Origin of the sequence: Salibacterium lacus, assembly GCF_042684865.1 — a bacterium.
Lineage (GTDB): Bacteria > Bacillota > Bacilli > Bacillales > Marinococcaceae > Salibacterium > Salibacterium lacus.
Map to the genome: position 1 here is coordinate 1 of NZ_JBHUML010000003.1, position 230,686 is coordinate 230,686.

At 48.7% G+C, this 230,686-nt stretch carries 206 protein-coding genes, 13 tRNA genes and 3 riboswitches (1 of these 222 cut by a window edge); of the genes, 59 read left to right on the plus strand and 160 right to left on the minus strand.

What is annotated here, in order from left to right; all coding sequences use genetic code 11:
- Positions 1–160 precede the first annotated feature (160 nt).
- The 13 genes from ACFSUB_RS10575 to ACFSUB_RS10635 form a co-directional block, all read right to left on the minus strand.
- Positions 161–237 (minus strand) — tRNA-Ile (locus ACFSUB_RS10575).
- A 59-nt stretch (positions 238–296) separates the two neighbouring features.
- Positions 297–370, minus strand: a tRNA-Gly gene (locus ACFSUB_RS10580).
- Between the two features lie 6 nt (positions 371–376).
- Positions 377–453 (minus strand) — tRNA-Pro (locus ACFSUB_RS10585).
- Between the two features lie 86 nt (positions 454–539).
- A tRNA-Arg gene (locus ACFSUB_RS10590) sits at positions 540–616 on the minus strand.
- A 5-nt stretch (positions 617–621) separates the two neighbouring features.
- Positions 622–709: transfer RNA gene (locus ACFSUB_RS10595), tRNA-Leu, on the minus strand.
- A 19-nt stretch (positions 710–728) separates the two neighbouring features.
- Positions 729–812, minus strand: a tRNA-Leu gene (locus ACFSUB_RS10600).
- 5 nt (positions 813–817) lie between these two features.
- Positions 818–892, minus strand: a tRNA-Gln gene (locus tag ACFSUB_RS10605).
- 21 nt (positions 893–913) lie between these two features.
- A tRNA-Asp gene (locus tag ACFSUB_RS10610) sits at positions 914–989 on the minus strand.
- A gap of 169 nt (positions 990–1,158) precedes the next feature.
- Positions 1,159–1,234, minus strand: a tRNA-Val gene (locus ACFSUB_RS10615).
- A 1-nt stretch (position 1,235) separates the two neighbouring features.
- Positions 1,236–1,310: transfer RNA gene (locus ACFSUB_RS10620), tRNA-Glu, on the minus strand.
- Between the two features lie 8 nt (positions 1,311–1,318).
- Positions 1,319–1,409: transfer RNA gene (locus tag ACFSUB_RS10625), tRNA-Ser, on the minus strand.
- Position 1,410: 1 nt separating this feature from the next.
- Positions 1,411–1,485, minus strand: a tRNA-Asn gene (locus ACFSUB_RS10630).
- 171 nt (positions 1,486–1,656) lie between these two features.
- A complete protein-coding gene (locus ACFSUB_RS10635; protein WP_380713241.1) occupies positions 1,657–2,118 on the minus strand; it encodes a SprT family protein in 462 nt (153 codons plus the stop codon).
- A 101-nt stretch (positions 2,119–2,219) separates the two neighbouring features.
- On the opposite strand from ACFSUB_RS10635, the gene cmpA reads away from it, so the two are divergent.
- On the plus strand, positions 2,220–2,357 hold the full coding sequence (cmpA, locus tag ACFSUB_RS10640; protein ID WP_380713242.1) for a cortex morphogenetic protein CmpA: 138 nt from the start codon (positions 2,220–2,222) through the stop codon (positions 2,355–2,357).
- Between the two features lie 22 nt (positions 2,358–2,379).
- Here cmpA and ACFSUB_RS10645 read toward each other — a convergent pair whose 3' ends face one another.
- The 14 genes from ACFSUB_RS10645 to acpS form a co-directional block, all read right to left on the minus strand.
- On the minus strand, positions 2,380–4,569 hold the full coding sequence (locus ACFSUB_RS10645; RefSeq protein WP_380713243.1) for a Tex family protein: 2,190 nt from the start codon (positions 4,567–4,569) through the stop codon (positions 2,380–2,382).
- 103 nt (positions 4,570–4,672) lie between these two features.
- Entirely contained in the window at positions 4,673–5,275 is a 603-nt protein-coding gene (locus ACFSUB_RS10650; RefSeq protein ID WP_380713244.1) for a PP2C family serine/threonine-protein phosphatase, read from the minus strand.
- Positions 5,275–6,078, minus strand: coding sequence for an RNA polymerase sigma factor SigB (gene sigB / locus ACFSUB_RS10655; RefSeq protein WP_380713245.1), 804 nt, complete (start codon positions 6,076–6,078; stop codon positions 5,275–5,277). Before sigB ends, ACFSUB_RS10650 begins: the two co-directional genes overlap by 1 nt.
- On the minus strand, positions 6,035–6,526 hold the full coding sequence (gene rsbW, locus ACFSUB_RS10660; protein WP_380713637.1) for an anti-sigma B factor RsbW: 492 nt from the start codon (positions 6,524–6,526) through the stop codon (positions 6,035–6,037). The genes sigB and rsbW overlap by 44 nt, the downstream gene beginning before the upstream one ends.
- Positions 6,526–6,852, minus strand: a complete 327-nt coding sequence (locus ACFSUB_RS10665) for an STAS domain-containing protein (protein WP_380713246.1) — start codon at positions 6,850–6,852, stop codon at positions 6,526–6,528. The genes rsbW and ACFSUB_RS10665 overlap by 1 nt, the downstream gene beginning before the upstream one ends.
- Before the next feature lie 123 nt (positions 6,853–6,975).
- Positions 6,976–7,989 carry a PP2C family protein-serine/threonine phosphatase gene (locus ACFSUB_RS10670; RefSeq protein ID WP_380713247.1) on the minus strand — a complete coding sequence of 338 codons (1,014 nt, stop codon included), beginning with the start codon at positions 7,987–7,989 and terminating at the stop codon, positions 6,976–6,978.
- 18 nt (positions 7,990–8,007) lie between these two features.
- Positions 8,008–8,421 carry an anti-sigma regulatory factor gene (locus ACFSUB_RS10675; RefSeq protein ID WP_380713248.1) on the minus strand — a complete coding sequence of 138 codons (414 nt, stop codon included), beginning with the start codon at positions 8,419–8,421 and terminating at the stop codon, positions 8,008–8,010.
- Between the two features lie 2 nt (positions 8,422–8,423).
- On the minus strand, positions 8,424–8,780 hold the full coding sequence (locus tag ACFSUB_RS10680) for an STAS domain-containing protein (RefSeq protein ID WP_380713249.1): 357 nt from the start codon (positions 8,778–8,780) through the stop codon (positions 8,424–8,426).
- A 42-nt stretch (positions 8,781–8,822) separates the two neighbouring features.
- Entirely contained in the window at positions 8,823–9,644 is an 822-nt protein-coding gene (locus ACFSUB_RS10685; protein WP_380713250.1) for an STAS domain-containing protein, read from the minus strand.
- A gap of 269 nt (positions 9,645–9,913) precedes the next feature.
- Positions 9,914–10,195, minus strand: a complete 282-nt coding sequence (locus tag ACFSUB_RS10690; RefSeq protein ID WP_380713251.1) for an antitoxin — start codon at positions 10,193–10,195, stop codon at positions 9,914–9,916.
- Positions 10,196–10,304: 109 nt separating this feature from the next.
- A complete protein-coding gene (alr, locus tag ACFSUB_RS10695) occupies positions 10,305–11,459 on the minus strand; it encodes an alanine racemase (RefSeq protein ID WP_380713252.1) in 1,155 nt (384 codons plus the stop codon).
- 205 nt (positions 11,460–11,664) lie between these two features.
- Positions 11,665–12,705 (minus strand): LolA family protein, encoded by a 1,041-nt coding sequence (locus ACFSUB_RS10700; RefSeq protein WP_380713253.1) that lies wholly within the window; start codon positions 12,703–12,705, stop codon positions 11,665–11,667.
- Between the two features lie 51 nt (positions 12,706–12,756).
- Entirely contained in the window at positions 12,757–14,298 is a 1,542-nt protein-coding gene (locus ACFSUB_RS10705) for an NAD(P)H-hydrate dehydratase (protein WP_380713254.1), read from the minus strand.
- A 49-nt stretch (positions 14,299–14,347) separates the two neighbouring features.
- Positions 14,348–14,716: a holo-ACP synthase gene (gene acpS / locus ACFSUB_RS10710; protein ID WP_380713638.1), complete on the minus strand. Its 369-nt coding sequence runs from the start codon at positions 14,714–14,716 to the stop codon at positions 14,348–14,350.
- Between the two features lie 101 nt (positions 14,717–14,817).
- Here acpS and ACFSUB_RS10715 point away from each other — a divergent pair, with 101 nt between their 5' ends.
- Entirely contained in the window at positions 14,818–15,594 is a 777-nt protein-coding gene (locus ACFSUB_RS10715; protein ID WP_380713255.1) for a rhomboid family intramembrane serine protease, read from the plus strand.
- Positions 15,595–15,657: 63 nt separating this feature from the next.
- On the opposite strand, the gene ACFSUB_RS10720 is transcribed toward ACFSUB_RS10715, so the two are convergent.
- Positions 15,658–16,944 (minus strand): GerMN domain-containing protein, encoded by a 1,287-nt coding sequence (locus ACFSUB_RS10720; RefSeq protein ID WP_380713256.1) that lies wholly within the window; start codon positions 16,942–16,944, stop codon positions 15,658–15,660.
- Positions 16,941–17,480: an RNA polymerase sigma factor SigX gene (locus tag ACFSUB_RS10725; protein WP_380713257.1), complete on the minus strand. Its 540-nt coding sequence runs from the start codon at positions 17,478–17,480 to the stop codon at positions 16,941–16,943. Before ACFSUB_RS10725 ends, ACFSUB_RS10720 begins: the two co-directional genes overlap by 4 nt.
- 383 nt (positions 17,481–17,863) lie before the next feature.
- On the opposite strand from ACFSUB_RS10725, the gene ACFSUB_RS10730 reads away from it, so the two are divergent.
- Positions 17,864–18,577 (plus strand): GerMN domain-containing protein, encoded by a 714-nt coding sequence (locus ACFSUB_RS10730; RefSeq protein ID WP_380713258.1) that lies wholly within the window; start codon positions 17,864–17,866, stop codon positions 18,575–18,577.
- A 306-nt stretch (positions 18,578–18,883) separates the two neighbouring features.
- Positions 18,884–19,531, plus strand: coding sequence for a PAQR family membrane homeostasis protein TrhA (trhA, locus tag ACFSUB_RS10735; RefSeq protein WP_380713259.1), 648 nt, complete (start codon positions 18,884–18,886; stop codon positions 19,529–19,531).
- Between the two features lie 58 nt (positions 19,532–19,589).
- On the opposite strand, the gene ACFSUB_RS10740 is transcribed toward trhA, so the two are convergent.
- Complete coding sequence (locus ACFSUB_RS10740) at positions 19,590–20,345, minus strand: CAP domain-containing protein (protein ID WP_380713260.1); 756 nt, start codon at positions 20,343–20,345, stop codon at positions 19,590–19,592.
- Between the two features lie 364 nt (positions 20,346–20,709).
- Here ACFSUB_RS10740 and ACFSUB_RS10745 point away from each other — a divergent pair, with 364 nt between their 5' ends.
- The 3 genes from ACFSUB_RS10745 (at position 20,710) to ACFSUB_RS10755 (ending at position 23,365) form a co-directional block, all read left to right on the plus strand.
- A complete protein-coding gene (locus tag ACFSUB_RS10745) occupies positions 20,710–21,558 on the plus strand; it encodes an STAS domain-containing protein (RefSeq protein WP_380713261.1) in 849 nt (282 codons plus the stop codon).
- A gap of 69 nt (positions 21,559–21,627) precedes the next feature.
- Positions 21,628–21,759 (plus strand): hypothetical protein, encoded by a 132-nt coding sequence (locus tag ACFSUB_RS10750; RefSeq protein WP_380713262.1) that lies wholly within the window; start codon positions 21,628–21,630, stop codon positions 21,757–21,759.
- A 22-nt stretch (positions 21,760–21,781) separates the two neighbouring features.
- A complete protein-coding gene (locus ACFSUB_RS10755) occupies positions 21,782–23,365 on the plus strand; it encodes a peptide chain release factor 3 (protein ID WP_380713263.1) in 1,584 nt (527 codons plus the stop codon).
- A 469-nt stretch (positions 23,366–23,834) separates the two neighbouring features.
- Here the strand turns inward: ACFSUB_RS10755 and ACFSUB_RS10760 are convergent, their stop codons facing one another.
- Positions 23,835–25,097 (minus strand): NCS2 family permease, encoded by a 1,263-nt coding sequence (locus ACFSUB_RS10760; protein WP_380713264.1) that lies wholly within the window; start codon positions 25,095–25,097, stop codon positions 23,835–23,837.
- Positions 25,098–25,143: 46 nt separating this feature from the next.
- Positions 25,144–25,243: riboswitch (purine riboswitch) on the minus strand.
- 137 nt (positions 25,244–25,380) lie between these two features.
- Between ACFSUB_RS10760 and ACFSUB_RS10765 the strand changes: the two genes are divergently transcribed.
- From ACFSUB_RS10765 to ACFSUB_RS10775, 3 genes are all read left to right on the plus strand, one after another.
- Entirely contained in the window at positions 25,381–26,262 is an 882-nt protein-coding gene (locus ACFSUB_RS10765; RefSeq protein ID WP_380713265.1) for an HAD family hydrolase, read from the plus strand.
- Positions 26,263–26,403: 141 nt separating this feature from the next.
- Positions 26,404–27,978: a Na+/H+ antiporter NhaC family protein gene (locus ACFSUB_RS10770; protein WP_380713266.1), complete on the plus strand. Its 1,575-nt coding sequence runs from the start codon at positions 26,404–26,406 to the stop codon at positions 27,976–27,978.
- Positions 27,979–28,086: 108 nt separating this feature from the next.
- The gene (locus ACFSUB_RS10775; RefSeq protein ID WP_380713267.1) at positions 28,087–28,338 is read left to right on the plus strand and encodes a hypothetical protein; all 252 of its coding nucleotides are present in this window, start codon (positions 28,087–28,089) and stop codon (positions 28,336–28,338) included.
- Between the two features lie 788 nt (positions 28,339–29,126).
- On the opposite strand, the gene ACFSUB_RS10780 is transcribed toward ACFSUB_RS10775, so the two are convergent.
- Complete coding sequence (locus tag ACFSUB_RS10780) at positions 29,127–30,335, minus strand: iron-containing alcohol dehydrogenase (RefSeq protein WP_380713268.1); 1,209 nt, start codon at positions 30,333–30,335, stop codon at positions 29,127–29,129.
- A 52-nt stretch (positions 30,336–30,387) separates the two neighbouring features.
- Positions 30,388–31,860, minus strand: coding sequence for a betaine-aldehyde dehydrogenase (gene betB, locus ACFSUB_RS10785; protein ID WP_380713269.1), 1,473 nt, complete (start codon positions 31,858–31,860; stop codon positions 30,388–30,390).
- 214 nt (positions 31,861–32,074) lie between these two features.
- On the opposite strand from betB, the gene cudC reads away from it, so the two are divergent.
- Positions 32,075–32,647: a choline uptake/conversion transcriptional regulator CudC gene (gene cudC / locus ACFSUB_RS10790; RefSeq protein ID WP_380713270.1), complete on the plus strand. Its 573-nt coding sequence runs from the start codon at positions 32,075–32,077 to the stop codon at positions 32,645–32,647.
- Positions 32,648–32,684: 37 nt separating this feature from the next.
- Here the strand turns inward: cudC and ACFSUB_RS10795 are convergent, their stop codons facing one another.
- The 3 genes from ACFSUB_RS10795 to ACFSUB_RS10805 form a co-directional block, all read right to left on the minus strand.
- On the minus strand, positions 32,685–33,104 hold the full coding sequence (locus tag ACFSUB_RS10795; protein ID WP_380713271.1) for a universal stress protein: 420 nt from the start codon (positions 33,102–33,104) through the stop codon (positions 32,685–32,687).
- Positions 33,105–33,191: 87 nt separating this feature from the next.
- Positions 33,192–34,646 carry a SulP family inorganic anion transporter gene (locus tag ACFSUB_RS10800; protein ID WP_380713272.1) on the minus strand — a complete coding sequence of 485 codons (1,455 nt, stop codon included), beginning with the start codon at positions 34,644–34,646 and terminating at the stop codon, positions 33,192–33,194.
- 235 nt (positions 34,647–34,881) lie between these two features.
- Complete coding sequence (locus ACFSUB_RS10805; RefSeq protein WP_380713273.1) at positions 34,882–35,502, minus strand: HD domain-containing protein; 621 nt, start codon at positions 35,500–35,502, stop codon at positions 34,882–34,884.
- A gap of 150 nt (positions 35,503–35,652) precedes the next feature.
- Between ACFSUB_RS10805 and ACFSUB_RS10810 the strand changes: the two genes are divergently transcribed.
- A complete protein-coding gene (locus tag ACFSUB_RS10810; protein ID WP_380713274.1) occupies positions 35,653–38,901 on the plus strand; it encodes a DEAD/DEAH box helicase in 3,249 nt (1,082 codons plus the stop codon).
- A gap of 109 nt (positions 38,902–39,010) precedes the next feature.
- Positions 39,011–40,321 carry a hemolysin family protein gene (locus ACFSUB_RS10815; RefSeq protein ID WP_380713275.1) on the plus strand — a complete coding sequence of 437 codons (1,311 nt, stop codon included), beginning with the start codon at positions 39,011–39,013 and terminating at the stop codon, positions 40,319–40,321.
- A 204-nt stretch (positions 40,322–40,525) separates the two neighbouring features.
- Here the strand turns inward: ACFSUB_RS10815 and ACFSUB_RS10820 are convergent, their stop codons facing one another.
- A complete protein-coding gene (locus ACFSUB_RS10820) occupies positions 40,526–41,245 on the minus strand; it encodes a hypothetical protein (protein ID WP_380713276.1) in 720 nt (239 codons plus the stop codon).
- Positions 41,246–41,452: 207 nt separating this feature from the next.
- Between ACFSUB_RS10820 and cobA the strand changes: the two genes are divergently transcribed.
- From cobA to nirD, 3 genes are read left to right on the plus strand one after another with little or no spacing between them, the layout of a single operon-like run.
- Positions 41,453–42,619, plus strand: coding sequence for a uroporphyrinogen-III C-methyltransferase (gene cobA / locus ACFSUB_RS10825; protein ID WP_380713277.1), 1,167 nt, complete (start codon positions 41,453–41,455; stop codon positions 42,617–42,619).
- 30 nt (positions 42,620–42,649) lie between these two features.
- Entirely contained in the window at positions 42,650–45,082 is a 2,433-nt protein-coding gene (gene nirB, locus ACFSUB_RS10830) for a nitrite reductase large subunit NirB (RefSeq protein ID WP_380713278.1), read from the plus strand.
- Between the two features lie 14 nt (positions 45,083–45,096).
- The gene (gene nirD, locus ACFSUB_RS10835) at positions 45,097–45,417 is read left to right on the plus strand and encodes a nitrite reductase small subunit NirD (RefSeq protein ID WP_380713279.1); all 321 of its coding nucleotides are present in this window, start codon (positions 45,097–45,099) and stop codon (positions 45,415–45,417) included.
- A 573-nt stretch (positions 45,418–45,990) separates the two neighbouring features.
- On the opposite strand, the gene thiE is transcribed toward nirD, so the two are convergent.
- From thiE to coaW, 5 genes are all read right to left on the minus strand, one after another.
- Positions 45,991–46,623: a thiamine phosphate synthase gene (gene thiE / locus ACFSUB_RS10840; RefSeq protein ID WP_380713639.1), complete on the minus strand. Its 633-nt coding sequence runs from the start codon at positions 46,621–46,623 to the stop codon at positions 45,991–45,993.
- The gene (gene thiM, locus ACFSUB_RS10845) at positions 46,616–47,437 is read right to left on the minus strand and encodes a hydroxyethylthiazole kinase (protein ID WP_380713280.1); all 822 of its coding nucleotides are present in this window, start codon (positions 47,435–47,437) and stop codon (positions 46,616–46,618) included. The genes thiE and thiM overlap by 8 nt, the downstream gene beginning before the upstream one ends.
- Before the next feature lie 13 nt (positions 47,438–47,450).
- Positions 47,451–48,266, minus strand: a complete 816-nt coding sequence (gene thiD, locus ACFSUB_RS10850; RefSeq protein WP_380713281.1) for a bifunctional hydroxymethylpyrimidine kinase/phosphomethylpyrimidine kinase — start codon at positions 48,264–48,266, stop codon at positions 47,451–47,453.
- Positions 48,267–48,437: 171 nt separating this feature from the next.
- Positions 48,438–48,545: riboswitch (TPP riboswitch) on the minus strand.
- A gap of 78 nt (positions 48,546–48,623) precedes the next feature.
- On the minus strand, positions 48,624–49,082 hold the full coding sequence (locus ACFSUB_RS10855) for a MarR family winged helix-turn-helix transcriptional regulator (protein WP_380713282.1): 459 nt from the start codon (positions 49,080–49,082) through the stop codon (positions 48,624–48,626).
- Between the two features lie 24 nt (positions 49,083–49,106).
- Positions 49,107–49,949, minus strand: coding sequence for a type II pantothenate kinase (gene coaW / locus ACFSUB_RS10860; protein WP_380713283.1), 843 nt, complete (start codon positions 49,947–49,949; stop codon positions 49,107–49,109).
- Between the two features lie 185 nt (positions 49,950–50,134).
- Between coaW and cls the strand changes: the two genes are divergently transcribed.
- Positions 50,135–51,583, plus strand: coding sequence for a cardiolipin synthase (gene cls, locus ACFSUB_RS10865; protein ID WP_380713284.1), 1,449 nt, complete (start codon positions 50,135–50,137; stop codon positions 51,581–51,583).
- A 139-nt stretch (positions 51,584–51,722) separates the two neighbouring features.
- Here the strand turns inward: cls and ACFSUB_RS10870 are convergent, their stop codons facing one another.
- The 13 genes from ACFSUB_RS10870 to ACFSUB_RS10930 form a co-directional block, all read right to left on the minus strand.
- Positions 51,723–52,868, minus strand: coding sequence for a glycerate kinase (locus ACFSUB_RS10870; protein WP_380713285.1), 1,146 nt, complete (start codon positions 52,866–52,868; stop codon positions 51,723–51,725).
- Positions 52,869–52,898: 30 nt separating this feature from the next.
- Positions 52,899–53,369: a hypothetical protein gene (locus ACFSUB_RS10875; protein WP_380713286.1), complete on the minus strand. Its 471-nt coding sequence runs from the start codon at positions 53,367–53,369 to the stop codon at positions 52,899–52,901.
- A gap of 164 nt (positions 53,370–53,533) precedes the next feature.
- Positions 53,534–53,989: a GtrA family protein gene (locus ACFSUB_RS10880; protein WP_380713287.1), complete on the minus strand. Its 456-nt coding sequence runs from the start codon at positions 53,987–53,989 to the stop codon at positions 53,534–53,536.
- A gap of 41 nt (positions 53,990–54,030) precedes the next feature.
- The gene (locus ACFSUB_RS10885; RefSeq protein WP_380713288.1) at positions 54,031–55,173 is read right to left on the minus strand and encodes a glycosyltransferase family 4 protein; all 1,143 of its coding nucleotides are present in this window, start codon (positions 55,171–55,173) and stop codon (positions 54,031–54,033) included.
- A 20-nt stretch (positions 55,174–55,193) separates the two neighbouring features.
- Positions 55,194–56,342, minus strand: coding sequence for an NAD-dependent epimerase/dehydratase family protein (locus tag ACFSUB_RS10890; RefSeq protein ID WP_380713289.1), 1,149 nt, complete (start codon positions 56,340–56,342; stop codon positions 55,194–55,196).
- A 411-nt stretch (positions 56,343–56,753) separates the two neighbouring features.
- Positions 56,754–57,767: a ThiF family adenylyltransferase gene (locus tag ACFSUB_RS10895; RefSeq protein ID WP_380713640.1), complete on the minus strand. Its 1,014-nt coding sequence runs from the start codon at positions 57,765–57,767 to the stop codon at positions 56,754–56,756.
- Positions 57,767–58,534: a thiazole synthase gene (locus ACFSUB_RS10900; protein WP_380713290.1), complete on the minus strand. Its 768-nt coding sequence runs from the start codon at positions 58,532–58,534 to the stop codon at positions 57,767–57,769. Before ACFSUB_RS10900 ends, ACFSUB_RS10895 begins: the two co-directional genes overlap by 1 nt.
- A gap of 6 nt (positions 58,535–58,540) precedes the next feature.
- Positions 58,541–58,744, minus strand: a complete 204-nt coding sequence (gene thiS, locus ACFSUB_RS10905; protein WP_380713291.1) for a sulfur carrier protein ThiS — start codon at positions 58,742–58,744, stop codon at positions 58,541–58,543.
- Entirely contained in the window at positions 58,728–59,876 is a 1,149-nt protein-coding gene (gene thiO / locus ACFSUB_RS10910) for a glycine oxidase ThiO (protein WP_380713292.1), read from the minus strand. Before thiO ends, thiS begins: the two co-directional genes overlap by 17 nt.
- Positions 59,873–60,469: a thiamine phosphate synthase gene (locus ACFSUB_RS10915; protein ID WP_380713293.1), complete on the minus strand. Its 597-nt coding sequence runs from the start codon at positions 60,467–60,469 to the stop codon at positions 59,873–59,875. Before ACFSUB_RS10915 ends, thiO begins: the two co-directional genes overlap by 4 nt.
- A gap of 82 nt (positions 60,470–60,551) precedes the next feature.
- A riboswitch (TPP riboswitch) is annotated at positions 60,552–60,660 on the minus strand.
- Positions 60,661–60,750: 90 nt separating this feature from the next.
- The gene (locus ACFSUB_RS10920; RefSeq protein ID WP_380713294.1) at positions 60,751–61,503 is read right to left on the minus strand and encodes a FixH family protein; all 753 of its coding nucleotides are present in this window, start codon (positions 61,501–61,503) and stop codon (positions 60,751–60,753) included.
- A gap of 68 nt (positions 61,504–61,571) precedes the next feature.
- Positions 61,572–62,471, minus strand: a complete 900-nt coding sequence (locus ACFSUB_RS10925; RefSeq protein WP_380713295.1) for an AEC family transporter — start codon at positions 62,469–62,471, stop codon at positions 61,572–61,574.
- Positions 62,472–62,511: 40 nt separating this feature from the next.
- Entirely contained in the window at positions 62,512–63,978 is a 1,467-nt protein-coding gene (locus ACFSUB_RS10930; protein ID WP_380713296.1) for a potassium/proton antiporter, read from the minus strand.
- 87 nt (positions 63,979–64,065) lie between these two features.
- On the opposite strand from ACFSUB_RS10930, the gene moaC reads away from it, so the two are divergent.
- The gene (gene moaC / locus ACFSUB_RS10935; protein WP_380713297.1) at positions 64,066–64,554 is read left to right on the plus strand and encodes a cyclic pyranopterin monophosphate synthase MoaC; all 489 of its coding nucleotides are present in this window, start codon (positions 64,066–64,068) and stop codon (positions 64,552–64,554) included.
- Positions 64,555–64,619: 65 nt separating this feature from the next.
- On the opposite strand, the gene ACFSUB_RS10940 is transcribed toward moaC, so the two are convergent.
- The 4 genes from ACFSUB_RS10940 to ACFSUB_RS10955 form a co-directional block, all read right to left on the minus strand.
- The gene (locus tag ACFSUB_RS10940) at positions 64,620–64,949 is read right to left on the minus strand and encodes a DUF1516 family protein (RefSeq protein WP_380713298.1); all 330 of its coding nucleotides are present in this window, start codon (positions 64,947–64,949) and stop codon (positions 64,620–64,622) included.
- Positions 64,950–65,041: 92 nt separating this feature from the next.
- Positions 65,042–65,356 carry a DMT family transporter gene (locus ACFSUB_RS10945; RefSeq protein WP_380713299.1) on the minus strand — a complete coding sequence of 105 codons (315 nt, stop codon included), beginning with the start codon at positions 65,354–65,356 and terminating at the stop codon, positions 65,042–65,044.
- Positions 65,356–65,685, minus strand: coding sequence for a DMT family transporter (locus ACFSUB_RS10950; protein WP_380713641.1), 330 nt, complete (start codon positions 65,683–65,685; stop codon positions 65,356–65,358). The genes ACFSUB_RS10945 and ACFSUB_RS10950 overlap by 1 nt, the downstream gene beginning before the upstream one ends.
- A 130-nt stretch (positions 65,686–65,815) precedes the next feature.
- The gene (locus ACFSUB_RS10955) at positions 65,816–67,975 is read right to left on the minus strand and encodes a type IA DNA topoisomerase (protein WP_380713300.1); all 2,160 of its coding nucleotides are present in this window, start codon (positions 67,973–67,975) and stop codon (positions 65,816–65,818) included.
- A gap of 142 nt (positions 67,976–68,117) precedes the next feature.
- Here ACFSUB_RS10955 and ACFSUB_RS10960 point away from each other — a divergent pair, with 142 nt between their 5' ends.
- Entirely contained in the window at positions 68,118–68,924 is an 807-nt protein-coding gene (locus tag ACFSUB_RS10960; RefSeq protein WP_380713301.1) for a 2OG-Fe dioxygenase family protein, read from the plus strand.
- Between the two features lie 31 nt (positions 68,925–68,955).
- Here the strand turns inward: ACFSUB_RS10960 and ACFSUB_RS10965 are convergent, their stop codons facing one another.
- From ACFSUB_RS10965 to ACFSUB_RS10975, 3 genes are all read right to left on the minus strand, one after another.
- The gene (locus tag ACFSUB_RS10965; RefSeq protein ID WP_380713302.1) at positions 68,956–69,198 is read right to left on the minus strand and encodes a DUF2584 family protein; all 243 of its coding nucleotides are present in this window, start codon (positions 69,196–69,198) and stop codon (positions 68,956–68,958) included.
- A 176-nt stretch (positions 69,199–69,374) separates the two neighbouring features.
- Positions 69,375–70,013 carry an SDR family oxidoreductase gene (locus ACFSUB_RS10970; protein WP_380713303.1) on the minus strand — a complete coding sequence of 213 codons (639 nt, stop codon included), beginning with the start codon at positions 70,011–70,013 and terminating at the stop codon, positions 69,375–69,377.
- Between the two features lie 55 nt (positions 70,014–70,068).
- A complete protein-coding gene (locus ACFSUB_RS10975; protein ID WP_380713304.1) occupies positions 70,069–71,001 on the minus strand; it encodes a DMT family transporter in 933 nt (310 codons plus the stop codon).
- Between the two features lie 224 nt (positions 71,002–71,225).
- Between ACFSUB_RS10975 and ACFSUB_RS10980 the strand changes: the two genes are divergently transcribed.
- A complete protein-coding gene (locus ACFSUB_RS10980; RefSeq protein ID WP_380713305.1) occupies positions 71,226–72,608 on the plus strand; it encodes an MATE family efflux transporter in 1,383 nt (460 codons plus the stop codon).
- Here the strand turns inward: ACFSUB_RS10980 and ACFSUB_RS10985 are convergent.
- The 4 genes from ACFSUB_RS10985 to helD all read right to left on the minus strand — a co-directional run bounded on the left by ACFSUB_RS10985 (position 72,535) and on the right by helD (position 79,387).
- Positions 72,535–74,199 carry a YndJ family protein gene (locus ACFSUB_RS10985; RefSeq protein WP_380713306.1) on the minus strand — a complete coding sequence of 555 codons (1,665 nt, stop codon included), beginning with the start codon at positions 74,197–74,199 and terminating at the stop codon, positions 72,535–72,537. The genes ACFSUB_RS10980 and ACFSUB_RS10985 overlap by 74 nt on opposite strands.
- A complete protein-coding gene (locus ACFSUB_RS10990; protein ID WP_380713307.1) occupies positions 74,192–74,686 on the minus strand; it encodes a GNAT family N-acetyltransferase in 495 nt (164 codons plus the stop codon). Before ACFSUB_RS10990 ends, ACFSUB_RS10985 begins: the two co-directional genes overlap by 8 nt.
- A gap of 139 nt (positions 74,687–74,825) precedes the next feature.
- Positions 74,826–76,901, minus strand: a complete 2,076-nt coding sequence (locus tag ACFSUB_RS10995; RefSeq protein ID WP_380713308.1) for a methyl-accepting chemotaxis protein — start codon at positions 76,899–76,901, stop codon at positions 74,826–74,828.
- Positions 76,902–77,104: 203 nt separating this feature from the next.
- Complete coding sequence (gene helD / locus ACFSUB_RS11000; protein ID WP_380713309.1) at positions 77,105–79,387, minus strand: RNA polymerase recycling motor HelD; 2,283 nt, start codon at positions 79,385–79,387, stop codon at positions 77,105–77,107.
- 120 nt (positions 79,388–79,507) lie between these two features.
- Between helD and ACFSUB_RS11005 the strand changes: the two genes are divergently transcribed.
- Together ACFSUB_RS11005 and ACFSUB_RS11010 are read left to right on the plus strand one after the other, a co-directional pair.
- Positions 79,508–80,281 (plus strand): class I SAM-dependent methyltransferase, encoded by a 774-nt coding sequence (locus ACFSUB_RS11005; protein ID WP_380713310.1) that lies wholly within the window; start codon positions 79,508–79,510, stop codon positions 80,279–80,281.
- Positions 80,282–80,378: 97 nt separating this feature from the next.
- Positions 80,379–81,536 carry an acyl-CoA dehydrogenase family protein gene (locus ACFSUB_RS11010; RefSeq protein WP_380713311.1) on the plus strand — a complete coding sequence of 386 codons (1,158 nt, stop codon included), beginning with the start codon at positions 80,379–80,381 and terminating at the stop codon, positions 81,534–81,536.
- Positions 81,537–81,597: 61 nt separating this feature from the next.
- On the opposite strand, the gene ACFSUB_RS11015 is transcribed toward ACFSUB_RS11010, so the two are convergent.
- A complete protein-coding gene (locus ACFSUB_RS11015; RefSeq protein ID WP_380713312.1) occupies positions 81,598–81,765 on the minus strand; it encodes a hypothetical protein in 168 nt (55 codons plus the stop codon).
- A 153-nt stretch (positions 81,766–81,918) separates the two neighbouring features.
- Here ACFSUB_RS11015 and ACFSUB_RS11020 point away from each other — a divergent pair, with 153 nt between their 5' ends.
- On the plus strand, positions 81,919–82,788 hold the full coding sequence (locus ACFSUB_RS11020; protein WP_380713313.1) for an SDR family oxidoreductase: 870 nt from the start codon (positions 81,919–81,921) through the stop codon (positions 82,786–82,788).
- Here the strand turns inward: ACFSUB_RS11020 and ACFSUB_RS11025 are convergent.
- Positions 82,760–83,674 (minus strand): DMT family transporter, encoded by a 915-nt coding sequence (locus tag ACFSUB_RS11025; protein WP_380713314.1) that lies wholly within the window; start codon positions 83,672–83,674, stop codon positions 82,760–82,762. The two genes, ACFSUB_RS11020 and ACFSUB_RS11025, sit on opposite strands and share 29 nt — an antisense overlap.
- A gap of 144 nt (positions 83,675–83,818) precedes the next feature.
- Here ACFSUB_RS11025 and ACFSUB_RS11030 point away from each other — a divergent pair, with 144 nt between their 5' ends.
- From ACFSUB_RS11030 to ACFSUB_RS11045, 4 genes are all read left to right on the plus strand, one after another.
- A complete protein-coding gene (locus ACFSUB_RS11030; protein ID WP_380713315.1) occupies positions 83,819–85,129 on the plus strand; it encodes a protoglobin domain-containing protein in 1,311 nt (436 codons plus the stop codon).
- A 106-nt stretch (positions 85,130–85,235) separates the two neighbouring features.
- Positions 85,236–85,700 (plus strand): MarR family winged helix-turn-helix transcriptional regulator, encoded by a 465-nt coding sequence (locus ACFSUB_RS11035; RefSeq protein ID WP_380713642.1) that lies wholly within the window; start codon positions 85,236–85,238, stop codon positions 85,698–85,700.
- A 3-nt stretch (positions 85,701–85,703) separates the two neighbouring features.
- A complete protein-coding gene (locus ACFSUB_RS11040; RefSeq protein WP_380713316.1) occupies positions 85,704–86,681 on the plus strand; it encodes a ring-cleaving dioxygenase in 978 nt (325 codons plus the stop codon).
- A 13-nt stretch (positions 86,682–86,694) separates the two neighbouring features.
- Positions 86,695–87,300, plus strand: coding sequence for an alpha/beta hydrolase (locus tag ACFSUB_RS11045; RefSeq protein WP_380713317.1), 606 nt, complete (start codon positions 86,695–86,697; stop codon positions 87,298–87,300).
- A gap of 240 nt (positions 87,301–87,540) precedes the next feature.
- Here the strand turns inward: ACFSUB_RS11045 and ACFSUB_RS11050 are convergent, their stop codons facing one another.
- The 3 genes from ACFSUB_RS11050 to ACFSUB_RS11060 all read right to left on the minus strand — a co-directional run bounded on the left by ACFSUB_RS11050 (position 87,541) and on the right by ACFSUB_RS11060 (position 90,605).
- A complete protein-coding gene (locus ACFSUB_RS11050; protein WP_380713318.1) occupies positions 87,541–88,986 on the minus strand; it encodes a hypothetical protein in 1,446 nt (481 codons plus the stop codon).
- Positions 88,987–89,005: 19 nt separating this feature from the next.
- Complete coding sequence (locus ACFSUB_RS11055; RefSeq protein WP_380713319.1) at positions 89,006–89,515, minus strand: hypothetical protein; 510 nt, start codon at positions 89,513–89,515, stop codon at positions 89,006–89,008.
- Between the two features lie 811 nt (positions 89,516–90,326).
- Entirely contained in the window at positions 90,327–90,605 is a 279-nt protein-coding gene (locus tag ACFSUB_RS11060; protein WP_090925178.1) for a GNAT family N-acetyltransferase, read from the minus strand.
- A gap of 147 nt (positions 90,606–90,752) precedes the next feature.
- Between ACFSUB_RS11060 and ACFSUB_RS11065 the strand changes: the two genes are divergently transcribed.
- Both ACFSUB_RS11065 and ACFSUB_RS11070 read left to right on the plus strand, forming a co-directional pair.
- Positions 90,753–91,394 carry an ABC transporter ATP-binding protein gene (locus tag ACFSUB_RS11065; RefSeq protein WP_380713320.1) on the plus strand — a complete coding sequence of 214 codons (642 nt, stop codon included), beginning with the start codon at positions 90,753–90,755 and terminating at the stop codon, positions 91,392–91,394.
- Positions 91,387–92,169 (plus strand): ABC transporter permease, encoded by a 783-nt coding sequence (locus ACFSUB_RS11070; protein WP_090925177.1) that lies wholly within the window; start codon positions 91,387–91,389, stop codon positions 92,167–92,169. The genes ACFSUB_RS11065 and ACFSUB_RS11070 overlap by 8 nt, the downstream gene beginning before the upstream one ends.
- On the opposite strand, the gene ACFSUB_RS11075 is transcribed toward ACFSUB_RS11070, so the two are convergent.
- From ACFSUB_RS11075 to ACFSUB_RS11085, 3 genes are all read right to left on the minus strand, one after another.
- Positions 92,154–93,248: an AbrB family transcriptional regulator gene (locus ACFSUB_RS11075; protein ID WP_380713321.1), complete on the minus strand. Its 1,095-nt coding sequence runs from the start codon at positions 93,246–93,248 to the stop codon at positions 92,154–92,156. The genes ACFSUB_RS11070 and ACFSUB_RS11075 overlap by 16 nt on opposite strands.
- A 104-nt stretch (positions 93,249–93,352) precedes the next feature.
- Entirely contained in the window at positions 93,353–95,383 is a 2,031-nt protein-coding gene (locus tag ACFSUB_RS11080; protein ID WP_380713322.1) for an iron ABC transporter permease, read from the minus strand.
- A gap of 4 nt (positions 95,384–95,387) precedes the next feature.
- A complete protein-coding gene (locus tag ACFSUB_RS11085) occupies positions 95,388–96,386 on the minus strand; it encodes an ABC transporter substrate-binding protein (protein WP_380713323.1) in 999 nt (332 codons plus the stop codon).
- A gap of 266 nt (positions 96,387–96,652) precedes the next feature.
- On the opposite strand from ACFSUB_RS11085, the gene ACFSUB_RS11090 reads away from it, so the two are divergent.
- The 4 genes from ACFSUB_RS11090 (at position 96,653) to ACFSUB_RS11105 (ending at position 101,027) form a co-directional block, all read left to right on the plus strand.
- Positions 96,653–97,465 carry a 6-phosphofructokinase gene (locus ACFSUB_RS11090; RefSeq protein WP_380713324.1) on the plus strand — a complete coding sequence of 271 codons (813 nt, stop codon included), beginning with the start codon at positions 96,653–96,655 and terminating at the stop codon, positions 97,463–97,465.
- Between the two features lie 36 nt (positions 97,466–97,501).
- A complete protein-coding gene (tkt, locus tag ACFSUB_RS11095) occupies positions 97,502–99,508 on the plus strand; it encodes a transketolase (RefSeq protein ID WP_380713325.1) in 2,007 nt (668 codons plus the stop codon).
- 105 nt (positions 99,509–99,613) lie between these two features.
- Positions 99,614–100,543, plus strand: a complete 930-nt coding sequence (locus tag ACFSUB_RS11100) for a sugar-binding transcriptional regulator (RefSeq protein WP_380713326.1) — start codon at positions 99,614–99,616, stop codon at positions 100,541–100,543.
- 148 nt (positions 100,544–100,691) lie between these two features.
- Positions 100,692–101,027, plus strand: coding sequence for a hypothetical protein (locus tag ACFSUB_RS11105; protein ID WP_380713327.1), 336 nt, complete (start codon positions 100,692–100,694; stop codon positions 101,025–101,027).
- A 232-nt stretch (positions 101,028–101,259) separates the two neighbouring features.
- Here the strand turns inward: ACFSUB_RS11105 and qoxD are convergent, their stop codons facing one another.
- The 6 genes from qoxD to htpX form a co-directional block, all read right to left on the minus strand.
- Positions 101,260–101,613: a cytochrome aa3 quinol oxidase subunit IV gene (gene qoxD / locus ACFSUB_RS11110; RefSeq protein WP_380713328.1), complete on the minus strand. Its 354-nt coding sequence runs from the start codon at positions 101,611–101,613 to the stop codon at positions 101,260–101,262.
- Positions 101,614–102,222: a cytochrome aa3 quinol oxidase subunit III gene (gene qoxC / locus ACFSUB_RS11115; RefSeq protein ID WP_380713329.1), complete on the minus strand. Its 609-nt coding sequence runs from the start codon at positions 102,220–102,222 to the stop codon at positions 101,614–101,616. It lies immediately after the preceding gene.
- The gene (gene qoxB / locus ACFSUB_RS11120; RefSeq protein ID WP_380713330.1) at positions 102,219–104,165 is read right to left on the minus strand and encodes a cytochrome aa3 quinol oxidase subunit I; all 1,947 of its coding nucleotides are present in this window, start codon (positions 104,163–104,165) and stop codon (positions 102,219–102,221) included. Before qoxB ends, qoxC begins: the two co-directional genes overlap by 4 nt.
- A gap of 33 nt (positions 104,166–104,198) precedes the next feature.
- Positions 104,199–105,068 (minus strand): cytochrome aa3 quinol oxidase subunit II, encoded by an 870-nt coding sequence (gene qoxA, locus ACFSUB_RS11125; RefSeq protein WP_380713643.1) that lies wholly within the window; start codon positions 105,066–105,068, stop codon positions 104,199–104,201.
- A gap of 330 nt (positions 105,069–105,398) precedes the next feature.
- Entirely contained in the window at positions 105,399–106,325 is a 927-nt protein-coding gene (gene rarD, locus ACFSUB_RS11130; protein WP_380713331.1) for an EamA family transporter RarD, read from the minus strand.
- Positions 106,326–106,460: 135 nt separating this feature from the next.
- Positions 106,461–107,360 (minus strand): protease HtpX, encoded by a 900-nt coding sequence (htpX, locus tag ACFSUB_RS11135; RefSeq protein ID WP_380713332.1) that lies wholly within the window; start codon positions 107,358–107,360, stop codon positions 106,461–106,463.
- A gap of 189 nt (positions 107,361–107,549) precedes the next feature.
- On the opposite strand from htpX, the gene ACFSUB_RS11140 reads away from it, so the two are divergent.
- Together ACFSUB_RS11140 and ACFSUB_RS11145 are read left to right on the plus strand one after the other, a co-directional pair.
- Positions 107,550–109,493, plus strand: a complete 1,944-nt coding sequence (locus ACFSUB_RS11140) for an aconitate hydratase (RefSeq protein WP_380713333.1) — start codon at positions 107,550–107,552, stop codon at positions 109,491–109,493.
- Positions 109,494–109,531: 38 nt separating this feature from the next.
- On the plus strand, positions 109,532–109,708 hold the full coding sequence (locus tag ACFSUB_RS11145; protein ID WP_380713334.1) for a hypothetical protein: 177 nt from the start codon (positions 109,532–109,534) through the stop codon (positions 109,706–109,708).
- 38 nt (positions 109,709–109,746) lie between these two features.
- On the opposite strand, the gene ACFSUB_RS11150 is transcribed toward ACFSUB_RS11145, so the two are convergent.
- Positions 109,747–110,205, minus strand: coding sequence for a flavin reductase family protein (locus ACFSUB_RS11150; RefSeq protein WP_380713335.1), 459 nt, complete (start codon positions 110,203–110,205; stop codon positions 109,747–109,749).
- A gap of 220 nt (positions 110,206–110,425) precedes the next feature.
- Between ACFSUB_RS11150 and ACFSUB_RS11155 the strand changes: the two genes are divergently transcribed.
- Complete coding sequence (locus tag ACFSUB_RS11155; RefSeq protein ID WP_380713336.1) at positions 110,426–111,046, plus strand: uracil-DNA glycosylase; 621 nt, start codon at positions 110,426–110,428, stop codon at positions 111,044–111,046.
- 165 nt (positions 111,047–111,211) lie between these two features.
- Here the strand turns inward: ACFSUB_RS11155 and ACFSUB_RS11160 are convergent, their stop codons facing one another.
- Together ACFSUB_RS11160 and tlp are read right to left on the minus strand one after the other, a co-directional pair.
- On the minus strand, positions 111,212–112,690 hold the full coding sequence (locus ACFSUB_RS11160) for a flotillin family protein (RefSeq protein WP_380713644.1): 1,479 nt from the start codon (positions 112,688–112,690) through the stop codon (positions 111,212–111,214).
- Between the two features lie 470 nt (positions 112,691–113,160).
- Positions 113,161–113,382 carry a small acid-soluble spore protein Tlp gene (gene tlp, locus ACFSUB_RS11165; RefSeq protein WP_380713337.1) on the minus strand — a complete coding sequence of 74 codons (222 nt, stop codon included), beginning with the start codon at positions 113,380–113,382 and terminating at the stop codon, positions 113,161–113,163.
- Positions 113,383–113,524: 142 nt separating this feature from the next.
- Here tlp and ACFSUB_RS11170 point away from each other — a divergent pair, with 142 nt between their 5' ends.
- Together ACFSUB_RS11170 and ACFSUB_RS11175 are read left to right on the plus strand one after the other, a co-directional pair.
- Positions 113,525–114,985, plus strand: coding sequence for an alanine/glycine:cation symporter family protein (locus ACFSUB_RS11170; RefSeq protein ID WP_380713338.1), 1,461 nt, complete (start codon positions 113,525–113,527; stop codon positions 114,983–114,985).
- Between the two features lie 621 nt (positions 114,986–115,606).
- A complete protein-coding gene (locus tag ACFSUB_RS11175; RefSeq protein ID WP_380713339.1) occupies positions 115,607–117,289 on the plus strand; it encodes an N-acetylmuramoyl-L-alanine amidase in 1,683 nt (560 codons plus the stop codon).
- A gap of 25 nt (positions 117,290–117,314) precedes the next feature.
- On the opposite strand, the gene ACFSUB_RS11180 is transcribed toward ACFSUB_RS11175, so the two are convergent.
- Complete coding sequence (locus ACFSUB_RS11180) at positions 117,315–118,442, minus strand: FUSC family protein (RefSeq protein WP_380713340.1); 1,128 nt, start codon at positions 118,440–118,442, stop codon at positions 117,315–117,317.
- A 75-nt stretch (positions 118,443–118,517) separates the two neighbouring features.
- Between ACFSUB_RS11180 and ACFSUB_RS11185 the strand changes: the two genes are divergently transcribed.
- Positions 118,518–119,258, plus strand: a complete 741-nt coding sequence (locus ACFSUB_RS11185) for a YwaF family protein (RefSeq protein ID WP_380713341.1) — start codon at positions 118,518–118,520, stop codon at positions 119,256–119,258.
- Here the strand turns inward: ACFSUB_RS11185 and ACFSUB_RS11190 are convergent.
- The 4 genes from ACFSUB_RS11190 to ACFSUB_RS11205 all read right to left on the minus strand — a co-directional run bounded on the left by ACFSUB_RS11190 (position 119,242) and on the right by ACFSUB_RS11205 (position 124,232).
- Entirely contained in the window at positions 119,242–119,985 is a 744-nt protein-coding gene (locus ACFSUB_RS11190; RefSeq protein ID WP_380713342.1) for a sulfite exporter TauE/SafE family protein, read from the minus strand. The two genes, ACFSUB_RS11185 and ACFSUB_RS11190, sit on opposite strands and share 17 nt — an antisense overlap.
- A gap of 390 nt (positions 119,986–120,375) precedes the next feature.
- The gene (gene gnd, locus ACFSUB_RS11195) at positions 120,376–121,278 is read right to left on the minus strand and encodes a phosphogluconate dehydrogenase (NAD(+)-dependent, decarboxylating) (protein ID WP_090925155.1); all 903 of its coding nucleotides are present in this window, start codon (positions 121,276–121,278) and stop codon (positions 120,376–120,378) included.
- Positions 121,279–121,296: 18 nt separating this feature from the next.
- Entirely contained in the window at positions 121,297–122,646 is a 1,350-nt protein-coding gene (locus ACFSUB_RS11200) for a GntP family permease (RefSeq protein WP_380713343.1), read from the minus strand.
- A gap of 20 nt (positions 122,647–122,666) precedes the next feature.
- Complete coding sequence (locus ACFSUB_RS11205; RefSeq protein ID WP_380713344.1) at positions 122,667–124,232, minus strand: gluconokinase; 1,566 nt, start codon at positions 124,230–124,232, stop codon at positions 122,667–122,669.
- Between the two features lie 207 nt (positions 124,233–124,439).
- Here ACFSUB_RS11205 and ACFSUB_RS11210 point away from each other — a divergent pair, with 207 nt between their 5' ends.
- Positions 124,440–125,297 carry a MurR/RpiR family transcriptional regulator gene (locus ACFSUB_RS11210; protein WP_380713345.1) on the plus strand — a complete coding sequence of 286 codons (858 nt, stop codon included), beginning with the start codon at positions 124,440–124,442 and terminating at the stop codon, positions 125,295–125,297.
- A gap of 355 nt (positions 125,298–125,652) precedes the next feature.
- Here the strand turns inward: ACFSUB_RS11210 and dgoD are convergent, their stop codons facing one another.
- The 13 genes from dgoD to ACFSUB_RS11275 form a co-directional block, all read right to left on the minus strand.
- Positions 125,653–126,801, minus strand: coding sequence for a galactonate dehydratase (dgoD, locus tag ACFSUB_RS11215; RefSeq protein ID WP_380713346.1), 1,149 nt, complete (start codon positions 126,799–126,801; stop codon positions 125,653–125,655).
- A gap of 88 nt (positions 126,802–126,889) precedes the next feature.
- Positions 126,890–127,267, minus strand: coding sequence for a fluoride efflux transporter CrcB (gene crcB, locus ACFSUB_RS11220; protein WP_380713347.1), 378 nt, complete (start codon positions 127,265–127,267; stop codon positions 126,890–126,892).
- On the minus strand, positions 127,264–127,638 hold the full coding sequence (locus tag ACFSUB_RS11225; protein ID WP_380713348.1) for a fluoride efflux transporter FluC: 375 nt from the start codon (positions 127,636–127,638) through the stop codon (positions 127,264–127,266). The genes crcB and ACFSUB_RS11225 overlap by 4 nt, the downstream gene beginning before the upstream one ends.
- Before the next feature lie 371 nt (positions 127,639–128,009).
- Positions 128,010–129,494, minus strand: a complete 1,485-nt coding sequence (gene melA, locus ACFSUB_RS11230) for an alpha-glucosidase/alpha-galactosidase (RefSeq protein ID WP_380713349.1) — start codon at positions 129,492–129,494, stop codon at positions 128,010–128,012.
- A gap of 93 nt (positions 129,495–129,587) precedes the next feature.
- On the minus strand, positions 129,588–131,258 hold the full coding sequence (locus tag ACFSUB_RS11235; protein WP_380713350.1) for a ribulokinase: 1,671 nt from the start codon (positions 131,256–131,258) through the stop codon (positions 129,588–129,590).
- Between the two features lie 139 nt (positions 131,259–131,397).
- Positions 131,398–132,360 (minus strand): sugar phosphate isomerase/epimerase family protein, encoded by a 963-nt coding sequence (locus ACFSUB_RS11240; RefSeq protein WP_380713351.1) that lies wholly within the window; start codon positions 132,358–132,360, stop codon positions 131,398–131,400.
- 79 nt (positions 132,361–132,439) lie between these two features.
- Positions 132,440–133,528, minus strand: coding sequence for an autoinducer 2 ABC transporter substrate-binding protein (locus ACFSUB_RS11245; RefSeq protein ID WP_380713352.1), 1,089 nt, complete (start codon positions 133,526–133,528; stop codon positions 132,440–132,442).
- Between the two features lie 77 nt (positions 133,529–133,605).
- Positions 133,606–134,574, minus strand: coding sequence for an ABC transporter permease (locus tag ACFSUB_RS11250; RefSeq protein ID WP_380713353.1), 969 nt, complete (start codon positions 134,572–134,574; stop codon positions 133,606–133,608).
- Between the two features lies 1 nt (position 134,575).
- Positions 134,576–135,565 carry an ABC transporter permease gene (locus ACFSUB_RS11255; protein WP_380713354.1) on the minus strand — a complete coding sequence of 330 codons (990 nt, stop codon included), beginning with the start codon at positions 135,563–135,565 and terminating at the stop codon, positions 134,576–134,578.
- Between the two features lie 2 nt (positions 135,566–135,567).
- Positions 135,568–137,124 carry a sugar ABC transporter ATP-binding protein gene (locus ACFSUB_RS11260; protein WP_380713355.1) on the minus strand — a complete coding sequence of 519 codons (1,557 nt, stop codon included), beginning with the start codon at positions 137,122–137,124 and terminating at the stop codon, positions 135,568–135,570.
- Entirely contained in the window at positions 137,121–138,089 is a 969-nt protein-coding gene (rbsK, locus tag ACFSUB_RS11265; RefSeq protein WP_380713356.1) for a ribokinase, read from the minus strand. The genes ACFSUB_RS11260 and rbsK overlap by 4 nt, the downstream gene beginning before the upstream one ends.
- 22 nt (positions 138,090–138,111) lie before the next feature.
- The gene (rpe, locus tag ACFSUB_RS11270; protein WP_090925140.1) at positions 138,112–138,789 is read right to left on the minus strand and encodes a ribulose-phosphate 3-epimerase; all 678 of its coding nucleotides are present in this window, start codon (positions 138,787–138,789) and stop codon (positions 138,112–138,114) included.
- A gap of 208 nt (positions 138,790–138,997) precedes the next feature.
- Complete coding sequence (locus tag ACFSUB_RS11275) at positions 138,998–139,786, minus strand: DeoR/GlpR family DNA-binding transcription regulator (protein ID WP_380713357.1); 789 nt, start codon at positions 139,784–139,786, stop codon at positions 138,998–139,000.
- A 308-nt stretch (positions 139,787–140,094) separates the two neighbouring features.
- Here ACFSUB_RS11275 and ACFSUB_RS11280 point away from each other — a divergent pair, with 308 nt between their 5' ends.
- On the plus strand, positions 140,095–140,787 hold the full coding sequence (locus ACFSUB_RS11280) for an L-ribulose-5-phosphate 4-epimerase (protein ID WP_380713358.1): 693 nt from the start codon (positions 140,095–140,097) through the stop codon (positions 140,785–140,787).
- Between the two features lie 154 nt (positions 140,788–140,941).
- Positions 140,942–142,327 (plus strand): alkaline phosphatase, encoded by a 1,386-nt coding sequence (locus ACFSUB_RS11285; RefSeq protein ID WP_380713359.1) that lies wholly within the window; start codon positions 140,942–140,944, stop codon positions 142,325–142,327.
- 947 nt (positions 142,328–143,274) lie between these two features.
- Here ACFSUB_RS11285 and araA (ACFSUB_RS11290) read toward each other — a convergent pair.
- A complete protein-coding gene (gene araA / locus ACFSUB_RS11290) occupies positions 143,275–144,768 on the minus strand; it encodes an L-arabinose isomerase (protein WP_380713360.1) in 1,494 nt (497 codons plus the stop codon).
- A gap of 246 nt (positions 144,769–145,014) precedes the next feature.
- On the opposite strand from araA (ACFSUB_RS11290), the gene ACFSUB_RS11295 reads away from it, so the two are divergent.
- The gene (locus ACFSUB_RS11295) at positions 145,015–146,388 is read left to right on the plus strand and encodes a sugar porter family MFS transporter (protein ID WP_380713361.1); all 1,374 of its coding nucleotides are present in this window, start codon (positions 145,015–145,017) and stop codon (positions 146,386–146,388) included.
- A 380-nt stretch (positions 146,389–146,768) separates the two neighbouring features.
- On the opposite strand, the gene araA (ACFSUB_RS11300) is transcribed toward ACFSUB_RS11295, so the two are convergent.
- From araA (ACFSUB_RS11300) to ACFSUB_RS11330, 7 genes are all read right to left on the minus strand, one after another.
- On the minus strand, positions 146,769–148,268 hold the full coding sequence (gene araA / locus ACFSUB_RS11300; protein ID WP_380713362.1) for an L-arabinose isomerase: 1,500 nt from the start codon (positions 148,266–148,268) through the stop codon (positions 146,769–146,771).
- A 25-nt stretch (positions 148,269–148,293) separates the two neighbouring features.
- Positions 148,294–149,811, minus strand: coding sequence for an arabinosylfuranosidase ArfA (gene arfA / locus ACFSUB_RS11305; RefSeq protein WP_380713363.1), 1,518 nt, complete (start codon positions 149,809–149,811; stop codon positions 148,294–148,296).
- Between the two features lie 78 nt (positions 149,812–149,889).
- Positions 149,890–150,849 carry a glycoside hydrolase family 43 protein gene (locus ACFSUB_RS11310; protein ID WP_380713364.1) on the minus strand — a complete coding sequence of 320 codons (960 nt, stop codon included), beginning with the start codon at positions 150,847–150,849 and terminating at the stop codon, positions 149,890–149,892.
- Positions 150,850–150,871: 22 nt separating this feature from the next.
- Positions 150,872–151,516 carry a YesL family protein gene (locus ACFSUB_RS11315; RefSeq protein WP_380713365.1) on the minus strand — a complete coding sequence of 215 codons (645 nt, stop codon included), beginning with the start codon at positions 151,514–151,516 and terminating at the stop codon, positions 150,872–150,874.
- A gap of 25 nt (positions 151,517–151,541) precedes the next feature.
- On the minus strand, positions 151,542–152,384 hold the full coding sequence (locus ACFSUB_RS11320; protein ID WP_380713366.1) for a carbohydrate ABC transporter permease: 843 nt from the start codon (positions 152,382–152,384) through the stop codon (positions 151,542–151,544).
- A gap of 8 nt (positions 152,385–152,392) precedes the next feature.
- Positions 152,393–153,328, minus strand: coding sequence for a carbohydrate ABC transporter permease (locus ACFSUB_RS11325; RefSeq protein WP_380713367.1), 936 nt, complete (start codon positions 153,326–153,328; stop codon positions 152,393–152,395).
- A gap of 79 nt (positions 153,329–153,407) precedes the next feature.
- On the minus strand, positions 153,408–154,757 hold the full coding sequence (locus ACFSUB_RS11330) for an ABC transporter substrate-binding protein (RefSeq protein WP_380713368.1): 1,350 nt from the start codon (positions 154,755–154,757) through the stop codon (positions 153,408–153,410).
- 269 nt (positions 154,758–155,026) lie between these two features.
- Between ACFSUB_RS11330 and ACFSUB_RS11335 the strand changes: the two genes are divergently transcribed.
- Positions 155,027–156,136 (plus strand): GntR family transcriptional regulator, encoded by a 1,110-nt coding sequence (locus ACFSUB_RS11335; protein WP_380713369.1) that lies wholly within the window; start codon positions 155,027–155,029, stop codon positions 156,134–156,136.
- Between the two features lie 216 nt (positions 156,137–156,352).
- On the opposite strand, the gene ACFSUB_RS11340 is transcribed toward ACFSUB_RS11335, so the two are convergent.
- Genes ACFSUB_RS11340 through ACFSUB_RS11350 form a run of 3 tightly spaced genes read right to left on the minus strand, consistent with a single transcriptional unit; the run spans position 156,353 to position 158,584 of the window.
- Positions 156,353–157,567, minus strand: a complete 1,215-nt coding sequence (locus tag ACFSUB_RS11340) for a sn-glycerol-1-phosphate dehydrogenase (protein WP_380713370.1) — start codon at positions 157,565–157,567, stop codon at positions 156,353–156,355.
- Between the two features lie 28 nt (positions 157,568–157,595).
- Positions 157,596–158,126, minus strand: coding sequence for a macro domain-containing protein (locus tag ACFSUB_RS11345; RefSeq protein WP_380713371.1), 531 nt, complete (start codon positions 158,124–158,126; stop codon positions 157,596–157,598).
- A gap of 2 nt (positions 158,127–158,128) precedes the next feature.
- On the minus strand, positions 158,129–158,584 hold the full coding sequence (locus ACFSUB_RS11350) for a MarR family winged helix-turn-helix transcriptional regulator (protein ID WP_380713372.1): 456 nt from the start codon (positions 158,582–158,584) through the stop codon (positions 158,129–158,131).
- 112 nt (positions 158,585–158,696) lie between these two features.
- Between ACFSUB_RS11350 and ACFSUB_RS11355 the strand changes: the two genes are divergently transcribed.
- Together ACFSUB_RS11355 and ACFSUB_RS11360 are read left to right on the plus strand one after the other, a co-directional pair.
- Positions 158,697–159,629 (plus strand): ATP-binding cassette domain-containing protein, encoded by a 933-nt coding sequence (locus ACFSUB_RS11355; protein WP_380713373.1) that lies wholly within the window; start codon positions 158,697–158,699, stop codon positions 159,627–159,629.
- A gap of 14 nt (positions 159,630–159,643) precedes the next feature.
- Positions 159,644–160,468 carry an ABC transporter permease gene (locus tag ACFSUB_RS11360; protein ID WP_380713374.1) on the plus strand — a complete coding sequence of 275 codons (825 nt, stop codon included), beginning with the start codon at positions 159,644–159,646 and terminating at the stop codon, positions 160,466–160,468.
- Positions 160,469–160,483: 15 nt separating this feature from the next.
- Here the strand turns inward: ACFSUB_RS11360 and ACFSUB_RS11365 are convergent, their stop codons facing one another.
- From ACFSUB_RS11365 to ACFSUB_RS11395, 7 genes are all read right to left on the minus strand, one after another.
- Positions 160,484–161,923, minus strand: a complete 1,440-nt coding sequence (locus ACFSUB_RS11365; RefSeq protein WP_380713375.1) for a phospholipase D family protein — start codon at positions 161,921–161,923, stop codon at positions 160,484–160,486.
- 124 nt (positions 161,924–162,047) lie between these two features.
- Positions 162,048–162,122, minus strand: a tRNA-Arg gene (locus ACFSUB_RS11370).
- 195 nt (positions 162,123–162,317) lie between these two features.
- Positions 162,318–163,073, minus strand: a complete 756-nt coding sequence (locus tag ACFSUB_RS11375) for a DeoR/GlpR family DNA-binding transcription regulator (protein WP_380713645.1) — start codon at positions 163,071–163,073, stop codon at positions 162,318–162,320.
- Between the two features lie 19 nt (positions 163,074–163,092).
- On the minus strand, positions 163,093–164,583 hold the full coding sequence (locus tag ACFSUB_RS11380; protein ID WP_380713376.1) for a rhamnulokinase: 1,491 nt from the start codon (positions 164,581–164,583) through the stop codon (positions 163,093–163,095).
- Positions 164,580–165,803 carry an L-rhamnose isomerase gene (rhaI, locus tag ACFSUB_RS11385; RefSeq protein ID WP_380713377.1) on the minus strand — a complete coding sequence of 408 codons (1,224 nt, stop codon included), beginning with the start codon at positions 165,801–165,803 and terminating at the stop codon, positions 164,580–164,582. Before rhaI ends, ACFSUB_RS11380 begins: the two co-directional genes overlap by 4 nt.
- 19 nt (positions 165,804–165,822) lie before the next feature.
- Positions 165,823–166,200 carry a sensory rhodopsin transducer gene (locus ACFSUB_RS11390; protein WP_380713378.1) on the minus strand — a complete coding sequence of 126 codons (378 nt, stop codon included), beginning with the start codon at positions 166,198–166,200 and terminating at the stop codon, positions 165,823–165,825.
- Positions 166,201–166,212: 12 nt separating this feature from the next.
- A complete protein-coding gene (locus ACFSUB_RS11395) occupies positions 166,213–168,312 on the minus strand; it encodes a bifunctional aldolase/short-chain dehydrogenase (protein WP_380713646.1) in 2,100 nt (699 codons plus the stop codon).
- Positions 168,313–168,537: 225 nt separating this feature from the next.
- On the opposite strand from ACFSUB_RS11395, the gene ACFSUB_RS11400 reads away from it, so the two are divergent.
- Complete coding sequence (locus ACFSUB_RS11400; protein WP_380713379.1) at positions 168,538–169,287, plus strand: SDR family oxidoreductase; 750 nt, start codon at positions 168,538–168,540, stop codon at positions 169,285–169,287.
- Positions 169,288–169,310: 23 nt separating this feature from the next.
- On the opposite strand, the gene ACFSUB_RS11405 is transcribed toward ACFSUB_RS11400, so the two are convergent.
- The 7 genes from ACFSUB_RS11405 to ACFSUB_RS11435 form a co-directional block, all read right to left on the minus strand.
- Positions 169,311–170,930, minus strand: a complete 1,620-nt coding sequence (locus ACFSUB_RS11405; protein ID WP_380713380.1) for a response regulator — start codon at positions 170,928–170,930, stop codon at positions 169,311–169,313.
- On the minus strand, positions 170,915–172,714 hold the full coding sequence (locus ACFSUB_RS11410; protein WP_380713381.1) for a cache domain-containing sensor histidine kinase: 1,800 nt from the start codon (positions 172,712–172,714) through the stop codon (positions 170,915–170,917). Before ACFSUB_RS11410 ends, ACFSUB_RS11405 begins: the two co-directional genes overlap by 16 nt.
- A 30-nt stretch (positions 172,715–172,744) precedes the next feature.
- Entirely contained in the window at positions 172,745–173,377 is a 633-nt protein-coding gene (locus ACFSUB_RS11415; protein ID WP_380713382.1) for a YesL family protein, read from the minus strand.
- 18 nt (positions 173,378–173,395) lie between these two features.
- On the minus strand, positions 173,396–174,238 hold the full coding sequence (locus tag ACFSUB_RS11420; RefSeq protein WP_380713383.1) for a carbohydrate ABC transporter permease: 843 nt from the start codon (positions 174,236–174,238) through the stop codon (positions 173,396–173,398).
- A 20-nt stretch (positions 174,239–174,258) separates the two neighbouring features.
- Positions 174,259–175,164: a carbohydrate ABC transporter permease gene (locus tag ACFSUB_RS11425; RefSeq protein ID WP_380713647.1), complete on the minus strand. Its 906-nt coding sequence runs from the start codon at positions 175,162–175,164 to the stop codon at positions 174,259–174,261.
- A gap of 166 nt (positions 175,165–175,330) precedes the next feature.
- Positions 175,331–176,650, minus strand: a complete 1,320-nt coding sequence (locus ACFSUB_RS11430) for an ABC transporter substrate-binding protein (RefSeq protein WP_380713384.1) — start codon at positions 176,648–176,650, stop codon at positions 175,331–175,333.
- Between the two features lie 135 nt (positions 176,651–176,785).
- Positions 176,786–178,804 carry a beta-galactosidase gene (locus ACFSUB_RS11435; RefSeq protein WP_380713385.1) on the minus strand — a complete coding sequence of 673 codons (2,019 nt, stop codon included), beginning with the start codon at positions 178,802–178,804 and terminating at the stop codon, positions 176,786–176,788.
- A 192-nt stretch (positions 178,805–178,996) separates the two neighbouring features.
- Here ACFSUB_RS11435 and ACFSUB_RS11440 point away from each other — a divergent pair, with 192 nt between their 5' ends.
- Complete coding sequence (locus ACFSUB_RS11440) at positions 178,997–179,632, plus strand: SGNH/GDSL hydrolase family protein (protein WP_380713386.1); 636 nt, start codon at positions 178,997–178,999, stop codon at positions 179,630–179,632.
- A gap of 47 nt (positions 179,633–179,679) precedes the next feature.
- Here ACFSUB_RS11440 and ACFSUB_RS11445 read toward each other — a convergent pair whose 3' ends face one another.
- From ACFSUB_RS11445 to ACFSUB_RS11515, 15 genes are all read right to left on the minus strand, one after another.
- On the minus strand, positions 179,680–180,987 hold the full coding sequence (locus ACFSUB_RS11445) for a TRAP transporter large permease (RefSeq protein WP_380713387.1): 1,308 nt from the start codon (positions 180,985–180,987) through the stop codon (positions 179,680–179,682).
- A complete protein-coding gene (locus ACFSUB_RS11450) occupies positions 180,984–181,466 on the minus strand; it encodes a TRAP transporter small permease (protein WP_380713388.1) in 483 nt (160 codons plus the stop codon). Before ACFSUB_RS11450 ends, ACFSUB_RS11445 begins: the two co-directional genes overlap by 4 nt.
- 24 nt (positions 181,467–181,490) lie before the next feature.
- Entirely contained in the window at positions 181,491–182,540 is a 1,050-nt protein-coding gene (locus ACFSUB_RS11455) for a TRAP transporter substrate-binding protein (RefSeq protein ID WP_380713389.1), read from the minus strand.
- A 276-nt stretch (positions 182,541–182,816) separates the two neighbouring features.
- Positions 182,817–183,638 (minus strand): sugar phosphate isomerase/epimerase family protein, encoded by an 822-nt coding sequence (locus ACFSUB_RS11460; RefSeq protein WP_380713390.1) that lies wholly within the window; start codon positions 183,636–183,638, stop codon positions 182,817–182,819.
- A complete protein-coding gene (locus ACFSUB_RS11465) occupies positions 183,635–184,819 on the minus strand; it encodes a dihydrodipicolinate synthase family protein (protein ID WP_380713391.1) in 1,185 nt (394 codons plus the stop codon). The genes ACFSUB_RS11460 and ACFSUB_RS11465 overlap by 4 nt, the downstream gene beginning before the upstream one ends.
- Positions 184,820–184,834: 15 nt before the next feature.
- Positions 184,835–185,986: a Gfo/Idh/MocA family protein gene (locus ACFSUB_RS11470; RefSeq protein ID WP_380713392.1), complete on the minus strand. Its 1,152-nt coding sequence runs from the start codon at positions 185,984–185,986 to the stop codon at positions 184,835–184,837.
- Positions 185,987–186,106: 120 nt separating this feature from the next.
- Positions 186,107–186,937 (minus strand): AraC family transcriptional regulator, encoded by an 831-nt coding sequence (locus ACFSUB_RS11475; RefSeq protein WP_380713393.1) that lies wholly within the window; start codon positions 186,935–186,937, stop codon positions 186,107–186,109.
- Between the two features lie 124 nt (positions 186,938–187,061).
- Positions 187,062–188,192 carry a mannitol-1-phosphate 5-dehydrogenase gene (locus ACFSUB_RS11480; protein ID WP_380713394.1) on the minus strand — a complete coding sequence of 377 codons (1,131 nt, stop codon included), beginning with the start codon at positions 188,190–188,192 and terminating at the stop codon, positions 187,062–187,064.
- Positions 188,193–188,627 (minus strand): PTS sugar transporter subunit IIA, encoded by a 435-nt coding sequence (locus tag ACFSUB_RS11485; RefSeq protein WP_380713395.1) that lies wholly within the window; start codon positions 188,625–188,627, stop codon positions 188,193–188,195. It abuts the gene before it with no gap.
- Positions 188,628–188,647: 20 nt separating this feature from the next.
- Complete coding sequence (locus ACFSUB_RS11490) at positions 188,648–190,768, minus strand: BglG family transcription antiterminator (protein WP_380713396.1); 2,121 nt, start codon at positions 190,766–190,768, stop codon at positions 188,648–188,650.
- A gap of 30 nt (positions 190,769–190,798) precedes the next feature.
- Positions 190,799–192,181, minus strand: a complete 1,383-nt coding sequence (locus ACFSUB_RS11495; protein WP_380713648.1) for a PTS mannitol transporter subunit IICB — start codon at positions 192,179–192,181, stop codon at positions 190,799–190,801.
- A 250-nt stretch (positions 192,182–192,431) separates the two neighbouring features.
- Entirely contained in the window at positions 192,432–192,881 is a 450-nt protein-coding gene (locus tag ACFSUB_RS11500) for a PTS sugar transporter subunit IIA (protein WP_380713397.1), read from the minus strand.
- A 1-nt stretch (position 192,882) separates the two neighbouring features.
- Positions 192,883–194,304 (minus strand): PTS fructose transporter subunit IIC, encoded by a 1,422-nt coding sequence (locus ACFSUB_RS11505; protein ID WP_380713398.1) that lies wholly within the window; start codon positions 194,302–194,304, stop codon positions 192,883–192,885.
- The gene (locus tag ACFSUB_RS11510) at positions 194,304–196,217 is read right to left on the minus strand and encodes a BglG family transcription antiterminator (protein ID WP_380713399.1); all 1,914 of its coding nucleotides are present in this window, start codon (positions 196,215–196,217) and stop codon (positions 194,304–194,306) included. Before ACFSUB_RS11510 ends, ACFSUB_RS11505 begins: the two co-directional genes overlap by 1 nt.
- 130 nt (positions 196,218–196,347) lie before the next feature.
- The gene (locus tag ACFSUB_RS11515; RefSeq protein ID WP_380713400.1) at positions 196,348–196,851 is read right to left on the minus strand and encodes a GNAT family N-acetyltransferase; all 504 of its coding nucleotides are present in this window, start codon (positions 196,849–196,851) and stop codon (positions 196,348–196,350) included.
- Positions 196,852–196,975: 124 nt separating this feature from the next.
- Between ACFSUB_RS11515 and ACFSUB_RS11520 the strand changes: the two genes are divergently transcribed.
- Positions 196,976–198,259 carry a TolB family protein gene (locus tag ACFSUB_RS11520; protein ID WP_380713401.1) on the plus strand — a complete coding sequence of 428 codons (1,284 nt, stop codon included), beginning with the start codon at positions 196,976–196,978 and terminating at the stop codon, positions 198,257–198,259.
- Between the two features lie 397 nt (positions 198,260–198,656).
- On the opposite strand, the gene ACFSUB_RS11525 is transcribed toward ACFSUB_RS11520, so the two are convergent.
- The 8 genes from ACFSUB_RS11525 to ACFSUB_RS11560 all read right to left on the minus strand — a co-directional run bounded on the left by ACFSUB_RS11525 (position 198,657) and on the right by ACFSUB_RS11560 (position 209,496).
- On the minus strand, positions 198,657–199,382 hold the full coding sequence (locus ACFSUB_RS11525; RefSeq protein ID WP_380713402.1) for a FadR/GntR family transcriptional regulator: 726 nt from the start codon (positions 199,380–199,382) through the stop codon (positions 198,657–198,659).
- Positions 199,383–199,966: 584 nt separating this feature from the next.
- Complete coding sequence (locus ACFSUB_RS11530) at positions 199,967–201,088, minus strand: oxidoreductase (protein WP_380713403.1); 1,122 nt, start codon at positions 201,086–201,088, stop codon at positions 199,967–199,969.
- Positions 201,089–201,124: 36 nt separating this feature from the next.
- On the minus strand, positions 201,125–202,114 hold the full coding sequence (locus tag ACFSUB_RS11535) for a zinc-binding dehydrogenase (protein ID WP_380713404.1): 990 nt from the start codon (positions 202,112–202,114) through the stop codon (positions 201,125–201,127).
- 68 nt (positions 202,115–202,182) lie between these two features.
- On the minus strand, positions 202,183–203,841 hold the full coding sequence (locus ACFSUB_RS11540) for a glycerol-3-phosphate dehydrogenase/oxidase (protein WP_380713405.1): 1,659 nt from the start codon (positions 203,839–203,841) through the stop codon (positions 202,183–202,185).
- Positions 203,842–204,130: 289 nt separating this feature from the next.
- A complete protein-coding gene (gene glpK / locus ACFSUB_RS11545) occupies positions 204,131–205,621 on the minus strand; it encodes a glycerol kinase GlpK (RefSeq protein ID WP_380713406.1) in 1,491 nt (496 codons plus the stop codon).
- A gap of 73 nt (positions 205,622–205,694) precedes the next feature.
- Positions 205,695–206,525 carry an MIP/aquaporin family protein gene (locus ACFSUB_RS11550; protein WP_380713407.1) on the minus strand — a complete coding sequence of 277 codons (831 nt, stop codon included), beginning with the start codon at positions 206,523–206,525 and terminating at the stop codon, positions 205,695–205,697.
- A 270-nt stretch (positions 206,526–206,795) separates the two neighbouring features.
- The gene (locus tag ACFSUB_RS11555) at positions 206,796–208,097 is read right to left on the minus strand and encodes a (Fe-S)-binding protein (RefSeq protein WP_380713408.1); all 1,302 of its coding nucleotides are present in this window, start codon (positions 208,095–208,097) and stop codon (positions 206,796–206,798) included.
- Positions 208,090–209,496 carry an FAD-binding oxidoreductase gene (locus ACFSUB_RS11560; RefSeq protein ID WP_380713409.1) on the minus strand — a complete coding sequence of 469 codons (1,407 nt, stop codon included), beginning with the start codon at positions 209,494–209,496 and terminating at the stop codon, positions 208,090–208,092. The genes ACFSUB_RS11555 and ACFSUB_RS11560 overlap by 8 nt, the downstream gene beginning before the upstream one ends.
- Before the next feature lie 196 nt (positions 209,497–209,692).
- Between ACFSUB_RS11560 and trhO the strand changes: the two genes are divergently transcribed.
- The 3 genes from trhO to ACFSUB_RS11575 all read left to right on the plus strand — a co-directional run bounded on the left by trhO (position 209,693) and on the right by ACFSUB_RS11575 (position 212,065).
- A complete protein-coding gene (gene trhO, locus ACFSUB_RS11565; RefSeq protein WP_380713410.1) occupies positions 209,693–210,658 on the plus strand; it encodes an oxygen-dependent tRNA uridine(34) hydroxylase TrhO in 966 nt (321 codons plus the stop codon).
- A 291-nt stretch (positions 210,659–210,949) separates the two neighbouring features.
- Complete coding sequence (locus ACFSUB_RS11570; protein ID WP_380713649.1) at positions 210,950–211,360, plus strand: Rrf2 family transcriptional regulator; 411 nt, start codon at positions 210,950–210,952, stop codon at positions 211,358–211,360.
- Between the two features lie 69 nt (positions 211,361–211,429).
- The gene (locus ACFSUB_RS11575; protein WP_380713411.1) at positions 211,430–212,065 is read left to right on the plus strand and encodes an NAD(P)-dependent oxidoreductase; all 636 of its coding nucleotides are present in this window, start codon (positions 211,430–211,432) and stop codon (positions 212,063–212,065) included.
- Between the two features lie 70 nt (positions 212,066–212,135).
- On the opposite strand, the gene nhaC is transcribed toward ACFSUB_RS11575, so the two are convergent.
- Entirely contained in the window at positions 212,136–213,560 is a 1,425-nt protein-coding gene (gene nhaC, locus ACFSUB_RS11580) for a Na+/H+ antiporter NhaC (RefSeq protein ID WP_380713412.1), read from the minus strand.
- A gap of 188 nt (positions 213,561–213,748) precedes the next feature.
- Between nhaC and ACFSUB_RS11585 the strand changes: the two genes are divergently transcribed.
- Complete coding sequence (locus ACFSUB_RS11585; RefSeq protein ID WP_380713413.1) at positions 213,749–214,375, plus strand: LysE family translocator; 627 nt, start codon at positions 213,749–213,751, stop codon at positions 214,373–214,375.
- A gap of 96 nt (positions 214,376–214,471) precedes the next feature.
- On the opposite strand, the gene ACFSUB_RS11590 is transcribed toward ACFSUB_RS11585, so the two are convergent.
- The 4 genes from ACFSUB_RS11590 to ACFSUB_RS11605 form a co-directional block, all read right to left on the minus strand.
- A complete protein-coding gene (locus ACFSUB_RS11590; protein ID WP_380713414.1) occupies positions 214,472–215,221 on the minus strand; it encodes an SIMPL domain-containing protein in 750 nt (249 codons plus the stop codon).
- Positions 215,222–215,370: 149 nt separating this feature from the next.
- Complete coding sequence (gene uraH / locus ACFSUB_RS11595) at positions 215,371–215,724, minus strand: hydroxyisourate hydrolase (RefSeq protein ID WP_380713415.1); 354 nt, start codon at positions 215,722–215,724, stop codon at positions 215,371–215,373.
- Between the two features lie 17 nt (positions 215,725–215,741).
- Complete coding sequence (gene pucL / locus ACFSUB_RS11600) at positions 215,742–217,166, minus strand: factor-independent urate hydroxylase (RefSeq protein WP_380713416.1); 1,425 nt, start codon at positions 217,164–217,166, stop codon at positions 215,742–215,744.
- A gap of 131 nt (positions 217,167–217,297) precedes the next feature.
- Positions 217,298–218,923: a PucR family transcriptional regulator gene (locus ACFSUB_RS11605; protein WP_380713417.1), complete on the minus strand. Its 1,626-nt coding sequence runs from the start codon at positions 218,921–218,923 to the stop codon at positions 217,298–217,300.
- Between the two features lie 152 nt (positions 218,924–219,075).
- On the opposite strand from ACFSUB_RS11605, the gene ACFSUB_RS11610 reads away from it, so the two are divergent.
- Genes ACFSUB_RS11610 through ACFSUB_RS11635 form a run of 6 tightly spaced genes read left to right on the plus strand, consistent with a single transcriptional unit; the run spans position 219,076 to position 225,673 of the window.
- Positions 219,076–220,320: a Zn-dependent hydrolase gene (locus tag ACFSUB_RS11610; RefSeq protein WP_380713418.1), complete on the plus strand. Its 1,245-nt coding sequence runs from the start codon at positions 219,076–219,078 to the stop codon at positions 220,318–220,320.
- Positions 220,321–220,337: 17 nt separating this feature from the next.
- Positions 220,338–221,585 (plus strand): pyridoxal-phosphate-dependent aminotransferase family protein, encoded by a 1,248-nt coding sequence (locus ACFSUB_RS11615; protein ID WP_380713419.1) that lies wholly within the window; start codon positions 220,338–220,340, stop codon positions 221,583–221,585.
- Complete coding sequence (locus tag ACFSUB_RS11620) at positions 221,582–223,192, plus strand: gamma-glutamyltransferase family protein (protein ID WP_380713420.1); 1,611 nt, start codon at positions 221,582–221,584, stop codon at positions 223,190–223,192. The genes ACFSUB_RS11615 and ACFSUB_RS11620 overlap by 4 nt, the downstream gene beginning before the upstream one ends.
- A 22-nt stretch (positions 223,193–223,214) precedes the next feature.
- A complete protein-coding gene (gene allB / locus ACFSUB_RS11625; RefSeq protein WP_380713421.1) occupies positions 223,215–224,531 on the plus strand; it encodes an allantoinase AllB in 1,317 nt (438 codons plus the stop codon).
- 25 nt (positions 224,532–224,556) lie between these two features.
- Positions 224,557–225,117, plus strand: a complete 561-nt coding sequence (locus ACFSUB_RS11630) for a chromate transporter (protein ID WP_380713422.1) — start codon at positions 224,557–224,559, stop codon at positions 225,115–225,117.
- 25 nt (positions 225,118–225,142) lie between these two features.
- On the plus strand, positions 225,143–225,673 hold the full coding sequence (locus ACFSUB_RS11635; protein WP_380713423.1) for a chromate transporter: 531 nt from the start codon (positions 225,143–225,145) through the stop codon (positions 225,671–225,673).
- Positions 225,674–225,915: 242 nt separating this feature from the next.
- On the opposite strand, the gene ACFSUB_RS11640 is transcribed toward ACFSUB_RS11635, so the two are convergent.
- The 6 genes from ACFSUB_RS11640 to ACFSUB_RS11665 all read right to left on the minus strand — a co-directional run.
- Positions 225,916–226,356: a gamma-glutamylcyclotransferase family protein gene (locus tag ACFSUB_RS11640; RefSeq protein ID WP_380713424.1), complete on the minus strand. Its 441-nt coding sequence runs from the start codon at positions 226,354–226,356 to the stop codon at positions 225,916–225,918.
- A gap of 106 nt (positions 226,357–226,462) precedes the next feature.
- On the minus strand, positions 226,463–227,932 hold the full coding sequence (locus ACFSUB_RS11645) for a catalase (RefSeq protein WP_380713425.1): 1,470 nt from the start codon (positions 227,930–227,932) through the stop codon (positions 226,463–226,465).
- Between the two features lie 325 nt (positions 227,933–228,257).
- A complete protein-coding gene (locus ACFSUB_RS11650) occupies positions 228,258–228,533 on the minus strand; it encodes an HU family DNA-binding protein (protein ID WP_380713426.1) in 276 nt (91 codons plus the stop codon).
- Positions 228,534–228,617: 84 nt separating this feature from the next.
- Positions 228,618–229,442: an aldo/keto reductase gene (locus ACFSUB_RS11655; RefSeq protein WP_380713427.1), complete on the minus strand. Its 825-nt coding sequence runs from the start codon at positions 229,440–229,442 to the stop codon at positions 228,618–228,620.
- Between the two features lie 75 nt (positions 229,443–229,517).
- Positions 229,518–230,162: a YesL family protein gene (locus tag ACFSUB_RS11660; RefSeq protein WP_380713428.1), complete on the minus strand. Its 645-nt coding sequence runs from the start codon at positions 230,160–230,162 to the stop codon at positions 229,518–229,520.
- Between the two features lie 38 nt (positions 230,163–230,200).
- Positions 230,201–230,686, minus strand: partial view of an alpha/beta hydrolase family protein gene (locus tag ACFSUB_RS11665; protein ID WP_380713429.1) — the 3' portion only. It continues 510 nt past the right edge of the window; the window shows 486 of its 996 coding nt (coding positions 511–996); its start codon lies off the right edge, out of view — the gene reads right to left on this strand; it ends in the stop codon at positions 230,201–230,203.

Below are 230,686 nucleotides of genomic sequence, written 5' to 3' on the forward strand. Positions count from 1 at the left end.
ATCTGTAATGATCCAAAAGATCATTTGAATTGACAGACGCTTGACTTTCATTCAATTTTCAAAGGGCAGTTTGTCTGCCGCCTTTCAAAGCGACATACTCAATCGTACCAACTCATTCAAACAGAGTCAATACCTTATTTAAAATCTTTTTCTTTTTAAATGGTGGGCCTGAGTGGACTTGAACCACCGACCTCACGCTTATCAGGCGTGCGCTCTGACCGACTGAGCTACAGGCCCCGGTTTCTGTTTCCGGGCATAAAAAAAGACAACCCGTTTTATTCAGTTGAAGAATAACATGGAGCGGGTGATGGGAATCGAACCCACGACATCAGCTTGGAAGGCTGAGGTTTTACCACTAAACTACACCCGCAGAAGATGGTCGGGAAGACAGGATTCGAACCTGCGACCCCTTGGTCCCAAACCAAGTGCTCTACCAAGCTGAGCTACTTCCCGTTCTTTGAAAGAATAAACTGCGAATCTCTTCGTCAACTTTATTCTTATTGTCAATTTTTCATACAGTCTATGTATGCTGTATAAAATGGTGCGCCCGAGAGGACTTGAACCCCTAACCTTCTGATTCGTAGTCAGACGCTCTGTCCAGTTGAGCTACGGGCGCTTTCATGGTGCGGTCGAGAGGACTTGAACCTCCACGGGATAAACTCCCACTAGGCCCTCAACCTAGCGCGTCTGCCGATTCCGCCACGACCGCGGATTTTTTATGGATAAAATGGTGCGGGCGGAGGGACTTGAACCCTCACGTCATAGACACTAGATCCTAAATCTAGCGCGTCTGCCGATTCCGCCACACCCGCATAGATGGCTGGGCTAGCTGGATTCGAACCAGCGCATCACGGAATCAAAATCCGATGCCTTACCGCTTGGCTATAGCCCATTCTTGTATGGAAATTTAAAATGGCGGGCCTGACGGGAATCGAACCCGCGATCTCCTGCGTGACAGGCAGGCATGTTAACCGCTACACCACAGGCCCTTTTGAAAAGAATAAACTGCGAATCTCTGAGTCAGCTGCACTTGTGTCATCAGGTCACGTACTTAGGTACGTCCCTTCTTCTGCTTTCCTGCTTCCCTGAACTTTCTAAAAGCAGGGAGACAATTCAGTATATCAGCTGGATTGGCGTTTATCAATGTTTTGTTTTAAATGGTGGAGGGTGACGGGATCGAACCGCCGACCTCCTGCTTGTAAGGCAGATGCTCTCCCAGCTGAGCTAACCCTCCGTGGTGACCCGTACGGGATTCGAACCCGTGTTACTGCCGTGAAAGGGCAGTGTCTTAACCACTTGACCAACGGGCCGTTGTAGATGGCGGAGAAGGAGGGATTTGAACCCTCGCGCCGCTTTCGCGACCTGCACCCTTAGCAGGGGTGTCCCTTCAGCCACTTGGGTACTTCTCCATGGCTCCACAGGTAGGATTCGAACCTACGACCGATCGGTTAACAGCCGATAGCTCTACCACTGAGCTACTGTGGAATGTTTTGAAATACGCTGTCTTCAGCGACAAGATTCATTGTATCGAATTCATTATGTAATGTCAATGAGCTGTTTTAAATCGATTTTTCATCGAATTCCTTCAATATTCATTGACTGCTGTGCTCCTGTGTGAAGCGACTTTTATAATATAACACGGGGTTTTAAAATTGGTCAAGGGGATTGATTTATTTTTTTCAACACACCGCCGCAGCGGCCGCATACGAACTTTTCCGTATTCACTCTACGCTTTCGCTTAAAAGCAGCGCCGCAGGATGAACACTCATAATAGTGAATGACGCGAGACTGATTTTTCTGATCCGGCATCGAAGTGCAGTATCTTGCTCCGCCGACTTTCTCCAGCATTATTTTAAAATCTTTGTCCTTATGACGGTATCCTTTTCCTTCTATATGAAGATGATAATGACACAGCTCATGCTTAATGATGGCTTTTAGTTCCTCTTTTCCAAACCGCTCGTAGTGTTTGGGATTTAATTCGATGTGGTGGGTGCCGAGCATGTAGCGTCCACCGGTCGTCCGAAGTCTGTTGTTAAAGACGGCTTGATGCCTGAAAGGACGCTGAAAGAATGCAATCGACAGTTCTTCTGTCAGCTGCTGTAATTCCGATTGATTCATATTCTGCCTCTCTTTCCTGTCAATGTTGACAAACCCCCGCTCATATACATAAAAGACCAGTAATACTTTTCTTATTTTACGTGCCGAGGAGGGGATCCGCAATGCCTGCCTGGTTTATGAAACAGATGAAAAAAGCTTTTCTTGAAAAAAACAGGCGCGAAGTCCGCATCCTGAATCAGTGTTGGTTTGATTATCTATGGAAACAAAAAAATACAGCGGGAGACAGTAAAAATTACTAAGTGCTCCCACTGTGTTTTCCTTTTATGCTTCAGTCTGTTTGCCGGGTTCGATCATTGTGAGCGCAATCCGCCCTTTTTTCTGGTCTACCTCTTCCACCCATACTGTTACGACGTCTCCAACCGAGACTTCTTCCATCGGGTGTTTGATGAAACGGGAGGCCAGTTTTGAAATGTGGACAAGGCCGTCCTGTTTCACCCCTATATCCACAAACGCCCCAAAATCCACGACATTGCGCACCGTTCCCTGCAGCTCCATTCCTTTGGCAAGGTCGTCCATGCTCATCACGCTTTTTTTCAAAATCGGTGCCGCTAATTGATCACGGGGATCGCGGGTCGGGCGTTTCAGATCTTCAACAATATCCCGGAGAGTCGGCACCCCTGCATCCAGTTCTTCCGCCGCTTCACGCACATCCAGTTGATCCAGTTTTTCCTTTATATCAACTGATCCGGCATCTACGGCCTCTGCCTCTATCTGTTCAAGCAGCTTCCAGGCGGTACGGTAACTTTCCGGATGTATAGCCGTCCGGTCGAGAGGTTCCTCGCCGCCTTGGATCCGCAGGAAACCGGCAGCCTGTTCAAATGTTTTCGCCCCAAGCCGCGGTACTTTCTGCAGCTCTTTCCTATTCTTAAAAGAACCTTTCTCATCTCGTGCCTGAATAATATTATCGGCTACCGCTTTTGACAGTCCGGACACGTATTGCAGCAGGCTTGACGATGCGCTGTTCACCTCGACCCCGACTTGGTTGACGGCTGTTTCCACCACAAATTTCAGGGATTCCTGCAGTCTGCTCTGGGAAACATCATGCTGGTACTGGCCGACTCCGACAGACTGTGGATCAATCTTCACAAGTTCAGCCAGCGGATCCTGCACACGTCTTGCAATCGACACCGCGCTCCGCTCTTCCACTTCAAGTTCCGGAAACTCTTCGCGTGCGAGCGGCGATGCCGAGTAGACACTGGCTCCGGCTTCATTAACGATAAGGTAGGACGCATCCGTCTCAAGCTCTGGAATAACATCGGCGACAAACTGTTCTGTCTCCCGCGAAGCCGTGCCGTTGCCTACGACAATAATTTCCACTCCGTATCGTTTCACAAGTTCCTGTACTTTGGCTTTTGCTTTCTGCACTTCGTTTTTCGGTGGAACCGGATAAATGACACCTACTTCCATCATTTTGCCCGTTTCATTTACGACAGCCAGTTTACAGCCGGTGCGGTAAGCAGGGTCGACTCCAAGAATGACTTTTCCTTTTACTGGAGGCTGGAGAAGCAGGTTCTTCAGGTTCTCCGAAAAAATATGAATCGCCTGTTCCTCCGCTTTTTCCGTTAATTCCTTGCGAAGTTCACGTTCGATGGCAGGAGCAATTAAACGTTTATAAGCATCTTCGTATGATTCCTTCAAATATGGTACCGCCGGAGAACCAAAGCGCTGTATCACGTGTTTTTCAAGAAAAGAATAAACCGGATCTTCCGTCATCTGTATCGATACTTTCAGAACATCTTCTTTTTCCCCGCGGTTCATGGCAAGTACGCGGTGCGATGGAACCTTGCGGATAGGTTCTTCATACTCGTAATACATTTCATAGATACCCTGCTCGTCCTCGGCTTTAGACTTTTTCGCTGCTGTCATACGACCCTGGCGGGAAGTGATCTCACGTATCTGCTTTCGTACCTCAGCATGGTCGGATATCCATTCCGCCATAATATCGCGGGCTCCCTGCAGGGCTTCTTCCACAGAGTGAACGCCCTGCTCCGGTGAGACAAACGGCGCAGCTTCAGCAGTAATGTCTCCTTCCCGCGGCTGCGAAAATATGTATTCGGCAAGAGGTTCAAGTCCTTTTTCTTTTGCTTTGACCGCTCTTGTTCTCCGTTTTTGACGATACGGCCGGTAAAGATCTTCCACTTCCTGGAGTTTTGCCGATGCTTCAATGGCACCTCGCAGGTCTTCTGTTAATTTGCCCTGTTCATCAATCAGACGTAGCACTTCCTGTTTACGGTCACTCAGCTGTTTTCCGTACTGCCATGCTTCCTGGACGTCGCGGATCTGTATTTCATCAGCGCCGCCGCTCTGTTCTTTCCGGTAGCGGGCAATAAACGGTACCGTATTCCCTTCTTCAAGAAGCTCGATAATATTGTGCACCGCATCCCGGCGAAGTTTCACATCATTTGTGATATGTTCCAGTAAAACATTCTGAGTTTCTTCCGACATTGTCATGTGTCTGCTGCCCCTTTCTTTCCCTGCCATTCTTTTCTATCATAACATGAATGACTTACGTTAACGTTTCATAAAAAAAGAGCCGCTGCGGGGCGGGCTCTCCTCATATAATATGTCCTATGACAACAGTTATATCATCATTTTGCTGCTGTGCCTTTTCCGAAAAATACTGAATGGATGCCCCGGGAGAGGTGGAATGTTTCATCGTTTCCCGTTCGCACTTTGACATCATGATGCCGTCAGAATGCATGACAAAGTGACTCCCCTGCTCTATTGGGAATTTTTGTATCCGGTAACTGCATGTACGGCCGGAAAGATACCCTGGTGCCGGCATCGGACGTTTTAATTCACCATCAGCCGAAAACAGATACGTTTCCACGTTCCCGATGTTGCCATAAATCATTTCACCAGAGTGAAAATCGGCTTTCAAAACCGTCATGACCACACCGCGCTCTTGAAAAAGTTCCCGGTTGCACTGCTGAAGTATCGTTTCAATACGGTGGCCGTGATATGTACGCACCACGTCCATCGCGATTAACGCGGACCGGCGCGCCGGTTCTCCACTTCCAAGTCCATCAGCTAAAGCACAGAGAAAATACGATTCAGTCTCTATCGTCACATAGGCGTCCCCGCAGCATCCAGCTCCTTGTTTTTCCTGCTGGAACGCTGCAATTTCAACCTTTGCATGTGTTTGATTTTCAATCATCATAGACACTCCGATGGTTCCACTCTGATGGAATCTCTTAATTTCTGCAAAGCCCGGCGCTGCAGACGGGATACGTGCATCTGGGAAATGCCGAGCTGCTCTCCTGTCTCTTTTTGGCTGAGGTTGTCAAAATAGGTGCATTGAAGAATTTCTTTTTCCCGGTCCGTAAGCACGGTGAAAGCTTTCTCAAGAAGGAGGTGTTGATCCGTTTTTTCGTACCCTTCCTCGGTTGAACCGACAAGATCAAGCAACGTAACGGCACTGCCTTCCTGATCCGCTTCAATGGACCGGTCCACCGACAGAGCCTGGTAACTTTTGCCCATCTCCATCGTTTCCAGTACTTCTTCCTCACTTACCTCCAGATAGGTCGCAATTTCTTCCACCTGCGGAGAACGCTGCAGGTCACTGGTCAAGTCTTCCACGGCCTTCTTAATCCGCGGTCCGAGCTCCTTGATTCTCCTTGGGACATGGACACTCCACGTTTTGTCACGTATAAAGCGTTTAATCTCCCCGACAATGGTAGGGACAGCAAAGGATTCAAAACTGCGGTTATAGGAGGCATCAAAACGACGAAGAGCTGCCAGAAGGCCGATCATCCCAACCTGGTATAAATCATCGTCATGGTCCTGTCCACGCGAAAATTTACGCGCCAGAGACTGGACCAGCTGCTCAAAGTGCTTTACCAGCTTGGTCTGAACTTCTTCCGTTGGGTTTTCCTGAAACTGGCGTATCCATTCGTAAATTTCTTCATTATCCTGATCATTGCTGCTTTTGTGCGTTTGTTTCTGGGATTCCGTTGACATTGTGTTCCCTCCCATCTCCTTGCAGGAACTTCGTCATCACAATGGCGACTCCTTTTTCTCCGTTAATTTCGACTTCATCCATTAAGGAGTCTATCAGAAAGAGCCCCAAACCTCCTTCCTTCATATCTTCAATAGGTTTGGCTGCATCAACCGGACCAAGTCCTTTTTTCATATTCTCCATATCAAAACTCTGTCCCCGGTCTGCGATCACAATTTCGATTTTGTCCCGGTAAATGTCGCAGATTATCCGGATAAATCCATCTTCTTCATATGCGTGGTCGACAACGTTCGTACAAGCTTCGGCCACCGCTACTTTTAAATCTTCAATGTCATCATAGGAATATCCGGCACGACTTGCAATACCGGAAACCGTAAGCCTTGCCACACCTACATATTCAGCCCGCGCCGGGATTTTCATTTCGATGTGGTCCAATCTATTTTTATCCATCACTGGGCTTCCTCCTCTTCTTCGATGTCCATCACTTCATCTAAACCAGTAATAGAAAACAATCGTTTCACACGTTCATTCAGTCCCGTCAGCTGGAGTGAACTGCCGTTGCTGTTGGCTGATTTAAGCGCTCCGATAAAAATTCCGAGCCCGGTGCTGTCAATGTAATCAACCCCTTTTAAATCCACAACAATATCGGCGCCTTCTTTTTCCGTGAGTGGAAGAAGGGATTCACGGAGCTGCGCAGCCGTGTAAGCGTCTATTTCTCCACCGACAAACAACACGGTTTTCCCGTCCAGCTCTTCTGTTCGGATATCAAGGTTCATAAAGGTACCTCCTATAATCAAGCCAAAAGATGATATTCTTATATTTAAACGTTTGCTTATGACGTAAAAGTACAACCAGGTCTTTCGTACTCTAGCTGTTTTGTTTCCCCTGTGTTTTCTTATTTAAACCTCTCTTCTCAAAATGACCAGGGAAAAATCATCACGCAGGCGGAATCCCTGTAATCTTTCCAGCTGATAAAACACATTGTTGACAATCTCCTGTGCGGAAAGATGGCTGTAGTTCCGGATCATGCGGGTCAATTCTTCTCTTTCAATAAAACCTTCATCCGTCCGGCATTCGGTCACCCCGTCGGAAAGCAGGACGATAAAGTCACCTGCTTCTACTCTTTTATGGTATTCCCGGAATCTTGTATCCCTATCCAGGCCAAGTACCAGCCCTTTGGCATAAAGATCTTCAAACCGGTCCTCCGCATGATTGTAAAACAGCCCCGGTTCGTGGCCGGCACCTGAATAATAAAAATGATGTACACGCGGATCATAAGACCCATACATCATTGTAATAAACATATTGGAAGCAACATTACGCTCTACCACTCTGTTGAGATTTTCCAGTAAAGCCCCCGGCTGCAGTCTTTGTTCCGGAAGACTGTCCATACCGTACTTGATCATCGACATACAGAGAGCAGCCGGCACTCCTTTCCCGATAATATCGGCAATCGCCACCCCGATGCAGCCATTATCATCTTTGACAAAATGATAATAGTCCCCGCTCATTTTTGAAGCGGGGACACTGATTACACCGATATCAATATCATCCACTTCAGGTATCTCATCCGGCAGAAATGTCTGCTGCATGTTCGCCGCCACATTAATTTCGGATTCCAGTTCTTTCTGTTTATCTCTTAATATCTGGTGTTCCCGGTAAGCCATTCCGTATCCCATCATAATTTCAATTAAAAAATCAAAGGAATCACGCGCGCCCTGCGGGAGATTCGGATAAAACTGCTCCAGGGCTTCAATGTGAAGACTGACTACTTCTTCCGGGGAAATCTGGTTTTCCAGCACTTTTTTGCTGAATTGTTGTGCCTGGTATAGTCCTGTTTCATTTTTTTCCTGTAGATAGGTACGCAGTATATTTACATACTGTTCCTGCATCAAACGGTAAGCATCAGCCAAAATCCAATCCCCCCAACGTTAACGAAGCCATTTTATTGTTGTGATTTCTGTTCCTTCCCCGGCGACCGAGTCGATATCAAATTCATCCATCAGCCGCTTCACTCCCGGAAGTCCGGCACCCAGCCCCCCTGAGGTGGTATATCCGTCTTCCATAACTTCCCGGATGCTTTTAATCCCGGGGCCCTGGTCTTTTGCGACTATCTTCAGCCCTCGTTTGGCTCCTCCGGTTTCTTTTCCTTCGATCCCTTCGAGCACAATTTCACCTTTTTCCGCATACAGGTATATGTTTCGGGCGAGTTCTGAGATAGCGGTAGTGATCCTTGCCTGGTCCACTCCTGCAAATCCCAGTTCTTTTGCGAGGTTCCGTCCTGCCTGTCTCGCCGAAACAATGCCCCATTCACTGTGTACTTCAACGTTGGATTGAACACTCATCTTCATGCCTCCAATTCCTGTTGAAGTTTTTCCAGACCCTGCTCTAGATCAAGTGCTGTCGGCACTTCTTCAAGCATGATCCCCATATCAATCAATGTGATGGCAACCCCCGGCTGAATACCGGTGAGTACAACTTTGGCCCCCATTAAATTGGACATTTCCACGACATCACCGAGTACTTTGGCAATGAAAGAATCAATCATATCAACCGACGTCAAATCAATAACGACGCCCGCCGATCCCTCCTGGTGGATTTTATTCAGTAAATCTTCCTGGAATTGAAGAGCGGTCTGGTCGTCCAGGTCCACCTGGACGGAAATCAATAAGTATCGTTTAAGCTTTAAAATAGGTATGCGCACGACTTCAATCCCCCCGATCTGCATTTTAGTATTTTCTGTGTATTATAGATTTACAATCTGCCGGTTTGTCCGTTCGAGACCGGATTCAATCCCTTTGCGGAGGGTGCTTTTCGTCGGGAATTTCCCAAGGTCAATGCCGAGATTGACGATAGTCTGGGCGATTTCCGGGCGTATCCCAACAAGAATACACTCTGCCCCGACAAGACGGACGGCTTCTGCCGCCTGAATAATATGATGAGCCACCATCGTATCCACCACCGGAACTCCGGTAATATCTATTAACACCACCTGTGACCGGTGTTCAATGATGCCCTCCAGCAGATTTTCCATAATCAGTTTTGCCCGTTCCGTATCGATTGTTCCAATCAGCGGCATCACACTGATATGTTCAAAAACCGGTATTAACGGGGCGGACAATTCCTGCAGGGCCAGTTTCTGAATCTCAAGGGTATGCTCCCAGGAACCGGTATATTCATCCACCATCTGGTTTACAATGCTGTCAATCCAATTTTCTGTTTCCTGAAACGTTTCAAAAACTTTGCTGGAAGGTATAGTATTGTCAGTCGTCATGAACGAGAGCAGCACACGCCGGAACAGCTGAAGTCCCTTCGTGAAATAACTGAGCGGCCATCCGGAATGTATCAAACGTTCCGAAAAAGAGCGGAGGCGTTCCCGGGCTTCTTCTTCGTCCATTTCAAGCGTACCGATAATGACATCGGCAAACTCCTGATTTATATACGTGACAACTCTTTGAGGAGAACTTTCTGTGAATTCATTCTCCTGGAAGGTGATCATCTCGTTTTTCCACTGCTCTATCACTTCATAACGGTGAGTATAGATCATTTCAATGACAGATGACTGCATAAATAAACTCCTCCACTATCCTATTCCGCTGCTTTTACAACATGGGACTTCGCATTCCCTTATCGTCATATACTTGTGTTTCTATTATTTCATGACTTAGTGCCGGGCGCAAATAAATCCTTCTTTTTTTCGACGAAATATTTTATATTGGGAGGAAAACAAAAAAACTGCGCGCCTCTCCAAGGCACAACAGTTTTTATTCGTTTCTTTATCAATTTAGAAAAAAGAAATAATGCCGGGGCAGATGGATGTCCTGCCGGGCATCCTGTTCATACTCCGCTCACGAGCCTGTCGTCTACAGAATTTTCCGCTTCTTCTTCGGCAAGAAAGGATTCTGAGGCGATATGCAGATTGATGTTGGCCATTTCAAGGTAACCCTGCTGCATCGATTCCCGATTTCTGCGTTTCCGGCGCTCTCTGAGATAAAATTCCGCGGCCTGATAGATAAAATCATGACGGTCCGTGTTATCCTCCTCCACGATTCTATCCAGTTCGTTCAGCAGATACTCAGGGAGACTGACTTTGATTTGCTTGGTGCTACTTTGATGCACGCCACATACACCTCCAGCTTACGCCTTACTTCTCTTTTCAGCTAAATTTATAATAGCATTTCACCCTGCCGTTTGCAAAGGTCTTTTGGGCTTTGGGGGTTTTATCTTGTCAGGCATTTATCTGCTGTCTGACATAACAGCGTGGAACCCGGCTGCTGATCATACACGGAATTTCATAGGTAATGGTCCCAATTCTCCGGGCTGCCTCCAGCACGCTGATATGTTCGGAGTTCTGACTTCCTATCAACGTCACCTTCGTTCCAACCGGCACCCAGGCCGGAAGCCGGATCATCATCTGGTCCATACAGATCCGGCCGACAATAGGCACCCGCTCTCCATTAACGAGAACCTCGCCGCCTTCTGAAGAGTGATATCTGTACCAGCCGTCTGCATACCCTATCGGCACCGTGGCTATCCATTCTTCTGCGTTTGTGGTATACGAAGCCCCGTAGCTGATGCTCTCCCCTGGTTCAGTCTGTTTTATATGCACAATACGGCTGTGCAGGGAAAAAGCCTCTTTCAGCGGAAAAGGAAGTTCTTCTGTGATTTCTGCAGAAGGGGTCAGACCGTACATGGATATGCCGAACCGCACCATATTAAAACAATGCTCTGGAAAACGAAGAGCAGTGGCGCTGTTTCCGCAGTGCACATAAGGAAGCGGACCGATGGCGGCATTCAACAGTCCAAGCACCTGAAGAAAACGCCTGTACTGTGCATTCCAGTACGTTGTATCCAGTTCATCAGCCGTTGCGAAATGGGTGAATACTCCTTCTGCCTGAATGGAGGCCATACTGTCCAGAACACGAATAAAAGACAGAATCTCTTCTTCATCTTTCATGCCGATGCGTCCCATTCCCGTATCCACTTTAATATGGATCAAAAGAGGCGGATGATCTTTTGATAAATACGTTTCGGCCGTCTGCAGCCACTCGTTTTGAAACACAGTGACACGGATGCCGTACTGCTGGGCAGTCCCTGCATCTTCGGGATTGATACGGCCCAGCACCAGAATGGGGGTCTCGATTCCTGCTTCCCGCAGCTCCAGCGCTTCTTCCAGAAGAGCCGTCCCTAAAAACCGCGCCCCGGCCTCTATTGCTTCTTCCGCGCTTTCCACCGCACCGTGCCCGTACCCATCCGCTTTCACAACAGCCATGACATTCATCGGCTGCTTAAATAATTTCGTCACTTCGTTTACATTGTATTTTATATTTTCAAGATTTATTTCCGCCCACGTGTCGCGGTAGGAAGTTTTTTTAAAAGTCATGCTGGAATCGTCCCCTGTTATATGTTTTACCGGATACACCTACTATGATTATTATAGCGAATATTGAATCTGTCAATTCACGGTTAGACGTTATACCAAAGGGGCCGGAACAGAATCTTTAAATGAAGAAGGCCCCCACTACTGTGAGGGTTCTGCATAAAATGGGAGATTGTTTTAATCCAGGCTGCCATACTGCCTTCTCCGGTTATTTAACAGCCTGTGCGGGTGTTGTCATGGAACGGGCCACGGCCGCCATTTCTTCTCCGGTCAAATGGTTGGAAGCGAGCAGAAACTCCACTCCGCCGCTGTTCCAGACCAGTGAATCTTCCGTTCTTGCGCCGACAGCCGTATTCAGGTTCACCGGTTCTCCCTCACCCATATTAACATCTGCCGTTACCGCTTCGGCTGCCGCAGCTGTTTCCACAATGGTGAAGGGTTTGTCGCCTCCGTACGTCAAAACAATCCTTTTACCGCTGTCTGTCACGGTTTCTTCCTTGTCTTCCAACTCTGCTCCCTGTGGTTCAAATGTCGGATAAACGACTTCAAAGGATTCCCGCCGGCTCTGCTCCTCTTTTTCTTCGGCGGAAGCCGGCATTTCCATATTCGCAGCAGTCATATTCCGCTCCGTCTCGAAATCACTTTGTTCAAACTCAGCATTTTCTTCGAAATTTGAGAAGTCTACTGACACCAGCTCTTTGTAATCAGCATCATAGATTTTTACCGAGCGCGGGGCGAGTGTTTTCGTATCAAGCACAATCTCCTGATGGTGCAGGTTTTTATTCTGGTAGTTCGTTTTCGTTTCGAAAACATAGGTGTCTTCGTGGATGGAAAATGTACGCTCTGCATCCATTAAAATATCGGAAATCAGAGACTCGTACAAATACACCTGGCTGTTGTTGTTCGGCCAGTCACTTTGGAAACGGAAACTTTTGTTCAGCGACGGTGTCAGCACAAACACCCCGTCATCATTGCGGATGATCATTTGATTCTGCTCTTCGTTTTCATTCTGGAGATCCACTTTATAATATTTGTTCTGCTCATTCTGCATGTACGAAACGCCGACGTCATACATTCTCGGCTCATCACCGGTTTCAAGTGTCATGGAAGCCTCTGTCTTATAACCACTCATGTCCTGCAGCTTCCGGTCCAGGTCCTGCATCACTTCTTCCTGCGATTTTTCGCCGCAGGCTGCAAGCAGCATGGTCAGAAGAAGCAGGAAAAAGCCTGCATACGTTAATCTTCGCACAGTAGCATTTCTCCTTTGTCCGTAAAATAACGACAAAGGAGGGAACCTTCCTTACAAAGAGGAAATAATAGAACGAAATGCGGGCGGCAGGTAAGAAATGATATCACTTGATGCCATGGCATAGGAGTCAAATTCATGTTCTACAGCGAAATCCGCTGCCAGGCCGTGCAGATACACAGCATTGCTCACGGCCGGCTGTATCTCCTGTCTTTGGAGGAGCATTCCAAGAATCATGCCCGTCAGGATATCACCGGTGCCGCCTCTTGCAAGCGCCTCATTGCCCGTTGTATTAACAGTCTGAGTGCCATCGGGCATGGTAACAAGCGTATGAGGACCTTTCAGAACAACACAGCAGTTGTAACGGGCGGCAGTCTCTCTGGAGAGACTGAAACGTCTTTGAGTAACTTCCCGGACAGAAACACCGGCAAGTCGTGCCATTTCCCCCGGATGAGGGGTCAAGATGACCGGCTGGCGGCGCTGCTGCAACGCCTCGATGTGTTCCGGCAGAAAATAGAGCGCGTCTGCGTCAAACAGAAGCGGCCCTCCTGCTTGTTCCACCAATTGTTTTACAAGCGTTTCAGCCCCTTTTCCACGACCCATACCGGGTCCGGCCGCCACCGCATCATAAGCACCTGCAGAAAGGTCGTCCGCCCGGATCTCGGGAGAGAAATACCCATTCTCTTCCTGAAGCGGAAGCATCATTACCTCCGGCGGAGCGCCTGCCGGTACAGCAGCGGCCGAAGAAGGGAATGCAGCCGTCAGAAGTCCGGCACCGCTGTAAAGACAGGCCGTCGATGCCATCCGAACGGCTCCCGGCATTGCCGCTGATCCACCGATGAGCAGTCCCCTTCCGTGATCCCCTTTATGAGCATCCACCGACCGTTTGTTGAGCGTGCGGGCCGTATCCTGCCCCGTCCAAAGCTGCTTTTTCTCTTTTTCTTTTCTGAGAGCTGCGCCCGGCAGTCCGATATCAACTACTTCAATCTCCCCGTAAAAGGGCGAGGCAGGCTGTAGATAGGCGCTGATCTTCGGGTACTGCAGGGTGATGGTGAAATCAGCCTGTACGGCTGTCTCCGGCACAGGGTCTTCGCCGGAAGGAACACCGCTTGGAATATCCACCGCGGCGACTGTCCCCTCTGCTTCATTCAGTACATCGGCAGCTTCTTTGAACGGTTCCCGCAGACCACCCTTCACACCGGTTCCGAGCATCGCATCGACAATAAGGATATACTCCTTTTGGATCCGCTCTGATTCCTTTTCGGACCAATACCCCCATGTGAAACCACATCGTTCGTAAAGATCTTTGTGGTACAACGCCGCCCCCTGAAAAGCATCGGCGTTAGACAAGAGCAGGACATCCACATTCCATCCCTTTTCCTGCAGCACTCTTGCCAGCACAAATCCGTCTCCTCCGTTATTGCCTTTGCCGATCAGAACCACTGTCTTCGTGCCGGCAGCAGACGTATTTTTTCTTTCAAGAGCGTGCGCCGCTTCCCGCCCGGCGTTTTCCATCAACAGTTCTTCCTTCATTCCTACATCGTCCATGGCATAACGATCCATTTCTCTCATTTCTTCACCTGTAACCACCTGCATGTCAGGTCCCTCCCAACCGCACTTTATTTCTATGAGACAATCTCACGGGTTATGCAAACAAGCCGTCTCTTCCTTCGAGAACCACCTGGGCGGCGGCATACTCTCTACTGTGGGTAATCGAGAGGTGAACGTATTCATCGATTTCCGCAAAAAGGCAGGGTCTCCCGCGTCCATCAGGGAGAATCTCTATATCCTGAAAACCGAACCGGCCTGAAATTCCGGTTCCGACTGCTTTCACAAATGCTTCTTTTGCAGCAAAACGTCCGGCTGCGAATTCGACTTTGCGCCAGCCCTCGCAGCTGCTCATCCGCTCCTGTTCAGCGGGTGTGAGGATACGTGCTTCAAAACGTTCTGACTTCGCCATCAGCCGCTTGATCCGCGGAAGCTCAACCATATCTATACCGATTCCTTTTATCATGCTTCCTCCTCCATCATCACTCTCTTCCATTCGCCCCGCTCCTGTTTCCTATGCTAAAATAAAAAAACGCACCGCCATTTTAGCTGAAAAGGAGTGGCCGTATGTTCATCCGGAATGAAACCTTTTATTCCTTCCGCAAAAACTACCCCGTCATCACGTGGCTGACTGCTATACATCTCATTTTGTTTTTATGGATCAATCTTTCCAGGATAACCGGCGGACTGATTCCTCTCGGTGAGTGGATCCTTCAGAACGGCGCGGGTGTCACCGGTGCCATTCAATTCAACGGTGAGTACTGGCGGCTCATCACTCCTATTTTTCTTCACGAGGGCACACAGCACGTCCTGTTTAATTCCATTTCGCTGATTCTGTTCGGTCCGGCGCTGGAACGAATGCTCGGCAAAGGGAAGTTCATCGTTGTCTACCTTGGGGCCGGCATCATCGCCAACATCGCCACGACTCTTTTAACCGGCTTCTCGTACTCCCACATCGGAGCATCAGGGTCGATTTTCGGGCTGTTTGGTGTTTACCTCTACATGGTATTGTACCGCAAAGATTTAATTGACGCCATGAATGCCCGGATCATCAGCGTTATTGCCATACTGGGGATTGTCATGACGTTCTTGACCCCCAATGTTAACATCCTCGGCCATTTGTTCGGCCTCATTGCCGGCGCTGCCCTGGCCCCGGCGTTTTTAAAAAACGCCAGACCATTTACAGTGATGGAGGTGCATCGCAGGGTTCCTGATGATGAAATCGGCTTTAACCCCGACCGCTGGAAGAAACGGCGCATCCTGAACGGCCGGAAAGCATCACGCATTGTGGGCTGGATCTTTGTTGCTCTCGTCATTATCGGTATCATTTCAAGCCTTTTCTAAGTAGAATAGAAAAACGGGAGCTTCTCTTTTTTCAGGGAAGTTCCCGTTTTTTGTGTCCCGGGTTTATTCCATAAAGTTGGGAGCCTCCGGAATACTCACCGGTTCCTCTACAGGATAGCCGCCGCTGTTTTCCGGAGTAATGCCTTCAAACCGCACCTGCTCGTAACCAAAGTCCGCAGCTGTAAACAGAATCGATTCAATCATCCAGCGGAGGTTGGCTGATTCCCCGATACTGCTCTCTTCGGAGAACACGACTTCGGCTGTTCCGCTTTCTCCTCCGGCTGATTCAATAGAAGCCTCTTTCGGAATGGAAGGCCCGACCGGACTGTTTTCCGGCACGGTTTTCATCTGTTCGAGCGTTTCTTTCAGAGTGAACAACTCTCCGTTTTCATGGCTGTTCGTCATCCCGGTCCCCTGCTGACTGACGAGAAATTGATCATTTGTTTCACTCGTGTACATATAATAACCACGGTTATTTTCTTTCTGTCGGTAGTTTTCCACGATACCGTAATTCCCAAGATCCACGCCGGCCTGCCCATCATCGGTCAGAAGAACCTGGGTTTCGTCGGTATAGCGCAGGATTTCATCCAAACCTTTCACGATCATTTCACTTTGGGTGCTGCTGTCCGGTGTTTCAGCTTCTGTGAAATCAGCTTCCAGTAAACTGTTATCCCCGCCGTCAATCCAGTCTACACCTTCAAATGACGAGGCTGCCAAGCCAACCTGGGCCGGATTCCATGTTTCATTTTTCTCATCCATCAGCGTGGCTTTGTTATCGGCTGAGGCCGTGAAGGTTACCGGTACGACAAGCTTGGCTTCAGGATCCGGCACTGCTATGGTAGCAGCCGTTTGCGACTCATCCATCTGTTCTTCTGTCAGTGCTCCTGTATACTGATCATACGTCAGGTTTGTTTCTCCGGTATTCACTGACGGTTCTTTTTCTACTTCCGACTGCTGCGGCTGCTCGTTGGACTTCGTCATTTCCTCTTCTCTTCCAGATTCATTATCTGAGCTTGAATCCGCGGCACGCGGATCATCCTGACTCCCAGGCGGCTCTTCCTGGATGTTTGTTTCCTCCCTTTCTTCGGGGGAAGAACTATTATCTGTTGAAGATCCGGACTGGTTATTCAGCGTCAACATATTAGGTATCAGTACGAGCAGAAGAATCAAGGCTGCAGCTGCGGAAAAAGCAGGCATGACCCATTTTCCTGAGGTTTTTTGTTTCGAAGTCCGCGAACGCTGTACAATGTTTTGATAAATGTCTTCTTTCGGTCGTTTGTCTTTTACCTGCGGCAGCTGTTCAAGCGACTGCTTGATCCTTTCTTCTGAAGCGTGGTCATCTTTCTTCACTGTCCCGCCCTCCTTTCTGTCATCCGGTCTGTGCGGCCAAGCACTTCCTGAAGTTTTTTTACCGCCCTGTGCTGCGTCGTTTTCACTTTACTTTCCGACCAGCCGAGCACTTCCGCCGTTTCTTTGATAGAAAGCGAATCCATATAGCGCAGCACCAGCACCTGACGCTGATCGGGACTGATGTGATCCATACCGTCAAATACTTCCCGCGCGTCTTCCCGGGCCGATACCACCTCTTCAGGGAGAGGGGCGGGGTCCCGCACCTCCTCTTTGGTAAGGGGGCCAAGCACGCCGAGCCACTTGCGTTTTTTGCGGTTCTGCTTTCGTATCCAGTCAATTCCTACATGCCGGGCGATGGAATAGAGCCATGTTTTTTCCGTGCTTTTTCCTTCAAACGAATCAAAGGAATGAAACACTTTAATGTATACTTCCTGCACCAGTTCTTCCGCCGTTTCTTTGTCCCGTACCATATAGAATAAATATTGAAAGAGAGCGTGGTGATAGGTTTCATACAACCGTTCAAATTCCTCTTTCACGTGTAACACTCCCGCATCTTTAGTCGTTCGTTACGTCTTCAAAGTTACAAAAAAAGAAACGCAGCCGTCTTTTTTAAACAAAAACCCATATCCAGTAAATCGCTGCATATAACACAATAAAAGCAAGAAGCGCTCCTGCTACCTGTTTGTTCGTTTTTTTACGCATCGTACCACCTGCCATTTAAACTTAACAGGCCCTATTATATCACGTTTTTGTATAATGGTAGATTCCAAAAGAGTGAAAAAATATGGGAGACGGAACAGGAGAAAAGGCCTTTGACATTCCGTTTTACTTTTTCTACACTTTCTGTAACTGTTTCTTTGTACATAACGACTATGAAGTAGACAGACATACAAAGAAAAAAGAAAGGAATGGTATAGACATGAATCGAGGATTATTATTATTTGTTACTGCTGTACTGACATTGGGTCTTCTTGCCGCCTGCGGCCAAGGGGATCAAAACGGACAAGGCAGTACAGGAGATAACACACAAAGCGAAGAAAATACGCAGGAAGAGTCTGCTTCCGATGAAGGAACTGCCTCAGAAGATACCGAAAATCAAACGGATGGAGAAACCAGTGACGGTCAGACAGACGAGAGCGGAAATGAAGAAAATACAGAAGTAGAACAGGAAGATACGGTGGATACCGGGGAATCCGACGAAACAGTTACTGAAACAGTTACGTTGTATTTTTCCGATAATCAGCTGCTGGAAAAGTATACGGAAGAACAAGAGGTGGAAGCTTCTTCAGAAGAAGCACTGCCGGCTGCAGCACTTCAGGCCTGGATTGACGGCCCCAACTCCGACCAGCTCACTTCCCATTTCCCGGAAGACAGCAGTGTTGAGGTTCAATCTGTAGAAGGAGCGGACGGAACAGCAGAAGTATCATTCTCCCCTTCCTTCCTGGATATCAATGCCGGGTCAGGCGCAGAAATGGCTATTACTGAACAGATTGCCCTCATCATGCAGCAATTCGGGTACGACCAGACGAAAATTCTGGTTGACGGAGAAGAAGAATCATCCCTATTCGGACACATGGATGCCACGCAGCCATTTTCCCCTGAGAACGGAGATGAATACAGTCCGGTCGAATAAACACCTATATCCTTACAAGGGAGTCTGGGACAAAACCTCTATAAGATAGAAAAATGCCGAACGATTTTAAAAAATCGTTCGGCATTTTTCGTTGCTGAGATAAACCGCTGCGCCAAAATGCTTCGCTACCATCCGACTGTTGAACAACGCCGCAAGACATTCGTGTTGTCCTCCACCTATTTTACTTTTGTCCCAGACTCTTTTTGTATGAAGAACGGTGCACCACCCTTCATTCGAGTAAATACGCTGAGTGTGGTAAACTGAACAAACCAATTAAATAAAGAAGAAAGGGGAAGATACACCACAATGGCAGATGTCCATACCTTTTCGCGCAAAGAAGAAATTGCAAATGCGGCTACACATGCTGTTGGGATCGCCTTAAGTATTGCTGCCACTACACTCCTCATCGTCTTTGCCGCCATGCAGGCTACTACTTTTCACATTGTCAGCGTATCGATTTACGGAGGGACCATGCTTTTATTATACGTCTCCTCCACCCTTTTGCACAGCTTACGGCATGGAAAAACAAAAGACCTTTTCGAAATATTCGATCATGCTTCCATCTATCTGTTTATCGCAGGCACCTATACTCCATTTCTATTTCATGCGCTGGACGGCGCATTAAGCTGGACACTCTTTGGAGTAGTGTGGGGAATTGCTCTTTTCGGAGCCGGCTTTAAAGCCTTTTTCGTGAAAAAATTCGTCGTGCTCTCCACCCTGTTTTATGTATTGATGGGCTGGATTATTGTTGTGGCGTGGCAGCCGCTCACAGATTCCCTTGCTCCCGGAGGTACGGCTTTTCTTGTCGGCGGAGGTCTCTTGTATACGGTCGGAACCATCTTCTATGTGTGGAGGCACTTCCCTTATCACCACGCCGTCTGGCACGTGTTTGTCCTGGGAGGTACGGTGCTGCATTTTTTCGCCGTATTCCTATACGTTCTTCCCCTTGCTTAAAATAACAGCTTACATGTAAAAAAGGATGCCCCGTCATTTTTGGGACATCCTTTTATATTTATTTTGTTACAAACATCTGCGTCCAGTAATCACCGTAGCTGCCGCCTTGGGCATGGCCGACACCGATGTGGGTGAAGTCTTCGTTCATGATGTTTTCACGATGGCCTTCTGAATTCATCCAGCCTTCCACGACCTGCTCCGGTGAACGCTGGCCGGCTGCGATGTTTTCGCCGGCGCCGCGGTAATCAATATTGTAGGAATCCATCATGTCAAACGGGCTGCCGTAATTCGGGCTGTTATGGGAGAAATACCCTGCATCACGCATATCCTTTGACTTATCCCGGGCAACATCCGACAATTCACTGTATGACTTAAGGGGGGCAAGGCCGGCTTTTTCTCTCTCCTGGTTGGTCAGTTCAATCACCTGCTGCTCGAATTCACTTTCGTTTTCCACGTCCGCTGTGTTCTGCTGCTTTTCTGCTTGTTTTTTTGAAGCATTTTCTTCGGCAGCTTCCTGTTCAGGAGTTGACTCCGATGCCTTGTCTTCCGGAACGTTACTGCTTTCACCTGTTTTACTTTCCTGCTGTCCGGCCTCAGATTCCTGCTGCTGCTCTTGGCCACTGTCTTTTTCCTGCTGCGGCATTTCCACTTGGTACTGACCGCCGTTTTCCGCAAAGAACTTTTCCAGAGACACATTAAGATTGCTGCCTTCTTCTGAAAATGTATCTCCCTTTTCCACTGTTATGCAGTCCTGTGCCTGCGCAGCTGCCGGAAACATCAGTACGACAGCCGAAGCAATGATGATTTTTTTCATGCTGAACACCTCCAGCTGTTATTATGAACGTATCTCTTTATCTATGAAAGGGGGTTCGGAAATTGCTGGAAATCACTGCACGTCGTTTCCGACCACCTTTATGCCTTCTTTTTTTCTATAAATTAGTTTCATGGGTCACACTTTGTACCCTTTTCTTTCTAAACACATACGAAAGACTCTCCCTCTACCATTAACATTGTGCGTTTTCCTTCCTACAAATCCTAATAGAATCGTAAACAAACGTAATAAAAATGAAAAGGAAAAGTCGCGGAGTAAAAAAACGATGTTTTAAGGATAAAGAAAGAGGGTAAAAAGTTCGGTATCGTTTTGTATACATAACTTTTCAGAACAGGAGCCAGATAGTATGGAGAACCGAAACGAAACATTTAATAAAATCGGTTTAGATATCACAGAACATGCTGAGGAGCTTAAACAGCAGATACAGGCTGTCAAACAGCCGATTCATCGATTTGATTTCTCACGTAGTGATGAATATTTCCTGACATTGATTGATGAATTGTTTCAGACAATGGGAAAAGGCATAACAGAAGACCACCCCGAATCTTCCGTCCTGAAGGGAAATATCCGCTCCTGGGGAGAAAAGGCTGCCGACTACTGCCTGAAAAAAGAAATCACTCTTGGGACAGCGCTGACGATTATTCCGCAGATACGGGAGGTGCTGACACACACCATCGAACACGCATGTCTGGAGTTTGAATTGTCTCTGCATGACTCTTTTGTTATCTACAGCACATTTGAAGCGCTGCTTGATAACGCGGCCCATGCCTTCAGCCATACGTTTGTGAATCATCATATTACAGCACTTGAACGGGCCAAACAGGAAATGCAGGAAATCTCCGTTCCCGTCGTTCCTATCACACAGGGGACAGCCGTACTCCCTCTCATCGGAGATATGGATGATGAACGTTCCCAGTTCCTGCAGGAGCGGACTCTGGAGCATGCCACGGAACTGGAGCTGTCCTATCTGATTATTGATCTGTCCGGTATTAATACAATTAACACCTGGTTTGCCCAGCACCTGAATCAACTTATCGAAGCACTCCAGCTTCTTGGTATCGATACCGGTATTTCCGGAATGCGCCCGGAACTTTCCCAGACGATTGTACACCTTGGTATCAATTTCAAACATGTAGCCAAGTATTTAACCCTCGAGCAGGCCCTGCAGCAGCACACTGCCTACTTCAACCTGTAAACCCCCGAAAAACGCGCAGACAAACCGATACAAATCGGATAATGATCCAAACGCTGCCGGCGGTCCGTCATGGAGAATTGGATTTACCTGCCATTTGTTTTTTTAATGAACGGGGTCATTCTGTCTCCACTGCTTGCTTTTTCAATCTCCTCATCTATTGTTTCGAATCAGGAAATCCTTTATGATAAAGGGGTTGAATGATTTACGTAGAAAGGAACAATTCATGAGTACACTACAAGAGGAAATCACCTCCCGCAAAACGTTTGCGATTATTTCCCATCCCGACGCCGGAAAAACGACATTAACCGAAAAACTTCTGTATTTCGGCGGCGCGATCCGGGAAGCCGGTTCCGTAAAAGGGAAGAAAAATACGAAGCAGGCGACGAGTGACTGGATGGAAATCGAAAGACAGCGCGGCATTTCTGTCACCAGCTCTGTGTTAGAATTCGACTATAACGGCCATCACATCAATATCCTTGACACACCGGGCCACGAAGATTTCAGCGAAGACACGTACCGTACGCTGACCGCAGCTGACTCGGCGACGATGCTGATTGATGCCGCCAAAGGGGTGGAAGCCCAAACCGAAAAGCTTTTCAAGGTATGCAGCATGCGCGGCATTCCTATTTTCACATTTATCAACAAAATGGACCGTGAAGTCCGTGAACCGTTTGAAGTGATGGAAGAAATGGAAAACGTTCTCGGCATCCGCTCCTATCCGATGAACTGGCCGATCGGCATGGGCCAGAATTTCTTCGGCATCTATGACCGCCATGCCAGGAAAGTGGAGCTGTTTAACCCCGACAATCCATCGGATGTAGAAGTGAAACAGATATCCGGTCCGGAAGATCCATTGCTCGACGAACTCGTTGAACCTTCGTTCCTTTCCCAGTTCCGTGAAGAAATGGAACTGCTTGATGTGGCAGGAGATCCCTATGATGAAGATAAAATCTTCCGCGGTGAACTGACCCCCGTGTTTTTCGGCAGTGCGGTTTCCAACTTCGGCGTGCAGAATTTTCTCGAGCATTTCCTTTACTTCGCGCCTTCTCCGGTCGGCCGGGAAAGTGATCAAGGATTTGTAGAACCGGTGCAGGATCTGTTCTCAGGCTTTATCTTCAAAATCCAGGCGAACATGAACCCAAAACACCGGGACCGCATCGCTTTTATGAGGATTACTTCCGGAAAGTACACCCAGGGCATGACCGTCAATCACTCCCGGCTGAACAAAACAATGCGGCTCGCCCAGCCGACGCAGTTTCTGGCACAGGACCGGAGCATTGTCGAAGAGGCTTATGCCGGGGACATTATCGGATTGTTCGATCCAGGCACATTCCGGATCGGAGATACACTCGCAGGCAAAGGGAATTTCCAGTTTGCTGAAATGCCCCATTTTTCGCCGGAGCAGTTCGCTGCTGTCAGCGTGAAGGATGCCATGAAGCATAAGTCGTTTGAAAAGGGTATTCAGCAGTTGACCGAAGAGGGATTAATGCAGTTGTTCCAGACGTACAACCGCTATCCGGAACAGCAGATTATCGGAGTCGTCGGCGGGCTTCAGTTTGAAGTGCTGGAGCACCGGCTGAAAAACGAATACAACTCCGATATTCATCTGGAACATCTCCCCCTTACCATTGCACGCTGGGTAACCGGAGACGAAAAGGAACTCGACACGTTCCGGAAAAAACAGCGGAACCTCGCCGTAGACCGGGATAATAAGCTGGTCGCCCTGTTCGAAAACGAATTCCAGATGAACATGGCCAAAGACAAGTACCCGAATCTCGTCTTTCACGAAAACTCATTTACTGGATAAAAAACGAGTCTGAGACAAAACTTCTATAAGATAGAAAAATACCGAACGATTTTTTGAAATCGTTCGGTATTTTCGTTGCTGAGACAAGCCGCTATGCCAAAATGCTTTGCTTTTACTCCAGAGCACAAGGGCGGCATCGATTCGCTGGCGCTCATCGTGTCTTCTATGCCCCGGGCACGGCTCAAAAGGAGGAAGATCGGCTAAGATCGGCACCTCCTGGCGGGCGCCGACCTGACCCGCTTCCTGCGGGGTCCCCGTGACTCGTGCTGTTCTGAGCAGGAGTCAAAGCATTTTGGCTCCGCTGCTATACAGCTTTTGATTAGTGACCCGGAACATTCGTGTTATCTGGCGCATCATGTGCTTTTGTCCCAAACTCGTTTTTTTTAAGATTAATAAGAGCTGCTGCGCTTTTTAAAAAGATCTTATGAAAGAGGGATGTAACCTCTTTCCTTTTCTTCCTCCCCCAAGCTTACAGTCCGGCAAGCAGTACATAATTCAGCAAAAACAGTCCGGAAATGACGTACATGATCGGTGATACGGCTTTCGGGCGGCCTAGTGCAAGTTTAAGCAGCGGATAGGCGATAAAACCAAAAGCAATTCCATCGGCAATGGAGGACGTCAGGGGAATCAAGCCGATAACCAGATAAGCCGGAAACCATTCGGACATATCATCAAACGTGATGTGACGAATTTCCTGCACCATCAATCCACCGACAATAATGAGTACCGGAGCGATGGCCGCTTCGGGAATGCTTGTGAACAGCGGAGTGAAAAACAGCGACAACGCAAATAATACCCCTGTCACAATCGCTGTCACGCCGGTCCGTCCTCCTTCTGAAATACCAGACGCACTCTCCACCGTTGGAATGGTCGGAGACGTTCCAAGAAACCCCGAGGATAATGCAGAAACGGCAGATGCCTGATAAGACCTTGAAAATTTATTTTTGTCGGGAAGCATGCCCTGCAGAAGTCCCATGCTTTCAAACATTATAATAATCGTTAACGAAAAAACCGAAAGCAGAAAAGGAAGCTCCAGCACTGCGCTGAAATCAAGCGAACGCCACATCGATTCATAACCCGAAAACGAAAGAGCCGTCCCGGACTGCTCTCCTTTCAGACCAACAAGCCATCCTGTGCCACTCGTTACAGCCATACCGATCAAAAAGCTGCCTTTCACCCCGCGGACCAGCAGTCCCAGCGTCAACAGCAGCCCCAGGATCGTCAGCAGAGCTGCGGGGGAAGAAAGGGAGCCCAGCGTGACGAATCGATCCTCATCTGATGCAATCAATCCGCCTTTCTGCAGGCCGATAAATGATAAAAAGATGCCAATTCCCACCGTAATACCGAGTTTCAGAGACGATGGCACAGCCGTTGTCAATTTTCCTGCAAGCGGAGTCACCGCTGCAATCACGAACAGACACCCGGCCATGACCGCCGCGGCCAGCCCCTGCTGCCAGGTCAGGCCAAGCCCCTGTACAATCGTATAGGTGAAAAAGGCGTTAATCCCCATCCCCGGTGTCAATACAATCGGCGCATCCGCCCAGAACCCGATCAGCATGCATCCCAGCACCGTAACCAATACGGTGCCAAGCAGTGCATAGGAATAAGGCATGCCGGTGTCTGACAAAATAGCGGGGTTCACGACAAGAATATAGGCAATCGTAAAAAACGAAGTCAGCCCCGCCGTTATTTCTTTTTTCCATGTGGTATCCTGCGCGTTCAGCGAAAACATATCTATCTTCTCTCCTTTATAAAAGCAAAAAAAAGCTACAAGTCTCCTCCAGGCGGAAGAGACTCGTAGCCGGAAATTTATCGGTTTCCTGTAGAAACCCCGGACCCTGCCGCCCGGGATATACGAGTGAACGTTCTGTTTTCCAAAGAAGATTATAGCCCTTCTTTTTCTTTACGTCAACAACATAAAAAAGCCGAACACATAGAAAATACGGGCTGAACAGGGGAAGATATGATAAAATATAAGTCGACAATAATACGTAAAAAGAAACAGGTGACAAATCATGAAACTTACCGCAATCGATATGGATGGAACGCTTCTCCACAGCGACGGATACGTTTCCGAAAGAAACGCCGGCGCGCTGCGGAAGCTGCAGGAGGAAGGACAAAAAGTAGTTATCTCCACCGGACGGGACGTCTCCGATGTCAAACGCCTTCTACATGAAGTGAATATAATTCCGGATGGCATTGTGTCACTAAACGGCGGGGTCGTCACCTGGCAGGATGAACACGTCAAAACGTCCGTCATGGACCCGGACGACGTCATCGATCTGGCAGAGTGGCTGGATGAACATCAGTATTATTATCACATTAACACCGATGACGGCATCTACAGCCCTCCCCGTTCCCGCGAGTTTTTTCTGCATGACCTGGACGTATATGCAGAAGATAAAGAAAAAGGAGAAGAAATTAAAGAAGCAATCCGGCGGCGTGCTGATAAACACCACAATATGTATGACATAAAAGAACTGTCCTCTCCTGACATGTTGAAAAAACAGCAGCTCAACGTTTACAAGTTTCTTATCCTTTCCATGCTGGAACCTAAACTCCAGCGCTGCGCTGATCACTGGAGCGGCACTCCGGGTATTGCCGTCACCTCTTCAAGCCGTGATAACCTGGAAATGCTTCACCCGGAGACAGAGAAAGGGAAAGGGCTGATCGATCTTCTTTCTTATGCGGGACTGGACGGCATTGAAACATTTGCCATTGGAGACAATTTTAACGATCTCTCCATGTTCCGCGCCGCCTCCACCGCCATCGCAATGGAAAACGCGGAAGACGGCGTCAAGCAGGAAGCCGATTTTATAACAGTGCCACACGATGATGACGGGGTTGCACTGGCTGTTGAAACCCATATTCTTGATTCTTCTGTTTCACAGCATTGAGTCCCGTATTGCCTGCCAAACGTGACACTGGTATAATTTCTTTGCTTACTGTAATACCATCATAGACATGAAAACTGCCTGACTGGTGTTCTGCCGGCCAGGTTTTTCTATGTTCAACCACATGAGAAAGGAGTAAACATCATGGAAGGAGTAACTGCGTTATCATTGCTGCCGCCTGCGCTGGCGCTTGCCATGATCATCGCCACCCGCAGAGTGCTCCCGTCCCTCGGAGCAGGAATTATAATCGGGGCTCTGCTCTTGAATGACTGGGGCATTCTTGCCGCGCTTGCCGATATATGGGAATCATTCGCCGTCATTTTCGTTACAGACGGAGCGTTGAACAACTGGGAGTTATTTATTATTTTATTCCTGCTGCTGCTTGGCATCACAGCATCTCTGATCAGCTTTTCCGGAGGAAGCCGGGCGTTTGGAAACTGGGCACTCCACCGTATCAAAACGAGAACCGGTGCGCAGCTTGCCACATTTGTTTTCGGCATTCTTATCTTTATTGATGACTACTTTAACAGTTTAACCGTAGGACAGGTGAGCCGGCCGGTTACCGACCGGCACCGGATTTCAAGGGCTAAACTTGCTTATATTGTCGATTCGGCTGCTGCTCCGATCTGTGTACTGGCCCCTTTATCAAGCTGGGGTGCTTATATTATCACCCTGCTGGATGACATCACAGGGAACTACAGCGAAGTGTCCATGAGCGGATTTCAGACCTTTCTCGCTGTACTTCCAATGAATTTCTACGCCCTGTCGGCCATCACACTTTTGTTCCTTGTCATTGCATGGAATATCGATATCGGACCGATGCGAAAACATGAAGAACGGGCCCTCCTTCATCATGAACTGCTCGATCCAGCGCGTGCTTCGATTCCGGGAGAGCAGGTTTCCAACCTGGACGAGCACCAAGGGCGCGTGCGTGATCTCGTCCTTCCAATTGCTTCCCTTATTATCAGCACCGTGATATTCATGGTATACACCGGGGTCCGTGCCGCTGAAACCGTCACCCCGATTACCATCTTTGCAGAGACGGATGTTGCGCTGTCTCTCGTTCTTGGAGGATGTATCGGCCTTATTGTTTCCATGCTGTTCACATGTGGAAAGCGTCCGGCTCCCCGTACATTCATGCTGGCTGTCTGGAACGGGGCCAGGTCTATGATGCCGGCGATCTACATTTTAATCCTTGCCTGGATGATTGTATCTTTCATCGGCGAACTGAAGACAGGGGAATACCTCGCCGGACTGCTGGATGGGTCCATTCCCGCCTCGTTTCTGCCGGCTCTGCTTTTTTTAACAGCGGGATTGATTGCCTTTTCGACCGGAACGTCCTGGGGAACCTTTACGATTTTGCTTCCCATTGCGGCAGAGACAGCTTCTGTTATTGATATTACGATGCTGCTGCCATTTCTGGCTGCCGTCATTGCAGGCGCCATTCTGGGGGATCATATTTCTCCGATTTCGGATACGACCATATTATCCTCCACCGGAGCCGGAAGCCATCACATCGACCATGTGATCACACAGCTGCCTTATGCAATTATCGCAGCCGCTGTCTCCTTTATCGGATTTCTTGTACTCGGTTTTACCGGCAGTACTACAGCCGGGCTGGCTGTATCGCTTGTGCTGCTTCTGCTGACAGCCCTTTACCTGAAAAACACGATTGAAACACTTCATGACGGAAAAGAAGTCGTATCCAAACCGGAATAAACATGAAAAATCACCCTTCCCGCAGAGAAATCTTTGTTTAAAGAGGAACAGAAAAGGAAAAAAGAATAGTATAAGACGTTCGTCATGGAAAAAGGGAAGGGTGTTCATATGGAAGTATTAATTGTTATTATCGCCATTATCATCGCCGCCGTCTATTTCTCTCCGTTTTTTCTGGAAAACCTGCAGGCGTCATTCCCCTATTTTAACTCGTTGATGCGGATCCGCTATACGATTATTTTCGGAGGAATCGGGCTGCTTTACGGACTGGCTGAAGGACAGGTGAATATTCAAAGTCTGTTTCTTGGTATGATCGCAGGCAGCTTTGTCGATTTTCAGCTCCGCAGCACACAGAAATATTAGAATTGTGACATGAACATGGAACAGCTGAACAACGAAAAGAATCTGGGACAAAACCTCTATAAGATAGAAAAATGCCGAATGATTTTAAAACATCGTTCGGCATTTTTCGTTGCTGAGACAAACCGCTGCGCCAAAATGGTTCGCTTTTACTCCGGAGCACAAGGGCGACATCGATTCGCGGGGGCTCATCGTGTCTTCTTTGCACTCCGGAGTACAAGAGCGACATCGATTCGCGGGGCTCATCGTGTCTTCTTTGCCGTGGGCGCGGCTCGCGGCCGTATGGATGCAGAAAATGCATGCGTTCGTTTGCTGCGTTCAGATTGGGTGGACGGACGTTCACTTGGAATGGGTCCCAAGGCACTTCAGGGTATCATGCCGCCTCTCAAACGTCGTTGGGCATGTCGCCTAAGGCACTTTAGAGCACCAAATACACCCCTAAACGTCACTATGAATGATTCCTAAAGCACTTTAGAGGGTTCTGTGCCCCCGTAAACGTCATTATCCTATGGAAGTACGCCGCGTGCAGGCGCCGTCCTGAACGCACATCCTGCGGGGTACACTGCCGCCGAAAAATAAGAAGATAGAGTCCACGAACTACTCGTTTATGGACACTATCTGCCGGTGCAGGCAGGCACAGCGTCCCCAAACACTATCTCCGTGGACACTAAGTATGCAGCTGGGCATTCTAGTGTTCACAGAGCCGCTGTCGGTTTGATGCCGCTCTTGTGCTGTAGAGAAAAACGGCCCGCCTCCGATTAAGGAGACGGGCCGTTGTTTTTAATCGAGTTTTATACTGTCTTAGGAGTCCTGTCAAAGCAGCGCTTGTAAATCCATTCATAATCCGGGATGCTTAAATCGCGCGGGTTACCCTCGGTCTGCGGGTCTTCCATCGCTGCTTTGGCAAGCTGTTCTGTCATCTCCGGATCAACCCCCTGCTCTTCAAGAGATGGAATGTCGAGCTCTTCTGTCAGATCATACATCCAGTTCACAGATGCCCTGGCTGCTTCTTCTGTGGACATTGAGGCCGTATCGATGCCAAACGCCTGGGCCGCACGGGCAAAGCGTTCCGGCGCAGCTTTCCAGTTATATTCCATGACCGGTCCCATCATGGCCGCGACACACTGACCGTGTGCAACCGGAAGGATACCGCCGAGTGTCTGGCTCATCGCATGGGCAGCGCCTGCTGATTCACTGCCGTAGGCAAGACCTGCGAGCATAGCGGCCTGGGACATGCCGTAGCGGGCTTCAAGGTCCGTACCGTCGGCATACGCGCGGCGGATATATTTCGCAGCATATTCCATCGCCAGGAGGGCGACAGCATCTGTGACCGGCTGGGCGAACTTCATCGTATAGCACTCCACCGCATGGGAGATCACATCAATCCCCGTCATCGCTGTCACATGCGGGGGCATGGAAACGTGAAGTTCCGGATCAATAATCGTCAGGTGCGGCGCAATCAATGTACCGCCTGTATTAAATTTAATTCGTCGGTCTTCATCTGTAATCACCGCCCACTGCGTGACTTCCGAGCCGGTACCGGCTGTTGTAGGAACAGTGACAAGCGGCGGAATCCGGTGCTCAAGCGGTTTTTTTCCTTCCGCGTCTTCGTAATCCAGCACACTGCCTTCATGGGTCACCTCGACCCCGACAGCCTTCGCTGTGTCCATCGGACTGCCGCCTCCGACCGCGACCAGACCGTCACATTCTTCCTGTGTATATAGGTTGGCACCTTTTTCGATTAAACGGACCGGAGGGTTCGGCTCTATATCGCTGAATATTACAACGTCCACGCCTGCTTCCTCCAACTTCTCTTTAACCGGGCGGACCACACCTGTTTTATAGAGGGCGGGTCCTGTCACCAAAAGTATTTTTCCGGCGCCAAGGTTCTGCACTTCTTCCCCGATATGCCGGACAGCGCCGATTCCATGCTTAATTGTCGTCGGAATATCAAAAGAATGATACCCCAGCATATGCTCGACTTTCATATTCAGACTCATCATCATACCTCCCAATCATTCAACAACATGATAACATGTTTTTCGATTGGTACTATGATGTAAACCAGTGGAGAGGTTCAGGGTTTTTGTTGCGGAAAATGTGTTTTGTTTCCGTATACTCTTCCAGACCTGGTTTGCCGAGTTCACGGCCTATTCCGGATTGTTTAAAGCCGCCCCACGGTGCCTGTGCAAAGTACGGATGGAAATCGTTAATCCAGACAGTGCCAAGACGCAGTCCTGCTGCAACTTCCTCCGCCTTGCCGATATCGGTGGTGAATACAGCGCCGGCGAGACCGTAAATCGTGTCATTTGCTTGTGTCACAGCTTCTTCCCGGCTGCTGAACTTCTCTACGGTAAGAACAGGGCCGAACACTTCTTCCTGCACAATCGTCATATCCGAAGTGCAGTTACTGAAAACAGTCGGCAGGTAGAAAAAGCCATCCTGCAGTTCCGGATCGTTCGGGCGGCTGCCGCCGACTTCCAGCTTCGCGCCTTCTTTCTGCCCGATTTCCACATACTTTTCCACTTTGTCCCGGTGTTCGGCTGAAATAACCGGACCGGACTGCGTACTTTCGTTAAATCCGTTACCGAGCTTAATACGGCCGGCGCGTTTCACGAGTTCTTCCACAAAGTCATCATGGATGCTTTCTTCCACAAGCAGACGTGCTCCTGCCGAACATACCTGTCCGGCATGGAAGAAGGCCGCATTCAGTGCCTGATCGACAGCGAGTTCAAAATCTGCATCGGCAAACACAATGTTTGGGTTCTTGCCGCCAAGCTCAAGGGCAAGTTTTTTCACATTGACGCTGGCTGCCTGCATGATTTTCTTACCGGTATCGATACCTCCTGTGAAGGAAATCAAATCGACATCGGTGTTTTCGGATAGTTCCGATCCCGCATCGGCGCCTTTACCGAGGATCAGATTGGCAGCACCTTTTGGCGTGCCTGCTTCCTCCATCAGTTCAAAAACTTTTACTGTCGTGAGTGGAGTGATTTCACTTGGTTTTACGACAATCGTGTTTCCTGTTGCAAGGGCCGGTGCAATTTTCCATGCTGCCTGAAGAAGTGGATAGTTCCAAGGCGTAATCTGTCCACAGACACCCACCGGCTCATGAACAACCTTACTGTCGGAATCCGGAATCGGCGAAGCAATCACTTCCCCGCCGTCTTTATCTGCAAGACCGGCAAAATACTGAAATACACCGGCGATATCTTCCATATCCACACGGCTTTCTTCAAACGTTTTTCCGGTATCCAGTGTTTCTAGTTCAGCCAGTTCTTCTTTGTCCCGGCGGATAAAATCCGCGATTTTCTGTACGACATCTCCTCTTTCAGCTGCAGGAAGTGCTGCCCATTTCCCATGGTCAAATGCCCGGCGCGCTGCCTGGATGGCTGCTTTTGCGTCTTCACGGTTCCCTTCCGCGGCTTCAGCCACCTTTTCACGATTGTACGGGTTAATGATTGTTCTCGTTTCCCCGGACGCTGCCTCTACCCAGGCACCATCAATATACATTTTCTTCAGCATCCAATCGTCCCCTCCTCGTCTGCAAACAAAACATTTAATTTGTTAATAAAATTTTTAACGTTCGGAATGTGTTTAATTTATCACCTGGTATTTTTGTTGTCAAACAGGAGGAGACAACATTTTTCGGATTTTTTCTTTGATAATTACTCATTTTGCGTTATGATATGAAAGCAAAGAATATGTTTAACAAGTTTAATGTTAAAGGTGAAGGAGGATGGGATTGGGTTACTCTTCAGACGAAAAAGCCCGGGCATCCCTCGATCATGCCAAAGAAATCGTTGTAGATTCCATTGCCGAAACGATGGATTTATACGGTGTCACCCGGAGTGCGGGGACGCTGTACGGAACCATATATCTTGAAGGAGATATGACACTGGATGAGATGCGCGAAAAGCTTGGAATGAGCAAACCGAGCATGAGTACCGGGGTAAAAAAACTGCAGGAATTCAATGTCGTCAAAAAAACATTCCGCAAAGGAAAAAGAAAGCAGACGTACGTCGCAGAGAAAGATTTTTTCCAGTTTTTCTCTAATTTCTTCGCTCAGAAATGGGAAAGAGAGGCAAAAATTAACCTCCATTCCATTCAGGAAGCACAAGAGCTGCTGGCTGAAATTATAGACGATGACAACGTTTCCCCTGTCCTGCAAGAGGAAGCAGAGGAAGCATACCATATTATGGAGAATTCAAAAACGTATTACAGCTGGCTGAATAAATTGGTGGAAAAAATCGAAACAGGTGAGATTTTCGACTTAATCCCCATCGATGACGAACAAAACGGAGAAGCATAAGAAAGAGAGAGCGTACCGAAAGGAAGCTCTCTCTTTTTTACTTTATAATCAGCACAGGGCAATCGACCCGCTTTGCGACCTTATGGCTGACACTGCCGAGCACCATCGTCTGCAGCTGATTCAGCCCCCGGCTTCCGAGTACCACACAGTCGTAACTGCCCTCATTGGCAAATTTCACAATCGACGGACCAGGTTCCCCGTGTTTCAGGTGAATATCATAAGAGATGTTTTCCTGCGTTAAAATATCTTCCATAGGTGTCAGTTTCTCTTTTCGTTTTGTCTGAATGACATCTGTGTTTCCGTAATGAAGCACATCCGTCTTTGATGTATCCACGTCCACCACATAGATGACGTCAATGTGCGGTTCCTCTTCTCCTTTAACAAGACCGATGGCGTGCCGGACCGCCCTCAGGGAATGGTCGGAGCCATCGGCGGCAAGTAAAATGTTTTGATACATGATGTTTCTCCCCTTTCATTCTCTTCTTCCATCATACCTTGTTCTATGGCCCAAAAAAAGATGCGCTGTTTCAGCGCACCTTCGTTTTTAATGTCCCGAAGAAAGGCCGTCCAGACGTTGTAACAGCCTGGAACTTTCCTGGTTTATCCCTGACAGAACCACCTGCGTCCCTTTCTGTCGGTATTTGGCTTTTATTTTCTCAAGAGCTTCCACCGCGGAATCATCCCAAATATGCGCTTGTGACAAATCGATTTCCACCGTTTCCGCCTGAGCGTCATAATCAAAACTCTTCGTAAACTCGGTGACCGAAGCAAAGAACAACTGACCTTCCACGTGCAGGATTTTATGAGAGACTGAGCTTTCTGCTGCCTCTGTCACCTTCACCCGGGATATTTTCGCAGCAAAGAAGATGGCACTTAATACCACGCCGGCGGCGACTCCTTTGGACAAATCGTGAGTGACCACAACAGTAGCAACGGTTACAACCATGACAGTCGAATCACTCTTTGGCATCTTTGGAATCATTTTCAGTGAGTTCCAGTCGAATGTACTGATCGACACCATAATCATAACTCCTGCTAAAGCGGCAATCGGTATCTGCACAACAAGATCGCCGAGCACCAGGATCAAAAACATTAAAAATACTCCCGCAGTTAAAGAAGAAAGACGACCGCTTCCACCGGATTTCATATTAATCATGGACTGCCCGATCATCGCACAGCCGGCCATTCCTCCGAAAAACCCGGTTACAACGTTGGCATACCCCTGTCCGCGTGATTCTTTGTCTTTATCACTTTCGGTATCTGTCATGTCATCCACAATCGAAGCAGTAAGCAGCGATTCCAGCAGACCAACAGCTGAAAGCGCGAGTGCATAAGGGAAAATAATCTGCAGTGTTTCAAACGTGAGTGGAATTTCCGGAATCAAAAAGACCGGCAGCGTATCGGGCAGTGCCCCCATATCCCCCACTGTTTTTACATTCGCCCCAAAAGATACAGCCAGTACTGTGACAGCAATGATAGCGATCAACGGGGAAGGTACAGCCTTCGTTACTTTGGGAAATAAATAAATAATAAAAAGCGTGGCACCAGCAAGGGCGTACATGAGCCAGCCGGCTCCCTGAAAATGCTCCACCTGGGATAAGAAAATCAGAATAGCGAGTGCATTGACGAAACCAACCATCACCGACCTCGGCACAAATTTCATCAGACGTGACAACTTACTCCAGCCGAAAATAATCTGAAGTATACCTGTTAGTATGGTAGCTGCAAGCAGATACTCCAGTCCATGCTCGGCAACGAGGCTTACCATTAATAATGCCATCGCTCCCGTTGCTGCAGAAATCATACCCGGACGGCCGCCGACAATAGCAATAACAACTGCAATGCTGAACGAAGCATACAGTCCTACCATGGGATCAAGACCTGCCACAAGAGAGAATGCAATGGCTTCCGGAATCAAGGCCAGGGCGACGACCATACCGGAAAGCACGTCACCACGGACGTTTCCGAACCAAACCTCTTTCCATTTTGTTAAATTCAATAGTTTCTGTCTCCTTTATTAAATTTGGGCAGCGCCCATTGTTCTGCTTTTGTCCCGAACAAAAGCAACCGTTGTGAACAAAGGGATTGTACCACAAAAAGAAACAGAGACCAATGTCCATGTAAGCGTTCGTCATATGCTATTTTCTCCTACAGATATAGCATTTTCTCTTTTTTTCTTATATTTTCGTCCATCCGACCAAAAATAACGTTGGTAAACGGTGAAACGGTCGTTTTCAAGCCTTATGTTCCCATTCGCTGTAAAACTGTTCCAGGTAATTAATCATAAATTTCTGCCGCTTCGATGCAATATCTGCAGCGGTACGGGTGTTCATCAGCGATTTCAGCCGCAGCAGCTTGTTATAGAAATGTCCGATGGCTGTATTGTGTTTTTCCGCGCCCGGAAGGTCCGGACGATGCAGGGTTTCTCCAATTTCCCCGGCGTGGGCGAAGGTTCTCGCAATACCGATGGCTCCAACCGCATCCAGCCGGTCCGCATCCTGCACCACCTGCCCCTCCAGGGTGCGCATCACAGCCTGTTCCCCATTTCGAAAGGACATCGTTCCAATAATATCCATGACTTGATTCTCTGTTTCCTGATCATCCACATGTTTCGTGAGCCACTGCTGTACGTTCCTTCGCCCTTTTTCTTCCGATTCGTTTACTTTCTCATCTGCTATATCATGCAGCCAGGCTGAAAGTTCGCATACAAACGCGTCGGCGTTTTCCTCTTTGGCCAGGTAAACCGCCTGCGAAACAACCCGCTCTGTGTGCCAGTAATCATGGGAAGGCCCCGTCTTTTCAAAAAAAGATACAGCTTCTTTCTTTGCCTGTTCCAGTATCCACGATGTATTCACTTGCACCACCTCCGCCTGTTTTCTTCTATTTTTCACCAGATTGCATCAGCTTGTAAAGCCTTCTTTTTCCTCCTTCTTCCCTTTCCCTTTCCACGTGGTGATTATGTTATAATGATTGGTACGGTTTTTGTACGATAAGGAGGGAATAGGGTGCGTTTTTTGACGAAAACATACATCCGGGAACTTGGCGGATCCACGATATATAACAGAGGGCTTACCTATTGGAAGGAAAATCGGGTAACCCCTGTCAGTGAAAATACAGCAGGCTCTTTCACAAAAATCAAATCGCTCGTCTCCGGCACCGAGGATTACACCGTCGATATTGTGTTTCACGAAGACGGAGAGGTGCAGGAAGCCGATTGTAACTGTCCGGCTTTTGAAGGCGGTATGGAGATCTGTAAACACATAGCAGCGGTCCTGCTTTCCAAAGCCGCTCCCGAAAAGCCTGCCCCTGCAGCAAAGGATAGGAAAAAACACAGCATGAATTCCCGTCCGGAGGAAACGGAACAGGACGCAACAGCCTCATTAAAGAAACTGTTCATTGATTATTTTGCCGGACGCATGCAGTCTGTCGAGTCGGTCGGAGAAGCCCTTCATACCGAATTCATTCTTTCCTTCCAAAAAGATAGAATGCACCCGCAGGAACAGTATTTTTCCGTTCAGATGAAAATCGGTACAGACAAGCTCTACGTCGTGAAAGATATAGAATCCCTGTTGTCCGCTATGAGACAGCGTTCGCTGCTGCCGTTCACGAAAAAATTTACGTTTGATCCGACTTATCATTATTTTGAAGAAACGGATCTTCATGTCATCCAAAAGCTTGAAGAAATTATACGAAACCAGAAATGGAATGACCGGCAGACGAGTTTGGTGTTCACAGAAAGTACAGGACGTTCCGAGATCACCATTCCTCCCGTGGCTGCCGCTGATATGATTGAAGCGCTTCTGGCGTGCAGTAATGTGCTCGTCCGCCCCTCCATCGGACAGCCGGTTCCTCTGACAGTAAAACAACAGTGGCCGGGTACTTTCCAGCTGCACCAGGACGGGGGGAACTACTATTTATCCTACTCGTCTTTTGACCACCCGCCGCGGAAAGTAAGCCTGACCCCCTACTACGTCTGGAACGACCGGCTATACGAAATGAAAGGAGAAAACGACCGTCATACGGAGCTGCTTTTTCATATGCTGATGGATACTCCGGCCGGAAGGCTTCCACTGGATCACCATGACCTGGAGCAGGTATATGCTGCTGTTGCTTCCTCCCTGCAGGAGACAAACCGGTTAACGGTGGAACCGGAGGTGGAAGAAGCAGTGGAATCCCATCCGCTGCAGGCGAAAATCTATCTGGATAGTGACGGGAGTACCATACAGGCGGACCCGCTTTTCTGCTACGGTCCGCATTCCCTGCACGCCGTCACCGAGAAGCGGGACGCAGGAGCGGAATCGTCTCTTTTAATCCGGGATTCCCAAAAAGAAGAAGATGTTCTGCAGGATATTGAATCCGCGGGTTTTCATTGGAACGGACAGACGTTGTCACTCAGCGATGATACGTCCATTTATCACTTTTTGACGGAGCTTCTTCCGTCTCTCAAAGATAAAGCAGATATTTTCATGAGCCGCGAGGTAGAGAGCATGCTTATTTCTCCGGAACGTTTTTCGGTTGATTCAGCGCTCGACGAATCGTTTGGCTGGCTCGACATTTCCTTTCAGACCGACGACCTGAATGAAGAGGAACTGCGCGAACTCATGCAGAGCCTGAAAGAAAAACGTACGTACCATAAGACAGCTGACGGACGATTCGTTCCGCTGGATAATGAGCTGCTTCAGGGCGTGCAGGATTTTCTTGAAGAAACCGGCTCTTCGGCAGAAGACTGGCAGAGCGGCACGCTCCGGCTCCCTGCCTACCGGGCCTTTCAGGCGGAAAAACATTTCAGCACCGGCCTTCACTGGCAGAAAAGCAGCAGGGTGGAACAACTGCTTCATGACATACAGACCCCCGAGCAGTTTAAATATCCGTTTCCAAAAGACGTACCAGCTGACGTCCGCGAGTATCAGGTGAATGGCTTTCAGTGGCTGAAAGCCTTATCGACTTACGGGTTCGGCGGCATTCTTGCTGACGACATGGGGCTCGGTAAAACGCTGCAGACACTAAGTTACATGTTGTCTGAACGACGTGAACGCCCGGATGCGCCGCCATTTCTCGTTACCGCGCCGTCTTCTCTTGTGTATAACTGGAAGAATGAAGCGGAGACGTTTACCCCGGAATTGAACGTGCGCCTGATTGAAGGCAGCAAGGCCTCGCGGCGCAGCCGGCTGGAATCAGCGGAAGAGGCTGACATTCTCATTACCTCCTATCCACTGCTGCGCCGTGACATTGACCTGTATGAAGAGAAGACGTGGCATGGACTTATTCTTGATGAAGCACAAGCGTTGAAAAACAACGCATCCAAAACGTTTCGGGCCGTACGGCGGGTACGGACAGAAAAAACTTTTGCACTGAGCGGAACGCCGATTGAGAATAAAATTGACGAATTATGGTCTCTCTTCGCGATTCTGATGCCGGGACTTTTCCCGGATATCCAGTCATTTAAAAACATGGAGATGGAAAAAGTAAGACACCGCGTATCTCCATTCATACTGAGAAGAACAAAAAGCGATGTGCTCACAGAACTTCCGGACAAAATAGAAACAACGCTGCACTGTGAGCTTACCAAAACGCAGCGCGAAACGTATGTCGCCTACTTGAACCGGATCAAGGAAGAAACAGCCAATCAGCTGAAACAGGGAAGCTTCCAGCAGAACCGGATGAACATTCTCGCCAATCTGACGAGACTGCGCCAGCTCTGCTGCCACCCCGGCATGTTTCTTGAGGAGTACCACGGCGGGTCCGGCAAGCTTGAAGAATTGATGAGCGTTATGGAGAACGCGCGGGAAAACGGTAACCGTGTCCTCGTTTTTTCCCAGTTTACCTCGATGCTTACATTTATCAAAAACGCCTTTGATAAAAAGGGATACTCTTACTTTTATCTTGATGGAAAGACCCCCGGGCAGCAGCGGGTGCAGATGACGGAGGATTTCAACGAAGGAGAGAAAGAGGCGTTTCTTATTTCCCTCAAAGCCGGCGGAACCGGGCTAAACCTGACCGGTGCGGATACTGTTATTCTGTTTGACCTGTGGTGGAACCCGGCAGTGGAAACGCAGGCTGCCGACCGGGCGCACCGGATCGGACAGCAGAAGGCCGTTCAGGTTATTAAACTGATCTCACAGGGGACGATTGAAGAAAAAATACAACAACTGCAGGATCGAAAGAAAGCATTGTTTGATCAGGTCATTCAATCCGGAGAAACAAATTTATCTTCTTTGTCCGAAGAGGATGTAAGAGAGCTGCTTAACCTTTAAGCAGCTCTCTTTTTCTATGGGTAAAATCGAGAATTTGAGCCACACTATAAAAACGGAATTCCCGGCCGTGCCTGCCGCGGATGAAAACACGTACAACGGAGGGTGGCTCATGCTTTACGTAAATATCATACTGCTTGCGTTTCTTATTCTTTTGACCGCTTTTTTCGTTGCAACCGAATTTGCCATTGTCAAAGCACGCAGTTCAAAGATCGAACAATTGAAAGCCGGCGGAAACAAAAAAGCAGACGCGGCCATGAAAGTGATGGACGGCCTTGATGAATACCTCTCTGCCTGCCAGCTCGGGATTACCATTACCGCTTTGGGGCTTGGGTGGCTCGGGGAACCAACCGTGGAGCGGATCCTCCACCCAATTCTCGCCTTTTTTCCCCTTCCTGAAGCAGCTTCATCTATTATCAGCTTCATCCTGGCCTTTGTTCTTGTCACCTATTTACATGTTGTCATCGGTGAACTGGCGCCGAAAACATTTGCGATTCAAAAAGCAGAAGCACTGGCCTTGGCATTTGCCAAACCGATTATCTGGTTTTACAGAATCATGTACCCTTTTATCTGGCTCTTGAACGGATCAGCCCGCATGCTCACGCGGTTGTTCGGCATCCGGCCGGCCTCTGAACATCAGACCGCCCACTCAGAAGAAGAGCTTCGCATTATCTTGTCAAAAAGCCTGGAAAAAGGGGAAATCAATAGAGCCGAATACGACTTCGTCAACCGGATTTTCGCGTTTGATAACCGTTCCGCCGGAGACATTATGATTCCGCGTACGGAAATGGTGACCGTTTCTACAGAGGACACCATTGACGAGACCGTCCAATTGCTGTCGAAAAATCCGTATACGCGGTACCCTGTTATCGGCGAAGATAAAGACGACGTTGCCGGTATGATTCATGCGAAAGAAGTGCTTGCTGCACGTGCTTTGGCTCCCGCAGAACCGTTCTCTCTTTCTGTCTGCATGCGGCCGATGGTCCAGGTCATCAAGTCCACCCCGCTTACAGAACTCCTCGTCACGATGCGGGAAGAAGAAACCCACATGGCAGTACTCCTCGATGAGTACGGAGGAACAGCCGGAATTATTACGGTAGAGGATATACTGGAAGAAATCGTTGGAGAAATAAGAGATGAACTGGACATTCATGAGGAGGCGCTGATTCAACCGCTGAATGAACAGCAATCCCGCTTTTTACTGGACGGGAAGGTGCTGCTGGAGGAAGTAAATAAAAAACTGGAGCTCGATATAAAAGAAGAGCCGGTGGACACACTCGGGGGATGGCTGCTGTCGGTAAAACCGGATATTCAAAAAGACGAAAGCGTCACCCACCGCAGCTGGACCTTTATCCCAAGAAAGCTAACAGGCCGGCAGATTAAATCTGTAGAAGCGGCAAGAAAAGAAAGCCTTTCCTCATGACCAGGCTTTCTTTTTCTCTTCCCATTCGTTTTCCAGTATGCTCATCTCGCAGATGGACCAATACTCCCCACTTACCATACGAATATCCCTTTTCCGCCTTTCATGGGCAAAGCCCGCCCGTTCATAACAGCGTACGGCAGCTTCGTTAAAAAGCCCCCGCCTCTCCTTTAGGATAAACGGGGGCTTTACGGGCGGTCACCGAGATTACCAATCGAAAAACAACGTCATTGCTATCGTTAATACCGTGTAACCGAGAGCACCGCCGAGAAATGTGCGGAAATGAGCGTTTTCCTCGGAAGGCAGTTCTTTTTTCAAAACGTTCATGATCATCGCCCCTGAGATAAATGCGAAAACGACACCGAGCATATAAGACGGCATGGGGGCAAATACGCCAATGACCCATCCGAGCAGAATGCCGGCAGCCAGCAGATAACGGCCGAGTTTTTCATAACGCGCCGCATCCTCCCGCCACATGTCATGCGATACCGCCATGAAGTGCAGACCGACCGCAATGCCGTAAAATACGGCTTCTATTCCTTCAATGTCCGAAGCGAATATGTTATAAGCAATCAGCATGTTATAGACAACAAAAAACGCAATCTGTATCCAGAAAAAACTTCCTTCTCCTTTTTCATGTTTACGGGACGCACGTTCCGCCGCTTTATGAACGCCGTAAAAGATTAACAGCCCGCCAAGACCCAATATGTATAACTCCGACTCCATCGTCAGTTCTGATCCCTGCGATATGGAATCCTGTTCTTTATGAAGAGAAGGGAGAACATATACAAACACATAAGATACCGCCACACCACCTGAAAATGAGAGCCATTTGAAACGCCCGATCGAGTTGGAAGATATGATTTTATTCGCAAATAACTGAACAAACAAATACAAAGCCCCGAGTATTATCGTGTCAACCGCCATAAACATTCTCCTTTAATCTTTATATGCCAGCCCCTCCATTCCCCTCCCGCCCTCCGCATAAACCTGTTCCTATGGTACTTTCACCTTTTGCTCCCTTCGTTTTTGAAAAAGTGTGTCAGATTACCTATCGTTTCTGCACAACGGACATTTTATCTAATATACACTTAAAATACATATTAAAGTTGAAAAAAGGGGGATACCCGATCAATGGAACAATCGTACGGCACTATTCAGATTGTCGGCGCGGGACCCGGCTCCCCCGGACTCATCACTCTCCGGGGCGCGGAATGCCTGCAGAAGGCCGACGTGGTTCTGTATGACCGCCTTGCCCACCCTGCCCTTTTGCTGCATGCACCAAAGCATGCGAAACTGATTTACTGCGGCAAAAAGCCCTGTGATCATTCACTGAGGCAGGAAACCATCCAGCAGGAAATGATTATCCAGGCCCGCCACGGAAAAAAAGTGGTCCGTTTGAAAGGCGGGGACCCCGGCATTTTCGGACGGATGGCTGAAGAAATCGAGGAATTGAAAAAACGCGGTATTTCATATGAAATGGTGCCCGGTATTACAGCCGGCAGTGCGGCCGCTTCTTATGCCGGGGTTTCTTTGACCCACCGCCGGTACGCCCATGGTTTCCGGGTACTGACCGGCCACGGGCAGGGACCGTCCGAGGAAACAGAAGCAGATTGGGAAAACCTTGCGGCAACCAGCGATACACTCGTCTGGTACATGGGGGTGAAACGGCTTGAATGTATAACTTCCCGTCTGGTGGAACACGGCAAAGATCCCGACACGGACGTATTGATTGTCGAATGGGCATCCCATCGCCGGCAGCGGACAATCAGCGGTCCGCTTCATGCCATATCCGCTTTGGCGGAGGAGCAAGGTATACAAAATCCATCGGTAATCTTTATTGGAAACGCAGCAGGGCAGCATCAGGACCATCAATGGTTCCAGCCGTCTGCTGCAGGCGGCATCTTTGCTTTCCCGCAGAGTGATGCCGAAGAGGCGGCTTTTGAGCAATTAAAAACAGCAGGAATGGATATATATATCCATCCATTAGTATCAGAAGATTTACATGATTCAGAAAATACCTGGATCATTATGAATCGTCTACGGGAGGAAGGATTTATCCGGCACGCTGTTTTCCCTTCTACAAAAGAAGGACAGCTGTTATATGAAGGCTGGCTGAAAAACGGGCACGAAACCACAAACCCGCTTACCTGCTGGATGACAGCCGATCAAGGAAAAGCCGGATCTTTCACATCCATGCTTCCCCTTCTTTCCCTTGATGAACCAAAAGAATGGCCCGGCTGTTTTCTGGCAGATGAACACAAAACGTCCGGAACTTTGGAAAGAAAAGCAACCATGTAAAACCTTTATTTCTTGTAAGGAGGAATAGATATGGCAGAACACAAAGAACAGTTAGTTGTCATCGGGAACGGAATGGCCGGGGTAAGAACCGTGGAAGAAATATTAAAAAAAGACCCGGAACGCTATAAGATTATCATCTTTGGTAAAGAACCTCATCCTAACTATAACCGTATTTCATTATCCTCTGTGCTCCAGGGCGACACCGAGCTCGATGATATTATTTTAAATACGTACGAGTGGTACGAACAAAATAACATTACACTGTACACGGGAGACCCGGTCGTTGACATTGATACAAAGAAACAGACCATCACCAGTGAAAACAACGTCACTCTTGCCTATGACCGGCTGATTCTGGCTACCGGCTCTAATCCATTTATGCTTCCGCTTCCGGGAGCCGACAAGGAAGGCGTGATTGCCTTTCGTGACATTGAAGACTGTGAAACGATGATCAACGCTTCATCGCATTATCAACGTGCTGCCGTTATCGGCGGAGGCCTTCTCGGACTCGAAGCCGCCCGCGGGCTGTTGAATCTTAATATGGAAACAGAAGTCATTCATCTCGCCGATTCCCTCATGGAACGTCAGCTCGACAGCACCGCCGGAACTATGCTTAAAGAAGAACTTGAACAACAGGGCATGCGGTTCCATATGGAAAAACAGACAGAACAGATCGTCGGCGGAGACCGGGTCGAGGGACTGTACTTCAAGGACGGCACGAAATTATATGCCGATCTCATTGTCATGGCAGTCGGCATCAAACCAAATATCGCACTCGCCCAAAAAGCGGGAATTGAAACCAACCGCGCTGTCGTCGTCAACAATTATATGGAAGCAGACACTCCTAAGGTATACGCGGTAGGTGAATGTGCCGAACACAACGGAATTGCCTACGGCCTTGTCGCTCCGTTGTATGAACAGGCTAAGGTTTTGGCCGATCGTCTCTGTGACGACACGTCCACAGCTTCTTATAACGGGTCGCTCATGTATACACAGCTGAAGGTTTCCGGAGTGGATGTCTTTTCTGCCGGCGATTTCATGGACGGCGAAGGAAAAAAAGCCGTGCGCGTCCACGATGAATTCGAAGGCGTCTATAAAAAAGTCATGGTCCAGGACGAAAAAGTTGTCGGTTCCGTCCTATTCGGCGACACCTCCGATTCTCCGCGGCTTCTGGATATGATGAAAAAGCAGGAAGACATCGGGGGTATGAGCAAAGCGGTACTGCTGCCATCAGAAGACACAGGCCAAACGGAAAGCCCTGTCCTGTCAATGGCTCCGGAAGAAACCATCTGCGGATGTAACGGGGTATCAAAGGAAGCGATTGTTCAGTCCATTGAGCAGGAAGGCCTCAGCTCAGTGGAAGAGATTAAAAAGCATACCAATGCCTCCCGTTCCTGCGGCGGCTGTAAACCACTTGTTTCCGACCTGCTGCAGGCCGTACTCGGCGACGAAGTGACGGAAGGTCAGGTGGAACCGATGTGTGGATGCACAACGATGTCCGACGAACAGGTGCAGGAAGCCATCCGCAACCGGCAGCTCACCCATACACGCGAAGTGATGAATGTGCTCGGCTGGGAGCATGAAGAAGGCTGCACCAAATGCCGTCCGGCCATCAACTACTATCTTGGCGTTGTTCATCCCGAAACGTACGAAGACGACGACCGCTCCCGCTTCGTCAACGAAAGGATGCACGCCAATATCCAGAATGACGGCACCTATTCGGTCGTGCCAAGAATGTACGGTGGAGTAACCAATTCCGATCAGCTCCGCAAGATCGCAAATGTCGCTGATAAATACGAAGTGCCGATGCTGAAATTAACCGGTGGTCAGCGCATTGATATGCTCGGCGTCAACAAAGAGGATCTCCCCGATATCTGGTCGGACCTGGATATGCCGTCCGGACACGCTTACGGAAAAGCCATCCGTACCGTCAAAACATGCGTCGGTGAAGATTTCTGCCGCTTTGGCACCCAGGATTCCATCGGTATGGGGATTGCCATTGAGAAAAAATTCGAACGGCTCAATACGCCTCACAAAATAAAAATGGCCGTCTCCGCCTGCCCGCGGAACTGCGCTGAATCAGGCATTAAAGACATCGGTATCGTCGGTGTGGAAGGAGCATGGGAAATGTATGTCGGCGGAAACGGCGGTGTAGAACTGAGAGCCGGCGATAAACTTGTTAAAGTGGAGTCTGGCGACGAACTGCTTGAAATTATGAGTGCCTTTATGCAGTACTACCGCGAAGATGCCCGTTACCTGGAGCGTACGTCCCACTGGGTGGACCGCGTCGGACTGGATCACATCCGCAGCACCATCATTGAGGACAAAGAAACCCGGCAGTTTTATAAAGAACGCATGGACCATGCCCTTGAGCACAAGCCGGAAGATCCTTGGGCCAGCCTGACCCATAATGAAAACAAACGCAAAGAACTGTTTGAGCGCAAAGCCGTAGAACTTGTGTAAAAGGAGAGGAGAATATGGATACGCTGCAGGGAAAGAAATTATATATTCTGGACTATGAGGAACTGGAACCACATCTTGCCAAAGAAGTAATCATAGGAGAGCAATCCGTTGCCGTCTTTCTCACCGACGGAGAGGTTCACGCGGTGGAGAACAGCTGCCCCCACCGCGGCGGCCCCCTTTCCCAGGGTCTGGTCAGCGGCAGGTACGTCTTCTGCCCGCTGCACGACTGGAAGATTGATGTGACGGACGGTGTCGTACAGGGGGCAGATGAAGGCTGCGTCAAAACATTTCAAACCACTGTGGAAGACGGAGCCGTCTACCTTATATATGAATAAAATCATTACGCATGCAACAATGCACGGCGCCCTCCATAAAAACGAGGCTGGGACAAAACCTCTATAAGCTAGAAAAATGCCGAACGATTTTAAAAAATCGTTCGGCATTTTTCGTTGCTGAGACAAACCGCTGCGCTAAAATACTTTGCTTTTACGTGTTTGTGGCGTTCAGGTTGAGTGAGAATATGTCATAAGGCACTTTAGGAGATCATACACCCTCTTAAACGTCGTTAGACATGGCGCATGAGGCACTTTAGAGGGTTTCGCCCCCCAGTAAACGTCATCAGGAACGAATCTACGTTGCGTTCAGCGGGACAACGAACGGGCCAACGCAGCAAAGAGCCCGTGCCTCGTGCTGTTCGGAGCAGGAGCCAAAATGTTTTGGCTCCTGCTGCTATGCGGGTCTTGAACAACGCCGCAAGACATTCGTGTTTTCCTGCGCCTATTTTATTTTTGCCCCAGCCTCGTTTTCGTTATGAACCATGCTGTATTGTACCGTATCGGTGTTTTTCCGCCATTTTCCGTTCGACCGGGGATCATTTTGGTGCCTATACAGAAATAATGGACCATTCATCAGCGCAGCACTTCACGCAGCTTACCGGCTGCCTGCTGAATATCGTCTGCCCGGCTTACTGCCGAAATGACGGATACGCCGTCAGCCCCTGCTTCCATCACGGATTCAGCGTTGTCGGTATCAATGCCGCCGATGCCGACAATCGGAATGGAAAGGCCGGACTCACGGAGCATGCGGATTGCTCCCGGTCCCACCGGGGTTTCAGCATCTTCTTTCGTGGAGGTCGCAAACATCGGCCCCACACCAAGATAATCTGCGCCATCCTGCACGGCCTGCTCCGCTTCGTCCACCGTTTTAGCAGAAACCCCGACTGTCATGGATGATGGACACTGCTTTTTTATATCCACGAGCGGGGTATCTTCCTGCCCCGCATGGATACCATCGGCTTCAAGTTCCATTGCCAGATCCACGTCATCATTTACAATAAACGGGATCCCCGCTTTCCGGCAAATCTTCCGGAGCCGCCCGCCCAGTTCTTTTTTGGCTGTGCCTTCTGCGGCATCCTGCCCTTTTTCGCGGAACTGAAAGCAGGTAACCCCTCCCTTCACTGCCTCGTGCAGCGCATCTTCCGGATTTTTATCTGTATTGTTACTTCCCATAATAAAATAAAGCAGGTACTGCTCTTTATTCATCATTTTTTTCCACCCGCTTCATGTTGAGGCTCTGTCGGAGATCAAGGTCTCCGACATGATATAAAGCATTCAGAAGCTCGACCTGGAACGTCCCCGGACCCTGGTTGGCCGCGAAGCCTTCTGCCCGTTCTGCTGCAGTGCCGTAAAACCCAAGCGCTGCCGCCGCTCCATGAACCACATGATCCGAGACCGTTAAAAAGGAGGCGGCCACTGCACTGGCAAGACAGCCGGTACCGGTGATTTTTGCCATCATCGAGTGTCCGTTATGCACTTGATACGTTTCCTGTCCGTCAGACACCGCATCCACCGGACCGGTAACAGCAACCGGAGTCCCTAAAACATCCGCCGCGTGCTCCGCAATCACAGCTGTGTCTTTCTGGTCACCGGAGACGTCCACCCCTTTCATCTCACTTTCGAGTCCGGTAATGGCCGAAACTTCTCCTGCGTTTCCGCGAAGGAGGGTAACGTCCAGTTCTTTCAAAAGTTCACGGGCTGTATTGGTGCGGTACGGTGTTGCACCGGCTCCTACCGGATCCAGCACAATCGGGATTCCTTTTTGGGACGCTGCTCTGCCTGCTGCAAACATGCTCTCCACCTGTTCCGGATGAAGAGTACCAATATTCAATACGAGAGCATCCGCCGCCCATGCCATGTCCGCTGCTTCTTCCGGAGCGTCTGCCATCACTGGAGAAGCCCCAACTGCCAGCAGACCATTTGCGTTAAAATTCGCTACGACGGTGTTAGTGATATTATAGATTAAAGGATTCCGCGTTCGAACCTGTTCTAAATAAGATGCAGCTTCTTTTGCTTTCATTGCCATGCCCTCCTTATTTTTTGAGCAGTTCTTCTACGGTAAGACGCGACCCCCAGTGGTTGACCGGACCGTTTCCTTTTCCGAGTCCCAGCGGCTGCGAAATCGCATACGTAATAAAGTCTTTGCTTTTTTTAACGGCCTCTTTCACTTCTTCTCCCCGTGCAAGGTGAGCAGCTATAGCTGCAGAAAATGTGCATCCGGTACCATGGGTATGCTTTGTTTCTGTTCTGGGAGCACTTACAACGTCCACAGTACCATTGTAGTAGATAATGTCTTCTGCATCGCCTTTTGCGTGACCGCCCTTCACAACGGCTGCTGTTACTCCCATATCCTCCACAATCATTTGTGCCGCTTTTTCAGCATCTTCCCGGGTATGGATATTCATACCGGTCAGTAATTCTGTTTCTGCCATATTCGGCGTCACCACTTCAGCGAGAGGAAACAGCTTATTCTTCATCATTGAAGTTGCTTCATCCTCCATCAGCGAATCACCGCTTGTTGCTACCATAACAGGATCTATGACCAGTGGGATGTTTCTACCTTCCAGCAGTCGCGCCGTTTTCTCAATCATAGCCGGCGTCGCAATCATTCCTGTTTTTACAGCTTGAGGTTCGATATCTTCCAGAACAGCTGTTATCTGTTCTTCGAGTGCTTCAATGGGAAGATGCCATACGTTACGGACCCCTTCTGTATTCTGGGCTACAACCGATGTGACGACCGCCATGCCGTAAGCTCTGCATTCCTGAAACGTTTTCAGGTCCGCATGAACCCCCGCTCCCCCACTGGGATCAGTACCGGCAATGGATAAAACACTTGGAATATTATTCATTATCTTTTCCTCCTTCGTAAGAAAAGCACAAGCGCCCTGAATAACGGAATTCCAGGTTGAGACGCCTTGTCCTGAGGCATTCTGAAGACAAGCCGTCGCCGCCTGAAGTGGAGTCATTAAAAATGCCGCTCTTCATCAGGAAGAGCGGCTGCACGTCTATTACTATACTTCTGTGCGCCCGCTCCACTTTCCTCCGATGGTACTAGCCATATCAGGTTCTGAGGGACCGACGCCGGGCAGGCATCATCTCAGCTGTTTTCAGCGCCCCTAGTGGATAGCTGTGACAATTCATCTTTTAATCTATCGTACCGGACGGGATTCAGTCCTGTCAATCTGCGTGGATGCAAATCCCGGCCTCTACTGTCCGCTGTTCTTTTCGCCTTCTTTGATAATACGCTCAAATTGTTTAAATGTATCCAGCACCTGTTTCAAATCCTCCAGATCAATCTGTGTTAAATAATCCTGGACGATGAATGCCTCGAACGACTCAAATTCTTTTTTCAGCTGCCTACCTGTCTCTCCAAGACTCATCGTCACTTCCCGGCGGTTCTGCTCATTGATGGAGCGGATGAGCAGATCTTCGTTTTCGAGTTTATTGACCGATTGTGTCACCGCACTTTTTGAAATGCCGAGCCGCTGTGCCATGTCTTTAAGAGACATGCCCTCGTGACGGATAAATAAAATCATAATGGACTCCTGCCGGGAGGTCAGCTGCAATTTACTTAGAATCGGCAGTTTCGGCTGCAGGTACGTCGCTATATTCTCCAAAGCATCGAGTGATTGAAGATATACTTTCTTATATTCCTCCGTATTCATGATAACCCCTTTTCTCTCTCCCCTTTACAATAAAGCATCCGACCAGCCGTAGTGCAGCAATGCTCCTACAGCTCCACTGTATTCTCCCCGGGGCAGGAAGTAAGGTTTCTTTCCTCTTAATTCGGTATATCCTATAATAATTTCTTTCAGTGTATCATGCCCGGCAAAGGTTGAGCCAATGTAGACAACGGCATCTGTACCAAGCCGGTCCGCCGCCTGCACACTCATCGTGGTGATGGTTTCCCCTATCATTCTTACCACCGCTGAGATGTAGTCCTCGCTTGAAAACCCGGTTTCTCTCATATTCGCAGTGTTCCCGAAGTTACTCGCGGTTAACGCGCCGGAAATCGGCGGTGTCTCGTGGGAGTATATGTCCCCCACCGTAATATTCAGTGCTTGTCCGTTTCCGTTTCGTCCCATCTCCAGTATGGTTTCAAAATCGCTCCTGCCGGTCAGAAGATACGAGAGACCCAGAAGAGTGCCTCCTCCCATCCCGCTTCCTCCAATACGTTCATAAGCATCTTCGGAAACATAATGGATCGAAGTCCCGGTTCCAACATTGGTGACAAGAAATTGACTGCTGATTTCAGGAGACGGGGGGTCTTTTTCAAGAAGCCAGCTCACCCCTTCGCATGTCGCCTCGAATTCATTGACCCTCAGCACCTTGTCCGGGCATGCTTCTGCGAAAACACCGGCTTTCCCACCGGTTATATGTATTTCAGGATTTGTGAAATGATTGTTAATCCATTCTATAATCTCATCTATCCGGTCCGCTGCCATTTTTTCAAACCGCAGGTGTCCTTCATGATTGTAAACGATCTTGACCAGCGTCCCGCCGGCATCAATACCGATATACTGCTTGTCCATTGGCTGCGTTCACCCCTTTTCTTTGTGCGGCCAACTTAACATCACTGTACCTCCGTTTATTTTATACTAAAACATACACACAATGATAGAATATTTTTATAGGAGGAATGGACTCTCCCACAGACGCACCTCACTTTTTTTGTTATACTTTGATAATCACCGAACACAGTTAGGCAGGTAATCGTATGGGTATTTACTCCATTTTAATCAGTCTTGTTATTTTTCTAAACTTGATTTTTGCTGTTATCATTATCTTCCTTGAACGAAAAGATGCTACCTCGACGTGGGCATGGCTGATGGTTCTGCTCTTCGTTCCGTTTCTTGGGTTTATCCTGTATTTGATATTCGGCCAGAATCTGAGCCGGAAACGGCTGTTTGACTGGGAGGATATTAAAAAAATCGGAATTGAAGACTTAATTAAGGAGCAGATTCATTCCCTCCGGGAGCACCGCTTCCATTTTTCCGATCCGGACGCCAGGGAGTACAGGGATCTTATTTATATGCATCTTGTGAACAACGATGCCCTGCTGACTGAAAACAATCAGGTCAGCATTTATACCGACGGCAGGGAAAAATTTGATCAGCTTATTGAAGACATCAACCAGGCCGCGGACCACATTCATCTGCAGTATTATATTTTCCGTAACGATGAACTTGGAACCAGGCTGCTTGAGGCATTGACGAAAAAAGCCCGGGAAGGTGTCCGGGTACGGATTCTGTACGATGAAATGGGATCCAGAAAGCTGCCGAAACGCGCCTTTAATACATTGAAAAAGGCGGGCGGCGAAGTCGAAATCTTTTTCCCGCGCCGGATTCCACTTATTAATCTGCGCCTGAATTACCGGAACCACCGGAAAGTCGTCGTCATTGACGGCATAACCGGATATCTCGGCGGATTTAATGTTGGGGACGAGTACCTTGGGCTCGACCCGAAATTCGGGTACTGGAGGGATACCCATCTGCGCATGACCGGGCAGGTGGTCAAAGCCCTCCAGACCCGCTTTATACTGGACTGGAACCAGGCTACCCATCGTCATTACATTCGCTACGAAGAGCGGCTGTTCCCTGAACACGAAGCAACGGGGGATACCGCTGCCCAGATTATATCAAGCGGGCCGGATTCAGAATGGGAGCAGATTAAAAACGGATACATCAAAATGATTATGGCTGCGAAAGATTCGATTTACATTCAGACCCCGTATTTTATCCCCGACCAGAGTCTGATGGATACACTCCGCATCGCTGCACTGTCGGGCAAAGATGTGAGGATTATGATTCCCAATAAACCAGATCATCCATTTGTATACTGGGCGACCTATTCCCATATCGGTGAACTTTTAAAGACCGGCGCCAGAGTATACGTCTATGAAAATGGCTTTATTCATGCCAAAACCATTGTGGTCGACGGCAAAGTGTCTTCCATCGGCACTGCCAATATCGATGTAAGAAGCTTCCGGCTGAATTTCGAAGTCAATGCCTTCCTTTATCACCGGCCGACGGCAGAACGTATGGCCCTCACGTTCGAAACAGATATGAAGCACTGCCGCGAACTCTCGTTGAAAGACTACAGAGAGCGGTCGCTGTGGATTCGGTTTAAAGAATCGATATCCCATCTTCTGTCCCCCATCCTGTAAACAACAAAGTAAAAAAACACTTTCGATTACCGTCTATGGCAATCGAAAGTGTTTTTTTACTAATACGTAATGTAACCATGAGTGTACAGGCGCGGAGTTTTGCCCGCTGCCTGACATTGTTCATCCCGATTCCAACTGATTAATTCGTTGTCCCTGCTTCCCATAGAGCGGCTGTGTTTCGTGCCAGGGTTTCTATGTAAACTTCGCCATTTTTCATCGCGGATTCCACCGTTCCCGGTCCCGGCATAAGACTGAATGCCGCCGTAATACCGTGGGTGAACACGGCTTCGTATCCCTCTCCGAGCTGACCACAGAACGCGAGAACCGGCACTGTTTTCACCGCCTGTGCTGCTTTGGCTACACCGACCGGCGTCTTTCCGAAAACGGTCTGGTGATCCATTTTTCCTTCTCCGGTAATCACCAGATCAGCATGTTTCATTCTCTCGGCAAAACGGGTTTCTTCCAGTACGATGTCGATACCGGGTTCAAGTGCCGCATGCAAAAATGCTTTCAGACCAGCTCCCATTCCCCCGGCTGCTCCGGATCCGGGGAGGGTGTCCACATGAATGCCCAGCTGTTTTTCAATCACAGCACCGTATCGGCAAAGGGCCCGATCCAACAGATTCACCATTTCTGTGTCCGCCCCTTTCTGCGGACCATATACCGCGCTTGCTCCGTTTTCCCCTGTCAGTGGATTCGTCACATCGCAGGCGGTGCGGATGTCTGTGCTCGGGAGCCGTGGATCCAGTCCCGAGGTATCCACAGCAGCCAGTTCCGCCAGAGATCCGCCGCCGGAAGGAAGGTCGTTTCCGGATGCATCCAGCAGCCTGCCGCCCAGTGCCTGAAACATGCCGGCGCCCCCGTCGTTGGTAGCACTGCCTCCGATACCGAGGATGATTTTCACTGCTCCTTCATCAAGCGCTGCTTTTATCAATTCTCCGGTGCCGTAGGATGTGGCTGTTACAGGGTTTCTGCTTTCTTTGGAAACAAGCGCAATGCCGGAGGCTTCCGCCATTTCCATCACCGCCGTGCGGCCGTCCCCAAGCAGCGCGAACTCTGCCTGCACCGGGATACCGTCAGGGCCGGTGACTTCTTTTTTTATCATCGTTCCCTGCAGGGCATCAGCCATAGCCCGGGTCGTGCCTTCTCCCCCATCAGCCATCGGGATCCGTTCTGTTTCCAAAGTATCCCCGTACACCTGCCTGAATCCTCTTTCCACCGCTTCGGCTGCCTGCATTGCTGACATGCTTTCTTTAAACGAATCTGGTGCAATCACTATTTTCATACGTTTCGCTCCTGTTCCCGAATAATTATGTTATTCGTAAAGCTCTTCTTGATGCCGCTCGAGCACAGTCTCAAAAAGATATTTTTTCTCCGGCAGCGGGAGCATGCATAGTTCATCTTTCAGATCTTTCTGCCGCACGAGTCCGATAATGGATTGGCAGTAGCCGCACCTGCTGCTTTTATGAATCATCGGATTTTCATCCGGATACCAGTCCTCTCTGGAAGGGACATAGTAACCGTGCATCGCCAGCTCCGTGCCATCCGTCAGTTCAAGCCGGATGTGCAGCATACTTCCCTGTTTCCAGGAACCTTCTTCGGCAAAGTCCCGGACAATGGACTCTGTTTCCACCTGGATGCTGGAATCTTTCACCTGGAGAAAGCCGGGCAGTTCTTCTTCCCGAAGTTCCCGCCATCCCGGCGATTCCTGTCCCGTTTCCTGTAAATATGCAATATGTTCCTGATACCTTGAAAGATATAAATGAACCGGCTCTCGATCTGTCATGTCATCCCCCTTTTATACATTGCACCCTGAGTAAGTAAGGCCGTACTACATTCTTCGATAATATTTTCGTGATTCCTTTTTATTTTATTACAAAAACCAGGAATCGTTACACCCTGCCCCGTACAAAAAAGGGACTGCCTCTTTGGGCACCCCCTTCTTTTCTGCTATTTACGGAAAAATTTCCGGTCGGTGTCCTGGAATACAAAAAACTTGATCATAAAAAAACTGGCCGTAAAGGATAAGAACATCGCGCATCCCTTGGCCGCATTATAACGCAGCCATCTCGGCATACCTGCCCATTCCAGCAGCTGATTGGCTCCCAGAAACACAATGTTGTTCACCCCGAGACTGACGACACCCTGCAGAATGAACATCAGCCTCTGCCGCCGGCTTCCCTCGGCAGAGTTGCGGAACGTGATCATCACATTCCAGAAATAACTGTTCGCCACTGCAAGGGAATAGGCGATGGTATTAAAAAGAGCCAGCATCCCCCGTTCATCGGTCGGAAACAAGAGCAGAAGCAGGTTCAGCGTTCCAATATCAACTCCGGCATTGGTAAGGCCGATAACGCTGAACTGCATGAACTGAAATGGACCTTTTTTCTGTTCTTTCTTCGCCATGATACCCCTTCTATTCCAATGACTGGATCAGAGGGCGTGCGCTACGTTAATTCTTCTTTTTTCCGGGCAGCCTCATCCAATCCAACCGCTTCGTTATATAATTCCAGCAGCTGGCTCGCCGCTTCCGACCAGCCGAGTTCACCTATATCTTGACGGGCATTGGCTGCCAGTCGCCGACGCAGTGTTTCATCTTCAAAACGGCGCACCGTATCAACAAAATTCCCATCTTTTTCTGCATCATAAAGCAGGCCGGTCCGTTCATCCTCTATCTGTTCACATGTCGGACCGCTCCGCGCCGCCACGAGTGGCAGCCCGGAAGCCATCGCCTCCAGTATGACAAGGCCGAGTGTTTCCGTTGTGGATGGAAACACGAACACATCCGACGAAGCATACGCCTGCGCCAATTCCTCTCCATGCATGAAACCGGTAAATACCGTTTTTGTTCCTTCAAAATGCCTTTCAAGAGGCTGCCGGTGCGGTCCGTCGCCGACAATCGCCAGAGAAAAATCATCCGATGCCTCGAGCACAGACCGGACCTTCTCGATTTCTTTTTCCGGCGCCAGCCGCCCGACATACAAAAGAAGTTTATCACCTGTTCTGCCGTCGGTCAGCCTTTCTCTCATGTCGGCACTGTAATTACCGGGATGAAAATTTTCGGTATCGACGCCTCGTTTCCATACGTGCACATTCCGGAAATTCCGGGAAGCCAACTCTTCCTGAACGGTCTGCGACGTACAGATATTCAGATCAGCCTGGTTATGAAGCTTGCGGAAATACCACCATATCACTCCTTTAAAAGGGGAGAGATGGTAATAATCCAGATACTGCGCAACATTCGTATGATAGGAAGCCACGAGCGGGTACCCGAGCCGCCGCGCATATTTCACCCCTGAATACCCGAGAATCGCAGGGTTCACGACATGGACCACATCAGGATTATAGTCTTCCAGATACTCTTTTACGACCCGGTTCGGAAGCGCAAACTGCTTTGATCTGTAAAAAGGCAGCGTCCGCGCCGCAACGCCTTTGACAGGGGCACCGTCAAATTCATCCACCCCGAGATCCGGAGCAATGATCAGCACGTCGTGGCCCGCGCGGTGAAGCCATTTAATACAGGCAGTCAGTCTGGTGACAATCCCGTCTGTGGATGGTAAAAATGTTTCCGTTACAATCGCGATCTTCAAGGAGGACACTCCCAGCTTCCTTATTTCCAGGATACACCCGGCAGTACATTCTCTTCGATGACACGGTCTTTATGATGCATGACAGCTTTTAGAATACTGCGGATGACGTCGTCGGTCAGCAGATGCGGTTCCAGACCGAGGTCTTTCAGTTTTGTGTTCTCCGCATGGAAGTAGTGATCTTCAAGTTCCACTCTTGGGTTTTCAAGGTGGGCTATATTTGTGTCGAAGCCTTCTTCCTGCGCCACTTTCTGCACCTTGTCTGCAAGATCCAGTACAGAGAATTCTTCTGTGAACTGGTTAAAGACCCGGAACTCTCCACTATCCGCAGGATTCTCCGCCGCAATTTCAATGCAGCGTACGGTATCTTCCAGATTGAGAAATCCGCGGGTTTGTCCACCTTTACCGTATACCGTAAGATCGTGGCCGATGGTGGACTGAATGATGAACCGGTTCAGCGCTGTTCCGAATACACCGTCATAATCGAGACGGTTGGACAGGACCGGATCCATCTTCGTTTCGTCTGTTTCGTGGCCGTACACAACACCCTGGTTCAGGTCGGTCGCACGGATTCCCCATATTTTGCAGGTGAACATGATGTTGTGGCTGTCATGTACCTTGGAGAGGTGATAGAACGAACCTGGCTGCTTCGGATACGGCAGCACGTCTTTACGTCCTTTATGTTCCACCTCGAGGTATCCTTCTTCAATTGGAATATTCGGTGTCCCGTATTCACCCATGGTACCCAGTTTAATAAGGTGGCAGTCCGGTACAATCTCTTTAATGCCAAAAAGCACGTTCAAGTTGCCGACGACGTTGTTCACCTGGGTATACACCGCATGCTCGCGGTCAATCATCGAATAAGGAGCGGAACGCTGCTCGGCAAAATGCACAAATGCCTCCGGCTTTTCTGTCAACAGCACCTGTTTCAGAAAGTCATAATGATTCAGGTCGCCTTCGTATGTACGAATTTCCCTGCCGGTCAGTTCTTTCCATTTCTCCACACGTTCACTCAGATCGGCAATCGGCGTGATTGAATTGGAATGAAGCTCGTCGTCCCACTTTCTGCGGGCCATGTTATCGATAATGGAAACATCATGTCCCTGTTTGGATAAATAAAGGGCCGTCGGCCACCCGCAAAAACCGTCTCCTCCAGCTATGATAATATTCACGTCATAACCTCCACTCTCTTCTTAATATTCAATGGATATATGAAACGCCATATACAATGGCAGATTCTTATACCTGCTGATGATACCAAAGAAAAGGTATCATGTTCCAGTCCTTTTCGCAAATGTTATCGGCAAACACTACTGGGTTATCTTAAACTTTCTTTGACATTATAACATTTTCTATATCAATGTATGTGTCAAATTCAATTGAATATTTAATGAAAACCAACTTTAACAAAAACTATATATTTCTCTGTTTTTAAGGATACTCCTTGCGGGGGCAGCTCCGGCACGGCCATCCAGTCCCCGTGTTTCCTGGTAAAAGTACGGTGCGTCAGCTTCATCCGCCTTTGCCGCTTCCTAATAAAAGACTTCCCCGCGCAGGCGGGAAAGTCCTTCTTTCTTTCTGATTTATCCGCCGATATACTTTTGGTACAGGGTCCGGGCTTTTGCCTTATCATTCTCACCGTGAATGATGGTGCGGCCGTCCTCGAAGATAACGAAACGTTTATCTTCAAGCTGAAGCACCAATAGATACGGGTTCTCCTTTTGAACCTGGTTTTCATACCGGTTTTTCAGATCCGGAAGCGAGATATACTGCCTTGAGCCGGGCCGGACCTGAACAGCGTCCCTTCCACAGAGCACTTCGGACTTCGCGCGGTTTTCATACTGCAGAAAAGGGTGATGCGCGTGTTCTCCGCAGGACGGGCACTCTGCTTTTTTCAGGGTCTCCACCTGCACTTCAGAGGTTTCATTCGACCATAGATCAAAAGACAATAATGTTTTTCTGGATTTCTCCGGCTGCTCCGTCAGAAGCTTCATCGCTTCGGTCGTCTGATGGGAACTGACCATCTGCACCGCCGGGGCGATAATCCCCACCGTATCACAGGTTTCCCCATCAAGCGGGATATCTTCCATCAGACAGTGCAGACACGCCGACTCTCCCGGCAGAATGGTATACGTCAGCCCGTAACTTCCAACACATGCTCCGTATATCCATGGAATGCCGTGCTTCTGCGAAAAATCATTGAGAAGCATCCGGGTATCAAAATTATCAAGGGCATCGATTATAACATCGACTGTGCCGAGATTCTCCAGAAATGCCGGATCCGCTTCCCCGACGACCGCTTCAATCGTTATTTCCGAATTCACCGCTTCCAGTCTCTCTTTGGCGGCACGGGCTTTTGGCATCGGGAGGGCGGCATCGTTTTCGGTATAGAGCTGCTGACGGTTCAGATTGCTGTATTCCACGTAATCGCGATCAATGATTGTGATACGGCCGACCCCGGCGCGTGCCAACGTTTCAGCGGCTGCACTGCCGAGAGCGCCTGCACCAACGATAAGGACGTGTTTATCGAGAAGAAGCTTCTGACCATCTCTCCCTATTCCGGAAAACATCGTCTGACGCGAATAACGGTTTTTTATCACAGCCGGCTCAATCCTTCCGTTGGACTGCTAGCCTGCGCATAATACTTCTTCTCGATACGTCCGGCTTCATATCCAAGTTTTCCTGCTTCCAGTCCGTATTTCATGGCTTCTGCCATTTTCACCGGATCATCCGCACCGGATACGGCAGTATTCAGCAAAATACCATCCGCACCAAGTTCCATCGCCTGAACAGCGTCTTTCGGACTGCCGATGCCGGCATCTACGATAACCGGAACGTCTGCCTGTTCCACAATATGGGACAAGTTATAAGGATTAATGATACCAAGACCGGTGCCAATCGGCGCAGCACCCGGCATGACCGCATGTACACCAAGATCCTGCAGACGTCTGGCGAGAACAACATCATCCGAGGTGTAGGCAAGCACGGTATATCCTTCCTCCAGCAGCGTTTCAGATGCTTTGATTGTTTCCACTGGATCAGGCAGCAGTGTTTTGTCACAGCCGATCACTTCCACCTTAATCATGTCACACATATCAGCCGCCGCTGCAATACGGGCCACCCGAACCGCTTCTTCCGCCGTTTTTGCTCCGGCTGTATTGGGAAGCAGCCGGAATCCTGAAAGGTCCATGCTTTCAAATGGGTCAGGCTGGCTTTCATCAAATAAATTCATTCTCCGCACCGCAAATGTCAGTACTTCTGTTCCAGAAACCTGAACGGCCTCTTTCTGCGTCCGGGCGTCCTTGTATTTTCCGGTCCCGAGAAAAAGCCGGGACTCAAACGAATACTCACCTATTTTCAACATACTTTGTCATCCTCCTCCAACAAAATGGACAATTTCCAGCTTATCTCCTTCTTTCACCGGCTCCTCGTCATGTTTATCTTTCTTGATAATGGTTCCGTTTCGTTCGACGACGGCTTTTTTACCGCCAAGCTGCAGATGTTCCACGAGACTTCCTACGGTTTTTCTATCTTCAGGAATGTCACGGGCCGTTCCATTAATAATCAGCTCCAATGATTTCTTCCTCCTTTCGATTGATACGGCGCTGCGGCGAGAAGGCTTCCATCCAATCCTGCTCTTCTGCCTTTCCTTCCAGTAAATCAGCCATCCAGCTGCCGGTAAGCGCAGAAAGCAGAATGCCATTTCTGTAATGACCGGCTGCCATCCACAATCCATCAAAAGCGGTTTGGCCGAGATACGGTTTATGATCCGCAGACTGCGGCCGGACCCCGCTCCAGGCACCCTGCCACGATGCGCGGCGGAGACCCGGAACGAGCCGGCATGCTTTATGAAGCAGGTGCTGCACGGCTTCAGCGCTTACTTCTTTGCCCATTTCTCCTTCCCGTTCGGTCGCTCCAATGATAATAGAACCGCCGGGTTTGGGAACGATATAAAAATCGGAGGCATGCACGGTTTTCTCCAGAATCGGCACGGCCGAATGAAGCCCTACGCATTCTCCTTTAACAGGGATAAGCGGAGGAAGTTCTCCACCAAAAGGCGGAATAAAGCGTGACCAGGCTCCCCCCGCCAGTACAATCTGATCGGCATAAAACCGCCCCTGAGGTGTTTCCACTCCGGTGACCCGGCCGTTTTCATAAATAAATTCCAGGACGGGGGTGTATTCATATAAATCGGCTCCTTCATGGACAGCTGCTCCTGCGTACGCTTTTGTCAGTTCCGGAGCTTTCACCTGGCCGTCCCTTTGAATATACAGGGCCCCGTAGTGATCGCCGGTGATACTGCTGTCGACTGCTTTCACCATGTCCGGCTGCAGCCATTCCACGTGCTCTCCTGCCTGCTTCTGAAAATAATACATCCGTTCCAGGCGTTTTTGTTCCGCCGGTGTATCGGCTATTTTGACCATGCCGTTTTGAACGTACGAAACAGCGGTTCCAGATTTCTCTTCAAGCTCCGGCACTAATTCCGGAAACATATCCCGGCTGCGTCTGGCAAACTCAAAAAACGGGCTGTACTCTTCCAATTCCGACTGAGCACCTAGCATACCGGCTGCAGCACTTGACGCTTCCGCCCCGACCGTATTTTTCTCAAGTACTGCCGTCCGCCGGTTCCGGGCTGCTGTCTGGTATGCAATCGAGCAGCCGTTAATGCCTCCGCCGATAACGAGTACATCGTACATTTTTATCATGTTCTGCCTCCTTTTGGTAAAGCAGTCCGGTAAGCCCGCGCTGCCGCTTCCGGGTCATGAGCTTCATAAATCCCGGACATGACGGCCACCCCGGAAGCACCTTGTTCCAGACAGCTCCCGGCATTATCCGGCGTAATTCCTCCGATGGCAGTCACCGGGATCGAAACGGCCGCTGTCAGCTGTCGAAGTTCATGAAGTCCTCTTGCGGGCTGCCCAGCTTTACTGTCTGTTTCAAAGACATGACCGAAAAAAAGGTAATCAGCACCTTCCCGTTCTTTCCGGGCGGCTGCTTCTTGGCTGTGGACCGAACACCCTTTCATTGCTGAAAAGGAAGGCGTATGCGGAAACGGACTTGTTTCCGGAAGATGCACAGCCGCAAGATTCATACGGCTTACCAATTCCGGGTGATTGTTAATGATAATTTGGGACCGCGGCACCCTTTGTTCTTCAAGATGGCGCACAGCTTCCTGAATCTGTCCGGCACTCCATGTTTTTTCACGGATATGAATATAATCCGCTTCTTTATGAATCCGCACTGTAATATCGAGCCAATCCCCAAAAGACTGCCGGCCTGTTGAAATAACATGGAGCATGTCCCCTGCCAGCCCCTTTCTTTTATCGTAAAAACCTAAAAAAACCGCTTCCCGGCAGGAGGAAAGCGGTGTTGGGTCTTAATACCCCGACATCCCACTTTCCTCCGCTGGAATCATCCAGGTCAGGTTCCAAGAGTTTTAAAGGCTCACTTTAATCTCAGCCCCTCTGAAGGGCACCCCTAGTGGTTTTTATCTATATTCCATGTTTTATTCAATATACGAAAGAATGTATATCAATCGTAAAATACATGCCATACTCTGTCAATCCAGGTGATGGGACCTCACTGCTCTGCGGTAATGGTTGTTTCTGCATGTTCATGCAGACCGTCTTCGGTTTGGGCATGAACGGTTAAAGTATAGTCACCGGCTGATTCAAAAATATGAGTTCCTGTATACACCCCGGTTCCGCTTTCGTTCGTTTCCAGCTGGACAGAGGTGCTTCCCTGCGGCTGCTGCAGTTCAAATGTTACATCTGCCCCCGGCAGTGCTTCTCCTGCATGTTGGACTTCAACGCTCACATCAGAGGGTTGTCCCACGGTGAGATCCTGCGGCTGTACGGTGATATCAAGCTGCCCCGATTCACCTGTATCAGCATTTTCTCCGGACTTCTCACCTTGGGCCTCTGCGTTGCCGACCGTCACTTCCGTTGTCGGCATGTTGTGCATATCACGGGCGGTGACATGGGAGGTGACGTGATAGAGACCTTCCTCTTCAAACGTGTAAGGAATGGAATAACGGTTTTCGTCCCTGTTTTCCGAAAGAATCTCTTCGCTCTTCTCTTTTCCCCCGTCTTTCCAGATTTCAAAACGAACTTCATCCGCATCCGTCACCGATTCTTCCCCCTGCGTAACAGAAGCAGCGAGTTCCACCTCTGTTCCCGGCTCAGGATTTTCGGGCATATCCGGCTCTACTTCAATAGACTGGACTTCCATGTTCTCTTCTCCGGAGCCGCTTTCTTCTTCCGAGCCCTGTCCGCAGGCAGCAAGAACCCCGGCAGCCAGCACGACGAAAAAGGCAGCATAAAAACCTTTCATCTCATCTCCTCCTTTTTCTCATTATACAATAAAGGACATACATTCTCATAACCATCTCTATTATTCGTTCAAACTCCGAAAATAGAAAGCAGAATCCATAACGAGGGAACGCTTCCCAGTGTCGTCACGAGCGTAATACTTGAAACCATATTCGGACTGGAATTAAACTGCACAGCTATCATCGCAATGGTCGCAGCGCTTGGCATGGCAGCCGAAACGATAAGAACCGCGCTGAGCGTCGGACCGGTCTGAAGAACGAGCGTGAGAAGATACGCCGCGGCCGGAGAGATAACAAGCCGCAGCATGGTACCGATTCCGATAACTTTCCAGTCCAGCGAGGTTACAGAAATTTTCGCCAGCTGCATACCCAGCACAATCATGACAACCGGGATGGCAGCATCTGCAAGCATATTCACTGCATCCATATACGAGGCTGTTATCTCTAATTGTACAGCCTGGCACAGCACTCCTGCAATCAGGGCATGAAAAACCGGCATTTTCAGCACGACCCGGAACGCATCCCCTGCCGAAAGGCTGCTCCGGTTGGCTATGTAGACCCCTACAGTACTCATGAACAGGGATTGAATCACCATAAAAATAATCGAATAGGAAAAGGCCGTATCACCAAAGGCAAAAAGAATCAACGGAGCCCCGTAATTCCCGGCATTCATGAACGTCGTTGCGAGCGTCATGCCGCTCGTTTTTTCCGTATCCCACTTCAAAAGAAGACCGGTCCCTTTATTGATGAGCAGCATAAGAAGCAGGAATAAAATCGCGAATAAAATAATGAGGAAAAGATCCGCATCCGGTTCGGTTGTATAGAATGTGCGGAAAACCAACGCCGGATTGAGTATGTAGAGAGCCACAGCCGAAACGGCTCCCACTTCGAGAATCTGTTTTTTCTGAAGCAGAAAACCGGCCGCAAAGATTAAAATAATTGGTACCAGCACATTCAGAAACACAGACATAACAAAGACCACCTTTTCATTCCGGAGACTGCCGCTTGGATCAGGCTTTCAGCATCTGCCGGAGCTTCTTTTTTTCTTTTCTGGCAACAAGGATATATAAGAAATCACCTTTTTGTATTACCGTATCTCCGTCAGGCGTGATCAGTTCGTCGTCGCGTACAATGGCGCTTACCAGGACGGAGTTTGGGAATTGAATATCCAATAGTGTCTTCCCAATAATGGGTGTTTGATCATCCGTCTGAAACTCAATAATTTCAGCATTGGCGCGCCCGATGGAGATCAGTTCAAGAGAATGGGTCGGGGTCTCTTTTTTCGGACCGGAAAGATGAAGCTTTTTCGCTAAGTAGGACAATGTCGAGCCTTGAATCAAAGCGGAAGTCAACACAATAAAGAATACTATATTAAAAATGACCGACCCATTTTCAATATCGGCTACAATGGCAAATGTAGCAAGTACGATGGGAACTGCCCCGCGGAGCCCGGCCCAGGAAAGGAACACTTTTTCTTTCCATGTGTATTTCATTCCCGCCAGCGATAGAAATGATGCCGCCGGCCTTGCTGCGAAAATAAGGACGGCGGACAGAAGCAGGCCGCCTCCCATGATTTCCGGGGAGAGAATCTGTTCAGGAAACGCGAGCAGACCGAGAATAATAAACATAAGAATCTGTGCCATCCATGCAAATCCTTCATTGAACCGGAAAATGGAATGGCGGTAGGTAAGCTCGGAATTACCGATAATAAGGGCTGCAACATAAACAGCGAGAAAGCCGCTCGCCTGGGACAGAGAAGCTACGCTGTAGGTCAACAGTGCAAAAGAAAGCGCAAATATTGGATAAAGACCGCTGGAATCCAGGTTAATCCGGTTAATCGAAGCAGATGCTACTTTTCCAAGAACAATACCGATTAACAGTCCGATTCCCATCTGCCAGAAAAAAGATGCAGTTAAAAGCCAGTAATTTGGCTGATCCACCATGATCAGTTCAATAAAACTGAGTGTCAAAAAGACAGCCATCGGATCGTTCGTACCGGATTCGGCTTCCATGGTAGCTGCTATTTTTGTTTTTATGTTTCTTTCCTTCAATGAGGCAAACACCGCAGCGGCATCTGTGGATCCAACAACTGCTCCGAGCAGAAGGGATTCCAGCCAGGTCAGATCCACGACGTATTTCGCCGCTACACCGACAATCAAGGACGTAATGATAACTCCAAATGTCGCCAGACTTAAGGAAGGCCAGATGACCGGTTTGATGACGGACCATTTCGTCTGACTGCCCCCTTCAAACAAAATGATGACAAGGGCAATGACGCCTACCAGTTGGGCCTGGTGCGCGTCATCAAAATAAATGATACCAAGACCGTCACTGCCGATAATCATGCCGACAAGAATAAACAAAATCAACGAAGGCATTCCAAGACGTGCGGAAAATTTCGTCACTGTTACTCCCACAATTAAAAGAAGAGCGGCCAGCAGTACAAACGAATCTATATCAAAACCCCCGACAAACATACGTGATCTCCTCTCCAGCTGCACAAACGTGTTACTATAATATTATCATATCTGTTCCAAGCATCTCACTAGAAAGGAGCTGTACCGATGGCTGACTTCACCCACCTGAACGAACAGGAACGTGCCAGAATGGTCGATATATCCGACAAAACAGACACGCTTAGAACCGCCCGCGCCCGGTCGGGAATTACCGTTTCCGAGGAAGCTTATGCACGTATTGAAGAAGGAACCAATAAGAAAGGCAGCGTACTCGCGGTAGCCCAGGTAGCTGGCATAACAGGCGCGAAAAAAACGTCCGACTGGATTCCGATGTGTCACCCCCTCATGCTGAGCGGTGTTGATATTCATTTTGAATGGGAGCAGCAGGAACAAGATGCCTATCATCTGTCCATCACCAGTGAAGTAAAAGTCAAAGGAAATACAGGGGTGGAAATGGAGGCGCTCACCGCAGCAACCGCGGCGGCCCTCACGGTTTATGACATGTGTAAATCAACCGGGAAAGACATGACAATCGGCCCGACGTACCTGCTCGATAAGACAGGCGGGAAAAGCGGGAATTATCACCGAGAATCATGAATTCCGGTCTATACAAAAAGCCGGCGGAACAGGTTGAAACCTGTTCCGCCGGCTTTTTTGGACGGTTAAATATCACCGTAGCCAAGCAGTACAATAATAATGAGCACTATAACGAGTAAGCCTGTCAAACCGGCACGGGCCTCTCCGCGTTTCTTCCCGGCTATCGTAATCTCCATGAGGGCAATCGCAATCAAAGCCAGCACCCCTTTGAAGATATAAAGAAGCGGAAAGTCCATGGATGCGAGCATCCCGATACCTGAAATCAGCATAAGAACGGCAAATAAACGCATAATCATCAGCGTGATTTTCTGCTTCGGCGCAAAATAACTGATGAAAAAGAAAATGACGAGCAGGAACCATGATCCTTCATGCATTCCTTGTAACATATTCATCATATTAACTCTGTCTCCTTTGTATGTAATAACTCTACCCCTAATATATAGGACAGAGTTCTATACCGCAAGCCTGCGGGGCTCGGCACCAACTCTTATGAAATCAATTTGAGTCCTGCGGCGGCTGCGATAACAACAGCAATGCAGCTGATGCGAAAGGTATCTTCAGGCTCGTTATACAACACCATACCAAGAACTGCTCCCCCAGCTGCTCCAATTCCTGTCCACACCGCATAGGCCGTTCCCATTGGAAGTGTCTCCATTGCCATGGACAACAGTACAAAACTAACCCAGAAACTCCCCATCAAATAAAGAAGAGTCTTTATATCTTTGTCCCGATGAAGCTTATTGATCATTGTGACACCAGTCATTTCAAAAAGACCTGCAACTGTGAGATACACCCAGGCCATCAGTTATCCCCCGTTTCCATGCGGTCTTCCGCGAGTTTCAACCCGATAACTCCTAAAAGCAGAATACCTATGAACAACAACTTCAACCCATCCACCGGCTCCTGAAAGAACACCATGCCGCTGACGACAGTTCCGACCGTTCCAAGTCCCGCAAAAACAGCATACGCGGTTCCAACCGGCAGGTTCTTTCCCGCGGCAACCAAAAGATAAAAACTCACACCGATACATACCATCGTCATTATCCACTGCCCCGGGGTTTCCGCGTGCTTCAGTCCAATCACCCAGCCTACCTCAAAAACGGCTGCTATCACTACTATCAGCCATCTCATCATGCCTTCCCTCCTGAAAAAGCCGGCATCCTCACGTGGATAATTGCGGCGGATACATTAATGTTTCCTCTTTCTATCATTGTATAGACCCAATCATTTTTTGTCCAAAATCCGGGATTTCAGGAACAGATCAGGACGAGCGAAAAGAAAATTCCGTTTTGCCGTTATTCCACACGAGCGCTGCGTCAAAGGACCGCTTCCCTTCAAACCCTTCAATAACCGGAGTTTTCCCTTTTTCACACAACGCACGGATGTGTGCTTTCGTGATGGTTTTTCCGAGGATCGTCCGGTTGAACGTCTGCCGGCAGCCATTGCTGTACTCCGTGCAGCCGTAGAACGTTTTCCGAAGTACAATACTTCCTTTCCCGCAGGAAGGGCACGCCGCGATTGGGGCATTCTGCTGACGTTTTGCGCCGCTTTTTCCTTTCTTCGGTGCCGGAAGCCCTTCTTTTGGAATTTCCATGTTTTCTACTTCCTGCGCCGCCGTACTTACCAGTTTCGTCGTGAAGGACGCCGTGTTATCAATAAAAGTCTGCCTGTCAGCCTCTCCTTCTCCGATTCTGCGCAGAAACAGCTCCCATTTTGCCGTCATTTCAGGCTTGGACAGAAGGGATCCCTGTACCGCTTCGCAGAGCACCTCCCCTTTTTTCGTCACATGGACAATGTTCTTCTCAACCTGGATGTACTCCTGGCGTATTAACGTCTTAATGATTCCGCTTCTCGTTGCTTCGGTGCCGAGGCCTTCCACTTCCTGCAGTGCGGCTTTGGCTTCCTCGTCTTCTTCCACCAGTCTCCCGCACGTTTTCATCATATTGATAAGATTACCTTCTGTGTAGGGTTTCGGCGGTTTTGTCATCTCTTCATGAATCTGCACACGTGCGCCTGCTTCCATTCCCTGGTTCAGAGGTGGAAGCTCCGGAAGCTGTTGTTTGGAGGGGCTGCCCGAGATGTCAAACAACGTTTTCCATCCTCTCTGATTCTCGACTTTCCCTTTACTTAAAAACGCGAGTCCCTTCACATCGGTAGTAACTGTCGTTTCTTCATAAACATAATCCTGATGAAAAACAGCGAGCACGCTTTTTATGATCTCCTCATACAGGTTCTTCTGTTCACGGGTCAGCTTTTGCAATACAGCTTCTGAAGGAACTTTCCTGGTCGGAATAATGGCATGGTGCTCTTTCACTTTGGTGTCGTCGACATACCGCTTTAGCGCGCGGGGTTCCTGCGTTTCAACATTGTCTCCGGTCACCCGCTGCCATCCGGTGATATTTTGTTTAACGTAGCTGTATTCACTGTTTGTAATATGACGGGTATCGGTTCTTGGGTACGTCACGAGTTTCAGTGGTTCATCATACAAGCTCTGTACGATTTCAAGCGTGCGGGACGGGCTGTATTTATATTTTTTGTTCGCCAGCGTCTGCAGGCTCGACAAGGAATGCAGCATCGGGGGTTTCTCCCGCTTCTCCTTTACGTCCACCGCCGCAACCCGTCCGGTTTCCTTCTCCTGGATACCGTGCCTGTGGAGCAGATCCGCTGCGTTTTCTTTCGATGAATAGGTTTCTTTTAGTTTCCCTTCATATTTCCCCGCCTGCGTTTTAAACGCGGCCCTGATCTCAAAGTAAGGCTCCGGTACGAACCGTTCAATCTCTTTCTGGCGGTCATAAATCAGTTTGAGTGTCGGTGTCTGCACTCTTCCGACACTAAACACATGCTGCAGTCCTTTCTTCTGCAAAAGCAGGGTGTAGAGCCGGCTTGCGTTCATTCCAACAACCCAGTCCGAAATCTGACGGGCCTGGGCTTCCTGGTACAATGGATGAAAAGCTTTTCCGTCCTGCAGCCGTTCAAACCCCTTTCGCACTTCTTCTTTCTCGAGACTATTGATCCAGAGCCGCCGCTGCGGCTTGCTTGAGACACCGGCTTCGTGAATAATGCTTTGGGCGATGTTTTCCCCTTCACGGTCGCAGTCGGTGGCGACGATGATAGAATCGGCCTGTTTGAGCAGACGGCGCACAATATGAAACTGTTTTTTCGTCTTCTGGGCCGGACGGAACTCATACGTGCCCGGCAGCATCGGCAGCTGCTGGAGATCCCACCGTTTCCACGATGCTTCATATTCGGCCGGGCTTTTTAGTTCGATGAGATGGCCGACTCCCCATGTCAGTACGGCTCCTTCCGGAAAAACAGAACAGGCGGGAATTGTCATGTATCCTTCCTTTTTCTGCCCTTTTGGGAATGCGGCGGCATACGCTTTCGCCTGACTTGGTTTTTCTGCGAGAATAACCGGCATCATGCATGCTCCTTCCTGGATGATATCGAATGTATGTTCTTTTCAGTATATAGGATTTCACTTCGTTTCGAAATGCTTTCTCTTATCGGCGGGAGGAAAAAATGATAAACTTTTAAAGGAATTCTCATAGATGGAGGTCATAGCTGTGAGTCAGTTAAAAGAAGCAGGATACGAATATTACCATTTAAAAGATAAAATAAATTATCCGGGTATCGACGATGATCTGGCTGCGCTTCAGCATGCCTTTGACCACCTCCCAGCCGATGAATACGCTCCGCACCTGAACCGGTACCGTCGTTACGGGCGGGCGCTTGTGATGCCGGGCACGCATGACGTGACGTGGCTTCCGGAAACATGGGTCGACGGTCATGCCTATTATGAATATTTTCAGGGAAGCTTTAATCCGGAATATGTGGGAGAATACCGGCGGTTCCCGGCTCTTTGGCAGTGTTCAATGGAAAACAGGCTGCTCCGGGAAATGATACGTCAGGACTTCAGGGAAACGTTTTGGACGAGAGAAGATGCGCTGATGCCTTTTCACGCAGGCGTGCATTTTGTGAAACTGAAGGTGGAAAATCCGGGCGATGTGGCGGTGTCTTCACCGAACACCCTCCATCAGGACGGGGAACCGTTTACGTTTGCCCACCTCATCCGGCGAAACAACATAAGCGGCGGGTTAAATGCAATTTCTGCACCCCGGCACCGCGGCAAAATGCCGGCGGATATCCCGCAGGATGATATTAAGCAGTCCTTTTACCTGGATGAGCCTCTTGAGTCCTACAGTGTATATGATCCACTTGTCACGCATTATGTCGGGGATGTTGAAAAAGGGGAAACAGACGGTCCGGGGGAACGGTCCGCCATCCTGATTGATTATCAGCCGACGGTTATTGCCGACCCTGATCAGATTAGAAGCACACGGGGTAATACGGATACCATGATTTACGTATAGAAGAAGATGCCTGCGGGGAACAGGTCCTGCATTAATTCACTGAAGACAGGGAAACGAGTTCATAGAAAAGGGTTGTCCGCCCGGAACTCCATTCCACTTTTGTAATGACCGCCGTTCCAAACGGCGGTTTATTCTCTTCCATTTGAATATCAATTTTCGAATCAAGCGGATACAAATGGTATCCGTCTTTCACAAGACGAAACGATCTATCCCCAAGCCGCTCTGCCTGATTATGCGTAACGATTTCTCCGTTTACTTCGATGGAAAATCCCATGATCCATTCCACCCTTCCTTTGCACCTTTAAGATAGATTTCGACACTGTTCGGATAATTCCTTCCAAACCCTTAAATATTTAAAATAAATAAGAGCACTGCACGAATTGGCAGCACTCTTTTCTTTCCCCTTTTTCGACATCATTTCCCGGGAAATATAAAACATAACAAGGCAGCCTACAGCTTATTCAATGCTTCGTTTACCGAGCGGTCTCCTGAGGAAAGCTCAAACGTTTTATCACGCGCTTTGTTGTGTGTTAACGAAGCAATCATTACCGCAGCGGCGTCTTCCCTTGAGATACTTCGTTCATACGCATCTGTGAATCGTTCTTTTATTTCCACTAACCCGGTTCCTTCTCCTGGAGTAAGAGAACCTGTCCGGATAATGGTATGGGTCAGCCCGCTGCTTTGCAGGTGCGCATCTGCCGTTCCTTTGGCTTCCAGGTAATATTTATCCGGTCCGGACGGCTGGTCCGCCCCGATGCTGCTCAGCATAATAAATTGGTGAACCCCCTGAGCCCTGGAAGCATCAATCAGTTTTTTCGCACCTACCTGCTCCACTGCGAGGATCTTTTCAAGGTCGGCTTCGGGTCCGGAGCCAGCAGCAAAGAGAACAGCATCCATTTCTTTTGGGGCTTTTGACACATTGTTCTCAAGATCCGCTGTCACGATGTAATCTGCTCCCCATTCCCTCATTATTCCGGCTTGATCATAATCGCGTACCATGGCGTGCACTTCATGCTCGGGCTGTTCGGCAAGAATACGTACGAGAATCTGTCCGGTATCCCCGTGGGCACCAGCCACCAAAACCTTCATCCCTGATCCCTCCTCGTTTACCTATCTTTACCCTGATTTTATCACATACAAAACCTTACATGGCATTCCCGTTGTCGGAAAAATAACGTCTCTGTCTTTTAGATGTGAATTTATTTCCATTGGAAAAGACAGATAGAATAATGGAAGAAAAAACGAGAACGATTCCTGCGCTCTGCCATCCCGTTAATTCGTCCCCGAAAACAAGAACCCCGACTATTATACCGACAATCGGTTCAATGGTTGCAAGGACCGCGGCATGGCTGGATTCAATATATTTTAACCCGGCTGTGTACAATACATAGGCCAATATGGTGGATACAAGGACACTGCCTAAAGCATATATCCAGACTATCGGCTCCAGAAACGGCATAAGGTTTTTTTCGATGCCGCTGACCGGCAGAAGAAACGCTCCCCCGCACATCATCGAATAAGCCGTAATGGTAACAGAATGGTATTTGCGGCTGACGGATTTTCCAATAATACTGTACAGTCCGCAGAAAAATCCGGAAGCCAGCCCGAAAAACACAACAGATACGGTTAGGTTCATGGAACCAAACGGAAAAAAGCCGGCAACAAGGCTGCATCCGGCCGTAGTCAGCACTACGGCTCCGATTTTATTCACGGTGAACGCCTCCTGGAATACAAACCGGGACATCAGCGCCACAAAAACAGGACTCGTATACAACAGAACGACCGCCACCGACAGGGAAGCCTGTTCCATAACCGTGAAATAGAACCAGTTAAATAATGCGATGCTCACAACCCCCAAGCCGATGAAATAAGGCAGGTCCCGGAGGTGGATCTTCAGAAGATAAGGCCGGATGATACCTACGATACTGAACAGGATAACCATCGACAGCACCATTCGTATCGTTACGACATGAATCGGGGAAAATCCAAACATATAGAGGCGCTGAACAAACAGTCCGGTCAACCCCCAGAAAGAAGCTCCCAGCATTGTTATACCATAGGCAGCAACAGATCTCATCGTCTCACCTTCTTTGCTTTAAAATGATATAAAGATTCGTCCCCTCAGGAACGATTCCATCTTCTCACCTTCAGCCTGTAAATACGACAGGAACAAGCTATTATATTAAAATAGTTTTGACGTTCTTTGACGTACAATCATATCCACCCTTTATATCTTGCCAAAACCAGGAGAAATTGCTATGTTAAGCATGGTTTGAACCATGATGTCCGGAGGCTTTATTTATGTACCACGCCATCACCATGTTAGAAAAAATCAAACTTTTCGCTGTCATTCTATGGCCGATTCTCGTGACGGAATTAAGTTATTTCGGCATGAATCTCATTGATACCATCATGTCCGGCCAGGCCGGCACCAATGACCTGGCCGGCGTTTCGATCGGATCCAGTTTATGGCTTCCCGTCTTTACCGGTGTAAATGGAGTCCTTCTTTCCATCACGCCGGTGATCGGCCAGCTGCTCGGCAGAAATGACCGGCGCAGCATCACAGACATCGTGACACAGGGCTTTTATATTGCGATTCTTTTCGGTCTTCTTATCCTTGGAGCGGGATGGATCTTCCTCGATCCCGTGCTGTCGGTCATGTCGCTCGATCCATCGGTGCACCACATTGCCAAGCATTATCTGATGGGTTTGTCCTTTGGCGTCATCCCGTTTTTTCTGTCGATGGTGGTACGCAACTTTTTTGATGCGCAAGGATACCCCCGCATCACAATGACGATTATGCTGGGCGTTCTGCCGCTCAATTTTCTATTTAATTACTGTCTGATATTCGGGAAATTCGGAGCGCCGGAAATGGGAGGAGTCGGCGCGGGATATGCTACTGCTCTATCGTACGGGGTTGTACTGCTGTTGAGTGCTGTCATGACATTCCGGGTGGAAATCATGAAGCCGTTCCGGATTTTCAGGCGGTGGACCGCTCCTTCATGGAACGCCTGGAAAAAGCAGCTGCGTATCGGTATACCGCTCGGCTTGTCGCTGTTCTTTGAGGCCAGTATTTTTTCCGCGGTCACGCTTTTCATGGGGGCGATGTTTGATACGGTGACGATTGCCGCCCATCAGGCGGCGTTCAGTTTCACATCCATCATTTTTATGATTCCGTTAAGCATCTCTCTTGCTTTAACGATTGTCACAGCGTTTGAAATCGGTGCCCAGCGGCTGGACCACGCAAAGCAGTACACCCGGATCGGGGTGGCATCGGCCGTGTGTATTATTTCTATTTCTTCCTGTTTGATTTACGTGTTCCGGCAGGATATCGGCTGGATTTACACAAATGATCCTGAAGTGGCGGCGCTTGCGGGGCAGTTCCTCGTGTTTGCGATTTTCTATCAATTTTCCGACGCCGCCCAGTCGACCCTGCAGGGAGTGCTGCAGGGATACAAGGATGTAACGGTTCCTTTTTTCACGTCGTTTGTATCTTACTGGCTGTTCGGCCTGCCCGCCGGTTATATGCTTGCCGCTTACACCGCACTCGGCCCTTTCGGATGGTGGCTCGGTATTACGGTCGGATTAACCTCAGCTGCCGTCGGTTTTTTCATTCGCCTGCGAATCGTCCAGCGCCGTCATGCCGACTCCCTTGACTTTTCATCAAAGGCAGGCAGTACGTAATCCTAAGGAAACGAAAACGACCTATCGCCATGGTATGCTCGGCTTCCAGTATATCTTCTTTCGTCTGCTTCATGTTAAATGTTTCCCGGAGCGGTGTTTTCCATGTCCAGCGGCCGGCCGTAACATAAATACCCTCATCCCCACAGACATCAGATCGTTTGCGGCTCGTAAGAACAAGCGCACCGTCTTTGCCATTATCGGGCCGGAGAATGCCTGTCATCACACCAACCGGAAGAGGAAGCCCTACATTAAGATACGTGACATCCTCTTTCGTGTGATGAGAATACACCGCTGTGAACACCGGACTGCCTGTACCTGCATGGCTGCGCAGCCAGACACGTGGGTCCGGGCGTCCGTCCTGCTGCTCCCCCACACTATACATTTTTCCTTCCATGTCCCCTTTTCCTGTTGGCGGAACATTAATCTGTTTCATTTTCTTACTGAAATAAGACGAAGCACGATATAGAAGAGAAAAACGCCACTGAATGTCCGCTTTCATACGGAACCGGTCCGTGTGTGTATGAAACGCGCTTACAAGCGGAGAAAGCATCTCTGGATCAAAATCTTTTCTTTTATATGCATCCCACGAAGCAATCAAACCATCTGTGGCGTGAAGCCGCTGATTCTGTTCTATGCGTTCTGCAATATTCTCTTTTCCCCGCAGTCTGCTGACGGGAAATGAATGATAACCTGCTCTTGGTCCGGGAGATACGAGAGCCCACCCGATCAACGCAAGAATGGAAAAAGCGAATGCATTCCAGGCGCCGTGCCACGGAATCATTCCCGCTATGCCGATTACTTGGTAACCAGCAGCACGTCCTGTGCTGTAAAGAATCGAAAGTGTCATCGTCCCTATCAATATGACCGAGGAAATAGTTATTGTTATTTTTGAAAACAGCGGCATCGAGAAGGCTTCCTTTATGCTCCATCCTGCAAACCAGTACAGAAATACGACATACATGCCGACAAGCACCGCTTCAAGCGGCGGTCCTTGATCAACGGCAACAGCTGTCAAAATGGGACCTGCTGTTATTCCAGCTGCCAGTATCCTGTATAATAAAGGTCTGCCGGACACTTCTCTATAATAGCGGCGCCGGCCCAGCAGACCTGTTAATACCGGCAGCAAAAATGCGGCATAGTGAAAGTGAACCGCTGTTAAATCCACAATCACTTCCGTATAGGGAAGCAATGGAGCGGTGCCTGCGCGGGACAGCACTAACCAGGCGCCTCCGATAGCGACATACACAAACCCCGCATCGACCACCGTCTCTTCTAAAGGAGCTGTCCCTCTTGTCATCAGCCTGGATAAGCCTTTCCAGGCAATGTACCCAGTAAACAGAAACCACACCACAGCAAACACCATCGCCGTTATTCCGGTTTCCATCATCATCGAAAGTGCACCGCTCCAGGCAGCACCAAACCAGCACAGACGTGTCCGCCCGGGGAGGGACACAGTTGAAACATACAACACAGCAGGTACAACCAGAAAGAAAGCTGCTGCCAAGGCTGCTTCGATCAGATCCGGCTGTACAATAATCGACCAGAACAGTAAGCTGAACGCACCAGGAAGCAACGTGTTCCATTTATTCATGGGTCGACTGCTCCACCGGTATCTTTTTTTTCATGGCGATAACATCAAAGGCCGGCCATTCCAGTCTGTCCACAGTGAACGTATCATAAATATGGTACCCCAGACGTTCATAACGCCTTACATTATGAGGCGCGGCCGCCCGCACTTTACAATACACCGTTTCTTTTTCGAGCTGCAGCGCTTTGCTTTCGACCCAGCGGATCAATGCCGATCCTATCCCGCTTCCCCGTTCTTCAGGCGGAACGGATAATCGGAAAAAGTAAAGCGCGTCCTCTTCTTCCCGTACTCTGACAACACCGACCGGCCTGTTTTCGAGATAGCACACAGCCGCTGTTTCTTCCCCGTCTGCTATGGATGCCTGGATAGATTCCGTCGTTTCCTGCATAGCCCCTGATGGTATAACGTCCTTATCGTATTCAGCAAACGCCTGCTGCATGACAATTCTCACCGTTTCCGCTTCCGCTGCTTCCACTTCTACTATTTTCATTATTTTCTCCACCAATTCTTATGACAATTTATCATTTCCATCTTATCATCACGACCGTGAATTTCAATCGCAAACGTGCCGTAAAAAAAAGAACGGCAGCAGCATATGATGATGCCGCTGTCGTTCTTTAAGACGGTGATTAATGAACATCGCCGTCTGCTTTTTCCTGCGTCTGCTCCTGAATATGGAAGGCCCGTACTTTCTGGTCGGCTTCTTCGCTCATTTCCTGCAGCTGCTCTGCGGTTTCTGCTACTCCCTGGAGCGCCTGCACCTGTTCATCGGTCGATGCGCTGATCTCTTCGCTCGCCGATGCTGTCTGTTGAATGCTGGCATTGATATTGTCCAGTTTTTCCGTAATATTGTCTTTCTTCTCGTTCATGTTCACCGCATCACCGGAAATGGCATTCATTGCCTCGGACATTTCTCTTGCGACGCTTGTAAGCCGTTCAAATATGTCTTTTGTCTGGGATACAGCTTCCCGTTGATGATCGTTTGAGCTTTTCACATCGTTCATCGATGTGACAGCTTCCTGAGATTCCTGTTTGACCGATGCTATCCGTTCTTTAATCCGCCCTGTCATATCGTTTGTCTGTTCGGATAATTTCCGGACTTCGCCGGCGACCACCGCAAACCCTTTACCGTGTTCCCCGGCTCTGGCTGCCTCAATGCTCGCATTTAAAGCAAGAAGGTTGGTCTGTTCGGAAATCTCTTCAATGCTTCCAATCACCGATTCAATGCTCTGTACGTGTTCGGACAGTTCCTGCACGGTGGAGCCGGCTTTATCTGTCTGTTCTGCGGCGGATTCTGAAGCGTGCTGGAGGGTTTGCATCTGTTCAAGACCGCCTTTATGGTCGGATTCCTGCCTTTCACTCAATTCCCTGACCGATTCCACCCGCTGTGTAATATTTTCAATCGATGTTGCGAGTTCGCCGGATGCCTGATTGGTTTCTTCGGTCTGTTCCGACATGGACGTTGCCGTTGCGGCTACATCCTGAATCGCCTTGTTAATGTCCTGACTCGAAGCAGTCGTTTCTTCCGAAGTGGCACTCATCTGTTCGGACGACTCCCGCAGCTGGTACACGGTCTGCTGCATCGAGGTGAGAAGATTATTCATATCCTCGGTCATCTTATTGAACTGACTTCCCAGCACCCCGACTTCGTCATTGGAAGCAATCGATGTGTTCACCGTCAGATCTCCTTCACTCACCCGTCCCATTTTTTCTTTTAGTGTATTCAGATGACGGGTCAAGCGTCCGGAAAACAGGAAGATCACGATTGATCCAAGCGCTGCTACGACGACAGTATAGATAATCAACTGGGTTAAAAGCTGATTCAACGGTGCATACAATTCCGTTTCCGGAACCGCAAGAGATAACGTCCATCCCGTTGTGGGAAGGTCCTGCTGATACACAAGATGTTGTTCGCCGTTGTAATCGAGCCTTTGAATCTCTTCCACTTCGGTGGAGAATGTTCCGCCGAATTCTTCCTCATCACTCACACCTGCCGACATCACTTTGTCCCGGTTCGGATGCGCAATGTACTGCCCGTTTTCATCGGTTAGAAAAGCAAAGCCGGAACCATTCATATCCGCCGAACCAATTTGGTCCTGCAACGTACTCAAATCGATGTCTGACGTGACGACACCTACTGTTTCCCCGGCATCATTCTGAAAAGGAACCGCGGTCGTCAACATCGTAATGCCGGTTTCCCCATCGTTATATGGTGCCGTCCATACCGCTCCTCCGTCGGAGTCCATCCCTGCTTTGTACCATTCGTAGCTTGGATAATCATAATCAGGTTCTTCATACATTTCGGTATATACTGCTTCGCCGTCTTCTTTATACACGTATGGTCCGAAATACTCTGTATCTTCATTGTAGGCATACGGTTCAAACCAGACACCAGCCCCCAGCGTCTGCTCATTATTCCAGATCATATTCTCAAGAATACCCGCTATTTCTTCTTTTTCCAGTGACGTTCCCTGGCTGGTCAACAGGGACGATAAATTGTCGCCAATCCGTTGGTGCGCGACGAACCCTTTCTCGGTTGCTTCCGTCAATTCCGCACTGGTGGCAGTCATGTTATCCTCCAGTGCATTTTCAAGGTCACCTTTAGCGGTAAAATAGGATACCGCTGAAACAGCAGCCCCCGATATCAAAACCAGCGGGATAAAAATCGCAAGCATCTTTTTCCGCAGCGTCATGTGCCCCTTCATAACAATCCCCCAACTTTCATTGATACATAAGTCTTATTTCATCCAAATGCCATTCTATATGAAAACAAAAAATAAGCAAATAGTCATATCCTATGATCGATAGAAATGAGAGCGCTTCATCCCTCACTATTATCGTTTAAAATATTTTTAACTTTTTTTATAATAAAAACCGCCATGAAAAACATGACGGTTAAGCAATGAGTTTATTCTCTGATTTTTTCCAGTAGATCTTCTTTATACTGCCTCCGGGTGAAAATATCAAGGTGATGGAGCGCTCTTGTCATCGCAACGTACAGCAATTTAATATCGAGTTCATTCTCCGGATCAAACCGTTCTTCTTTGGTTATAAGCATAACGCCGTCAAATTCAAGCCCTTTGGACAAATAGGAAGGAAGAATCTGCACTTTTTCCGGATCGAGTGCTTCATTTTCCTGCAGCATCTGCAGCCCAATATCCGTTTCTTTTTCAAGCTGTTTCATCACGACATTCGCTTCTTCTGCCGTTTTTGTAATGACGGCCATAGACAGGACATCGTCTTTTTTCCATTTTTGTATTGTAGTTTGGACCTCCGAAGCCAATCCTTCCATCGAATCGTAAGCTTGAAAGACCGGTACTTCCCCGCGGCGCACGACCGGTTTAGCTTTAGGCAGGTCTTTATTGCCGCTGTAAGTGATGACCTGATTGGCCTTATCCATGATTTCTTTTGTCGTCCGGTAACTCTGCTCAAGCTCGGTATAGGTGGCTTTTGGAAAAATACGCTCCAACACCTGATTCCAGTCCTGAATACTCCGGTAGCTGTGAATGCCCTGCGACAAATCGCCGAGAATCGTAAATAATTCGGTGTTAAGCACATGCCGCAGCATATACAGCTGAAAAATGCTGTAGTCCTGCGCTTCATCAATCACGACGTTTTTGATTTTCTGCGGGAGCTTTACGCCGTAAAGAAGATGCTTCAGATACAGAAGCGGCGCCGCGTCTTCATACTCCAGTTTATTTCCTTTCAGGAGCTGGTCATGATAGGCCGCAAGTTTTTCCACCTGGTCCCGGTTTAACCATCCGCCGCTGCATGCGAGCAGTTTCTCCGGATCTTTGATTAATTCTTTATAGTAATCATGTACCTTCTTTTTGCTGAACCGTTTCGTATAATCAGAAACCACGGTTTTGGCTTCCTGTTTCAGCTGCTCCATATGATGTTCTTTTTTATCAAACATCTCCACTACTTTGCGGCGTCGTTCTTCGGGATCGCGGATGCCGTGGCGGTATTTCTCGATTTTATTGTCATAGACTTCTTCAACCTGGTCGAAAATCTCCTGTATCCGGGTTTTCGCCTGTTTTTTTATAACGTCTTTGATTTTGTCCAGACGCTGATAAGGCGGCATATACGCATACTGCTCCTGAAACAGTTCACGCTGGCGTTTTCCGGAAAACACGACAAAGCGTTCGAGCATGACATCCTCCTGCGGCACAAGTTCTTCTTCCACCGATGCTGCAAACCGCTCCAGCAGATCTTTAAAATCCAGAGACCCCTTCCAGCCGGCGGTCCATTCCATATCAGCCGTGTCGGTCTCCGTCTGTTCCACCAGTTTTAAGAGCTTTTCATCATAAGGCGTAAAAGTATGCTTCTTCCCGATTGCTTCAAGAAAAAAATCGGTAAACGTGGTCTGCTTCACATCGTCGACACCGAGTTCCGGGAGGACATCGGAAATATAATCGAGAAACAGATGGTTCGGGGCGAGAATCATCATTTCATCGGGATTGAATGTTTCGGCATACGTATAGATGAAATAGGCAATCCGGTGCATCGCTATCGTTGTTTTTCCACTTCCGGCCACTCCCTGCACGATGACCGGCTTGTGCATATCGGCGCGGATAATCCGGTTCTGCTCTGCCTGAATCGTAGAGACAATATCTTTCAAGCGTTTGTCGGCATTGGTCGTCAGCGCTTCCTGAAGCATTTCGTCTCTGGCGGTCACATCGATATCCCGGAAGTCCTGGAGCTGCCCTTTTTCTATCGTGTACTGGCGCTTCAGGTTCAACTCGCCGGTATATTCTTCTCCATGTGCTTTATACACCGCTTCTCCGATCTGCCCTTCGTAATACAGATTAGCAACGGGAGAGCGCCAGTCAACAATGACCGGTTCATGGGTGTCCTCTGTATACAAAGACGCCTTCCCGATATATAATTCCTCTTTTTCTTTCGAATGATCCGGGGTGAAATCGATACGCGCGAAATACGGTTTTTCCCGGACGTTTACGAGATTTCGGAAATTCTTATCCGCCATATCAAGCAGGTTCGCATTCGCAAGAATATTGACATAGCTCAGGGAACTGTCCAAGTGATCCAGTTCTTCCATCGCGTGTTTTATATTGCCTTGAAAGGTGTCCTGATCTTTTGATGCTTTATCAAGCACCTGTTCCAGGTACTGTTTGGTTTCTTCCAGATGCTGTTCTTCTTTTTCCAATTCCGTTGGTTTCCGCTCTGCCATCAAGAACCCCTTCCTATGAAAGACTCATGAAAAAATCATATCATAACCCCGCTCCTGCCATCACCTGCCACTTTTTTCTGATATAATGGGATACGTAAAAATGGTAAAGTGGTGAGAATCATGCTCGAAGATACAGGAGAACGTATTATCCCTAAAGAAATGAAGCCGGAGAACGGCCTTCTGCTGGAACATCTGGCGCGGTACACATTTGCCCTTCCCTATGTAAAAGGCCGTGTCCTGGACATTGCATCCGGCACGGGATACGGCGCGCAGATGACAGCAAAAAAGAAGAAAAAAGAAATCAGTGAGATCGTCGGAGTGGATGTCGATCCAGAAACGATCCGTTACGCCAAGCAGCACTATTACCATCCGCTGCTTACCTTTCAGACCGCGGATGCCCTGGATCCAGGCATTGAAGAAGAGCTTGGCACATTTGATACCATTCTGTCCTTTGAAACGATGGAACATGTGCCGGACGATCAAGTATTTCTGCGAAACATTCTGAGCCTGCTCCGTCCCGGCGGTACCCTTGTGCTCTCCACCCCGTTCGGTCAGGGACGCGGAAAACCGAGTAACTCGCCTTTTCACTATCATCAAATCACTGATGAAGAGTTCCGGGAGCTGTTTCAGGAGTATCCCGCTACATCCTTTTATTATCAGCGCGGCGTTACGATTGAACCGAAGCGCGAAGGAATGCATTACCCGCTTGGGGTTGCGGTCTGCAAAAAGGGTGAAGAAGGAGTGCCCTCCATTACATCCGTATCGGTCCAACATGGAGCAGAAGGCCCTGTTTACGTCGTACATGACACGACGAATGGGGACCAGATTGTCAGCCGGGAGCAGTTTCATCATATCCTTCAGGAATGGGAAGTCGAAGACGACATACAGAGATAATCGAAAAACCGATGCAGGATGAAACTGCTTTTGCAAGATGTATGCTTCTGCTTCCCTGCAGAAGGAAGATATGATTTGCAGAAGGAGGAATGAAACGATGGAAATGCTTGAACAGTCTACCATGAACGAGCGTTTGAATGTTTTGAAACAACACGTCCAGCCTTTTAAGGAAAGAGCAGCCCGGCATGATGAAGAGGCCTCTTTCCCGGTCGAAAATATAGAAACGTTAAAGAATATTGGATACACCGGATTAACAGTTCCACAGCGGTATGGCGGCAAAGGCATTTCGCTTCTGGAACTTGTGAAAGCGCAGGAAATCATCGGGAAGGCAGACGGATCTACAGCCCTCTCCATCGGCTGGCACATGGGGATCGTTCAGAACCTTGGGGAACAGAACAGCTGGCCGGAAGATATCTATGCTTCCTTTTGTAAAGAAGTGCTCGAAGAAGGAGCTCTTTTAAACAACACGGCAACCGAACCGGCCACCGGCAGTCCCACAAGAGGCGGCAGACCCGAAACCACTGCGGTGCACAAAAACGGAGAGTGGCAGATTACCGGCCGTAAAACCTTTGCAACAATGGCGCCGGTGCTTGATTACTTTGTCGTCAGTGCCACTCTTGAAACCGACGAACGTGTCGCAAACTTTCTGATCCCACGGGAGAGCAACGGTTTATCGATTGAAGAAACATGGGATTCTATTGCCATGCGCGGCACCGGCAGTCATGACCTCGTGCTTGACCAGGTTCATGTCCCGCAAAACCATCTTGTCACTTATTTAGCACCAGGCGATAAACCGGCAGCCGGCTGGCTGCTGCACATTCCGGCCTGCTACGCAGGCATTGCCGAAGCTGCGAAGGACTATGCTGTATCTTTTGCAAAAGAGTATTCGCCAAACAGCATCGACGGGACCATTTCCGACCTTCCGAACGTGCGCCAGAAGATCGGTGAAATGGAACTCCTCTCTAAACAAAGCCGGCACTTTCTTTATAACGTCGCTGCGGAGTGGGACGAATCGTCCTACGAGGAGCGGCAGACGATGAAGCCGGAGCTTGGGGCAGTGAAATACAGCGTCGTGAACAATGCTGTGACCATCGTCGACACTGCTATGCGGATCGCCGGAGCCCGCAGTCTTTCCCGGCACAATCCGCTCCAGCGGTACTACCGCGACGTCCGTGCCGGTCTTCACAATCCCCCAATGGACGACATGACCATCATGCAGCTCGCCTCCGACCTCATTAAAAGAGTGGAAACCTGACGATATCAGGTTTCCACTCTTTTTTTTATGGATCAGGTGTCCGCACGGTTGTCCCCTTCTGTCATAATAACCTCCAGATCATGATCATAGCAGCCAGCGCCAGTCCCTGAAACAGCGTGACCACAGCATCCCTTAAGATGGAGGAAGACTCCCAAAAAATGTTCACTATGCGCGCCATCGTAAATCCACACACAAAAATAACCACTGCTGCCGCTGCAAACATATACAAGTGCAGTCCCTCCTGACATTGCACCAATTGCAACGTCTGTTACGTCTCTGTTTTCTTTCTTCTTTTATTTTACAGAAAAATAATGGATTTGTTTAGGTGCATTTGTGGAAAGATAACGGTAGCACCGACTTCACAACGCAAGGAGGCCCATCCATGACAAATCCAAGATATCAACAGACAAACGGGCAGCCGGCGCAGACCCAGCCGTCCCAGCCTGGTATTGAATCCGAGATGAATCCGCTCCCTATCCAGCCGAAGGAATACATCGGGAGCGGCAAACTCTCCGGCAGCACCGCTCTTATCACAGGAGGCGACAGCGGAATCGGCCGGGCAGTGGCGATGGTTTATGCCAAAGAAGGCGCCAATGTATCCATCGTGTATTACAACGAACACAGTGATGCAGAAGAAACAAAACGACTCGTTGAATCAGAAGGCGTGCAGTGCCTCTTAATCCCGGGAGATATCAAGGACGAAGCATTCTGTAAAGACACCGTCCAGCAGACGGTCGACACGTTCGATACGCTCGATATCGTCGTAAACAATGCAGCCGTGCAGTACGTGCGCGAGGACATCTCCGAAATCTCAACAGAACAGCTGGAAGAAACGTTTCAGACCAACTTTTTTTCCTATTTCCACGTGACAAAAGCTGCGATCCCTTTTATGAAAGAAGGCAGTTCCATCATCAATACAACGTCTATTAACGCCTACCGCGGCCACCCGCAGCTGATTGATTATTCCGCTGCGAAAGGGGCCATCGTATCTTTCACGAGAAGTCTCGCCCAGCCACTCTCCCAGCTTGGAATTCGTATTAACATGGTAGCGCCCGGCCCGGTCTGGACTCCTCTCATACCGTCGACTTTTCCGGCGGATCAGGTCGCGCAGTTCGGCACAAACAGCCCGATGGGACGTCCCGGACAGCCGTCTGAACACGCGGGCATCTACGTGTTTCTCGCCTCTGACGAATCTTCCTACATGACCGGCCAGGCCGTTCATATTAACGGCGGTGAATTTGTTTCCTCGTGACGTTTCCAGCAGCAGAGGAAACCTTTGTTGTTAAAAAAACACCGCCGATCACCACCAGCGCACCGAACAACTGCACCAGTGTCACTGTTTCTTCCAGAAACAAAAGAGATCCCACCATGACAAAGACCGGCAGGAGGTTTAAAAACACAGAGGCCTGGGACGGGCCCACCTCCTCCACCCCTTTATTCCAGAAGGTGAGAGCGATTAACGAAGGAAATATGCCAAGATAAAGCAGTCCCATCATATAACCCGGCTGCATAACATCCGGAAAGCCCCCGAGCCTCCATTCGAAGCCGGCGATCGGAAGCAGCACAATATTGGCAATCGCAAGCATCACAACGAGACTGCCGTACACCGGGAATTTCATCATATGTATTTTGACGAGAATCGAATAAGCCGCCCAGGTTCCCACTGCCGCCAGCATAATCAAATCCCCCGTATTAAAGCCCAGGCTGCGAATCACTTCCCATGATCCTTCCGTTATCACCCACACAGCCCCTCCGAGAGAAAGTACCACGCCCAGCCACTGTTTTTTATCCAGCCTTTCGTGCAGAAACAACATGCTGCAAATGATCGTAACAACAGGAATCGACGCTTCCATGATGGCCACATTGGTCGTACTCGTAAACTGAAGAGATGCATAAATAAAGGAGTTAAAGAAAGCTACTCCCGTTAACGCCAGCCCAAGTACTGCCTTCCATTCCTGCACAAATACATGTTTATACCGTCTCACTTCTTTCCAACCAAGAGGCAGAATCACAAGAAACGCAATCGCTGTCCGAAAAAATGCAATCGTGTACGGCGGCAGATCATTGATTCCTTTGCCTACAATGATATTGCCGGAAAAAATCACCGCTGTAAGGAGTAATAAAAGATAGGCTTTCATAAATGAGGACACCTTTCCTGCAAACCTCTTCTATTGTAATGGATTTTTTCCGCTTTCGTAAGTCTATCGGTAAACGTTTGAAACTTTATGCCGAAATAAATAGTAACAAGTTTGTGTTAAATGCTTACATAAGGGGACGGATAAATGATGAAATTCGGACTGCCATTTTCCAAAAAAGAACAGGCCGCCACAGTTGCACCGGATATTCAGGACTACCAGCTGGACCTTGGTGGTCATGAAGATCTTCAGAAACAGGCACACTTAATCTCGCTGACTGAAAAGGACCTTCGAATCATTAAGTCGCTTGAGCCCATCGTGAGCGATCACATCTCAGACATCACGAATGAATTTTACGCAGCAGTAACCGCCCAGCCCGGTCTTCTTTCCATCATCAAGGAACACAGCAGTGTCGAACGGCTTAAGAAAACATTCAACCAGCACATCAAGGAAATGTTCTCGGGCCGCATTGATGATGATTTCCTGGAGAAACGGCGCCGAATCGCTTATGCGCACGTACAGGTCGGCCTGCAGACAAAGTGGTATATGGGAGCCTTTGAAAAACTGTACATTTCCCTTACGTATACTTTTGAACACCATATTGAAAACCGTACCGATCTTTTTGAAGCGGTCATGGCCGTCAGCAAGCTGGTCAGCATGGAGCAGCAGATTGTGCTGGATGAATACGAACGGGAATTCTGGCGGATGCGCGAACAACATGCGGAAGCGGAGAGAGAACTTTCCCGGCACGTGCGTTCCACCGCCGATGAACTGGCCGGACTTTCCGGACGTACCAGCGAGGCAGTCAAGCAGCTGAATGAACAGGCAGGAGAAGCGATGGGGATGGCGCAGGAAGGAAAAAGACTCGCCGACGAGTCCCAGCAGCGTTCCGATACCGGCAAGGAACAGCTCCAGTCGCTGCATACAGACATGAATGATGTGAGCAGCAGTGTCAGCAATATCTCCGGGCACGTTGAAAAATTAAATGATATTTCCAAGCAGATGAATGAGGTTATTGAACTCGTCGATAAAGTGTCCGAGCAGACCAACCTGCTTGCGCTGAATGCTTCCATCGAAGCCACCCGCGCCGGTGAACACGGCAAAGGATTCGCTGTCGTGGCCGGTGAAATCAGAAAACTATCTTCCCAGACAAAGTCATCGACATCCAGAATTGCGGAATTAATCGAAAACACGAAGGAGCAGAGCGCCAAAGTAACCAGTGCCGTTGACAGCATTGTCGAGCTGGTCGACAGAGGGGTGGACAGCCTTTCCACTACAGATGAGCATTTCAGTGAAATCCAGCACGCAATGCATAAAACGAAAGATCAAAACGATAATATAGAAAAAGAGCTCGAAAAATTATCAACCTCCGTCAAAGATATTGACGAGGCATCCAGTGAAGCTGCTGCCGCCTCCAGTCATTTGAAAGAATCCACCCACCGCTTCACCAATGTGTAAAACCCATGTCAATCATATGCTTTTAACCAGGCATATGATTTGTTTTTATATCAGTTTATATATAAACTGATAAGGGAATAAGATAAACAAAAAGGGGGGAACGATGATGAACGATAGAGAAACATCTTCCCTGTCCTCCAGGCATGAAGAAAGGCTGGGTCTGCTGCTGTGGTTCCGCCTGTCACGGTTCTATAACCAAAGTCTCCGCCGCTCCAATGCCCACTTGAAAGAATGGGGAATGACGATAACGCAGTTCGATGTGCTCGTTCAAATCGGCACGCATGAACCGTTAACCCAGAATGAGCTTGCCGAGAAACTGTTTGTTACAAAAGGTAACATAACCCAGGTACTTGGACGGATCGAAGAACTTGGATGGGTGCGGCGTGACCAGGAATGGAGAAAAAAAGTGCTGACGTTAACAGGGCCGGGGCGGGAACTGTTCCACCTCGTCGTCCCGCGTCAGGAGCAGTTTCAGGCGTCCCAGTTTCAAGGATTGAACAAAGAAGAACAAAAACAGCTGCTTGATCTTCTACGCAAGCTTCAGCAGTACAATGAACATATGGAGGGATAACGTATGAATCTCAAAGGTATTCACCATTTGTCGGCCATTACCGCCGATGCCAAAAGCAATCTTGATTTTTACACAAATGTTCTCGGCATGCGCCTTGTGAAAAAAACCGTCAATCAGGATGATACGTCCGTTTATCATTTATTTTACGGGGATGAGCGCGGCAACCCTGGCACGGAATTAACATTTTTCGAGATCCCGATGGCCGCACCGAATAAACCCGGGGCAAGCAGTATTTCCGCTACTTCCCTGCGTGTTCCAAACGATGAAGCGCTGCGGTTCTGGAAACAACGTTTGGATGAAAAAGGCGTGACTCATGAAGAAATCAAGGAGCGCGGTGGACGGAATTCGATGGCCTTTCATGATTTTGAAGGACAGCGTCTCATCTTCGTATCAGATGAACACAACGACGGCGTGTCCGGCGGAACTCCGTGGGAACGCGCACCGATTCCGCAGGAGCACGGCATTACCGGACTCGGCCCGATTAAATTGACCGTCCGCAAAGCCGAACCCACATCCCACGTATTGACCGACGTGATGGGCTTCCGCCGCAAAAGCAGCTATCCTTCCACGGAATCAGGAAATCCGGATATTGTCGTTTACGAAACCGGCGAGGGCGGAAGCGGTGCCGAAATCCATATCGAAGAACGTCCCGATCTCCCGTTTGAACGGCAGGGCCGCGGCGGCGTTCACCACGTCGCCTTCCGCGCCGCCGACATGGACGAACTGAATCAATGGATTGAGCATATCAGCAGCGTCGGCCTGCCGAACTCCGGGTTTGTGGAACGGTACTATTTCCGCTCCCTGTATTTCCGCGAGCCAAATGGCATCCTGTTTGAGATCGCCACCGACGGCCCCGGTTTTGACGGCGATGAAGACCTGGAGCACCTCGGCGAATCCCTCGCGCTGCCGCCGTATCTCGAACCACAGCGCGATGAAATCGAAGCCAAATTAAACCCGCTCGATTATAAACCGGGCGTCTAAGGAGGATTTTGTCATGAAGCATATTTTCCGGGAAGGAAAACCAGATGCCCCGGTGCTGCTGCTTCTGCACGGCACCGGCGGCACAGAAGAAGACCTGATTGAGGTTGCCAAATTGATTGATGACGACGCATCGGTGCTCAGTGTGCGCGGCAATGTCTCTGAAAACGGCATGCCCCGCTTTTTCCGCCGGCTTGCCGAAGGGGTGTTTGACGAAGAAGACCTGATTCACCGCACCAAAGAGTTGTATGATTTCATCGACGAAAGTGCGGAGCAGTACGGCTTTGACCGAAGCAATGTCATCGCCGTCGGGTACTCCAACGGCGCCAACATCGCCGCCAGCCTCATGTTCCATTATGAAGGGGTACTGAAAGGTGCCCTCCTTCATCACCCCATGGTGCCGCGCAAAGGAGTGGAACTGCCTTCCCTGAACGGGCAGCACGTCTTTATCGGAGCCGGCGCGAACGATCCGATCTGCCCGGCCCAGGAAACCGAAGAACTCTCACGCCTGCTCGAGCAGGCCGGCGCGCACGTCCACATTCAGTGGGAACACAACGGCCACCAGCTGACCATCGACGAAGTCCAGGGCGCCGCCGCTTATTACGAACAACATTTGAAATAAAGAATGACGAAAGAGCTGCGTTATTGGTACGCAGCTCTTTTATTACTCAGTAGAAAACACAGAAAGGTGCAGTGCACAGCCCCCATGATTACGTTTCGACCACTTTCTTGCCCTGTAAACGTCGTTATGAAAGGTTCTTCGTTACGTTTTAGGGGGCTTCAGGTGTTATAAACTGTCTTATGAACAGTTTATGGTCACGTTTTTGCGGCCGCATGCATGGCAGTCGTATCATGCAAGGTTTCATCCTGCCATAGAGCGGCCGTTTTTCTCGCACCATTTTTCCAGCGCTTCGGCAGCTTCCGCGGTATCCTCCGGTTTGAATTGGATTTTAAACGCTGCTTTGTCTTTCCCTTGATCGATTTTAAGTGTTCCTTCATCTTCCCAGATGAGGTCCCGTATCTGTTCATTCCATACATCCTGTGGTCCAATTTTAATCCATGCTTCATGAATTTCCACTTTCGTTCGGGACAACGAAGTACGTGCGGAAAGTTCACTGTAGCCATACAACAGAACTGCGACAATCAAAAAGCCAACAAGCAGCGGCCATTCTCTGGAAAAAGCGTACATAATTCCTCCAATAACGGCAGCCAGAATTGCTCCGAACTTAAACGCGGATGCCGATCCCGTATTGTCAGCTTCAAAACTCGCGATCACCATGCTTTTGTTTTTTATGTATTCCTTCCATTGATAAAGCAAATTTAACACAGCTTGCTTACGGTACGTTTTTATCATTGGAATAAACAGTAGAAGCTGTATTCCAAGATTACTTAAGACAGCCATGTCCCGATAGAATAAAAACATTAATATTTCCAAAGGAATTAAAAAATAGATGGTAGCTTTATATACCCAATTAATAAATGGATACACTTTATATTTTCCCTTAAACGAAACTTTTGGCTTTCCTGCCTTCGGCTTCATTCTGGTTGATTCAAAATGCCACTGCAGCTGCTCTTTCCAACTCATATTCAAATCGTCAGTTAAATATCCTATGATTTGTTTTACAGCAAGCAGACAACGTCTTTCTTCCGTAATGGTAAGTAAATAGGCACTCTCTTCCGGGAAGTTTGTCTCTTTCTTTATGTACTCGTCTATATCATCTTCTTCCATCGAACATAAAGAATCCATCCATGAATCATAAACTTCCAGCACGTTCTCCCATTCTGTTTTTAACTGCTCTTGGCCGGCTCTGGTTAAATGGTTTGACGTTTCAACCTCCCCGGTCAATCTTTGTAAGGAGATCAGGTGATCCAAAACCTGCTGTTCGTAGTCAGGTTTGTTTTTCAATAAGTCTGTAAATGCCTCCATGAGCTTGGAATGTTCTGAATTCCTTTCTTTAAGATGCTGAAATAACTTTTTCATTTCATTGGAATCAGGGTTCTTCTTATTCCTTTTTTCCATAACCGGAAGCAGTGTAATGCTCATATTTTTTGCCCACAACCAATAGGTGTAAGCTTCATGAACGGCTTTTGCAGTATTTTCATCAGCCATGTTTCCTTTATTATCTACAACAAGCCACTGCATAAAATGATCATAACCGTCATGAAAAACCTGACCTACGAGATAGTAGGACCGGTCATCCTTCTCGATGGCAAACGTACGGTAGACAGGAAATTCCGGAAGAGCATGAGGTTTGTAGGCTTTTTTCTGTGCTTTAGTCAGCTTTTTTGTCAGATGGACCTTCTTCAACGATTCATCAGCCTCCAATTTATTGTTCTGTCATCCACGGTTCCAGCTTCTGCATAATCTCCTCTTCTTTCGCTTTTTCAAAGTCATAATACTCCATTAACGATGCAAGGGCATTACTCATCTGTTCGTTACTTTTTTCTATTTCTGCAGAATAATTTTCTTCCAGCTCCGTACTGAGATTATCATTGTACATGGCTTCATATTCCCCTTCTAATGGCTCATACGCCCGCCGCATCGCTTCAAAACCCTGTACAAAACTATTTCTTATTTCCTTGGCATCTTCTGTCTGAATGTCCAATTCATTTAGTGTTGTTATTTGATTGTTCAAACCTTTCATCACCTGCGGATATTGATGTTCAATCTGTGCGGCATTCACGGTCTGCACCGCCATAAAATCATCATATGTCTGCCAGAATTCTTCATTTAACGCCTGGCTTCTCACTTCTTCCGCTTCTTCGGCAGCGTTATTTCCGCAGGCGGCCATAAGAAGAAAGAGTATCGTCAGAAATATCAAGCTGTGTGTTTCCATGTTTGCCTTCCCCTTCTTCAATCTGAAGATTGTTAATTTTCACGGTTAAAAAATTTATCGCAATGGCGGCAGAAAAGAGAAAGGAAGCGGCTCCCTTTCTCTTTTCAATCCCATTTTATGTACAGCCACCCGCTGTTTTGTTGTCCCACTCCAGTGAACGGTGACGGGAAATGTCTTCTTTTTTGTGTGATTGATTAGAATGGTTATCATGCCCTTGAATTTTACTTATGCTTCCATCTTTTTCACACTTACTATTTTTAGCATAATCTCCAAAAAACCTAAAGTTTCCTTCTAATCTTGCTTTTAGGAACATAGTTGTACATCAAACCCTATGACATACTTCATACTAAAAAATGACTACATGCTTATTAGTTACTTGTTCCCAAACTCTCTTCTCATGGTCTTAGCACTCTAATTCCATACAAATGGAGTTTTTCCTGAAATTCCAGTTACTGATGATTTATATGCATTACTGTGAATGCCAAACTATTTATTCCATATCCTTCTTTTGAATCATTTTACTGTTAAGCGCTTTCAAAATGAATAAAAGAAGAGCTGCGTCTCCATAACGCAGCTTCCTTTTATCATATATATCATCCCCTGATTACGTTTGGACCACCGGCGATTACCCTAAACGTCGTTATGAAATGAGCCCGGTTACGTTTGGCCGGGGCTCTTCTACCCTGAACTGTCTTATGAACGATTTATTGTTACGTTTGTGCTCCCCTTCAGCCTTTTTCCGGCCGCATGACCGACATAGCCGACCCTATCCTAGGACTGCATGCCGCCAAAAAAAAAGCCTGACTTCGTGTCAGGCGGTGGCGAGTACGTCGTGGTAGGCTTCGTTGTCTTTCAGTTGTTTTTCCGCATATGGGCATTCCGGGATAATCTTCTTGTTCTCCGCCCTTGCTTTATCCACCACACTGGCGACAAGCTCTTTGCCAATCCCCTGCTCCCGCAGGTCTTCCGACACTCCGGTGTGATCAATGACAATGTTGCTGTTGTTGTCGTGATAATACGTAATGACCGCGGCCTCTTTCCCGTCTTTTTCGATAAAAAATTTATTTTCTCCGATTTGGATATCACTCATAGCAGGCAGGCCACCTTTCTTTATTTATCTAAAGGAATTCCCTGCGGACGCTTTCCTTAAACATTTCTCCTTTTCGAGCCGATGTTTCATATTGTATGGAGAAAAAAATGGCGATACTATGAGAAAAGCATCAAAAAAGGAGTCGTTATGTTTACATTCGAAGAAGCCGTATACAAAGACATTCTGCATATCGATGACCTCCGCATTCAGAAAGGGAGCATGACAGCTCTGATCGGAGAAAGCGGGTCGGGAAAATCGACGATGCTGAAATTGATGAATCATCTCGTGTCCGCTGATAAAGGCGTCATCCGCTTTCAAGGGACACCGGTACAGGACTGGGAGGCCGTAGAACTGCGGAGGGAAGCGGCAATGCTCTCCCAGCAGCCTGTCCTGTTCGGGGATACAGTGAAGGAAAACCTGGAATCCGGATGCCGTTTCGCCGGCAGGCCCCTCCCTTCCGAAGAGCAGATGAAACATTCTATCCAGCAGTATGATCTCCAAAAAGAACTCGGCGACGACGCCGAGACATTATCAGGCGGGGAACAGCAGCGGCTCGCGCTCGCCAGACTCACCCTGCTTGATCCGCCGGTCTGCCTGCTCGACGAGCCGACATCCGCACTCGATGAAGGGCTCGAGCATGAAGTGATGGAAGCCTTTATGAAGCACGCACGGAAGAAGCAGAAAACGGTGGTATTTGTCACCCACTCCCGCAGCATTGCCGATGCTTATGCAGACGAGACGATGGATATCACGCCGTTTTCGTACAAGGGGAGAAAGATAAATGAATAACAACATTATTGATTTAACCATCTGGCAGCTGGCCGCCGCCTATGTCTTTATCCTTATGCTGCTTGTCATTGTGAAAATAAGAAACATCCCGCGCAGCAAAGAAATTCTCATTTCCAGCCTGCGCATGACGATCCAGCTGCTCCTTGTCGGCTACATTCTCATCTATCTGTTTGATAACCCTCATCCATTGTGGACGGCACTGGTTGTGCTGCTCATGATTACGTTTGCAGTATGGAACATTTTCCGCCGCGTGCGGAGCGGTCTGGATAAAAAAATGAAACAGATCATCGCTGTTTCCATGGCCGCCGGGACCTTGTCCAGCCTGATCTATTTCAATGTTATCGTCATTCAGTTTTCTCCGTGGTATGAACCGCGGTATTTCATCCCTATCGCCGGTATGATTATCGGGAATTCCATGACAGGTGTCACACTCGGTGTCCAGACATTAACCGAAGGCATGAAGGACCAGCGCCACCGCGTCGAAAGCGCGTTAATGCTCGGAGCCACGCCCAAAGAAGCAAGCCGGAAGATTGTGAATCAGTCATTTGACAATGCCATACTTCCGACAATCAACAACATGGTCGGAACCGGGATTGTATTTCTTCCCGGCATGATGACCGGTCAGATTCTAGCAGGAGTGAACCCGGTTACCGCCATTGAATATCAGATCGCGATTCTCCTCGGGGTTACCGGGGCCGTCTCCTTAACGGTCATCCTGTTCGTCCAGAACGCATACAAAGTCTTTTTCAATGAGAAAAGTCAGCTTCGCGGCTGAGTGTTCTGCAGCTGATCCTGCTCCTGCCTGACAAACCACCACTTAATCAAAGGCAGGGCCAGAAACAGAATGAAAAGAATACGAAACAGTTGATAGCCGCTTATCATGGCAAGGTCCGCACCGACACCGCTCCCGGTAACAGTCATTTCGGCAAGACCTCCGGGGGCGGTGCTTAAAAACGCGGTTGCCATATTCATCTGCGTGACGTTCGTAAGAAAAACGGACATGCCAAGCGACAGCAGCACGAGAGTCAGGCTGCACAGAAACGTAAATACGCCGATCCATTTCGAGCGCTTAATAAGCCCGGGATCCATCTGCAGCCCAAAATGTGTACCGAGCAGAAGCTGTGCTGTCACCGTCAGAAACGATGGAAGGTCGGCGGCAGTCCCGAAGAAAATATTGATAACCGCCACCGTAAATAGCGGTCCGGTCAAAAAGGCGACAGGAAACCCTGTTTTACTGATAACATACGCTGCTGCCCCGCAGATGAGAAGCACCGCAATATGCGAAAAAGACAGCCATGGAAGGAAAGGCGTATAGACCGAAGAAGCCGATCCGCCGTCTGTCAGAGCTGCCTGGTGAACAACCAGAAAAGGTACGGTGAATATAACCGTGATAATACGAATCATCTGCATAAAGAGCACTTTCGTAGCATCCACCTGCTGTACTTCTTCACTCAGAGCCGCCACCTGCGACAACCCTCCGGGAATGCTGCCGAATATAATATCCGCCCACTTCATTCCCATCTTCTTGAATACCAGGCTTCCTATTAAAATACTGACAGCAATCGTGAGTAAGGTTACGAGCGCAACCAAGTGAAGCTGCTTTCCGATTTGGATCAATGTGCTCGTTGTAACCGACACACCAATCATATATCCGACAAATAACAGTCCGATATGTTTTCCCTGCGCCGGCCAGCGCAGGCTTCGTCCTGTACACCCCCGCCATAAAATAAGCCCGGACATCGGACCGAGCACCCAGGGCAGAGGAAGATGCAGAACCTGAAAAAGAAAACCTGCAGCGAGAGCCATTATCATTGTTTCACCGAAAGGAAACAGGGAACGGACAGTTTTTTTCATGGTCTCTTCATCTCTTTTCTACCGTATCATCTATTACACTACAGATTAGCATATAGACGACCTGTCTATCAATTTCTCCGCATACCGGAACTCCCGCTTTCTTTCTATCTTTTTCTTCTCATCAGCCATAGAAAATAGGGAGCCCCGATAATAGCGACAACGGCTCCCGATGGTATCTCATTCGGAGCAAGTAACGTCCGGCTCAGAGTATCTGCCGCAAGCAGCAGTAATCCGCCGATGAGAATGCTCACAGGAAGCAGTTTCTGATGGGACGGACCAATCAGCAGGCGTGCAGCGTGCGGCGCAATCAAGCCGATAAAGCCGATGGAACCGACCGCCGCAACGCTGAACGCAGCCAGCACAGCAGCAGCAAGTGCCATCTGAAATCTGGTACGGGTAACCTTTAATCCAAGTCCTGCCGCTGTATCGTCTCCAAGGGCCAGCGTATCCAGTACGCGGATACACAGAAGCAGAAACGGAATAACAAAAAGGAGCGGCCAGATCAGATAGGCGGTGATCTCAGACCAGCCTTTGGCATACGTTGTTCCGGACAACCAGGTTAAAGCAGACGTCACGGTGACATCAGCCTGCACGACCAGTATCTGGATCACTGCAGAACCAAAAGCCGATACCCCGATTCCAAGCAGTGCCAAGGTGGCGGGCTGAAATCCTGCGCGGACAGCCAGGAGCATCACAATGCAAAAGAACAAAATGGCTCCGGCCATTGCGCCTGCCGGAACCCATATTCCTGTTCCGCCGAACACATACATGGCGGTCAACGCTCCAGCTCCTCCACCAGAGGTGATACCGATAACAGACGGGTCCGCAAGAGGATTGCGCAGCACACCCTGAAATACCAGGCCGCTCGCTGCCAGAATCATTCCTGCTAAAAAGGAGAGGAGAGCCCGGGAAAGCCGGAAATCAATAATTAAATTTTTCATGAACTCATTGGACGACCCAGACACCGCCTGGAAAAAGGCGATGGGCTCGAAACCGTAGTTTCCTGAGGCAAGACTGATGAACCCCATTATGATAATAAGTCCGGTCAATACAGGCAGGAGAACAGTTAATGGAAGTTCTCTTGTCGGGCGCCCCGCCATAACGGATGAATTCTGTTCTCCGGCCCGTCCCTGCTGCATCCGAAGCACAAGCCAGATCAGCCACGGCGCTCCAATCAAGGCACTGATGGCACCTACCGGAAGCTCGGAAAAGGATGGATCAATGACTCTTGCTGCAATGTCAGCGGCCAGAAGTACATTGCCGCCCCATATAAAAGAAGCAGTCGTTATGGACAAATGCTTTCGGTACCCGAGCCGTTTGATGATATGCGGAGCAATCAAACCGACAAAACCAATAGGACCAACAACACTTACCGTTACAGACGTCAGCATTACCGCTGCGATGACAGAGATGAATTTCACGAGGTGGACGTTCTGACCCAGGCCGGCAGCTACATCGTCTCCGAGCTTCAACGTATCAAGCTGCGATGACATAATCAGAACGATCCCTAAACTAACAGCAACGAATGGCACCGCAAACTGAACGCCGCTCCAGTCATTCTGAACGAGCGTACCGGACCCCCACAAAAACAGACCCGCCGTTTCCTGTTCATAAAAGATTTGAAGGACATTGGTCATCGACGAACATAACAACGTCACAATCATACCGGCAAGCACCATTCGAACCGGTGTCGCTTTCCTGCCGCCTGATAACATATAAACAACGAGAAACGTCCCAAGACCCCCAAGAAAAGCCGTAAAAAGGGAATTCCCGGATAAGGCAGCAGGGAGAAACACTGTACCTGCCACAACCGCAAAATATGTACCGGAATGAATGCCGAGTGTACTGGCCGAAGCGAGCGGATTTTTCGTAACGGTCTGCAGGACAACACCCGATACAGCAAGCGCGCCTCCGGCAAGGATACCTATCACCGCTCTTGGCATGCGGAGAATACGCACCGTGTGATGGGCGAGAATGTCCTGCGGATTCGTGAGGGCTTCCACCACTAACGAAACAGGGATAGACACATCTCCCTGATTAATATGAACAAAAGTCAAAACGAACAAAAGAGCGGTTCCACCTCCAAAAGTGAGAACCGCAAGCATCGTATGCTGCCATGGTGTTTTGTTTTTCATAGAATCACTCTTCCACCAAAGAATCCACAATCTCTTTTGTTAATGCTCTGGCAGAGGATACGCCGCCGATCACAGGGGTATCTCCCGGGAGAAAGTACGTGTTTCCTTCCTCCACGAAGCTCAGATTCTCCCAGACCGGATTGCCCTGCAGCTGATTTTCGAAGATATTGTCATCTTCCTGAACAAAAGCAAGGAACTGTACATCTTCTTCCTGAAAATTCTGGAGCGGTTCCACGCCCCCTTCGGTGTACCCGTACTGCATATGTTCATCTGCTTCGTAGACATTTTCAAGACCAAGCTTACTCATCACCTGCGCCGGATACGAATTATCGGTATACAGCCGCAGCGTCGGCGAGTTCTGGGAACTGAATGTCATGGAAGACACGTACCGGGCTCCATCCAGTCCGGCCTCAGCAAGACGCTGTTTCTGCTCTTCATAGAATTGATCCAGCTCTTCCAGTGCCTGATCGGCTTCCTGTTCTTTGTCCGTCACTTTGGCAATCGTTCGGAACTGATCCATCAGCGCCTTGTAGAGGTTCTGGGAATTTTCTTCGTTGTACGGCGCAAACGTAATGACCGGCGCAATTTCTTTGAGGCGGTCAATCGTCTGTTCGTGCCTGAACTGAGCGGCAATGATCAGATCCGGATTGAGCCGCGAAATGGCTTCCAGATTCGGCTCCGCGCGTGTGCCCACGTCCTCTACGCTGCCGGCCAGCTCCTTCCCGGTATTCATCCAGTCTTTATATCCTTCCACATTCGGCACTCCGGCGGGCTGAATGCCAAGAGAGAGCAGCTGCTCCGCATTGTACCATTCCAGGGCAACTATATTCTGAGGCGTTCCTTCTATCGTCTGCTCTCCGTTCGCATCCTCGATTGTTACACTGCGGGTATCCTGATTTTCTCCGGTGTTCTGCTGCTCTTCACTCCCACTGCTTTCTTCGTTCCCGCAGGCTCCGAGAAGCAGCATTCCCGACATGGCCAATCCTGTCATCCACTTTTTCATATGTATTTCCCCTTACTGTATAAAGTGTGTGAAAAACCTCTTCTTTTGATAAAGATTATCAATATCAATTACATTTTCTATGAAAATAATGAGACTGTCAACTCACCCTTGAATTTTTTCTGATATTAATTCTTTTCAGATTTTTTCACCAATTGAATTGTTAATCTTTGTTTCATCGTTTATAATGATTGATGAAAAAATGTTTAATTATTAATGAAATTTATTTCAATGCGTGGTGATGAAGATTGAACGCTGCTGTTGTTAATATGAGTGTATTACCCAGTTCTTTTCTGCACTTCTTTGCCGGGCAGCTTTGTGAGTCCGGTTCTACATGGAATATGGTTCTGCCCGGCCGTTTTAAAGCGGAATGGCACCCATTTGACCCCGATCGGTTTGCCCGGAGCGCCCCATTCTCCCCCATGCAGCTGAAACAGTGGGAAGTAACGGAGACACTGCAGGCACATGCGGACATGGTACTGCTTCTGACCGATCCGCTGACATCGGAAAAGGAATTGCAGCAGTTCTTAAAAGACATTGGACAGCCGGTCTTTATGCTGCCGGTCTCCATTTTTTATCCGATTATCCGTGAGTCGGAATCTATCGGGTATGATACCGCGCTCAATGAAATCGTACAGTACGCTCTCAGTGTTGCCGACACTGCCGATTCCATGAAATACGACAATCCGAGGCTGTTTTTTCTTCAGCTTCCCGACGGTGCGTCTCTTCATTTGACAGAAGATACCGCGCTGTGCACCGGGGGATTGAAACTGAATAACGCCGATGAACAATCGATGCAGCACTTCACACGGGAGCTGGAACAACATTACCAAAGCGGGCACACTTTTGCTCTGGCCGCTGTGGAGGAATCAGTGGACCTTGCCGAGGTACAGAAACGTCTGCCTCAAAACCGGTCCCCTCATGTCAATGTTGTAACCGTTGACAGTGCTCAGTGTCTCGGACCGAAGTTTACGGCAAAAGACAGACTCTTGATGGTCCGCGCCGCCCGGAAGGCAGATGAATGGAGGCGTTCTTCCCTGAAGGCGTCCTATCAGGTGGAATGGTTTCACATCACCGCATAAAACATTCCCGAAGCATAATAGAAGGAGGACATAACTTTGTCACATTTTACAGAAGAAGATAAACTGGCTGTACAGACGATTCGGACGCTTTCCATGGACGCAGTGGAAAATGCACAGTCCGGCCATCCCGGAATGCCGATGGGTGCCGCTCCAATGGCGTACACGCTGTGGAGCAGATTCTTTAAGACCGATCCCGATAACCCGGACTGGATCAACCGCGACCGTTTCGTCCTGTCCGCAGGTCACGGATCGATGCTTTTATACAGTCTCCTGCATTTAAGCGGGTATGATATCAGTCTGGACGATTTAAAAGAGTTCAGAAGCTGGGGAAGTAAAACCCCGGGACACCCGGAATCTGCTGATACACCGGGAGTGGACGCCACCACCGGTCCGCTCGGTCAGGGAGTTGCGATGGCGGTCGGTATGGCAATGGCCGAACGAAAGCTTGCATCCTTGTACAATGACAACAAAACAGAGCTGATTGATCATTATACTTATGCCATCTGCGGTGACGGGGATCTGATGGAAGGTGTCAGTGCCGAAGCTGCATCTCTCGCCGGCCATCTGCAGCTTGGCAAAATGATTCTTCTTTATGACTCCAATGACATCTCTCTTGACGGTGACCTGAACCGCTCCTTCTCAGAGAACCCTGCCAAGCGTTTCGAAGCTTACGGCTGGCATGTTCAGTATATCGAGGACGGCGAAGATATGGAGGCTGTCGAGAAGGCCATTAAAGAAGCTCAGTCTGTTACAGACAAACCTTCCTTTATTGAAGTCAAAACCGTCATCGGTTTCGGCGCACCGAACAAGAGCGGCAGTGCCGCATCCCACGGAGCTGCTCTTGGCGAGGATGAAGTGAAATTGGCAAAAGAATCTTACGAATGGCCGTTTGAGGAACCTTTCTTTGTTCCCGACCAGGTATACAGCCGTTTTCATGATATGATCAAAAAGCCTGGTAAAGCCCAGCATGAAAAGTGGCAGACCCTGGTTGAACAATACGAAAAGAATCATCCGGAGAAAGGTGCCCAGTTTAAACGAGCTGTAAATGGTGAGCTGCCGTCTGAATGGGACGCCACGCTTCCGGTTTATCAGGAAGACGATAAACCAAAAGCAAGTCGTGCTGTATCGGGTGAGGTCATTCAGGAGATTGCCCGCAATGTACCTGAATTCTTCGGCGGATCAGCTGACCTCGGCGGTTCCAATAAAACGCATATCAATGATACCGAAGATTTCGGGCCGCCTGACTACACCGGAAAAAACGTGTGGTTCGGAGTACGCGAATTCGCCATGGCAGCAGCATTGAACGGCATTGCTCTGCACGGCGGGCTGACGGCGTTTGCTGGAACCTTCTTCGTCTTTTCCGATTATCTCCGTCCGGCCATCCGGATGGCTTCCATCATGGAACTGCCGGTTAATTATGTATTCACCCATGACAGCATAGCTGTCGGCGAAGACGGTCCGACGCATGAGCCGATCGAACAACTTCCTTCGATGCGTGCTATTCCAGGAATTTCGGTCATCCGTCCCGCTGACGGAAATGAAACCCGGGCGGCGTGGAAACAGGCAATGGAAACGAAAGACCACCCGACAGCTCTCGTTTTAACAAGGCAGAACCTTCCCGTTCTCCCCGGCACGGCAGAACGTGCTGAGGAAGGCGTGAAGCGCGGGGCTTATGTCGTCAGTGATTCAAAAGGAGATCCCGACGCACTGCTTTTGGCGAGCGGTTCGGAAGTATCGCTGGCGGTTGAAGCCCAGAAACTCCTCGAACAGGAGAATATTGCGGTCCGTGTTGTCAGCATGCCGAGCTGGGATAAATTTGACAAGCAGGATTCATCCTACCGCCGTCAAGTTATCCCGCCCGAGGTCAAAGCCCGGCTGGCAGTCGAAATGGCTTCCCCGTTCGGTTGGGAACGCTACACCGGAGAAGAAGGTGCTGCATTCGGCATCGAAACATTCGGTGCCTCCGCCGCGGGACCGGAAGTCGTGAAGCAGTATGGATTCACTCCTGAAAACGTCGCTTCAAAACTGAAAGAACTGCTGTAAAAAATATTTCCATCCGGGAGAGGCTGCCTCTTCCGGATTTCTCTATATTTTTTTAACAATGTTTATTAAAATAAAACATGCAGTCCGTAAGCAGGAGGAAATAAAATGGATCAGCTTGCAAAAATGATCGACGCCGCCCGCATGTATTATGAATATGACTACAGCCAGCAGGATATTGCCAAAAAACTGGAGATGTCGCGTCCAACGGTTTCGAGGATATTAAAAAAAGCCAAACAGGAAGGCATTGTTGAAGTAACCATCCATGACCCTTCCGAACAAATTGAACAACAGGCTTCTGCTTTACGGGACCGGTTCGGATTGAAGGAAGTCATCGTTGTTCATGTGGACGAGAAAGAATACACACTAAAAGAAAAACTCGGAGAAGCGGCCGCTTCGTTTCTCGACAGTCACGTGGAAGACGATGATATTCTGGCAGCCTCCTGGGGTACAACACTGTACGAAACCGCTAAACATATGCAGACGCGTCCCCTTCCCAATCTCGAAATCGTACAACTGAACGGGGGAGCCAGCCATTCCGGAAGCCAGACGTATGCCACAGAAATCATTCACCTGCTCGGTCGTGCATTTCAGACCGATAACTGGCTCCTGCCGCTTCCTGCTATTGTTGATCATGTTTCGGTAAAACATGCAATCGAAACAGACCGCCACATTCAGCGTGTTCTTCAAAAAGGAAAAGCCGCCCAAAAGGCCATTTTCAGCGTAGGAGCACCGACCATTGATTCTGTATTGATGCAGACCGATTACTTCACGCAGGATGAACTGGTGAAACTTGACAACGAAGCAGCAGGGGAAATATGCTCCCGCTTTTTTGATGATTACGGACAAATATGTCATGAAGAGTTAAATGAGCGCACCATCGGCATTGAACTGCATGAGTTAAAAAAGAAAGAGTTTTCCATTCTCGTCGCCGGCGGTCAGATGAAATACCGGCCCGTTCGGGGAGCACTCCGGGGAGGATACGCTAATATACTGATCACAGACCAGAAAACAGCCGGCCGGCTCTTAAAAGGCTAAAGCCGGCTTTTTTACGCTATTTATGCTCCACTCCACAAAATTTAAATTTTTTTGACTTCGTTGTGTCTTTTTTGTGAATCATTTGTTACAATTAAGTTAACAATTAACTGAAAGCGTTTCATCTAATATTCGGAATGAGGTGTTGTTCATGGATGTATTGATGTTGTTTATGCTCGTTGCGACATTAGCCCCTCTTTACTTTGCCAAACGTAACCTAAAGGTGACTGCCGTCATACAATTTGCATTGATGCTCGGTATGTGGGACTACTTCTTCAGTCATTTCACATCTATTACCGTTCTGAATGCACCGACTTCAATCTTTGCATTCTACGCCAGTCTGCTGCTTGCAGATGCGGCTGTGATTATGTTTCTCATCAAGTCGATTAAAGAAGTACAGAAAAAAGACTGGATTCAGTCTTTCCGGTCCAGTACCAGATCAAAAGAATATGGAAGATCCGAGAAATGGAGAAAAAGACTGGGATAATATTTTTCCAAGACAAAAAATCCGAACGATTCAGTGCTTTTCCTTAAATGAGGAATGCCTGCTGTCGTTCGGATTTTTGTATAAGGGAAAGTATTGCATTTACTGTCAGGCCTCCAGATGCTGAAGCCGGATTCCTAAATGCCAATCCATTAAAAACGCTTCCGACTATCACGTGTGATAATCGGAAGCGTTTTTTATTCTTCAGAGACCGGTTTCCCGACCTCTTCCATTATTAATGATCTTGTTCATGTTCTTCCATCTGCATGTCGCCTCCACCGCCGTCATGGTTGTGGGAGAAACCAAAGGACATTGTCCAGACAGATCCTGCTATAATAACAGCTGCAATGAAAAAGGCATGAAGCATGTTGCCTACCTGCAGGCCGCCGCTTTCCGTTTCTGTTAAATGCATGAACATAAACAGTTGGATGAAAGCCTGGATGACTGCCATCACCATGATAGAAATGATAATCCAGTGAGTGGGAAGGTCGGAGCCAAGCGCCGCCCAGGCCGCAGCCAATGTTAAAACCAGGGAACCAAGAAATCCGACGATGTGCTTTTTAGGGAACTTTTCGTTCTCTGCGCTCATTTAAACCACCATCCCTATCAGATACACACTCGTGAAGATAAAGATCCAGATAACGTCCAGAAAGTGCCAGTACAATCCAAGAACAAATGTCTTCCGGGATGTGACCTGGGTCAAACCACGCTGTTTGAGCTGTATCATCAGCAGGACAGCCCAGCATATCCCCAGTGTAACGTGAAGGCCGTGGGTTCCGGTCAGAACAAAGAAGCTGGACCAGAAAGCACTGGATGGCATCGAGGCTCCTTCATGGGCGTAATGGACAAACTCGTAAATTTCAAAACCGAGAAATCCAAGACCCAGAACGAGAGTTATACTAAGCCACGTCAACAGCCCTTTCAGTGAACCCCGGCGCATTTCATGAATCGCAATGCCGCATGTGAAACTACTTGTTAAAAGCAGGAAGGTCATAATGAGTACCATCGGAAGTTCAAACAGTTCCTGCGGCGTGGGTGCATCCGCCGTGCGGCCGAACAACACGGCAAATGTGCCAAAGAGAGTCGCAAATAATGCAATTTCCGCCCCCAGGAACATCCAGAACCCAAGAATTGTCATTCTACCTTCATGGGACCGGTATTCCAAAGGGCCTGTCGTCAATTCTGAGTGGCCGCTCATTTTTCTCCCTCCCTTGCTTTTTCTTCCGTTTCTTTAATTTCTTCCACCGACACATGGAAGCCGTCGTCATAGTCAAACGAACGTACGACCATGCAGGCAAGTATTCCGATTAAACCTGCAATGGCTACAATCATCCATTCCCAGACGAGACCAAAACCGGCTACGAACATAAAGGCCGACATGATAAATGGAACACCGGAGTCACTCGGCATATGAATAGGTTCGAGTTTCTCCTTATCATATGTCGTTCCACCTTCCTGTTTCATCTTCCAGAAGGCTTCCGGACCGGTTATCTCAGGCACGGTGGCGAAGTTGTAGAACGGTACCGGTGTGGTAGTCGCCCACTCCAGCGCGCGGCCGTCCCAGGTATCTCCGGTTTTTTCACGCTCGCTGTAACGGAAACTGTAGTAAATATTGTACACAAACACAAGAAAGCCAACAGCCATCAGGACCGCGCCAACAGTAGAAATGACATTGAGCGGCATCCATTCCGGCTCTATCGAATACGTCCGCCGCGGCATTCCCATGAAACCAAGGAAATACATCGGCAGGAAGCAGACATTAAATCCGATGACAAATAACCAGAAACTGATTTTACCCAGCTTTTCATTCATCTTATGGCCGAACATTTTCGGATACCAAAATGTCAGGCCGGCAAAACAGCCGAACACGGTTCCGGCGATCAGCACATTGTGAAAGTGGGCAACAAGGAAGTACGTATTGTGATACTGATAGTCCGCTGCTGCCATCGCGAGCATAACCCCTGTCACTCCGCCTATCACAAAACACGGAATAAAGCCGAGAGACCACAGCATCGGCGTATCAAATCGTATTTTCCCTTTATACATCGTGCCAAGCCAGTTGAATATCTTCACTCCGGTAGGCACAGAAATCAACATGGTTGTTATCGAGAAGACAGAGTTTACGCCTGCGCCGGCACCCATCGTAAAGAAGTGGTGCACCCACACAAGGAAACTGAGACCGGCAATAATAACCATCGACCAAACCATCGCTTTGTAACCAAATAGCTGCTTACGGGCAAAAGTGGAAATCACTTCGGAGAAAATACCGAAAGCCGGCAGTATGACGATATACACTTCCGGGTGACCCCAGAGCCAGAAAAGGTTGGCCCACATCATCGGCATACCTTCACCTGTCAACGTGAAGAACTGTGAACCGAAAATACGGTCAATCGTCATCAGAGCCAGTGCCACCGTCAAAATCGGGAAGGCAAAGGTAATAATGAAAGATGTAATCAAGCTCGACCATGTGAAAATCGGCATCCGCATCATTTTCATACCCGGAGCACGCATCTTCAAAATGGTGACCATGAAGTTAATTCCGGTCGCAAGGGTCCCGATCCCCGATATCTGCAGACCGAGCAGATAATAGTTAATATTGGGACCGGGATTCAGATTCGGACCGGCCAGCGGCGCATAGTTTGTCCACCCTGCATCCGGTGACCCGCCGATAACAAAGGAAAGGTTGAACAGCATCGCCCCGAACGCAAACGACCAAAAGCTGACCGCGTTCAGAAACGGAAACGCCACGTCTCTCGCACCGATCTGCAGCGGCACGACAAAGTTCATCAATCCAATGAGAAACGGCATTGCCATGAAAATGATCATGATCGTGCCGTGCGTTGTAAATATTTCGTTGTAGTGCTGTGAATTCAGAAATTCCGTATTCGGGAGGGTGAGCTGCGCACGCATCAGCATCGCATCCACGCCGCCCCGGAACAGCATCGCTATCGCAGCGATAATGTACATGATTCCGATTTTTTTATGATCCACTGTCGTCAGCCATTCACGCCACAAGTATCCCCATTTCTGGAAATACGTCAGAACAAACACTATGGCGATGGAGACGAGGACAATAGATACCATAGCTCCATAAATTAACGGATCCCCCGTTACCAGGAACTCATTCAGCAGAAAGTCCATCACTGTTGCTCCCCCGCTTTCTTTATACCTCTGTTAATCATTTGCCACATCTTCTCCGCCTTCAAGAGCAGGAATGTCATCAAATGCATCGGTTCCGTGGCGTTGAATTAAATAGTCACTGCCGTCCATGCTGCCATGATCCACGTATTCGAGATGCGTCGACGAGAATTCCATCTCCTGCAGCAGACCAGGTGCAAGCAGTTCATCATACTGGTTCTGGGTCAACTCCGGAGCGTTCTGCTTTGTTTCTTCCACCCAGCTTTGAAATTCTTCAGCGGGCTCTGCATGAACATCAAATGTCTGCTCCGCAAAACCAGTGCCTGTAAAGTTGGAGTTTCTCCCTTCATATGTTCCTGCTTCATCAGCCTGGAGATACAGCGTTGTTTCCATACCGGCCATATTGTACTTCTGACCGCCAAGAGCCGGAATCCATAAGGATGCCATGGAATCCGCAGATGAGAGCTTGAATTCTATCGCACGATCCGTTGGAATATGAAGATAGTTGACGGACTCAATATCCTGCTCCGGGTAACTGAAGAACCATTTCCAGTCCGCTGACGTTGCATGAATCACCAAAGGTTCTTTATCACTTGAAGACTCCGGTGGTTCTTCCAACTGATAAATGGTAATGACAGTCGGGATGGAAAGAGCAGTCACAATAATAAGTGGAACGACTGTCCATATGATTTCAAGTTTCGTATTACCTTCATGTTCCGGGTCGTAGTCTTTATTCTTGCGGTTGGGACGTTCCCTGAACTTAACCAGCATATAGGTCAAGGCAACCATCACCACAACAACAATGACCAACATCATGATAATGGAAAAAATGATAAGATTCTTCTGGCTTTCCCCGACCGGACCCTTTGGATCAAGAACCGGCACGGAACAACCGGCGGTCAACATCAGCAACAATGCAGCAGCCAGCAGTATGCTGTACTTCCCCCATTTATTTTTCAAGGCGTTCCTCTCCTTTCTGAAGCATCGTTCAGGAATTCACTTCACGGTGTTTCCTACATGATAGCAAATCCCCGCCCCTTGGCGTACATACCCGTTTAGATGTCATATAAATCTCACGGGAATGTTTCAAAATCAACACAAATTAGTCATAAAACGTTCAATGATGCCGTTTTCACGGTGTTTCTCCTTTTTTAAGCCCACTTTTTCCACGTATAAACAGCGGGGTAACCTTCACAAAAGAAAGAGACTTCCGGCAGCGGGGAAGTCTCGCAGCATCTATCCTGCTTTTTTTTCCGCAGGCTTTCGATTCCGCCGGGCTGTGACGGAACGGGACCACGTAAAAAGAATAAGACCGGCCCATACAATAAGGAATGAAATCAGCTGCTGATGGCTGAACGGTTCCTCAAACAAAAACACTCCGAGCAGCAACATGATCGTCGGTGCAACGTACTGCAGAAATCCCATCATTGAAAATGTAATCCGTTTTGCACCGGCTGCAAACAATAAAAGCGGAACGGCTGTCGCCGCCCCTGCTCCCATGAGCAGTAACATATCTGAATTAGCGTACGAAGAGAAGCCCCTGCCGCCTTCCTTCCATATCACCAGGAAAAGAAGCGCAAACGGAGTCATCAGCATCGTTTCGGTCGTAAGACCTGCCCAGGCGCCGACGGGAGTGATCTTTTTAATCAACCCGTAAAATCCAAAGCTCAGCGCCAGCCCAAGCGCCGCCCATGGAACATAACCGTAATAAAGAGTCAGCATAACCACTCCGGCCGCAGCAAACAGAAACGCTGCTGCTTCTGTTTTTGATAATCTTTCTTTCAAAAAAACGGCCGCCAGGATAACGTTGATTAATGGATTGATATAATAGCCAAGGCTTGCTTCAATCACACGATCACTATTGACTGCAAAAATAAAAATAAACCAGTTTACACTGATTAAAATGGAAGCAACCGTAATGGCCAAAGCTGTCTTCCGGGAAGCGAACGTATTCTTTATTTCCAGCCAAACCCCTTTGAACATACCCGCACAAACCACCACAGCCGACATGAAAACAAGCGACCATATAATCCGGTGGGCAAGAACCTCAGAGGCCGGTACGTCCCCGAGAAGTTTCCAGTACAAAGGCAGAAAGCCCCACAATAAATAAGCAGATATTGCTGCTGCAACACCAAGTCCCTGCTGTTTTTCTCCCACCTGCATCCCCTCGATTCTGTTTTCTCTTTCTTTCCATCATTAGTATATAACATCCGGCCTCTCCGGCGCGAATAAAAAACCCGGTGCCTGAGCGGCAGCCGGGATCATTGTGATACTACGAAAACGTCGGTATACGGGATATTATTTTTCTTCCAGACGACGGATACGTTCATCCAAAGGCGGGTGGGAGGAGAATAGTTTCATCATCATCGGTTTACCGTTGATTTTCATCGTCTGCAGGGATGTCTGGCTGTCATCCACCATGTCGGCACGGGACTGAAGTGCCTGCAGGGCTCGTTTCATTTTATCTTTCCCGGCTAGATCGGCGCCGCCTTTATCCGCATGGAACTCCCTGTAACGGGAATAAGCATTGACAACAATACTTCCGAGTATCGAAAAGAGAATCTGAAAGACAATGATAGCCGCAAAGTGTACCACCATCTGCATCGCCTCATTCTGAACGAAACGGGACACAATCGAAGCGACAATTCTTGAGAGAAATACGACGAAGGTGTTAATCACGCCTTGAAGCAGTGTCATCGTCACCATGTCACCATTGGAGACGTGCGCCATTTCATGGGCAAGCACCCCTTCCACAGCGTCTTCATCCATCGTCTGCAGGAGCCCGCTTGATACAGCCACAATCGACCGTTTCTTTGTCGGACCGGTCGCAAATGCGTTGACCTCTCTTGAATTGTAGATGCCGACCTCCGGCATATGCATCATGCCGGAACTGCGGGCCATACGGTGGACTTTTTCCACCAGCTTCCTTTCTTCTCCTGTAGCGGTGTCAGGATCTATAACCTGTACGCCCATCAATTTTTTTGCCACAATGCGGGATATGGCAAGGGATATGAACGCACCACCGAAGCCGATTACCGCACTGAATATCAGAAGAGGCCCGTAGTTAATCTGGCCGGAAGCTGTCGCGCTCAAGCTCGGTATATGGATACCGAACATTCCCAGAATGCTGAATACAATCGTTATGGTAGTAATAATTAAAACGTTGGTTATGATAAAAAGCAGAATACGCTTTCCCACGTCTGTCTTCCTCCTTGTTTTCTTAAAGTGTCCTGTGTTCACTGTATGCTTTCACTGCATACTATAAGTATATCATGTCTTCTCTTTTTTCGCTCACCAAACGACAGGTTTGTTTAGACTTTCCTCAGATATGGGTATATATCATTATACACCAACCATACTAAACAACATAAGGAGGTCCGTATACGTATGGCATTGAATGCTGCCCAGAAATTGATAAAAGAACACCTTGTGTCCGGTGATTTGACACCTGGTGAAGAGATTTCCCTCGCCGTCGATCAGACGCTGACCCAGGATGCTACGGGAACCATGGTGATGCTTGAGCTTGAGGCGATGGGAATCGAGCGGGCAAAAACGGAAGCCTCCGCTCAATACGTCGACCATAACGTTATTCAGGAAGACAGTAAAAACCCGGACGACCACTTATTCCTGGAGAGTGCTGCCAAACGATTCGGGCTGCACTTCAGCCGTCCCGGCAACGGAGTCAGCCACCCGGTTCATATGCAGCGCCTGGCAGTTCCCGGAAAAACGCTGCTTGGATCCGACAGCCACACCTGTGCCAACGGCTGTATGGGGATGCTTGCGATGGGAGCCGGCGGCATTGACGTTACTATGGCCATCGCAGGTGAACCTTATCACGTGAAAATGCCTGAAATCTGGGGTGTGAAGCTGACAGGCGAGCTGCCGGACTGGGTTGGCGCCAAAGACATCATTCTTGAGTTCCTGCGCCGTCACGACGTGAAAGGCGGAGTTGGAAAAATTATTGAATACTACGGCCCCGGTCTTGAGCAGTTAAGCGCAATGGACCGTCATGTCATTGCCAACATGGGAGCCGAGCTCGGCGCAACCGCCTCCGTTTTTCCGTCTGATGAAGAAGTGAAACGCTTTTTGAAGACGCAGGGACGCGAAGAAGACTGGCGCGAGCTGAAAGCCGATGAAGGGGCTTCCTACGATATGGAAGAAGAGATTGATTTGTCCTCCCTTGTACCGATGATCGCCAAGCCTTCCAGTCCCGGCAATGTTGTTCCTATAACCGAAGTCGAAGGAGAACCCATTTATCAATCCTACATCGGTTCTTCGGCCAATCCGGGGTACAAAGATTTTGCGATGGCTGCTGAGATTGTAAAAGGAAAACAAATCGCAAGTGGTGTATCCTACGATATCAATCCTACGTCCCGGCAGATGCTCACCGACCTTGTCCAAAACGGTCACATCGCAAGTCTTTTGACATCAGGAGCCCGGCTGCACCAGGCCGGCTGTAACGGCTGTATCGGGATGGGGCAGGCCCCTGCCTCGGGAAGAAACAGCCTCCGCACCACACCGCGGAACTTTCCGGGACGCTCCGGAACGCAGGAAGACAGTGTTTTCCTATGCGGTCCGGAAGTAGCTGCAGCTTCAGCTCTGTACGGTAAAATTACTGACCCAAGAAAACTGGACATGGACTACCCGCGCATCACCGAGCCCGATGAGCCGACCGTTGATTTTCGTCTGCTTGAGGAGCCGCTTCCTTTTGAAAAAGCGAAGGAGGTCGAACTTCATAAAGGTCCAAATATCGCCTCTATTCCAAATATGGAGCCGCTTCCCGATGAAATGAACGTGCCGGTACTGTTGAAAGTCGGCGATAATTTATCCACCGATGAAATCCTGGCAGGAGGTGCGCGTGTCCTTCCTTACCGCAGCAACCTGCCCGAAATCAGTAAGTTCGCCTTTGAGATTTTACATGAAGACTATTATGACCGGGCGATGGATATCCGCGATACCACCGGTCATGCCATTGTCGGCGGCAGCAACTACGGCCAGGGTTCCAGCCGTGAACACGCAGCTCTTGCGCCGCGTTTTCTAGGTCTGCGGGTCGTGATCGTGAAAGATTTTGCCCGCATTCACCTGCAGAACCTTATTAACTTCGGCATTCTCCCGTTAACTTTTGCGGATGAGAATGATTTTGCTGACGTAGAAAAAGGTGATGTCATCGAATTGAATAATATTCGTGACACTCTCGGTAAAACCAGCGAGCTGACTGCCTCCCTCCAGGGAAAAGACAAAGAAATCCGTCTGCGTCATGCATTAACCGAGCGTCAAGTGGACATCATGTTAGCAGGGGGACTTATCAATTGGGTGAAAGACAAACAATAAGATAAGTCTCATGTCCCGGGAAAGGGTGCAAACGACCAATGAACATCCGTGAAAATGTTTGTTCAGCCTGTGACGGCACCGGCCTGTTGATGGATGACGAGCAGTGGAAGTATTCATGCAGCGTCTGCGGCGGGGACGGTGTATTAAAAGCCGGGGAAAGCCCCGAACCGGATGAACCGTTTGACGTAGATGAAACAAACCGTACACTGGAATAAAAAATGCCGCGGGAGATTTTTTCTCCTGCGGCGTTTTTTTATTGAAAGTATCTGAACTGCCCTTCAAAATAAAGCAGCGGTGTTTCATCCTGAACGATCAGGTTTTCCACCTGCCCGATAAACAGGGTGTGATCCCCCGCTTCGTGACTGTCATAGACCGTGCAGACAATGCTTGCAAGCGATCCTTCGATAATCGGCTGTCCTTCAAAACGCTCAATCGGGATATCCACATCCTCCTCGAGCTGTTTCGCAAAATACTGCGCGGGCTCCATTTGATCTTCACTGAGAATGTTCACAGCAAATACGCCGTTCTGCTCAATGATACGGTGGGTGTTGGCGTGTCTGCCCACAGATATCAGCACAAGTTTTGGATCCATGGAAACGGACATAAACGCGTTGGCTGTCATACCATGGACTCCGTCTTCTGTATCGGTGGTTACTACCGTTACACCTGTTGCAAATTTCCCCATCGCCGTTTTAAACAAACGGTCATCCATCCGTTATCCCCCTCTCCCTATCTTTCATCTGCTTATTACGTTACAGGGAAACCTTTTATCATGCAATGCAGGAAGATTGTCTTCTGTGTTTCTTTTGATAACAGCCGGCATTCAGTATATTGTATGTATAGAGACTCTCCTCGATGATGGTACTCATTGGTGCGGGATTGCATTCCTCTGCCGACGGAACCACCACTTCTACTGGAAAGGAGCCGGTTTCATGATACCGCAAAGATTGATCCAGCTATGCAATGAACGAATCGCCCCTTACCCTTGTGAAGGCTTTGTCTACGGAAAAGGTCCTCTTTCTCCTGTGCTTATGTTTGTCGGAGAAGCACCTGGTGAAACGGAAATACATAACGGCATACCTTTCAGTGGAAGAGCCGGCCGGTATTTTGACGGATTTCTTCAGGAACTGGGGGTGACCCGCAGCGACGTATATGTAACAAGTGCTGTCCGGAGCCGTCCCTATAAATGGGGAAAGCCGAAAGGACGGGAGGAAAGAAAGTACAACCGCACCCCGAATCAAAAAGAAATTGCCGCCCACGCGCCGATCCTCGATGCTGAGATCGAGCTCATCCAGCCTTCTATTATTGTTCCAATGGGCCGCACCGCCTATCAGCGTCTCCTCGGAAAATCCCCGCGGATGACAGAGGTAACCGGACATCTTATTGCGGCTCCGGTCCTTAAGCTGGAGAACTGGGAAACACGCTCCTACACATTTACAAATACCAACTATCAGCTGTTCCCAATTTACCACCCGGCTGCCGCGCTCTATAAACGCAGTCTTGAAACAGATATTTCCGCTCATCTGGAAAAACTGAAGCAGTATCTTCCGTGATAATGGACAATGTATAGTGAAAAATGTCTGCAATGTAAAAATAGTGGACAAATACATTCCTTTCACTCCTGAAAGTGTCTATAAATTTCAGTTATTAGACACTTCCCCGCTCAAACTGTCCATAAAAAGGAACGGCCCGCTTCGGTCCGTTCCTTTTCCTTCCTATTACTCCTTATTGTCACCGTCCGATTCGGGCTCACCTGTATCTTCTTCCTCAGAGGCCTCCTCTTCACCGGAGGTTTCTTTTTCTGCAGAAGCAGCACTTTCTTCCTCTGTCTTTTCCTGTGTCTGAGCTGCCTGCGCGAGCATTTGTGTGCCTTCCCCGCCGGCAAAGTTCTCAAGCAGTGCCTTCATGTCGATGCCGGTTGTTTCCTTTAACGTATCCTGCATCACTGCCATATTATTCGTGACGCTTCCTGCCAGGTTGGACACGCCCTGTCCGCTTCCGGTGTCGATCACTTTGACGCTGTCGATGTTATTCATCGGTTCGGAAACAGCTTTCGCAAAGTCCGGCATCATATTAATCATCATTTCAAGAACAGCAGCTTCGCCGTATTTGGACATGGCTTCAGCCATCTGTTCTTTCGCTGCCGCTTCCGCCTGTCCTTTATCACGGATAATCTGGGCTTCAGCCTCCCCGCGTTTACGTTCGGTTTCAGCCTGCGCTTCGGCATCGGCGATTGTACGGTATTTATCCGCATCAGCCTGCTGCTGGGAAGCGTACCGTTCGGCGTCAGCCTTTTTCTTCACTTCCCCTTCATACTGCTTTTCTTTCCGTTCGATTTCGATCTCTTCCAGTTCCGACTGCTTCGACAATTCGACCGCGCGTACATCCATTTCCTGCTCTTTCAGCTGCCGGTCGTTAATACTTTTTTCAAGGGCATACGCCTGATCCGCCTGCGCTCTTGCTTTTTCATTCTCCTGCTTAAAGGACGATTCCCGGATTTCATTATTTTTCCGGGCTTCGGCAATTTCGGTTTTATGTTTGTACTCTGATTCTTCGGCTTCCTTATCCATCTGTGCCTGATGAATTCTCGTTTCGCGTTCGGCATTGGACTCCGCAATATCTGCATTTTTCTTTGCCTCTGCAATGCGGGGACGTCCTAATGCTTCAAGGTAGCCATTCTCGTCACGTATGTCTTTCAGCGCAAACGATGTGATTTCAAAACCCATTTTGGAAAGGTCTTTTTCCGCCACTTCCTGCAGCTGCTCGTTAAACCGTTCCCGGCTTTGGTAGATTTCTTCGACAGTCAAAGAAGACAACGCCGAACGGAGATGACCTTCAAGGACCTCAACAATTTCCTGATCCCTGTCTGATTTGTTCTTTCCGAGAAACTGCTCGGCGAAGTTGGCAATCTGATGAAGAGAACTTCCTATCCGCACCATCGCAACGGCATCCGCGACCACCGGCACACCCTGCGACGTGTAGACTTCCGGTGTCTGCACCATAAGCTGTGATGTTGTCAGATCAACGGGTTCTGCAACCTGAACAAGCGGCTTGATAAACACACCGCCGCCCCGCACGACTTTCAGGCGGCGCCCGTTCGTCTCGTCGGTAAACACATTCTCATCGCTGCCGAGACTTTTCCCGGTGATAATCAGCGCTTCATTGGACTTCGCCGTCTTATAACTCCGTTTGAACATAATGTAGCCGATAAGGGCTGCAATAAGCAGAACAAGAATGACGACACCAGTAATAATTAAACCTAGAACATCTTGTAAAAAATTCAAATTTATACACCTCCTGAACACATTCTATACCATCATACGAACGGTGACCATTCCCGTTTCAGATATTTACTACTTTTGGCTAACAAGCAAAAGAGTCTGAGACAAAACTTCTATAAGATAGAAAAGTACCGAACGATTTCAAAAAATCGTTCGGTATTTTTCGTTGCTGAGACAAGCCGCTACGCCAAAATGCTTTGCTTTCCGCGGGCACGGCTCAAGCCTCCTCGGAAGAAAACCGCTTCCTGCGGGGTCTTGAGACTCGTGCTGTTCCCGCAGGAGTCAAAGCATTTTGGCTCCGCTGCTATACAGCTTTTGATTAGTGACCCGGAACATTCGTGTTATCTGCCGCATCATGTGCTTTTGTCCCAAACTCTTTCGTATCATTATTTATTATCCTCTGCCTCATCCTGAATTTCCTGCTGCAGTCCTTCAATGCTTTCTTCGCGCCGTTCATTTTTTTCTTCAATCTGCTGTTTTTCTTCCTCACTCAGCTCTTCGGCATGTGCTTTTTCGTAGTCTCTTGCCTCATTTTGATTCTGAAGCGTGTGACCAATCGTGTTTTCAATCCGTTCCGCGTTATTGGAACGATCATCTGGTTTAGCCATAGATACGCCACTCCTTCCAAAAATTCAAGAATTTCAAGTTTAGTATTAACAGTTCAAAGACCACCTATGTAAAATGGGGGGCATCGACAGCTTATCGATAACGTATATATCTTTTAATCCAGAAGAAAAAGGGAGTGATCACATGGAAAAATGGCTTACCATGGACACTTGGCTGGGCAGTCTCGTTGAATTCAGCACTACTATCTTATGGACGTACTTACTTGTTGGACTTTTGTTACTTTTAGGTTTGTTTTTTACCATAAAGACTCGTTTTGCCCAATTTACGATGCTGAAAGAAATGGTTGCTCTTTTGATCCGCGGCACAGACCGCTCTGTTTTTAAAGAAAAAAAGGGAACAACCCCGTTTCAGGCGTTCACCCTCAGCACGGCTGCAAGGGTAGGGACGGGGAACCTGGCAGGTGTAGCGATTGCTATTACCGCGGGTGGTCCGGGTGCTGTGTTCTGGATGTGGATCATTGCGCTGCTCGGCGCCGCCACGGGATTTGTAGAGAGTACATTAGCTCAAATGTATAAAGTGAAAGTGAAAAACGGCTACCGCGGCGGTCCGGCCTATTACATGGAAAGAGCTCTTGGCATGCGGTGGATGGGAATTTTATTCGCGATTCTGATTACGTTGTGTTTTGGTCTCATTTTTAATGGTGTTCAATCCAATACCATTTCGCAGGCATTCACAGGAGCCTATGATGTAAAAGGGATTTGGGTCGGGGCTGCTGTTGCTGTCATGATCGGCTTCGTTATTTTTGGCGGCATACGACGTATTGCTGTCGTAAGCGAAATTATCGTTCCCTTCTTTGCCGTCCTTTATATTATTGCCGCAATCATCATTATGATCATGAATATAGGGATGCTGCCGGAGGTCGTTTCCCTTATCGTCACGAACGCTTTCGGTATTCAAGAAATTGCCGGCGGCGGTTTGGCAGCGGTCATCACAAATGGTGTGCAGCGTGGTCTATTTTCAAATGAAGCCGGGATGGGGAGTGCTCCCAATGCCGCTGCGACCGCTCACGTAAGCCATCCGGTGAAACAGGGACTTGTACAGACACTCGGCGTATTTACCGATACACTGATTATCTGCAGCTCCACTGCGTTTATCATCGTCCTCGCCGGCGTGTATACTTCCGGTGAAACAGAGGGCATTCAATTAACTCAGATGGCTCTTGAAATCCACCTGGGAGGATGGGCACAAACCTTTGCGGCGCTTGCGATTTTCTTTTTCTCCTTCAGCTCACTACTGGGGAATTACTATTACGGCGCCAATAATATTGAATTCATTTCCGAAAACCCTGTGTATATTTACATTTTCAGAGCCGCCTTTTTACTCATGGTTCTCCTTGGATCCATAAGCAGTTTGGAATTAATCTGGTCCCTTGCTGATGTTTTCATGGGATCGATGGCTCTGGTGAACCTGATTGCCATAGCGTTACTAACAAAAACAGCTATGGCAGCTCTTAAAGATTATCAGCGCCAGCGCAGGCTCGGTTACGATCCGGTGTTTTACAGTAACAGCATCCCGGGACTGCAGAACCTGGATGCCTGGGAAGAAAAAACGGACACAAAAGAAGCGGACAATGACGAGAGTTGATGAAAAGGAGTCTGGGACAAAACAAGAAATAGACAGTTAAAAACGAACGTTTTAGGTGACACGCATCCTGAACGTAGTCAAAATAGGACTTCTCCTGCTCCGAACAGCACGAGGCACGGGCTCTTTGCTGCGTTGGCCCGTTCGTTGTCCCGCTGAACGCAACGTAGATTCGTTCCTGATGACGTTTACGGGGGGACGAAACCCTCTAAAGTGCCTCATGAACCATGTCCAACGACGTTTAAGAGGCTGCGTGATCCCCTGAAGTGCCTTATGACACATTCCCAACGAATTTCCGTCCCCTCAACCTGAACGCCACAAACACGTAAAAGCAAAGTATGTTGGCTGAGCGTTGTGTCTCAAAAATGAAGAATGCCGAACGATTTTTCTAAATCGTTCGGCATTCTTATTTAATAAAGGCTTTGTCCCAGACTCTTTTCTTTATGGTTCTTGGTATGATTTTTTTCCCAAATTCGAACAATCTCTTCTACATACTAGTCTAAAATCATATACCATGATATTCTAGTTGCAGGTTATATCCTTTGGTGAATACTGACACATATTAGAAGAAAATACTCTAGAGAGGGGGATCTTGTCATTTTTTATAAAAAAGTCACATATTCCATGATGGCAGCAGCCCTGTCTTTCTCTGTCATTCCGGCATTTTCGGCGGAGCATGCCGAAGCGTCCGACCGCTATGCAGATGTAGACAACGGGTACTGGGCCGAAGAGGAGATTGAATACTTAACCGAGCAGGGAGTCGCCGATGGAGATGCTTCCGGGGATTACCGGCCGGAACAGCCGCTCACCAGAGCCCAGGCCTCCATCATGATGACAAACGCGCTTGGTGAGGGAGCACTGAATGCACCGTCCCCGACGTTTTCCGATGTTGATTCTTCATTCTGGGCTTACGGCAGCATTGAAAAAGCGGCGGAGCTGGATATATTCCAGGGGAACAATGGCAGTTTTAATCCTAACGGAGAAATCGAAAAAGCCCAGGTGGCGGCCGTTATTTCGAGAGCATTCTTTGATCAGGCCGCAGAACCGGACACGGCAGGCAGCTTTTCAGACATAGACAGCGATTTCTGGGCGGAGGAATACATAGCCACTCTCGCTGATCAGGGCATTGTACAGGAAAGCGGCTCATTCGATCCTAATGACTCCGCCACCCGCGCTGAATTCTCTGCCTACCTGGCAAGAGCCATGGAAGAAACGATGCAGTCGAGCGGAAATGGAAACTCGTCATCTTCCCCGGATGAAGAAGACTTTTCGGATGAAAATGTGATGTACAAAGGCGAAGTCGATGCCGATACTCCACTGAATGTCAGATCAGGTCCCGGCACCGGCAACCAGGCAGTCAATCAACTGTCGGATGGAACAAGTGTGGACGTTTACGGCAGGGACGGTGACTGGCTGAAGATAGAGAATGCAGGAGACTGGGCTTATGTCCACGGCGCCTATGTAACAACAGCGGACAACTCCGAAGAGGACAACACGTCTGAAACACCGGATGAAGACACGAATGAGTCCCCTTCAGACGATGTACAGGGCAGTGTTATTTCTGCAGCCAAGGTAACGGTGAATGACCTTAACGTACGGACCGAAGGCAGTACGGATGGAGATGTCATCACCAAGCTGCAGAGCGGCGATACCGTTGATGTATATGAACATACCGGAGAAGACTGGGCCCGTATTGATTACGGCAGCGGGGAAGGATACGTCCACCGCCATTACCTGCAGGAAAAAGAACCCGGTGCGGATGCACTCGAAGACCGCACCATCGTCATTGACGCCGGCCACGGTGATCACGATAACGGAGCCAGCGGAAATGGCCTGATTGAAAAAGAAATGAACCTCGACGTGGCCCTGGAAGTGGAAGAACGCCTTGAAGAAGCCGGCGTGGACGTTGTGATGACCCGCGATGATGACACCTTCCTTGGGTTGAATGAGCGGGTTGACGTTGCTGAATCCGTCGATGCTGATGCTTTTGTAAGCATTCATTCCAATGCTTACAAGCAATCCGCCCACGGGACGGAAGCCTTTTATAACGGGAGCCACAAAGCATCTGAAAGCCGCGCGCTGGCATCTTCCATCCAACAGGAGCTGGTCAAACAGACCAGTATGACCGACCGCCGTGTGGCCGATGCAGGATTTGTCGTTATTGAAAACACGACCATGCCAAGCAGTCTTGTCGAACTGGGCTTTTTGACCAATCCAAGCGATGCTGCACAGATGAAAAAGGCAGATTATCCGGATAAAGCAGCCAATGCCATTTTCGACGGTATCGACAACTATTACAACTGGTAAACGAAAAAAGCACGGTTCCTCTCGGTCATGCAGAGGAACCGTGCTTTTTTTTGTGTCTTTCATAGAGTTGTTCCATGTCCTCCAACCGGTCGTGAAGAGAAAGGATAACATAATAAACGATAATTTCTTTCGAGAACTGATGATGGTACCTGTACGAAATCATATCCGGATGCGTCTCCTGAATATGCCAGAAATGATGATCCACTTCAGAAATAAGGTCATGATGTTCCGTTGATACCACGTGTTCCGGATGCTGGAGAACCGTAATAATGGATTGAAAAGCCCTGCTGCACAATTCCTTCTCCCCTTCGTGGAAGCTGTCCTCCACTTCTTTGAGCACAAACAGGCTGTTAATGTGATAAACCATTCGTTCGAGCGCCTCCAGGCGGCGGTTCTCATAAGTGAAAAAATCAATATATTTTGCACTGTAGCGGTGGTATTTCCATTCTTCGCGTTGATAATAGGCGAGGTCTTCGGCGCGGTTCACTTCTTTTTGCAGCTGCTGAAAACGCTGCCTCGTCGATTTAGCGGCTGGTTTGTCTTCACATAATTCCCGGGTGCGTTTTTCAAGCACCTCGGTGATTTCTCTCATAATCTTTTCATTTTTCTCAGCAATCAGTTCCGAAAAACGCGGATGAAGAATGGAAAAATTCACGACCGCTGAGACGATAAGGCCGATCGTTGTCGTCCCCGCCCGTTCCACAAAAGATAGAAAGTACGTCCCTTCGGTTCCGGGTATCATAGCGACTGCCGTCAATGTAGCCACCAGCGTCCCCACTTCCAGGTGAAGCAGGTTGCACGCATAAATGGTGAATACAGCCGCTATAGCATAAGACGCTGCATTATGCCCGAAGATCGACACGGCCGTTACAGCGAGTGCTGCCCCGATGAGGGTCGCTGGAAACCGTTTGATCCCTTTTCGTATCGATGCTGCCGCCGTAGGTTCGAGCGTGACGATTGCCGTAATAACAGCGAACGCAGCCGGAAGATTGAAAAAATGACAGATAAGTGCCGCCACATAAACGGCAATGCCTGTCTTGATCAGTCTGGCTCCAATAAACTTATATTGCTTTTGTCGTATCTTTTCCAACATGAATAAGGCCCACTTCAATCGTTTTAATGCCATCATATCATAATTGAAGAAGCTGTTCATCTCCATCTCCGGGGTCGTATTTTCGTTTTCCACCTATTAAAATAAGAGCAGACCTATTAGGAGAGGAGGCAGCGTATGTGGTGGTGGAAATTCAGTCACGAAGGTCCGTCGTTCACGTGGATGGGGCCGGCACACCTCATGGTATTTCTAACCATGGCGGTTCTGTGCGTTCTGTTCATTATCTTTCGCAGACGCCTGCGCCATACGAAAGCAGACCTCTTCATAAAAACTTTGTTTCCTGCGGTATTTCTGCTGGGAGAGTTGTCTTATCAGGTGTTTCTGATTTCAAATGGAGCGTGGGATGCTTCTCATTCTCTCCCTCTTCAATTAAGCAGTTTCGTCTGGATCACAGCCGTTCTGTCCTTTTTCACATCCCGCCGCATATGGTTTGAGATCACCTTTTTCGCAGGAGCTTCAAGCGCTTTGTTGACGATTCTCACACCAGACCTGGCCGATTACGGCTTTCCCCATTATCGTTTCTTTCACTTTTTTATCACCCACGGTCTCGTCGTTGCCGCGGTCTGTTATATGGTTGTCGTGGAGAAACGAAAGCTCTATTGTTCGTCCATTTTCCGCACATGGGGAGTCTTGAATCTGTATTTAGTGTCGGTGGCGTGCGTCAATCTGCTGACAGGCGGAAATTACATGTACATCATGGAAAAACCGGTCCAGACCACATTGTTTGACTGGCTGGGGGCCTGGCCCTATTATCTTTTATCCCTTGAAGTCGTGGCTCTTGCTGTGTTTTCCGGGATGTATTATGTGTACAACATCATACGTTCGTGCCGCAGCATCCGCCTTAAGCAAAAAAGATGAGGTTCAGCGCGGCGAGCGTAACAATCAGCCCTGCAAATCGTTTGATATGATGCTGGGATAAATGTTTGAACCATTTCATACCGAGCCTGGATCCGATAATGACACTCAGCACACCGATCACAAAATACAGCAGCAGATCCATGTGAATATCGCCGCTGAACCCATGCATAAGCAGCGTCGTAAGGCCGGTGACCAGAAACACGGCCTGAATATTGGCTGTATATTCGTATTTGTCTTTACATACCATCAGAAAATAAAACACAAAAAAAGGACCGCCGACAACGAACACACCGCCGATAAACCCTCCTAGTACGCCCATACTGATCGGAATAGCCGGGTTTTCACGGCGTTTTTCTGTATCAGGGTTTTTCTGAAAGAGAATGAAAAATACCATGCCGATCAGTACAATACCCAGCACCTTTTTTAATTCATCCATCTCACCAAAGTTATGCAGCACAAAGTACGCGCCGAATCTTCCGGCAACCGCCGCTCCGAGTAATAAAGCCAGACGGCGGATATTGATACGTGGATACACTTTCAAAAAAATCGTCAGGCAGGTTACCAGTGCCAGTGCCATAACGAGCAGGGTGCTGTCTTTCACCGAGAATAAAAATGGAAGAAAACTCATCGCGAACAGGCCGAAACCAAATCCGCTAGCCCCCTGAATAAAACTGCCGATAAATAGTACAACGAAAATAACGATAAGTTCTGTAAGCATAGATGCCATAAAACCTTCTCTCCTGCGGAAATCTTGATATGTTTCCTCATTGTACCATGATTCCCTGAAAGGAACACGGTTATGAATTACGCTGTTCAAGTGGGAAGAAAGAGTATGCCGTCATAAGCAGCAGAGAAAGGCGGCGGGTTGGAGATTCATGCGGCGGTGGATAACTACTGGCGAAAAATAACGGCGTAGTGTCCACGGATCACCGTTTTGTGGACACTACGCCGCTGAAATCTGGTATTAGTGGATGCGGACTGAAACCAATGGACACTACCTGCCGGCGGGGAACTCACAATGTCCATGAACATTACTTCCGTGCACACTTTGCATGCACACCGGCGGTTTAGTGTCCACGGCGTGTCACAACCCCTGGAGATACACTTCATGATGTTCTTATTCTTGTTGCTCTGTGGCGTGGCCGCCGAATTCATGGCGCAGCGCTGCCACCACCTTACCTGTGAAGGTATCGGTTTCCTGGGAACGGTACCGCATCATTAAGGACAGTGCGATGACGGGCGCCGCAGCTTGATAGTCAAGCGCTGATTCCACCGTCCATTTCCCTTCCCCGGAAGAATGCATCACACCGCGGATATCATCAAGGTTCGCATCTTTTTTAAACGCGTCCCCCATCAATTCCATCAGCCATCCCCGGATGACAGATCCGTGATTCCAGACCTCTGCCACCCCTTCATAATCATAATCAAACGGGCTTTTTTCGAGAAGTTCAAACCCTTCTCCGATCGCCGCCATCATTCCGTACTCGATTCCATTGTGGATCATTTTCAGATAATGACCGCTGCCGCCTTCTCCTGTGTGAAAATAGCCTTTTTCTACAGATAAATCATCAAAAAGCGGTTCCAGCTCTTTCTGAAAGACTTCTTTGTTTCCGCCGATCATGAAGCAGGCTCCGTGCCTTGCCCCTGATATTCCTCCGCTTGTGCCGACATCGAAGAAATAAAGGCCGCGTGCTTCCATGTTTTGATGATGTTCCATCGATTTCTTGTAGTGGGAGTTTCCCGCTTCAATAAGAATATCGCCTTCGTCCAGCAGCGGAGCTGTCTCTTCGAGTACCTCATCTGTCACCGTACCGGCTGGAACCATCACCCAGATCACTCTCGGAGCTTCCAGCTTTTGTACCAGTTCCTCTATGGAAGCAGCACCTTCTCCTCCGGCCTCCTTGAATGTCTCTACCGCTTTTGGATCGACATCAAAAGCTGCCGGCTCATGATTTTTTTCAAGCATCTGAAGTCCGATGTTATATCCCATTTTTCCTAATCCTATTAATCCTGCTTTCATATAACGTCTCCTCTTTCTTTAAACAAATAGACTGAGCAGTAATGCGACGCCAAAGCCTGTAAAACCGATGATTGTTTCCATCACGGTCCATGTCTGCAGTGTTTGTTTTTCGGTCAGTCCAAAGTAACGGTTAACGAGCCAGAAGCCGGAATCGTTCACGTGTGAAAAGACAGTGGCTCCGGATGCAATCGCAATGACAAGCAGACCAAGCATCGGTTCACTGACATCAAAGTTTTCTATAAGCGGTGCGACAAGACCCGCCGCCGTTACCATGGATACGGTCGCTGACCCCTGCGCCACACGGACAACCGTAGCTGCAATAAAGGCAAAGACGATCAGCGGCATCTGCATTCCTTTCATGCCTTCGGCGAGCAGGTCTCCGATACCGGAGCTGATCAGCATTTCACCGAATACACCGCCGGCACCGGTGACGAGAATGATAATACCAGCCGGTTCGAGTGCTTTCGTGGTAATCTGCTGAATGTCCTCTTTGCTGTATCCTCTGCGGATACCGAATACATAAAAGGCTAACAGGGAAGCCATGGTCAAGGCAACGAACGGGTGTCCTACAAAGGTAAGAACAGACCGCAATGTGCTGTCATCCGCCAAGACAAGATCAGCGGTGGTGTTCATGAGTATCATCACAAGAGGCAGCAAAATGATCAATACAATGCTCAAAAAGCTGGGGAGATCACGCGTGTCATCAAACTCATCCACCTGTTCCATCATATAGTCCGGGACATTCACTTGTATTCTATTGCCGATGAAGCGTCCGAAAACCGGACCGCCCAAAATCATGGCAGGGATACCTGCAATCGCTCCGAAAAGGATGACCCATCCAAGATCTGCATCAATGATGGAAGCCACCGATATCGGTCCGGGTGTTGGTGGTATAAAACTGTGTGTCACGGCAAGACCTGCAAGAAGCGGTATACCAAAATGCAGGAGTGACTTTTTCGTTTTCTGCGTCAAACTGTAAATAATCGGTATGAGGATAACAAGAGCCACATCCAAAAACACGGGAATCGAAATAATAAACCCGGTTAAACCAAGCGCCCATGATACGTTCTTTTCCCCGAACTTATTCATCAGGGTCACTGCCAGACGTTCAGCACCTCCGGAGACCCGCAGCATTTCACCGAACATGGCGCCAAGACCAATAATGACAGCTATAAATCCAAGGGTTCCCCCCATCCCTTCTTCAATCGTCGTAATAATTTCCCCAGGCGGCATGCCGACGGCCAAACCAACGAGCATACTGACCATGAGCAGGGCAATAAAAGCCTGCAGCTTCGTTTTCATTACCAAAAATAGTAGAGCAATAACGGCAAGAACAGCTATAACAACCAGCCATGCTGTAGATTCCATCGTAGCACTCCTTTCTTTTTCTAATCAGATGATGATAATGTTCTTTTACCGGACGCGTGTCTGCGCTGCACGTCGGAGATCGCTTTAAATTCGTCGTGCAGCCCTCTGGCCAGTCTCAGAAAAATTGGTTTGATGTCACGGTATGCTGTCACATTTTCCTCCACCGGCTGATGTTTGAGGGTTGTTTTGATAAGATCACGGACACTTGATAAATCAGGGACCATTTCCAGGGCATACATCGCGAGCCAGGCTGCCCCAAAGCAGGAGCCTTGATGACTCTCAGGAAATACAATGTCCTCCTCAAAAATATCAGCCATCATCTGCCGCCACAGTTCAGAACGCGCAAAACCTCCACCGCAGCGGTATTCCGTGGGCTGTACTCCCGATTCCGTCAATGCGATAACCACAGAATACATCTGGTACATGACACCCTCGAGTACACTCCGCACCATATGATTACGGCCGTGATTCAGCGTCAGACCAAAAAATACCCCCTTCGTATCCGAATCCCAAAACGGCGCCCTTTCTCCCATGAGATAAGGAAGAAAGACAAGACCATCTGCACCAGGCTGAATGGCTGAAGCCCGTTTCGTCATTTCATCAAACGTGCTTTCCTCTTTAGATGCCGGTGCTCCATCAAGATCCGGGTAGAGCTGTTCCTTGATCCACTGAAGGGCAATACCGCCGTTATTGATCGGCCCGCCGATCACCCATTTGTCTTCTGTCAGCTCGTAGCAGAAGATCCTTCCTTTAGGATCAAGTGTCGGCTTATCGACAACTGTCCGTACCGCTCCGCTCGTCCCGATGGAACAGGCAGCCTGCCCCGGCGAAACCGCTCCGGCCCCGATGTTGGCAAGCACTCCGTCACTTGCTCCTATTACAAATGGCGTATCGGGATCGATATCAAGTTCCTCCGCAGCCTCACGTGTCAGTCCTTTGATCCTATACGTTGCCGGTACCAGTTCTGACAGTTGATCTACCGTGATGCCTGCTGTTCTTAACGCTTTGTCATCCCACTGTTTTGTTTTAAGTTCAAACAACCCGGTTGCTGAAGCGATAGAGTGATCCACCAGGAAACGGCCGAATAATTGATAAATGACATATTCCTTAATCGATATCCACTTCGCAGCCCTTTCAAAAATGTCGGGCTGGTTACGTTGAAACCACATCAATTTCGTCAGCGGAGACATCGGGTGTACCGGCGTTCCAGTCCGGAGATAAAGCTCGTGTCCGCCGTCTTCCTTCAATTCCTCCGCTTCTTTCACCGAACGCTGATCCGCCCAGGTCACCGCATTCGTCAGTATGTTTCCACTGTGATCCAGAGCAAGAAGACTGTGCATCGCGGCACTGAACCCTGCACCGGCCACCACTGCTCCTTTTTTCTGAACCTCATAAACGACGTGTGACAACGTTTTCTTAACCGCTTTCAAAATTTCCTCAGGATCCTGCTCTTTTCGTGAAGGATCCGGTGAATACAGCGTATACTCTGCTTCCTGCTCCGCGTGTATTTCTCCATCCACGTCATATGCCAGGCATTTCGTGCTTGTCGTGCCAATATCAAGGCCGATAACTACCTGTCTGCTCATATTTATCCCTCTCATTTCTAACCTGCCAAACTGATGCGGGTTCTGATGAAAACTAAGTAAATATTTTTTCTTATAATCGAATTATACAAGAAATTTTTTTTAGTTCAATAGGTTTTTTTCGAAAAAATTTTCATCGCCGTGCTTTTAACGAAAAAAAATTTCATTTAAACTGTACATAAGACTATAGACGAAAAGGAGCCCGGCCTTATGAATGACGACAACACCACCCAGGTTCTGCACCGCATTCGTTCTTCCTACCGCCAGTTAAGTGAAAAAGAACAACTGATTGCCGATTACATTCTCAAGCATCCTGAATCCATCGTTCATTCCACCATCAACCAGATTGCCGACGATTTGATGGTCGCAGATGCTACCGTTTTTCGTTTCTGCAAAAGGCTCGGCTTCAAAGGCTACCAGGCATTGAAAATTGCTCTGGCCTCCGAATTGGTTCATCCTATTCAGGATATCCATGAAGAAATAAATGAAACAGACTCCGAAATGGAGATTATGACGAAGGTATTTCAAGCGAATATGAATGCGGTGCAGTTCACAAAAGAAATACAGGAAAGTGAAAGTTTCCGGAAAGTACTGGATCATATTCTGCATGCAGAACAGCTCCATTTTTATGGAAACGGCGGTTCAGGGATAACCGCCCAGGATGGGCTGCATAAATTTATCCGTACCGGTATTCCCTGCTTTGCCTACACCGATACCCATATGCAGCTGATGGCTGCCTCACAGCTGACGGGAAACGATGTTGTCTTTTTTATTTCCCATACCGGTGCCAATAACGACCTTCTCGAAGTCGTAGAAACCGCTAAAGAAAACGGCGCCGTGACCGTCGGGATTACGAACCTGGCTAAATCACCGCTGAGTAAGCAGGTCGACGTCTGTCTGTTCACCACCTCTGAAGAAACCGACTACCGCTCGGAAGCTTTATCCTCAAGAATCGCAGAACTCTCTCTGCTCGATGCGTTATATGTTAATTACAGTGTGAAAACAAAGGATAAAACGCAGAAGGCCGTTAATAAAATGCGAAAAGCTATATCAAAGCGCAGAGTATGATAACCGCTGGGAAATTTATTTTCGGTGTTGGTGTCGGCTTGTAAATCTGCTTATCCGGCTCGTAAATGGCCTCATTCGGTTTGTAAAAGAGGCCGGTTGGACAGTAACAGCCGACTCGGACAGTATTGCCCTTCATTTGGCAGGTAAACAGCGGCAGCCGGCTGGTAAGCGCAGTTGTTTGGCAGGTATTTCTTCTTCCCGTTCCCGGTTGCAGTTGTTTCGAACCGGCAATATCCCATGCTGCCGGAAGATAAACTTCAATCTATAAAAATCCGGACGATATCGAATGCTCCTAGCGGCATCCGACATCGTCCGGATTTTTTAATCTATATTCTTTTGTTACAGGCTTCTCTGCCTACCACTCCGCGATGCTGCCATCGGCGTGGCGCCATACGGGGTTTTTCCAGTTATGCCCCTGAGCTGCGCGTTCTCTTACATAGTCCTCATTGACTTCGATACCCAGTCCCGGTCCCTGCGGAATATTCACATGGCCGTTTTCGTAATCAAACACGCGGTGGTCTTTGATGTAGTCGAGCAGGTCATTTTCTTTGTTGTAATGAATACCGAGACTCTGTTCCTGGATAAAGGCGTTGTGAGCTGTTGCGTCAACATGCAGGCACGCGGCCAGCGCAATCGGACCGAGCGGGCAGTGCGGTGCCACAGCTACATCGTAAGCTTCGGCCATCGACGCTATTTTCTTCGTTTCGGTAATACCGCCGGCGTGGGAGATATCAGGCTGGATTACATCAACACAGCCGCTTTCGAGCAGCGGTTTGAAATCCCACCGTGAAAACATACGCTCGCCTGTTGCAATCGGAATATGGGTGTGACCTGCGATACTCTTGAGCGCTTCGTTGTTCTCCGGTACGACCGGCTCCTCAAGAAACATCGGACGGTAAGGCTCCAGCTCTTTGGCCAGTACTTTGGCCATCGGTTTGTGTACTCTGCCGTGGAAATCAATACCGATGCCGACCCCTTTTCCGACCGCTTCCCGGACAGCTGCCACCCGTTCAGCGACAGCATCGATTTTTTCATACGAATCGATATACTGCAGCTCTTCGGTACCGTTCATTTTAACCGCCGTAAATCCGGTATCAGCTGCCTGTTTCGCAGCTTCGCCGACATCGGCCGGCCTGTCGCCGCCGATCCAGGAATAAACGCGTATCGTATCCCGGGCGGCGCCTCCCAGCAGATCATAAATCGGAGCATGATAATATTTCCCTTTGATATCCCAAAGTGCCTGATCAATGCCGGCCAGCGCGCTCATCAGAATCGGGCCGCCGCGGTAAAACCCGGAGCGGTACAGCATATTCCAGTGATCCTCAATACGGAGAGGATTCTTTCCATCTATGTACTCCATTAATTCTTCCACGGCAGCCTTCACGGTATGGGCGCGTCCTTCAATCACGGGCTCACCCCATCCAACGATTCCTTCATCCGTCTCGATCTTCAAAAACAGCCATCTCGGCGGCACCTGAAACAATTCATATCCGGTTATTTTCAACACCTTCACCCTTTCCATCTAAACATTTGCTGATACTCTCCCCATCATAGACAACGATTGGTAAAAGACGCAATGCCCGCCTCCCGGATCAGCCGCCTAGCTGCCATCCAAGAGCGAAGCAGAGGAATGCTCCAGCTGTTGATAACCCTGTGTATAAGCAAAAAGCGCGGTAATTCCGTTGTTCCAAAAGCTGAAAGGCTTCTACACTGAAGGTGGAAAAAGTCGTAAACGCACCGAAAAATCCGATGCCGGTAAGCAAGAACCACGGATCCTGCGGGGCGGCTTCCCCAAATTGTTCAAAGCGGAAGGCGGTGAGAAGACCCAGACTGAAGGATCCAATCACATTGACAAGCAGCATACTGACAGGAAACGGCACACCTTTTTGAAAACGCGCGAAAAACATGCCGGCAAGATAACGGAAAATGGCGCCGAGACTGCCCCCTATCGTTAAACCAATTACTGTCATAAACGCCCGCCTCCTGCTTTCTGACCAGCCGTAAAGCCAACCGCAGCGGCCACTATGCCAAAAAACAGAGTGCCGGCTGTATATCCAGCCGCTGGAAGTATCATCTGCTTGTGCAAAAGTTCTACCGCATCTGCGGAAAACGTGGAAAACGTGGTGTATCCGCCGCACAGACCGACACCGAGTCCTGCTTTCACCCAGTCTTTCGGCGCTTTCACAACAAACCACCCGGATAAAAATCCAAGCAGCAGACTTCCGGATACATTTTCAATCATCGTTCCTACAGGAAAATCGAACGGCAGCTGATGGCTCACGAGATACCGAAGCCAGGTTCCTGCCGCTCCTCCGGCTCCTACCGCCATAATAGATTTCATTTAGGTCACCATCGTTCCATAGAGTATTGGTACACCTATCATACTCCGCTAAGGCTATTTTCGAAAATCATCATCTTTTTCAAGATGTGTCATAATGCGGTCGAGTTTTTGATTCATTTCCCCGGTCTCCTTCTATTTCTTGGAAAAAAGCTTTATGACAGCCCCTGTCACAAGAACAAGAACCGCAATGACAACCAGTATCATCAGCAGGGAAAAAATAATATCTCCCCAGTACACGGATTCCGGCATTCTCTCATCCTTCTTTCTATGTTTTTATATCACTGTAACATATTTGATTCCAAAGAAAGTATTACTTCATGCGAAAGAAATTCCCCATATTTACTCACGGGAGTATATGGGGATAATCGGTATTATGATTTATCGGCCTCTGAGGCATTTTTGGTTGCTGCTTCCGGCTGGTGTTTCATTTCTTCCACTGTCTTCACGTTTGCGCGGGCCGCTCCACGATTACATTCATTGGTGGGAAGCATCTCACTGGATTGGAGACTTTTCCTTGCGTTTTTTACTGCTTCCCCGTATTGAGGGAGCCAGGCTTCCTGCGCGGCCAGCATCTCCTCTGTCATCTGCCATATTTCAGGAGGGCTGCACACAGCTCCTGTCAAAGGATCCATCATCATGGCCTGTTTGAGCAGCATATCATCTCCGTGAACAGCTGCTTCTACGGCCAGGCGCTGCACGGATATGCTTTGATTGCACACAGCTGCGCATCCTAAAGGAAGGTTTCCGACAAGAGGCATGTTCACTCCGTGCCGGTCGACCCAGCCCGGCGCTTCGATGACAGCATCATCCGGCAGGTTTGCAATAACCCCGTTATTAACAACGTTAAAATGCCCTCGGTACACCTGTCCTGTTTCCAGTGCTTCCAAAATATACGACGCGTGTTCCTCGCTGCGTTCCTGTTCTTCATACCGAAAAGCAGGTTCATTCAGCCAGTTTGGATAATCTGTTTCAAACCAATTTCTCCCTTCTATGCATACCCGCAGGTAGCCTCCGGTTTCACCGTGAATCCAGCTGCTGTCGTCAATCCACTCTTTTATTTCTGCCGGCCTTTTTCGATACCACGGCACATACTCACTCAAGTGGCCGTTGGATTCTGTGCTGAAATACCCGAATCTGCGGAGCATATCGATTCTGACTTTTTCCGTGTCTTTATATTCCGGATGAGCCTCAAATGCTTCGAGAAGGTCTCCTGTCCTGTCTTTTCCGTTATGTTTGACCTGAATATACCACGTCTGATGATTGATGCCGGCACAGATAATGTCGATCTCTTCTTTGGCGGCATGTAGAACGTCGGCAATCTGTTGATGACCGTGCTGCACCCCGTGACATAAACCTATCGCCCGAACACCCCCGTAATGGTTGGCCGCCCACGTTAACATTGCCATCGGATTGGCATAATTCAGCATAAGACAATCCGGCGCTGCCACTTCCCGGATATCCCGGCAGAAATCGAGCATAGCGGGAATTCCGCGCTGTCCGTACATAATTCCTCCGGCGCTCAACGTGTCTCCCACACACTGGTCCACGCCGTATTTCAAGGGAATATCAATGTCCGTTTGAAAAGCTTCGAGGCCTCCTGCTCTCACCATGACAATAACGTACGCTGCGTCTTTCAGTGCTTCTCTCCGGTTTGTCGTTGATTGAATGGAAATTGTTAATCCATTGTTATCAATATCTCTTTGACACAGCTTTGTGACTTTTTCCAGATGACCGGAATCAATGTCCGTGAATGAAATATCCATATCGTTAAAGTGTGGAACCGACAATATGTCCCGCAGCAGGGATCTCGTGAAACCTATACTTCCCGCTCCGATAAATGCCACTTTGCATGACATGGCCGGACCTCCTCTTTTTACATTTTGAATGTCTCCGTTTTTCTTTCATAAAAAGAGAGGGAAGAGTTTTTGCTGCCCTTCCCCCTTATTTTGTTAGTTTGGGACTTTCTCTCTTTTCATCTGTTTCAGGCGTTTCATCACATCGTTTTCCCCACGGCCGAAGTAATCGTGCAGACGTTCATATTCTTCATAAAGGTCCAGGTATTTTTCATGCCGTTCTTTATCCGGAAGAACTGGTTCCGGTTTCAGACGTGCCATCTGACGGGCGGCTTCCTGAATGGAATCATAGCCGCCCTTCTTTGAACCGGCGGCCACTGCTGCAAACATGGCGGAACCGACCGCAGGAAGTTCTTCGCTTTCTGCGATATAAATCGGCTTGTTGGTGACATCGCTGTAAAGCTGTATCAACATTTTATTTTTATAGGAAAGACCACCGTTGGCATACAGTGCATCAATCGGCACACCCTGCTCCGTGAAGCTTTTTACGATTTTATAAGTGCCAAATGCTGTCGCTTCAATCAACGCCCGGTAAACGTCTTCAGGTTTTGTGTCAAGTGTCATCCCCAGGATCATCCCTGTTAAGTCCGTATCCACCAGGACAGACCGGTTGCCGTTCATCCAATCCAGCGCGACTAGACCTGTCTCCCCGGGTTCGAGTTTATCCGCCTTTTCTTCCAGCAGTCCATGAATGGACATGGCTCTTTCCCGAGCTTCTTCTTCATAAGCTTTTGGTACAAACTGATTGACAAACCAGGAAAAAATATCTCCAACAGCGGACTGTCCTGCTTCATATCCGAAATACCCCGGAATCACACCGTCTTCTACGACGCCGCACATTCCTTCCACCGTGCGTTCTTCTTTTCCCAGCAGCATATGACAAATGGACGTTCCCATCGACATAACCAATTTCTTTTCGTCTGTCACTCCCATAGCAGGCACGCTCACGTGGGCATCCACATTACCGACTGCCACTGCTGTACCTTCACAAAGCCCCATCACATCGGCCATGTCCGGGGTCAGCTCACCGGCTTTCTCCCCTTGCGGATAGATTTCCCCGCGTAGTTTCGTTTCATATAAGTCTTCCATTTTTGGAGACAGCGCTTTCAACGTTTCTTTGTCTAAATAGCCCTCCCGTTTATGCCAAATGGCCTTATACCCGGCAGTGCAGCTGTTCTTCCGGATCACTCCGGTCATTTGGGAAGTAACCCAGTCGGCGGCTTCCAGAAATTGATCCGCTTCTGTGTACACTTCCGGTGCTTCCTCGACAATCTGCATGATTTTAGCAATCATCCATTCTGACGATAATTTACCTCCATACCGGGACAGAATATCAGGGCGTTTCCGCTCGAGCACTTCATTCAGACGGTTCGCATAAGACTGTGCCGCGTGATGTTTCCAAAGTTTCACCCAGCTGTGCGGCGTATCCTGCCATTTTTCCTCCAGACATAACGGTTCGTTGTCAGCGCTTACAGGAATCATCGTACAAGCAGTAAAATCAATCGCAATGCCTATCACGTCTTCTTTTGACACGCCGGACTGTTGTACCGCTTCGGGTACAGCCGTTTTCAGCACGTGAATATAGTCCCCGGGATGCTGCAGGGCCCAGTCCTCCCCAAGCTTAATCTGCTGCGGCAGTTCATTATCCAGAACACCGTGCGGATAATCCGCTGCGACTGCTGCAAGTTCTTTCCCGTTCTGCGTATCAATAACGACAGCACGGCCGGACAATGTTCCAAAATCAATCCCTATCGTATAATCACTCAACCTCTGTCCCCTCCTGTCTACAGGTTTAACCATGTACGTACAACTTCTTTATATTATAAATAAAATAGCATTTGATAACAATACAAACCTCTCTACATCCCCAAAAATAAAAAATAAAACCCTGTACAAACAACTACTGTTACGCTAGTGATTTTCCTGTTATTAAATGTTCTTCTCTTTCCCGAAAATACGATACGCTCTGCTGAACAAGATGATTCAGTTTGGCTTGATCCGGCTTTGCGTGCATAGCTGGATAAGGGTCTCCTCCCGGCCCCAACGGCTCAGGAGTGACAAACACCTCTTTTTGGTGGAAACGGATAAGATAAAGAGCCATAATAATTGTATCAATATCCATATGCCCATCTCCTAAAGCTCCCCGGTTACTGTCTGCCATATGAAGATTAATCAGGTGGTCTCCTGCCTTCAGAATCGCTTCCCCTATATGCTCTTCTTCTGACTGCATATGATATGCATCTCCATTAATGTGTTGAATACCTTCATGATCCACTTTTTTGATGTAATCCACCGCATCACTGACAGTATGAACGAAACTTACTTCCGCTGCTCTGACAGGTTCCACTGCTGCTTTAATATTGTTTTGCTGAAACAAGGGAGCGACATGATGAATAGAATCTACACTTCTTTCCAGTTCCATGTCATCATAAGCCTGCGGCCTCCCCACCGCCCCCGGTACAATCAATAAGTAAGACCCTCCTACTTCCTTTGTAAATTCTACTTCACGCTTAATATAATCAATGGCTGCCTGTCTTTTCCTTGGGTCATTGCTCGATAAATCATTCTCTGCCGAAAACATCCCGCATACTCCGGAAACATTCAAATCATAATGTTGCAGTAACCTTTTAGTTTCCTGTACACTATACCCCAAATCTTTTCCGTAATGATTTCCATGAATTTCAATATACTGAATACCTGCTTTATGCAGCCGTTGAAAAGAATCTTCCAAAGATTCAAAGCCAAATCCCCAATTGCTCCACGAGAACTTGAGGCGCTCATTGAATTCTCCAGGGCTTTCTTGCAGCAAATTGCAAAATTGCCGTTTTATCTCTTCATCTTTTCTTTCATAGTTTTGTTTCAACCGCATTCAAACCTCCCTGATATAATTAGTTGGAAAAGCGGTCAAATCATATCGCATTTGACCGCTTTTCACTCATTCATTTCAACTAAAAATCAAATTCCGAGGCGTTTTCTTTGGTGTAGTCCTGAGGAGGCCCCATAATAACGGTTTTTCCGTCATCTTTGACAGTGATTTCTCCTACATTTTCAATTTCCTGTCCATCTTCCGGCATTTCACCTTCGGCCAGCATTTTCCCTAAAGCTACAGTGAGATATCCTAGTTTTTCAGGATTCCACAGAACGGCTGTATCAAGGGAACCGTCTTCGAGAAATGGCTCAGAATCCGTAGGAAGGGCGGAACCGACAACGGATACTTCATCCTGAAGACCTTCTTCCTGTACCGCCTGGGCTGCACCTAAGGGCGCAGGCGTAGAAACCGCAAGGACACCGTCCAATTCTGGATAAGATTTCAACAGATCAAGGGTTTTCTGATAAGCTACCTGCTGCTTTTCTTCTGTCGGAATTTTGTCCGAAACAATTTCAATATCAGGATAGTTCTCTTCCAATTCGCTCTTGGCTGCATCAATCCATAGGTTCAAGTTCGCAGCAGAAAGACCGCCTGTCAGGATAGCAATTTTGCCCTCTTCTGTCCCCATCGCTTCCACCAGCTTTTCTGCCATGTGACGCCCAAATTCCTCATCATCTACCTGTTTGATCGATAAATCCACTAATTCTTTGTCCGCCGGGGTATCCCAGTCCATGACGTTGATTCCTTCTTCTTTCGCTTTTTTCAGGACTGGTTCCACGGAGGCCGGATCATTTGGGGCTACCGCAATAGTGTCCATACCTTGAGAAATCAAATCTTCTATTACTTTCACCTGTGCTGCAGCATCCGCTTCCGTCGGGCCGGTATATTCCACGTTCACTCCCAGGTCTTCTCCTGCCTGCTCTGCACCTGTTTCCGAAGCATTAAAGTATGGAATACCTACAAGTTTAGGAACGACAGCGACACCACCGCCTCCGTCTGATCCGGATTCTCCGCTGTTCCCTTCTTCAGAATTTCCGGAGGTTTCTTCGTTTCCAGTGCCGCCTCCTTCACCTGAATCTCCACTACCAGCGCTTTGTTCCGATACACAACCTGTCAATAAAATAAGTCCGACAATCACCACAGTCAGCGATAACCACAACTTCTTCATGATTGATCCTCCCTTTTTCTTCTTAATTTATTTATAAACCCCGGTTTTCCGGGTTTATAAAACGAAATGATTTACATTCAAGCTGTTTTTTCAGAAGAACTTTCCCCTTTTCGTCTGCTGAACTTGTCAGAAAAGAAATTCAGCGTAAGAACGATAATCAAAATGGCACCAATCACCACATCCACCAATGAAGAATGAACATCCATCAGATTAAGTCCGTTTCGAATAAACTGAAAGATTAAAACAGCATAGATAGTTCCCATTACTTTCCCGTAACCACCGTGAATGTCAGTGCCCCCAAGCACTGCTGCTGCTACACTCTGGAGAAGATAAGAAGAACCAAGGTCTACTTTCACCGAATTGTAGCGGGATGTCATAATGATGGCTGACACAGCAGCAAGCAGGCTGGCATATAAATAGACTTTCATTAAAACCTTACTGTTTTTCACTCCAGAGAACATAGTAGCAATATCATTACTGCCATACATGTAGACTCTTCTGCCCCAAGTTGATTTGTTCAGCAATACTGCGGTTAAGATAATGAAGAAGATAAATATAAGAAGCGATACAGGGATAATGCCCATGTAATATCCATTTCCTATCAGTCCATAAGCATCAGGAAATCCTGAAATCGCGTTCCCGCTTGTAATAGCAAGGATTACTCCTTCAAATAAAACCATGGTTCCTAGTGTTACAAGTATCGGCGGAACTCCGATTTTTGAGACAACCGTACCGTTAAAAGCACCGCAAGCCAAAGCAAATAAGATACCCACAACAATGGCTGGTAATATCCCAAAGCCATTTGTCATCATTAATGCTGCTCCTACACCTGAAAAGGCAGCGATATAGGTAATGGAAAGATCAATTCCTCCGGTTACAATGACAACCATCATTCCCAGGGCAATCAACCCGAATTCCGGCAGTTGAAACATCATATTATTTAAATTACTGGAGGAAAAAAATCCTGGTGTGAATAAACCCATTCCTACAAAAATACCAAGGGCTATAAGGCCTAAAACGCTTTCTTTTGAAAGTTTCATGTTCATGTTAAGAGGCCTCCTTGACGTCAATATTCGATAGCTTTTCCTGATTTCTGCGATGATTGATTTCATCATAGGAGACAGCAATGACAATAATGGCACCGGTTACAACATTTTGCCAAAACGTGTCGATCCTGGCTAAAATCATTCCATTCTGCATAATCGCCAACAACAGGACACCCAGCAATGTTCCGGGGATAGAACCTCTTCCCCCATGAATATTGGCGCCGCCGAGAACTACAGCTGCGATAACGGTTAATTCCAGTCCCGCAAGACCGTTGGGATCAATGGCGCTTGTATACGAAGTTTGGGCGATAGCTGCTATACCTGCAAGAAATCCCATGTAACTAAATACAAACATTTTTACTTTTTCAAAGTTTATCCCCACCCGCACGGACGATTGTGCATTTCCGCCTATGGCCAGCACCGATCTTCCAATTAAAGTATACTTGAGGATAAACCAGGTACCTGCTGCAACCAGAGCAAATAAATATATCAATATCGGAATACCAGCTATTTCAATGTTTGAGAATGCCATGAAAGAATCCGGAAAATTAGTGCTGTTAATATAATTACCGTTGGTTATATATAAAACCAATCCGGAAAAGATGTTCAGGGTTCCAAGCGTTACAACAATCGCAGGAATTTTAATTTTTGAAACCAACAGTCCGTTAAAAGAACCCAGCAGAATTCCGATAAGCGGTGCTATTAAAAATATCAAAACCACAGAAATCCAGCTGTCCGGGAGAAACTGAAACAAATAGCCAATGGATACAGTTACAGCGGTAGTTAAGGCTGCTACGGAAACATCAATATCACTAGTGATGATAATTAACGTCATTCCTATGGCGAGTATGCCGATTACAGCGTTTCCTTCTATGATGTCCAGCCAGTTTTGCACAGTTAGAAAGACTGGACTGACAAACGATAAAATAATGCTGATAATAACAACTATCGCCAAAACGCTGAATTCTTTTTGTTTTAATAAAAATTTCATAGTCAGACCTCCTGGTGAGACTTGCCGTCCGATACTTCTGAGTTACCCACGTCCTTCTCACCCTCTGTATCCAACGCGATATTCATTATTTTTTCCTGATCTGCATCGATGGTGTTCATTTCTCCCTCTATTCTTCCCCGGCTCATGACTAAAATTCTATCGCTGACAGACAACACCTCAGGCAGCTCCGAAGAAATCATAATAACACCGATTCCTTCGTTTACCATTCTTCTGAGCAGTTTGTGAATTTCGGTTTTAGCTCCTATGTCGATACCATTAGTTGGTTCATCGATGATGAGAAGCTTTGGCTGAGCGGAAAGCCATTTACCGATAACCACCTTCTGCTGGTTGCCTCCAGAAAGTTTATCAGCCGGCATATCGGGCATAGAAGGCCGAACATCCAGGGATTTAATATATTGGTTCGTAAGATTTTTCTCGATATTATGATCTATCAATTTAAACTTGTTACGCAGCGTGTCTATCACAGGGAGGGTCATATTATTAACAACTGACTGCCCAAGAACCAGTCCCTGTACTTGTCTTGCTTCCGGGATGTAAGCGATTCCATTTTTCACTGCATCTTCAGCAGAAGAAATTGTAAGATCTTCTCCATTGAGCCTGATCGTTCCCTGGTCAGCTTTATTAACACCGAAGATGGATTGAGCAAGCTCTGTTCGGCCTGAACCCACCAACCCGGTTATCGCAAGTATTTCCCCTTTATGCAGACTGAAGTTAATATCTTTGAAATTTCCTTCTTTTGAAAAATTATTAACTTCAAACATTTTTTCACCGATATCTGCTTTTTCTGTATTCCTTTCATAAACCACTTCACGACCCACCATCAATTTGATAAGTTCCTGCTCATTTATTTCATTCACACCGTAAGTGCCTACATACTGTCCATCCCGGAGCACAGTCAGTCTATCGGATACCCGGAAAAGTTCTTTCAACTTGTGACTGATAAAAATAACCGAAATTCCACGTTCTTTCAATGTATCAATCACCTTATATAGTTTTTCGACCTCCCCTGATGAAAGAGAGGATGTTGGTTCATCCATTACTATTAATTTAGAGTCAAATGCCAGAGCTCTGGCAATTTCTATCATTTGCTGCTGTGCAATACTCAAAAGTTCTACTTTTTTGTTGAGGTCTATATCCATATCCAGTTCATTCATTGCTTTTTCTGCAAGACCTTTCATGGATTTCCAATTTATTTTCTTCCACGGTTTTTTATTGCTGTCCCTTCCGATATAGATGTTTTCGGCTACACTTAAATTGGGAAATAAGCTGAGATCCTGATAGATAATTGATATCCCTTTCAGCGTTGCATCCAGGGGCTGATGAATGTCAGCCTCTTCTCCTTCGAATAAATATTTCCCTCCTGCATCTGCATCGTGAATACCAGCCAGCACTTTAATCAGCGTCGATTTCCCAGCTCCATTTTCTCCAATTAAGGCATGAACTTCACCTCTTTTTACTTTTAACTCTACGTTATCGAGTGCCTTGACGCCCGGGAAGGTTTTGCTTATATGTTCCATTTCCAGAATGTAATCACTCATCCGGAAAAACCCCCTTCGAATGTTCCTTGTTTATCCAAAAGATATTCTTCCCCAAGTTGAGAGCAGAAATCTCTCACCTCTTCTTTGCTTGGTATACCGACCTGCGCTCCGGCCTTCGTTACTTTCAGAGCCCCTACAACAGAAGCAAATCTGGCTGCTCTCACTAAATCTATTCCTTCTTCAATGCAGCAGGCGAGAGTACCGGCAAAAGCATCTCCGGCTCCGACGCTGTCCAAAGGTTCTACTGATATGGCAGGGATATGACACCATTTCCCACTCTGATAAACGACTGCTCCCTGATCCGCCATCTTTAATATGGAGTTTTTCACACCCATATTTTCAAATGTTCTACCAGCCTGAATTGCCGTATCCACATCTACAACATCAATGCCCAGCATGTGGTAGGTTTCCTGTCTGTTTGGTGTAATGATATCGGCATATTCCAATGCTTTTACTGTAATGCCTTCAGCTGGAGCAGGGTCCAGGATTGTATAGATATTTTTTTCTTTGGCAAGCTGCATAGACCGAATAACCGTTTCCTGGGGAACCTCCATCTGCACCAGCAGCACATTGGTATCATCCGTTTCTCTAAATGAAGTTTCTACATCTTCCGGCAGTAGGTCTTCGTTGGCACCTTTCATGACGAACATCGTATTTTCCGAGGTACTGTCAATCGTGACAATCGCTGTGCCTGTCGCATATTTTTCCGATGTTTTTATAAACCGGGTGTCCACACTGGAAGAACCCAGGCTCTTCAAGAGATTTTCCCCATAATAATCGCTGCCTACTGCCCCTATCATACGGACATGCTTGTCAAACCTTGCTGCAGCTGTAGCTTGGTTTGCTCCTTTTCCACCCGGAAAATACTGAATTTCTTTTCCGAAAATCGTGTCCCCCCGCTTTGGGTACTGATCGATGACCGCCACAATGTCGTTGTTAATGCTCCCTACTACTGTAATAGTCATCTACTGACTGCCCCTCTCTACATTACTGCTCCACTTTCAGACGATCCGTGAAATGTCTTAAGTCTGCGGTTGATTGTTTAAGTCCATTTGGCTGCTTGAATAAACAGGAAGTCCCGCAAACCAGCATATCTGCTCCTTTTCTTATAACTTCCGGAATAATGTCGTAGCTGATATTTCCATCTACCTGGATTTTTATTTGAAGATTATTACTATTTATAAAATGCTTAAGATTCTCAATTTTATTTAAAGTAGAAGGAATAAATGTCTGTCCGGCAAACCCCGGGTTAACCGTCATAATCACAACATAATCCACAATATCCCCCACATATTCCAGGCTGTTCAAGGAAGTAGAGGGGTTAAGAGCCAGCCCTGTCCGTACTCCCGTACTATTCATGTGCTGCAGTGTCCGATGTAAATGAGGTGTAGCTTCTTCATGAATAGAAATCATGTCACACCCGCATTCTACAAAGGTGTCAATATAGCGTTCCGGATATTCAATCATCAAATGAGCGTCAAACGGTAGATTGGTATCGTGTCTGACACTTTTTATCATATCCGTTCCCATCGTGTAATTCGGAACAAAATGTCCGTCCATAATATCAAAATGAAAGAAATCCACATTTCCTTCGTGAAGGATCTTAATATCCTCCCGCAGTGCCCCTAAGTCGCTGCACATCAAGGAAGGTCCAATTTCAGTCAAAATACCTCCTCCTTAAATAAAGCGCTTTCATTTTTGGTTTTAATTAATGTTAGCACTTACATTTTAAAAAGGCAACATTTTTTTGGTGTTTTCAAAATTTCATGTGTAAAAACCAACAAAACAGGTTTCTGTTATTTAAGCATGATTCCGGTATTTGCAGCAATCATAAAAAAAACACGCTGTGTCAACAGCGTGAAAAAACATGTGCCTAATTTTCATCTCCAACAATAATGCTTACACCGCTTTTATTCACTTCCCTGATTGAATTCATGGATACTTTGTTATCCGTTATCAGATAATCAAGTATCGAAACGTCGCAAAGACGAAATAGCGACTTCTCTCCGAACTTGCTTGAATCTGCCAATAAATATAGGTTTTCAGAGATAGATATTAACTGCTTTTTTACAAGAGCCTGATCCTCGTGCATTTCACTGACACCCCGCTGAATATCAACACCGAGACAGGAAAAAAAGAATTTATCAACATGATAGTCTTCAATTACTCTTTCAGCGAAATTACCAACCAGAGACATAGATGCTTTCGATAAGTAACCTCCTATCAATATGACCCTTATATGGTCCTCTGTGGATAATTCCATGGTCACACCAATAGAGTTCGTAATGACGGTGATACTCTTATCTTTAACATGCTGCACAACCATGAGAGCTGTCGTACTTGCATCCACTGCTATGATATCCCCGTTTTCAACAAATGAAGCTGCTTTTTTGGCTATGACCTGTTTTTCTTCAGCATTTTTCGATTGTCTGTGCAATTGCGGAGTTTCAACCCCTTGATCCACTTTTAAAGCACCGCCGTGAATTTTACGAAGCAGCTTATCTTTTTCCAGCTTTTCAAAATCTCTTCTTATGGTTTCTTCACTGACATGAAACATGGAACTTAAATCAGCAACGCGTGCAGCACCGTTTCTATCAATCATTTTGACAATCTCTCTTTGGCGTTCATTCAATTGCAAAGAATTATCATTTGTTTTTCCCACAAAACAACACCTCTATCCAACTTAAAACAACATAAAAACCACATTAAAATAGTAATATGATGTTGTTTATATTATAGGAGCTTTTTTCTTTATAAGCGCTTTCTTCTTCTTTAGTATACTATATGCACACTACTTATACCAATCTTTGGGTGTTGTTTTCTGCGTGGTTTCATAAAAGGATAATGTATGCGCATTTTCAAATTCAAAATGAGTCAACAACACAAGAGGTTGACCTTGCAGCTATTTTAAATTATGATTTTTTATAACATGTACGTACAATTAATTATACTTTAAATGAGGTGAAAACCATGCTGGAAAATCTAAAACAAGAAGTGCTGGAAGCCAATCAAGGTCTGGAAACATACGATCTTGTAACGTTCACATGGGGAAATGTAAGCGGATTCGACCCGGAGTCTGAAAATCTCGTTATTAAACCCTCCGGTGTGCCGTATAGTAAATTACAGCCGGAGGACATGGTCGTCGTTTCACTGGATGGCCAAGTCGTGGAAGGAAAGCTCAAGCCTTCTTCCGACACTCCTACTCACATCGAGCTGTACAAAGCGTTCCCCGGTGTGAAGGGAATTGTCCATACTCATTCCGACTGGGGAACAGCATGGGCTCAGGCAGGAAAAGGAATTCCGTGCGCCGGTACTACCCAGGCCGATTATTTCAACGGGGAGATACCATGCACACGCCGCCTTACCAAAGAAGAGGTAGAACAAGATTACGAAAAATATACCGGCACGGTTATCATCGAAGCTTTTGAGCATACCGAACCTCTTGAAGTACCGGGCGTTGTCGTTCACGGCCATGCACCGTTTGCATGGGGAAGCTCCCCGGAAAACGCTCTGCATAATGCCGTTGTCCTTGAGAAAACGTCGAAGATGACCTTCTTATCGAGTCAACTTTCTGAGGACGGGAAGCCGGAACTGCTGGACGATTACGTGCTGAATAAACATTATGAAAGAAAGCACGGTAAAAATGCCTATTACGGTCAATAAAGGGAAAAAGACGGGACTGCTCTCAAGAGCGGGCCCGTCTTTTTATTAACAAAAACCAACACCTCTTTAATATTTCTTTAAAAATTTTAAAAATTCCCTTTATATTCTTTTTGTACAATGAAATGGAATCTACTAAACGGAGGAGAGATAATTCATGTTCAAAAAGATGGGTGCTGTTACATTGGGAGCCGGTCTGGTTTTGGCCGGGGGCGGCGAAAACGTGACGGAGGCTCAGACAGAAGCGAACCAGTTCGGACTTCCAGGGATGTGGAATCCCGGCTGGAATGAATCTTCTCAGCAGGATGAAGTAGAGAACATCATTTATATGATACCGGATGGCTTTAATGCAGATTATGCAGCAAACTATCGGTGGTATAAAGGAAAAAATGCAGTCTGGGATGAACATCTGAAGGGCATGTTTAAAACAAGATCCAGTGACTCCAGGGTGACGGACTCCGCTGCAGCCGGTACTGCCATGGCAACAGGCCATAAAACAAACAATGGAATGGTCGGCCTCGATGCGCAGGGAAATGAAGTGGAAACTATTCTGGAAGCGGTGGAAGAGGAAGGGAAATCCTCCGGACTAGTCGCAACGTCCAGAATCACCCATGCCACACCGGCCGTCTTTGCGTCTCATGTCGAATCCCGTGACAATCAAGCAGAGATCGCACAACAGATGCTTGATAACGACGTCGACGTCATGCTCGGCGGTGGAAAAGAATACTTCCTGCCGGAATCTGAAGGCGGCATGCAGTCGGAAGAGCATTTATTGCAGCAGGCTCAGGATGCTGGTTACCAGCACGTGGGTACAAAAGGTGAGCTGATGGATACAGACAGCGTGAACGTCAATGAGGGGGAAAAACTGCTCGGTTTGTTCGCAGATGGTGCACTGAGCCCTGAACTGCAGCGCAGTAGCACGGAAGAACCAAGCCTTTCCGACATGACAAGCAGTGCCATTGATACACTGAGCCGGGATCAGGATGGATTTTTCCTGATGGTGGAAGGAAGTCAGATTGACTGGGCCGGGCATGCCAATGATGCCGGATGGGCAATGAGCGATACCGAGGCTTTCGAACACGCTGTGGAAGACGCCATCACATTTGCCGAAGAAGAAGGAAACACTCTTGTCGTTGTGGCCGGTGACCATGAAACAGGCGGAATGTCTGTAGGAACCAATGGAGAATATGATGTACAAGCCGATAAGCTGAAAGAGGTGCAGGCAACCGGTGATTATATGGCAGCACAGTTAAACGAGGACCGCACCAATATCCGGGAGGTCGTCGAAAATCACACTCCTTTTGAATGGACAGAAGAAAACATTACAGCGGTACAGGAAGCAGACAATCCTGCCGCAGCCATCAATACCATTGTAAGTGACAAGGCTCTCGTAGGCTGGACAAGCTCCGGACACACCGGTGTAGATATTCCCGTCTATGCTTATGGTCCTCAATCCGATTCCTTCAGCGGCCTTCTGGATAACACGGATCTGCCGAAAATCATGGCCGATACGATGAATATCAGCCTGGACAGTAATCAATAATCACTAAACAAAAACACAAACAGTATTCCATCTTTATGAAAAACGAGACCGGGACAAAAGATAACTATGCGCAAGAAAACATGAAAGTCTTGAGTCGCTGTTCAGAAGTCTCATAGCAGCGAAGTCAAAATGCTTCGACTACTGCTCGGGACAGCACAAGCCGCAGGTATCCCGCAGGATGTGCGGTCAGGTTCGGCGTCCGCACGTGACGTACTTCCACAGGATAATTAATGACGTTTTACCGGCGCACGAAACCCTCTAATGTACCTCAGGCATCTTGTCCAACGACGTTTTAGGGAGTCCGGAACCTTCTAAAGTGCCTTGGGAATCATTCCTGATGACGTTTACAGGGGTACCGGACCCTCTAAAGTGTCTCCGACGACATGCCTGATGACGTTTGAGAGGCTGCATGATACCCTAAAGTGCCTTAAGGACTATTCTCTGCCGTTTTCACATAGCGGCAGGCTCTCGTTGCTGCATCGCCCCGTTCAGTTTCCGGCTGAACGCAGCCTCGATTCGTTCATGACAACGTTTACGGGAGCGTGGAACCTCCTAAAGTGCCTTAGAACCCATTCCCAACGACGTTCGTCCCCCAACCTGTACAAAACAAACAAATATACCGGCTGGCACCGTAATCCCATCGCGGAGCAGCGCAGGTGTGGCTTCGATTCCGGCAAACGGGCCCGGGAACGGCCGGGGTGCATCGGTTTCGACAAGCAGCTGACCCGGAGGAATGGCGGAGGCAGGCCGTACCCGGGGCAAAGAAGACACGATGAGCCCGGCGAATCGATGCCTCCCTTGTGCTCTACAGTAAAAGCGAAGCATGTTGGCGCAGCGGTTTGTCTCAGCAACGAAAAATACCGAACGATTTTAAAAAATCGTTCGGTATTTTTCTATCTTATAGAAGTTTTGTCCCGGCCTCTTTGGAAGAGACCATATGACTTTTTTTATTTAGACCAGTACGCTTCATTCTGGCGGATCTCTTTTTGTATTTCTCTTGGTTTGGATGTTTCATCTATGATGATACATTCGATACCGTTTATCTCTGCCCAGTCCTGCAGGTCTTCACTGGTGAGGTCATAGGAAAGACAAGTGTGGTGCGCGCCTCCGGCGAGAATCCACGATTCGGCTGCATCCTCCAGATTCGGCTCTGGTCTCCACAGTACTCCGGCTACCGGGAGGTGTGGCATGTCTTCTTCTATTTCCACTGCTTCCACCTCATTCAGAATCAAGCGGAAACGATCTCCCAGATCAATGAGACATGCGTTCACCGCGCTGCCTGCTTTACTGTTAAATACAAGCCGTGCCGGGTCTTCTTTTCCTCCCATCGGTAATGGGTGAACCTGAATTTCCGGTTTTTCGTCTTCTTTTTTAATGCTCGGACATACTTCAAGCATATGCGACCCCAGAATTCGTTCTTTTCCGTCCTGTAGATGGTAGGTGTAATCTTCCATAAACGCTGTATTGCTGCCGTTTGTCATCATTTTCATGGCACGCACGAGCGCTGCAGTTTTCCAGTCGCCTTCTGCGCCGAAGCCGTATCCTTTCTCCATCAGGCGCTGTACGGCAAGACCAGGGAGCTGTTTCATGCCGTGCAGGTCTTCAAAGTTCGTCGTAAACGCCGTATAGCCGCCGTCCTCAAGAAAAGCTTCCATGCCGGCTTCAATACGGGCCTGTTCGCGGACAGCCTGCCATGTCTCTTCATTATTTTTCGTCTCTTCCGGTATTGTATAGGATTCTTCATATTCACTTACAATTTGATCAATTTCCTCATCGGCCACCTTGTTTACATACTCCACCAGATCGCCAATGCCATGAGCCTGCACAACCCAGCCGAACACAGCTTCAGCTTCCACTTTGTCACCTTCTGTTACGGCAACGTTGCGCATATTATCTCCAAAACGAGCCACCTTGATATTGCGGCCTTCAGAAGCTGTAACCGCCGCTTTGGCCCAGCGCCCGATCCGCTTTTGCACGTGAGGCTGCTGCCAGTGGCCGGCGACAACTTTCCGCGGGATATCCAGACGCGCGGTCATGAAGCCGAATTCGCGGTCACCGTGGGCGGCCTGATTCAGGTTCATGAAATCCATATCAATCTCATTCCATGGAATCTCGGCATTATACTGCGTATGAAGATGCAGGAGCGGCTTCTGCAGCACTTTCAAACCTGCAATCCAGATCTTTGCAGGCGAGAACGTGTGCATCCACGTGATGATGCCGGCGCAGCTGTCATCACTGTTTGCCTGGCGGATGAGTGTCAGAATTTCATCGGAAGTGGTCACCACCTGCTTAAAGCGGATCGGTGTTGTGATTGCCTCTCCTTTCTGCAGTCCCTCTACGATATCTTCTGAGTGTGCTTTAACTGCTTCAAGGGTTTCTGGACCGTATAGGTGCTGACTTCCGGTGATAAACCAAATTTCATTCTTTTTTGTTTTTATCATTCGTCTTTTTCTCCTCTCACCTAATAACTTGTACGTATAAGATAATATCATCTATATCGTTACTTGTTAATGTTTCTTTTCTCTTTCACAATAAAATTTATCATGCTTTATTAGTAATAAAAGACACTCATCTGCCTTATCCTTGTATGTAAAAAGAACGATATTCTTTTCATCCATTGACACTAGTACGTACATGTAATACCTTGTAGTTATCGCTTACATTTACAAAAAAAGGAGTGTGTCAACATGAAAAGCGAGCAATCCGTGTGGTATATTATTTTAATTGCCTGCGCAGCTGGAATGGCCGGTTTTTTATATGGATTTGATACCGCTGTCATATCCGGCGCTATTACATTTCTACAGGATTTGTATGACTTAACCCCTGCCATGGAAGGTATAATCATCTCCAGTGTCATGGTAGGCGGGGTGATTGGTGTAGGTATTTCCGGCTTTTTGAGTGATCGTTTAGGCAGGAAGAAAATATTAATGGTCTCAGGTATTATTTTCGCCATTTCTGCTTTATGGTCTGCACTGGCCGGCAGTGTTCTTTCTCTTATACTTGCGAGATTTCTTGGCGGACTTGGAATCGGTTTTGCTTCTGCACTTTCTGTCACATACATCGCTGAATGTGCCCCTCCTCATATTCGGGGAAGATTGGGGTCGATGTATCAGTTATTTACCATTATCGGCATTTCCGCCACCTTTTATATTAACCTTGCTGTAGCAAACGCTGGAAGCTATCAGTGGGGACTGGAGACTGGGTGGAGATGGATGCTTGGCTATGGTGTGATACCAGGTGTTCTATTCTTTCTTATTCTTATTTTCATACCGGAAAGCCCGCGTTTCCTGGTTAAAAACGACAGGACAAGCGAGGCGCTTCAAACATTACAGCGTATCAATGGACAGGACACGGCTCAAAAGGAACTGAACTCGATACAGGCTTCGATCGACATGGAAACCAGCACCTCCATAAGAGAACTGTTAAAGCCGGGGCTTCGTAAGGCGATGCTTCTGGGTATCTTTTTGGCTCTGTTTAATCAAGTGATTGGGATGAATGCGGTCACATACTACGGTCCTACTATTTTCAACATGATGGGATTTGAAAATAATACTGAATTTCTCGCTACCAGTTTAATAGGAACCGTTCAGGTTATCTTCACCGTCGTCGCAATCTTTTTGATTGATAAAGCCGGACGGAAAAAGTTGATGGCTGTCGGCTCCAGCCTTATGGCGATTTTCATGGTTCTCATCGGCATTGTGTTCTACTTCGAAATTCAGGGAATCTGGGGGCTCCTTTCTATTATGGGATTCACGGCTGCCTTCTGTATTTCCATGGGGCCCATTCCTTGGATTATGATTCCGGAAATATTCCCGAACTATCTACGTGCTAAAGCAGTAGGTATCTCCACTATGTTTTTATGGGGAGCAAACTTCAGTATCGGGCAGTTCACTCCAATGCTTATTAACAACGTAGGCGGAGCCTTTACATTCTGGATGTTTGCTGTTATCTGTGCCATCTGTTATATCTTCGTCATGACCATCGTTCCGGAAACGAAAAACAAATCGCTCGAAGAAATCGAAACCATCTGGAAACCGGAAAAGCGTTATATCAGTTATTAATTTAAATAACAAAGGAGCTTTACATTAAAAAGCTATGGTTGTTCCAGGCCGGAGCGGCTCCGTGGACACTAAGGTTCCTGCTCCGGCAGTTAGTGTCCATTGATTTCCCCAGGCACCCACTAATTCCTGATTCCAGCAGCGTAGTGTCCACGAGACGGTAATCCGTGGACGCTACGTCTTTATTTTGCAGTGGCAGTATCCACGTCCGCAGAAACAGAAACCTCAAGCACCGCCGCCCCGCTAATACACTATCCGGCTGCGCGCTGCAGGCGGACGCAGCATCATTTAACGCCGCCTGACCTCCCCGTCATGTCTAAGCTGCATTCTCTTTCATAAAAGAGGGGGTGTACCTTTTGGCACGCCCCCTCTTTTATGTCTGTTTATTTTCTTCCGCTCCAGTAGAATTCGTTCTGACGGATTTCTTTTTGGATCTCTCTCGGTTTAGATGTTTCATCAATAACAATGCACTCGATACCGTTTATCTCCGCCCAGTCCTGCAGGTCTTCACTCGTCAGTTCGTAGGAAAGACAGGTGTGATGGGCGCCTCCGGCGAGGATCCACGATTCGGCTGCATCCTGCAGATTCGGTTTTGGTTCCCAGAGCACCCGGGCTACCGGTAAGTGCGGCATGTCTTCGTTGATTTCTTCTGCTTCCACTTCATTTAGAACAAGGCGGAACCGGTCGCCAAGGTCAATGATGCATGCATTGACCGCACGCCCGGCACGGCTGTCAAAGACAAGGCGGGAAGGATCTTCCCTGTCCCCCATCGAAAGCGGATAAACCTGAATCTCTGCTTTGCTTCCCGGATCCTGGATGGTCGGGCAGACTTCCAGCATATGAGACCCTAAAATCCGTTCTCTTCCTTCTTCCAAATGATACGTGTAGTCTTCCATGAAGGTGGTTTCCTTTCCTTCTGCCATTACCTTCATGGCACGGACGAGCGCAGCTGTTTTCCAGTCGCCTTCCCCGCCGAACCCGTATCCTTTCTCCATTAAGCGCTGTACGGCAAGCCCCGGAAGCTGTTTCATCCCGTGCAGGTCTTCAAAATTCGTCGTAAACGCCGTATAGCCGCCGTCATCAAGAAACGTTTCGATACCGGCTTCAATACGGGCCTGTTCCCTTACTGCCTCCCACTTCTCCTGATTATTCAGGATGTCTTCCGGTATATGGTACCGCTCTTTGTACTCGGTCAGGACATCGTCTACTTGTTCTTCTTTCACGTGATCTATATAATCGACTAAGTCTCCTATACCGTGAGCCTGCACGATCCATCCAAACACAGATTCGGCTTCGACCTTATCTCCCTCTGTTACAGCAACGTTGCGCATGTTGTCTCCAAAACGTGCCACTTTGATGCTGCGTCCTTCCGAAGCTGTGACCGCTGCTTTGGCCCAGCGCCCGATCCGCTTTTGCACGTGAGGCTGCTGCCAGTGGCCGGCGATAACCTTCCGCGGGATATCCAGACGTGCGGTCATGAAGCCGAATTCGCGGTCGCCGTGGGCGGACTGGTGCAAGTTCATGAAATCCATATCAATCTCATTCCACGGAATCTCGGCATTATACTGCGTATGAAGATGCAGGAGCGGCTTCTGCAGCGCTTTCAAACCTGCGATCCAGATCTTTGCCGGGGAAAACGTATGCATCCACGTGATGATACCGGCGCAGCTGTCATCACTGTTTGCCTGGCGCATAAGTGCCAGAATTTCATCGGAGGTGGTGACCACCTGTTTGAAGCGGATTGGTGTTGTGATTGCTTCCTCTTTTTTCAGACCCTCGACGATATCTTCCGAATCAGCCTTTACTGCTTCAAGGGTCTCCGGACCGTATAAATGCTGACTTCCTGTGACAAACCAGATTTCATAAGTTTTAGGTTTGATCATTCATTCATCCCTCCTCTATTGTTTTTTATTTCTGTTTATGAAGCCGGATCATATTCCATGACATTTTCGGCAGTATGCCCTGAAGATGCCCGTCTTCCATAAAGGATTTTCCGTTATGATGCGGTTTGACCTGTTCTTCACCTACTGTGTTCACGGCCTTTGGATCGTCATGTTCGAGCACCACATGTTCTGTTACCCCGAATCCTTCAAACGAGCGGATATCACAATCCACTTTCAACGTGTTTTCCAAATGGCGGTTTGTAGCAAAGACAACCAGCTCTTCTTTTTCTTCGTTATAGACAACAGATGTATCCAGATACGGAACATCGGTGAAGTCTTTACTGTCGTATTTCGGAGAGTGGACAACCGGATTCAGGGCAATGCCGCGGCCGTAAACCGATGTGTAATAATAAGGGTAGAAAATTGTCTGTTTCCATACCTGTCCCGCATTATCCGTCATGATTGGAGCAATGACGTTCACAAGCTGCGCCATGCAGGCCATCTTTACCCGGTCGGAATGTTTAAGCAGGGTATGCAGCAGACTTCCAACGAGCACCGCATCTTCAAATGTATACACATCTTCGAGCAGCGGTGGAGCTATCTGCCATGGCTCATTCTGCTGATCCGTCTGGGTGGAGTGGAACCAGACATTCCACTCATCAAAACTGAGATTTATTGTCTTTCTGCTCCGTTTTTTCGCCTTGATATAATCGCAGGTGGAAACGACAGTACTGATGAAACGGTCCATTTCAAGGGATTGTGCAAGGAAATTGGCCGTGTCGTTTTCATAATTTGTATAATATTGATGCAGGGAGACATAATCTGCGTATTCATACGTATGTTCAAGGGTTGTTGCTTCCCATTGCGGGAACGTCGGCATGTCGGAACTGGAACTGCCGCAGCTTACCAGTTCTATCTCCGGGTCAACCAGTTTCATGGCTTTCGCTGTTTCATAGGCAAGGCGGCCGTATTCTTCCGCTGTTTTCCCGCCAAGCTGCCATGGACCGTCCATTTCATTGCCGAGGCACCATGTCTTAATGTTGTGGGGCTCTTCGTAGCCATGTTTGCGGCGCAGGTCGCTGTAATACGTTCCTCCCGGGTAATTGGTGTACTCCAGGAGATTTCTTGCAGCATCAATTCCGCGTGTCCCGAGGTTCACCGCCATCATCACATCCGTACCGGCCTTCCCTGCCCAGTCCATAAATTCATTGGTACCGACCTGGTTGTTTTCAATGGAACGCCAGGCCAGTTCGAGGCGGTTTGGACGTTCGTCTTTGGGCCCGACCCCGTCTTCCCAATTATAAGCCGAAACCATATTGCCGCCGGGATAGCGTACAATGGGAACCTGCAGTTCTTTCACCAATTCCAGTACATCCTTTCGGAAACCGCTGTCATCAGATTCCGGATGGCCTGGTTCATAAATACCGCCGTACACTGCTCGCCCTAAATGTTCAATGAAGGAACCATAAATTCTCGGGTCAATTTCCGATACTTTAAAATCCTTATCTACAACCATTTTTGCATTGGTCAGCTGCTGTGCCATGTTACCGCCTCTTTCTACCAATATTTTTTAAAACCGCCGGAATACCAGGCAGCTATTACTTATACGCACAAGCTGTTGTTAATAATAAGGCCAGCCTTCTTCATCCCATTGAAGGTCGCTGATTAACAGTTTCGGATCGCCATCATCTTCCGTATCGTAAGCGTGCCGGGCTATGATGCGGTTTTGATAAACAAACTGCCCGCCGGGACCGGCCCACTTTTCATTACCGCTGTCGATAAGCGTTCCGCCTCCCTCCATCATAGGGATGCCGGTTCTATCAACATAGGGGCCGGTAATAGAATCCGACCGTCCAACGACAATCTTGTAGGTGCTGTCTGCTCCTTGGCAGCAGTAATCAATAGAGGCAAAAAGATAATAAGAACCGTCCCTGTACGTGATCATTGGATTTTCAATAGATCTGTCATTTACTTCACGCTGGGCGATGGAATGCACTTCCCCTTCCGGCTTCATCGTGTTTTCATTCAACCGTGTTAGCTTGAGACCGCTCCAGTAGGAACCATATGCAAGCCAGGGATCTCCATTTTCGTCTACTGTCATATTAGGATCAATCGCGTTGAAGTTATCACCTTCCGACGAATGAACCACCACTCCTTCATCTGTCCAGTTCCCATTTTGAATGGAATCCGAGGAAACAAGACCGATTGCGGAATCATTTGAGCCGAAACTCGACACGGAGTAATAGAGCCAGTACTTACCATTATATCTGCTGATATCAGGAGCCCAGATATCATTGTAATCCTGTTCCGGCGCGTAATTGTCCCACCAGTCCAGCGGCTCATCAAAGACCGGATCCTGCAGGTTCCAATTCATTCCGTTCCCGGAGGCAGTCAACTGCAGCCCCTCGCCGGTGTAGAAGGTGTACCAGGTTCCATTCTCCCTGATCAATGTCGGATCATGTGCAATCGTATCTTCTTCCACATTCCAGTGAGAAGCATCGGCATCCATTTGATATGCACCCAAACCAATAATCAGCGCGCCAAGTGACAGGACTGTACCTTTTACCCTTTTATTTTTCATAAAGGCACCTCTTTCTTCAGATTTATCCCGAATATTCCACCTGTTCTGTTTCTGAAATACCAACGTCTATTTTCTTCAGAGACCACAACATCAGTTTCATGACAGTGTAACTGACAAGACTGCCTGAAAAGAATAGAAAACCCGCAGGCAGGACAACACTGAAATATACCATACCGCTGAGAATAACCAGGATGGCCAATGTCATCGGAAGTCGGGCCAGACCTATAATAAATGCATTTTTGAACAAGGTTTTAATACCGGCTTCGTAATGCACGAATAGTGGGAAAATGTTTACACAGACGAGAAGAAACAAAAAAACAATAAAATAAAACGCCGCCGTTACAATTATGGAAAATTCAGCGTTCCACTGGAGAAGAATTTCAAAGTTAAAATAAAGCAGTCCTGCCGCCGCTGTGAGAATCCACCCGATAAGATTGGCTTTCCAGAAATCCTGCTTCACCTGGCGGAAGTACGTTTTTATTGTGGGAAATTCCGTTCCTTCCATCAGCCATTTTCTTGTAACAGCAAGCATGGCAGAGGTTGCCGGAAACAGCCCCGCAGCCACCAGTCCTGCCAGACTGGTGAGAAGCCAGAGCATATTCAAAAGAGCCAGACGTGACAGCCATTGGAAAGCCCCATCCAGACTTGTGACCGTTTTCTCAAGCATGCATTTTCCCCTCTTTCATGACGTATTATCCTTTCACTCCACCGACGGTAAGGCCGGATATGAAGAATTTCTGAAAGAACAAAAATAGAATGATAATCGGAATAATCGTCAGCACCGAACCGGAAAACAGCAATTCGTAGTTATTTCCGTAAGGTGTCATTAAGGTAGACAGACCGATTGGCAGCGTAAACATGTCACTTGAACGAAGAACGAGAAGCGGCCACAAAAAGTTGTTCCAGCTGGTCAGTCCCTGCAGGATAGCCATCGCTGCAAAAGACGGTCCCATTAGCGGTGCCATGATACGAAAGAATATTCCGTATTCCGTGCACCCGTCTATCCTTGCCGATTCCATTAATTCTTTCGGCAGTCCCAGACAATACTGCCTGAAAAAGAAGACAGCGATAGGAGCCACAATCAATGGCAGCATAACGGCAAAGTAGGAATTAATAAGATTGAGATCAATCATCAGCTGATACAACGGCAGCATTAAAATCTCAAATGGTATCATCAGTATGAAAAGAACGAGCACAAACAATACATTTCTTCCTTTAAACTGATACATCGCAAGCGCATAACCTACCATGGACGAAAAGAACAGGGACAAAACAATCAACATCCCACTGATCAAAAGACTGTTGAGGTACCAGCGCCAATACTGCTGCCCGCTTTCTGAGAAAATGGAGAAATAGTTGCTGAATGTTAATTCAGCTGGATCGAATAAAAGAGACAATCCTTCCCTCATCAATCCCGACGCCGGACGCAGCGATGCAACGACCAGAGAGATAATAGGAAACAAGGCGGTTAGCGTAATAACAGCAAATACAAATGTAACGGCAATGGATATCCATTTTTTCTTTTTCGTAGTCATCTTCTGCTTCAATCCTCCTTAAAGGCTCCGACAAATTTAAGCTGGATGATACTGACAATAAAGATGATAATCATCAGTACGACCCCGATCGCGGCACCAAATCCCATATCATTCTGGGATATTCCTTCCTGGTATATGTACCCGACCACAGTCAATCCAATATTACCGGGAGAATTGTTCTGCCAGAAAACGAAACTTTCTTCAAACATCCGGAAACCATTAATGATTGTAATCGTGGATACAAAAATGATGACCGGCTTTAAGGATGGCAGTGTAACGGAGAAAAATTTCTGAAAAGCATTGGCTCCGTCGATATCCGCCGCTTCATAAAGTTCTTCGGATACATTCTGCAGTCCGGCGAGAAAATAAAGAATATTGACGCCGATCCACCGCCATGCAGCAAGCATGACCATCAAAAACATTCCGGAAACAGAACCGTATCTCCATTCCACCGGTGATATCCCAAAAAATCCAATAATCTCGTTAATAACAGCGGTTTCAGACTCTCCGAACATCATCCGGAAAATAACACCGGCCACGATAACGGAAGTTAGTGCAGGTACAAACAAAGAGGCACGGAAGAAGTTTCGGAATTTTAATAATTTACTATTTAAAAAGACAGCTAAAATAACAGGCAGAGCAACGAGTATCAATACAGTGAACACCACGTAGATGCTCGTATTAAGCAAAGCCCGGTAAAACTCCGGGTTAAGCAGCCGTTCATAGTTCCGCAGGCCGATAAACTCTACCTGTCCCGGCAGCACCTGCTGGAAGCTCATAATGATTGCCTGAATCATGGGGTACAAAAACAACAGTAAAAACGACACAATAAAAGGAGTCACAAAAACGTATGGAGCTGCTTTTCGTGAAGTAAGAAACCTGGACAGTCTCGACGATTGTTTCGTTTTTACTTTATTTACTGAAGTGGAAGTTGATGGCTCCAAGTCAGTACCTCCTTTCAACGTTTATGAAATGGAGAGGGAGGCAGAGCACCCTCCCCCTTTTTTCAAAGACAGGTATTTATTACTCGCTCATTCCGCTCCGCACGGATTCTGCGGCCTGTTCGAGTGCCTCCTGCGGCGTACTGCTCTGCTGACGGACAGCACTATTCAGCACATTGGTGTTAATCTCGTTTGTTACATCGGACGTTTCAGATGTAATGTTCAATCCTTCCACTTCGTCGTTCAATTCAAGCAGCATGTCAAAAATATCGTCGTGGAAGTATTCATAATACTTGTTACTTTCACCCATTGCTTCACTATCCCAAACGGAATACATCGGAGGATCAAAACCAAGCTCTGTCCAGAGATCAATGTTACCTTCTTCGGTCAACTTCGCTTCTGCCAGAAACTCTTTAGCCAGTTCAGGGTTTTCTGTCTGGTTTGTTACCACTGTGCCGGTACCACCCATTCCGGAAGTGCGGTTCCCGTCTTCTTCCCATCTTGGGAGCGGACGAATCTGCATTTTTCCTTCAAGGTCTTCCATATAGTCAATAAACCGGCCCATGTACCACATCGGCATCATCACTGAAGCAGCACCGCCGTCATTCATGTAACCGTAGTACTGTTCTTCATGGTGGTCACCGCCTGGAGCAACTTCTGCAATTTCATGTTCATGGACCATGTCACTCATAAACTGAAGGGATTCCACGTTGGTTTCATTATCAAGTATGACTTCTCCATCTTCATTGAAATAGTCGGATTCCTGCTGAGCGATGAGCGGCCAGAACGTAAACTGGTCTGTCGTTTCCACCGTAGTCATCATCGCATCCGTGTTTTCGGTCACCTGTTTGCCTGCTTCAACATAGTCATCCCACGTCTCAATGGAATCAATATCGACGCCTGCTTCATCCATGATTTCCTCATTGTAATACATCACTGTGGCACCTACGTGATATGGCAGACCATAATAATTATCGTCTTTGGAATATAGATCAAGTCTTCCTTCCACCATGTCTTCAAGAACAGGTTCAACCTGGTCGTTCATGGATTCGAACTGAACGTCCCCTTCCAAAAAGCTTCCAAAATGACTAACTTCAATATCGGCAATATCCGGCGCCCCTTCCCCGGACTGCAGCGCAAGTCTTAAGTTGTTGTTCATCTGTTCAAGCGGAAACACTTCGGCCGTCAACTGAATCTGACGGTCGGGGTTATCCTCGTTCCAACGCTCTACGGCCGGCTCATAGACACCGATATGCTGTTCATTGAATGTCCAGAATGTCAGTTCTGTAGCTTCTTCACTGTCCGATCCAATAACGGCCGTGTCTTCAGCTTCGCTTCCACCGGCTCCTTCACTTCCATCACTTCCCCCGCTTCCCCCGCAGGCGGAAAGAAATAGTCCCGGAATCAGCAGCAAACTTAATGATTTTTTCAATATTGTTCCCCTCCCTGATTTTGATTTCATAAGCGCTCCCTGTTCATACAACGAGGGAGCAATGAAATATTTTCATTAACTTGTACGTATAAGCTAGTTACTATTGAACCATATATCATCATTTTTTGCAATCGCTTTCTTTAAATTTTTTTAAAATTCGCCCATGAGTATGAATAATAGCAAAGCAGTACATCATGTTTTTAGGAGATAAAGTTGTACGTTCAAGTGTAGTATAGTAAAATGAAGAAAGTCTTGCAGTGAGGTGTACTATGACTCCTAAATACAAAAACGTAAAACAGTTTATTAAATCAAAGGTCCTCGACGGATCGTACCAGCCCCATCAGAAAATACACTCCGAGTATGAGCTGGTGAACTACTTTGACGTCAGCCGCCATACCATCCGCCAGGCGATCGGCGAACTCGTGAGCGAAGGCTGGTTGTACAGGGAACACGGAGTCGGAACATTCTGCGCCGACCGCTCCCGGTTTCTACAGCAGCCGGCCAGAAAAAGTATCGCCATCATCACGACATACATGTCCGATTATATTTTCCCCCATATTATACGCGGGGCGGAAAGTTATTTAAGTGATGCCTCTTACAATGTTATTTTATTTAATACAAATAACGACCTGGAAAAAGAAAAATCTGCACTTGAGAATATTTTAAGCCAGCGTGTAGAAGGTATTATTGTAGAACCGACCCGCAGTGCCTTTACCAACCCGAACATTAATTATTATTTGAATCTCGAAAACCAACAGATTCCTTTCGTTATGATTAACGCCTTTTATGAAGAACTGGAGCCGTTCCACCTTGTCATGAACGATGAAAAAGGCGGCTATATGCAGACAAGCCACCTGCTCGACCTCGGTCATGAAAAGATTGCCGGAATTTTCAAAAATGACGACATTCAGGGGACGCGCCGGATGAAAGGTTTTCTGAAAGCACACCGGGAAGCAGGAACGCCTGTTGATCCAAACCAGATTATCACATATTCCACAGCGGAAAAGTTCTGGAAGCCAATGGAAAAAATCAAGCAGCTGGTGAAAGAGGAATCACAGCGCCCCACCGCTATTGTCTGCTACAACGATGAGCTTGTTATTCAGGTGCTGGATGTTATTCGAGAGGAAAAACTCTCTGTTCCAAACGACATTTCCATTATCGGCTTTGACGATTCCTCCCTGACCGAAACAACGGAAATCAAATTTGCCTCCATCAAACATCCCAAAACAAAAATGGGAGAAGATGCTGCCGCCTTAATTGTCGACAGAATAGAGGGAACGTCCGAAGACAAGGCAGAATCTATTGTCTATGAACCGGAACTCGTGCTTCGCAACTCCACAGCAGCTCCTTCCACCGGGGCCGGCTCCATTGCGACATAAATCCATAAAAAACGGGGCTTTGGGAAAACGACCCAAAGCCCCGTTTTTTACGGAAAGATATACAGCCGCCGCCCCGGCTCCGCCCGGTCATTAACCGGAACAAGGAATTAGTGTCCAACAGTCAGCAGCGTACGGACACTACAGCACTGAAACCAGATAGTAGTGGACGCCGGTGGAAACCCTCAGCCACAACTTATCCCCGCACGAAGATACTTTTTATGTCTTCTGCTTCGTGAAAGGATACGCCGGGACACCCCGCCCGGACATATGCAGCAGTTTCAGTCCGGTATGGCGGTGTTCCCGTAAATGATGAGCCTGTTCAAGACTTTCCTGCACCAGTTCATGATGAATGCCCAGTTCTTCAGGAAACGCCGGGCCGCCCACTTTTCTGAGAAGTTCTCTTATTTCCCTGGAAGACGGCATATGATCGATCCAGTGTTTGATAGTTTCAGCATGCTCTTCCAGTCTTCTTTTATACACCGGTTCTTCCACCGGCAGCTCTTCCGGGTTGGTAAAATAACCTTTGTACAAATCAGAAATCACAGACGTGGCAACGCCGACTTTGGCACCGTGCAGCTTCTGCTTTCTTCCCTCTTTCAAAAAAATCAGTTCCCAGTAATGAGAGAGATGATGCTCAGCCCCTGAAGCCGGCCGGGAATGATCCAGGGTCATCATGACCAGTCCCGAAAGCAGCAGACTCTCCATTAAAATTCTGAGTCCCTCTTCATCCCGCTGTGCAATACGTTCCGCCTCATTCCTGCATGTTGACCACGCACTCTCCATCGCACGGCTCGCCCACTCATTATAGGTTTCTTCTGCAATGAGCCGGGAAATCTCCCAGTCAAACACAGATGTCGACTTCGCCGCCATGTCACCAAATCCTGCCGCCGCCATTTCCTGCGGGGCCTCACGAAGTACGTTCACATCAGCAAACACCGCCAGGGGAGCTGCCGCCTGAACGGTCTGCTTCACTCCACCGAGGATAAGAGGAGCTCCTTTGGACGTAAATCCATCTACAGAGGCAGCGGTCGGAACCGAAATAAATGGAATCCTCATTTTAGCGCTTACAAACCTGGTGATGTCATGAATGGTCCCGGAACCCACCGCCAGCAGGCAATCTGTGTGTTCTGGAATCTGAACAAACATCTGCATGATGGTTCGTTCGTCCGCTGTCACCTGTCCGTGCTCATTTTCAGGGGCAAGCAAAGCTTTGGGGTGGTGTCCCCCGGCTTGAAGCAGTTCTTCCAGTTTACCTCCGGCAGCCTGTTTTGTATTGGTATCCTCTATCATGACAACATGCCGGAACCCTTCTTCATGTATAAAGCCGGAAACATGCTGCAGACTGTCTGTTTCCACTTCCATATGCCGAACAGGAAGGGGCTGCCCTTCATAACAATGGTCAGAAAGCTCTTTTAATTCTTTTTTCAGCATAGTCTGGATCTCCTTCCCTGGGGTAAACTCAGTCCGATTGGGCCAATGCTGTTTCATATGCTGTTGCATCTTCGTTACTGAATAACACAAAGCGGATCATTTGAATGGACGTCAAATAAGGGGCCTGACCGGTCACTTCGTCCATGGCCGCTGCCGCCGCTTCTGCCACAGGATATCCGAAAGCGCCGGTGGAAATGGAAGGAAAAGCAATGCTCTGAATGTGATGCTCTTCCGCCTTGTGGAGTGCGTTTTGGTAACAGGCACGGAGCAGCTCTTCTTCGGGCCTGTCCCTGCCATATACCGGACCGAGGCAATGAATGACATAATCATTCGGCAGGTTGAATGCTTCCGTTGTTACGGCCTCTCCCGGCTGAATAGGAGCCATTGGCGCTCCTGCTTCCGCCAGTTCAGGACCTGCCGCGCGGTGCAGCGCGCCGGCAACTCCCCCGCCCATCATCAATTCCGCATTCGCTGCATTAACAACCGCCTCCATATCCTTCTGGCGGGCAATGTCTCCCTGCAAACATTCCACCGCAATTCCATTACGTTGTACGTGCATGTTTACTCCTCCTCTTGATCGAGTTTCGCCAGAATATCATGCATCTGCAGTACAGATTCCTGCAGTTTTATCAGATCCTCTTCCCGAAGATGTTCGAGCCTTTTTTCCATCCCCTCCTCCAGTTTCAAGGCGATTCGCTGCAGGCAGCGGGCGCCTTCGCCGGTCAGGCTCATATACTTCACACGCCGGTCAACAGAAGAGGGTGTACGGATCACAAATCCCGATTCCTCCAGTTTCTGTACAAGAGGAGTTAGATTGGATTTCTGGATACGTAATTTTTTTCCGATCTCCGTTGATGTTAAATCGCCGAAATCTTCCAATGTCTTTAATATAAAAAAGTCAGTCACGCTTAATTCGCTGCCCTGATTCGTTTTGGCAGGCGGAAGCAATTTTCTTTTGATCATCGGAAACAAGGTCAGAAGATCTCTTGCTACTTCCTGCTTTTCTTCCTTGTTCATGATAATCCCTTCTTCATTTGAAAATTTGACAAGTAATTCCCTGCAATTGATAATACAGTTATAATAACATAATTACTTTAGCGGCGTAATCCGAAAAAAGGCAGGGGAAGACATGGAATCTATTATTGAAGTCAACCGGCTGAATAAACACTATAAAGATACCCATGCAGTGAACAATGTTTCGTTTGATGTCGGACAAGGGGAAATCTTCGGCTTCCTTGGACCAAACGGAGCCGGAAAGAGCACCACCATCAACATGATCTGCACGATGCTTGCTCCGACAAGCGGAACCATTACAATAAACGGATTTGATGCCACTGTACAACGCAGTAAAGTAAGAGAAAGCATCGGCATTATCTTTCAGGAAAATACGCTCGATGAGAAGCTGACCGCCGGAGAAAATCTGATGCTGCACTGCCGTTTCTACCGTGTACCAAAGAAAAGACGGGAAGAACGGATTCAGGAAGTCCTGCAGATTGTCGATCTGACCGAAAGCCGGAACAAGAAAGTCGAGACCTATTCGGGAGGAATGAAGCGCAGACTTGAAATCGCACGCGGACTGCTTCATTACCCGAAAGTTCTTTTTCTGGATGAACCGACCGTCGGGCTTGATCCACAGACCCGCGCCCATATATGGGAATACATTCTGCGTTTAAAACGAAAAGAAGGGATTACCATGTTCTTGACAACGCATTATCTGGACGAGGCCGAAATCAGTGACCGGATTGCGATCATGGACCACGGGGACATCATTACGATCGACAGCCCGGCCCAGCTGAAAAAACAGGTGGGCGGCGACATCATCGAGCTGGCTGCAAAAGATAATGACCAGGCTGCACTTGAATTGGAGCAGTATATCGAAGAAGGAGAAATCACCCGGCAGGACGGTATCATTCAAATAAAAACCGCCGACAGTGACAGCATCATTTCCGGCATGATGAAAGAGTTGTCTGTGCCCATCACCCATTTAAACATTCGCAAGCCGACATTAAATGATGTCTTTTTATCGTTCACCGGCCGTGACATCGAACATTCCGAAAGCTGAAACGGGGGTACATCATGGAAGGAATATTTGCCATATGGCAGCGCGATGTAATTAAATTTCTGCGGGACCGGGCGCGGCTGTTCGGTTCATTCAGCATGCCGATTTTATTTCTGCTCATCTTCGGAGGAGGGTTGAGTGGAACGATGGAAGGCCTGATCAGCGAAACGGTACCCGAAGGAACAGACTTTCAGTACATTACATTTGTCTTTCCGGGCATTGTAGCGATGACGCTGCTCATGACATCTGTCTTCTCCTCTTTATCTATCATTGAAGACCGGGATTTCGGTTACATGAAAGAAATTCTTGTTTCTCCGGTCTCGAGAGTGAGTATCGCTGTCGGAAAAATGCTGGGTGCCTCCACCGTTGCCTGTATCCAGGGGATTATGATGTTTTTATTAATTCCGTTTCTGGGTATCAGTTATCCAATCGCTTCGATGATTCAGGTCATTCCCTTTATGTTCCTGCTTGCCTGTGCCCTGTCTTCGGTCGGCCTTCTCATCGCAAGCTTTCTGAAATCCACCCAGGGGTTTCAGCTTATTGTCCAGCTTCTCGTCATGCCGATGGTGTTTTTATCCGGCGCTCTGTTCCCGGTTAACAATATGCCCGGATGGATGGATATCGTGGTGAAAATCAACCCGGTCACCTACGGGGTGGACATCATGAAAAAAGTCATGATAGATACCCAGTCCCTGGCTCCGGCTATCCGGGAAGCGATGGGGCTGAACCTCACCTTGTTCGGGCGCAGCATCACGGTTGCCGAAGAAGTGTTGTTCATGCTTGGTTTCACCACGCTCCTCGTTCTGCTTGCAACGCTGAGCTTCCGGCGGACTAATGCGTAATGGTGGTCCTGCCGTTTAAAAGCTGGAAAGACCACTCCATTCCTGAAAGCGGTAGAGCCAGTACTTGAAGGAGGATGAGTCGGCATATCGTTCATAATCGGCTGTATAACGCGCCTCCTCATTGTTCCACAGCCGGTTGAAATAGGCTTCTGTTTCTTCCATGACCTGTGATTCCGGATCCGCACTTATTTTCACATTGGTTTCAAGATTGAAGTTACCGATATTTCGTTTCGTATAATTGGCCGATCCCCCAATCACCACGTCTTCGGTTTCTTTTTCTACATATATCATCTTCGTATGAAACTGCTCTCCATTGGTGCGGTACCACTTCACCTCCACAGCCCCGTCCGAATCCTCTACCAGTTCTGCAGCAGCCGGGCGGTTGGGAATGCCGTTCTTTTCTCTTCCGAACGCGTCTTTATTCGGATCAAGCACGAGCCGGACGTCCACCCCTCTGTCCGCCGCTTTCAATAGAGCGGTGATCACATCGCGGTCTGAAAGATAAAACGCACCTACCGTAATGCGGTCTCCCGCCGCCGTCTCCTTCATCTCTTTCAGTATATGTTTTTCAATCTTGCCTTCCGTGAGCAGCTGAAGCTGATACGGACTTTCCCCGGCGGAAGTATTCTCTATTTCCATGGAAGAAAAAAGAGACGAATCCGCGCCGGCCATTTCTGCAACGGCCTGTTCTGTTTCCAGCATATCCTCAAGAACGGCCCCCTGCATTTCAAAGCCGATGTTGGAGTGATCAGCGCTTGCATCATGCGGATTTGCAGACGTTACCAGGCCGCGGTTTTCCGTGATAACTGTTTTACGGTGGTTGGCTTTGAAGTTCAGCAGTTCCAGGTAGGAACGGAGCGTAACCTCCGGAACATCCGGACTGAAGGCGTTTGGCAGCCAGCCCGTGCCTTCTGTGCCAAACCACTGAAAAAACGTTCGGTACATCCCGGAGTAAGCAGGGTTCGAATCCCTGAGCTGCTTCATGTTTGTATAAAAGACCGGAATATCATTCGCCTGCATATTCGTGAAGATATCTGTATTATAGGAACCATAAAAGGTGTTAATCCGGTCGGTCAATACGACAATATTTATGTCCGGATGGTTCTGTTTCTTTTGTATCAAAACTTCGGCCAGATTCTCTGAAACAGCCGGGAAATCCATCGACTGGTCATACTGGCCGTTAAACAGAAACATATCCATTACAATAAAATCTTCCGCCTCCTGAATGGTGTCAAAAACACGGTCAAAAATCTCCTGTTCCTGCTGCTGTTCTCCATTTTTTTGATATGTAAGGTCATACAGAAATTCAATATCGCCTGCGCGGTGAACGTCTCCTTCCACAGATGTGTGCTCCGGCATCGGTTTATACACGTGGTAGACGGAGATAACCATCACCGTAAGTATTATCATTAACATTCCGGTCACTGCCGGACGGCGGGCAAAGATGGTTAACATACATTTCCCCTTCCTTCTATTCGTGCACTTCCTCTTCATCTTACAGGAGCACCTTATAAATAAACAATGCCGGGAGAAAGTTCATTCCCCCGGCTTTATCACAGCTGCAGTTATTATGTTGTAATGGCGCCCCAGGCAGGAATCGAACCTGCGACCTACAGCTTAGGAGGCTGTTGCTCTTCCCCTGAGCTACTGGGGCTCAATGTCACAAAGCCCATTATAACAGTAGGTGCGGAGGTTGTAAATACTGGTTCCTTTTAGGCTGTTGCTCCATTGCAAACATACTGCAGACATAAAAACAGCACGTTTCGTTTAGAGTACCTTTTTTACGTAAAGATTTATACGGACACTACGGTGCCTGCCTGGAAAGATAGCAGCCGCAAGCCTGCCGGCCTTAAAGCATATATACTGCCAAATTCTTTTCCTGCAACAGCAGCCTTTCCTCCTCTTCCAGTTTGTCGGTGATAAAGGAGTCCACACAGTCCCAGTCAGCAATCCGACTGAAAGACTGCACGTTAAACTTTGTATGATCGGCGAGCACATAGACGTCGTCACCCGCTTCAATCATCTTCTGTTTCACATGGGCCTGAAGTTCGCTTGAGTCACTTAGTCCTTTATCCGCATGAATGCCCTGGCAGGAAAGAAACACTTTATCCACGTGGTACTTATTGATGCACGATTCCGTCAGCGGCCCGACAAAGGAGAGCGAGCGCGGGGTCAGCATGCCGCCGGCTGAAATCACCTGGATGTGCTGCTTTTCACTTAGTTCCATCGATACTTTCATCGAATTGGTAAGCACCGTAAGGGGGATATCCGGCAGTTCTTTGGCCATATACCAGGCGGTGGAGCTGGCATCGAGAATGATACGGTCGTTTTCCTCCACAAACTCCAGCGCTTTCCGGGCAATCCCGTTTTTCTCCTCGACATTGGTGATTTCCCGCTTGGAATACGACGTTTCTGTTTTCTCATTTTTGATGGAAACTGCACCGCCGTGACTCCGTTTCACCCTTTTTTCTTTTTCCAGATGATCCAGGTCACGGCGGATTGTCTCTTCTGTGACGCCAAACTGTTCGCTCAGTTCGGAGACACGTACGCTTCCTTTTTCATCCACGGTCTGAAGAATCCGTTCATACCTCTCTGCCACTAACACTCTTTTCCCTACTTTCCGTCTAAACGGTGAGGTCTTCACCATTATTTACTCCTATCGTATCACAAAATGCTTCATACGCACGATGCCACGACGTTTCGTCTTCAGGAAAATAAAAAGCCATGTCTGTGCTCTTAAACGTAATCATACGGGCTTGAGCAAGGCTTTCCACCTTCTTGCACGCCATGAGTTGTACCATGACGTTGCCAATGGCACTCCCTTCGACCGGACCGGCCCAGACCGGCTTGCCGAGAGCGCTTGAGGTAAATCGGCACAGCATCTCATTTTGAATACCACCGCCGACCATATGAAGGCCGTAGAACGGCGTTCCAGCAAGATACTGCGTCCGTTCAAACACGTACCGGTATTTCAGCGCAAGACTTTCCAGCACACCCCTTGTGATCTCACCGCGGGACTGCGGTACGTATTGGCTGGTATCTTCACAGTACTGCTGGATGGCGCCCGGCATATGAGAGGGATTCAGGAAACGAAAGTCATCCGGATCGATGAAAAAGGCAAAGGAAGGCGCAGCTTCTGCTTCCCCAAGAAGCTTTCCGTAGTCTATTTTTCCATTGTATTCCCAAATGCGTTTGCATTCTTCGAGAATCCACAGTCCCATAATGTTTTTCAACAGACGGAACGTATCATTTACACCGCCTTCGTTGGTGAAATTCCATTCGAACGCTTTTTCATTAATGACAGCGTCTTCTACTTCTGTTCCCATTAGGGACCACGTTCCGCAGCTCACGTAAGCGAAGTTTTCATCCAGTGCCGGAATTCCTGCTACAGCAGAGGCAGTATCGTGCTCCCCTGTTGCTATCACAGGAATGGGCTCCGTATCAAGCTCGTCACACAGCTGTGCACTCAACTCCCCGATGATGGTGCCCGGCTTCACGACGTCCTGAAACAGCTCCGGACTCACCCCGGCGGCCTCCACCAGTTCACGATCCCATTCCATCAATTTCGGATTGAAAAGCTGGGTGGTGGTGGCATTGGTGAATTCCGTTTTCTTTTCACCGGTTAGAAAGTAGCGGAGAAGATCCGGCACCATAAGCAGATCCACCCCTTCCTTCAACACCGGTGACTCTGCACGGCTCATTGCCTCAAGCTGATAAATCGTATTAAAGGGAAGAAATTGAATGCCGGTTTTTTCAAAGATGGCTTCCCGGCTGATTTTGGTTTTCTGAAAATCTTCCATGATCCCATCCGTGTGATGATCCCGGTAGTGATACGGGGCACGGAGCAGCTCCCCGTCCTTTCCGAGCAGTCCAAAGTCAACCGCCCATGTGTCAATGGCGATGGCTTCGACGGGCTCTCCCGACATGTTGGCCTGCAGAATGCCCTGTTTGATTTCATGGAACAGCCGGTAGACATCCCAGTGAAGCCGCTCACCTATCTGCACAGGTGTATTATCAAAACGGTGCACTTCCTTCATGTGCAGGCGGTGATCTTTGACGTCGGCCAGAATCGCACGTCCGCTTCCGGCACCGATATCAAAAGCTAATACACTCACCGGTCTGCACCACCTTTGTCCCGTTTCAAAATCTTCTCAGCATATCCACTGTCGCGGTATGCTTTCATCGGATCCGGTGCAGCTCCCATTTCTTCCCGGACAGCCTTCAGAAGCGGCGTGACATCAAATTCATACGCCTCTCTCACTACTTCTTCCGCCCACAGTACATCCTGTTTTTCCTGGGCTTCCCGAAGTTCTTCAAGATTGACGAGACACGCTTTCGTATAAAGATTCTGCACATTCATGATCGAGCGGATCATTGCCGGTATTTTCGGTTCAATATTGTGGCACTGATCGAGCATGTACGCGATATTTCCGGCTGTTTTCGCCGCTGCTGGATCCTGTTTGTCTTCTTCAGCCGCTACAATCTGCTGCATAATGAGAAAGATCTCATGAGGGTTGTGGGCTGCAACGATCAAGTCATCATCAGCGTATTTACGGCTGTTGAAGTGAAAACCACCAAGCTTCTTCTCATCCAGGAGGTATGCCACAATGTGCTCAATATTGGCTGCCTGCGGGTGATGGCCGGTATCGACAAGTACGTCCGCTTTCGGCCCCAGTTTATTGGCCATGTTGAAGGCCATGCCCCAGTCGGCCAGATCCGTATGATAAAAAGCCGGTTCGAAGAACTTGTACTCAATCAGCATCCGCATGTCATCATCCAGCTCATTGTAGAGCGTCTGCAGCGATTCGTGCATCCAATTCTTACGTTTGCGAAAATCCGCCTGACCCGGATAGTTGGTGCCATCGGCGAACCAGAGACTGATTGCTTTGGAGTCCACTTCCCGGGCAATATCCACGCATTCCAGCAGGTGATCTGTTGCTTTTTTGCGGATGGCGGGGTCGGAGTTGGTGATACTGCCGAATTTGTAATCATCGTCCTGAAACACATTCGGGTTCACTGCCCCGATGGATATGCCGTGGTCCTGTGCATGAGATTTCAACGCTTTATAATCGTCGACTTTATCCCACGGAATATGGATGGCTGCGGCTCCGCTGCTTCCGGTGAATTTGTGAACCTGGGCGGCATCTTCTATCTTTTCGAATGGATCGCGGGGAATTCCTTCCTGTTCAAACACTTTAAAGCGGGTTCCGGAATCACCGAATCCCCACGAAGGCGTTTCCACTTCCAGCCCTTTTATTTTGTTTTTCACCTTTTCAAGGTCAATGCCGCGTGCCTTCTGCTGTTCTTCAAACAAGGCATATTGTTTATCACTCATTATTTTCACAGCCTTTCTCTTAAATATTCAGTGGATAAGCCATCGTACTCATTAATGCCAGTTCCGGCTGGGTCGAATCGAGGCGGCTGTACTGCACCACCACCGGAACGTCACTTTCTACCTCTATTGCATACGGGACACCTTCCGGAATCTTTTGTCCGTCTTTTTCAAGAGAAACGGTGCGGATATGACTGGTTCGTTCCCTGTGCACCTGAACATGGATGTCTTTCAGTGGTTCCCGGTCTTCAAAATAAGCCGATACGTTTACATTGGCTGTCTTTTCCTGAAGATTCAGCACGCAGATTGATTCATGACTAGTCTGTGTGCCGCTGCTTTCAGGGGGGATAAACCCATCGGGAATGATCCAATGGGTTTCTCCTTTTTTCTCTCCTGTCATGCTTTGTCCCTCCTATCGTGCGAAAGCAGCAGGCACACCGCCGTCTACGGTAACCATGGCTCCGGTTGTTTTCAGTGATTTGGAAGAAGCAAAGAACGCAACCGCTTCAGCGATATCTTTTGGATAGATGTTCACCTGCAGTGTGGTACGTTTCCGGTAATGTTCGTCCAGCTCATCCGGATGGATTCCGTAGGCTGCGGCTCGTTCATTTTTCCATTCCGAGGTCCAGATATTGGATCCCTGCAGCACCGCATCCGGAAGTACCGTGTTAACACGGATACTGTGCTGACCGCCTTCTGCTGCAATCGTACGGGCCAAATGGGCTTCAAGCGCTTTGACTGAACTGTAGGCAGAAGCATTTTTACCGGCGTAAACGGAGTTTTTCGATCCGATAAATACCATGCTTCCGCCTGTGCCCTGTTCTTTCATTTTCTTGAACGCTTCCCGTGCGACAAGGAAATAACCGGTTCCGAGTACATTCATATTAAGGTTCCATTCATCAAGCGTCGTCTCTTCCAGCGGACTCGACGTAGCCAGACCGGCGTTATTCACGATAATATCAATACCGCCGTAAGCAAGAATCGATGACTCGTACGCTTTCTGAACCAGTTCTTCACTCGTCACATCCATTTTGACGGCGAGAGCCCGGCCCGCTCCGAATTCCTGATTGAATTCTTCTGCTTTCTCCTGCGCTCCTTCTTCGTTCAAATCCGCCAGCACAACGTGGGCCCCCTGCTCCAGCATCTCTCTTGCCGAAGCGCTGCCGATGCCTCCGGCGCCTCCGGTGATGAAGGCTACATCTCTGGAGAATTCTGCTTCCGGCGGGGCGAGTGAAAGCTTGTAAAGTTCCAGCGGCCAATACTCTATGTTGTACGATTCATTTTCATCAAGAGATACAAAGTTTCCAAGAGCGGTGCTTCCTTTCATCACTTCAATCGCGCGCTGATATAGATCTCCGCTCACATTCGCCATTTTGAGGTTTTTGCCGGTGTTCACCATGCCTATTCCCGGAATAAGAATGAGACGGGGAGCCGGTTCGAACATCTCGTCTCCTTCATTTTTGTTTCTTTCAAAATACTTTTTGTATTCTTCTTTGAAAGAAGCGGCACCCTCTTTGATTTTTTCTTTCAATGTTTCGGTGTCTTCTGTGGACGGATCCCAGTCAACATAAAGCGGCACCCTCTTTGTATGAACGAGGTGGTCCGGGCACGCTGCTCCGACCTGGGACAAGGACCCGGCCTCCCGGCTGTTTACGAATTCAAGAACATTGTCATCATCAGAATACGTCAGAAGCATCTTTTTCTCATCGCTGACCTGTCCGCGGAGATAAGGAAGCACCTCTGCCAGTACAGCTTCCCGTTTCTCTTTGGACAGTGCTTCGTACTTCTGCCCTCCGAAGTTTTCCTGCTGCTTGATTTTGTCATTAAGGTAGGCTTCGGCTTCCTGTATCACTTTGATGGTCTGGTCATAACTTTCTTTCGATGTCTCTCCCCATGTGACGAGACCGTGCTTTTCCATCAGCACAAGTTCGGCGTCCGGGTTGTTTTTCACGCCGTCTGCAATCATTTTGGACAGGGTAAAGCCGGGTCTTACGTACGGCACCCAGACGAATCGGTTACCAAAAATCTCTTCTGCGATGTTTTTCCCATTATCCGCACAGCAGATACTGATAATCGCATCAGGATGCGTATGATCAACATGGGTATACGGCAGAAAAGCGTGCAGAAGAGTTTCAATGGAAGAGCGTGGATGTTTACTGTCCACCATGCAGTGCCCCAGATATTCCACCATCTCTTCATCCGTCATTTCATCCCGTTCCATCAGTGGCCGGATATCATCCATTCTCAGGCTGGTGAAATGCTTTCCTCCCATCGTAGCAAGGTCCGATCCGCTTCCTTTCACCCACATTACTTCCGTGTCGCGGCCGCGGAAGTCTTTTTCCGTCGTCTTTACCGAAGTGTTCCCTCCTCCGAAATTAGCGACAGAGCGGTCTGATCCAAACAGATTGGAGCGGTACACGAGTTCTTCAAGCATTGTTGACATCTTTGCTGCTTCTGCTTCGTTCCATAGATTTTCAGTCATTTTGAACCTCCACTTTTCATTCTTTTCTATCTTGTTTTCATCATAACAAATTTGGTTTTATTTTTGAATATATTTATTTAATTTTTTGGTAACGCATTCATACAAAGAAATTCTATTATCATTCTGTTTTTCAAAAAATAACAAACATCATTGCTCAGCAGTAGAATGTATTGATTTTTGATATGGACAGTGGAACAGCCTTATAGTAGACTTATATGTTCATGAAAACGTTTTTACAGGATAGGAGGGCTAATAATGAAAGCATTGATTACAGGGGCAGGTTCCGGAATCGGCAGGGAAACAGCTCTTTTGCTGGCTGGTGAAAACATCGAAATCGCCGCTCTGGACAAAAATCGGGACAAAGCGGAGGACACGAAAAAAGCCGTCGAAAATAAAAACGGGAGGGCCATGGTACTGGAAGCGGACCTTTCCGTTCCGGAAGAGATGAAGCAGGCCTTTGACACTGTCACATCATCCTTTGAACAACTTGATATTGTTGTTGCAAACGGCGGAATCGCCGGCACCATGGCGCCGATTGAATCCCTGGAAGTCAAGGATTGGGACCGGACGATCGAGACAGACCTGAGAGGGACGTTCCTCACTGTGAAATATGCTGTCCCATTGATGAAAAAACAGGGCGGCAGTATCGTGATTACCAGCTCCGTCAGCGGAAATCGAACCTTTTCCCAGCCCGGTTTTTCTGCCTACAGCACGGCTAAAGCCGGACAGACTGCTTTCATGAAAATGGCGGCAAGGGAGCTTGCACCACATCGTATCAGAGTAAATGCCGTATGCCCGGGCGGGGTTCGTACTGATTTTAAAGACAGTCTGCTCAGATCCGGCGATCTCTCTGCAGCGCCTGCGGGCGGGCCGTTGAATCAACATACCTTCCCTTCTGCAGAACCGGAACAGGTAGCCGAACTCATTCAATTTCTGGCATCAGATGCCTCTTCCCACATCACCGGTTCAGAGATTTACATTGATGGCGGGCAGTCATTGACATAAGGAACAAAATCCAAGCCGCGCTGTCACTGTTCAACGGTTCGTTTTTGAATCAATTCAGAAGGAGTGTAGCCGGTATATTTCTTAAACAGGCTTGAGAAATAAGCCGGGTTCCCGTACCCCACTTTCTCCGCGATTTCGTAAATTAAATAGTGGCCCTCCTGGATCATATTACTCGCTTTCTCCATTCTCACCCTTGTCAGGTAATCTTTGAATGATTCCCCCGCCACTTTCTTAAATATCCGTCCAAGATAGTTCCTCGAGATGAAAAGTTCGTTCGACAAATCGTGGAGCGTGATATTTTCATGAAGACGCTCCTGTACAAAGGCTGTCATCTGCTCGACAAGCTGACGGTGCTTCAGGTTTTCGTCCCATTTCTGATGGTGGCAGATTTTCACCACCATCTCTTCCAGTTCAGCAGCAGTGCCTTCCCAGGACTGCTGTCTGGATAATATGCTGTAAATGTCGAATTGCTCGGGAAACATGTCGCGGATTCGGATGCCGATATCAAACAGGGCATACGCCATCATCGTCCACATTTCGATGCCAAGATGAACCGCAGAGGGCTGATGGAACGGTTCTTCCCGCAGTTTTTCAAACAAACCGTCAATGACAGCGCAGGCTTTTCCCTCATCAGCATAGCGGATGGCTGCAGAGAGCTGTTGGTTCCATTCCATGGAGTCAATGACTACCGGCAGCTGCCCGCGGCGGTCCGTTTTCTCTTTGGATTCTGCAAGCAGCGGAACATCCGCTTGCAGGGGAAGATACTCGATAGCTTCTTTTGTCGAATCATGAATGATCTTCCAGTCTGCGGAGGGGGAACTGAACGTGATAAGAACATCGATCTGCAGGTAAAGGCGCAGACTTTCTTCCACCTCATTTTTCACCGCTTCCCGCCTGTTTTCCTGATCCTGAAAGCCTTTTGGAACATGGACAAACACCGCCGATTGGTGGGTATGACATTCAATAAACTGAAAGTCGGAGAACCACTGCCGCACCGTTTCTTTGATGACATTCCCGGCAGCAAAACGAAACAGATACCAGTCGTTCTGGAAAAGACGGGACTGCTCCAGCTGATTCGTATAAGTGATAAGTAATATAAAGTGATCCTGCTTTTCCCATTGTTTTAAGTGCGGCAGGACAGCATCCGGTGGGTCTTTGACCATACTTGTCCCTGTTACAATCGATTTTATCCACTCTTTTTCGATAAGCGGTTCATATAACTGCACTTTTTTCCGCAGTTCCAGAAACTGAAGCTTCTCCATCGTTCGTTCTTCAAGCTGGGTGACCACATTTTTTAATACTTCTTCGATGGTGGTCCGGGAAGCAGGTTTTGAGAGGTAATCGTCAACATCGAGACGCATCGCTTTTCTTGCGTATTCAAAATCACTGTACCCGCTCAATATCACAACCCGTCCCTGAAAGTTTTCTTTCCGGAGCTCTTCCACCATATCCAGTCCATTTTTCACCGGCATATACACATCGGTTATGACCAGATCCGGTTCCACTTCGCGGATCAGCTCCAGCCCTTGCTGCCCGTTTTTAGCTTCACCGCTCCACTGGCAGTCTAAAGCTTCCCATGGAACAATTCGTTTCATTCCGCGAAGTACACTTTCCTCGTCATCAATGATTACGACCTTCCACATTTTGCGCTTCTCTTCCTTTCCATCTCAAGATAATGTTCATCACTCTGCTCGAAAAACGACGCCTCCTGAATTTTTGGTATAGAGATGACGGCTGCAGTACCGCCCTCTTTTTGTTCCTGCAGAGAAACCACAGCTTTTTCCCCAAAATAAAGACGCAGTCTTTCTTTCACATTCCGGATGCCGTATCCGCCCGCATTAATCGTAGAAGACGGAGCGTCTTCCGAAAGGCCCGGCCCATTATCCAGGATTTCAAACACAATGCTCTCGGGTGTCTGGGATACAACCAGTTTAATAACCCCGTCTTTTGTATCCGGCAGGCCGTGTATGACCGCATTTTCTACAAAAGGCTGGAGCGTCAGCTTAGGAATAAAATACGCTTTTACCGGCGCATCCACTATTACTTCATAAGAAAGAGCATCTTCCATTTTGATTTTCTGAAGTTCGAGGTAATGGTGCACATAGTCTATTTCCTGCTCGACAGAAATAATGCTTTCCCCTTTTGACAGTCCAATCCGCAGCATGCTGCCGAGAAGTTCCATCATCCGGCTCATATCATCATCACCGCGTTCCATCGCTCTCCAGTTCAGCTGATCCAGCGTGTTATAAAGAAAATGAGGATTGATATTAGCCTGCAGAGCCCGGATTTCAGCTTTGCGCTGCCGCTTGTTTTTATCAATTAATGATTGATAAAGCATGTCACTGCGGTACATTAACTGGCGGTATCCCTGAAATAACTGTCCGAATTCATTCCGGTAGTCATCCGGCAGCTCTGCCGGGATGCTTCTCAGTGGATATTGATTCAGGACTTTTGTTAAATACAGGATGGGGTCTGTAAATCGTTTCGTAAGATAAAGGGTCGCAAAGAACGCAGCAATAATGGAAACACCACCGATCAATGCAAGCCATCCTGTGAGTTCCCGGCTTCCTTCCGTCAGTTCTTCCATCGGTGTTACTTCTATGAGCGTCCAATCCGCTGAAGGGACGGCCGCAGACACGACCAGATGATTTCCCTGCCTGGCGGCTGTATCTGTGAGACCGTTCTCTTTCTGGAAACGCATAGCCGTCTCTTCCATGTAATCTCTCGTTTCATCCGGAATCGAAAGAGAGGTTGTGCGGGACAATACCGATGTTTCTCCATCCATGAGCATTAAGCGGGAGCTTTCACTCCGGTTCTGCATCCATTCCTGAATGTATGATATTTTGATATTGAGCACTAATACAGCCTGCAGCTCTCCGCGGGCCGAATAGAGATTTCTGCCGTAGCTGATTACTTCTTCATTTTCAAAATTAAAAGACAGCTGCACCTTTCTTTCTCCCAGCCAGGCCGAGCTCGTGTTCTGCAGTTTCTTCCCCCAGTTGTCTTGCATTGCTGATAAGGGGTGGTAACTGACAGGATGTGCTCCGTTCACCGGAGGCTCCTTCATGTAAATAGAAACAGAATGAAGACCGGGAACACTGTACGTAATATTGGAAAAATCAAGATTCATGGAGGAGCGCAGACGGCGTTTTTCGTACGGAGTGTCTTCCGCCCCGCGAAGCAGATTCTGAAACGCATTCTGGCGGGACATCCCAATGGATGTCTCATGATAGTTGGTAAGTTCGCTGCTCAAGTCCTCCCCGAGCAGTTTCAGTTTTTCTTCCTGGTGCGTCATCGTTGTGGCAATATTTTCTCTTGCCGACAGCTGATAGGTAACATACATGATAATGACAAGCAGAACCGTAACAAACAGGAAAAAGCTTATAAAAAATATATTCTGGATTTTATATTTTTTAAACAGTTCCATGGTGTCAGCTCCGCTTCATCTGTTGTTATTTCAGTTGGAAACCGTCTTCAATCCTGTTTTCGAAAAAATTCTCAAACTCATATACATGACGGCCGCCACCGGCAGACTTACTCCATAAAAAACGAGAACCCCGGGTATCATGATGAACAACATCAGCATCAGGGCAACCGAAAGCAGCACGAGAAACACCGACGGAAGATTGGCAAGACCAATCATCAGCGAATATTGGATGGAAGCACGAATCGATGTTTCAAGATGAGTGCGGACCGGAAAAATCAACAGAAACACGAGTGCAAACAAAGAAGCTGTACCGATGAGAAGCAGGCGCGGCAGCAACGGAACTTCCATCGCCGCCATCGCCCATCCGCTCAAAATAAGCAGGGCACTCCCCCAGAGCAGCAGAAATCCTACAATGTTCGCCTGAACAAACTCGTTTTGAAAGACGGATTTGAACTCCCGGAACACCGAGCGTGTATCCTGATCAGCCAACCCGCCGTTCAAAAAGGCACTGCGCATCACCGTACATGCGGCTGCTGTCGCAGGGGCCCAGCCAAACAACCCCAGCCCTGCCGCTGTAAAGAGAATCCAAAACATATTGATGACCGCAAGACGCGCCAGCCATTCACAAATCGAAAAAGCTCCATTTCCCAGCCGCTCGATCATTTTCTTCCCCCTTTATACTTATTTGATACCAGTCGTCGCAATTCCTTCTACCAGATAACGCTGGAAGAACAAAAACAAAATAAACTGCGGGAGTAAAGACAAAGAAGACATCGCCAGAAGCGGCCCCCACGAAGTACCGGCCTCTGCATCCATAAAGTTTCTCAGCCCGAGTGACACGGTTTGAATTTCGATACTGTTCAAGTAAATCAGAGGAGTGAGAAAGTCATCCCAGGACCACATAAAAGCAAAGATGGCAACCGTAACAAGCGCCGGTTTTAACAGCGGAAGCACAATCCTCCAGAACACTCCGAACCTGGAACAACCGTCAATGATGGCTGCTTCATCGAGCTCACGCGGAATACCGCGTATGAATTGAATAAGCAGAAAGATGAAAAACGGTGTGCCGCCGAGAAAATGCGGAACGATCAACGGATAAAACGTGTTGACCCAGTTCAGCTGTTCAAACAGAAGATACTGCGGCACCAGGATAATCTGGATGGGGAGCAGAACGGTTGAAATCAGACACGCAAATAAAAGCTTCCGGAACCGGAAATTGATACGGGCAAACCCGTAAGCGACAATGCTGCAGGAAAGCAGTGACCCAATCACGACGCTTCCCGTGACAAACAGAGAGTTGCGGAAAAACACATCAAAACCGACTCCTCCAAAACCATCCCACCCCTCCGGATAGTTCATCCAGTCCCAGTCCATCGGGATAAGGGAGGCAGCGTTGGAGAAAACTTCGGTCTCCGGCTTAAAGGACGTACCAAACATCCATAGAATGGGATACAGCATCAAAAAGCTGAAAGCTATAACAAAGATATAATAGATGACATCAGAAAGTGTTGTTCGTCTATTCATCGTTTTTCCTTCCTTTCTTCTTAATCATAATGGACCCAGAGCGTTGAAGATTTGAATATGAGAAGCGTAAAGGCGCCGATTATGACTAATAGAATCCATGCCATCGCAGAGGCGTATCCCATGTTCAGAAATTCAAAAGCCACTTCATACAGATAAACGGCGTAAAAGAGCGTGGAATCCCGGGGCCCGCCGCCTGTTATCAGGAAAGCCTGTGTAAATGTCATAAAGCCGTTGATGGTTTCCATCACGAGGTTGAAAAATATAATCGGCGTCAGCATAGGAATGGTGACTTTAATAAATTTCCGGATGATTCCAGCACCATCCACACTGGCTGCTTCATACAAATCATCGGGAATCTGGCGCAGCCCGGCCAGGAAAATGATCATCGGAGCCCCAAACTGCCAAACAATCAAAATGACCAGGATAGACATCGCCGCGGAGGAATTTCCGAAGAAACTGATCGTATCCAGTCCCCACGCGTCGAGCATCGTATTGACAGCGCCGTCCCGGCCGAACATCTGGCGCCATACGACAGATATGGCGACACTTCCGCCGATAATAGATGGCACGTAATAAATGGTCGTAAATATTCCCGAACCCTTTCTCCCGCTGTTAAACAAAAGCGCCAAAAACAGCGAAAAGGCAAGTTTTAACGGAATCGCAATCACAACAAAGGTGAATGTCGCCTGCAGCGACTGAATAAACCGGGGGTCATTTGTGAACAGATCAATATAATTGGAAAGTCCCGTCCACTGCGGAGCACTTAACATATCATAATCGGTAAAGGACAAAATAAAAGAATAAATCATAGGCCCGATAATTAGTCCAAAAAAACCGATTAACCACGGTGAAATCATCGCATATCCTGTAAGCGACTCCCTCAGATTCCTTCTTTTCCGCTCCTTTTCTACAAATTCCGGCGTAATTTCTTTATCCGTCAATGTTTCATTCGTTTTCATAATCACCTCTCCTATACAATCCTTAACGTCTGCACCTGGATAAAAGAGAAAGGCAGACCCGCCGTTATGAGCCCGCCTTCATATTCAACGCTTTTTATCTCCTTTAAAAATTATCCGCCCGGTGCCGCCGGAATTATTGATTTAAAATCTGCTCCGCTTCCTGCATAAAGCTGTCGACTCCTTCTTCTATCGACATTTCATCGTATTTCACGCTTTCCAGCATCCGGTCAAAGGCAGCCCGGACTTCCGATTCTCCAGGAGGCGGCAGTGGTTCAGGATCCCCGGCTCTTTCTTCCAGCACCTCAAGAAATTCAAATGTCTCCTGAACGGTTGGATCCACCTGGTCTACCAGGCTTTCCCGTACGGAAGCAGCAATCGGAACTCCGCGTTCCGCCCGCAGAATTTCATTGGCTTCCTGGTTGTTCGTAATAAAATCAATGAGCTCGGCGGCAGCTTCCTGCTTCGCTTCACTAACATTGCTGGAGATCATAAAGGACATGCTCGGACGCACCCAGTTTCCTGATTTTTCTCCATCCGCTGCACTCGGCATAACATTCAGGCCAAGGTCTGCTTCAGCAAGTGTCTGAACCCCAACGAGACCGTTGCTTGCCGCACTTGCCATCGCTGCTTCTTCATTGGCGACCATAGACTCGCCGCTTTCATTGACTTCGGCCGTTACGTCATATGGCGTGGCAATGCCTTCATCAATCCAGGTTGTCACGGTCGTAAGAAAATTCTGAAGTACTTCTTCTTCAAAACCTACACCTGTGCCATCCTCATTGTAGAAGTGTTGATCAAACTGGCGGGCATAATGACGGAATGTTTCATAATCCGCCTTCACAAAGTCATAGCCCCAGAAACCTTCTCCCTCTGCTTCCGAGACGCGGGCCATTTCCTCTCCCAGTTCTTCATACGTATACCCTGGTTCCAGGTTTATATCATATTCTTCAAACAAATCCTGATTATAAATGGTGGCCAGGCCGTTGGAACCAGCCGATATCGCATACGTACTTCCATCGACTACAAGCATATCCTGGTACACGTCACTGACATCTTCCATGTTAATGGACCCTTCTTCGATCATCGTGTTCAAATCGAGAGCCAGGTCATTTGAAATATATTCTGTCAATTTTGAGTTATCCATCTGTACGACCGCCGGAAGATTATTTCCTGCTGCCTGTGTCGTTAATCTTTCCCAGTAGCTGTCCCAGCCGGTAAATTCCGCTTCCACCGTAATATCCGGGTGCTCTTCTTCAAACAAATCCAGCATTTCCTGTGTCAGATCATGACGCTCATCATTGCCCCACCAGGAAAATCGAATGGTGGTTTCCCCTTCTCCTGAACTTTCCCCATCAGCTCCTGCATCACTGGTTTCATCCGGACCACCCGGACTGCATCCGGCAGCCATCAAAGTCAAAAGTGAAACAGCGGCCCACTTTTTCCATTTTCTCAACACCAGTCCCCCTCTTTTTTGTTTTGTAAGTGCTTACATTTCCATTATAAGCGCTCTTAAGCATAAAAGGTATATAACAAATGTTAACTATATTTTGAAAAGTAACACATTTTAAATTATTGGGTTTATTTCTTTTTATTTTTGCTCTGCTTCACGCAGCACGAGTACATCCACCGCCTGCACGATCACCTCATTTTCCACCTCGGTGCCTGTCAAAAGATCGACATACGAACGGCCTGATTCCAGTTCGATACGCGTCTCTTCCTGATTATGGTTCACTATAACAAGGTGCCTTCCTTTCCCGGATGTGCGCTCCACGATTTCTACATTCTGAGGAGCAAAAGCCGGTGGCGTTATGCCTTTTTCCCGCATCAAACCTGTTAAAAGATCATCAATAAAAGCCTGCTCCGGTTCCGTACCTACATACACTGCTTTCCCTTTCCCGTACGGATTTGTTGTAACAGCCGGTCTGCCCTGGTACCAGTCCCCGGTGAAATAGGCAGCGGCTTCTGCAGTATCCAGATGTATCACATCACTCCAGGTGGTACAGCGGTAATGGTCTGTGCCTGCTGATAACTGATTGGTGTCTGCCTCGGCCATGGGCACAAATTCCTCTACATGCATCCCTAGAACATGCCGCAGCGGTTCCGGGTAATAACCAAGATGAATGCGGTCATTTTCATCCACAATTCCGCTGAAAAAGCTGACGACAAGGGTGCCTCCTTCCCCCACATAATTCTCCAGATTCTTCTCTTCTCCGTCTTTTAACATATACAGCATCGGCGCCGCGACAAAGTGATAGGAAGACAAATCACTTCCCGGCTGCACAAAATCCACCGCGATATTCTGTTTGTAAAACGTGTGATAATACGTTTTAACCTGCTCCAGATAAGACAGCTTATTGTGGGGTTTTCCTTCCATTTCGACGGCCCACCAATTTTCCCAGTCGAAGATAATGGCTGCCTTCGCCGGTACTACTGCGCCGGTAAGGGAATCCAGTAGTTTAAGCTCCTCGCCTAGCTGCTGTACTTCCCGGTACGTTCTGCTGTTTTCATCACCCGAATGCGGCACCATTGCCCCGTGAAATTTTTCGGCGCCGGCCCGGCTTTGTCTCCATTGGAAAAACATGATACCATCGCTGCCGCGTGCTGTCGCACTGTAACTCCAAAGCCTCATTTCCCCCGGTTTCTTCGGCACATTAATGTCACGCCAGTTCACGTGACTTGTCACCTGCTCCATCACAAGAAACGGCTGCCCGTCTTTCAGGCTCCGCATCAGATCATGCTGCATCGCGTGCGCTTCCGGTGTTCCTTCGCGCGGATCCGGATACGTGTCCCATGTCACAACATCAAGCTCCCGTGCCCAGGAAAAATAGTTCAAAGGCTTAAATTCAAACATAAAATTCGTAAACACCGGAACGCCCGGTGTAATATCCCGGAGAATCTTTTTTTCCAGCAGATAAAGCTCAAACAGGGAATCATTCATGAATCGCTTGTAATCCAGCTGCTGCCCGGGGTTGGGAAACGTCGGTGTATTATTCAGAAACGTCACGTCATCAAAATAATTGTAGCGCTGACTCCAAAAATTGGTGCCCCACTTTTCATTTAATGTATCCACCGTTGTATAACGACGGCGCAGCCACGCCCGAAATGCTTCCAGTGAATCCGGGCTGTAGCATTCAGACACATGGCACCCGTATTCATTGTTGATATGCCACATCTTCAAAGCCGGATGGTCTTTGTACCGCTCCGCCAGTTTGGTGACCAGCTTCTTTACCGCTTTACGGTATACCGGGCTGTTCGGGGAGTAATGCTGCCGGGAACCAAACGAATACCGCACACCGCTGCTGTCGACCGCAAGGGACTCCGGATAGTTCCGTGACAGCCATGCAGGCGGAGAAGCCGTCGCCGTAGCAAGACACACCCCGACGCCGTGTTCATGCAGAATGTCCATTACTTTGTCGAGCCAGGTGAAATCAAACCGTCCTTCCTCTCGTTCCAGAACCGCCCAGCTGAATATCCCGACCGACACGAGATTGACCCCCGCTTTTTTCATTAAAACGGCATCTTCATACCAAACGTTTTCCTCCCACTGCTCTGGATTGTAATCACCGCCGTAAGCCATGGAAGGAAGAATATAAGAAATCGCTTTCATAAAATGATCCACCTTTCCTTAATTAAATTAATATAGTTTAGCACATACTACCATAATTATGTATATTCAGGAATGCTTTAATTTTCCTGTATTTTGTGCTGTCGTCTGTTTTTTTAACAAAAAAGAAGGTGTACCTGCTTGTTATGCCGAAAATGTAATAATATATTTCTATGTTGAAGAGGGGAAATGAATATGAACTGGAAATCAAATGATCGTCTTGTTTTGATAGGAGACAGCATTACCGAAAACGGGAGGCTGCAGGATACAGAAAGTATCGGGCAGGGGTACGTCCGGTTGGTTCACGATTATCTGCTGACCCGGCATCCATCCCTGAAGCTTGATATCTGCAATCAAGGAATCGGCGGCGACCGTGTCTCTGATTTAACAGAGCGCTGGGAAGAAGATGTGCTGGAACTGAAGCCGGACTGGCTGAGCATTTCCATCGGCATTAATGATGTATGGAGACAGCTGGATCGTCCGGAAATCGAACAGGTTTACCCGGAAACTTTCGAAGAAATGTACGAAAACCTGCTCTTGCAGACAAAAAAACATACCAACGCGCAATTGATTCTGATGGAGCCTACCATTATTCATGAAAGCCCTGTTTCAGAAGGAAATAAACTTCTCCAGCCGTACGTGAAAACAGTGCAGCACCTTGCAGAAAAATATGATGCTTTGCTTGTGCCGGCCCACCAGGCATTTCTGGACTATTTGAACGCAGAAACCGGTACGGCTTTAACCACAGACGGCGTTCATATGAATACAAAAGGAGATATGCTGATGGCATCCACCTGGCTGGAGTCTGTATATCAACACAGTAAGGTATAAAAATCCGGTAACAGGCTGACGCCTGTTACCGGATTTTCAACTTCTTTCTATCCTAGAACTCCCAAAGCTCTCGGGAGCCATAGACTGATTTGAGGAATAAATGTAACAAGCAGCAACGCAATGACCAGCGGTATATAGAATATGAGCAAAGGTTTTACTATCCTTTCGATACTTACTCCGCTGACACTGCTTCCTATAAACAAGACCGTTCCAATCGGCGGTGTTGTCACCCCGATAGCAAGCCCCATCGTCATGATCATGCCGAAGTGAACCGGATCCACGCCAAGCTCTGTGGCCACCGGGAATAAGATCGGTGTGAACACAAGCAGTGCCGGAGCTACGTCCATAAAGATTCCCACGAACAATAGCAGCAATGCGATAATCAGCATAATAACGTAGTAATTTTCCGAAAGTCCAAGCAGCGCATTGGTTAACGTTTGTGGAATCTGGGCATATGTCATGACCCAGGACATTGCAGTGGAAGCTCCGACAAGAAGAAGAATCATACCGGAGAATGCGACCGTTTCTTTCATGATCTTCGGTATATCCTTAAACGATATTTCACGATAAATCATACTAAGCACCAAAGCGTACAATACAGCAATCGCGGAGCCCTCTGTTGCGGTGAATACTCCTCCTGCAATACCGCCGATAACGACTACAATCAAAAATAGACTCGGAATGGCCTGCAGGATCACTCTGACCGCTTCGCTCATGGTTGCCCCGCCGCTCACCGGATAATTATTACGTTTGGCGAGAATATAGGCCACAACCATCACAAGCAGTGCCATCAAAATCCCCGGCACATATCCTGCTATAAAGAGTGCCCCAATAGATGTTCCACCGCTGAGCAGAGAGTAGATAATGGGAATACCGCTTGGTGGTATAATCTGTCCGGTTGGAGCAGAGGCAATGTTCACCGCTGCAGAATAGGCAGGATCATATCCTTCTTTTTTCTGCTGCGGTCCCATCACTTTTCCCATCGTCGCAGCAGATGCGATGGCTGAACCGGAAATGGATCCAAACAACACGTTACCTACAACGTTCGTATGGGCCAGGGAGCCGGACATTCTTCCGCCGACCAGTTTTGCCAGATTAATCAGGCGCTGAGCGATACCCCCGTTGTTCATAATACTTCCCGCAAGCATGAAAAAGACAAGTGCCACCAACACGAAACTGTCAATGCCTGATATAATCTGCTGGGATGCGACAAGCAGGGAGGAATCCATCGGCAGTACGATCAGGCCGGCCAAAATAGTAGCTACAGTGATGCTGACCGATATCGGAACCCCTACAAACAGTAGGATAAAGAATACTCCAAATAATACGATAGTTGTCAAAATTGTAACACTCATGTTTGTTCCTCCCCTTTTGCACTGTTTCTAGTCAAGACATTCATTACCTGATAAATGATAATGAATACTCCCGAAATCGGCACGATGCTGTACACGGCCCCCATGGAAAAACCCATGATCGGAGATACTTCACTCCATGTTACGTTGACCAGGATACCTCCTCCAATGACCAGTACAAACAGGGCAAACAGCAGCACCACTGCATCTATAGCGGTACGAATTCCAAGATACGCTCTTCCCTGGAATCTTTCCCTGATAAAATCCAGCGATAAATGCTCATCACTGCCAAACCCATACGCTGCGCCGAGCATGGCTATCCAAATGAGGGAAAAGCCTGCTATTTCTTCTGTTGCCACGCTCGGACTTCCCAGCACAAAACGGGTGAATACCTGCCAAAGCGTCACTAGAGTCAAAACCAAAAGCAGGATACTGGCTGTAATCAGTAGAAAGTTGTCGATAGCTTTTTTAGTTTTCTGCATAGGTACGTTTCCTCCTTCCAGCTTCTATTGGCTGCTTTCTTCTTTTAAACTGTTAAACCTGTCCAAAATCTGTGCAACTCTATCATTCTCACGACGTTCTTCAATCAGCGGCTGTACTTTTTCACGGAATGGTTCCTTATTGATATTCTCATAAAATGTTACATTCATTTCCTGTTTAGCTGTTTCCTTACTTTGGGCCATTAATTCTTCCCAGCGCTTACTGTGACCATCGGACGTCTCATCCGCAGCTTTCTGGATCAACTGCTTTTCCTCGTTCGTGAAACTGTTCCACGTCTGTTCACTCATCGTCAAAAAGTCGGGGATCCGTGTATGCTCGTCATAAGAGAAAGCTTTGGCCACTTCGCCGTGGTTCGCATCAGTCAGTGCAATGTGACTGCTTTCCGCACCGTCAATGACACCCTGCTGCAGAGCGGAGTATACGTTTGAAGCCGCCATCGGAGTCGGGGACGCCCCAAGCAGTTCCATCGTCCGAATCGACGTAGCGTTATTCATAACCCTGATTTTCAGACCTTCCAGATCAGTTGGTTTCTTAATCGGAGTATCTACTGTATAAAAGCTGCGCTTTCCTGCTCTATAATGAGTAATGCCACGCAAACCTTTCGATTCCAGATCAGCATACATCTGCTCTACTGTATCCGAATGCATGACACTCTGAAAATGCTCAGTGTTTTCAAATATATACGGAAGGCTGAATACGGAAAACTGCTCTGAAAAACTTTCCAGCTTACCGGCATTCACTTTCGCCATGTCAAGAACTCCCGTCTTTAAAAGTTCCAGCATTTCTGTTTCTCCTCCGAGAGTCCCCTGGCCGTAGATATTAATCTGAATCTTGCCGTCGGAACGATTTTCAACCTTTTTTTCAAAGTTCTCCAGACTTTCGTATACCGGACTGGCCGATCCGTGAATATGGGCGAGTGTAAGACTGCGTTCCTGAATGCCTGTGTTATCGCTTCCATTTTCACCCGCACCGGATGTCTCTGTACTGGAAGAAGCGCAGGCAGCACCCATCAGCATCAATATCAGCAGGATGCTCAAAAGAAATAGTCTTTTCATGTTGATACCTCCATAAAATAGTTTTATCAAAAGAAAAATTGCAACCCCTTACAAAACAGCAGTTTATATTTGTTTGTTTTTAATTATATTCGTTTGTATTGGTATATTCTTATTACTATCAGAAGTGTTTTATCATTTTCAGAAATATTTCTGTATTTAAGTGGATTCGACCTTTCTATCGCAGTCATTTCAAAAAGAAGAAAAAACAATGGAAGACGAAAAAAGCTCCCTTTCATCTATTATAGAGAAAAGGAGCTTCTTTTTCTTGTTACACGCCTAAACGTGTTCTACATACCGTTCTTTCATCTGCTTCAATGTTTCGTCTCCGGGCTGGTTCCAGATGGCGTCATTTATAATCTCCACTTCAATCGGGCCGTGGTAACCGGCTGCTTCAACGGCTTTGCGCATCCGCCTTAATTCAATCACGCCGTCGCCCATCATGCCCCGTGCCTTAAAGATATCAGGAAGCGGGACAACCCAGTCGGACACGTGGAACCCGAGAATGCTGCCTCGTGCCCGCTCTATTTCCCGGTACAGATCAGGATCCCACCAGACGTGGAAAACGTCCACAACGACACCGACATAATCGGACTGCATTCTTTCACTGATGGTATTCGCCTGGCCGAGGGTGGAAATAACGGAACGGTCCGCGGCATACATCGGATGAAGCGGTTCAATACCGAGCTTTATGCCGTGCTCCCGGGCAAATGGAATTAATTCTGCGATTCCTTCTTCCACCCACTGCCGCGCACTATCGATATCTCTGTTCGGGGCCGGGCCGCAAACGAGCACAAGTACATCAGTACCGAGTTCTGCAGCCTCTTCAATAGCGCGTTTATTGTCTTCAATCCGCTCTCTTCTCTCTTCCGGTGTCGGAGCCGGAAACATACCGCCCCGGCAGATGCTTGATACGTTCAAGCCGGCATCCTGAATAAGCTTCCGGCTCTTGGAAAGACCGATTTCATGAATCTTGTGGCGCCAGACAGAAATCCAGGGCACGTCATGACGGCGGCATCCCTCCACTGCTTCTTCAAGCGACCAGTGTTCGGTTGTAATCTGATTCAGACTGATCCGGTCCAAAGATGGTCCATCACTCATGAGCTGCGCACCTCCTGATTCACACCAGCCTGTTCGAGTACCGGGCGCATCCGTTCGACAGCCATGTCCGGATCTTCAAGAAGACCGGCTTCATCTGCCATCACAAACAAGTCGCTGAGATGAATGATCGAGCGGGACCCTTCCGCGCCTCCGATCATGCGGAAATGGGACTGGTGACCGTTCAGGTAGGCCATGAATACGACACCGGTCTTGTAGGCAAACGTCGGGTGCTGGAAGATATGCCGGGCAAGCGGCACGGTTTTGTCCAGAATGTCATGGTATCGTTCCATATTGCCTTCATCGAGTGCACGCAGGCCCGCTGCCGCAGCTGGTGCAATCGCGTCAAAAATACCAAGCAGCGCATCACTGTAGCCGTTTTCGTCGCCTTTGATCAGTTCCGGATAATTAAAGTCATCGCCGGTATACACTTTCACACCTTCAGGCAGTCTGTTCCTTATATCGATTTCACGCTGCTTATCGAGCAGGGAGATTTTTACGCCGTCTATTTTCGCGGCATTGTCCTGAATGACTTTCACGCATACTTCTGTTGCTTTGTCGAGATCTTCATAGCCCCAGTACCCTTTCAGATTCGGGTCGAACATGTCACCGAGCCAGTGAAGAATAACAGGTTGATTCACGCTGCCAAGGACATTGCCGTAAACCTTCTCATAATCTTCCGGGCCTTTCGCGCACGCGGCAAGGGCGCGGCTCGACATGAGAATGATCTGCCCCCCTTCGCCTTCCACGAATTCGCACTGTTCTTTATAGGCCTTTTCCACCTCATCAAGGGGCAGATCCGGGGAAGGGGTTAGCTGATCCGTGCCGGTGCCGCAGGCGATCCGGCCGCCCACGGAACGGGCTTCCGGAATGGAACGGCGGATCAGTTCTTTCGCGCTTTCCCAGCTCAGACCCATTCCACGCTGAGACGTATCCATCGCTTCTGCAACACCAAAACCGAGAGACCATAGATAATGACGGTATTCCATCGTCGCCTGCCAGTCAATCTGTGCATTTTTAAGCGGATCAGCATCCGCCATGGGGTCACAGACAACATGGGCAGCCGAGAAGGCCGTCCGTTTTTCAAACGGCTTCCCTTTCTCCACTTCAAAGGCCGCTTTCTGCGAAGGGGTATACGTGTATAACTCTCCCCCTGCTTTTGGCAGTATTAATGATTGAACCATAGTATCTTCAACCTCCTACAGTTTGATTTCCGGTACGTCCACCCATTTTCGTTCTTCCCAGGACTGCAGGCCGAGATCGGAAAGCTGGGTTCCTTTCGCGCCTTCGAGAAGATCCCATGGAAACGGCTCATCGGAATGTACGTGTTTCAGGAACTGTTCCCACTGTACTTTGAAGCCGTTATCAAAGAGTTGATTGTCCGGCACTTCCTGCCACTGGTCTTCAAAATCAAAAGGATTTTCGATATCCGGATTCCATACCGGTTTCGGTGTATTCACGCGGTGCTGTGTCTTGCATTCACGCAGTCCTGCGACCGCGCTTCCTTCGGTGCCGTCCACCTGAATGGTTAACAGGTCATCGCGGTTCACGCGTACCGCCCAGGAAGAGTTCGCCTGGACAATGACCCCGTTTTCGAGTTCAAATGTACCGTACGCGGCATCATCGGCTGTTGCTTTATAACGTTCCCCGTTTTCATCAACGCGCTCTTTAATATGCGTCGCGCCGAGGCATGTAAGGGATTTAACATTGCCGAACAGATTATCAATCACGTATCTCCAGTGGGCGAACATGTCGACGATAATGCCGCCGCCTTCTTCTTTTTTGTAGTTCCAGGACGGCCGCTGCCCTTCCTGCCAGTCTCCTTCAAATACCCAGTAACCGAATTCCATGCGCACAGAAAGCATTTCGCCGAAGAATCCGGCATCAATGAGACGCTTGAGTTTCATGAGACCCGGGAGAAACAGTTTGTCCTGCACGACGCCGTTTTTCACCCCGGCTTCTCTTGCAAGACGTGCCAGTTCCACCGATTCTTCCACAGAGGTGGCTGTCGGCTTTTCGCAGTAAATGTGTTTCCCTGCTGCGATAGCCCTTTTGATGCCTTCAGCGCGGCGGACGGTCGTCTGTGAATCAAAATAGATTTGATTATAGGAATCTTCCAGTGCCGCTTCCAGATCCGTTGTCCAGCGGTCGATATTGTGGTCTTCAGCGAGCACCTGCAGTTTTTTCTCATTACGTCCGACAAGAACCGGGTCCGGCATGAGATATTCCCCGTCTCCAAGTGCCACGCCGCCTTGTTCCCGTATTGCCTTAATGGAACGGATCAAATGCTGATTCGTGCCCATCCGGCCTGTTACCCCATTCATGATAATTCCTATCTTTTGTACAGCCATCGAGAATCCCCTCTCTTCTATTCAATGTACCTTTATCTTATAAAAACGCATACAAGATGTCTTATTAGTTAGGGAACCTCCGTCTCAAAATCGGAACAAAAAAAAGACACAAAGAAGAGTTCAGTCTTCTCCGTGTCCGGATTCCAGGTGGGAGGTGCGGTATTGGTTGGGCGGCACTCCGACATATTTTTTAAACACCCGGTAAAACGTCGACACCGATTCAAAACCGACTTCAAAACAGATGGAAGCAATGTCATTGTCGGTTTCAAGCAGCATGTCCTTAACGAGTTCGAGCCTGACTTCCGTCAAGTACTGCATCGGTGTTTTACCGTAATGTTCCTTGAATATGCTGTGCACGTACCGTGTGCTCATTCCCATTTTTTTCGAAAGATCCTCAGAGCCTGTGATTTCATAGTAGTGGGTATTGATATAATTACGGAGCCATTCGACACGCAGCTTATTCGTATCTGCTACCTGATTCGACTGATAGGAGCGCTTCATGACAAACAAAAGCTCGGCCAGAAAAATCTTCATCGCCAGCATCCTCAGGTTGTCTCCGTGGGACTGCTCATACAGCATCTTGCGGAGAAGCTGCCGGAGCTCACTGCTGTCAAACAGGCTCATTTTCAGCACGTTGGACGTTTCAAATACAAGCGGAAGCAGTTCGGTGCGGACTTCCTCACTTAAAAAGAATTCATTGAATTCAAGCACGAGAACAGTCATTTTTGACGAGGAAAGAATCGAATGATTCGTGTACGGCGCGATAAGCACCACGTTGTCCGATTCCAGCGTGTGTTCTTTATGATTCAATGTGCACCGCCCGGTCCCATCCAGTACATAGAGTATCTGATGGGTCGAATGATGGTGGGTCTGTACCAAATCTTTTTCCTTATGTTTGCTTTCATAAAGTTTCACTTCACGTACCTGCTGTTCTCCCGGCTTCTGTGTCATGCCAAGGTTCCCCTTCCCCCATTCAGAGCGTCGTTTTCCTATAGTATACTACAGCTGAAAGCGGTTTGAATACAAAACGAAAAAAGCCGCTCTCCCACGGAACGGGGAAGCAGCGGCATACATATTACCGGTCAAGGACTTTCTTGAGAAGCGGATGGCTTTCATCGAGCTCTGTATAAACGGCGAGTGCCTGTTTTTTCCCTTCTGTCTCGATTTTTTGCTGCAGTTCAACAGCCTCCGGATCCTCTTTAACATCAAACATGAGACACGCGTCAATGACTGCAGCGAGCGCTTCCGGGTTTTCGTCCCGCTCCATCAGTTCAAGTGCCGGACGGATGAGTCTGTCTTTTGGACCGAGCTTGCGGATCGGGCCTCGTCCCACCCGTTCCACGGAGTCTGAAATGTGGGGATTACGGAAACGATCCATGATTTTGGAGCGGTACACTGCCATATCTTCTGAAGAAAATCCATGTTTTTGTTCGAGCAGGGTGCTCGTTTCGTTCAGCACATCTCCCATTTTTGAGGAAACTTCTGAAGAATCAGCTGCTTCCTTAATAGTAGCAAATCCTTCGGCAAAACCGTGATAGGCAAGTGCTGCATGACCGGTGTTTACGGTGAACAGTTTCCGTTCCATGTACGGAGTCAGGTCGTCCACGAAGGTAACAGAAGGAATGTCCGGGCGTCCGCCCTTCAAAGCAGGTGTTTCGACCACCCATTCAAAAAACGGCTCCACGGTAACATCCAGCTTGTTTTCCTCAGGCTGCTGCGGGACGATGCGGTCAACCGCTGCATTTGCAAATCCTGCAAATGAAACAATCTGTTCCTGCTCCTCCTCTGTCATATGGTCAAAAATGTAGGACTTTAATTGATCTGTCGCCCCTGCCATATTTTCACACGCGATGATATTAACCGGAGCGGCTCCGGCCTCGATGCGTTTTTCGAGACCTGCAGCCAGTGCCGGAGCAATGCCCTTCAGTACATTCGGTCCGACAGCGGTTGTGATGAGATCCACTTCTGCTATCCGTTCGAGCAGCGCTTCTTCTTCCTTCGCACTGTGTACCGCGTCAACATTTTCCACCTGGATAATCTGTCTCTCTTCTCCGGCCAGTTCCACCTGATAGGTTCTCTGTTCTTTCAATTTCTGAATCAACTCGTCGTTAATATCGGCAAAACAAACGTCCCAGCCGGCTTCATAAAGCAGCTGTCCGATAAACCCACGGCCGATATTACCGGCGCCGATCTGCAGTGCTTTCATTTAATTCACCTCATTCAGCTGCGCAAGAAGGGATGATTTATCAGGGGCCTGCACCATTTTCGTAATGTTTTCCTCTTCGGAGCAGATAAGCGCGATTTTCTGCAGGATTTCAAGGTGCTCATTTTCTTTTCCGGCGATGCCGATCAAGACTTTAACCGTGCTTCCGCCGAAGTCTACACCTTCCGGGACCTGCACGACGGACAGGCCGGATTCTTTAATATGGGCTTTCGCTTCTTCGGTACCGTGCGGGATGGCCACATAATTTCCCATGTAGGTCGATGTCATTTCTTCGCGCTCCAGCATGGCGTCAATATAAGCTTCTTCCACATAGCCCTGCTCCACCAGGATTCTTCCCGTTTCGCGGATGGCTTCTTCTTTATCCTTCAAGGATGCGTTTATCTTAATGTTTTCTTCCTGGAGAATTGGTTTTGCCATGATGCTCCACTCCTATCATTTTATAATTTTTCTTTCAGCCACTGACGGAACGCTTTACCCAAATGGGCTTTGATTTTGTCCTCGTCCGCGGAAGCAAACAAATCCAGCGTCTCTCTGCCTGCAACCAGTTGTTCACTGACCACACTTAACACGTCATACGTTTCCGTTCTGCTGTCGTCCGGGGCCAGTAGAATCAGCAGATGCATAACATCGGTCTCCGTGTCGTCCATGGCTTTCAGCCGGAGCGGCTTGTGAAGCGGCTGAATGAGAAAACAGGGGGACTGTGCCGCATCGGTTCTGGCGTGAAACAGGGCCAGATTGGTATGAGGAACCGCTGTACCGCCTTTTTGATACCTGTTCCAAAGCGCTTCTGCAGCAGAATGGCTTTCATGGAGCACCCCGTCCTGTTTTATCGCTGTTTCAGCCGTTGTCAGCACCTGAAACAGATCTTCTTCCTCTACCGCCGGCAGCACCCGGAACGTTTCCATCACCTGCACAATCACTGTACTAAAGGCCTCTATCCGGCGCAGTTCACGTGACACATTTTCCGGGTCTATCTGCACAGCTTCAGGTTCTGTCTCCTCCCGTGCGTTTACAGGAGTACCGCTATGTTCGGGAGGCGGAAGTTTCCGGATAAACAGCTTCACTTTTTCAATATCTTTTTTTGTCAGAAACGGATTCACAACGATATAAGGGAGTACGTTGTCACTCAGTTCCATTGTAGAAATGACGATATCATAACCAGCTTCCCGGTGATCTTGAAGATCCATCATAGAAATATTTTTAAGATCCTCAATCTCCGGAATCTCTTTTCGCAGCCTTGTCATCAGCATTTTGGAGGATCCGATACCGCTGGAGCATACGACAAGTGCGTTCACTCTGCTGTCGTTCTGCAGTTTTTCAAGCGCTGAACCAAAATGCAGCGTGAGATACCCCACTTCGGATTCGGGCAGCGTCCGGTCCAGCGATTCATCCACCGCTTCTGTCACAAGAAGAAACAAGTCTTCATAGTCCGTTTTGATCTGGTCAAGCAGCGGATTGTAAATACGCATGTTTTCGCTGATGCGGTACAGCGCGGGATCAAGATGGGCCACGAGCCCCTGATACAAGGAATCATCTTCTTTCAGCGGCTGTCCGGTTGCGCTTTGCATATAGTCCATCAACGCTTTGGCATACACCGCTGCAGACAAATGATCAAGATCTGGAAGGTAATCCTGGTCCTCCCTGATTTTCGCCCCGCGCAGGTGCATCGTTATATAGCCGACCTCCGCTTTTGGAATGGAAAGTTGAAATACTTTTTCGAGCTTTTCAATGAGCAGCACGGCCGTTTCATGTTCTTTCGTATCCTCGAGCGTTTTGAGATAGGAATCATTGATTTCTATCTTTTCGCCCTGCGAAATTCTCTCAATCGCCAGCGTCAAATGAACGACCAGCCCGACATAGGCACTGTCGGCAAAATGGTATGGAAGCTCATCTTTCATATCTGCCAGTATTTTCTCCACGGTCAGCCATTTATCCTGCTCTACCAGCCCAAGAAGTCTCTGCGATATCTCTCCGGACTCCGGGGATCCGTTTTTACTCTTAATATTTTCCCTCATGAGACGAAATAAATCATTCTCACCGAAATTTTCTGCGATCAAGCTGCTCATTGCGGCCCGTTTTGCCGATTCCGATCCGCTTACCGTAACGCCGTAGCCCCGTCTTCTCGTTAACGATAAATCGGTTGTTTCAAACCAGGTCTCCAACTGGTCCAAATCATAACTGATGGTAGCACTTGTTACTTTGAGCTCAGCGGCGAAGGTTTGAAGTTTCAGCGGCTCCACGCTCTCGAGCAGACGGCAGAGAATGAGCGTGCGTCTTTCTTGTGCAGTGTATTCTACGACCGAAGGCTGGAGCAGCGACAGCTCCAGCTCTTGTTTATCTTCGCAGCTTCCTTCGATTCTCACGCCTTTTCCGGCGGATTTTATCAGGTTCAGGTTATAAAGACGGAGGGTTTTACCCAGTCCCTTCAGATCCCGGTGAACGGTTCTGGAACTGACAGCCAGCGCCGCTGCGGCGTCTGCCACCGGAGTGTCTTTGTCCTGATGCAGCAGGTACCGGATGAGTTCCCGTTCCCGGGCAGTCATATAATCGACAGCCAAGGGCATACCCCCTTTTCAACCATCCTATCATTATTCCTGATCTGACTTCCAGCGTTCGACCAGTTCGTCGTATTTAGGGCTGCCGAGGAAGTTATCAACAGAAACATGTTCGGCATCAGGGCGTTTTTGTTTGGCCCGGTCGGTCAGGTCTTTGTGTGTAATGATAACATCGGCGTCATCCGGAATCTGGTTGATCGCTGAGTTGGTCACTTCCATGTCGAGGCCTGCTTTTTTCACTTTATCTTTCATAACAGAAGCACCCATGGCGCTTGACCCCATGCCGGCATCGCAGGCGAAGATCACTTTGTTGATATCTTTTCCGGAAAGCTCTTCTGGTTCGCTGCTTTCCTGATTTTCGGCTCCTTCTTCTTTCAAGCCGGACGTAACACTGCTTTCTTTCCCTTTCATTTCTTCCATTTTTGACGCCGCGGTTCCGAGGTCTTCTTCGTCGGAACGTCCTGCCTTCAAAATGATGGAAGAAATGATGAAGGAAACCGCAGCAGCAACGAGAACACCAAGTACCATGAACACATACTTATTCGGCGGTGTCATAGCAAAGTAAGCAATAATACTTCCCGGCGACGCTGCTGCACGAAGTCCGACATCAAACAGAACAAACGTGAAAACACCACTCATGCCGCCTGCAATCACAGCGAGAAGAAGCTGCGGTTTCATGAGGATATACGGGAAATAAATTTCGTGAATACCTCCCACAAACTGAATCAATGCTGCACCCGGTGCTGAACTTCTCGAAGCTCCCCGGCCAAACACCGTGTAGGCAAGCAGCACACCAAGACCTGGTCCCGGGTTACTTTCCAGCATAAACAGTACCGACGTACCCGTTTCGTTTGATTCCTGCAGTCCAAGCGGTGTGAGTATACCGTGGTTAATAGCATTATTTAAGAACAGTACTTTCGCCGGTTCAATCAGAATACTGGCAAGCGGGAGCAGTCCGGCGTTCATAATGGCTTCCACGCCTGCAGCAAGAACACTGCTGAACCCTGCCATAACAGGACCCACAGCATAAAGGCCAAGAACAGCGAGAGCACCTCCGAAGATACCGGCGGAAAAGTTGTTGACGAGCATTTCAAAACCCTGTCGGATTTTCCCGTCCACCGCATCATCAAATTTCTTCATGATCCAGCCGGACAGCGGTCCCATGATCATGGCACCGAGAAACATCGGGTCTTCGGCTCCGACAATGACACCCATCGTTGCGATGGCACCGACGACACCGCCCCGGGTATCGTGCACCATTTTACCACCGGTGTACGCAATCAACAGCGGAAGCAGGTAATTGATCATCGGACCAACGAGCGAAGCCAAGTTTTCATTTGGGAAGAAACCATCTGATATAAACAGCGCTGTGATAATCCCCCATGCGATAAAAGCGCCAATATTCGGCATAATCATACTGCTCAGGTAACTGCCGAACTTCTGCACCTTCGCCCGGATCGTCCCCCCGGACTTTTGATTTTCTTCTGCACTCACATAAACCCCTCCTTATAATAAATCATGACAATATCTAAGATGAATAGCGTATAGTCTCATCATATAGGCTTAATGGCAGTGGTATCAATAAAATGAAAGATGGAATAAGGCAACATGTATATTGACATCATTTAAAAAGCGGAGGCGCTTCACGGCACCTCCGCTTTTGTGATTATATCCCGGATAGGATATCGATGACGGCCTCTTTCGTTCCGGCTTGCTTGAGTTCGCTGCGAAATGTTTCGTCCATCATTTTTTTCGACAGCTGCTGTAGTATTTTCAGGTGTTCATCCCCGGCGCTTTCTTCAGGAACGGCAATCAAAAAGACAACTTCAGCCGGCTGACCGTCCATGCTTGCCCATTCAATGCCGGCAGGAGACTTCCCAACCGCTATAGCAGCTTCATCGACTCCGCTTGATTTGGCATGAGGAATGGCAAAACCGAATCCAATACCGGTGCTTCCTTCATTCTCCCGTGCGTGCACGTCACGCAGAAACTGTTGTTTATCACTCAGCACCTTTTCCGGCAGTAATCCCGCCATTTCCTCAAGCGCTCCTTCTTTACCCGTGTTCTCAAGCGATGTATCTACGGATTCTTTGTGTAATAGTGCTTCGATGTCCATCTCAGGATCCCTCCACAGTTGGTTTTTTCAGGATATTCGCAAGAACAGCTGTTACAATCGTACCGACGATAATGGCAAGGAAGAACATGAGAACATTGTCTATTGCACCAAACACCGCGACAATCGGTCCGCCGTGCGGCACGTGGTCGGCAACGCCTCCCATCATGGCAATGGCACCGGCGGTCATTCCTCCAGCCATAATACTCGGGATGACACGGAATGGATCGGCTGCAGCAAGCGGGATGGCCCCTTCTGTTATACCGACAAGTCCCATCGCTACAGCGGCCTTGCCGGCTTCCTGTTCATCATTTTTGAATTTCCTTTTAAACATAAGAGAAGCCAGACCCATGCCGAGAGGAGGCGTACAGATTGCTGCAGCAATAGCTCCCATCACTTCAGGCTGCCCCTGGGTGATAAGGGCGGCACCAAACAGGAAAGCCACCTTATTGAAAGGTCCTCCCATATCAAAACTGATCATAGCACCCAGTATGATACCAAGTAATATCCGGCTTCCGCCTTCCATTCCTTCCAGCCCGTTTGTCAGTGCTTCCATCAAACCGGCAATCGGTGCTCCCAGAACATAAATGAAAATCAGACCAACGGCAAGCGATGCCAGAATGGGGATAATGAGGATCGGCATAATCGGTTGAATGATTTCCGGTACTTTTACTTCTTTAATCCATTTCGCAATGTAACCGGCAAGAAATCCGGCAAGAATGCCTCCGATAAAGCCGGCACCTGCTTCACTCCCGTAAAAACTTCCGTCGTTTGCGATAAACCCGCCGATCATACCAGGTGCAAGACCCGGGCGGTCCGCAATACTCATCGCGATAAACCCTGCCAGAATCGGTACCATGAGACTGAAAGCTGTACTTCCCATTTGATTAATGGAACTCCAGAAAGATCCTTCCGGAATCGCAAGACCGTCCGCAGATGGTTCTCCTCCCAAACTGAGTGAAATCGCAATTAACAGACCGCCCACTACAACAAACGGAATCATATAGGAGACCCCGTTCATCAAGTGCCTGTACACCGGATTCTGCTTTTTCTTCTTCTTTGATTTCTCTTCATCTATTTTTTCTTTTGCCTTTTCTTTTCCTGACTGCTGACCGTATACTTCCACATCTCCGGTTTCAAATCTGGCAAGCAGTTCTCCGGCATTGTTAATAGCTTCCGACGAATCCGTTTCAAGCACCGGTTTTCCCTGAAAACGTGATTTTTCAACAGATTTGTCCGCTGCAATCACAACTCCGTCCGCCTGTTCAATATCTTCTTCTGTCAGCTCATTTTCAACCCCTATTGACCCTTGGGTTTCGACTTTAATTTCCATGCCTTTTTCTTTTGCCGCTTTATTCAGGCCTTCTGCCGCCATATACGTATGGGCAATACCATTAGGGCATGATGTAATGCCGACTAGTTTCATCACGAACTCTCCTCTCTCTGTCTCAGTGTGGTAGTAAATTCCTCATACGTTGCCGCTTTTTTCAAAGCAGCGGTCAAATCTTCATTTCCGGAGATATGAAAAAGTTCTTTAAAAAGCGTTTCCGCCTCACCCGGTGAATGGTAATCAACAGCAATAAAAAATAAGATCGAAACAGCCTGCCCACCCCACTCAACAGGCTCTTTTAACAGCGCTGCAGCTATGACCGAATGAATAATATCTTCCCTGTGTCCGTGCGGAATGGCTATCTGGGAAGAGATAGCTGTACTTCCAAGGGTTTCCCGTTCAAGTGCATGCTCTTTCAGGCCACGGCGTGCATATCCCTGTTCAACCAAGGCATCTGCGAGTTGTTCAATCGCATCGTTTCTGGAAACGGCCTCCATACCGGAGAAAAACAGCGAAGCACTGCTGTATTTAACAAGAGAAGGGATCGTCTCTTCCTTTGTATTCATCCAACGGACCAGTGCTTTTTGATCTTCTCTGGAAAAAACCGGAGAAACCTGAAATACGCGCTCGTCGTCAATCGCTACAGTAGAAAGAATCAAGTCCGGCTGCAGCCTCTCTTTTTTTCTTTTCCACTCATGAACAGCCGACACCTCTGTATTCCGTGTTCCAGGGAATAGATTATTGAATTTTTCTTTTATCAGATAGGCGGTCCCCATACCGCTTTCACAGACGATGAGCACTTTCCGGATCGGTTCGTTCATCTGGCGGTGTCTTTCAATAGCCGATTGAAGATGAATCGCAAGAAACCCTACTTCATCTTCCGGAACATCTTTCATCAGCGGATCCTCTACATTCTGCACCCAGTAATTCACCCAATCAAATGACGATTCATACTCTTCTTTTATTTCCTGAAGAATCGGATTTTCCACACGCAGACCATACCGAAGACGGTGTAGTGTCGTTTGAAAATGAAGAACCAATGCACTTTTAAAATCATCGTCACGGGCCATATCCTTTGAAAAGTCAGTTGCTACCGCTTCTATAAATGTCTCCATCATTGCTGTTGCTTTATTGTCAAAAAGATTCCAGCGGTCCATATCATCTGTTTCTGGTGTACTCATTCTCTCGCGCTTGCTGCCAAGCAGATGCAGAGCAAAATATTCTGCCTCCTGTGAGGGAATCCGAATCTGCAGAAGGCCGGCAAGGCGGCGGACAAAGTCACAGGCCGTTTGATACTCAGGATGCCGGTGCAGTGAATCGTCCGCTTTTCGTTCATCTTCTTCAATAACGTTCCCCAACCTCAGGCGTTGTATAAATATTAACGTATGATACAGTAGATTATTACGAGCCCGGTCTGTCAGGGGGAATTGAAGCTGCTGTTCCATTTGTTTAAATTCCTGGAAAACCAGCTGAAAATCATAATCCGAGTGGTCGCTTTTCTTCTCTTCTATAGAGACGTCTTTCATCATCTGCCTTAGTTGCCACTCCTCCCCCAGGAGACGGAAGCCCTTTTGTTTCCTGCGTTCCAGCTCCAGACCATAACGCTTAAGCCATGTTTCCAATTCACCCAATAGCTGAACTGCTTTGGAGCGGCTTACAAAATAACGATCCATCACATCCTGCATATGAATGTAAGACGCCTTGGAAGCGAATTCGAAAAGAAGGTCTCTTAACGTTTTATCAAGCGTATCCGGATGCGGACGCAATGCCATTTTTATAATCTGAGCTGTTTTGATGGATGTCTGCAGTTGAATCCCTTCACTTGGTTTTCTGGTGATTTCTGCATCAAGTTCCAAATCATCGATAAACTCCGCGATCCGGTCCACATCATTACGGACCGTGCGGGATGTAACCTGAAAATCCCTTCCGAGCATCTGGGACGCATGAAACCCTTCATGATGAAGCAGATAAAGCAATAACCGGACCTGCCGTGCATTCAGCTGTTCCACCTTTTCACCTCCCTCCTTTTTTGAAATCCCTTACACTTTTATTGTATAGCAAATACCGGCACAGAACGTTTTCATCTTGTTCCACAATTTGCGGAAAACGCTTGAAAGCGCCGATGTGTGTGGTGGTTCATCAAAGAAACAGAACCATATGTTCTTCATCCCAGTAGCTTCCCTGCCATTTAAGAGCCCTGGATTCGGTACCAAACGCCTGAAATCCAACCGACTCGTAAAAAGATTTCGCCTGCTTATTCGAAGAAACAACCGCCAGTTGAAGCTGTTCCACGTCCCAAAGGCGTGCCTGCTCCAGGAGAGCGTTCATCAGTTTGGAACCCGCTCCTCTCCCGCGAAAAGACGTGGTAATGTACATCCCCTCCAGATCTGCTTTATGCTCCATTTTCTGCAGTGTGTTTTTTAAAAGCATAGCTGTGCCGACCAAAGTGTCGTCTTCAAACACGCCAATCGTCACCGCGTGTCTCCACAACAAGCGTTCCTGCACGATGCCCATAAAATCGCCATCTGCTGCTTCTTCTTCGTGTGTCACCGCAAAAGCCTCCGGGGAAGCAAGCAGTGCTTCTTCCCGAAGCGCAGCGCAGGCACCTGCATCTTCTACGGTCATTCTTCTTGTTTGCAGCATGTTCATCGCTCCCTTCCATTATTGTTCTCTATCCTTTTTCCTAAAAACAGGAGGACAACTATGTTCATTACCGCGTAAGTGCTATGATAGAGGTTGGAATAATATCAAAGGCAGGCGGTTACATATGAAACGTTCTTTTTTGATTCCTGCATTTGCCTTACTGACCGGCGTCCTGCTGACTGTTTCCCTTCTTTTATCCTTTGCTTTTGATAACGATAGGTTTTATTCCGGCATGGGAGAGGAAGCAGCCATCGCGCCACAGGATGAAGGCATTGCTTTCACTTATTATGTCCAAGGTACCACCAAATTGTACCGAACTTCCATCGATGGCAAAGAAGCAGAACGCGTCACCAGTAAAGATGGCATCAAAGAAACGGCTCCGGCTTTCTCACCGGATGGTTCTGAACTGCTGTTTCTTGGCGCATCAACATCAGACATCCAATCGTTATATACGGTGAAAAACGGGGACACCGAGCGCGTGCAGCCATCAGGAGAAAAGATGCACTTCGAAGACGCCGTGTATTCTCCAGACGGGCAGTCGATATATGCCATTGGGATGCCGGCAGACGAATGGATGGCCACGAGTGCTGAATCGACCGCCGGGTTCGATATTTTTGAAATAGAAAGACAGTCCGGCGACGTATCCCAGGTAACAGAACAGGACTACTATTTAATGAACAACTTGTCCGTTGCTCCTTCCGGTGATTATCTCATGTTCACAGTAAGCAGTGGAAGCGAAGAAAGCGTCGAAACCACGGTACTCACGGAAGGGACAGAAATTCCCGCCCCTTACCGGCAGCTGCCAAGCGGAATGTACGGAGCTTCGCTTTCACCGGACGGAGAACGTATTGCTTACACCGCCGTAACAAATACAAGCAGCAACGGGAACTTTCAATATGACCTTTTTCTTCTGGATCAAAACGATGGGCAGACACAGCGAATGACGTCGTCTGCGGCGAACGTGGAGTCGATGGTATTCTATCACGAAGCGGACAGAATATTGTACATGGAGGATAGGAACTGGCCAAATGGAGCCGCAGACTATCACCTCCGCTCCATGGATACATCAAGCGGCAATGCCACGACCCTTGAGCCGGAAGTAACAGGAATACAAAAGCATGTTCTTCTGGGGGCGGCTGCCGGCTTTTTCATGAATAATACGGTCACTGCCGCATTGTATCTGATGTTTGGAGTTTCGATCGTCTTTTTGCTGCGCCGCAGAAGAAAAGCCGTCTACATCCCTGTTGTAATCAGCGCAGCAGGAAGTGCTGCGGGATATATACTGAACTTCCAGGACCCATGGACATTTCAGCTCATCAACTTGGCAGTAGGACCGGCTGCCACGGCTCTGATCATCTTTGCCGTCGTGTTCTGGATCACCGGAATTTTATCACGTAAGATACCTTAATCGAGAAAAACAAGGACAAAACAGCTTATTCGAAAAGACGGAGTGTGGGGGCAGAACCCTGCTCCGTCTTTTCTTATGAAATGACTTGTCGCTACCCGTTGTCTCTTTTGGTGTGTTGGCAGGTATTTATGCATGGTTGACGGGTAAATCACTGTGTTCGGCAGGTAAAAGACCAACATTGGCAGGTAAATGGCGGTATTGCGCGGGTAAGCAGGAACGTTTGGCGTCTATGTATTCCCGCCCCTTCGAGCAGCCGGGGATGGGCTGATGACCGAACATGCCATAAACTGCATGTTCTTATCAACAAAAATATCCGAACCATGACACATGCCCCGTACCGCATTCTGTATCATCGTTCGGATCGTGATCTAACCTCTATCCGGCTAGTCCGGCCCCTTTATCCTTCCTGCCCTTTGGTCTGCTGGAGCTGCAGCGCAGCTTCCACCTGCGTAAGATGGTCCAGCATCGCCGTTCTGGCAGCGGCGGCGTCGCCGTTTTCCATGGCTTTTAAAATTCTCTCGTGTTCCTCATAAAGCCGCTGCAGACTTTTCTTTTCCGAGAACAGCCAGATGCGGCGGCTTTCAAACATTGTCCTGCGGAGGGTGTCTGAGAGCTGGTGCATCATGTCTATCATCAATTGGTTATTGGACGCTTCGGCCACCGCCATATGAAAGGCAACGTCCGCCGCTTCACCGACATTGTCTTCCACAGAGGCGCCGCCCATTTCAACAAGCGCCTGTCTCACCTGTTCCAGCTGTGCTGTTGAATGTTTCTCCGCGGCCAGTTCCGCCGCGCCCACTTCCATGATTTTTCGAACTTCAAACAATTCCAGCATTTCTTTATTGGAGATGATCCGCTCCGGCTTCATTGGATCCAGGACACCCGAGAAATCGTAATTATTCACAAACGTGCCTTCGCCCTGCTTAATCGTCACAATGCCGACCGCTCTCAACGCACTCAACGCTTCCCGGACCGCAGAGCGGCTGACCTGAAACTGTTCAGAAAGGGTGACGACAGAATCGAGTTTATCCCCGGGCTGGAGGTCGCCGTTTTTGATCATATCTTCAATTTGTTCACGGACGATTTCCGCGATTTTTTTGGTTTCAATCTGTTTATACGTCATCCAGCGTGGACTCCTTCGTGTAAAGCTGGGCTCATTATAACATAGAACCGCAGCGCGGGACGTTTTGTTTTTTTCCGCCCATCCGCGTATCCCCAATCCTTTGATGGGGAATCAGCATACCCTGCATGAATATAAAAAAGGAGCTTTCCTTTATGGAAAACTCCCGTATCTATTTACTGTACGTTGGTATTTGGAAAGCGTCTTTCAGCTTCTTTCTGAAGTTCGCCTGCATCTACGATAACGCTGGCTACAGCTTTAAGGAATTTCTTCATTGTTCATCCCCGCTTTCTTCGTTTATGCTTTTTTCATTATCCATCACACCAGCTGAAAGCTCAAAAGCGGGTGTTTAGCATGAAAACGAAAACATCAAAAATGAAAGCGTTCGTCATCCCTATTTTCCTCTTATATTCTTAAGATTTCTTTGAGTTTCTATGATATGTGATTTTAAAGTTTTTTCAGAGGAGGTGCTCTTTTGCATAGCTGCGTTCATGGACATTCTCCACAGGAAAGTGTCTGCAACATCATCCACGTTCCATGTTAGACAAAAAAGAGCTGCATCTTTTTTGATACAGCCCTTCTATTTGTTATATATCTTCTGCCAGCTCTTTTTCAAATTCTTCGTCTTTGATATAGGCTTTGGGTTTCATGATTGCTTCTTTATCAAACTCATCCAATGGCAATCCCCGTTTGACCCGGATCGGTGTATCCGGGTTGGCCAGTGCCTGGCGGGCGATACTGATAAAATCAGCGATGTTATTTTCAATCAGCGATGACGCTGTCTCCGGATCAGACAGGCTGCCGCATGCGATAACAGGCACGCCGCTGAATTTCTGTGCTGCTTCGGTCATCGTCATCGTATTTTTTCCGAATCCCGGCGCCGTTGCATCCATATCTGAAATATGAATGTAGTCGACTTCGGAGGCACCGAGTGCGGTAAAGATGATTCGTGCATCTTCTTCACCGCCGGGCCAGCGGAAATGCGGGTTGGTTGCTTTCAGCTGGGAGATGCGGATGCCAAGCATCATATTCGAACCGACTTCCGCCCGCACATCATGAATCGTTTCAACGAGCATGCGGAGCCGGTTTTCGACGGAACCACCGTATTCATCGTCACGGACATTGATGGTTTCCGACAAAAACTGATCCAGAAGGTAGCCATTGGCGCCGTGCAGTTCGATGCCGTCAAATCCTGCTTCCCGGGCCAGACGTGCCGACTGGACAAAACCACGTTTCACCTCGTCTATGCCCTCTTTGGAAAGGGGTTCCGCCGTCTGGAACTCCCCTTCCCCGCCGTACACCGGCACTTTTCCGCCGGGCGGCTGGAAGGCCGAGGGAGCGACCGATGTGTCTTTATAGTAATTGCCCTGTGACTGGGCCCCGGCGTGCATCAATTGGGCAATAACTTTTGCGCCGCGATGCTGCATGTCAGAGACAATCGGCTTCCAGGCTTCCTTATGCTTTTCGGTGGCGAGACCGCCTTGGTACTCATAACCCTGGCTGTAAGCCGTATCAGGATAGACGCCTTCTGTGATAACCGCTGCGAACCCGCCTACGGCGAACTGTTCATAATACTGCCGCACCCTCTCATTGGGCGTGCCGTCTTCATCCGAACTAACCCTCGTCATCGGCGCTGTGATATAACGGTTTTTCAGAATGTGATTACTGATATGCTCCTGCTCAAAAAGCGTGTTCTCATAGTCTGCCACATCGATCACCTGTCTTTCTGTTGGGTACACACCAGCTCAGGCGTGCGTTACGTGAGCTGTGATATTTCCGCGGATCCGCTCGTCTCTCATGCGCCGCAGCGCATCCGGTACATCTTCAAGATTGATTTCCTCTTCCAGCATCGGTTGAAGGGCCGAAGAAGCTGCGAGCTCTCCTACCTCTTCTGCCATTCGGCCGAGGTCGGCAATCTGCTCGTAATCCTCCGAGCGGTACACAAACCCAATCGCAATTTCATGGATGCTCGGAGCGAGTGTCTTCGGGGTATAGCGCTCCATATCCGGAAGGTCGGCGACACATATAAGATCAGCATTGAAAGCGAGGTAATCAAATGCTTCCTCTGCCGTTTTCCGGCCGACCATATCCATCACAATATCGACTCCGCGGCCATTGGTGTACTCGTGTACTTTTTCCACAATATTTTCGGTATGATAATCAATCGTTTCATGCGCACCCAAATTCTTCACGTACTCGTTGTTCTCCGGCGAACACGTGGTTATAATACGCATCCCGGCACGTGCAGCAAGCTGGATGGCAAATCCTCCTACCGCTCCGGACCCGGCCTGAATCAGAATGGTTCCGCCTTGGTTCATCCGCACTTTCCGGTGAAGGGCCTGATAGGCGGTGAGCGCAGGAGTCGGCAGAGTGGCCGCTTCGGCGAAACTCCATCCGGAGGGAAGAGGAGCCAGGACGCTTCGGGAAGCCGTTACATATTCAGCGAACCCTCCCTGGTGGGCAAGGCTGGCGTGAAAATGAACCTTATCCCCGGGCTGCCAATCCGTGACACTGCTTCCTGTCTTATCTACTTCCCCGGCCACATCCAGTCCGGAAATATGCGGGTACTTCCATTCCGGGAGGCCTCCGCCTTCCACTAATTTATAATCAACCGGGTTCAGACCGACGGCGTGAACCTTGACCCGAACTTCCTGCGGACCGGGTTCCGGGGTTTCCATATCCATAAGTTCCATATTATCAACCGAGCCAGGCTCATTAATAGCTAGTGCTTTCATATTTATACCCTCCCTTAGTTGTCATTGTGCTATACCTCACAGGAGAGTATTTCAAACAAACCGCGTTGTTATCCCTGAACCGGCACAACGGCATCATGAAGCTGCTTTTCCAACATCTCCCGGTACTGAGCCGCCTGTTCTCCGCTCCACTCCAGTTCTTCGGCCATGTACGACTGGACTGCCTCTTTCCAGTCATGCACCCAATGAATATCGAAAAAGAGAGCTCCGGTGCGTCGTGTGAAAAAGTCCATCAGGGTTTCGGTCATTTCCTGTTCCAGCGCGTAGTTCACCTGGGCATACACAAACGGTGTCATGCCGTGCGGTCCTTTTTTGCCGGCGTCTTTCACATCAGCAAACAGTTGGTCAACATTGGAACCATAGGTCCGCGCCAAATATGCCGCTTCTTCTGCTGACAGCCCGAGAGCTTCCCCTTCGTTCGTTTTTTCCTTCAAAAAACCTGGGAAACCTTTGCCGCCGCCGACGTCACCGCCCGAAAGCTTCCAGTATTTTGTCTGGCAGGATTGGAAAGCGACACCGTATTCTTCTTTAAAACGGCTGGCCACTTTATCCACCACGTGCTGTGCCATTTTCCGGTAGCCGGTAAGCTTTCCGCCGGCGATCGAAAAGATTCCCGAATCATGTTCCCAGATTTCGTCTTTGCGGGAAATCTCGGAGGGATCTTTTCCTTCTTCGGCAATCAGCGGACGAAGACCGGCCCAGCTGGACTCCACATCATCTTTGGTGATGGTTACTTTCGGAAACATGTCTTGAATCGCGTCCAGCAGATAATCGCGGTCGCTTTCTGTCATTTTCGGATTGGCAATATCTCCTTCATAGACAGTGTCTGTTGTTCCGACATACGTCTTGCCTTCGCGCGGAATCGCAAACACCATGCGGCCGTCCGGCGTATCGAAGTAAACCGCCTGGGTCAATGGAAACACGGTGTCATCAAAAACGAGATGGATTCCTTTGGTGAGGCGCAGGTGTTTCTGCTTTTTCGCATTATCTTTTTCACGGAGCTGGTCGACCCACGGCCCTGCCGCGTTCACGATTTTGCGGGCATGGATGGTGTACGTTTCCCCGCTCAGCTGGTCTTCCACAGTGACACCGGCGGCTCTTTCTCCGTCATAAACGAAATCGAGCACTTTTGTGTAATTGATCATGGAAGCGTCATTAGCTGCCGCTTCTTTGGCTGTTTCAATCGTAAGCCTGGCGTCATCGGTTTTGTATTCCACGTAGTAGCCGCTTCCCCGGAGTCCGTCCTGTTTAAGAAGCGGAGCCCGGCGCAGCGTTTCTTCGCGGCTGAACATTTTCCGGCGTTCGCTCTTCTTCACGCCTGCGAGAAAGTCATAAACGCGGAGGCCGAGCGACGTGGAGAATGGACCGAAGTTACCGCCCTGGTGGAATGGAAGCATCATCCATTCCGGCGTCGTCACGTGCGGCGCATTTTGATACACAATTTCACGTTCTTTACCGACCTCAGCCACCATTTTCACTTCAAACTGTTTTAAGTAACGAAGTCCGCCGTGCACGAGTTTCGTCGAACGGCTGGACGTGCCTGCCGCAAAATCCTGCATCTCCACCAGACCCGTATTCATTCCTCTTGTCGCTGCATCGAGCGCAATGCCGGAGCCTGTAATCCCTCCTCCGATAACCAATACATCAAATTCTGTATTGCTCATATGTTCCTTTTGGCTGTTGCGTTGTTTACTTGAAAAAGCACCCATTATTTTGTCCTCCTTTTATATTCTTTGACTGGTAAAGAATAGAATTCCGCCGATTATAGATGAATAAACGCTGATTCTGTTCTTTTTTCCGCAGGGATTCTTTCCCCAATCACCGATTACATTGGAACGGCGGCACAAGAAAAGCGCAAGGCGCCTGCAGCTGGATTTTTAAAACGCAATTTTTAATACTCTTTTAACTATAAAAAAACCGGAAAATCCCTTTTCTCGTTATTTGAAAAAAGGGTTTTCCGGTTTCTCATGAGCTCCAACCATCTATTAACTTGTGCCGTTATTTAAAAGCCTGTGCTGCTTTTACTGCTTTCTGCCATCCATTATAAAGGTTTTCGCGCTGGCTGTCATCCATTTCGGGTTCGGTTCTTTCATCGACTTTCCAGTTTTTCGCTATGTCGTCGCGGCTGTTCCAGTAACCGACTGCAAGCCCGGCAAGGTAGGCAGCACCAAGCGCAGTCGTTTCATTCACTTCCGGACGTTCCACCGGAATATCCAGAATGTCACTCAAGAACTGCATAAGAAAGTCATTTTTCACCGCACCGCCGTCAACCCGCAAGGTGCTTACTTCGATTCCAGCGTCTTCTTCCATCGCATTCAGCACGTCTTTTGTCTGATAGCCGAGGGATTCCAGTGTGGCACGGACAAAGTGTTCTTTCTCTGTGCCGCGGGTCAAGCCAAACACAGCACCGCGGACATCGGAATCCCAGTACGGTGTGCCCAGCCCGACAAATGCCGGCACAACATACGCCCCTTCCGTGGAGTCCACTCTCTGGGCAAGCCCTTCGGATTCGGAAGCATCATTGAGCATGTTGAGCCCGTCACGGAGCCACTGAATCGCAGAACCGGCGACGAAAATACTTCCCTCAAGCGCATATTCGACTTTGCCGTCCAGGCCCCAGGCCAGGGTGGTAAGAAGTCCGTTGTCCGACTGAATCGCTTCTTCTCCGGTATTCATGAGCATAAAGCAGCCGGTGCCGTACGTATTTTTGGCCATACCTTTTTCAAAACAGGCTTGTCCGAATAATGCGGCATGCTGATCTCCGGCTGCGCCGGCAATCGGAACACTCTGGCCGAAAAAGTGATGATCGACGGTATTGGCGTAAACTTCCGATGAAGGGTGAACTTCAGGAAGCATGGACTTTGGAACGCCGAGAATATCAAGCAATTCATCGTCCCACTGAAGTTCGTGAATATTGTACATCAACGTTCTGGAGGCGTTGGAATAATCGGTAACGTGCGCCTGACCGCCGGAAAGCTTCCAGATCAGCCATGTGTCAATGGTGCCAAACAGCAGGTCACCGTTCTCCGCTCTTTCGCGGGCGCCTTCCACATTATCCAGAATCCACTTCACTTTCGTACCGGAAAAATACGGATCAAGAAGCAGTCCGGTTTTATTCCGGAACGTTTCGTTCAGATTCTGATCGCGGAGTTCGCGGCAGATATGTTCGGTCTGGCGGGACTGCCATACGACCGCGTTATAGATCGGCTTTCCTGTATGCTTGTCCCAGATAACGGTTGTTTCACGCTGATTGGTGATACCGATGCCTGCAATCTGCTTCGGATCGATATCGGCTTCTGTGAGAGCGGTAGCAATGACTGCCAGAATACCTCCCCATATTTCTGATGCATCATGTTCGACCCATCCGGGATGAGGAAAATACTGTGTGAATTCTTTCTGCGCCGTTTTTACAATTTCTCCTGATTCATTGAAGAAAATCGCTCTTGAACTTGTTGTCCCCTGGTCCAAAGCCAACATATACTTTTCCATCGAAAAACACCTCTTTTTAGTGATAGTTTCATTGTAAAATAGATACTATGTGTCTTGCGACCGTTCTGTTTTATTATGCCTGATGATTTTGACCTGCCTCCATCGTCTGTTTGGTTTCCTGGACATCGTTCATGAACGCATGGACGAGTACTGCGGCTACGATAACAGTGAATATCCAGAACACCGGCGTTACATTCCCAACGAAAAAGGCTTGGTGAAACACACCGCCGTAGACCCCTCCAATGATCGGTCCGGCAATGGGAATCCACGCGTAAGCCCAGTCGGAAGGACCTTTGCCCGGAATAGGCAGAAACGCGTGCGCAATTCTCGGCCCAAGATCCCGTGCCGGGTTAATAGCATAACCTGTAGGGCCGCCGAGCGAAATGCCGATAGCTGCGATCAACAGCCCGGTAATAAGGGGATTCAACCCTTCTGTGAACTCATTTGCGCCGATGAACTGCAGCCCGAGCACAAGAATAAATGTGCCGATAATCTCACTGACGAGGTTGGCCGGGTAATTTCGTATCGCGGGGTCTGTCGCGAACACCCCTAGTTTTGCTCCCTTGTCTTCGGTTTTGCTCCAGTGAGCGAGATAATGAAAATACACAACGCAGGCACCAAGGACCGCGCCGACCATCTGTCCTGCGATATAAACCGGAACGTCCGCCCACGGAAACGTGCCGGCCGCCGCAAAACCAATGGTTACGGCCGGGTTGATGTGAGCGCCGGTGAAACTCCCGACAGCGTACACACCCATGGCAACGCCCAGTCCCCAGCCGATCGATACAACGATCCAGTCTGCGCCTTCCGACTTGGAACCACGCAATGTGACGCCGGCTACTACGCCGCACCCTAAAATAACGAGAATCATAGTCCCAAGCAGTTCTCCAAGAAAGGGAGACATATCTATACCCTCCTGTTGTAGTAAATGTCGGTTAAAGGTAGTGAATACAAGACACCTTTACAGGCATCGAACAAAAAAATTCACACCCGCCTTTTAGATATAATACATACGTCTCCCCGCATCTAAAAGCTGGTGTGAATCTCACTGTCTCCATCACATTATTAACCTGGCATTACCTTACAACTAACTGAAAACGTTGTCAAATTATGTGTATTTTATTATGAATGTAAAATGTTCATACATATGATTCCAGCCCTGTTTTTAAAATATCTACGGCCGTGACTGCGGACCGGCTTCCATGAGAAGATCCGCCAGATGAACGGCTTCCATGGCATCTCCTTGCTTTTCGCGCTCCACTCCCAATTTCATCTGCAGCAGACATCCCGGGTTCGTGGTGACGATGCATTCCGGCGCCGTTTCGTTCACGTCTTTCATTTTTACATCGAGAATATCCATTGCATCTTCATAGTTTACGATATTATAAATCCCTGCCGAACCGCAGCAAAAGTCCGGATTGTTCATTTCCTTGAGCGTCAGACCGGGAATGCTTTCCATCAACTGACGTGGAGGGGTTGTCACGCGCTGCACATTGGTCATGTGACAGGACGGCTGGTACGTAATGGTCTTGGACACTTCTTTTGAAAATTCCAGTCCATCGAGCTCAACGAGCACTTCCGAAATATCCTTTACTTTCGCTGTAAAGGCAAGTGCCCGGTCATGCCACTCTGTCCCTTCTTCAAACATATGATCATATTCGATCAATCTTGCGCCGCAGCCGCCGGCATTGTTGACGATATAATCCACGTCCTCTTCTTCGAACGCCTGAATATTAGCGGCTGCCTGCTCTTTTGCCATGTCGATTTTGCCGGCGTGAGCATGAAGCGCCCCGCAGCACGTTTGATTCTCCGGCAGAATAACTTCAGCGCCCGAAAGACGAAGCAGTTCCACCGTGTTCTGGTTTGTACGGAAAAATACGCTGTCCATCACACAGCCAGTGAAAAAAGCCACCTTGGCCACTGATACACCGTCCGGCTTCACCCGCCGGCTCCGTGCTTTTCTTTCTTTCGGAGAAGGCTGGGCCGGAACGAGCTGCTCAAATTCCCCGAGATGAAGCGGCGCCATCGACGTTAAACGAAGCGTGCGGGCAGCTTTTTGCATACCGGATGCCTGATAGAGCCATGTCGCATGACCGAGACGATTCATCCAGGACGCCGAAGGAAAAAATGAACCGAACAGAAAATCCTCCGTTTTCCGCTGCGCTTTTGTTTTGGTTTCATGCTTTTCGAGCGTTTCTTTCGCTGCCTCAAGAAGATCCCCGTACTGCACATCCGTCGGGCAGACAGTCGTACAAGCCATACAGCCGAGACACTTTTCAATCGGTTCTTTCAAATCATCAAGGGAAGCCTTGCCTTCTGCCACCATTTTTATCAGATTAATACGGCCGCGCGGCGAATGGGTTTCCTTTTCCATTGTTTCATAGGTCGGACAGGCGGGCAGGCAGTAGCCGCACTGTACACAGTCAAAGGTCTTGTCGTAAGCGAGTGCGTCTTTCAGGGACGTTCCATTACTCATTACGCAGCACCAACCTTGTCTGTCCCTGTTCAGGGAAAATTTTGCCCGGATTGAGGATGTTATTCGGATCCCAGGCTTCTTTAATCCGCTTCATCATATCCACACCGACCGGTCCCAGTTCCTGTTCCATAAAGGCGGATTTCATCGTCCCGATACCATGCTCCCCCGAGAGCGTTCCGCCAAGATCGATTGCCGCTTCAAAAATTTCGGCCACCGCGTGTTCCACACGCTCCATTTCTTCTGAGTCACGCTTATCACACATGACGTCGGGATGAAGGTTGCCGTCCCCGGCATGGCCGAACACTACCAGATCAACATGGTATTTTTCCTTAATGGTCTGGAGCCGCCCCATCATCGGTCCGATCTGGCTGCGCGGGACGGTGGCATCCTCTGCCACTTTTGTCGGCTTAATCGTTGCGATCGCCGGCGAGACAAGCTTCCGCGCCTGCCATATTTCTGCGGCTTCTGCTGCGGTTTCCGGAATCCTTGTGTCGGTTGCACCAAGATCCTGCATAATGCGCTCCACCTGTTCTGTCTCGATCGATATCGCTTCCGGATGACCGTCGAGTTCGATAATCAGAATCGCCGCCGCTTCCACCGGCAGCCCAATTGGATTATAATTTTCCACGGCCTTAATGCATTCCTGATCGACAAATTCCATTTTAGAAGGGAGGATGCCGGACGTAAGCGTTTTCGAAACAGCTTGTCCTGCCAGTTCCACATCATCAAATACTGCCATCAGCGTCTGAACTTCCGGGGGTTTGGGCACCAGTTTTACGACCGCTTCTGTAATGACACCGAGTGTTCCTTCCGAGCCGATGATCAGCTTCGTCAAATCAAACCCGGTGACATTCTTGATCGTCCGGCCGCCGGTTTTCATAACCTCTCCCTCCGGTGTCACCACCTCAAGGCCGATCACATAATCCTTCGTCACGCCGTATTTTAAGCCGCGCGGGCCGCCGGAGTTCTCGGCAAGATTCCCTCCGATCGTGCACACATGCGCACTGCTCGGGTCCGGCGGATACATCAGACCGTGCGGTTCCACCGTTTTGTTTATGTCCGCCGTCAATACACTCGGTGATACGACAGCAATCAAGTCATCCGCAAAGACATCTGTTTTTTCCGGCCACTGCGCCATGTCGAGCACGATGCCGCCTTTCACCGGGAGGGGCCCGCCGCTCAGACTCGTGGACTGGCCCCGCGGCGTCACCGCTACCCCGTGCCGGTTCGCTGTTTTCATCACATGCACGGTTTCTTCTGTCGATTTCACCTGCACGACCGCTTCCGGCAGGTATTCGCCGAAAGACGCGTCAAAGCTGTAGCTGAACCGGTCCGCCGTCTCTGTCATTATCTGTTTTTCGGGAAGCCGCTTCCGCAGCTCCTCCACCCATTCCTGCATCACGGGACCCTTCTTTCTGCTTTTTTCTTTTATTATAAACCTTTCCGCCCGGGCTGAAAATGCAGCGGAAGAAGCACCTGCTTCAAAAATGGTTGCGAAATGGGGGTGTTTCTCTTTACAATAGACTATTGTAAGAAACCCGTATAAGCCTATACGCGTGTGTATCTTGCAAATATGACACAGATAGGTGATGAAAATGGAAAACAATTATCAGGTACTGCTTTACTACAAGTACGTGTATATCGACGATCCGGAGACGTTCTCCATCGAGCATCTGGACTACTGCAAAGAACTCGGTCTGCGCGGACGGATTCTCGTGGCACATGAAGGGCTGAACGGCACCGTGTCCGGCACGGTGGAACAGACCCATCAATATATGGAAGACCTGCGGAAAGATCCGCGTTTTTCCGACATCGAATGTAAAATTGATCAGGCGGACGGCCATGCTTTTAAAAAGATGCACGTGCGCCACCGCGACGAAATTGTCTCCTTCCGACTCGAAGATGACATTGATCCAAATGAACTCACCGGCAACTATTTGAGCCCGAAAGAGTTCTACGAAAAAATGCAGCAGGAGAACACGATCATCATTGATGCCCGCAACGACTACGAATATGATCTCGGCCATTTCCGCGGGGCCATCCGCCCGGACATCAACGCCTTCCGGGAACTGCCGGAATGGATTGAAGAGCACAAAGAAGAGCTCGAAGGCAAAGAAATCCTTACGTACTGCACCGGCGGCATCCGCTGCGAGAAATTCTCGGGCTGGTTGAAAAACAAAGGTTTTGAGAACGTGAACCAGCTTCACGGCGGCATCGTGTCGTACGGCAAAGACGAAGAAGTGCAGGGCAAACTCTGGGACGGCCAGTGCTACGTCTTCGATGAACGGATCAGCGTGCCGATCAACCAGGAAGAGCATGTCGTTGTCGGCCGCGACCACTTTGACGGTGAACCGTGCGAGCGCTACGTCAACTGCGCCGCTCCGGAGTGTAACGACCAAATCCTCTGCTCCGAGGAAAACGAGTATAAGTATTTGCGCAGCTGCTCGCCTGAGTGCCGCGTCGATCCGGAGAACCGCTACATCGTCGAACATTCCATGAATCAGGAGGAGTGGGAAGAGCGGTTGAACGAAATTGGGGAAAGTCTGAAACAGAGAGTATAATGTACTGCCGCAAAAACTGCCCCCTGGCGGGCAGTTTTTTTGTGCGGTCGGTTGGGATACAGTCGGAATGTCCCTGTTTACGTGCGGAACACCTTGTTTTACATGCCAAATGGAGGCCGTTACCGGCGGACCGGTTTATTACGGGCGGAATACCGGTATTTACATGCCGAATCAGAGGAAATACGAGCGGAATCAAGGGGTATACATGCCGATGCGTTGACAGATATCCGCCGGTACGATTATAGTGAAAGTAGATTTGTAACCAATCTTGTTACAGGAGCGGGATGCATCATGATTAACAGCCGTCTCAGTGTTGCCATTCATATCTTATCCCTGCTGGCGTCTCACCCGCGTGACCGGCTGACGTCCGAGTACATCGCAGGCAGCGTGCAGACCAACCCCGTTGTCATCCGGCGCCTGACCGGCATGCTCCGCAAAGCGGGCATTGTCACGTCATCTCCCGGAACAGCAGGAGCTGTACTCACTAAAGCGCCGGAAGAGATTACGCTGCTCGATGTGTACGACGCCGTCTTTGCCGGGGAAGACCTGTTTTCCATTCATGACAAACCGAATCCGGACTGCCGGGTCGGCCGCAACATACAGGACACACTCGATACACATTTTGAACGCGCGGAGCAGGCAATGAAAAACGAACTCGCCCGGCAGACACTCGCAGATACCATGGAGCACCTTTTTACCTGAAAGGTGTCTATCCATGCCGATCCTGTAACTTAATTAGTTACAAAATCATTTCATACAGGAGGAATTCCCATGAACATCGGTATTATCGGCGCAACAGGAAAATCCGGAGATCTTATTTTAAAAGAAGCACAGCAGCGCGGCCACGACGTAACGGCGATTATACGCAACCGTTCCAAGTTTGAGCACGATGTTCCTGTTATCGAAAAAGACATCTTCAACCTGACACAGGAAGATCTATCCGGCTTTGACGTTGTCGTTAACGCATTCGGCACCACACCTGATCAGGGACAGCCTCATATCGACGCAGCTGATGTCCTCACCAAAGCGCTTCAGGGCACAAATACGCGCCTGTTCGTTGTCGGCGGAGCAGCGAGCCTTTATGTAGACGAAGACAAGACCACGCAGGTCATCGATACACCGGACTTTCCGGATGCGATCAAACCAATGGCCGGCGGCATGGCTGAAGCCCTCTCCCGACTTCAAAACGCACAGAATCTGAACTGGACATTCCTCAGCCCGGCCGTGGAATTTGACGCAGAAGGCGCGCGTACCGGCACGTATCAAGTCGGCAAAGACCATATGATCACAAACTCCGAAGGTAACAGCTACATCAGCTACGCCGACTACGCCATCGCAGTTCTCGATGAACTCGAAAACAAAGAACACGAGAATGAGCGTTATACCGTTATTGGGGAAAAACAATAAACAAACAGAACAGAAAAACCCGGATCGATCGGCTAAAGACTAGACCGCATCGTCCGGGTTTTTTCACCTATTATGATGTGTTTTCTTTTTCCCCGCCGGTATCCACTATGCTTTCGGTATCTTGATCAAGCGGCGTCAGGGTCCAGCCGGTGTAGGCGTAAAACAGGGTAATAAACGGCGTAACGAGGCTGGTGAAGGTAAAGAAGACATACCCCATGCCGACATCCAGCGTCGTCATCACAATCGCTCCAATCACCCCCCACGGAATCAACGGATGCAGCACCGAACCGGCGTCTTCCAGCGTCCGCGACAGATTTTTCGGATGAAGTCCCGCACTGCGGTAAGAATCCTCCAGCATCTGGCCCGGGAGAATGATGGATAAATACTGCTCCCCGATCACCGCGTTCACGCCGAAACAAGACACAACGGTCGAACTGATAACGTTGCCTTTTTTACGGAGAACTTGTTTCAAGCTGTCAATCAGCGCGTGGGCGATGCCGATACCGCGGAACAATCCCCCGAACCCAAGCGCCACGATGATCAGAGATATTCCGGATAACATACTCTGAAGACCGCCGAGAGAGAGCAGGCTGTCTATCGATTCCATTCCGGTATCAGCGGTGTAGCCTTCATGAGCGGCCGTCATAATGTCACCAAGTCCTGCCCCCGGGGCGGTGTAAAACGTCGTCAGCACTGCGGCAACAAGGCCGATCGCAAGCGAAGGCACAGGTTTGACGCGGCGTGCGGCCAGGCCGATAATGAGAAGCGGGGACAACAGCGTCACCGGCGTAATCATAAATTCAGACTGCATCGTGCGGGCCATTTCATCCACCTGGGACGTATCGGCGCCTCCCCGGTTGTTCGTAAAACCAATGAAAACGAAAATAATTAATCCAATGAGAAAAGCCGGTATCGACGTCCAAAGCATATGGCGGATATGCGCAAACACATCCACCTTGGCCGTAGCCGCCGCCAGATTCGTCGTATCCGACAGCGGAGACAATTTGTCACCGAATATGGCGCCGGACACAATCGCACCCGCTGTCATCTCAGGTGAGATCCCCATACCGTAGGCAACGCCCATCAGCGATACACCAATCGTCCCCATCGCGCTCAAGGAACTCCCGGTCATCGTGGCCACCACCGCTGTAATAATAACGGCTGTCACCAGAAAGAAATCCGGCGAAAGCACCTGGAGCCCGTAGAACGTTATCGTCGGCACGGTGCCGTTCAGAGCCCATACCCCGATCAATATACCAATCAGACTTAAAATCAGAATAGCCGGTATCCCGTAGGAAATACCTTTTACCATGGACTGCTCCATGTCCTTCCAGCTGTACCGAAGCATCAGCCCGTATACCGCTGTAATAATCGTCGCCAGCACAATCGGAATGTGCGGCAGGACCCCGTAGTGCAGAATACTGACACCAAGCACGGTGGTAATCAGAAGCAGCATAATGAGAGATCCGGTTAACGTTGCCTGTTTTGTTTTCATGTCGTCGTTCCCCGTCTTTCTAAAAAATAATGATGGTCCAGCTCCGAACTGAAATGCTTTAAAGCAGTAAAGATAAGCGCGCAGAACAGCCGCGATTTTTTCTCCTAACCTATGATACGATAAACAAAGGAATCAGAACAATGAGAGGGAGACATTTCATCCGCAGCATCGTACAAAGGGGAATGATCATGGATACTACTGTACTGGCCGCTTTTTTAGGTACCTCGGTTCTACTCACTCTAAGCCCCGGTCCCGACATTTTATTTGTCACCGCACAAAGCATAGCACAGAACGCGAAGACCGGTGTAGTGACGGCGTGCGGCCTCTGCACCGGCCTGCTTGTACATATTACAGCAGCGGCCGCAGGGATTTCCGCTGTCATCTATCAGTCCGCATTCGCGTTTTCGATCGTGAAATATGCCGGCGCCCTGTACCTGTTTTACCTCGCCTGGAAAGCATTCCGCAGCCGGCAACAGCCCGGCCTCGACATGCCGGAGCACAGCGGCGCCTCCTACCGCAGTCTGTATAGAAAAGGGATTATCATGAATCTGCTGAATCCAAAAGTGGCACTCTTTTTTCTCGCGCTTCTGCCGCAGTTCATCCACACCGGCGCCGGTCCCGCTTCGCTGCAGGTCTCTGTTCTGGGAGGAATTTTTATCGCGCAGGCCTTTCTCGTGTTCGGCACGGTCAGTCTGCTCGCCCATCAGGCCGGACGGCTGCTCACGAATCACCCCGGCGCCGCGCGGAAAATGAACCTTGTGCAGGGACTGCTGTTCACCATCATCGGGGTGCAGCTGGTGCTCGGGGAAAAATAAAAACAGCCTTTGGTGCCTGGCACCAAAGGCTGTTTTTATCACACGGGTATTAATCCGCCTGCATGCCACCGTATTCAGCACTTTGCGACGTGATTTTTAATCCAACTCATAAACCACGCTGACCCGCTGGGTGATATCGACCTGGCCGGGTTCGATAGAGGTACTGTTATCGGCAGCACTCTGCGATTCTTCGCGGGCATAGTTTCCGGCAGGGAGGTCGACCTGGGCGCCGTTTTCGGAAATCTGGAGGACGGCTCCGCTTGATTTTCCGGCACCGGCGGCCATGGCTTCGGCTTTAGCAGATGTGTTTTCGACAGCCTGCCGGAGGGCCTGTTGTTCATACTCGGTTTGATCCTGCAGAGTGAAACGGGTCTGCTGAATCTGGTTGGCGCCGGCAGCGGCAGCGTCGTCCAGCAGCTGGCCAACCTGGTCGATCTTACTGAATTCCACCGATAGAATATGGCGGGCGCGGAATTGTTCTTCACCGCCTTCTGCTGCGTGGTCGGTGTTCACGCCGAAATAGGAGGTTTCGATATTTTCTTCCGGAATGTCATATTGATTGATGGCTTCACGGATGGCGCTCATCCGTTCACTGACCTGCTGCTGTGCGGTGCTGGCGGATGTATCAGTTACTTCGGCGCCGAGCCGAAGCTGTGCCGTATCCGGTTCTACACTGACACTGGACTCTCCCTGCACGACAATAGTCCCGGTCTGCATGCTGCTTTCCGATGATGCGGCTTCTGCTGTTTCGACGGGTGCTGTACTGAAAGCGGCGGCGTACAGAAACCCTCCTGCGGTGAGAGCTGCAACGGCTCCTGCCGCCTTCTTCATTCGTGTTTTCAACATGATATAATTCCTCCTCCTGATTTTTTGTGCGTTGAGGTCTTATCTTGCTGTTTTTTCACTGTCTACCCTTTATGTCGGGAAGATGTGCAGGAGGTTACAATGTATTCACATTTTTTCAACAACTCTTTTTCATCAGTGTAATAGCACCACTAACTGCCGCGGTAAACCTGGTATCCCCACGGCGATACCAGCAGCGGTACGTGGTAATGTTCCTGCGGGTCGGCGATGCCGAACCGGACCGCCACTTTTCCAAGAAACGGGGGATCGGCAGTGGCTGCCTGCTTTTTTTCAAAGTACGTTCCTATATCAAAAAGCAGTTCATATTCTCCGGCTTCCATCTGTCCGGATTCAAGAAGCGGGCCGCTTACTCTGCCATCTTCGTTTGTCCTCGTTTCCGTCACTTTTTCAAACCGGCCGTCCTCTATCCGGTAGAGTTCCAGGTAGACCCCGGAAGCCGGACGGCCATGCGATACATCCAATATATGGGTTGTTAGTCCACTCATGCAGCTGCCTCCTTTTTTTACAAATCATCGCGTGTCACAGAAAAATGCTGAAAACCAAAAGGCAGACGCGGTTCGGTGTACACTTTTCCTTCACTTCCGTCTATATCTTCCAGGACCGTGTCCCACGTGCGGTTCTGCGATTCAAATGTTACTTCTGTGAGCTGGGGGAAGCGTTGGAGCACCCGCAGTCCAATGCTGTAGATCAGACTCTGAATCGACGGGGACGCCACCTCTTCAAACACAGCGCCCGCGATATCCCGTACCTGCTCGGGCGCAGCGTACCTTGATGGATCTTCGGCGTGCGCATCGTCCTCGTCTTCATACGTCCAGCCTATGTTTAAATACACAAACAATGGGCGGTTGCTGTCCTCCGGAAGGGTCGTGTACTCGTCACGGATGAAACCGGTGAAGGAGTTGTCTTTCACTTTGACGAGCTGCAGGTCCCGTACTTCACTGTACTGCCTGGTGACGACTGCTTCCGCCCCGTTTCGTTCCATTTGAATAAAGGTCTGCAGCTTCTCGTTTCTCGACCGGTTGAACACCAGACCACCGGATGCCCCGTTCGACACCGCCGCTTCAAACGGCAGCTCTTCGGCCGTCATCTGAACCCATTCAATATGCGGGTATTTCTTCAGAAAAGCCTCCGACGCGTACTGAACAAAACCTTCTGCCGTTTTTCCAGCGAACGATCCTAAATGCCGCTGGATAAAATTCTTCATGGAATCTGTCGCGACAACCGCGCTGTTATCTCCTTCCGTGAAAGACGACAGAAACGCCTCTCCGCCAAGTTCCACCGTGACATTCAGACCAAAAACAGTATGATCCTTTTTCGTAAACGAAGATTCCGGAATGCCGCTAAGACCGGTCAACGGCTCCATAAATGTGCGATAGGCAAAAACATTCCCTTTTCCATAAGACATGGTTCGACGCATACTATCGCTCCTAACTGGTGTCATCTTATCCTGCAGACGGAGCCAGGCAATCCGGTACACCTGCTGCAGTGCTGTTTGAAATTCCTGTTCATATCCGTTTGACATCCGCTCCTGCAGCGACTGATAGACGTCACGCTTCGTCTGTCCCTTCACCGCAAGAATAAAAGGGAAACCGAACGTTTCGCGGTATTGTTCATTCCATCTGAGAAACGTTTCGAATTCCTCTTCGGATAACCGGTCCAATCCGGCTCCTTTTTGTTCTTCCGAGGAAGTGAAACTCATTTTGTCTTTAGCCCCGAGCTGTGGATGTTTCCGGAGCAGACCAAGCTGCGCTTCCCGGCCGGACGCCTCCACCGCACCTCTCATCGTTTCAAAAAGCGCTTCAAAGGAAGAAAACGGCCGTTCGTTTTCCGCTTTGTCCGCCACCCAGGGCGAATGTTCAAACAGGCCGCCGAACGTTTCGATAAATACTTCCCGGGTCATACCATTGATTTTGTCCACCCCTGTCATTATCCTCACCACCAATATGTTATTTTTCTTCACATGAGTTTGTGTCTTATGCCATATCCTAACGAAAAGTCCAATCTGCAGCATTAGCTATCATGACTAAAAGAAGAAAGAAGCATTGGTTATTCCGCCTGTCATGTTAACTGAAGAGATGTCTGTATCCGCAGGGCGAGCCGCAGCCGCAGAGTGGTCTCAGGATCTTTCAGGTCCTGTCCGAGTATCTGCTCAACCTTTTCCAGCCGGTAGATAACAGTATTGCGGTGCACATACAGCCTTTTTGCCGTTTCTGATATCTGACAGTGCGTCTCAAGATACACCGATAAAGTATGCAGCAGGCTTTGGTCACCCCTGGAGACATCCAACAGAGCCTGCAGTGTGTACGCACAGAATTTCTCCAGATCATCCGACGGAATAATGCGCAGCAATTCCGCAATGTCTTTTGTATGATAAGTCTGGATAAACGAGCGGCTGCCTGATAAATGACCGGATTCCAGGGCATTCACCGCTTCGTTATACGCCTCTTTCACCTCGAGAAACTGACGGCTGATATTGCTCATGCCAAACGAAATCGAGCGCTCGAACTGAGTATAGATGCTGATCTGCAGTTCTTCCAGCAGCTCCTCGACCACATCATGAATATCCCCAGGCATATTCTCAATCTCGATGAGCAGCAGGCACATGTTACCTTTCATAAAGAAATGAGCCGGTAACATGAACACGTCCAGTTCTTCCTCCAGATACTCATAAACACGGTCCGCTTCTATTTGATGCTGGGCGAAACTAAGGCGGACCTCATCTTCATCAAGCCGCCCGGCCGCAGCGATATATTTCTGATTTTTGCTGAGATTGAATTCTTTGGCCCGGTTAATGATTTCTTCATTGGAGGAAAACGCATCTTCCACAAAGTTGATGAAAAAGTCATTTTTCGCACGGCGGGCGTACTGTTTTAACGCATTTTCCTTCATCAGCTCGAAGGCAATGACATTAGTCGCCTGCTCCACCGTCAATATGGCACCGCTGCCGGCATCCGGAATATCACCGAGAACGACGAACGTCCCGCACCTGACCTGGTGAGTATAAATGGGAAAAACAGTAACCGTCCGCGTTTTTCCGCTCTCCTGCAACAGGGTGAAGCTGGAATGAGATGCTTGCGGAAGAAAAAAAGAATATCCTCTTCGCTGCAACCTTTCCATATCATCAGCAATGTCCATACGGGACTTTGAGGATGCTATAGGTTTGGAATGCTGATCCAGCAGCAGACAAGGATGACCAATCATAGAGGCGGCCTGCTGCAGCAGGGGCTTCAACCCCTTTCCGCTCATAATGTGATGGGTGAACGCGCGGTGCGCTTCCATGGCATGTTTCAGCTCATTCGTCCGCATATTCAGAATCGAGCTGAGCGTCTGATTTATAATCGTACCAAGACGGACGTCGCGCGGCAGTTCGATCAGCGGCAGAGTGAGCCGGTCCGCCAGAGCAAGCGCTTCGTACGGAATGCTGTCCAAAAACCTCCCTGTTTTGATGCCCAGGCCGGAACACCCCTGTTCTGCCATCCGTTCCATCAGCTCAAGAAGGAGCGACGTATCATCCTTAAAATGATAGGCCGTGGTCACAAGTAGATCGTCTTTTCGAAGAAAATCTACAATATCCGGCGCGTCCATCATATTAACGTGCTGCACCTCCCGTTTCTTCCCGTTTTCTCCAGCTGCCAGTTCCGCCTTCTCAAATACCGGGAGCTCTAAAATATCTTCCAGGTGCATGCCAAAGCCCTCCTTTTCGTTAGTCACCTTTCACAATAAATTGCGGAAAAAATGACACATCTGCTAATGCTTTAGGTGTATATTAGCAGTAAAATAACCAACACAAAGCTTTTATGTTAGAAATACTGACATAAAACAAAAGGAGGTTCATCATGAGTACGGATTTACAGGTGTCCGAATTGCCGGAGAGTGAAACCCTCAGACTGATTGAATGGCTGGCATCCTTTGGAGAAACGAAAGAAGGCGGTGCAACACGCCTCCTCTACTCTGACAGCTGGCTTGAGGCGCAGCGCGGGATTTTTGAAACGTTTCGGGACAGAGGATTAACCCCTTTTTTCGATGATGCCGGAAATCTCTACGGCAGAGTGGAAGGAACACAGCAGACATCTTCGGCTGTCGTCACCGGCTCCCATATCGATACAGTTGTCAACGGCGGGAAATATGACGGCACGTATGGCATTGTCGCGTCCTATCTTGCAGTGACCCGGCTGATGGAAGCGTACGGACCGCCGAAAAAAACGATCGATGTTGTTTCTCTGTGTGAGGAAGAAGGCAGCCGTTTTCCCATCACGTTCTGGGGATCCGGTCATATTACGGGGCAGTATGCGGGCGAAGATCCGAAAGATTACATAGACAAAGAGGGAGTGTCTCTGGAAACAGCCATGCATAAGGCTGGTTTCGGAAAAAACCAGTATCCGGCTCCGCATCGTTCTGATATCGAGTGCTTTGTGGAAATGCATATCGAACAAGGACATGTTCTGGAGAAAAATGGCTGCTCCGTCGGCGTTGTCGAGGGAATCGTCGGACAGCGCCGCTATCACATTCATGTCAAAGGAGAAAGCAATCATGCCGGAACAACCCCGATGACGTTCCGCAAAGATGCTATGGCAGCCGCATCGGAAATGATTCACTGGATTCACCAGGAAGCCTTTACCGATGATCATCTTGTCGCCACTGTTGGACAAATCGAAGCACGGCCGAATACGGCAAACGTCATCGCAGGTGATGTTGTGTTTTCTCTCGACATCCGTCACCACCGACAGGATGTACTGGATGCCTTCTGTTCTTCCGTATTCACCCAGCTGGAAGAAACAGCTGAACAAAACGGCGTTTCCATGCAGGCATCGAAATGGCTGGATGTCTCTCCGGTTTCCATGGATCCCGGCCTGACGCGCAGAGCTCTTGAGCAATGCAGCATGCATAGCATACCGACCCACCCTATGTTCAGCGGCGCAGGGCATGACGCCCAGGTATTTGGAAACCATTTTCCCACCTCCCTGCTCTTTGTGCCGAGCCAAAATGGTATCAGCCATTCCCCTCAGGAATTCACCTGCCGGGAAGATCTTGAAAAAGGTGTACGTATGATGACAGAATTTCTTTATACCATTGCCTGGTAAAAGGAGAGATAATCGATATGACGCAGCCATTTGTTCCAGCGAAACGAACCATTATGACCCCGGGACCCGTCGAAGCGGAGCCGCGTGTGCTGAGAGCCATGAGCACACCGATACTCGGACAGTTCGATCCTCTTTTCACTTCCATGATGAATGACGTCATGGCAGACCTGCGCCGGGTATTTCAGACGTCCAATCACTGGGCCTTTCCCATTGACGGCACGTCCCGGTCCGGACTGGAAGCTGTATTATGCAGCATCATTCATCCGGGGGATAAAGTGCTTGTCCCTGTGTTCGGCCGGTTCGGACAGCTTCTTACAGAGATTGCCGAACGTTACGGCGCCGAGGTATTCACGATGGAGTGCGAGTGGGGGACGGTGTTCGAACCGGCCGAGGTGATCGATGAGATCGAGAGGATACAGCCGCACATCGTGGCCGCTGTCCACGGGGAAACGTCAACCGGTTGTCTCCAGCCGCTCCAGGAAATCGGCCGGTGCTGCCGGGAGATGGGCAGTCTTTTTGTCGTCGATGCCGTAGCGTCACTGGGCGGTACAGACGTAAAAGTCGATGAATGGTATGTAGACGCCGCTATCGCCGGTACACAGAAGTGTCTCTCCGTTCCATCCGGAATGGCGCCTATCACTTACAATGAGCGGGTGGAACAGGTGGTAAACGCCCGCAAAAAAGTCGAACAAGGGATTGCAACAGCCGAAGACGAGTTGGAAAAAAGAAAACAGCCGCCGATCGCTTCCAATTATTTTGACCTGAGCCAGCTCCAGGATTACTGGAGTCCGCGCCGGCTGAATCACCATACCGAAGCGACTACCATGCTGTACGGCCTGCAGGAGGGTCTGCGTATTGTTCTCGAAGAAGGACTCGAAGAGCGCTTCAGGCGCCACCGGTTTCATGAGCAGGCATTAAAAGTGGGGCTTCAGGCTATGGGATTATCGTTGTATGCCGATCACGACGCCAAACTTCCGATGGTCACCTGCGTGACCATCCCCGATAACGTAGACGCAGACGCCATCCGGCATCTAATGCTGGAACAGTTCGGGGTGGAAATCGCAGCATCTTTCGGTCCACTGAAAGGAAAAATCTGGCGTATAGGCACGATGGGATACAGCTGCCGGCGCGAAAATGTTCTTTTCACGTTGTCTGCCCTTGAAGCGGCTCTTCTGTCCCATCATGTACCGATTTACGCAGGACACGCGGTGCAAAAAGCGCTGGAAGTGTATCAAAGAAACACAGAAGGGGTGCAGGAGTCATGAAGGAGCATCTTGGAACCTATCCTTACGCGTCAAAACGCACCACCACCGCGGCTTCCAAAGGAATGGTCACCACCTCGCAGCCGCTTGCTTCACAAGCTGGACTCGATATGCTCAAAAAAGGAGGTAACGCGGTCGATGCCGCTATTGCGACAGCCGCCTGCCTGACTGTGGTGGAACCCTGTTCCAACGGAATCGGCGGCGATGCCTTTGCGCTCGTCTGGATCAACGATACACTGCACGGATTAAACGCAAGCGGTCCGGCTCCGAACCATCTTTCCGTGGAAGAAGTGAAACAGCAGGGGTACGGCGAAATGCCGGAACGCGGATTTCTACCCGTGACCGTACCGGGTGCTCCCGGCGCATGGGCCGCTTTGTCCGAACGATTCGGCCGTCTATCTCTTGAAACCGTGCTCGAACCGGCAGTCACGTACGCACGGGACGGGTTCCCGCTTTCTCCTGTAACCGCACGAAACTGGCAGAACACGATGGAATCCCTGAAACAGGAGCTGAGCGGTCCTGCCTTTGATGCCTTCTTTGAAACATTCGCTCCCGGCGGTACCGTCCCGGCAGCAGGCGATATATGGAAATCCGAAGCCTTCGCTAAGACGCTTGAGGACATCGGCGCGTCCAAAGGCGCCTCTTTTTACGAAGGAGACCTTGCCGACCGCATCGATGCCTTTTCCAGGGAACACGGCGGTTTTATCCGAAAAGGGGATTTGAGCCGGTACACCCCGGAATGGGTTACCCCTGTCTCCATTTCGTACAAAGGATACGACATCTGGGAGACGCCCCCGAACGGGCAGGGGACGATTGCTTTAATGGCCATGAACATATTAAAATCCGACTTTTTTCCGGAAAAAGAACAGACAGACACCTACCACAAACAGATTGAAGCGATGAAACTGGCTTTTGCGGACGGGGAACAATATATTACCGATCCAAAAGATATGACGGTCCAGCCGGAGGAGCTGCTTTCACAGAAATACGGCGCCATGCGGCGGGAATCCATCGGAGATAAAGCCGCCGTACCGAGCGCCGGCACGCCGCAGCACAGCGGAACCGTTTACCTCGCTGCCGCCGACGGCGAAGGAAATATGGTATCGTTTATTCAAAGCAATTATTACAACTTCGGCTCCGGTCTGCTCGTCCCGGGCACCGGCATTCTCCTTCAGAACCGGGGACGCTGTTTCTCTCTGGACAGCGGGCATGCCAATGTACTCCGGCCGAATAAAAAAACATACCACACCATCATTCCGGGTTTTATCACGCAGGGACATCAGCCGGTCGGCCCGTTTGGTGTGATGGGATTTTATATGCAGCCGCAGGGGCATCTGCAGGTGGGAATGAATATGATTGATTTTCACCTGAATCCCCAGGCGGCCCTCGACGCACCGCGCTGGCAGTGGATGGGCGGGAAAACCGTCCGGCTGGAGAGATCCGTGCCCCCGCATATCGCACAAGCGCTGAAGCAGGCGGGGCATGACGTGGAACTGTCGGTGGATTCCAATGAAATGGGACGCGGACAGGTGATCTGGCGGGACCCGGACACCGGCGTTCTTTACGGCGGAACGGAACCGCGTACCGACGGATCGGCTGCTGTGTGGTAATCTACTAGGAGGAGGAAATAAGATGAATACATGGGATACAGTAATTCGAAACGGAGAGGTCGTCCTGGGCGGCCGCGTGGAACAACTCGATATCGGCATCCGGGACGGCATCATCACCACCCTCGGCAGACGCCTCGATGACACGGCGGAGTGGGAATATGATGCGGCGGGTTTCCACGTGTTTCCGGGATTGATAGATGTGCACGTCCATTTCAACGAGCCCGGCCGCACCGACTGGGAAGGGTTTCAGTCAGGGTCGCAAATGCTTGCCGCCGGTGGATGCACAACCTATTTTGATATGCCGTTAAATGGAGTACCTTCCACCGTCACACGGGAAGCCATGTTGCAGAAAAAAGAACATGCCGGCCATCATTCCATCCTTGATGCCGGGTTGTGGGGTGGACTGATGCCGGGTCATGTCCAGGATATAAAGGATATGGCCGATGGCGTCATTGGATTTAAAGCTTTTATGGCTCCATCCGGTAACCCTGAGTTTGAAAAATCGGACGATCAGACGCTCTTGGATGGCATGAAAGAAATTGCCGACTGCGGGAAAGTCCTTGCGCTCCATGCTGAAAGTGCCCCGATTATAGAGCACATGAAGAGCCGGCAGACCGGGACAGATGCCGATTCATATGCACGTTCGCGCCCGGCAGAAGCAGAATCCGAAGCAGTCCGCCGGGCTCTTTCCTTTGCCCGTATTACCGGATGCGCTCTTCATTTTGTCCATATCAGCAACGCTGAAACCATCCATATCATCGATCAGGCAAAAAAAGAAGGGATGGATGTGACGGTGGAAACGTGCGCACATTACCTGCTGTTCAACCATGATACACTCCTCACCTGGGGAGCTTCCGCCAAATGCGCGCCGCCGCTCCGCGGAGAACAGGAAAGGCAGGCACTCGTGCAGTGTCTTTTGGACAACAAAATCGATATGGTCACCTCTGACCACTCCCCCTGCCCTCCAGAGTTGAAAGACACCGACGATATGTTTCAGGCGTGGGGCGGGATTAACGGAGGGCAGTTCACCCTGTCCGCCCTGATCGAGACGGCCCTCGGCCACGATGTACCGCTCTCCCGCGTGGCAAAGTGGGGAGCGCAGGCACCGGCCCGCCGTTTTCAGATGGAAGACACAAGAGGCGCTGTCCAAGAAGGGCTGCATGCGGACCTGAGCATCGTGGACCTCAGAAGAGAGACCCGTATCACAAAGCAGGATCTTTACACAAAACACCGGGAGAGCCTCTATGAAGGACACACTTTTCCCTGCCGGATCGTCCGCACCTTCCAGCGTGGACGTACGGTTTATGATCAGGCACAGGGAGCGGTAGAACAACCATAGGTAGACAGGAAAGGATGACGCCGACTTGGACTGGACACTTCAAAAGCAATTATTTCTGGGTTTTTTCCGGGCGGGAATTTTCGGGTACGGCGGCGGTCCCGCTTCCATTCCGCTCGTTCACAAAGAAGTCGTGCAGGGATACGGCTGGATGAGTGATGAAGAATTTTACGATATTCTTGCGATCGGTAATACGCTTCCCGGCCCCATTATGACAAAAATGGCGGGATACATCGGCTACCGTATCGGTGGCGTAACCGGGCTTTTCAGCGCACTGACCGCCTCTGTTTTCCCAACGGTGGTGCTGATGATCGTTTTGATTGGAGCTCTTCTGTCATTTCAATCGTCTCCGATCGTTCAAGGGATGACAAGCGCCATTGCTCCTGTTGTCGGGGTCATGATGCTCACCCTGACCTACAATACGCTGAAAAGTACCAAAGGCCGGACGGGATGGTTATTTGTCACCGTCTTTACACTGCTTAGCATTGTTGTTCTCGAACTTCTGAACATTCACCCGGCGTTCTGGATCGCCCTGCTTCTGATTATCGGCGTGATGTACTGGAGAAAACCAGCATCACCTGAAGAATAATGCGCCTGTTGGAGGTTTTTTCATCATGATTTTCTGGGAATTGTTTATGGCTTTCTTTATACCGGGGATTGTAGGATACGGCGGCGGCCCGGCTTCCATCCCCCTGATCAAACATGAAGTCGTCGAACGCTACAGTATGGTGACGACAGAACAGTTCGGCGAAATGCTCGCGCTCGGCAACACACTGCCGGGTCCCATCGCAACAAAAATGGCGGGATATATCGGTTATGAAGCAGCCGGCATCCCCGGGGCCGCAGTAGCATTATTTGCAACCATCGCGCCGTCCCTCCTGGCGATGATCTTTCTGCTCAGCCTGTTGTATACATTCAAAGACTCCCCGCGCGTCAAAAAAATGACGCTTTATATCCGTCCGGCTGTTGCGGTGCTCCTCGGCGCTCTTGCCGTGCAGTTTTTTCAAAGCGGGATGACCGATGCCGGGATCACCCACACTATCATTTTAGGCGCCGGCAGTCTGTTTTTGTTTGAACGGACCAGACTTCACCCGGCGTTTGTCATATTGGCTGCCCTGCTTTACGGTGTTATTTTTCTTTCCTGACAGCTTTGTTGATAGATCGGGGCGGCATGAAAGGATGCATCCCATAACCATCCAAACGATGAACCGGCGTGCTTGGTGCAGCCGGTTCTTTCTGTTTCACCCGCCGGATCCGGGGATTTGCGTACCATATGTAGAACCATACCAGCCGAATGAAAGACGTTACATGCCAAGTAAGCCGGATTACAAGCCAACGCAGGCAAAAACCGCCCGTATGCTGTGTTTCCGCGGCCGGCAATCTGCCTTTACCACCCGCTGGGGCTGCGGTGTTTCTGCTGCAGCCAGGTCACCCAGTCGCCGCTTGCGATGTGCTCCCCAAGCCCGGCCGGCTGGTTCCAGTAATACGTGTAAGCTTCGATGTCCCGACCCTTTTCGTCCGTGACAGTCACGATGTCACGCACGTACATACTGCCGGCTGTATCACCTTCATCGTATCCTTCAAGTCTGTCCAGCTCCTGCAGTACATCATCGTACTTGTCGTTTTGTATGTACATGATGTCACCTTGAATAATCGTGTTTCCTTCTTTTACAAGACAGGGAAAGCGTCCATGAACGGCTGCGTACAGCCGGCCTGTCATCACCGCACTTCGTTCTTCTTCCGTCCGTTCTTTCAAGATTAGTTCATAGTTGTGAAGACCTGTGCGCAGCGTCCCGTAAACAAATACCGGGAGGTTCATACATACCATGCTCCTTTCCTTCTATCATAATACACAAATCGGGCACCCGTCGTATAGGACGGATGCCCGTTTGCATAATGAGAATAAATCGAGAGTTTCCGTGTTTCAGAGATTCTTAGACTTCCTGCTCTTCCGGTACGTGCAGTCCTACGCCTTCTGCAACCCGGCGGCCGTAATCCGGATCTGCTTTGTAGAAATGCTTGATCTGACGAAGCTTGATTTCATCTTTTTTCACAGCACCCAGATCGCCGACGATGGCATCAATCAGACGCTGTTTCTCGTCTTCTTCCATCATGCGGTAAAGGTCACCGGCCTGGGTATAATGGTCTTCACTGTCATAGTTGACACTGTCTGCCTGACCCTCTACCTCAAACGGATCGATTCTGCCGCGGTCGGTTTCAGTCGGGCCATCGAAACTGTTCGGCTCGTAGTTGAGCGATCCGCCGCCGTTGCCGTCCGTTCTCATAAAGCCGTCACGCTGATAGTTGCTCGTGCCGCTCACCGGACGGTTGACCGGAATCTGCTCGTGGTTGGCTCCGACGCGGTAACGGTGGGCATCCGAGTAAGCAAACAGGCGGCCCTGCAGCATTTTGTCCGGAGAAGCTTCGATGCCGGGTACGAAGTGACCCGGGGAGAACGCAGCCTGCTCTACTTCTGCGAAATAGTTTTCAGGATTTTTGTTCAGCACCATGCGGCCGACTTCGATGCGTGGATATTCATCTTTCGGCACGGTCTTGGTGACGTCAAAGATATCCCACTTGTGGTGTTTATAGTCTTCATACGGAATGACCTGAACGTACAGCTTCCAGGACGGGAAGTCACCGTCTTCAATCGCATTGAAGAGATCTTCTGTATGATAGTCCGGGTTTTCACCGGCAATCTTATCAAATGTCGCCTGATCCAGGGATTTCACGCCCTGTTCACTAACGAAGTGATATTTTATCCAGAATGCTTCGCCTTCTGCGTTCACCCATTTAAAGGTGTGGCTGCCGTAGCCGTTCATGTGACGATACGTTGCCGGTAGTCCGCGGTCGCCGTGCAGATAAGTAACCTGATGGAGTGATTCAGGGGAATGAGACCAGAAGTCCCATACCATGTTCGGATCCTTCAGGTGTGTTCTCGGATCGCGCTTTTGCGTGTGGATGAAGTCCGGGAACTTGATAGCATCACGGATAAAGAAGATCGGTGTATTATTGCCGACAAGATCATAGTTTCCTTCCTCTGTGTAGAACTTCACGGCGAAACCGCGCGGGTCACGTACCGTGTCTGCCGAACCTGCTTCCCCTGCAACCGTGGAGAAACGGATGAACATCGGTGTGGTTTTACCGACTTCACTCAGGAAGTCCGCTTTGGTATATTTGGAGATTTCGTCGTTGGTTACTTCAAAGTAGCCGTGTGCGCCGGCACCTTTTGCGTGAACAACCCGTTCCGGAATACGTTCACGGTTAAAGTGGGCCAGTTTTTCCAGCAGATGAACGTCCTGAATGACAGTCGGTCCTCTGGACCCCGCTGTAATGGAATGCTGGTTGTCTCCGACCGGTGCACCTGAGCCTGTGGTAAGATTTCTACGGTTATCTTCACTCATCCATGATCACCTCATTGAATTATTATATACATCTATAATAACACTTATTAATGAAAAATCAATACTAAATTATAATAATTTTAATTAGTTCGCTTTCGAACCTATCCGTTTATTCATATTTTCTCTCGTGCACTAAACAAAGAGAACACAGATTATAGTGCGGCCCGTCATCAAAAATACACAAAAAGAGATGATAACCGGATGGGGTTGAGAAAAAAGCGGACATTGTCATCAATTACGAATCGTCATTGATAATGAGGAAGATACATATTTTCTTCTCTGGAAGATACAGAAAAAGCTGCTCCCCCGCAGGGGAACAGCTTTTTTATTCGTTGACTGCGTCTTTTAACCCTTTTCCGGGTTTAAAAGCAGGAACTTTACTTGCTGGTATTTTCATGGTTTCGCCGGTCTGCGGATTGCGTCCTTCCCGTTCAGCTCTTTCGCGGATTTCAAAATTACCAAAGCCGATTAATTGGACTTTATCTCCGGTTTTCAGCGAACTTTCAATGGTTTCCAGTGCAGCATTCACCGCGGCTTCGCTGTCTTTTTTGCTTAATTCTGCTCTCTCTGCTACGTCATTAATAAGGTCTGTTTTATTCATTATGGTACCTCCTTGTTTTTCTGCTGCTATTATTCTTTCAAGACGCGACGGAAATATACCTGCTGCTGTGCATAATTTTTTTATTTATCTTTTATTCATTTCTCCCGGAACCGCTCCCTGACGGTCGCCGCAGTCCAGTTTATTCATCTGTTTCATGTCGTTTTGGCTTAATTCAAAATCAAACACGTGAAAGTTTTCCTCGATACGGGAAGGGGTCACGGATTTTGGAATAACGATAGAATCATTCTGAAGATGCCAGCGGATGACAATCTGAGCCGGTGTTTTTTCATGCGCCTGGGCAAGTTCCTGCACCACCTCATCCTCAAGCACCGCTTTGCCGTGCATCAAAGGGCTCCATGCCTCCAGATAAATGCCGCGGTTATGACAGAATTTCTTCATTTTTGTCTGGGCAAAGTAAGGATGGCATTCCACCTGATTCACAGCCGGCTTTATGCCACATTCATTCAACAGGCGCTGGAGATGTTCTTCTTCAAAGTTGCAGACGCCGATGGCTTTAATACGCCCATCGTTGTAAAGTTTCTCCATCGCTTTAAACGTATCTACGTAATCATCATAAGCAGGCGTCGGCCAGTGGATCAAATACAAGTCCAGATAATCGAGGCCCAGGTTTTCCAGGCTTCTTTCAAATGCTTCGAGCGTCCTCTTATATCCTTGGTCCCCGTTCCATACTTTCGTTGTGACAAACAGTTCATCCCGCGGGATGCTGCTTTCCTGCAGCGCCCGGCCGACACCTTGTTCGTTATTGTAAAAAGCAGCCGTATCAATGGAGCGGTATCCGGTTTCGAGTGCTTTTTTCACAGCAGATTCGGTTTCCTCTTGTGGAACCTTCCACACACCAAAACCAAGCTGAGGCATCGTCACACCATTATTCAACGTTACGTTATACATTGTTTCTCCACCCTTCACGTAGTATAGCATACCACTAACCTGTGGTGCTGTAATCTGTTCATCATTCTTCCGCAGTCAGGACTCGGTACCCTCCTTTCTTTTTATATGTTTTTCTTCCATGATCCGGATGGTCCGTAACGTGCTCCACATGATAACATATGCCGGCACACTTCCGGTAAAGAAGAATAAAAGCGCCGGAAACCAGGCTGTAAGAAATACAATGACGACACAAGCTGCCACAGACATGATGACACCCGCGGGTGATCCGGCGCCAATGAAAAATGCCTGTTTAAAGTATTCCGGAATCCGCACCTGGTAGTGCGCCAGTGCTGGAAACAAAAACAGTACGGTTATCACATAAAGGAAGAACAAGCTCCCGGATACGACTAATAGAATAAAGGATACTATCCCCTCGATAGAAGAAAAAAACTGAAAGTCGACATAAAAAATATAAGCCGGAACGAGAGCTGTGTAACCGATTGCATTGGCTCGTAAAAATTCGCCCCGTACAGCGTTCCAAAATGTCGGTAATACAGGGATTTCCACATCTTCTGTCAGCCATTTCCGCACCACCGCAAACATGGCAGCAGTAGCGGGAAAGAGTCCTGCCGCAATCAGCCCTGCCAGACTGAACAGGATCCACAGAACATTGACATAAGCAAGTCTGGTGATCCAGTTCAGCGTGGTATGAAATATGTTTCCTGCCTTATTTCTGTTCATCTTCCTTTCTCCTTCCTGCTGTTTACTCATCATTGCTGTCAGTTGGATGAAAGGTTTTCACTCAGCCATTCCACCGCGCGGACTCCTCTCACCTCGTGAGCGCCGTCAAACGGATCCCACTCCAACTGTCCGGCTGCCTGCCGGGTTTCATAAATATCACGGAGCATTCCTACTGCCTGTTCTGCGCCCTTGAATGGGAAGACAGGATCCATCCGCCCGGATTCAATAAACAGCGGGCGCGGTGCCATGAGGCCGATAAAGGCGGGAAGTTCTGCATAATGCAGCAGACCAGGCACGTAATTATCCAAACAATGTTCCATCGGCCACAAGCTTTCCTGATACGTGTTTACAAACCCGGAAAGCACTGCCGCCTGGATTCGTTCATCCAGAGCGGCAGTATACGCCGCAATCAACCCCCCTCCGGAAAAACCCATGATCCCGGGGCGGATTTCATGGACATCTGAAAAGGCAGCCACATCATCAAGAAGAAGTCTTGCTTCCTGCACGCGGAGACCAGCCAGTGT

Excerpts from the sequence above, each read along its gene's own strand:
- ACFSUB_RS10635 (WP_380713241.1), bottom strand. The coding sequence starts at position 2,118 with ATGAATCAATCGGAATTACAGCAGCTGACAGAAGAACTGTCGATTGCA.
- cmpA (WP_380713242.1), top strand. The coding sequence starts at position 2,220 with ATGCCTGCCTGGTTTATGAAACAGATGAAAAAAGCTTTTCTTGAAAAA.
- ACFSUB_RS10645 (WP_380713243.1), bottom strand. The coding sequence starts at position 4,569 with ATGACAATGTCGGAAGAAACTCAGAATGTTTTACTGGAACATATCACA.
- ACFSUB_RS10650 (WP_380713244.1), bottom strand. The coding sequence starts at position 5,275 with ATGATTGAAAATCAAACACATGCAAAGGTTGAAATTGCAGCGTTCCAG.
- sigB (WP_380713245.1), bottom strand. The coding sequence starts at position 6,078 with ATGTCAACGGAATCCCAGAAACAAACGCACAAAAGCAGCAATGATCAG.
- rsbW (WP_380713637.1), bottom strand. The coding sequence starts at position 6,526 with ATGGATAAAAATAGATTGGACCACATCGAAATGAAAATCCCGGCGCGG.
- ACFSUB_RS10665 (WP_380713246.1), bottom strand. The coding sequence starts at position 6,852 with ATGAACCTTGATATCCGAACAGAAGAGCTGGACGGGAAAACCGTGTTG.
- ACFSUB_RS10675 (WP_380713248.1), bottom strand. The coding sequence starts at position 8,421 with ATGAGTGTTCAATCCAACGTTGAAGTACACAGTGAATGGGGCATTGTT.
- ACFSUB_RS10685 (WP_380713250.1), bottom strand. The coding sequence starts at position 9,644 with ATGCAGTCATCTGTCATTGAAATGATCTATACTCACCGTTATGAAGTG.
- alr (WP_380713252.1), bottom strand. The coding sequence starts at position 11,459 with ATGACTTTTAAAAAAACTTCCTACCGCGACACGTGGGCGGAAATAAAT.
- ACFSUB_RS10705 (WP_380713254.1), bottom strand. The coding sequence starts at position 14,298 with ATGCAGGTGGTTACAGGTGAAGAAATGAGAGAAATGGATCGTTATGCC.
- acpS (WP_380713638.1), bottom strand. The coding sequence starts at position 14,716 with ATGATAAAAGGAATCGGTATAGATATGGTTGAGCTTCCGCGGATCAAG.
- ACFSUB_RS10715 (WP_380713255.1), top strand. The coding sequence starts at position 14,818 with ATGTTCATCCGGAATGAAACCTTTTATTCCTTCCGCAAAAACTACCCC.
- ACFSUB_RS10730 (WP_380713258.1), top strand. The coding sequence starts at position 17,864 with ATGAATCGAGGATTATTATTATTTGTTACTGCTGTACTGACATTGGGT.
- trhA (WP_380713259.1), top strand. The coding sequence starts at position 18,884 with ATGGCAGATGTCCATACCTTTTCGCGCAAAGAAGAAATTGCAAATGCG.
- ACFSUB_RS10740 (WP_380713260.1), bottom strand. The coding sequence starts at position 20,345 with ATGAAAAAAATCATCATTGCTTCGGCTGTCGTACTGATGTTTCCGGCA.
- ACFSUB_RS10745 (WP_380713261.1), top strand. The coding sequence starts at position 20,710 with ATGGAGAACCGAAACGAAACATTTAATAAAATCGGTTTAGATATCACA.
- ACFSUB_RS10750 (WP_380713262.1), top strand. The coding sequence starts at position 21,628 with ATGGAGAATTGGATTTACCTGCCATTTGTTTTTTTAATGAACGGGGTC.
- ACFSUB_RS10755 (WP_380713263.1), top strand. The coding sequence starts at position 21,782 with ATGAGTACACTACAAGAGGAAATCACCTCCCGCAAAACGTTTGCGATT.
- ACFSUB_RS10760 (WP_380713264.1), bottom strand. The coding sequence starts at position 25,097 with ATGTTTTCGCTGAACGCGCAGGATACCACATGGAAAAAAGAAATAACG.
- ACFSUB_RS10765 (WP_380713265.1), top strand. The coding sequence starts at position 25,381 with ATGAAACTTACCGCAATCGATATGGATGGAACGCTTCTCCACAGCGAC.
- ACFSUB_RS10770 (WP_380713266.1), top strand. The coding sequence starts at position 26,404 with ATGGAAGGAGTAACTGCGTTATCATTGCTGCCGCCTGCGCTGGCGCTT.
- ACFSUB_RS10775 (WP_380713267.1), top strand. The coding sequence starts at position 28,087 with ATGGAAGTATTAATTGTTATTATCGCCATTATCATCGCCGCCGTCTAT.
- ACFSUB_RS10780 (WP_380713268.1), bottom strand. The coding sequence starts at position 30,335 with ATGAGTCTGAATATGAAAGTCGAGCATATGCTGGGGTATCATTCTTTT.
- betB (WP_380713269.1), bottom strand. The coding sequence starts at position 31,860 with ATGCTGAAGAAAATGTATATTGATGGTGCCTGGGTAGAGGCAGCGTCC.
- cudC (WP_380713270.1), top strand. The coding sequence starts at position 32,075 with ATGGGATTGGGTTACTCTTCAGACGAAAAAGCCCGGGCATCCCTCGAT.
- ACFSUB_RS10795 (WP_380713271.1), bottom strand. The coding sequence starts at position 33,104 with ATGTATCAAAACATTTTACTTGCCGCCGATGGCTCCGACCATTCCCTG.
- ACFSUB_RS10815 (WP_380713275.1), top strand. The coding sequence starts at position 39,011 with ATGCTTTACGTAAATATCATACTGCTTGCGTTTCTTATTCTTTTGACC.
- ACFSUB_RS10820 (WP_380713276.1), bottom strand. The coding sequence starts at position 41,245 with ATGGCGGTTGACACGATAATACTCGGGGCTTTGTATTTGTTTGTTCAG.
- cobA (WP_380713277.1), top strand. The coding sequence starts at position 41,453 with ATGGAACAATCGTACGGCACTATTCAGATTGTCGGCGCGGGACCCGGC.
- nirB (WP_380713278.1), top strand. The coding sequence starts at position 42,650 with ATGGCAGAACACAAAGAACAGTTAGTTGTCATCGGGAACGGAATGGCC.
- nirD (WP_380713279.1), top strand. The coding sequence starts at position 45,097 with ATGGATACGCTGCAGGGAAAGAAATTATATATTCTGGACTATGAGGAA.
- thiE (WP_380713639.1), bottom strand. The coding sequence starts at position 46,623 with ATGAATAAAGAGCAGTACCTGCTTTATTTTATTATGGGAAGTAACAAT.
- thiM (WP_380713280.1), bottom strand. The coding sequence starts at position 47,437 with ATGAAAGCAAAAGAAGCTGCATCTTATTTAGAACAGGTTCGAACGCGG.
- thiD (WP_380713281.1), bottom strand. The coding sequence starts at position 48,266 with ATGAATAATATTCCAAGTGTTTTATCCATTGCCGGTACTGATCCCAGT.
- ACFSUB_RS10855 (WP_380713282.1), bottom strand. The coding sequence starts at position 49,082 with ATGAATACGGAGGAATATAAGAAAGTATATCTTCAATCACTCGATGCT.
- coaW (WP_380713283.1), bottom strand. The coding sequence starts at position 49,949 with ATGGACAAGCAGTATATCGGTATTGATGCCGGCGGGACGCTGGTCAAG.
- cls (WP_380713284.1), top strand. The coding sequence starts at position 50,135 with ATGGGTATTTACTCCATTTTAATCAGTCTTGTTATTTTTCTAAACTTG.
- ACFSUB_RS10870 (WP_380713285.1), bottom strand. The coding sequence starts at position 52,868 with ATGAAAATAGTGATTGCACCAGATTCGTTTAAAGAAAGCATGTCAGCA.
- ACFSUB_RS10875 (WP_380713286.1), bottom strand. The coding sequence starts at position 53,369 with ATGACAGATCGAGAGCCGGTTCATTTATATCTTTCAAGGTATCAGGAA.
- ACFSUB_RS10880 (WP_380713287.1), bottom strand. The coding sequence starts at position 53,989 with ATGGCGAAGAAAGAACAGAAAAAAGGTCCATTTCAGTTCATGCAGTTC.
- ACFSUB_RS10900 (WP_380713290.1), bottom strand. The coding sequence starts at position 58,534 with ATGTTGAAAATAGGTGAGTATTCGTTTGAGTCCCGGCTTTTTCTCGGG.
- thiO (WP_380713292.1), bottom strand. The coding sequence starts at position 59,876 with ATGATAAAAATGTACGATGTACTCGTTATCGGCGGAGGCATTAACGGC.
- ACFSUB_RS10915 (WP_380713293.1), bottom strand. The coding sequence starts at position 60,469 with ATGCTCCATGTTATTTCAACAGGCCGGCAGTCTTTTGGGGATTGGCTC.
- ACFSUB_RS10920 (WP_380713294.1), bottom strand. The coding sequence starts at position 61,503 with ATGAAAGGTTTTTATGCTGCCTTTTTCGTCGTGCTGGCTGCCGGGGTT.
- ACFSUB_RS10925 (WP_380713295.1), bottom strand. The coding sequence starts at position 62,471 with ATGTCTGTGTTTCTGAATGTGCTGGTACCAATTATTTTAATCTTTGCG.
- ACFSUB_RS10930 (WP_380713296.1), bottom strand. The coding sequence starts at position 63,978 with ATGTTTGTCGGGGGTTTTGATATAGATTCGTTTGTACTGCTGGCCGCT.
- moaC (WP_380713297.1), top strand. The coding sequence starts at position 64,066 with ATGGCTGACTTCACCCACCTGAACGAACAGGAACGTGCCAGAATGGTC.
- ACFSUB_RS10940 (WP_380713298.1), bottom strand. The coding sequence starts at position 64,949 with ATGATGAATATGTTACAAGGAATGCATGAAGGATCATGGTTCCTGCTC.
- ACFSUB_RS10945 (WP_380713299.1), bottom strand. The coding sequence starts at position 65,356 with ATGGCCTGGGTGTATCTCACAGTTGCAGGTCTTTTTGAAATGACTGGT.
- ACFSUB_RS10950 (WP_380713641.1), bottom strand. The coding sequence starts at position 65,685 with ATGAGATGGCTGATAGTAGTGATAGCAGCCGTTTTTGAGGTAGGCTGG.
- ACFSUB_RS10955 (WP_380713300.1), bottom strand. The coding sequence starts at position 67,975 with ATGATGCCGGTTATTCTCGCAGAAAAACCAAGTCAGGCGAAAGCGTAT.
- ACFSUB_RS10965 (WP_380713302.1), bottom strand. The coding sequence starts at position 69,198 with ATGGGATTTTCCATCGAAGTAAACGGAGAAATCGTTACGCATAATCAG.
- ACFSUB_RS10970 (WP_380713303.1), bottom strand. The coding sequence starts at position 70,013 with ATGAAGGTTTTGGTGGCTGGTGCCCACGGGGATACCGGACAGATTCTC.
- ACFSUB_RS10975 (WP_380713304.1), bottom strand. The coding sequence starts at position 71,001 with ATGAGATCTGTTGCTGCCTATGGTATAACAATGCTGGGAGCTTCTTTC.
- ACFSUB_RS10980 (WP_380713305.1), top strand. The coding sequence starts at position 71,226 with ATGTACCACGCCATCACCATGTTAGAAAAAATCAAACTTTTCGCTGTC.
- ACFSUB_RS10985 (WP_380713306.1), bottom strand. The coding sequence starts at position 74,199 with ATGAATAAATGGAACACGTTGCTTCCTGGTGCGTTCAGCTTACTGTTC.
- ACFSUB_RS10990 (WP_380713307.1), bottom strand. The coding sequence starts at position 74,686 with ATGAAAATAGTAGAAGTGGAAGCAGCGGAAGCGGAAACGGTGAGAATT.
- ACFSUB_RS10995 (WP_380713308.1), bottom strand. The coding sequence starts at position 76,901 with ATGAAGGGGCACATGACGCTGCGGAAAAAGATGCTTGCGATTTTTATC.
- helD (WP_380713309.1), bottom strand. The coding sequence starts at position 79,387 with ATGGCAGAGCGGAAACCAACGGAATTGGAAAAAGAAGAACAGCATCTG.
- ACFSUB_RS11005 (WP_380713310.1), top strand. The coding sequence starts at position 79,508 with ATGCTCGAAGATACAGGAGAACGTATTATCCCTAAAGAAATGAAGCCG.
- ACFSUB_RS11010 (WP_380713311.1), top strand. The coding sequence starts at position 80,379 with ATGGAAATGCTTGAACAGTCTACCATGAACGAGCGTTTGAATGTTTTG.
- ACFSUB_RS11020 (WP_380713313.1), top strand. The coding sequence starts at position 81,919 with ATGACAAATCCAAGATATCAACAGACAAACGGGCAGCCGGCGCAGACC.
- ACFSUB_RS11025 (WP_380713314.1), bottom strand. The coding sequence starts at position 83,674 with ATGAAAGCCTATCTTTTATTACTCCTTACAGCGGTGATTTTTTCCGGC.
- ACFSUB_RS11030 (WP_380713315.1), top strand. The coding sequence starts at position 83,819 with ATGATGAAATTCGGACTGCCATTTTCCAAAAAAGAACAGGCCGCCACA.
- ACFSUB_RS11035 (WP_380713642.1), top strand. The coding sequence starts at position 85,236 with ATGAACGATAGAGAAACATCTTCCCTGTCCTCCAGGCATGAAGAAAGG.
- ACFSUB_RS11040 (WP_380713316.1), top strand. The coding sequence starts at position 85,704 with ATGAATCTCAAAGGTATTCACCATTTGTCGGCCATTACCGCCGATGCC.
- ACFSUB_RS11045 (WP_380713317.1), top strand. The coding sequence starts at position 86,695 with ATGAAGCATATTTTCCGGGAAGGAAAACCAGATGCCCCGGTGCTGCTG.
- ACFSUB_RS11055 (WP_380713319.1), bottom strand. The coding sequence starts at position 89,515 with ATGGAAACACACAGCTTGATATTTCTGACGATACTCTTTCTTCTTATG.
- ACFSUB_RS11060 (WP_090925178.1), bottom strand. The coding sequence starts at position 90,605 with ATGAGTGATATCCAAATCGGAGAAAATAAATTTTTTATCGAAAAAGAC.
- ACFSUB_RS11065 (WP_380713320.1), top strand. The coding sequence starts at position 90,753 with ATGTTTACATTCGAAGAAGCCGTATACAAAGACATTCTGCATATCGAT.
- ACFSUB_RS11070 (WP_090925177.1), top strand. The coding sequence starts at position 91,387 with ATGAATAACAACATTATTGATTTAACCATCTGGCAGCTGGCCGCCGCC.
- ACFSUB_RS11075 (WP_380713321.1), bottom strand. The coding sequence starts at position 93,248 with ATGAAAAAAACTGTCCGTTCCCTGTTTCCTTTCGGTGAAACAATGATA.
- ACFSUB_RS11080 (WP_380713322.1), bottom strand. The coding sequence starts at position 95,383 with ATGAAAAACAAAACACCATGGCAGCATACGATGCTTGCGGTTCTCACT.
- ACFSUB_RS11085 (WP_380713323.1), bottom strand. The coding sequence starts at position 96,386 with ATGAAAAAGTGGATGACAGGATTGGCCATGTCGGGAATGCTGCTTCTC.
- ACFSUB_RS11090 (WP_380713324.1), top strand. The coding sequence starts at position 96,653 with ATGAGTGTATTACCCAGTTCTTTTCTGCACTTCTTTGCCGGGCAGCTT.
- ACFSUB_RS11100 (WP_380713326.1), top strand. The coding sequence starts at position 99,614 with ATGGATCAGCTTGCAAAAATGATCGACGCCGCCCGCATGTATTATGAA.
- ACFSUB_RS11105 (WP_380713327.1), top strand. The coding sequence starts at position 100,692 with ATGGATGTATTGATGTTGTTTATGCTCGTTGCGACATTAGCCCCTCTT.
- qoxD (WP_380713328.1), bottom strand. The coding sequence starts at position 101,613 with ATGAGCGCAGAGAACGAAAAGTTCCCTAAAAAGCACATCGTCGGATTT.
- qoxC (WP_380713329.1), bottom strand. The coding sequence starts at position 102,222 with ATGAGCGGCCACTCAGAATTGACGACAGGCCCTTTGGAATACCGGTCC.
- qoxB (WP_380713330.1), bottom strand. The coding sequence starts at position 104,165 with ATGGACTTTCTGCTGAATGAGTTCCTGGTAACGGGGGATCCGTTAATT.
- qoxA (WP_380713643.1), bottom strand. The coding sequence starts at position 105,068 with ATGTTGACCGCCGGTTGTTCCGTGCCGGTTCTTGATCCAAAGGGTCCG.
- rarD (WP_380713331.1), bottom strand. The coding sequence starts at position 106,325 with ATGCAGGTGGGAGAAAAACAGCAGGGACTTGGTGTTGCAGCAGCAATA.
- ACFSUB_RS11140 (WP_380713333.1), top strand. The coding sequence starts at position 107,550 with ATGGCATTGAATGCTGCCCAGAAATTGATAAAAGAACACCTTGTGTCC.
- ACFSUB_RS11145 (WP_380713334.1), top strand. The coding sequence starts at position 109,532 with ATGAACATCCGTGAAAATGTTTGTTCAGCCTGTGACGGCACCGGCCTG.
- ACFSUB_RS11150 (WP_380713335.1), bottom strand. The coding sequence starts at position 110,205 with ATGGATGACCGTTTGTTTAAAACGGCGATGGGGAAATTTGCAACAGGT.
- ACFSUB_RS11155 (WP_380713336.1), top strand. The coding sequence starts at position 110,426 with ATGATACCGCAAAGATTGATCCAGCTATGCAATGAACGAATCGCCCCT.
- ACFSUB_RS11160 (WP_380713644.1), bottom strand. The coding sequence starts at position 112,690 with ATGTTCAAACGGAGTTATAAGACGGCGAAGTCCAATGAAGCGCTGATT.
- tlp (WP_380713337.1), bottom strand. The coding sequence starts at position 113,382 with ATGGCTAAACCAGATGATCGTTCCAATAACGCGGAACGGATTGAAAAC.
- ACFSUB_RS11170 (WP_380713338.1), top strand. The coding sequence starts at position 113,525 with ATGGAAAAATGGCTTACCATGGACACTTGGCTGGGCAGTCTCGTTGAA.
- ACFSUB_RS11175 (WP_380713339.1), top strand. The coding sequence starts at position 115,607 with ATGATGGCAGCAGCCCTGTCTTTCTCTGTCATTCCGGCATTTTCGGCG.
- ACFSUB_RS11180 (WP_380713340.1), bottom strand. The coding sequence starts at position 118,442 with ATGAACAGCTTCTTCAATTATGATATGATGGCATTAAAACGATTGAAG.
- ACFSUB_RS11185 (WP_380713341.1), top strand. The coding sequence starts at position 118,518 with ATGTGGTGGTGGAAATTCAGTCACGAAGGTCCGTCGTTCACGTGGATG.
- ACFSUB_RS11190 (WP_380713342.1), bottom strand. The coding sequence starts at position 119,985 with ATGGCATCTATGCTTACAGAACTTATCGTTATTTTCGTTGTACTATTT.
- gnd (WP_090925155.1), bottom strand. The coding sequence starts at position 121,278 with ATGAAAGCAGGATTAATAGGATTAGGAAAAATGGGATATAACATCGGA.
- ACFSUB_RS11200 (WP_380713343.1), bottom strand. The coding sequence starts at position 122,646 with ATGGAATCTACAGCATGGCTGGTTGTTATAGCTGTTCTTGCCGTTATT.
- ACFSUB_RS11205 (WP_380713344.1), bottom strand. The coding sequence starts at position 124,232 with ATGAGCAGACAGGTAGTTATCGGCCTTGATATTGGCACGACAAGCACG.
- ACFSUB_RS11210 (WP_380713345.1), top strand. The coding sequence starts at position 124,440 with ATGAATGACGACAACACCACCCAGGTTCTGCACCGCATTCGTTCTTCC.
- crcB (WP_380713347.1), bottom strand. The coding sequence starts at position 127,267 with ATGACAGTAATTGGTTTAACGATAGGGGGCAGTCTCGGCGCCATTTTC.
- ACFSUB_RS11225 (WP_380713348.1), bottom strand. The coding sequence starts at position 127,638 with ATGAAATCTATTATGGCGGTAGGAGCCGGAGGAGCGGCAGGAACCTGG.
- melA (WP_380713349.1), bottom strand. The coding sequence starts at position 129,494 with ATGTCATGCAAAGTGGCATTTATCGGAGCGGGAAGTATAGGTTTCACG.
- ACFSUB_RS11240 (WP_380713351.1), bottom strand. The coding sequence starts at position 132,360 with ATGCGGTTGAAACAAAACTATGAAAGAAAAGATGAAGAGATAAAACGG.
- ACFSUB_RS11245 (WP_380713352.1), bottom strand. The coding sequence starts at position 133,528 with ATGAAGAAGTTGTGGTTATCGCTGACTGTGGTGATTGTCGGACTTATT.
- ACFSUB_RS11250 (WP_380713353.1), bottom strand. The coding sequence starts at position 134,574 with ATGAACATGAAACTTTCAAAAGAAAGCGTTTTAGGCCTTATAGCCCTT.
- ACFSUB_RS11255 (WP_380713354.1), bottom strand. The coding sequence starts at position 135,565 with ATGAAATTTTTATTAAAACAAAAAGAATTCAGCGTTTTGGCGATAGTT.
- ACFSUB_RS11260 (WP_380713355.1), bottom strand. The coding sequence starts at position 137,124 with ATGAGTGATTACATTCTGGAAATGGAACATATAAGCAAAACCTTCCCG.
- rbsK (WP_380713356.1), bottom strand. The coding sequence starts at position 138,089 with ATGACTATTACAGTAGTAGGGAGCATTAACAACGACATTGTGGCGGTC.
- ACFSUB_RS11280 (WP_380713358.1), top strand. The coding sequence starts at position 140,095 with ATGCTGGAAAATCTAAAACAAGAAGTGCTGGAAGCCAATCAAGGTCTG.
- ACFSUB_RS11285 (WP_380713359.1), top strand. The coding sequence starts at position 140,942 with ATGTTCAAAAAGATGGGTGCTGTTACATTGGGAGCCGGTCTGGTTTTG.
- araA (WP_380713360.1), bottom strand. The coding sequence starts at position 144,768 with ATGATAAAAACAAAAAAGAATGAAATTTGGTTTATCACCGGAAGTCAG.
- ACFSUB_RS11295 (WP_380713361.1), top strand. The coding sequence starts at position 145,015 with ATGAAAAGCGAGCAATCCGTGTGGTATATTATTTTAATTGCCTGCGCA.
- araA (WP_380713362.1), bottom strand. The coding sequence starts at position 148,268 with ATGATCAAACCTAAAACTTATGAAATCTGGTTTGTCACAGGAAGTCAG.
- arfA (WP_380713363.1), bottom strand. The coding sequence starts at position 149,811 with ATGGCACAGCAGCTGACCAATGCAAAAATGGTTGTAGATAAGGATTTT.
- ACFSUB_RS11310 (WP_380713364.1), bottom strand. The coding sequence starts at position 150,849 with ATGAAAAATAAAAGGGTAAAAGGTACAGTCCTGTCACTTGGCGCGCTG.
- ACFSUB_RS11315 (WP_380713365.1), bottom strand. The coding sequence starts at position 151,516 with ATGCTTGAGAAAACGGTCACAAGTCTGGATGGGGCTTTCCAATGGCTG.
- ACFSUB_RS11320 (WP_380713366.1), bottom strand. The coding sequence starts at position 152,384 with ATGACTACGAAAAAGAAAAAATGGATATCCATTGCCGTTACATTTGTA.
- ACFSUB_RS11335 (WP_380713369.1), top strand. The coding sequence starts at position 155,027 with ATGACTCCTAAATACAAAAACGTAAAACAGTTTATTAAATCAAAGGTC.
- ACFSUB_RS11340 (WP_380713370.1), bottom strand. The coding sequence starts at position 157,567 with ATGCTGAAAAAAGAATTAAAAGAGCTTTCTGACCATTGTTATGAAGGG.
- ACFSUB_RS11345 (WP_380713371.1), bottom strand. The coding sequence starts at position 158,126 with ATGCACGTACAACGTAATGGAATTGCGGTGGAATGTTTGCAGGGAGAC.
- ACFSUB_RS11350 (WP_380713372.1), bottom strand. The coding sequence starts at position 158,584 with ATGAACAAGGAAGAAAAGCAGGAAGTAGCAAGAGATCTTCTGACCTTG.
- ACFSUB_RS11355 (WP_380713373.1), top strand. The coding sequence starts at position 158,697 with ATGGAATCTATTATTGAAGTCAACCGGCTGAATAAACACTATAAAGAT.
- ACFSUB_RS11360 (WP_380713374.1), top strand. The coding sequence starts at position 159,644 with ATGGAAGGAATATTTGCCATATGGCAGCGCGATGTAATTAAATTTCTG.
- ACFSUB_RS11365 (WP_380713375.1), bottom strand. The coding sequence starts at position 161,923 with ATGTTAACCATCTTTGCCCGCCGTCCGGCAGTGACCGGAATGTTAATG.
- rhaI (WP_380713377.1), bottom strand. The coding sequence starts at position 165,803 with ATGAGTGATAAACAATATGCCTTGTTTGAAGAACAGCAGAAGGCACGC.
- ACFSUB_RS11390 (WP_380713378.1), bottom strand. The coding sequence starts at position 166,200 with ATGACAGGAGAGAAAAAAGGAGAAACCCATTGGATCATTCCCGATGGG.
- ACFSUB_RS11400 (WP_380713379.1), top strand. The coding sequence starts at position 168,538 with ATGAAAGCATTGATTACAGGGGCAGGTTCCGGAATCGGCAGGGAAACA.
- ACFSUB_RS11405 (WP_380713380.1), bottom strand. The coding sequence starts at position 170,930 with ATGTGGAAGGTCGTAATCATTGATGACGAGGAAAGTGTACTTCGCGGA.
- ACFSUB_RS11410 (WP_380713381.1), bottom strand. The coding sequence starts at position 172,714 with ATGGAACTGTTTAAAAAATATAAAATCCAGAATATATTTTTTATAAGC.
- ACFSUB_RS11415 (WP_380713382.1), bottom strand. The coding sequence starts at position 173,377 with ATGATCGAGCGGCTGGGAAATGGAGCTTTTTCGATTTGTGAATGGCTG.
- ACFSUB_RS11420 (WP_380713383.1), bottom strand. The coding sequence starts at position 174,238 with ATGAATAGACGAACAACACTTTCTGATGTCATCTATTATATCTTTGTT.
- ACFSUB_RS11435 (WP_380713385.1), bottom strand. The coding sequence starts at position 178,804 with ATGAAAGCGATTTCTTATATTCTTCCTTCCATGGCTTACGGCGGTGAT.
- ACFSUB_RS11440 (WP_380713386.1), top strand. The coding sequence starts at position 178,997 with ATGAACTGGAAATCAAATGATCGTCTTGTTTTGATAGGAGACAGCATT.
- ACFSUB_RS11445 (WP_380713387.1), bottom strand. The coding sequence starts at position 180,987 with ATGAGTGTTACAATTTTGACAACTATCGTATTATTTGGAGTATTCTTT.
- ACFSUB_RS11450 (WP_380713388.1), bottom strand. The coding sequence starts at position 181,466 with ATGCAGAAAACTAAAAAAGCTATCGACAACTTTCTACTGATTACAGCC.
- ACFSUB_RS11455 (WP_380713389.1), bottom strand. The coding sequence starts at position 182,540 with ATGAAAAGACTATTTCTTTTGAGCATCCTGCTGATATTGATGCTGATG.
- ACFSUB_RS11460 (WP_380713390.1), bottom strand. The coding sequence starts at position 183,638 with ATGAGTGATGGACCATCTTTGGACCGGATCAGTCTGAATCAGATTACA.
- ACFSUB_RS11465 (WP_380713391.1), bottom strand. The coding sequence starts at position 184,819 with ATGGTTCAATCATTAATACTGCCAAAAGCAGGGGGAGAGTTATACACG.
- ACFSUB_RS11470 (WP_380713392.1), bottom strand. The coding sequence starts at position 185,986 with ATGGCTGTACAAAAGATAGGAATTATCATGAATGGGGTAACAGGCCGG.
- ACFSUB_RS11475 (WP_380713393.1), bottom strand. The coding sequence starts at position 186,937 with ATGACACAGAAGCCGGGAGAACAGCAGGTACGTGAAGTGAAACTTTAT.
- ACFSUB_RS11480 (WP_380713394.1), bottom strand. The coding sequence starts at position 188,192 with ATGAAAGCACTGCAGATCGGCGCCGGTAATATCGGCCGTGGGTTTATC.
- ACFSUB_RS11485 (WP_380713395.1), bottom strand. The coding sequence starts at position 188,627 with ATGGCAAAACCAATTCTCCAGGAAGAAAACATTAAGATAAACGCATCC.
- ACFSUB_RS11495 (WP_380713648.1), bottom strand. The coding sequence starts at position 192,181 with ATGATTATGCCGAATATTGGCGCTTTTATCGCATGGGGGATTATCACA.
- ACFSUB_RS11500 (WP_380713397.1), bottom strand. The coding sequence starts at position 192,881 with ATGGACATCGAAGCACTATTACACAAAGAATCCGTAGATACATCGCTT.
- ACFSUB_RS11505 (WP_380713398.1), bottom strand. The coding sequence starts at position 194,304 with ATGAAACTAGTCGGCATTACATCATGCCCTAATGGTATTGCCCATACG.
- ACFSUB_RS11515 (WP_380713400.1), bottom strand. The coding sequence starts at position 196,851 with ATGCTGCAAACAAGAAGAATGACCGTAGAAGATGCAGGTGCCTGCGCT.
- ACFSUB_RS11520 (WP_380713401.1), top strand. The coding sequence starts at position 196,976 with ATGAAACGTTCTTTTTTGATTCCTGCATTTGCCTTACTGACCGGCGTC.
- ACFSUB_RS11525 (WP_380713402.1), bottom strand. The coding sequence starts at position 199,382 with ATGACGTATAAACAGATTGAAACCAAAAAAATCGCGGAAATCGTCCGT.
- ACFSUB_RS11535 (WP_380713404.1), bottom strand. The coding sequence starts at position 202,114 with ATGAAAGCACTAGCTATTAATGAGCCTGGCTCGGTTGATAATATGGAA.
- ACFSUB_RS11540 (WP_380713405.1), bottom strand. The coding sequence starts at position 203,841 with ATGGGTGCTTTTTCAAGTAAACAACGCAACAGCCAAAAGGAACATATG.
- glpK (WP_380713406.1), bottom strand. The coding sequence starts at position 205,621 with ATGGAAAAGTATATGTTGGCTTTGGACCAGGGGACAACAAGTTCAAGA.
- ACFSUB_RS11550 (WP_380713407.1), bottom strand. The coding sequence starts at position 206,525 with ATGTCTCCCTTTCTTGGAGAACTGCTTGGGACTATGATTCTCGTTATT.
- ACFSUB_RS11555 (WP_380713408.1), bottom strand. The coding sequence starts at position 208,097 with ATGAGTAATGGAACGTCCCTGAAAGACGCACTCGCTTACGACAAGACC.
- ACFSUB_RS11560 (WP_380713409.1), bottom strand. The coding sequence starts at position 209,496 with ATGCAGGAATGGGTGGAGGAGCTGCGGAAGCGGCTTCCCGAAAAACAG.
- trhO (WP_380713410.1), top strand. The coding sequence starts at position 209,693 with ATGGAAAACAATTATCAGGTACTGCTTTACTACAAGTACGTGTATATC.
- ACFSUB_RS11570 (WP_380713649.1), top strand. The coding sequence starts at position 210,950 with ATGATTAACAGCCGTCTCAGTGTTGCCATTCATATCTTATCCCTGCTG.
- ACFSUB_RS11575 (WP_380713411.1), top strand. The coding sequence starts at position 211,430 with ATGAACATCGGTATTATCGGCGCAACAGGAAAATCCGGAGATCTTATT.
- nhaC (WP_380713412.1), bottom strand. The coding sequence starts at position 213,560 with ATGAAAACAAAACAGGCAACGTTAACCGGATCTCTCATTATGCTGCTT.
- ACFSUB_RS11585 (WP_380713413.1), top strand. The coding sequence starts at position 213,749 with ATGGATACTACTGTACTGGCCGCTTTTTTAGGTACCTCGGTTCTACTC.
- ACFSUB_RS11590 (WP_380713414.1), bottom strand. The coding sequence starts at position 215,221 with ATGTTGAAAACACGAATGAAGAAGGCGGCAGGAGCCGTTGCAGCTCTC.
- uraH (WP_380713415.1), bottom strand. The coding sequence starts at position 215,724 with ATGAGTGGACTAACAACCCATATATTGGATGTATCGCATGGCCGTCCG.
- pucL (WP_380713416.1), bottom strand. The coding sequence starts at position 217,166 with ATGACAGGGGTGGACAAAATCAATGGTATGACCCGGGAAGTATTTATC.
- ACFSUB_RS11605 (WP_380713417.1), bottom strand. The coding sequence starts at position 218,923 with ATGCACCTGGAAGATATTTTAGAGCTCCCGGTATTTGAGAAGGCGGAA.
- ACFSUB_RS11610 (WP_380713418.1), top strand. The coding sequence starts at position 219,076 with ATGAGTACGGATTTACAGGTGTCCGAATTGCCGGAGAGTGAAACCCTC.
- ACFSUB_RS11615 (WP_380713419.1), top strand. The coding sequence starts at position 220,338 with ATGACGCAGCCATTTGTTCCAGCGAAACGAACCATTATGACCCCGGGA.
- ACFSUB_RS11620 (WP_380713420.1), top strand. The coding sequence starts at position 221,582 with ATGAAGGAGCATCTTGGAACCTATCCTTACGCGTCAAAACGCACCACC.
- allB (WP_380713421.1), top strand. The coding sequence starts at position 223,215 with ATGAATACATGGGATACAGTAATTCGAAACGGAGAGGTCGTCCTGGGC.
- ACFSUB_RS11635 (WP_380713423.1), top strand. The coding sequence starts at position 225,143 with ATGATTTTCTGGGAATTGTTTATGGCTTTCTTTATACCGGGGATTGTA.
- ACFSUB_RS11640 (WP_380713424.1), bottom strand. The coding sequence starts at position 226,356 with ATGGTATGTATGAACCTCCCGGTATTTGTTTACGGGACGCTGCGCACA.
- ACFSUB_RS11645 (WP_380713425.1), bottom strand. The coding sequence starts at position 227,932 with ATGAGTGAAGATAACCGTAGAAATCTTACCACAGGCTCAGGTGCACCG.
- ACFSUB_RS11650 (WP_380713426.1), bottom strand. The coding sequence starts at position 228,533 with ATGAATAAAACAGACCTTATTAATGACGTAGCAGAGAGAGCAGAATTA.
- ACFSUB_RS11655 (WP_380713427.1), bottom strand. The coding sequence starts at position 229,442 with ATGTATAACGTAACGTTGAATAATGGTGTGACGATGCCTCAGCTTGGT.
- ACFSUB_RS11660 (WP_380713428.1), bottom strand. The coding sequence starts at position 230,162 with ATGAACAGAAATAAGGCAGGAAACATATTTCATACCACGCTGAACTGG.